Source organism: Nitrospira sp. (assembly GCA_005116745.1).
GTDB lineage: Bacteria > Nitrospirota > Nitrospiria > Nitrospirales > Nitrospiraceae > Nitrospira_D.
The window spans coordinates 382,311-555,220 of the sequence record SWDS01000002.1; the positions used below are offsets into that span (position 1 = coordinate 382,311).

Below are 172,910 nucleotides of genomic sequence, written 5' to 3' on the forward strand. Positions count from 1 at the left end.
AGTTCCATATGCGCAGTATCGCATAAACAGGGTCAGTAGTGTTAACAGGCCCTAGTACGACCAACCCCACGGCGGTGGGCACCGGCGGCACCCCCTTCATGATGTATCTACAAAAGCACCTGGACGAGACGAAGCAAGCTATCGTGGCCTAAAGCGAGTAGATACATGTTGAATGCGATTGTTGTTCTTGTTACTCACGACAGGCGAGAGATTCAGATTTTTGGATAACGGCCCTGGATACTCGCAACGAGAACAGTGGAGGCTACTCAAAAACTTCCCGCGCCACGCGCTGAGCAATGAGACGAAACCCCTGATTAAGCCCATCGATAAGAAGTTTAGCGCCATCCTTGTTCCACTCTGTAACCCGAAGACTTCCCCCTAGATACACCAAGGTGTTGTGCCGAATATAGGACCCATCATCCGTATGAAGAAGGGTCGTCTCAATATGGACGAAGAGCTGATAAGGTCCATCCGGCTCCAAACCACGAAACTCGATCAATCGAATCTTCATTTTGAGGAGTGTTGCTATCCCTTTATCATGCAGTAGCTGATATTGACTGCCCTCTCTTTTGCCATACATATCTGGTGCCTCGTCGGGCAATTGTTTTACCAGCTCAAAGCTATACGCCGGGTGTCTCTGGACCACAGTCCAGATCTCATCCCACAACCTTTCCGAAAGCCCGCTTGTGTCGAGAGATTCCTGGACCACTCGGATAGCAGAACTTTGCATTAATCCCATTAACAGTGAGTTTGAATAGATTCTCTCGTCAATGGCTCGGGCACCTCCGCCAGCGCCTCGTGTAAGGACTTGTCCCCCCAAGTGGAAAGGAACTGCTAGCAGACACCCTTGGTTTCTACATTTAAATCCCTCAAACTCCTTAAAAGTCTTCGCTTGCTTATCACCTTCCAAATCCCCTTGTCCGGAATTATAAAGGCGATCCTGCATTTCTCGTAGCTCACCATCAACAAAAAAAGGGGGGCGTGAATACCAAACCTCTGAGCCTGATAGCCTAACTATTACTCCTATCGTCCCCAATCCCTGTCGCTCTATCTCTATAAGAGTTGACAACAAGGCCACACCCTTCGTCGTACATGCAGTGAGAGTGAATTGAGTACCAAGCACTAGAAGAATGAGGAGGAACTTATACATGCGTTACCCACGCCTATAGGTTCTGGCCCATGCCCATACCATCCTCTCCAGCATTGACCTTCAGAAACCATACCCCTTAAGTTGACAGGATGAAAAAAGGCTGCCGAAGCAACCTACTGCGTCACAGGGTTGTTACAATCCTTGGTAGTCGCAAGAAGAAACAGCAACAGGCTTCATTCTACAAGGTGATGCGGGAGAATAGGGGTGGAGCGATATGACAGGTGCTACGGTGCCTCACCGAGGCTTGATCATGTGAGGATTCCGGGAACTGATCAAAAACGCAATCACATTCATGAGACGCTGACTCAGGGCACTGAATCAAACAGCATTCGCACTTCTTGATCAAGTCCTAATGCATCAGCCTGGGCAACAAGGCTTTCCCGATCTATCCCGTTAGGCTTTCTCACCGCCACAATGCCTCGGGCATCTCAGATGGAACGGATGAGCGAGTTGGCCCGCACCTAAACAGAAATTGTCAGATTATTGGGAAGGAATATCACTGCGACGGCATTGCGACGAAGTCGAAGCCATAGAGGCGCATCCGAGAAATAACGAAGGGATTCATCACCCGTCTGGCTTCCGAGCGTTATGGCACGACCAGGCTTCACGCGCCGTTCGCCAGCCGAGACTCCTCCACCCCTAAGCAGGACGTTCCTGCTGGTCCCACAGCGCCTGTCGAACGAGCACCGCTCTTAATTGTAGATTATTCTTGCTCCCGCGTGCGCGCTCGGGGAGCAAGAGACGAGCAGGGATGCCCTACTTACTTCCCGAAAGCTTTTTTCAGCAGTGGTTCGATCTCGCCCTTAGCGGCCATGGGGTCGAGGACGTCGGTATCGCCGTAGAATGTCCCGTCGATAAACACCTTGGGGAGCGTCGGCCAATTGGTGATCTTCGCCAGCGCTTCCCGTTTCGCCGGTTGCGATAGGACGTCGATCAGTTCGTACGGGTACCCATACTTATCGAAAAACTGCATGGTTTCCCTCGTGAACCCGCACATCGGCATGGTCTTCGTTCCCTTGCCGTAGATCAAAATTTTATGGGCTTTCACTTCGTTTTGGATTTCTTCTTCGATTTGGTCGGCCATAATATCCTCCTAAGCCTCATCTCTGGTACGCGCGGTTAATTCGAGCGCATGGATTCGTCCGTCTTTCATCGGCACGTCTAACGCTTGATAGATCATCCGATGCCGGTCTAAGAGGTTTTTCCCATGAAAACCATCTGAGACAATCACAACCTTGAGGTGGTCCATGGTTCCTGTACGGTCGGTCACTGTCACCACGGCATCCGGCAAGGACTTACGAACATAGTCAGTTAGTACGTCTGGGGTAATCACCGGCCTCCACTCCTTTTATTTAGAGCATACACTAGCTGAAATTGGTTCTGAAACGCAATGTGCATCCTCGCTGGTGGTTTTCCACAATTATGGTGGTGCATGTGAACCAGCCTCCACCAGCGACACACGGTTCTGATTGAGCAAGCCGTTGAATTATTTCAGCCTCACCTTCCTCACGTTTCGGTATCAAGCTTGCGATACTTACAATACATACGAACACAGATTACCCCGCCATTCACGAAGGAGGTCGTTATGAGCGAATTCAAATCCGGGTTTTTTGTGGGAGGTGAGAGCTGCAATGGCCGCGTCCTCGTTGTGGATGATGAGCCCGATATCCGCAAGGTCGTCCGCCTGACGTTGCAGAAAGCCGGCTATGATGTCCTCGAGGCAGAGAATGGCGAGAAGGCCATTGAAACCATCAACTACGGTGAAAATCGGCTGCTTCTTGACGTCATCATCTGCGACATCCGCATGCCAAAGGTGAATGGGATCGAAGCGATCGCCTACTTCCGCCAGAATTATACTCGGGTCCCCTTGATCGTCCTGACCGGATTCCCCGACACCGACATGGCCACGGCCTTACTGCGACAAGGTGTGGTGGATTATCTTGTGAAACCGGTAGAGGGCGAGAAACTGAAGGCCTCCGTCGCACGTGCCATGGAGCAGCGTGAATTGGCCCATCTCTGAGGGAACGGGCCACAGCATCGCAGGGAGCCAGCATGACGATCATCTCTCCGACCATGTCCCATCCGCAAGCCGACAATCGGGGAATCGAACCAGCTCCCGCCTCGCCTCCGATGAGAGTGGCCATCATTGGGGCGGGGCGGGGGGGCATGGCCCTGCTCGATGTGCTCCATCAGATCAGCAGGATTCAGATCGTCGGCATCACCGATCAGAATCCCTCGGCTCCCGGGCTCACACGCGCCCAAGAGCTCCATGTGCCGGTCTATGACCGGGTGACCGACTTGATCACGCACCAAGAGCTCAACCTTGTGATAGACGTCACCGGTGATCCAGCCATGGAGTCGGTGCTTCGGGAGGAGGTGCCTGCGGGGGCCGACGTAGTCAATGGCCAGACCGCACGGCTTCTCTGGGTACTCGTGCAACATGAATCGACATTGCAAACTGAATTGCTCCATGCAGAGAAACTTGCTGGAATCGGCTCGTTCGCCGCCGGCATCGCGCATGACATGAACAATCCGCTCCAGCTGATTCTGGGTCTGGCAGAAAATCTGACGGACGAAACGGACCTGGAAGCCGTGCACCTGCAGGCCCACGATATTATTGAAGCCGTGAAACGGACGACGGCCATTTGTCGAGACCTTACGTCCTATTCTCGTCGCGCATCGTTACGGCAAGACTGCCTGATTAACGTCAGCGGCAAGTTGGATGAAGCGCTCAAGATTGCTCGCTATGCGGTGGGGCTCCAAGACATTGAAATTCGAAAACTGTATCAACCCGACGTCGTGGTCAAGGGGAACCCCGATGAGCTTCTCCATGTGTTCGTCAATCTCATTACCAACGCCGTGCAGGCCATGGATCACCACGGAACCTTGACGCTGGAAGCCACCGCGATGGCCGACGCGACGCAGATTCGTGTCTCCGATACCGGCAGCGGCATCGCTCCAGAGCTCCTTGGTCGAATCTTTGAACCCTTCTTCACGACAAAACCACCAGGGAAGGGAACCGGATTGGGTTTGTACAATATTAAAAATGTCATCCATCACATGAATGGCACGATAGGGGTCGACAGTCAGATCGGCCGAGGCTCAACCTTTACCCTCACATTTCCCGGTGAGAGGAGCACTCAATCGTGACGGAGACGCCGACATCCTCGCCGTCCGGCACCAGATGGGGGCTCAAGGCGAAAGTCATCCTCTCCATGCTGCTCGTCGGTGTCATCCCGCTCGTCGTCGGCTTAGGGATGGCATTCTGGCAGGGGTCTCAAGAAATCCGGGAAGTCAGTGGGGAAAGCTTTAAAGCACTAGCAACCGAAGCCGCCCGTAAACTCGACCTCCTCCTCGCCGAAGAAATCGCGCACACCGCGCGCATTGCGAATGACCCGGCGATCATTCGAGCGTTGGAGCAACGGCGTGATGCGCGGGGAGACCCCAAGAGTCCGACCACGGCACTCACTGACTTCGAGCAGCGCTGGAAGGAAAAAGACGCTGCCGCCGTCAAGTCCATTGCCGATAATCCTCTCAGCACCTTGCTCCATGAATACTTTACCGGCGTCCATAGTGCGCCGGGCCAGTCGCTTCCGCACGTGGTTCGCTCATCGACAAAGATGCTGTTCCTGACCGATGCACAGGGCACACTCGTCGGGACCATGACGGGCTATCCCGCGTTCCGCCACCAGAAGTCCCACTGGTGGCAGGGTGCCTTCAATAAAGCGGTAGGCAAGCTCTATATCGAAGACATCCGTTTCGACGACCAGGTGAACGCCTATGTCTTCTCCATCTCACTTCCTGTCATGGATAGTCTCCGGTACGAAGTCGTCGGAGTGCTGCACCGCGTGATCGATGCCAAAGAGTTCTTCTCTCCCGCCACCCATGTCACTCGATTTGGAAAGACCGGCCACGTCATGTTGATTGACACCAACGGGATCGTCGTGAGCTGCCCGATTCTTCCCACCGGCGTCCCGTTGTCCGATCCGAAGCTCATCCCGCTCGTCACACCGCCACACCCCGGTTGGGTGCAAACCTCAAGCGACGGCCACGGCGGACAGTCGACCTCCGTCATCGGCTTTGCCTCTCTGGCAGAGACCAGCCAGGCGACCAACGGCTCGATCGACAATGGGTCATGGCACACCTTCGTCTGGCAATCGTCCGATGAACTCTTCGCGCCGATTCAACATCTGTTCACCTGGGTGACGGTGTTCGGAGCCGTCGCTGTCGTGCTACTGGCCTCGCTGGGCTACGTCGCCGCCAGCCGCATCGTGACGCCCGTACGGCAACTGCAACTGGCCGCGCAATCAATCGGGCGCGGTGAATTGCGGACACCGATTCAGATCCACACGGGTGACGAATTAGAGGACCTGGCCGAAGAATTCAACCGCATGAACCAGCAGTTGAAAGCGGCCTTCGCCGGATTGACTGACCAGGTCAAGCTGAAAACCCAGGAGGTCCAGGTCCTCCAGCAGTCGACGGATCAGATCTTAGACGCCGTCCCCACTCCCATTCTCCTCATTGATGCCCACGAAACTGTACGCTACATCAATCAGGCGGCCCGCGATTCCTTCAAGGTCCAGGAACCAATGTCAGACGCATCCCTGTTCACGATTCTTCCACTTGACCCAGCCGTTCAGAAACAGCTTCACGCAGAGTTCCAAGCCAACGGGGAGACGGCTCTTGCCACAGCCGGCATCACGCGCGAAACAGCGCCGAGGGATCCACTTGCGCCGAGTGCCAATCATGAATCGGTGCACCATCGTGCTGAGCTTCATATTGGATCGCGCATCTATCACTATCAATGGTTCCGATTACCCACGAGACCAGGAGAAGAAGATAGCATCGGGCTGGTGCTTCGAGACACCACGGACGAGAGCCAACTGCAAGATAAGCTGGTCCAGGCTGAAAAAACAGGAAGCCTTGGCGTCCTCACCGCTGGAATCGGCCACGAACTCAACAACCCCTTGTTCGGGATCATCGGGTTGGGGGAAGCGATTCAGGATGAGCAGGATTTGGAGCAGATCAAGTCTTGCGCCCAGGACATCGTGGCCCATGGCCGTCGCATGGCGACGATCGTTCGTGATTTTACCGGCGTGACAAACCGTGAAGCCTTCGACAAACAGGTACCGGTGCCTGTAGAGCAGATATTAGACCAAGTGCTGGCGACGGCACAGACCACCGTTGAAATGAAAGACATTGTGATCCACAAGACCTATGCGGGCCATACCCCTGTGCTGGTCTTTCCCGACCAACTTCGGCAAGCGTTGGTGAATCTCGTGACCAATGCCACCCAAGCCATGAAGGGGACCGGCACGCTCACGTTGACGACCGCCGTCTCGGACCACACGGTGACGACGACGATCGCCGATTCTGGCCCCGGCATCTCCAAACAGCACTTGTCAAAAGTCTTCGATCCATTTTTTACGACCAAGGGACAAGGGGAAGGTTCTGGACTCGGGCTCACGGTGTCCCGACGGATTATCCGAAAGTTTGGGGGTGATCTCCGTATCGAAAGCGTCGAAGGCCAAGGCACCACCTGCGTCGTTACTCTTCCGATCAGTTCTCCACGATCTCCCGAAGGAGGCCCATGGACACCGTCCGCGTCACGTTCCGAGCCGCAACCATCGCACTCTTCGTAGGGGGACTCTGGGGCGTGACGTCTCTTGACGCAGCCAAGGAGAACCCACCCATCGGCAGCATCTCTCCGGAGAGAGTCGCCGATTACGTATATGCCATCCTGGAGGCCGACCGGACGATCTATACGACCCACATCGTCAACCGCATGCAGGAGAAAGGTATCGTCGCTGCGACCGAACATTGGGAGCAGGACAGCACACTCCTGCTGCCGGCTCAGTTTCTTCAACATTCAGGCCGGTTGGTCGCCGAGAGTGGGCGGGGCATCCGCTACAGACTGATCGGGTTCTCTCCGATCTATCAACGCAACGCGCCTGCGACCGAGTTTGAACGCAAAGCGCTGGAGGGGCTCAGGCGACAGCCTGACCGGCCAATTACCGGAGTGGTGTCAAGCGGCAAGAAGCAGTACTTCCAAGCCATCTATGCAGACCGTGCCGTCTCATCTGCCTGCATCCTGTGCCACAACAGTCATCCGTTAAGCCCGAAGCAGGACTTCAAGTTGAATGATGTGATGGGTGGGATCGCCATTACAATTCCGCTGGAGTAGCAGGACACGTGAGCGGTCATTGTCGGCTTGAGAGCCAACATACTGTGCGCGGATGCAGCGTAACAAGGAAGTTACGAAGGCGTGGATGGGTTCATAGAAACGGCCGGTGGCTTGAGGTGGTACTCCTCTCGATAGATCTGCACCGCTGTCATCAGCAGGCTGATAAGGATCGGGCCGACGAACAGTCCAAGCAACCCGTACAGCGCCAACCCGCCCAACACGCTGAGCACGAGGAGCAACACGGGAATCTGCACATCTTGGCCGATCAACCACGGGCGTAGGAACTGGTCGACCATCGACACGACGCCAATTCCCCACACCAGCATAATCAGCGCTTTCCCGCTCGCACCCACCCAGAATAGGTAGAGCGCCACGGGTCCCCACACCAGTCCCGTTCCGCCGAACGGGATCGGCGCCAACACGGTCGTCAACGCGGTCAGTCCCACCGGAAACGGCACATCGAGCGCCCAGTAAGCCATCCCAGACAAAAGCCCTTGAACGATCGCCGTGACCAGCATCCCTTTCACCACCGCCCGAATCGTTTGATCCAGCCGGATCAGGATTCTGGACTTGTGCGACTCCTCCATCGGAATCAAATCGTATAAGACGGTGAGCCACTGCTGACCGTCTTTGAAGAGAAAAAATAACACCAACAGCATAATGAAGAAATTCGTCACCAGCGCGAAGGTGTTCTTCAGCAAGCCTCCCATTCCTCCGACCAAAAACTGACCCAATTCCGTGACTCCACCGACGAGCGACTGTTCCAATGACACGGTGGGACTGCCGGTCCCGGATACCGCCGCCTTCAACCAACCTCCCACCAACGGGATGCCGGCCACTTGATCCGGCAATCGCTGGAGCCCGCCGGCTGAGATCCATGCTCGGATCTCCTGCTCCGCTGCCCCGGCTTCCCGCACCAACATCACCCCCATGGCAACTAACGGCACAACAACAACCCCCAGCGCGCCGACGGTCAGCAGAGCGGCAGAGAGCGCGTCCTTCCCACCGAACCACTTGGCTAGCCGGACATGCATGGGGAAGGCCCAATGCGCCAACAGACCGGCCCACAGGGCTGAAAAGACAAATGGTTTGAACATCAACCCGATTTGGTAGAGCAGCAAGACCAGAAGGGAAAAAAACACGATGGAAAAGATCTGTTGTCGAGTCATAGCAAACGTCGCAGTCTCTCTGAAGCAGTATCGAGTAAATAGCAGATCTGTCGGCGTCTGTCACGGGAGGAAAGAATGGGATGGAAGGTGCAAGACCACCGGACGTGAGGACGACACAACGAACGAGAGGCGGGAGTGCCCTTACAGGTCGACTTCCCGTCCGATCAACGCAACCGCTTTCCCACGATGCGCATTCATGTCGCGAACATTATTCGGGACTCGAGGGGCTTCTTCTGGCCAGCCTGTGACCCCCATATCGCTGACCCCCTGAAATTTCGCGCCTTCTTCCATCAGCATCATCGGACAATGGACTTCGCCGATCAAAATCGCGGTTTTGAGGAGCTGGATCTTCCCGGTTGCCGTGACCGTGGCTTTGATACGTCCACTGCTGATCAGCGAATCGGCGTGGATAGCTCCCTTCACCACTCCATCTTCCCCGACGATGACTTGCCCCTTCGTGTACACATCCCCTTCGAGTCGCCCATCGATCCGCACCGTACCATCGACTTTAATTTCCCCTTTGAGCTCAACACCTTTTGCCAACAGCGTAATATTGCCATCGTCGACAGACCCGGTCTTTTTCATGGGGACTCCTCTCAACAGGCCAACCTTCCCCAAGGGTACCCGAGGACCAGGGATACGCCTAACAGTTTGTCGAATCCAGCACCCAGGTACGCGCTCCGCCCTATTGCGATACACCAAACGTCTGCTTCATCCGTTCCCAGAGCCCGCCTCCATGCACTTCGCAATAGACCGTCGGCTCCGTTCCAGCGATGAAGAACTCAACTCGCTTCTCCGGACATTGCGACGTCGCGAGTTGTCCGCTTTTGGGATCAATCTTCCGCTGAATAACCCCAACGGGCGCCTCAAAATCAGGAGAATCACGTGGAATGAGCCGAAGCGCCAACTCGCTCCATATCGGAAGGGCAGCCAGGGCGCCGGTCAACTTCAGGGCGCGTTCATCGTCAAAACCAACCCACACACCGATCGCCATATCCGGGGTATAGCCGATGAACCAGGCATCTCGATACCCATCAGTTGTCCCGGTTTTGCCTGCCACCGGACCATGCACTCCCAACACTCTAGCTTTAGCTCCAGTGCCATGGTCCACCACCCCTTTCAACAACGACGTCACGAGAAATGTCCCTTGTGGGCTTGCCGCCTGACGCCGATCGAGCGGGGGACTCCAGATGGTCTCTCCTTCTTCGCCCACCATATTGGACAGCGCGACCGGATGGATAACCACACCTCCATTGGCAAGCCCGGCGTAGGCGGACGTGATCTGAAGCAACGAGACTGAAGAACTCCCCAACGCCAGGGACAAATCATCCGCCACCGGTGTCGTGACTCCGAACGCGTGCAGCAGACTCGTGAGCGCCGTAATCCCAGTTCGATGTGCCGTCCGAACGGCGGGAACGTTCAAGGACTGCTCAAGTGCCGTTCGGACCGTCACCGGCCCTCGATACTGCCGATCATAATTCTGAGGTGACCAGGACCCTGTGCCGGATTCCAAGGTCACCGGCTCATCCACCAGTAATGTTGCCGGAGTCAGTCCGGCCGTACCGTGGTCACGGGCTGCCTCAAATCCGGCCAGGTATACAAATGGTTTAAAAAGAGACCCAGCCGATCGATGCGCCTGTACCGCACGGTTGAATTGGCTCAGCTGATAGTTACGACCGCCGACCATCGCACGCACGTGACCGGTCTTGACATCCAGGACAACCGCTGCCCCCTGAAGCGGAGGCTCGACTCCAGCCAAGGCCGGATAGCTGTTCTCGAGTTTCGTCAATCCATCGTGTAACACCCGTGCGACGATTCGTTGAGCCCTTGGATCAAGGGTCGAATAGATTCGCGCCCCATCTGGGATATCCATGCCCATCCCCTGCTCGATTTCTCTGAGCAGGTGATCGACAAAGTACGGCGCATCGGTGAGAATATCCTGATTCAACATGACCTTGACCGGCTGAGTCATGGCCTGCGCCACGGCGTCCCCCGTCAAGATCCCCTCTTCCTTCAGTCGGCGAAGCACCACATTGCGACGCGCCGTGGCAGACTCAACGCTTTTGACGGGAGAATAGGCATTGGGTCCCTTGATCAATCCAACGATCAGCGCGATTTCATCGATCGATAGGTCGTCAAGATCCTTGCTGAAATAGCGATGAGCAGCCTCTCTCACACCGTAGATCGAAACCGGTCCGGCTTGGCCGAGATAGATCTCATTCACATAGCTCTCTAGAATCTCTTCTTTCCGATACTTGAATTCAAGCGCCATCGCAGCCATCACTTCCCGAAGTTTCCGCCCAATGGTTCGCTTGGGAGAATAGTAGAGGTTCTTGGCCAATTGTTGAGTGAGCGTGCTGCCTCCCTGCACAAGGACGCCGCGAGTCAGATTGACCCAAAATGCTCGTCCGATCGCGATGGGGTCAACCCCGAAGTGGGAAAAAAATCGACGATCCTCGATAGTCAACAGCGCCTGAATCAGGGTGGGAGGGACACGGTTCAGGGGAATCCATTCCCGGACCTGCCTGGAACCGGAACGCATTCCGCTGATCAACACCGGCTCGAGCGAGACCAAAGACAGTGGATGCCCATCGGACACGGACGACACCTCAGCGACAATCCCGTCGGCCAATCTCAAACGGACCGATCGTGCAGGAAGTCGGTTCGCCGCCTGAGCATGAAGGAAAATCTCGATGGAGTCCTTGGCAGAGAAATACTCACCGGCAACCCGCGGTGCTGTCGTGGCCGGCTTGTACTCCAATCGTTGCAGGTGGTCGAGCAATCCTGAATCGACAACATGAAGCCCCGGCGTCAGAAAAAACGGAGCGCCATAGATCAACAGCGGCGGATGCTCATCGCTTTTGGGCAGAGCCAAACTGGTTGAAAGAAAGACAACATACCCGCCCACGAGCGCGACCGCCACTCCACAGACGATCAGGACCAGTAGGAGAAAGCGCCTCGCCCACGAGACGGACCGATCAGACGTTGGAATCGACATAGTCTCAGCATGCCCTGTGTATTCAGACGAGAAACACTGTGCAACAGATTACCAAATTCAGGGAATTTACGTGGAAGAACTTGTGATACCTCGAAAAGCGCACGAACATCCTGAAGCCTGGTGCAATCTGCGCACATGTGGGCGGCTTAAGCGGTACCGTCCCTGTCGGCGTTGCCACACTCCATGCGATGTGTGTCGCATCTGGGCCGGTACGGCCTACAGCGCATTCCTGGCGGAAGCAATGCAGTTGAACACAATCTGCACCGCCTCATGGTGCTGAGAGTCGCGGCACGGACTGATCACCGGATGATGAGAGCCGGTCCAGATCGTTCTGATCGGCTGGTTAGGGCTTGGGGTCAGGTGGAAGTCCAAGGTCGAGCAAATGTTTCAGCCCTTTGAATTGGGTGTTTTCCGCTTGCTGATCCTGTTCTGCTTCTTTACGACGGCGTGCCCATTCGCTGCGGCTGCCCCCTAACACCGGCAGAGGATCGAAGTGTCGCCAGGCCGGCATGGTCGCCATGAAACTCGCCAGCAGGGTGCCGCTGCGGAGAGCCCACGCGATGAACCCGGCCGACAAGGCGGTCCCCGTCACAGCGGCGATCCGCACCGTCATCACATGCTGCTCTTGGGACACGCCCATCGCCTGCTCCAACGAGGCCGTCATTTCATCGAGCTTGGAGAATAGGAGATCGCTCACCGATTGAGATTTCTCGTCTTGCTCAGATTCTGGCGTTGGAGTTGATTCTCCGAGCAGACCGGTCAAGAGCAGCCTTCTGGCTTCGTCGATCCAGGGGAAGAGCACCGAATCCTTCGCCTCATCGATCGTGGCTCTCGGTTCCTCAGGCCTGATCACCACCAGGCGCTCCGTCGGCGATGGCAGAACGGTTGCCGGATGAGATTCCGCTGGCGCAGAGCGTGACTCTGGCAAGACTGGAGCCTGAGGGAGTGCGTCTGTTGGCGGCTCTACGGGGCCCAATGGACGTGAAGGAACAGGTTCTGGACCAGTCGGACTGGGGGGTGTCGTCGGCAGCAAGACCGGCGGAGGAGTCGGGGTAGGCAGAACCCCTTCTACTACATCCGCCACGGTGACCTGAATGGTCTGTGTCGTGCTGGCCCCTTGGCTGTCGGTTACTTGCACTTGGACGACATACACATTGTCGCCGTTCGCGTCGGTGGCCACTTCGAAATCAGGCGGCGCGGTAAAGTTTAAGGCCCCAGTGGCGGTATTGATCGTGAAGCGCGCCTGATCCGCTCCCCCACTCAGGTTGTAGGTGAGGGCTTGCGCCGGCAGATCCACATCCGCCCCCGTCACGATCGTGACGGCACTGACGTTTTCCGCCACATTAATCGCCGCAGTCGGGCCAGCACCGCCACTCGTGATCGTCGGCGTATCATTGACCGGCGTGATCGTGAGAGTCATGGTTGTTGAACCCGACACCCCCCCCGCTCCATCATTCACGGTAAAAGTAAAACTGTCGCTGGTGGTTTCCGATCCATCGTGCACATAGACCAGCTGATTGGCGGCAATATCCGCTTGCGTAAAGGTGGTCGTAGACACGCCGGGTGCAGTCGTCAGTTCCAGTCGCCCATACGCCGGACCGGTGCCGATGGTATAGACCAGTTGTGCGGCCGTCTGCTCAATGTCGGTCACCGCCAGCTCACTGCTACCAATCGTATCGGTCCCGCCTTCGGCCACGGTGCTGCCCGTATTGACGGTAAGCGTTGGTGCATCGTTCACCGGCGTCACGGTGACGCTGATCACCTGCGTGCTACTGTTGCCCGCATCGTCGGTAATCGTCACGGTGAAGCTGTCGCTGCCGTTGTAGTCGGCAGTCGGGCTGTAGCTCCACAGCCCCGTCGCCGGATCGATGCTCGCGCTCCCGTTCGTCGCCCCCGTGCTCACGCTAAACACGCTGCCGTCGCTCAAGCCCTCGGCGTCGGTGGCGGTCAGGGTCCCGGTCACGGTCGTGTCTTCGGCCCCGCTCCCGCTCGTGCCCCCGGTCACCACGGTCGGATCGTTCACGGCGGTCACATTGACGGTCACCGTCGCAGTCTCGGTCACCCCGCCGCTCGTGATGGTGTAGGTAAAGCTGTCGAGGCCGGTGAAATTGGCGTTGGGCGTGTAGGTCACGGTGCCGTTCGCGAGGAAGGTCACGCTCCCGTTCGCCCCTTGCGTGACGCTCGTGAGCACCGGGGTGCCTTCAAAACTATCCGCCGTGGCGCCGTTGGTCCCCGTCAGGACGTTCGCACTGATCGCCGTATCTTCATTCGTCGTGAGGCTGTCGTTGGTGAGGTCCACGACGGGGGTCACGGTGACGCTGATCACCTGCGTGCTACTGTTGCCCGCATCATCGGTAATCGTCACGGTGAAGCTGTCGCTGCCGTTCCAGTCCGCATTCGGGCTGTAGCTCCACAGCCCCGTCGCCGGATCGATGCTCGCCGTCCCGTTCGTCGCCCCCGTGCTCACGCTAAACACCGTGCCGTCGCTCAAGCCCTCGGCGTCGGTCGCGGTCAGGGTCCCGGTCACGGTCGTGTCTTCGTTGCCGCTCCCGCTCGTGCCGCCGGTGATCGTGGTGGGATCGTTCACCGCAGTCACGATGATCGCCACCGTGTCCACGTCGCTGCCGCTGTTGGCATCGGTGCTCGTGACCGTCAATGTGTCACTGCCATTAAAGTTGAGCGTGCCTTGGTAGACCAGGGTCGCAAGGGTTGCATTGATGTCCACTTGGCTCCCCGACAACGTCAGGGTATTCGTGCCGTTGCTCCCTGCACTGATGGTCGCGCCGCCTTGCAGGGTCACGGTCACGGTCCCATTCAGCACGCCCAATTGCACGCTGCTCATGTTGCCGTCTACGTCATTGACGCTCACGCCGCTCAGCGATAGCGGGGTGTCTTCGGTGACGGTCTGGGCGCCCGGGACCGTGTTCACCGGCGCGTCGTTCGCCCCGCTCACCGTGACCGTCGTGTCGTAGTTGGCGCTGGTGCCGCCATCGCCGTCGGTCAAGACAAAGCGCACGGTCCGCGCCCCAGTCGTGGGTGCCGTGGTGTCCGTGTTCTCATAGGTGATGTTCTGAGTCAGCGCGGTCACCGCTGCCGGCGTGGCATTGCTGCTTAGTGTGATGACGAGATTGCTCCCGCTACTGCCACCGGCGTAGGTTCCGATCACCGTTCCGCCGTAGGTGATGTTCGGACCACTGACCCCAATCTGCCCAGCCCCGGTGCCTTGATTCCGAATACTCAGCACGTCTTCGGCGCTGTCGCCTCCCACTGGAATGGAGACGGTCAAGGTGCCTGTGTCGAGGTTGGTGGAATCCACATCAGCCACCAGCGCATTGCCGCCCTGCTCGATGACCACCGCCCCGTCGCCTTCGCTATAACTCAGGCTGTCGCCACTCAAGCTCGTGATTGTCGGGGCATCGTTCACCGCTGTCACGGTAATCTGTTTCGACGCAGTGAGAGACGTGCCGCCGTCGCCATCCGTCAAGACCGCCTCAACCGTGCGGGTTGCAGTAGACGGCGCATCGCCGGCCACCCAGAAGCGGATATTCGCCATCACCGCACCGACGACGCTCGCATCGGCATTGGCATTGAAGGTCACGACAAACGGGGCGGCGCCAATACCACCGGACTGCGTCCCGATTAAGGTGCCTCCGTAGTAGACATTGGTCCCACTGACGCCAATTTGGCCTGCGCTCATCCCGGTATTGAGCAGCTCGACTCGATCATCCACGCTTGGGTTGACGCTGATCGTGATGGTCAGCGTCCCGGTATCAAAATTTGAGGAGTCCAGGTCGCTGATGGTCGGGAGGGCATCGATCATCACCGCCAGCGCGCCTTCGGTGAAGTTCTTATCTCCCTCTCCAAAGGTCAGGACCGGCGCATCGTTGGTACCCTGGACATAGACCAACTTATTTTGTGGCGTCGCGGTGCCCCCATCGCCGTCGGTCAGGCCGATCGTCAATGTGCGCGTCGCGGTGGACGGATTGTCGCTCACGTTGTTGAATTGAATACTGCGATAGACTTCCTGAACCGCCGTGGGCATCGCACTGGCATTGAACGTGATGACCAATGAATCCGACCCGCTGGTCCCGCCGCTCACAGTGCCGATCACCGTCCCTTCATAGGTCACGTTGCTCCCGGAGACCCCAACCTGGCCTGGGCCAGTGCCGAAGTTCCCCACCATCAATCGGTCATCGGCGGTACCGTTGGCAGAGATCGAGACAGTCAGCACGCCCCCATCGAAGTTCGCCGAATCCACATCGACAATGGTGCCCGTCGCATCGATCAGCTGCGCAAGCCCGCCTTCCACGAAGGTCACATCCGGCGCCACAGGCGTGATCACCGGCGCATCGTTTGTGGCGATGATCGTCACGGTAGTGCTGCCGGTCGCCGTGAGCGCCCCACCGCTGCCTTGCGTACCGCTGTTGCCATCGTTAAACGTCCAATCAACCTGGACGGTAGCAGGCGGCGCATCGCTGGTATTGTGGTAGGTGATTTGCTGCATCGCCGAGTTCACCAGCGCCTGCGTCGCGTTGCTGTTAAACGTCAGCTCCAGCGTGCCGGCGCCGCTGACATAGGTACCGATGGTGATGCCGCTGACATTGACGTTGCCGCCGAACAAGGACAACGTGCCGGCGCCGGAGTAGAAGACGTCTTGCGCATCGGCGCCGCCATTGCGGGTCAGCGTGAGCGTGGCGCCGTTGAAGTTGTTGGCCGCCGACAGTTCAGCGTCAAAAATGGTGACGTCGGCATCCAGCACGACCGCCGCGCCGCCTTCGGTATAGGTCGGCGTGCCGTTCAAATTGCTGAAGACCGGTTGGTCGTTATTGGCCGTCGTCAGATTGACGGTGCCAGTACCCGTGTTGCTCGTTCCGCCGTCGCCATCAGTAACCACGACTGAGATCGTGCGCACACCCAACGTTGGTGTATCCGACGTCGTGGTATAGGTAATGGACTGGTAGACTGCCTGCACCTGCGCCGCTTGCGCGTTGGCATTGAAACTCACCGTCAACGGCGTGCCGCCGGTGCCGCCCGCCCATGTACCCACCGTGACTCCGCTCACCAACACGTTTGAACCAGACAGTGACACACCACCAACAGCTAACAGCGCCAGCCTGTCAGTCGACTCACCACCGGCGCTGATGGTGGCCGTGAGTGTTCCTCCGTTAAAATCAGCACTGTCCGAGTCTGTGACGGTGACCACGCCAAAGAATGGATTGCCCCCACTGTCTTCCCCTGCACCGACCGCTCCTCCGTTCGTCAGCACCGGCGCATCGTTCACCGCCGTCACGGTCACCGTCGTGTCGTAGTTGGCGCTGGTTCCGCCGTCGCCATCGGTGAGCACATAGCGCACTGTTCGTGCCCCAGTCGTGGGCGCTGCGGTATCCGTGTTCTCATAGGTGATGTTCCGCATCAGCGCCGTCACCGATGTAGGCGTGGCATTACTGTTCAGCGTGATAACGAGATCGCTCCCGCTACTGCCACCGGTGAACGTTCCAATCGTCACGCCTTGGTAGGTGATGGTACTGCCGCTCACCCCGATCTGCCCGGCCCCAGTGCCTTGATTCCGAATGCTCAGCACATCTTCAGCACTGTCGCCGCCCACTGGAATGGAGACGGTCAAGGTCCCGGTGTTGAAGTCAGTGCTATCCACGTCGCCGACCGTGACATTGCCCCCTTGCTCGATCACCACCGCCCCGGCCCCTTCGCTATACGCCAGGCTATCGCCGCTCAAATTGGTGATCGTCGGTGCGTCGTTGACCGCCGTCACGGTGATGTCCGCCCATGCCGTTGACAGATCAGACGCACCAAGATCATCGACCGAGATGTAGGAGAATCCGGTGCTCCCGTTCCAGTTCGACGTCGGCACGAAGTACAGCATCAGCGCGCCCGATGTGGCCGCATAGTTGGTCGCGATGGCAGCGGGAGTCGTGAGGCCAGCATCGAGATACAAGGTGCCATTCGCTGGCAGGCTGAAGAGCCGGAAGTCGCTGATGGTGCCATCGACATCGGTGGCGCTCAGCGTGACCGATATCGACGCCGCATCTTCAGCACCGCTGGCGCTTACATCGGCGGTTTCTGGTCTGTCGTTCACGCCGCTGACCGTCACCGTTGTATCGTAATTGGCACTGATCCCGCCGTCCCCATCGGTGAGCACATAGCGGACGGTTCGGGCGCCGGTCGTGGGCGCATTGGTGTCGGTGTTCTCGTAGGTGATGTGGTGCACCAGCGCCGTTACTGCGGTCGGCGTCGCGCTGGCGTTGAGCGTGATGACCAGGTTGCTCCCGCCGCTGCCACCGGCAAACGTCCCGATGGTCACCCCTCCATAGGTAACGTTACTGCCGCTCACGCCGATCTGCCCCGCCCCCGTCCCCTGGTTGCGGATGCTCAACACGTCTTCGGCACTGTCCCCTCCCACCGGGATCGAGACGGTGAGGGTGCCGGTATCGAGGTTGGCGCTGTCCACATCCGCTACCAGCGCGTTGCCGCTCTGCTCAATGACCACGGCCCCGTCGCCTTCGCTATAGCTCAGGCTGTCGCCAGAGAGATTCGTGATGGTCGGCGCGTCGTTGGTGGCGATGATCGTCACGGTCGTACTGCCGGTGGCTTGCAAGGCCCCGCCCGTGCCCTGACTGCCGCTGTTGCTATCGTTGAAGGTCCAGGTGATCTGTGCGCTGGCAGGCGGCGTGTCGCTGCTATTGCTGTAGGCGATCTGCTGCATCGCCTGATTGACCAGCGTGTTCGTGGCGTTGCTGTTGAAGGTGAATTGCAACGCGCCACCGCTATTCGTGTAGGTGCCGATGGTGGTACCGCTCACCACGACATTGCCGCCACTCAAACTCAACGTGCCGGTGGCGCTGAAGACGTCTTCGGCGTTGGCGCCGCCGTTCCGCGTTAACGTGAGCGTGGCGCCGCTGAAATTATTGGCGGTGGAGAGTTCGGCATCGAAGATCTGCACGTTAGCGTCCAGTACCACTGCAACCCCGCCTTCGGTAAACGTCGGCGTGCCATCAAGCGTGTTGGTGAGAGTGGCACCAAACTGGCTGTCCAACGTGCCGTCACTGTTCAACCGGGCGGCGGCGAAATCCCAGTTGCCGCTGTTCGTGCGCCCGCCGATCACAATCTTGCCATCGGGCTGGATGACGACACCCGTCGCGATGTCAGTGCCGGTGCCCATCGCGACGGTGACCTTGCCGGTCCCGCCAAAGCTCGTATCCAGTGCGCCACTGCTGTTATAGCGCACCACCGCGAAGTCGGTGGTGCTGGCCAGGCCATAGCCAGCCACGACGATCTTGCCGTCGGACTGCACGGTCAGAGCATTGGCCCCAGCCCCCCCGCCCCCAACGCCAGTCGTCACCTTGCCGGTGCCGTTGAAGCTCGTGTCGAGCGTCCCGTCGGCGTTGTAACGCACCACCAGAAAATTGTTATTGGTGTAGCCCGACACGAGGATCTTGCCGTCGCTCTGCACCACGACGCCGGTTGCGCGATCGTTCAGTCCGGCAATGTCGGTGCTCACCTTGCCGGTGCCGTTGAAACTTGTGTCGAGCGTCCCGTCGGCGTTGTAACGCACCACCACCAGGTCTTCGGAGGCGCCGACCGTATAGCCCGTCACTACGATCTTGCCGTCGGTTTGCACCGCCACGGCGCTGGCCACGTCCGCGCCGGCTCCCACAGCGGTCGTGAGCATGCCCGTCCCATTGAAGGTGGTATCCAGCGTGCCGTCGCTGTTGTAGCGCACCAGCGCCACGTCGTCATTGGCGCCGTTGTTCGACGAACCGGCGACGACGATCTTGCCGTCTGGCTGGACCATGAGGGCATAGGCCCGGTCGGCGCCCGCCGCTACCGAGGTGGTGATCTTGCCGTCGCCGCTGAACGTGGTGTCCAGCGTGCCGTCGCTGTTGTAGCGCACCACCTGGAAGTCGTTGGTCGACCCGTAGCCCGCCAGCAGGATCTTACCATCGCTTTGAACGGTGATGGCCTGGGCCTGGTCGCTACCGGCGCTGATATCGGTCGTAATTTTTCCCGTCCCACCGCCGAAGGTGGTGTCGAGTGCTCCGCTGGTAGTGAAGCGTGCCACCGCGAACATGTCTGTACCAGAGACGCTGGCGTAACCCCCCACGAGCAGCTTGCCGTCAGGCTGGATGGCAACGCCATTTCCGTAATCAACTCCACTGGAAAAGTCGGTGATGGTCGTGCCGGTGCCGCCATCAAAGCTCGGCGCGTCATTCTGCGCCGTCACCGTCACCGTCGTGTCATAGTTGGCGCTGATGCCGCCATCGCCGTCAGTGAGGACATAGCGGACCGTGCGGGCACCGGTCGTTGGCGCAGTGGTGTCAGTGTTCTCATAGGTGATGTTCTGAACCAGCGCCGTCACCGCCGTGGGCGTCGCGCTGGCGTTGAGCGTGATGACGAGACTGTTCCCGCTGCTGCCGCCAGTGAAGGTGCCGATGGTCACGCCAGCATAGGTCACGCTTGACCCACTCACGCCGATCTGACCCGCGCCGGTGCCTTGGTTCCGGATACTCAGCACGTCTTCCGCGCTGTCGCCTCCGGACGGGATGGACACGGTGAGGGTCCCGGTATCCAAATTGGTCGAATCCACATCCGCCACCAGCGCGTTGCCGCTCTGCTCAACCACCACAGGCCCGTCGCCTTCGCTGTAGCTCAGGCTGTCACCGCTCAGGTTCGTAATCGTCGGGGCATCGTTCACCGCAGTGACGGTAAGCAGGATAAATTGGCTGATTGTATTGGCCCCACTGTTGGTCGTCCCGCCTGAGTCATAAACATTAAACTGAAAGGCTGTGACCCCGCTGGCATTGGCCGTTGGCTGAAACTGCATGCCTTGGATCTCGGCCAGCGTGTATGAGGACAAGGTCACCAGCGTGGTGCCATCAGCCAAGTAGACATTGCCAATGGTGCCCGACGGCAGGGCCGTCACCGCGTAGGTGAGGGTCTGCCCGCTCTCATCGGCCCCGCCAGCCGGACTGTAGGTCACACTGCCCAAGCCCAGAGATACCAGACCCGCGTCTTCCGATACGGTCAGATTGCTGACCGTGCCGGTGGTCCGAATCGGCGCATCGTTGACGGCGGTCACGGTGATTGCCACGGTATCCACATCCGTCCCGCTATTGCTGTCAGTACTGGTGACGGTGAGCGTGTCGGCCCCGGCAAAGTCCGTAGCCCCTTGATAGATGAGGCTCGCAAGAGTTGCATTGATGTCCGCTTGGCTGCCCGAGAGTGTCAGGGTATTCGTCCCGTTGCTGCCGCTGCTGATCGTCGCGCCACCGGACAGCGTGACATTGAGCGTCCCGTTGCCCACTGCCACTTGCACCGTGCTCAGGTTGCCGTCCACGTCATTGACAGAAATCCCACTCAGCGCCAGGGGTGTGTCCTCATTGACGCTCTGCGCGCCCGGAACTGTGTTGAGAGGCGCATCGTTCATCGCGGTCACGCTCACATCGATCGTGTCGGTCACACTCGAGAACGCCGTGGTCCCGCCGACACCATCGGTGTACTGGACCTGGACATTGTCGACGTACAGATGTCCGGACGCGCTGCTGGACGGTAAGTAGAAGTTGACCCATATACTCTGGCCGACAAAGGCACTCACGTCTTGAGTGAAGGTACCGGAACCGGTGTTCGATGTCGTCGAGAACGTTCCCAGGTCGGTGTAAGTGCTGCCGTCAAAGATCTGGATTTTGAAGGTATCGCCGCTGCCGAGTGAGTTCGTGAAGTCGAACGATAGCGTCGCAGACGTCGCACCGCTCAGATCGACTTGCCGACGAACATACTTGCCGCCGCCAACGGCCTGCAGATCCAGGCCTCCCCCGCTGACGAGAAACGCACCGCCGCTCGCACCGCCAGTTTCATTTTCGGTCCAGTCTGTCGACCAACTGGCGGTGCCATCGTTGTTACTGTAGGAGACTGTTGAAAACTGATCCCGAACGGTTTGACTCAAGACGGCCGTACCCCCGTTCGTGCCGCTGGTCTGGTCCCACGCGCAGAAGGTGATGGCATTGGCGCTCGTGCCGTTGTAGCTCGCACTGGGCTGGAAGTAGAGACGGGTGTTGGCATCGGCGGCCAGCAACCGGGCACTGGCTTCGCTCACCGCGCCGAGCGCCGTCCACGTCGTCCCCCCATTCGTCGTGTAGTACCAGGTCCCGTTCGTCTCGTCAGTCCCGGTGATCGCGATACCCTTCGCCGCCCCACTGTCCACGTCGGTGATCCCGCCCGTGAAGGCGCTGATCAGCGAACCAACGGCCCCGCTCGGCAGCCCTGCATCCTCCGCGACTGTCAAGGTCAACGCCGTGTCCCCCAGCACCGGCGCGTCGTTGACTGCATTCACCATGATGGCGACGCTATCGCTGGTTTCCGTTAGATCATTAGCCAAGGCCGAAATTTCGTCGGATGAAAGGGCTCGGGTGTAGATGCGGACGTCGTCGACTTTGCCGTTGAGGTAATAGGTGTCGCCTGGATGTTGGCCAATGTAGGTTGTCGTGGCGCCTGTCCAGTAGATGCTGTTGGTGTTGGTAGCGCTTGCCGCCAATTGTCCGTCGATGAACAGGTTGTGAATATCGTTCGCGTCGTCAAACACGTACATGACGTGATGCCAGCCGGTGCCTGCAATAAAGCGCTGGCTGGTGAGGTCTTGCCAGGATCCTGCTCCGGTTTGAATCGATCCTTTGATTCCATTGCCCGTTTCGTCGAGCGTGATGTGTACTCGGTCGTGCAATGAAATGAATTCCACTCGACCGCTCGACGAGTTGAGATTCACCCAACCCCCAATAGTGACATTCGTCGGATTGCCGAAGGTGCTGTTGATCGAAACCGAATCACCAGAGCCGTCGAGCGAAAGAACGGTGCCGCGAGTTGCATCGGAGACGGTGATTGCATTGCCGACGAACGTACCGTTTTGCGAAACGCCAACACTTTGGTCGTCGGCGTTGCCACCTTCAAACGTGTAGAAGCCGTCCAGGTTGGCAGCCAACGCGGTTTCAATCGACAGGTTCACGTTGCCGTTGAAGTTACTGACGGGCGTAAAGGTCAGGCCGTTCAGTGCTGCGTTAATGTCGCTTTCGGTGCCGACGATCACCATCCCGCCACTGCCGTTACTGCCACCGGGGAAAGTCAGGCCGGTTGTTTGCGAAAGCGTGAGCGTGCCGGAGGGTATCGACAAGCTGACCTGCATCAAGGCGTTCGTGGAACCGTTCTGATCCGTGACGGTAAGAGCGTTTCCGTTAGCCGCTGAGAACACCAGATTCGTGTCTTCGTTGGTCGATTGCGAACCAGGAACACCACTGGTTGGCTCGACAGAGACATCGTTCAGCGCAATTGTAAGGGCTTTATCATACGTGGCTCCGCTTCCGTCAGTGACACGAACAGTAACGGAGTGCGTCGCTTGCGATTCAAAGTTGAGCAGATTGCGATCGGCTACCGTGATCAATCCGCTATCACTATTGATGGAAAACGCACCGGCGACCGTTTGAGTGGTGATGCTGTACGTAACAACGTTGGTCGTATCGAGAATATCGTTGGCATTCCACTGAACGATGTAGCCAAAACTGTTTCCTTCGCCTGCGTCGTACCATAGTCCATCGGTTGGATCCAATCGAGCAGCATCTTCTGCTCCACCCAGGTCGTTGGGCTGAGTGCTGAACCAATTACTATACTGGCCATCTACTCGATAACCGCTATTGGCACCATTCCAGAACGTGTCATCAGCGCTCGTACCTTCATACCATCGCCAGGCACCTTCGCTGAGCGTGTCCGAAGCGCCGAGCCAATAATGTGTCGAGCCACCTGAAATCTGGCTAAACAGGAACGCATTCTCTGCGGCGTTTTCGATTCGCACGATACTCCCGTTGACACCCGAGAGCGATGTTCCCGCAGCGTTCGACAGTGCAGTATTCCAGGTGGTTCCAGTGGAAACCAGCTTGTAGAACTTTCCCGTCTCCGCGCTGTATCGTAAATCCGGGTCGGCAGCCAACAATGCCGCAATTCGGGTTTCGCGTTCAGCATCGGTACCGTAGACCCTACCAACTACCGTTCCGTTGGCCGCATGTTCATCAACGGCGAGTGTTAGAACCGGCGCGTCGGCGACAAAGCCAGCTCCGGTGGCATGTTGTACGGTCAGGTTATTGCCTGACACCGCGTCGGTGATCTCGCCACTGGTTGTCAGATCGTTGAAAGTCCAGTTCGCCAGCATGCCGCTGGTGTTGTCGGGCAGAGGCGCTCCGTAGGCGCTGGAAATTTCAGCTTGAGTACGCACATCATTGAAAATGCGAGCATCGTAGAGCGTTCCTTTAAAGGCCTGTGTCGACTGGAATCCGCCACCGACAGAGTCCTGATCATGACCCAATACTAAAGTCCCGCCGGTCGTCACCGTCGCTCCGGTTTGCAGGCCCGTTCCACCGGCGAAGGAGGTTCCGTTCAAGAAGAACTGCCACGCTCCGGTGGAATTATCCCAGGTCACTGTCAGCGTATTCTTCCCCGTTCCCACCAAACTATTGAAGTTGATTGCACTGGTCGTCAAAGTCGTTCCTTTGACAAACAAGGTCAACGAGCCGTTGCTGGCCGTGCGCAGGCAGACTTCGTTTTCCTGTGTGCTGGTTGCATAGCTCAGGAACGTGTGTTCCACGTTGGCAGTAGAAAGGGAGAACTGAAACTCCAGCGTAAACTGAGTTCGACCTCCAAGGATCGCACCGCCATTGTCAGCTACCAGGTAGCTGTCATTGCCCGAGCCCTCGTTGAGAACAAGACCGCCCTCAGAAGTTGCTACGGCTTCGATTGCCGAAGGTGCACTGTTGCCCGTCGACGTGACCGTCACAGTCGTATCGTAGTTCGCACTGGTGCCGCCATCGCCATCAGTGAGGACATAGCGCACGGTCCGCGCCCCCGTCGTGGGCGCAGTGGTGTCGGTGTTCTCATAAGTGATGTTCTGCACCAGCGCCGTCCCCGCTGTCGGCGTGGCACTGGTGTTCAGCGTGATGACCAGGTTGCTCCCGCCGCTGCCGCCCGTGAACGTGCCGATGGTGGTTCCGCCGTAGGTGATCGTGTTGCTACTCACACCAATCTGCCCAGCGCCGGTCCCCTGGTTGCGAATGCTGAGCACATCTTCCACGCTGTCACTGCCGGCAGTGATGCTGACCGTGAGAGTCCCCGTATCAAAGTTGGCGTTATCAGAGTCGGCGACCAGCGCGTTGCCACCTTGCTCGATCACCACCGCCCCATCGCCCTCGTTATAGGCCAGACTGTCACCGCTCAAGCTTGTGATGATCGGCGCGTCGTTGGTTTGGTAGCTGACCTGCACGTTGTCGACGTAGAGCCGCTCGCCCCCGCCGGTTCCTGTGACGATGAATTGAATTCTGGTGTTGGCACTCATGTATCCGGACAGGTCGAGGCTCGCTGCGCCACTTCCGATATTGGCGGCGCTGGAGAAGATTCCGCCACCCAAGGTGGAGTAGTTCGCACCTCCGTCGGTCGAGACGCGCACCTCGATGCGGTCGGCACCAAGGAGGGAGTTCGTGTAATCAAATGTCAGGGTGGCGCTTGTCGCTCCACTGAGGTTGACGCCACGGCTGATGGCGTTCCCGACGGTATCGGTGTCGATACGGAGCTGTGAGGAGTTCACTCGCACATCCCCACCACTTGCGCCACCGCCGCCAGCATCCGTTTCAGACCAGCTAGTGGACCATGATTGTGTCCCGTTGTTATTGCTGTAGGAGTCCGCCGAGAACGTATCCCTCACGGTCTCGATCCCCAGAATTCCGGCCCAGTTCATTTGCGCGTCGTAGCCGACAGCTAGCGACGTCTCGATAACCCCAGTCTGGACTTCGAATTCCCAATTCCCCCCGAGAGAAATATGTCCGGTCTCGTCGGTGCTCGCCTGCACATCCGCACCGGTCATTTCCGCCAGCAAGTTGACTGCGACCTGCCCAGTTTCCCCCTCGGCGAAGTCGCAGCCATAGACGAGGATGTCGGCCTGTTCCGAGAGCACTTGTTGGATCGTCGCGAGTTCGTCGACGTATTGGCCAGACATCGTGTCCACGTTGAGCGTGCCGGTACCGAGTTGCAACGTACCGGCATCGCCGTGCGAGATGATGTGAATGGCATCGATCCCGGTCCGGCCTGCTAGGGCGCCAGCCATCTGCTCGACCCCGTCTTGCGCGCCGTTGAGCATGATCACTTCGATGTTGGGGTACATCCCGTTCAGGAGTTCTCGGTAATTGGGCACGGTCGGATCTACGAAGACCACCTCTGTTGTGGACTCGCCAGGGTTATAGGTCGTAATGGCTTGAAGCAGTTCTGGCGACTCATTCTCTACCGCGGTTGGCTCGCCACTGTCTTCTGCAGACACAGCCGACTCGGCCTGCTCCTGTGCGACTTGTTCTTGATTGACTTCCGATGCCGTGGCCGTAGCTGCAGCATCAAACATGAGGCGAGATTCAAGGGAGAGAAGCGACAGCTTCGGTCGAGCCGCCCCTGGCGCCTTGGACGCCGGCTTGGGGGTGCTGCTCGGCTGAGGATTTGTCTGTTGCTGTGGCTTTTTCTTTCGCCAGAACATCGCTCGATTTCCCCCCGGCCCGCTACAAAATGGGTCTCATCTTTATCGGCTCAAGATAGCCAGGACTAGAGATCCGGTGCACGGCGTACAGATATTGGTCCAGTAAGAAGCATATGGAGACAGAAAGAACGCGCATCAACCGCTAGGAACGACCTGGAAAGAACCTTTAGCTGATGTGGTGAGGGGAACGGAATGTGTTTCGAGGACAAACTACGGCAACCTGGATCGTCGGCCTATTTGCTTGATCGTGGAACCGATCCCTCTTCATCTTCATTCGATTTCCCAGGTTTCGTATCGGATGTAGGCCCTTGAGGAAGCCCACGTATTCGCCTGCTCATGACCGTCATCTTGTCTTTCATCCCAGTACGTCCGTGCAGCAGCGTCATACCCGCTAACCCAGCGGCCATTGGCATATCCAGTCCGCTGGATTCGTCTGATGTCGTTTCCATCCCCTCTGCATGCTGCACAGTCGGGTTGTGTGATTCCAGGCTGGCAACGTCCTGGTTCCCCGTTGCCTCGAGATTTGCTGCGATCCCCTCCCTCTTGTCGGAAGAGGTAGGTAGATTCTGCTTCCCTCCTACAATAGCCGCCTGTTCAACAACCGCTGTATGAGCAAGGTGTGGAAGATCTTTTGCTGAAGCAATGATAGCGTCCCCTCTGAATGACGGTTCAGGTCTCACTTCGATCGACATCCCCAAGTCGGCCAGTGGATGGACTTCCACCTCACTGATTGTGTTCGCGCTCCCCACTACCGGAGCCACCGGCTTCACAGCTCCTAGGACCGCTATCACCGTATTCGACTCCGAAGAACCATCTAAGTTTGGCGCTTCGTTCACATTGGTCAGGTTGATGGTAAAGGTCTCGTCATAGGTGAGGCCCCCCGCATCCGTCACCCGCACCGTCACGCTGTGGATCGTCGCACTCTCGTAATCCAACAAGGTGCCATCAGCCACGGTGATCTCACCCGTGACGCTGTTGATCGCAAAGCGCCCGCCGGCCGTGTCGGTTAAACTGTAGCTCTGCGTATCACTGGTATCGGGATCGGTTCCCGTGACGATGCCCACGAGCGTCCCATTGGCCGCGTTCTCCGCTACCGTGTTGGCTGACAGAGCCAGATCCGTCGGCGCATCATTGACGGCACTGACCGTCACCGTTGTGTCATAGTTCGGACTGGTGCCCCCGTCCCCATCGGTCAGCACAAACCGCACGGTACGCGCCCCCGTCGTCGGCGCATTGGTGTCGGTGTTCAGATAGGTGATGTTGCGCACCAGCGCGGTGACTGCCGTAGGCGTGGCACTGCTGTTCAACGTGATCGCCAAGTGGCTGCCGCTGCTGCCCCCGGTAAACGTCCCGATGGTCACCCCTTGATAGGTCACCGTGCTGCCGCTCACGCCGATCTGGCCCGCCCCACTGCCTTGGTGCCGGATGCTCAGCACATCTTCCGCGCTGTCGCCCCCAACCGGGATGGACACGGTGAGGGTCCCGGTGTCGAAGTTCGTGCTATCCACATCGGCCACCAGCGCGTTGCCACTTTCGATCACCACCGCCCCTGCCCCCTCGCTGTACGCCCGGCTGTCCCCGCTCAAGCTCGCAATCGTCGAGGCATCGTTCACGGCCGTCACGGTCACATTCACGGTGTCGGTCGCACTGGAGAAGGCGGTGATCCCCCCATTGCTCGCCGTGCTCACCTTCGTCCCCGCCGTGCCGCTGCTCTGGTCCCACGCCCGCACCGTCAGGGCCGCGCTGCTCGTCCCACTGTAGTTGGCCCTTGGGGCAAAATACAGGCGCGTGCTGGCATTGTCCGCCAGGAGCAGCGCCGAGGTGTTGCTCACCGTACCCACCGCCGTCCAGGTCGTGCCTCCGTTTCTGGTGTAGTACCAGGTCCCGTTCGTCTGATTGCTCCCCGTGATGGCGAGGCCCTTGGACGCCCCACTGTCCACATCGGTGATGCCCCCGGTGAAGGTACTGATCACACTCCCTACCGCCCCACTCGGCACCCCCGCATCTTCCGTCACCGTGAGCGTCAACGCCGTATCCGCCAACACCGGCGCATCATTGACAGCACTGACCGTCACCGTTGTGTCATAGTTCGGACTGGTGCCCCCGTCCCCATCGGTCAGCACAAACCGCACGGTACGCGCCCCCGTCGTCGGCGCATTGGTGTCGGTGTTCAGATAGGTGATGTTGCGCACCAGCGCGGTGACTGCCGTAGGCGTGGCACTGCTGTTCAACGTGATCGCCAAGTGGCTGCCGCTGCTGCCCCCGGTAAACGTCCCGATGGTCACCCCTTGATAGGTCACCGTGCTGCCGCTCACGCCGATCTGGCCCGCCCCACTGCCTTGGTGCCGGATGCTCAGCACATGCGGTGAAAAGGAGAACATTATCAAAACATCCTCAAAAGATTATGAACAGACTCTCATACCTCGGATCAAAACCCATGTCGGCGTCGCTCGTTGTGGTCCACGTCAGAACCAGCATGATCAGCAGCGCCGTCTGTCTCATGGCCGCCTCCTTGCAACCAGTTCATCGCGGCCTAGCATACAGGATGACTGTGACATCGGAGGTCCCATCTGAAAAGATTTCCTTGCCGCGCATTGTCCTCGACTCAGGGAAGGGTTTCCGACAGCTGGTGCGGTCCTCGCGCTGAGCCTGGCGTGACATCCAAGGTCCCTGCCGATGCCGGCGTGCCGCCCGCTCACGATCCGGCCAAGCCCGGCGTTCCAGGGAGAACGATTGACATCTGCCTCCTCTATGCATACGATACCGGCATATCAAACAAAGGTGATGGATGCGGACAACCTTGGATCTCAACGAGAAGCTTATTCGAAAACTGATGGATGTGACCTCCGCCAAAACCAAGACTGATGCCATCCATCAAGCGGCATCGGAATTGATTCGAAGAAAAAAACTGGATGAGCTCAAGTCCTTGAGCGGCAAGATCCATCTCGACCTGGATTGGAGAACGCTAGAACAGACCGAGATCCACCATCAAGCCTCGTTGAAACGCCGCCGTCATGGTCATCGCTGATACCTCCGTCTGGATTCCATTCTTTAATCGCCCGGATTCGCCTGAAAAAGCCGCCCTCGACTTGCTCATTGACGCCGACGAGGTCGTCCTGGTCGGGGTGGTGCTGGCTGAATTGCTCCAGGGTTGCCGCGCCTCATCGGAACGGGAGACCCTTTCCGAAGCCTTGCTGGCCTTGCCCTACTATGAAGTGACTCAATCCACTTGGTCACAGACGGGTGACCTTTCGGCACAGTTGCTTCGGAAAGGCCTGACCTTGCCGCTGTCGGATCTGATCATCGCCGCGTTGGCGATCGAACACCACTGCCCGGTGTACAGCCTGGATACCCACTTCAAAAAGATTCCGGGTGTGCGTCTGTATCTGCCCGCATCACGCCGATCGTTCTCATAGCGTTGAGCCGGAGTTCCTTCGTAGAATAGAGTCGGCCTCTTCCACAACAGCCACTCGAAGACCGTTGGGACGGACGACCCGGACCCCGCTTCCAAAGCTGAGAATCCAGCCGACGAGTTCCCGGCTGTCGGCGATGGTCATGGCCATCCGCAACTTGCCGCCAGGCACCCGTGTCAGTTGTTGACTCGGATGCCAGACACGATCTTTCGCCCAGGCAGCCGTCCTTTTCTCAAAGATCAGCTCCACCTCGATGCGTGGCCCCCTCATGACGGTCAACGAGTCTTCGACGAAGGCCTCAAAGTCGAAATGCAAGGGGATTTGATACGGACGATCGGTGGGCGTGACAGACGTGATTCGCTCGATGGCGAACATGCGCGGTTCTTTCCGAAGATGACAATAGCCGATGAGATACAGGCCGCCGGAGGCATACCAGAGCCGGTAGGGATCGACCTCCCGCCGGGTCACACGCCCACGTGCGGCAGAATCGTAGCGCATCTGGATCTGCTTCTTTGAGGCTTCCACTCGGGAGCAACAGTTGTCAGGAAAGAAATTCCCACCAATTCTCAGGCAACGCTCGCCTCCACACGACCTACAGGATTCAATAATCAGGGGGTTGTTTTTTCTATTTCACGCGTACAAAATATCCCCGCGTTGTCAGTCCGGACCTAATCGTCAACCACCATAAGAGAGAGGGGCACAACCGTGAGTCTGCGAAATCTTCTACGGCTTATTCTTGCAGTCGGGGTCTTCGGTACCGCCGGCCCAGTCTGGGCGTATGATCCAAGTCCAAATATCGGTACCGACCTGGCTGCGTGTGACCTGGTCATCTTTTCTACGTTCACACCGCCTCCCTTTTCCGCAGAGAAGAACAATGTCACCGTGGCACCAAAATCCGAGTTTTCATTCCTTGCATCCAAAGCCACGACTTCCGCAAGCATCATGGTAAAGATCAAGGAAGAAAAAGTTCCGGTCACCGTCACTTCAGTCGGATACGGATTCCAGGTCAAGGGGAAGCTGCCTCCCAGCATCAAGGGCAGCTACATCCGACTCGATATTTTCGCCAAAGGACCCGGTGACTGTGACAAAACCGATGGGTGGCTACTCAAGGTAGGGAACTGACCGTTGCCACAACGATGTGGGCGGGACTCCCCTGCCCATGTCGTTGTCCCGACACTCGCCGACATCCTCCTTACTACTCTGCTTCCTCCACAGACTCGATCGACTCTTGCAACGCCGCCACAAAGGCCTCCGGCTGAGCGAGGGCACGCTCCGTCAGTTGAAATTCACTTACCAGTACCCCATCTCTATCGACCAAGAGTAACCGATAACCCGCTTTCACAGTAGGTCCTCCCTTCTCGCTGTAGGCGATGAGCCCTGACGTGTCGCACGGACCGAGCAGGATCGTAGATGGTTAGAAGGGGAAACGGATGCCCAGCTGAACCTCGTTTGGAATGAGGTGTTGTCCAAACAGGCTCCTCAGCCCGGCATTGGTGGAGCCGGAAGAAGACGAAAAGGATGGCGACGCATGCAGGGAACGATCAAACTCCGTGAGATAGCCGCCCCCAAACCCTGCACCGATATAGGGCATCAGCTTCGTTCCTCCCACCACAATCTGTTTCGTCAGGCTCGGAACAGCTCTCAGGAATCCCATGCTCTCCACTGTCAGAAAGGCTGATGGCCCCTGCCCCGTTGCCGCCTCCGTGACCACGACAGCACCCGAAGATGCCACGACGCTGGAGGTTACCGGCCCGATCACTGTACGTCCATCTCCAATTGGGCCTGCAGAGGAGAGCGACCAGCACAAACTAAAACCGATCGTGGCGCTGATGCCAAAGACCCATCTCATTCTTAGACAGTGCCGCATAGACTCTTTAACCATACAACCCGTCCGGCACCAGGTCAAGAAACCACACACCCAAAACCCGCTACGAGCGGTCGTCGAATTTGACAGCTGGGGCGGGCCCTCTCAGAACAACGGCGACATCAGCGGGTATGGGTCAGCGCTGATCTGTTCACGACGCGGAAACTGGCCCCCAGTCCGTTACTCCATGACGCGTGTGAGCGTATTCTCATCCGTATGGTGAAAGAGATCCGGCCGCCCCGGCATACGGAGTTGAGTATCCTCCTTGTAATGAAACCGGTTCTGGTCGAGGACCGTCACCGTCAATTCGTAGCGCACCGTCTTGAATTCCTTGTCGAGAAACCGATTTGAGCAAATCCCATAGGTGTCCGATCCCGCCTCTGCCACCAACGTAAACGTGGTGGCGGCTGGCGCTGCCGTGCCACCGGCAATCAGCGCCACCCCGCGCGGGACGATAAAACAGCGCAACACCTGCCCTTCGCCAGGATCCCAGAGCCAGTAGCCCACCTCCTCGTGGAACGGATCAGCTTCTCCAATACGCCGGGCCACCGTGGCATACCGCAAGCCATACAACACCTGCTCGTGATTGCGCACTGGTCCCATCGGCTCAAAGGTCATCCGCTCGCGAAACTGATTCTGCTCCGTACCCCGATCGTCCGACGGCGCCACATCCGCGCCTTTGTCTCCCTCCCACACACCCGCCAACGCTGCCAGCGGCCCGAGCTGCTTGATCAGATCCAAATCCATGAAGCCTCCTGAATAAGACGAGACAGAAGCATGAACGATGCTCCCACCCGCACACAAATAGGCGCAACGAATCAGGGGAGCATTGTAGGAGGTTCACACAGACCGGCGCAATCAGGTGGGCAGCTACGCTTCCGACATCCGCTATTTTCTTGGCGAGTCGGGCTCGCCACGATATCGTAGGCGCTGCGCACGGATAAGACGGAGCAGTGAAATCCTCTATGCGATCCTATGACATGGTGGTCGTCGGCAGTGGACCAGCCGGCCAGAAAGCCGCAGTCCAAGCGGCGAAGCTGTCCAAACGCGTGGTGATCATCGAGAAAGCCCGACAACTCGGCGGAACCTCGCTCAATACAGGCACCTTACCCAGCAAGACCCTCAAGGACACGATCGAGTACATTCATGGCTTGGGACGGCGAGGATTGCACCAGCTAGGCGCAGCGCTCACCAAGCAGCTCACGCTCCCAGACCTGATGACACGCAAAGACCAGGTCATCGAGACCGAAGTGGCTGTGATCACCAACCAGCTGCAGCGTAACGGCATCGAGATCATCCAGGGCACAGCCAGTTTTGTCGATCCCCATACCATGAGCGTGGCGAGATCGGATGGGCCTGTCGATCACGTCCAGGCCTCAGTCATCATCCTAGCCACGGGGTCACGGCCACGCCGCCCCACGGAGGTCCCCTTCGATGACGTCACGGTGTGCGATTCCGACTCATTTCTCCGCACGACCAAGAACCCTACCAGTATCATTGTCCTCGGAGGCGGTGTCATCGGAACAGAGTATGCGTCGATGTTGGCCGCCTTTGGGATCAAGGTCACCCTCATCGACCGGCGAACTCAGCTGTTGCGGTTCCTGGACCAGGAAATTGCGCAGGCGTTGGACTCCCAGATGCTGCAGAATGGCGTCGCGATCCGACTCGGAGAGGAGCATCTTGGCATCGCCGTGAATGAAGCTGGGCGCCCGGCGATCCAACTCCACGATGGTGAGATGGTGACCGCCGATATGCTGCTCTACACCATGGGACGGATCGGCAATACAGAGGCGTTGAACCTCCCCGCAATCGGCCTCTCGACTGACCAGCAAGGGCAGCTCTCCGTCAACAGCCAGTACCAAACGGCCATTCCCCATATCTATGCGACAGGTGACGTCATTGGGTTTCCCGCGCTCGCCGCGACGGCCATGGAACAAGGCCGCCTCGCCGCCTGCCACGCCTTTCAGGTGTCCGAGTCGCACGACATCAAAGTGATTCCCTACGGCATCTACAGCATTCCCGAAGTTTCAATGGTGGGGAAAACCGAGGAAGAGCTCGCCGCTGCCGGCGTCCCGCACGTTGCCGGAAGGGCTTTGTTTAGGGAAATGGCGAGAGGCCATATCAGTGGCGAGCTCCACGGTCTATTGAAAGTGGTCTTTCACCGCGACACGCACACGCTCCTGGGCGTCCACATCATCGGCCAGGGATCCACTGAACTCATTCACATTGGCCAATCGGTCCTGACCTATGGGGGAACGGTGGAGTACTTCGTTCACAACGTCTTCAACTACCCCACGATGGCCGAATGTTACCGCACCGCGGCCCTCGACGGGCTGAATCGGTTACATCGCCAGTCCCCTCCGCAGTGAGCAGATACGAAGCTCCCCTCACCAACCAGAGCCCGACACACAGCCTCTCACAGAGAACGGCCTATTGAATTCGCCAGACACATTTGCGCATACTTGTAAAAGGGCTATACTAATTATGAATTCTTGGGCGTCATGATCGACCTGGAGTCGTAATCATGCACTCTCTCCCAACCATCGTCCCCTCGTTCCCAAGCAATCTTTCGGCAAGAACACCCACCAACGGTCTCCGTCTGGAGATCGGCTACCAGAGGAGGTCCTCCCATGCCTATTCCACGGACGCTTAAAACTCATCTGGATCGTGAGCATGTTCATTACGATGTCTTGCCTCACTCGCAAATGTTCCGAGCGGCTGCCGTCGCTCAGACGCTCCATGTATCAGAGCAAGAAATGGCAAAGGTGGTGATCGTGAAAGTCAAGGAGCGATTTGTCACGACGGTGCTGCCGGCGACGGCGAAAGTGGACGTCCAGCGTCTACGGAAGATTTTTGGAACTCACCGCGTTCGGCTTGCAACTGAAGAGGAAATCTCACACCTCTTCCCCGATTGTGAAGTCGGCGCCATGCCGCCTCTCGGCACACTCTATGGGCTTCCGGTGTATGTCGATCGGTCACTCACTGGCGACGAGCAAATCGTGTTTGAAGGGGGCACCCACTCAGAGGCGATCCGCATGCGCTACTGGGATTTCGCCGCGTTGGTGTTTCCCGTGGTCGCTGAGTTCAATCGTCCGCCAATGGCGACCTGTTGACGGAATGAGCTCAGTAGTCCGCGAATACCTTTGTTCTCGCCCTCTGCCAGTACCCGTGGTCAGTTGTTCACATCACCGCGTGAACAACTGACCCAACTCAAGAGTCAACCACTGACTTCATCCAAGGAACACGCCTCAGGCTTTTCATACTCAAAGCTGCTAAGATGGGGCTTGTGCTGATTGACGCGTGCCACCCTGTTGCGAAAGGAAACCCATGGTCAAGAGTTCACAGCTCATAGCGGTCTGTATCATTGCCTCACTCATCGGCCTCCCGACCCTCTCGTTTGCAAAGGCCCGCGGGGGATCAGGCGGAGGATTTTCAAGCGGCTCACGAGGGGGGGGCTACGGAAGCATGGGCAGCCGTGGATCCCGCACCCATCAAGACAACGGCGCGAAGCCGATTGAACAGTCCACTACCGCCAAGCCGTCGACGGCCCCGCCGTCAACCGCCGCCAACAGCCCCATGGGCCAGCCTGCTCCCACCACATCACCATCATGGTTGCAACGCAACCCCCTGCTCGCTGGAATCGCCGGTGGTCTGGCCGGAAGCTGGATCGGGCATATGCTCTTCGGCGCGACGGAAAGCAGCGCCAAAACGACGGACACCGAAGAGCCAGCTTCGTCATCCAACTCATTTGGGCTGATCCTCCTGCTCATGTTGGTCGGAGGCGGTGCGCTCTACTATTTCAAAAGATTCCGCCAAACACCTGCTCCCGTGTTCACCGGACTCTCGCGCAGCACAGCGACGAGGGGTAGCCTCCTCGACATCTCGTCCACCAACGGCAGCGCCAACAGGCCAACCACTGATACGACCTACACGGTGACCACCGAAGATAAAGCCACCTTTCAGCAACTGCTGACCGATATTCAGTCTGCCTGGAGTGCGCAAGAGGTGACAGGACTACGACGCTGTCTGACGCCGGAAATGTTAAGTTATTTCAGCACCGCCTTGGCCGAGGATCACAGTCGAGGGGTACACAATCACGTTGAAGGCGTGGAGTTGCTCAAGGGAGATGTGCGTGAAGCCTGGTCCGAAGATACAACCGACTATGCCACCGTGGACCTACGCTGGAATGCCCGTGACTATACGGTCTCCACAACAATCCCGCGCGGAGAACCAGGCTACCTGGTCGAAGGCAGCGACGACACATCGACCGAATCGGGCGAAGTCTGGACCTTCATGCGCGTGCGTGATGGACGCTGGCTTTTGTCGGCCATCCAGTAATAATCCCCGAAGGAAGGCGGCTGACTCACAAGGTCAGCCGCCAATCCACTTCCAGACAGAGGGTGTGAGTACATAGGCCGCAGCCGAGACCAACACCCCCACCACCACACCAAGCAATCCAGCCACATAGAGCCCTGCAAACGGTGCCGCACACACAACCAGAAGCATGAACAGGGCCAGCGACCGATGACCTTCGTAGAAGGTTCGGCGGGACTCAGTTGAGAAAGAAGCAGTAGAGTTAGATCGATAAGGCATGTGCCGAGTATAAACGAAGCCCACCACCGCTGTCTGTCTCAGGAGTCCTGAACACACACATCCACAGCAACAGGGCATGTCAGTGGAAAACCGGATCAGAACCTGTGCCTACCTTTGCGCTACAGCACTTCTTAAACTTCTTCCCGCTGCCACAGGGACAGGGATCATTGCGTCCAATCTTCAGAGAGCCTGACGATGCGAGATCGAGGTCGCCCGTTTCGAGCCGCGCTTGATAGATCGCACGTCCCAGATGCGCATATTCACGCATCGCATCAGGAAAGATCTCGATCACCGATTGAGCAAGCTGCTCCAGACTCCCCGTTCCCTTTGTTTCCTGATGGTAGACTTCGGCAAGTGTCGGAGACGTAAAGAAGCTGAGCGTCATCAGCAACGCTCCAAAATCCTCATCAAGTTCATCAGGCCTGTACTCGTTCCATACCTCAGCAAGATAGTCATAGCCCATTCCAAATCCTTGCGCCCATTGACTCATCGGTGCGCCAGCACTCAGGTTATCCATCGGCCAGGGTCTGATCTCGCACCCTGGTGGGAGAGACACGATCCCCCCAGTTCGTTCACGAATACAATCATTGTAGAGCGTCAGCATCGCTTCGAGCACCCGCTCCGCCTCGTCGTTGGTCTCATACAGCGCTTCCTGGTCATTGAAGACGAGCGGAATCCATTCCGACGGCGGGATTAACTCCGGCCCATTCGCGAGACTGAACAAGAACCCGGCCAATTGAGGATAGGTCAGTGTATCTTTGGGTCGCTGGGGCGAAGACAAGAAACGCGTGAGGAGCATGGCCTGAGCATTCGTGAATGGTGAGACAGTGTCCATCATAGCCTGAGCAGTGTGTCAGGTGTGGCTCATGCATTTCAATCCTTCCTTGATCCTGGCTGACTCAGCTTCATAGCTTCATCGGTCGTTTGAGATACCTCATATGTGACCACAGAAAGACTCCAAGACCATTCTCTTCTCTCAAAGCAATCCTCGCTGAAGAATCGGTCCCACAGTTCACGGTTGATGTCACGCTGGATATCCGTATGACCGGACTGGTACAAGATGGTGATGATCTGGTGGTGGCTCCCCCGCCCCGAAGGAAATGTGGCGAGATGATGTCAATCCTCAGAATGATCAGGATACGCACTCCTGTACCGCAAGATACCGCATCGGAACGCACAAGGAGCACACAGCGCCTCGTGCGCCGCGCCTGCCTTGCGACGGCGTTACTGGTGACAATCACCATCGTAGCTCAGGGCGTATACGCCGCAGGCGAGCGCCAGACGAAGTTCACACGCATCTCGACGCAGTACATCGCGGCTTTGGGCACTCCAGATGCGACCTCGGGAAACGGCGCGCAATTGTGGGGTCTGTGGCCGCTGGACCCAGGTCCTCGAGGCGTGAAGCTGAGCCGATATCAATCACTAAAACTTTCCGGTGGCGTCGCCCCGGCGCGCTGGAAATTCAACGAGACAGACTGGTGGCTTGAGGAACACGGCTTGATCATGGAGCAACCAACCATTCCACTCCCTCCAGGGAAATATGTGGTCACGGGCGCCCGCAAAGTGACGGCTGTGCTGACGATTCATCCGGCCGACAGCCGCGGCGACAGGCGCTGGGAGCTCGATCAAGGCGCGACACTCTACGACGTGACCCACCTCGCCTGCCGTTCCGCGCGCTATATACCGGCGGCAGTGGGTAGTTCATGCTCGCCAGCTAATGCAAAGCAGGCGGCATTTCCAGTTGCGCCAGGAGGCGCGATGCCCCCAGTCGAGGGCTGCACGAAGCAAGACTATGCGGTGTTCATCGTGATCGGTATGGGCGTGGAAGACTGAACCGTGGTGGCGCATCGACAGCTTGCGCGGCGACCTCGACGAAGGATTCCTAGCTCATCTCCAACCTCTCTGTGACGAACCAGAAATAGCGAGTGCAAGGGATAGCTGATTCAACAACTGACACAATGATGTCATAAAAATATTCCCGACCCCTTAATTATCTGACACAACCTGACAAATCATTGACAGATTCCTGTCTTCGCACCGTCAATTTTGACAACACTCCATGCTCAGTTTAACTACGTATGTATTGAATCCTTAAGATACTGACATCTGACAATTTGGCGCAGCTCTTGCTTCACATCGCTGATAGCAATGCGCCTAACCACCTGAGGAGGAATCAATGAAATGTCCGAAGTGTACAGGGATGATGATGTTAGAGCGGTTCTCAGATTTCTTTCTGGTGTTCTATGCATGGAAATGCATCAACTGCGGGGCCATGATCGACCGTACCATTTCCAACAATCGCCGAAAGAGTCTGGCAGCCCGTGAGTCCCGGACCGTCGCCGCGCGGTAAGAAGTTTCAGCAAAGGGGTCGGGACTCTTTATTTATTCTCGGTTGACCATGTAGCAACCCACCGGCCCACGCGCTAGACACCGGCGGCAGTGGGTAGTGCATGCTCACCGGCCGACGCAAAGCAGGCTGCGTTTCGCGTTGCGCCTGGAGGAGCTATGCTTCAGGCCAAGGGCTGCACGAAGCATGACTATGCGGTGCTCATTGTGATCAGTATGGGCGTGGACAACTGAACCGCGGTGGCACGCCAACGACTTGCGCGGCGCGCTGCAATACAAGACTCCCGGTATATTCTATCCATCCGAAGCTACACGTCGCATCCGCCGCACGGTTTGATCTGCCAGCGGATTCGCCACCGTCGAGGGTTGGTTCGAAGGAAACTGTCAGCCAGATTCGCGATGCTCCCGTCGGCAAAGTGCAGGGTCTCCACAACGAGCGAGCCGCTCACCTCGGTCTTTGCGAGTCATCCAAGGTTTGCTTTTTGTCCCTCAGGGATTACACAATAGAAAATATGTATTAATCTCCGCCATCCCGGCCACTATCAACAATCAACAACGAGGTATTATCGTGAATATTCGACATGCCCTAGCGATCGTTATGGTACTAAGTGCCTTCGGCAACATCGGCGATGTCCGAGCCGGCTATGATTCAGCCCCTTCCGGTGGCAGCGTAGATGGTTGTGACGGCGTATCGTTTTCCACGTTCCTGCCAAAGCCATACTCACAAATAGACAACAATGTAGAAGTCGCGCCGCAATCGGCATTTTCGTTTGTGGCATCCAATTCGACGTTTCCCAAAACCATTACGGTGATGATCAAGGACGAAAACGTCCCGGTCACCGTGACGCCTCACTTCGGTGGATTTCTCGTCAGCGGCAAGATCCCCGCCTCGGCCAAAGGCACCTTCATCAGAGTTGCTATTACGGGGAAAGGCCCCAGCCTCTGTGAGCGAGGCGACGGATGGCTCTTGAAAGTAGGAAAATGATCGATGGCAGGATAGAGGTGGCTCCAGTTGGTTGGACAGTGTAGGCCATTCCTAACCTGGCACCTGGTAGATTGCTGACGACACGGCGGTGCGCCGTGTCGTCAGAGTGTCATCTCCGCAATCTGAGAAGTTGAATTAAGGTGGTCGAATAAAATGGGTCGGGAGTCTTTCTTTATTCTCGGTTGACCATGGAGCAACCAACCGGCCCACGCGCGATACACCGGCGACGGTGGGTGGCTCGTGTTCGCTGGCCAACGCAAAGCAGACGGCGTTTCCCGTCACACTAGGAGTGTGTGATGCCTCCGGTCGAGGGCTGCACGAAACAAAACTATGCGGTGCTCATCGTGATCGGTATGGAAGTGAAGGGGTGAACCGCGGCGACGCACAGACGACTTGCGTGTCGGTATCAAGAAAAACGTATCGTTAAATTTTCTTCCCCAGCGTTCGGTTTTATTCTTTGGGCCTATGAAGCGGCGCACGGTGAGCTTTTCTTCACAGTGTTACCCTCCGGAGGAAGAGCCGCAAAATATTCGAGGAGGCTTCGGTGGATGAACATGTAGCCACCACCGACCTTCTTGAGGAGGATAAGCTTGGCGCAGTGGTCCAGGAATGGAATGAAGCGAAAAGGTGTGGCCCCAGTCAGCCAGAGAACTAGTCGTAGTGCATAGTGTTTCAGCACGGCTGAACCACCACGGTTGAGCCCTAGTAACAGTCCAAAGAACAGGGGGAAGGTCAGCCAGTTATCTTTCACGTAAAGGGATAGCAAGCCAACTGGCCCAAAAATCAATAGGCCGATCGCTAGCGCTACCAGACCATTTTTCAAAGAAAATATAATACCTTGATTTGGAGAGGATTTGTTAGCCCTAACTGAATCGACGAGTCCAAAGAGCAACCCAGAGATCAGTCCGAAGAGCAGCCCAAACATCACTCCGGAGGATAACCAATAAACGAAACCGTCTCTCACCCCGTCAACCAACCTGGCAACCAGCCAGTATAGTTCCCCAAAGAGCCAACCGCTTATCAATCCTGTAATTGCCTTTGCTCTGAAACGCTTAGTTTGCCAACCCATTGTTTCAACAAGATGTATTTCCTTTAGTGATTGTATACCCGCACCAGCAAGGAGACCTCCAAGCGACCCAATGACCAGTACGCTAGGTCTAAACTCAAATAGCCCGAAGAAGATCCCAATTACCAGACCAGTCACGGCGATATTCTTCCATGGCGATGCCCAGTGACAACCGACTATGATGCTCGCCGCGAAGACCAGCCCATAAGCTAGTCCTGGAATCAGCACTTCGTACAACCCAAGACTCGATCCAAGATTCAGTATGACGATTAGCCAGACTACGAGTAACCCGCTGCTCAAGGCCGCCACAGCTTCATAGGCGAACTGTTGTCCCGCTAAGCTGAGCCATTGAGGCTGGAGTGCTTCCACCATGAAGACCGACTGCGACTGCTCCTTCATCTTTCGGGCCAACCACGAAAGCCAGCGAATGGCTTCATCCTGAGAAAAGCGACTCGTGATTGATTTCTTCCGTTGGAACATCCGCTCAACATAAAGCTGGAAGATGTGCTCTCGACGCGCTTGTGGTGAATCATCCTTGGGGCTCATCAGGGCTTTTCCATCAGCTCCCTCGCAGGCCAGGCTCATAACGCTCAACATCAACGGCGTCTGTGCCAGTTCCTGCAAGACAGGATCGTTGTTCATAACTTGTTGAAGGCCAGCCAATTGTGGACCGCCAGCTGCCAGAAAGTTATTCACATCGTCAAGGCTAAGCGGCTCAAGGCAGACCGCACCGTTCATTTTGAGCTTCCTAGGGAGCCAGTGATACTCCATCCAGCGACTACAGACCACCATCCCAGATGAGTTATGGGTCTCGATGAATGCATTGATGGCCGCGACGCAATCCGGTTGGATGGCAGGTTGAACTTCATCCAATCCATCCAACAGCGGCACGAGATAGCCTTTCACCAGCCACGCTCTCGCGATCTTCACCGGAATGCGATACTTGGCTGACAGCTCAGCTGCGATCCACTCCTCAAGAGACTGTTTCTTTTGCCAACTCGATAGATTCAGGACAATGGGGACTCGTTCTTTAGGGTCGTCTTTTGCTCTGTTGATCAGGACAGCCGCAAGTTCCAGCAGACTCGTCGTCTTCCCAGATCCTGGCTCTCCTAAGATGAGAAGAAGACCCGTCGCATCAAAGACGGTGTTGATGGTGTAATCTTGAGGGAGAACATCGCGGCAGCGACTCGGCAGGTCTACGAGATCACATTTCCAGGGAGGCCGTTCTACCGCCTCATCCATCGTGCGTTTGCCCAGCGAGATCAGCACCTCATGGTAGAGCGACTGCCTGAGTACGCCATCGACCCAATATTCTTGCACCCGATCCCGGAGAATCCCGAGTTGTTCTTGCTGCCTTTGGTCCGGCGGGTTCGCGATAGGAGAATGTAACCGCTCCTCTGCATTGTCTTGACCCGGGTCCAATAAAACACTGGCCGAGGCCTTTTCCATCTCAGGGCCAGATTTCTTTCCTGCGATTCCGTTTATTAGCTGCTCATATGGATCTGGATGATTCTTTCGGAAATCCACCCAATGGAAGTTCTGGAGAAAGATAGGAAGCTCGGGCGTTCCAGTCGCCGACGACAAAATTACTGGAATGATAGGACAGGCTCGCTTGACAAATTGATTGAGGAAGGACCGTACTTCCATCTGCTGCCAAGGGCTGATACCACTCTTCCCGACAAAAACCGCCGCGGCTTTAATGGTTTTTATCTGCTCTTCAAGAGCAACTTGCCATAGTTGCCCAGGCCGTATTTCCAGCTCGTCCAACCATGGCTTGAGACCTCTGCGAGACAACTCGTCCGCAATCTGACGGATCTCGGCTTTGTCTTCGCTGTTGTGACAGAGGAAGACGTCAAAGTGTTCAGCGTTGGGATTGGGCTCGTTGTTGCTCATGCCTAAGCGGTCAGCAATTGAAGCTATCTAATTCACTTCAACCCATAAAACGCGGACATTCTACGTATTCTGGCCCAGTAGGTCTACTCGGGCGTGAAGAAAGAAACATCGGAGGTGTTGACTTGTTACCGTTAAAAATCGAGGCAGTTCAGCAGTGGCCGCCCTCTACAACACCTGCACGATAAAACACTTGAGATACCGTGTCTCCGGCATGCTGGCGAGGATGGGATGATCGGCGCTCTGGCCTCGTTGTTCGATCAATCGAATCTCTCGCTTGGCGTCGTGGGCTGCAAGGCGGATGCTCTTCCAGAGATCTTCTTCAGAGACAGGATGGGAGCAAGAGCTCGTGACCAGAAATCCTTCTGGCTTCAGCAGCTTCAAATTAGAGAGATATGATCAAACCAGGAGATCCGTGCCACACACCGCTCGACAGGTCATGAGGGGCTGGCGTCCCTCGGAATCCATAGTTAAGATTTCTTTTTCAATCCTAATGTTGCGGCAACGAGAGCCAGTGGTCTTCCCTGTCGATTTTTGGGATCTGCCTTGGCTCTGCGCAGGTCGCGAAAATCATGATAGTCCTCAACCTCTTCTTGCAATCGAAGAAAATCCTTGTGCGGCATGACGGCAAATTCTTTCTTGCCGTGTTTTTCGATGATTTGCGCTTTCATAGGTCTACCAGTAGCCATTCTTCCGATGGAGAGTTTGATAAATTCAGAGAGGGTCGTCCTCTACAACACCTGCACAATAAAACACTTCAGATACCGCGTCTCTGGCATGCTGGCGAGGATCGGATGGTCGGCGCTTTGGCCTCGTTGTTCAATGAGCCGAATCTCTCGCTTGGCGTCGCGGGCTGCGAGGCGGATGCTCTTCCAAAGATCCTCTTCAGAGACAGGATGGGAACAGGAGCTCGTGACCAAAAATCCTTCTGGCTTCAGCAGCTTCAAGCCCAAGAGGTTAACATCCTTATACCCAGTCAATGCCCCAGCTAAGGCCTGTTGGCTCCGAGCGAAGGCCGGAGGATCGAGGATCACCAGATCATAGCGTCTCCCCGCCTTCACCAGCTTGCGCATTTCCTCGAACGCATCAGCTTGGCGATAGGTACAGCGATCCGCGACCTTGTTCATCGTGGCCTGTGTTCGGGCCATGGCCAGTGTGTCCAGACTGACATCGAGGCCTTCTACCGATACGGCTCCAGCGAGCGCGGCATGAATGCCGAACGCGCCGGTGTGGCAAAACACTTCCAGCACCTCGGCGCCTGCCGCCAGCTTGGCCATTGCCAACCGATTTTCCCGTTGATCGCAAAACCAGCCGGTCTTCTGCCCCTTCTCGACATCCACGAGAAACTTTGCTGCCCCTTCGTGAATCTCCACTTGCGTCGAGCCGCTACCGAAGAGAAACCTCCGTTCGAGAGGCAGCCCTTCGAGTTGGCGGCTCTTGGCCTCATTCCGTAGATAGACCCTCGTCAGATTCAATTCCTTCATCAGTATGTCGGCTAAGAGTTCCTTCCGGCTATCCATGCCAAACGACAAGCACTGCATGACCAGCAGCTGATCGTACCGATCCACGATCAACCCCGGCAGTCGATCACCTTCAGCGTAAATGAGCCGATAGGCATTGGACTGGGCGACCACTCGCTGTCGAAGACGGATCGCCTGTTGGATTCGCCCCCGCCAAAACGCCTCGTCGATGGGTTCATCCTCGAATGTCAGGAGACGGACACGGATTTTTGAAGCAGGGTTATAGAGACCACGGCCGTAGAATTGCCCGTCGGGTGTCAGGACATCGACCAGATCCCCAGCGGCTGCTTGACCGACGAGCGGTCCGACATGACCGGCAAAGAGCCAGAGCGGTCGCCCCTCCGGGATCCGTAGTGTCGTAAGGCGAACCTGGGCCATCGGTGTCATCGTCGTATCTCCTGTAACATGGTGCAGCGAACTCTATGCGAGAGTGGTCACATGCCGGCTGTCGTCAGCCCGATCATCACACGCTCATTGCTTGACGAACCCCGGTCAGTATGTTTTCCTGACACCAGAGCAGTACAATCGTTCCTGTGAGGATAAATGAAGAATGGGCGACAAAGCTACCATTGGTTCTGCCGTGTTGGATCGCCTGTATCGCCTGGGCGTTCGCCATATTTTTGGCATTCCCGGTGACTATGTCCTGTCTCTCTATCAACTGATCGAGGCCTCGCCGATCACGCACATCGGAACCACGCGGGAGGATTGCGCCGGCTTCGCGGCAGACGCCTATGCTCGCATCAACGGCATTGGAGCCGTCTGCGTGACCTACTGCGTCGGCGGGCTCAATACCGTCAACGCCATCGCCTGCGCCTATGCGGAACGCTCGCCGGTGGTCCTACTGACAGGCTCACCTGGTCTGTCTGAACGAACTCGCACTCCCTACTTGCATCATATGGTTCGGGATTTTGCCACGCAACGAGAAGTCTTCGAGCGGATGACCGTGGCCGCCGTGACGTTGGATGATCCGTTAACCGCCGAACGCGAGATGGATCGGGCCTTTGCCGCCCTGCTTCGCTACCGCCGTCCGATCTATATCGAAATCCCTAGAGACATGGTCCACTGTCCCCTCATGGGTGGCCTGAATCCAATCTGTATCGAGGACACGCCGAGTGACCCGGCGGCCCTGGAAGAAGCGATCAGTGAAGTACGACTCATGCTCGCGTCGGCCAAGAAGCCGGCCATGCTGGTGGGCGCGGAGGTCGGCCGCTTCGGGCTCCAGGATGATCTGGCTCGCTTAGTGGAGCGACTCAACATTCCCATCGCCTCGACCCTACTTGGTAAATCGATTATCCGAGAGGATCACCCGCTCTATGTCGGTGTCTATGGCGGGCTCATTGGACGTGATGAAGTGCAGCACTTCATCAACGATTCCGACTGCCTCCTGATCCTGGGATCTGTTCTGTCTGATGTGGAAGACCTCGATGCCACGTCACCCTTACTATCAGAAGGCCGCACTATCCATGCCACCGCCGACCGCGTCGCCATCAAACACCATCGGTATGAATCAATTCGATTCCAGGACTTTGTCCAGGGCCTTGTGAAATCTCCACTGCCCTCATTTTCTCATGCTCAGCGAGCGCTTCCTGCGCAAACTGTTGCAGTTCCAGCTACACCTGACCTCGATGCACCGGTCACACTGAGTGGACTCTTCCGACATCTCGATACGGTCCTGACTGAGAAAACAGTCGTCATTGCCGATGTCGGGGAATCGCTTTTTGCCGCCGCTGACCTCCATGTGCGCCACCGGTTTGAGTTTCTGTCACCGGCCTATTACACCTCGATGGGGTTTGCCGTTCCCGCAGCCTTAGGCGCCTCATTTGCCGACCCCAGCCTGCGACCCATCGTCTTAGTAGGAGACGGAGCCTTTCAAATGACTGGGACTGAATTAGCCAGCTGCGTGCGCTATGGACAAGCTCCAATTGTCATTATTTTGAATAATCGAGGCTATTCGACGGAGCGAGAGATCTTGGAGGGCCCCTTTAACGATGTGCATGAATGGCAGTATGACAAAGTGTGCAACCTAATCGGAGGCGGAAGAGGCTCGCGCGTAGGGACGCAGCGGGAATTTGAACAGACCCTTGCCGCTGCCTTTACCGATCACAGCCAGCTGCATGTCCTGAACGTGCTCCTCAACCCCAGCGATCGATCGCCCGGCATGGTGCGATTGGCGAGGCGGCTAGGGAAGAAGCTGTCGACGGATAAGCCATAGGGGAAACCCTCCACTCCTGTCTGCTTTTCCCTGCACCCCTGCGAGATATTTTCTCAAAATTCGAGCAAACCCCCGGCACAAAGTGACAAGAGTCTTCGCCTTTCGTTATACTGAGCGATGGCACATCCCCTGCATTCTTCAGCGTAGAATCGGTTGAGAAGCATCCGCTCTCTTCGCTCCCCCGGCTTTACACGGGATCGACGTTCAGCAATAATCATCGATCCGCAGAGAGGTCATCGTGTCTGATTTTTATCAAAATGGGGTCGTGACCGTTCTCCACCGTCTTGGTCAGCCCAATACGGAGCAGCTTGAGCACGAGCTTGAGCGGTATGCGAAAACGACGCCGATCGCGCTGGTCCTCCCCTCACTGTATTCTGAACTGGAGCGTCCCGCCCTCAAGCGCATCGTGGAAATCCTGGGTGAGGTTCGCTATATCAATGAGATCGTTATTTCTTTGGATCAGGCCTCTGCATTGGAATTCCGGCTGGCCAAGCAATTCTTTGCTCAGCTCCCCCAACGAGTCCGCGTCGTCTGGAACGACGGGACTCGTATCCAGGCACTGTTGAACACCTTGGTCTCGCATGAGATCGACATCGGACACCAGGGCAAAGGACGCGGGTGCTGGACGGCCTACGGCTATGTGCTGGCCCGTGGGCAAAGCCAGGTCATCGCCCTTCATGACTGCGACATCGTGAGCTACGACCGCCAGTACCTCGCTCGCCTCTGTTACCCCGTCGCCAATCCGAACCTGGCCTACGAATTTTGTAAGGGGTATTACAGCCGCGTGACAGACCGTATGCATGGACGGGTGACCCGTCTTTTCATCACTCCGCTAATCCGGAGCTTGAAACTGCTGGTCGGGGCACACCCTCTCCTCTCATTTCTGGATAGTTTTCGGTACCCGCTGGCCGGTGAATTCGCGATGGTGCGAGATCTTGCTTGGATCAACCGTATTCCCGGCGACTGGGGGTTGGAGGTCGGCATGCTGGCCGAGGTGTACCGCAATTGCGCGCTCCGTCGTATTTGCCAAGCCGATATCGCCGATGCCTATGAGCACAAGCATCAAACGCTGTCGACGCACAATCCGGACGCGGGCCTCTTGAAAATGTGCGTCGATATCACCAAATCGCTTTTCCGCAACCTGGCGAGCGAAGGGCTGGTCCTCTCGGAAAGCACTCTTAAGACGTTGCGGGCCACCTATCTCCAGGCCGCGCAAGAAGCGATTAGTCGGTACGAAAATGACGCGGCGATCAACAGTTTGCGCTTTGACCGCCATGAGGAGCGGCGTGCTGTCGAAGTGTTTCTGCGCGGCATGACGTTGGCCACGGACAGCTTCCTCGGCGACCCGTTGGGCGTCCCCATGATCTCGAACTGGAGCCGGGTGACCCATGCTGTCCCAGATATTTTTCATCGGCTCATGGACGCCGTCGAACAGGACCATGCCTGGGATCCTACGGCGGAAACCAGGCAGACTGTCTCATGAACAATAGCGTGATTCCACTCACCGCTGAAACCGAGGACCTGCTGGAAGCCGTGCGCAGTGCCGACATCTTGGTCGGCATTCCCAGCTTCAACAATGCAAGGACCGTCGGCCACGTCGTCCGCGCCGTCGGAGCGGGGCTGGCAAAATACTTTCACGGCCATCGTGCCGTCCTGGTCAACGCCGACGGCGGCTCCACCGACGACACCCCTACCATCGTCGCCCATACCATGGTTGATCTGGAACCTCTCTTTATCAGCGATCGACAGAGCACGCTTCACCGGATTATCACGCCCTATCATGGGATCCCAGGCAAAGGCAGCGCGTTTCGCACGATTTTTGAGATCGCTCGACGGCTCAAAGTCAAAGCCTGTGCCGTCGTTGATTCGGACGTCCGCAGCATCACCCCTGAGTGGATGGAACTGCTCCTTCATCCGATTCTCAAAGAAGGCTACGACTATGTGGCCCCGTACTATCGACGCCACAAGTACGACGGAACGATCACCAACAGCATCGCCTATCCTCTGACCCGAGCCCTCTACGGGCAGGAGGTTCGTCAGCCGATCGGCGGAGATTTTGGATTCACCGGCGAACTGGCCCAACACTATCTCGAAAAGCACGTCTGGGAGTCCGATGTCGCGCGCTTCGGGATCGATATTTGGATGACGACCGAGGCCATCACGAGCGGAGCGAAGGTGTGTCAGAGTTTTCTCGGGGCCAAGATTCATGATCCCAAAGACCCTGCCGCCGACCTCTCCTCCATGTTGCGACAGGTCGTGGGAGCCTTGTTCGCCTTGATGGATGCCCATGCCCCCACCTGGCTCCCCGTCACAGACTCGCGAAAGGTGCCTCTCTTCGGCTTCCAATATGAGGTGGGCGTTGAGCCGGTGAATGTCAACGTCGAACGGATGGTGGACTTGTTTCAGCTCGGACTGACGGACCTGCACGATATTTGGGCACGCATGCTCTCGGAAGACGCCCTGGATCAGCTGTCCAGCCTTCGGAACGTCCCCCTCCGGGATTTCCGTATTCCAGATTCGCTCTGGGCTCAAATTATTTATGACGCCGCCCTCGCGCATCATCGGAACGTGCTCCCACAAGAACATCTCCTGAAAGCGCTGACCCCTCTCTATTTAGGAAAGACCGCGTCATTCGTGCTGGATAGCCAAGGGTTGACCACGGTGGAAGCCGAGCAGCTCATCGAAACGCTCTGCCGGACGTTCGAGAAACAGAAAGAGTATCTAATCGCACGTTGGCCTCAGTCTCATGACTCGCGCGAAGTCATCGGGGCTGCTCGCGGAAAGTCTGAAAGGAGCGAGCCATGACCTCAAGCTGGGAACATACGTTACTCGGACCAGTGACCGCACTTGGCGAGCGCGTCTTTGCCATCCTTCCCAATGTCCTGGCCATGCTGATTCTCTTGCTGGTTGGTCTGGGCGCAGCCTGGGGCATGGGGCATTTGATGGAACGGCTGCTGCGCGTCATTGGCCTGGATCGACTCTGTGATCGAATCGGTATCGCGGCCGCCCTCCTGCGGGGAGGCATCAAAGCCGATCCGTCGTATATTATCGGCCGCATTACCTACTGGTTGATCGTGATCTTCGCCACCACGGCATCACTGGGCGCGCTCGATGTGGCCCCGATCAATGAAGCTGCCCACTCACTCTTGTCCTATATTCCTCATTTGGTCACCGCGGCCGTGATCGGGATCATCGGGTACCTCGTCTCGAATTTCGTGTCGCAGGCCGTCCTCATCGCGGCGGTGAACGCGGGGTTACCTCCGGCCCGCTGGATCGCAGCCGGAACGCGCTGGGGCATTCAGCTCTTGACCGTGGCCATGGCGTTTGAACAGTTGGGGATTGCTCAGCACATCGTCGTGGTCGGATTCGGCATTACCTGGGGAGGACTCGTCCTTGCGGCTGCATTAGCCCTGGGGTTGGGTGGCAAGGATCTGGCGAAGGATTTCCTGGAACGACGTCTGGCCGGACATTCCCGGTCGCAGATCAACGAGGACCTCCGACATCTTTAAGCCTATGTCACGCTATCTACTCTTCACAGACCTGGACGGTTGTCTCTTAGACAACGATACCTATTCCTTTGACGAGGCGAGACCGGCGCTCGACGCCCTCCGTGCGGAGAGCATTCCGGTCATTATCGTCTCCGGAAAGACCCGCGCGGAAATCGAACCGCTTCGAGAGCGTCTTGATCACCACAATCCCTTCATCGTCGAGAATGGCGCGGCAGTGTTTGTGCCCCTCAATACCTTTGACTTTCCCTTGGAACGATCACGACGCCGCTCCAGCTATCAAATCATTGAACTCGGCACACCCTATGCCCTCCTCCGGGATGTGCTTCGGCAAATTGAAGAAGCAGTGGGCACGCCGCTCCAAGGGTTCGGCGACCTATCGGTCGACGAAGTCATGGCGAACACAGGACTCGCCCGAGAAGATGCCCTGCGGGCGATGCTGCGGGAGTTCGATGAGCCGTTTTTGGTCAACGGCCCCACTAAACTGATCGAGGAAGTCTGCCGTCAAATCGTGACGCGAGGGCTGAATTGGACCAGAGGGGGACGGTTCTTTCACTTGACGGGAAATAACGACAAAGGTCGGGCCGCAGAAATCCTTCTTCGCTGCTATAAACGACAAGAACGACTGGCCAACCTGCCAGACGACATCGAAACCATCGGCATCGGCGATAGCTTGAACGATCTCCCGCTCCTACTGACGGTGGATCATCCGGTCTTGGTACAAAAACCGGACGGCTCGTATGACCCCGACATCAACCTGCCGAATCTCATTCGCGCGCCAGGCATCGGCCCAACCGGATGGAATCAGGCTGTCTTGGAATTACTCAAACAAGCCTCGGAAGAACCATCCCATGGCCGATCAGTCAATATCCAAGCCACTTGAACGCACACATTCCGACAGACGAGGCAGGCTAGTCTTCGGCCGGATTAATAATGTGCAGTCCTGCAGTTTTTGATGCCGCCAACAGCTGTGGATCCGCGCTGACGACGGTCAATCGCAACGGCTTCAACTCCAACGCCAGCGCCAGATGCATCACTTGTGGCGAGCGAAGGAACGGATACTCCAAGGCCAATTCCTTGGTTGCCAGGTAGGTCTCCATCTTCGGTTCAATAAACTGGTAGAGTCCCTGTTTGGACTCAATCTCGAACTTATACAAAACAGAGTAGCAATCATCCCGCGTAATCTGCCCCTCGTGAGCGCGTGCGCACAAGACCGAATAGAAGTCCGTCACGGACCATGTCGGGACAATCGCAACTTTACCGCGCTTCACCATCAGCCTATTCACGATCCTCGTGCCCCGCTCCATGCTATAGCGCTTAATGAGTGCGGTTGAGTCAAAATAGTAATATGGCATCCCTTTACACCCTCCCCTTCAGAATGATTTCCGCGAGTGGCCCTTGAAGCTTGGAGAGCCGATCTTGTAGTTCATCGAGTGGCACCTCTTCATACCCCTCTTTTCGCAAGGTGTCGGCAAGATTCCCGCTATTGAAGGACGCCGTGTCTTCCTTCAGCCGGTCGCCCAATCGCCGCTTGGCCACACGACTTGAAAGTTTTTGCCCAGATTTGGTCAACCCCCGCCCACGGCTGCGTGGAGCTCGGCTGACGGAGAGTTCGTCTGTCTTTTTCACGATCAATACCTCCTCATGAAAGAACGTCCATTTACCGCCTCACCCCTGATTCTTCTCGTGGGCAACTCGCTGGCATCGTCGCCGTCTCAGGCAGCACAATCTCGCCGAAAATATGCGCGGCAATCGCCTTCGCGACATCCGACGACAACGCTTGTTGCATGACACGCAACGTCTTCGCCGTGGCTTCTCGCTCCGTCAGGTGCCCTTCCCTCCCACCATGCGCCGTTGCCCCGACAACCCGCCGCGTCCCCGGCTCCACGACCTCGAAATCACTGCACCACCGAACGTACTTGAAATGTGGGTCCCGCACCTCGATGGGGAACAGACGGACGGTGCCTCGGACGATCAATTCAGGAGCACCACCTTCTTTACCTTCCATCTTTGTGGTCACACGAAGTCCTTCTCGAATCAGCCCTTCCGCCAACGCACGTCCAACCGGTTCTGCATGGTCACCGGACACTTGTACCGCAAGCACCAGATTCGTAGCAAGAAATTGCTCCAACTCACTAGATAATTCGTTTACCTGATAGGCAGACGGGGTCCCTTGCCCGCTGGGACGGATCACTCGCAAATCCGTGTTATACACCTCGCGCAGAACCAGATTTCGACCGGCTCGGCGAAGGGCGCGAACCTTGGCAAGCTTGTCGAGTGCTTGCCGAGACTCAGTGACATCCGTGTCAATCATGCGATCCAAGGCCACGACCTTCTCCATCAATGACCCTTCGGCCTGAGAACGATTCATCATACTCAAGGCGTAGTACACCCGGCTCTCCGAGTCGTACCACACATCCACGATCCTGACGTTTTCCAGCACTTTGTCGGTGGAGACTTTCGTCACACTGTCGATCGTGAGCCGCCGCTCGGTGTTGGAGACCCCGCGATTCTCAACGACCAAATACGATTCCCAGTCCTTCGCTTGCGCCGCGACTTCTGCCTTGAAGATACGAGCCACGGCCGCATACGCCTGATCCTCTGCATTGCTTCGAGTATCTGCTTGGCCGACCCCGGTCAGGTATTGACTCGATGGATAGTCCGCACTCCGGCCATCCACCCACCCCGGCTTCCCTTTTCCAGTGAACCAGGTACAGCCAGTCGATGCAGACATCATCAACCCCAGACAGAGGAAAACCGCGACGCCTTGTCCGAAAGCAGGCCCGCCGACACGCCTCATTGCATCACACGCTGGACAATGAACATCGTCTGGCCTTCAGCCAGCACGATCGTTTGTCCATCTTTCGCTGTCGTCGCCCCTAGTCCCGACGGTCGAACGGACAGGTTGTACTGGCCTGGCGGGACCCACGCTCGAGCCACGTGAATTTCGTCGGGCAACGTCTGCCAGCTCCTCTTGTCGGCTTCTTCGGATGCCACTGCCATTCCATGAGCCACCAGCCCGACCAACAGTCCGACCCAGGGGGCAGCATCCTTTCCAGCGGCATATTGCGCTCCGATCATGGCTCCTTCCGCCGCCGCATATTTCGTCGCGGCTCGCGCGAGCGCTTTCACTGTGATCGACGGCAGACGTTCCGAAAGGCTTTTTTCAGCCAGCGCGGTCACATTGTGTGCCCGTTCAGACCGAACCGTGACTGACTGGCCGATCAAATCCGTCAATGTCATACTTTCAGATGTGACCTGCGTCTTCTGTGGAACTAACTGCGGAAGTGCAACACGAACCACGCGCCCATTGAGTCCGTAGAGTACGCTGTCTGCGACACGATCTCGTTGATAGGGCGACCTGAAGACCCCCCTATTCAGCAAGACTAACTGTGCGGCATCAAGACTAATAGGTAAGTCCAAGAAAAGATCCTCTTTGCGCGGAGCCCGACCATTATAGCTGATCATCACGACTTGAGCGAGTCGCTCCTGGGATGAAAGAGGCTGCCAGACGACATCAGGGAATGCTTGTCGATATTCAGCAAATTCCGTTGTGAGATCGAGCGCCTCCGCCGTCCGCAGCAGATCGGCGCGCAACGCCGGAGGAGCGGACATTTTCATCCACCCGCTCATGGCTCCATACACTTCATAGGCATTGCGGTAGGCGATAAACGCGTTGTTCAGATCCCCAACCGCTTCGTACAAGATACCGCAGACATACCGCGCAAACCCGTCATTCCGATACTTGGTTGCATCCTTCACTCTGTCACTGAGCACATTCAACCGATGGTCGATTCGTCGTGCCTCCACGAGTGCGCCCTGAAGCTGCCCCTGAACCGCGTAGTTGATGGCCTTGATCACGTTGATCATGACGTGTTCGTAGGCGTCCCCTTCGTACGGCAGAGCATTATCATTGGTCAGAAATGCAGCGGTTTCAGAACGGATGGTTCTGGTATAGAGCCGTTCGACCTCTTCTTCCGCTCGCTCCAATACCGCACTGCTTTGCTGATAGTCCCCTGCTAACTGCAGCACCATTCCACGATCCATTGCATACAGTAGGCGCGCCTTCGTTCCATACTCTTTCTCGGTCTGCGCGACGATCGCCGCGGCCCGTTGCGGATCACCGGCAAAGAGGCTTTGTTCAATGAGGAGATAGTGATTGACTGAAGGACCACAACCGGCCAACAACACAAGAATGGCAAGAAACGGCCACAACGAGATCGGGGTGACAACGCCCCACCGCACAGAAGCCCCGTGGGCAAAGCGTGGGAAGATTGAGTTCAACAGCGTTCGCGGAACCTAACCGGATGCCAAAAAGTCCGCCAGCAGTGTTCTCGCATCACTTAGAGTCTCAACGTACGGAAGCGTGCGCTTCGCCTCTTCGCTCGTTGCAACCTTGCTGGGCAGTTTTCTTGAGCATCCTGAAGTGATTCTGACATTGGCACTGTACAGACAAGCCGGCTACATTGTCGGCATCAACCGCAGCGACTAAAAGACGGTACGCTTCTTTTCAACCACCTTCTTAATCTTCTTTTGCCCGTACCAGACTTTCGCATTGTTCTCCAGATCGATCATCTGAAGATCAACCTGGTAGAAAACCGCTTTGGTCCCATCGGCTTCGTCAAGGATGGTGGCAATCGTGCCCTTCATCATGAAATCGGCACCGATCTCTTTCCCAGGGGCTTTCTGCGTGTCCTCGCGAGCGTACATCGCTTGCTCTTTCCGCTCGGTTCGAACCTCGTCGCGTTCACCTTTCCCAGCCACGAACGTGACTTTCTGGGAATTGGTGAGTTCTCGCTCCAAATCCGTAATGAAGGTTTGCACGCTGATATGTTCATGACTGCTATTCAGGACCGTCCCCACGACAACAACGGGCTGCCGTTGATTCGATTTTTCAAACCCCCCTAGCCACGGATATTGCAGCGCATCCTTGACCATCGCTTCGGCGACCATTCGAGAATCTGTGTCGTTCCAGCGTCCACTCAAATCGGTCACGACCCCGGCATCAACACGCGTCACCTTTGTTTCGTGTCCACATCCAGACAATGCGAGAACGACACTCGCCGTGGCGACAAGCAAAGAGCCAAACTTCTTGATCACCATAAGCCTCCGAGAAGGGGTAGACAGCTCACTCTTCATTGAGATTTAGCGAACGCCTCGCTTTTCCTCTTCGGTCTCCAAGCGCTCGAACAGGCGGTCAGCATTCTTCCTGACGAAGTCCCGCACTTGCGAATTCAGCTCTTTGGCCTGCTCCAAGTTGTTCTTCATATCCTCCAAGCTCAGCTTGGTCAATACGTAATAGGTGTTGGTCTTGGAATCCATATACTGATCAATTTTCCGGACTCCGCTGAGTGTCGTCGTCGTGATGGTCTTGATGGCTCGCTCGATATTCTGCTCTTCCGTATTTCGGGTGAAATCTCCGGCGGTCGTCGAGGCCGCATAGTCTCTCATCAGATACCCGCTGTAGGTCTCAAACGTCTTGGCGATCTCAGCCCTCCCGCGATTCTCAGCCGTATCCCAGGCAAGCGGCGCATTCCGGACGCCCGCGACAGCCCCCACCCCGTAAAACGCTTTGCTGTCTTTTTCATTAAACGCTCCGGACCCCTTTTCAACCCATTTAGGAGGACCGCCACAAGCCGCCAGCCCCACGATGAGAATAATAAGAGCAGGACCGACCAGCTTTGAGTGAAGCGATTGTGACCGGATCATACACTCCTCCTTGGAGGTGGTTAATACGTATATTTACCGTACGTAGAACATCCCGAGAAAAAACGTTGGATTCATGCTAACATGGGTTCAGAGATCAGTCAACGCACCGCCCGCTTTGAGCGGTATTCTCAGCAGTGTTCCCATAGACAAGGAGGATGGTTAGTGGCAGACATTCAGATTGACGACGGCATCTTGAGAATTCTGAACCTTGAGATCCAGGATCCCAAGGCTGCGGCGGTCCTCTCGGCCTACCCCCAAGCACGTTGGGCGGAAATCACCCGTCGAGCGGTCAAGATCGGACTTGGATACCTGAAAGGTGGTGAGAGTAATTAGGCAGGAGGCTTAAAAAGTCCGCCAGCGGCGTTCTCGCGTCGCTCAGAAGCTCAACGTACTAAAGAAGGCGAAGGCAAGATACCTATCTGCTCGCATGTGATCGAAGCGAGCAGTTCAATATGCACATCCTCGCCTCTTCGCTCACTGCGGCCTTGCGGGGCTGCCTTTTTGAGCATCCCACGACGCTTCGGGTGTGAGCACATTGAGCCCATCCCAGTCTATACGCCAAGCTGTCCACTGGATAGCCAGTTGCTTTCGCCCTATATGTTCAGTACGGTGGCGTGGAACTGTCGCAACAGGTTCGGTTGTGCCCCCTTACAGTAAGACACCTTCACTCCAATCATTCTCCGCTGCACATCTGATCCTGGCCGGATGTACCGTCCTGCTGAGCCCCGGATGCGCCTGGCACCTGGGAGTTCCTCCCAAGGGAGAAACACTGCCCTCTACGGTCACCCTCGAGTCATCTCCTTCCAAAACCACCTCTGCGTCGCTGTCGAAACTTCGCTTCAAAGCCCTGCTGCTCGATGGGAACGGCAATTTGTTTCTGGAGAGTGGCGAAGAGGTTCGGGTGCGCGTGGAAGTTGTCAATACCGGCTCAAGCCCGATCCAGAATGCCTCGGCCTCCCTCACCGGCACACCATCGGTTATCGAACAATTCCCGTCGACGACGCTGACGATCCCCTCGCTACAACCGGGAGAAACCAAGTCGCTGGAGTTCGTGGCAACCTTGCCCTCAAGCCTTCAACCGCAACAGGTCGAGATCCGTGTGTCCGTCACCGAATCAGGGGGAGCCGCTGCACGGCGTCAGACGCTGCTGTTCATCATTCAGCCGGCTGGCGCGGGAGCCAACGGCATGGACCAGATCCCTGCTCCAGTCTCGGAGTTTCACCAACCCCAGGCCTACGTAGTCTCCATGGGAGCCAGTGTCTATCGCGATACGCACATCGCCTCCCGGCCCTATGCATCGAGAGAGCACCGCCACGGCCTATTCACCTAGCGACCTCTTGAAAGGACTCCGAGGAGAAGCTGATACCAACCGCCGGCGAACTTGCCGGCTATGTGCGCCAAAAAGTCGCCTGGGCGGCGAAGACTCGGTTCAATCAGGAGCAACGCCCCTGACTGCTTCCCCCACTCAAGCCGGATGACCGCCGCATCACTCATCTTAACCTCACTTCCTTTGCTCACCTCTTCCAAAGCGCCCTAAATCTCTTCCACTATGCTGAACATATTGCCCGCCCTAACATCATGCCCATCATTATTTCGTGACAAAAAAGAGGGTGAGAAGTTACCTTCCCACCCTCCTTCAATCTGTCATCATCTCAGCAGAGGCGATGACTCGCCCCTGCTGAATCTCCACCCCTATGGGTTGGTGACTTGTAGCTGAATACTCCCTGTGTCGGTCATCGCTGGATTGATCGTGATCGTGTAGGTGTCCGTAGTCGCCAGGGTCACCGGACTCAGATTGAAGCTCCCAGCTGAGCTCGTGGCCCCAGCCTGTAAGACTCCACTCGGCGTGTAGAGGTTCACGGTCACGTTACCGAACTTATTGTTAGTGGCCTTGATCGTGACCTGTTGGTTCGCCGTGCCAGCAAACGTATAGCGGCCATTCTGACCGGCCCGGCTGATCATGATCATCCGAGACGCGGCATTCATCTTCAGCGAGTCCGCAACTTCTGTTGAGAGGGTCACCGTCATATTGCCAGTATAGGGTCCACCTGGACGGACGAGGACGGTATAGATCCCGGTCGTCGGCAAGGGATTGGGGACTTCGAGCGATCCACCCGCCGTACCAATCGCAGCTGAAGCGAGTGTGGTGCCCTCCTGACTCAAAACCGAAATGCTGCTCGACGTGAGCCCCACAGATGTGAGTCCGAGGCTCACCCATTGCCCGGCACTACCATTAAACGTATACCGTGCTGTCTTGCCTGGCTTGTTGAGACTGACGATCGCCGGCGCTCCATCGAGCGCAATTGTGCCAGTGACTGGAGAAGACAGGGCGAGCGTGACGCTGCCTGTGTGGTTGCTGACTGGATCTACCACGATCGTGTAGCTACCCGACTCTGGCAATGCTGTGCTCGGATCGAGACTGCCGCCACTTGGACCAATCGTTGTTGACGCCAACTTGGTGCCATCCGGCTTCAACATCGACACGGTGCTCGATGCGATCGAGACCCCCGTGAGACCGAGATTCACCCACTGGCCCGCCGTCCCATTGAACGTATAGATCGCTCGTTGGCCCGGCACGGTCACTGTCGGCGTCACGGCCACTTGGTCGGTCATGATGGTACCGGTGAGGTCCGGCGCGTTGTAGAGCGCAAGCTTCACATTGCCCGTGTAACTCAGCTCCGGATCGATCAGGATGGCGTAAGTTCCGGAAGTCGGAAGAACTTGAGTATCGAGGACAGCCCCTGCACCTGCGAATGAGGTTGGCTGGCTTAGTGGGCTTCCGTCTGGTTTCAGGATGGCGACGTGCCCACTCCGGATGGTCACATCACTCAACTGTAAGCTGACCGCTTGTCCGCCTGTGCCCGAGAAGGTATACCGTGCATTCTGGCCGCTGCGGCTGATGGGAATCGATACTGCCGATCCCTGAGGAACGATTTCGCCCCCCAACTCGTTTGAAACCGTGATCGTGACTTTTCCTGTGTACCCACTCATCGGATCGAGGAAAATCGTATACGTGCCTGTCGCGGGCAATTCTTTGAGATCAACACTACTGCCGTTGATCTCGCTGGACGAAATCCAGGCAGCCCCTGAATCACCGGTCAGCTGATAGGATGACGTGGAGGTCTGGACCTGCGTCAGGGAGGAAGGTTCCCGATACATGGTCGCATAATAGTGTTTTACCGCAGAAGGCTGAGTGGCCACCGCCGTACCATCCGGCCCATGGACGAGGACTCTGAACTGTGTGAGGGTGACGCCACTGAAGCCGATATTGATCCGCTGGCCTGCCGTGCCATCAAAGGTCACTGAGCCTTTTTTACTTGGAGTCGAAATAGTCGCCGTCGTGGATTCTCCATTCACAGCGATGCGACCGTTGTACTCGATGTCCGCTGCCGCGACGCCGGACGGTGGAGCAGGATCTCCGGCGTAACTCCTCTCGGTAGCAGGACTGGAAATGATTCCCGCTGACGCAAGCAGAAAAGTCGCTGTTGCCACTGGTACTCGGCACTTCACCCACGGCCATAGGCTGTCCATAGTCGCCCTCCTATTGATAAAAACCGACGGCTCTTGGTGGTATGTCACCTCGTGTGAGTTGGTATACAGATATGTAGGCTAACGCGCGAACTCTACCCTCTTTTGTGTCCATGACGCAATCCCCTTAGGCTCCTATTCAATGATTGTCTGTACCATCCCCCCAAATGAGGGGATCAGATCCATGGAGGTTCTGCACGTCACTTCCATCAGATGTAGAGGAACTATATGGGGCTAGCCAAGCAAAGAAGAACGAGACCGGGATAGACAGCTGTGCGCATGCAATCAGACTGGGAGCAAAAAAAAGAGGGTGGAGAGTTGCCTCTCCACCCTTCTCTTGTGACTCACCAGAAGCTTCTCAGCAACTACTCGCCCTTACAGAAGCTCCGCTCATAGTTGATGACCGACCAGGCTTCTTCTTCCGTGATCGCAGCAGGGATCAAGGACACCATCCCCGTTCCGGGGCTGCCGTTCTTAATAACCCAGAAGAGTTCACCATCTTTCCGTTTCTTATGGAACTTGCAGTTGGTGAAATCCCGCGGGCTTGGACTCAGGATCTTCCCAGCTTCACCTTGACCGTCCCCGAGCTTACCATGACAATTGAAGCATGTGCCCTTCCCCTCGTAAATCGCCTTGCCTTTGGCAAGACTCTCGGGAGTGGACGCAACCGGATTCTTCACCGCTTTGGCATCGGCCATCTGATCCGGCGGAACGCGAGGCTTCAACGGCTCTTTTTCTTCAGCCCCAACGACTGAGACCGAGAGAAACATCACTGCTGCTGCGATACTTAAAAACTTGGACAGATACCCCATTACACGTCCTCCTTTGTGTTGGACCCACTGAGCTGGAGTGACACCCCAGATTGCCGACTCGTCTTCGCAATTTTCAAGAGCCAGTTAAACGCTCGAACTATACCAATGCCCTTGAATTTCTGTCAAGAAAACATCCCCCTCTCTATCGCTCATCTTGCACTCACTCCCGTCTCCTTCTGACCGAAAGAAGATCAAACCTCGTGCCAATATGAACTCAAAAAGAGACAAGCAAATGTCGGCACTTATGTGGTTCACCGTAGGCTCATTCCAGATTTTCATGGATTTCGTGACACCTTTGCGCCTCACCCACTCCATCCACGCCTCATGGGCATCGGTGGCAACACAAGCGTGCTTTATTGACGGGAAACAGAAATGACGAAAGAGGTGAGACGAAGGGCTACCGCTTTAGCACGATGTCCCGAGCGACTTTGCCGCTTGGGCCGAAGGGCTTTTGAGGTTTGCCGTTGAGTTCGGCCTTGACTCCCCCGGCGTTCCCAAGGGTCAAGATGAATTGGTCCTGTCCCTTCCAATGAGCTTTTTCGCCAGGCCGGAGCAATGACTCTTGAGGACTCCCGTTATCAATCTGCACAACGACCCAGCTCAACTCCGTCGCTTCCAGGTCTAATGCCAGCTGGCCGTCCACAACAGTCTCCGTTGCGTTCAATGCTATTCCAGCTAACGGGCCATCGCTTCCGGGAGAGGCCATCACAACCGTTTCCGGCTCTGATCGTGAGACTGCACTAGCAGATGCGACAGGTTCCTGTCTCGGCAGGGTGTCAACTGTTGTCTTTGGGGCTCCGGCATGCATCTCGGTCGGTTTCGGAACCTCGGCGGGACGTTCGGGCTCACGGGCCGTTGCGGACGGAATTTCTTTCGCCGATTGGGTCGTGCGTTTCGTCGCCGAACCTTGCTCAGCAGTCCCACGCCGAAAGACCGATGATTGCTCTCGGCTGAGGAGAAAAATCAGCGTCAGAACGGCGATACTGATCGCAATCGTCACGGCTTTCCGATTAGACTGGCGTTTCCGGTCTTCTTCAATCTGTCGCACCTTGAGCCGCTCACGCTCATCCTGTTTTTCGTAAAAAGATCCGGCAGATTGGATAAAGCGATGAATCGCATCTTCCTCATCCAAGCCCAGCGATCGGGCGTAGGAACGGACAAACCCCTTTGCGAAGACTTGATCGGGTAACTTGGCGAAATTCCCGTCCTCGAGCGCCTTGACGAAATCCGTGCGAATGCGGGTTTTCGAGGCCACCTCGTCAACCGTCAACCCTTTCGTCTCTCGGACTTGCTTGAAAAATTCTCCAACCGACTCCATAAGTCTCCTACTTCACTCGCGTCAAGAGCTCCGCTGCCGCCACCGCCAGCTCTCCACCACTCTTATCTAAGGTTGCTACTTTCTTGAGAATGTCACGGGCTCTGGTCATATAGCCCATTTTATAGTACACCCGACCGAGCTCAAGGTGCGTCATCGCAGGTGGGACACTTGGAGGACTCGCTGATACGGCATCTTCCAACGCCTCCATCGAACCCTGAAGATCACCCTGGTGAGCCAGCGCACGGCCGAGATGAAACCGAGCGAGGTCCGGTGTCGGATAGAGAGGATTGGCCAGCGCCTGCCGGTAGAATTGAATCGCCTCGTCCCACCGATCCTGATTGGCCAACACTTGCCCTAGATACGTCTGCGCTTCGGAGTAGGTTTCATCGGCCTTGATCGCCGCCCGGAATTGCTCTTCTGCGTAAGACAACTTGCCTTGCAGCGCATACACGTGTCCCAGCGCGTACCGCGCCTCCTTATTGGCCGGATTCAACTGGACGGACTTCTGAAACGAGACGAAGGCCTGTTGGCGATCTCCCGGGAGACTCGCAACACCTTCTTGATAATGCCCTTGCGATTTTTGCATCAGGTCTTTGTCGGTCGCGCAGCCACCTAGGAGACTGAGGAGGCCTACACAGACCAGCAAGCGATAGGCTCGCTGCCGACCGAAGATCCAATTGCCTCTGATCATCGAACATCCTCAAAATGCGTGAGCCGCTTAAACTCGGCGAACCGGGCCTGAATCTCTTTGTAATCCAGGATTCGTAATCGGTCAAGACTAAAGGATTCTACGGTAAATGACGCCATCACACTCCCAAAGATAATGGCTTGTCGCATGGCCTCCGGAGACCGGTTTCCTGTCGCCGCCAAGTAGCCCAAAAATCCACCGGCAAAGGTATCTCCGGCGCCGGTCGGATCCCGTACGTCTTCGAGCGGAAAGGCTGGCGCACCGAAAATCTGTTGTTCGTTGAACATGAGCACACCATACTCGCCCCGCTTGACGATGAGATGCTTCGGCCCTCGGGAAAGCACGAGCTTGGCCACTTTCATCAGATTGGAATTCTGGCCCAATGCGCGCGCCTCACCATCGTTGATGATCAGCACATCCACCTTCTCCAATACCTTCCAAAGCGCATCGCGCTGGCCGTTGATCCAAAAATTCATGGTGTCGCAGGCTACCAACCCAGGACGTTTCACTTTATGCAACACGTCGAGTTGAAGCTCCGGGTGGATATTCCCCAGGAACAGCACGTCCGGCGAGAGATAGGCTTCAGGAATCTGAGGACGAAATGTTTCGAACACGTTGAGTTGCGTATCCAAGGTATGCGCTTCGTTCAGCTGATGCGTGTATTCCCCCTTCCAACGAAAGGTGGCCCCGGGGCGCTGTTCAAGACCCGTGAGATCAATCCCACGGCTTTTCAGAAACGCAATATGCTGTTGGGGGAAATCCTCTCCGACGACGGCAATGAGCGCGACGGACGTGAAGAAACTGGCCGCCGTCGAAAAATAGGTGGCTGACCCCCCAAGAATCTCGGTTCCTTCGCCGAACGGCGTTTTGACCGTATCAAGCGCAACTGATCCCACGACTAACAGCTTCCCCATGGCTAACGAACTCCTTTCTTTAGTGACAGCGCACGGTCAATGAGCAGGGAGAGTTTCTTCCTGGCAGCTGAAGAAATTCGATTCGGCGCCGTCAGAATGGCACTATCCAATGCCCGATGACAAGGGCACTCGATAGGGTTGGTGAATGCGGGCATCACCGCGCGCAGGATCTGTTTGGCCAACACGACGTTCCGATGAAGCGTCCCCAACACCGCCTCCACGGTGACCGCTTCTTCTGTCTCATGCCAACAATCATAATCGGTCACCAGCGCCAAGGTCGCGTAACAGAGCTCTGCCTCACGGGCCAATTTCGCTTCGGGCATATTGGTCATCCCGATTACATCGACGCCCCATTGCCGATAGAGGCGTGATTCGGCTTTCGTTGAAAACTGCGGACCTTCCATGCAGAGATAGGTCCCACCGCGATGCAGATGGGCGCCGACGTGTTCTCCAGCCGTCAGAAGAGCCTGTCTCAGTTCGGCACAGATCGGCTCACCGAAGGCGACGTGCGCCACGATTCCGTCGTCAAAGAATGTCGAGACACGCCGTTTGGTCAGGTCGATAAACTGGTCTGGGACAGCGACGTCGCCCGGCTGAATCGATTCCTTCATGCTACCGACCGCGCTGACCGAAATCACATGGGATACCCCCAGAGACTTGAGCGCAAAAATGTTCGCACGGTAGTTGATCTCGCTCGGATTCAACACATGGCCGCGCCCATGCCGTGAAAGAAAGGCAACTCGAATCCCTTCAAGTGACCCCACAGTAATCGCATCGGACGGCGCTCCAAAAGGCGTACGAACTCGGACTGACCGAGCGGAAGTGAGCCCTTCAATGTCATAGAGTCCACTGCCTCCGATCACCCCAACGGTCACCCGCTTATCCTGTTTTTTTGTCTTCATGCTGATCCTTTTACTAAGAGGCTGGCGGCACTACAGCAAGCGGTTTCTGTTGTCCCAGTGTGCACATAAATTGCTCGATACGTGCGATCACTCGTTCCGCCGTCCGCTCATAGGGCTCATTGTCGTCGATCAATAGCCACGCAACTCCCACTTCGCTTCGAAACCAGGTCATCTGCCGTTTCGCAAAATGTCTCGTGTCGCGCTTGAACCGACGCACCATTTCGGCGTAATCGTACTCATTCGCCAAATAGGCTCCGATCTGGCGATAGCCGAGACCTTTCATCGAACCGAGCTCGCGCCCATATCCCCGATCAAGCAATGCTCGAGTCTCTTCTACCATTCCATGCGTCAACTGCCAATCGATTCGTTCCTCGATCCTTCGATACAGGGTCTCTTTTCTACGCTCAAGGCCGATCAGAAGAGCGGAAAACGAAGCCTCCTGAAACCTGTGTTCGGCCTGCATGGTCGACAGGGGGCGGCCCGATAGCCGATAGACTTCTATCGCCCGCATGACTTTGGATTCATCGTTTGGGTGTAATCGTGCTGCTGTTTCGGGGTCAATGCGCATCAGCTCTGCATAGAGACCGTCTCGCCCCCGTTCATCTCTCAATTTCTTGAGATCTCCCCGTACCTGAAGATCGGCCTGGGGCGCTGGACATAACCCCCGCACCAAGGTTCGGAGATATAACCCCGTTCCACCCACAACGAAGGGTAACCGCCCCGCACTGTATAAACGTTCGATTTCTATTACCGCAACCCGCCGATACCAACCGGCGTTGAACGTTTCGCTGGGGTCGACCACATCAATCAGTCGGTGCGGCACATCCCGACACTCCTCCGCAGTCGGTTTATCCGTTCCGATATCCATCCCTCGATACACCTGACGAGAGTCTGCCGTCAGTATCTCGGTACTGAAATGTTTGGCCACCAACAATGCAGCCCGACTCTTTCCGACGGCTGTCGGTCCGAGGAGCACAACCAAAGGACGGTGGTGACGCACACCTTCTGATAGCATGTTCACGTCAGCGCTGCCGAAACAGATTAATCATATGCACCGCAGCACCGCGCGCTCGACCACTGTCGGTCGCCGCTTCCGCGCAACACAGCTTACCAACCAACTCGTCCAAACATTCTCTCGAGGTCTGTGATGCTAAGTCGGAAGGACGTTCTCCGCCCGTGCGGGCAGGTCGTGATCTCCCCTTCAGTACGCCAGTCCTCAATCAGAACCTTGATTTCTTCCGATTTCATCGAGCGCCCGGCCCGAACCGCGCCGTGGCACGCCAACGATGCCAAGACTGATCGCACGCGTGCCTCCAGACCGGGAACACTGTCCCATTGCGTGAGGTCATCCAAAAGATCCTGCAGAAATGTAGTTGGATCGATCTTGCCGAGACCGACGGGAATTGCCCTGATCAACACAGTTGAGGAACCAAAAGGTTCAATGTCCACTCCCAACCGTTCCAGGTCATGTTGGTAACGCTGAAGCACCGCCGTTTGCAGTGGCGGTAATTCGACCGGATCAGGGATCAGTAAAGGCTGGGCCTGAATACCACGGGTCGTCCACGCGCGATAGAGTCGCTCAAACAGAACCCGCTCATGAGCCGTGTGTTGATCGATCACCGTCAGGTCACCGCCGACTTGAGCGACTAAGAACGTCCGATTGATTTGCCCCAGTACAGTCACCTCAGCTGAAGGCACTCGTACGTAGGGCTCCGCCGCTTCGCTCACTAACGGCAATTGGGCTTCCTGGCCAGGCGACAGAGTTGCCGATGCCGCGTCAACGGATTCGGCTACAGGGAGAGTTGTCACGATAGAACCCAAGATCCGTCGGACGGAGGACTCTACGAACAAGGCCTTCCCACGCTCATCGGTCTTTCCGCCGCTCAAGGCTTGGCGGACCGCTCGCCGGACGAGTTGGTGAATCATCTCGCCATCAGAAAATCTCACTTCACGTTTAGTGGGATGGACATTGACATCGAGGCGGTCCGGGTCAATGTCCAGAAACAACACGAATCGCGGGTGACTCCCCTTGGCAAGAAATGCCCCATACCCTTCCCCAACGGCATGAGACACCGCCACGTTGCGCACAGGACGACGGTTCACAAATAACTCTTGCGGGATGCGAGCAGGCTTTGCATGGACCGCATCCACGATGTACCCGCTGAGTTGAACCCCGGGGACCGAAGCCTTGATCCGAAGACTGTGGTCGAGAAAGGTGCGCCGATAGACCTGCGCGATTCGATCATCATCTGACGAAGCGGACGGGTAGTTGAGGATCTCCGCGCTATTGTGCGACAAGCGGAAATGAATGGACGACCAGGCAAGCGATGCCTGCTGGACGACCCGACTAATATGCGAGAACTCCGTGATGGTCGACTTCAGGAACTTCTTCCGGGCCGGCTGATTGTGGAACAGCTCTGCGATTTCGATGCGTGTTCCCCGGACCGGAGGAGCATCGGCAATCCTCCCGATCACTCCCCCAACAACTTCCAACTCTGTCCCCACTTCGGCAAAACGAGTCGTCGTCATCAGCCGAACATGGGCCACTGCGGCAATGCTTGGCAGCGCTTCGCCTCGAAACCCCATTGTTCGAATGGACCAGAGATCGAGGTCGGATCGGAGCTTGCTCGTGGCATGCCGCTGAAACGCGAGCGGGGCGTCTTCCTGACTCATCCCCTCCCCGTCATCAGTCACCCGAATCAAGGAGAGTCCTCCGTCCTTCACATCGATCGTGATGGACCGACTTCCCGCATCGACGCTGTTTTCGAGGAGCTCCTTGACAACCGCCGCCGGACGTTCGACCACCTCTCCTGCGGCAATGCGACCGATAACCTCTTCTGGAAGAATACAGATCCGACTACTGCCGTCGGTTTTCAGCACGACACGATACTCCTCAAGAATGAGCAGGCGGTGATGAGGCGGGGATGTCGCGTCACGGCGACGATCATCGGATTTCGGCCAACTTATTCTTGGCCAGCTTTGATTCGTCCGATGAGGGGAACTCTTCAAGCACTCGCTTCAGATTCTTTCTTGACCGAGGGAGATCACCGGTCTCAGCCGTCGCTAAACCAAGCTTATACAGCGCCGCAGGCACCTTTTCGTTCCCTGGATATTCCGCCACAAGAGAGTCGAATGTGTGGATGGCCCGCCCATAGTCTTTCACGTTGTAATACGACTCTCCCAACCAATAGTGCGCATTCGGCGTCAGAGACGTACCGGGAAAATCCTTAATGAACCGTTGGAACCCTGCGACCGCAAGCTCGTACTTTCCACTGAGATAATCATTATAGGCCAGATTGAACGCGGATGTCGGGGTAATTCCAGACACCGTCCCCGTCGGCTCTACAGATTGCATCTGTTTGACCGGCCTGGAAGCGCGCGGCTCAGTCGGGGAATCCACCTTGGCAGATACCTGGCTGGCAACCTCTTCCAGTTTTGCCAATCGACTTTCAAGTTTTTGAAAGCGAGCTACTAGATCATCGAATCGCAACTTCGCTGGATCCGTCTCCTTGCTCCTCTCGACGGCATCCAATCGACGCATCGCGCTATCCACCCGTTGATGATCCTGATCCTGCGTTCGCGAGATAGTCGAGAGCTGATTACGCATTTCCATAAAATCGGCATGCTTGGCACAGCCGGCAAGCACGACGGTCGATGCCAATACTCCCCATGCCGCAGAACGGGATACAAGTGTACGGACACACATGTTGCTACCGCACCTCCTTAAGTTGCACCAGTTTGTCCGAAGCCTTTCCCGCCTCAACCGTTTTCGGGTAGAGTGTGACAACCTGCTTGAAGGCGGATGACGCTCGCCTTTTATCCTTCAGAGCCAAATACGCATACCCTTTCTTCAAGATTGCAGCGGGGACTTTTTCGCTACCAGGATAGTCGATCTCCACTTTATCGTAGGCATCAATCGCTCGTTGAAACTCTTTCTTGCCGAAATGCGACTCTCCCAGCCAAAAGCGGGCATTCGGCGCAAGAGTGGAGTTTGGATACTCATCAAGAAATCCAGTGAATCCTTGCCGAGCGCCTTCCAAATCCCCATCCCGAAAGAACCCTAACACCCGCTCATAACGAACCCGATCAGGTGGATCGGCGCTGGCCTGAGCCGGTTCAAATTTTGGTACTTCTTGGGGAGGAACAATTATTGTCGAACCACCCGCCGTCTCTGACCCAGCAGACAACTTTGAGGCTTCCGCTCCGTCCATGATGGGCTCATTGGGGCCTAGCGCGGAATGGTGCACTGGCTTGTGAGCCTGCTGAAGAAGAGCAGGCTTATTGGATACGTGCTCAAGAGTTTTCGCCAAGACATCGATTCGTCCGTCCTGATCATCCAGACGAGCCGTGACCTTTTTCCCAACAGCTTCAAGCGCCCTTGAGATGGACACCATGCTTCTATTAACATCTTCCGCATGGGTCGCGGTCGCTTTTGAGTCGCTATCGATTCTCGACGTCAGATGCTTGATAACCTGCTCATGGTCGCCCACGCGATCATTGAGTCCGGTCAGCGCCTCTCGAAACCCCGTGAGCGCCTGATTGAACTGCGTGAACTTTTGAGAGATCTGTTCAATCTTATTCTGGTGCTCGGCCAGCTCTTTTTGATGCCCTTCCAGCTTGACATCGATACGTTTGGTTAACCCCTCGTTCGTGCGCTGAACGACATCAATGACCTCTTTTTTCAACGCCTCCATGGCCTTCGATAGTTCATCAAGCCGAGCCGACACCTTCACGTCCTGCGTCTCGAAGCTCTTCTGCATCCACAGATACCGTGTGCTGCTGTCGGCTTCGAGCTTGGCCGCTAATTGTTCCAGTTTTTTGGTCTGCTGCTCCAACTGGGCTGACCGATGCTTAAAATCCTCCTGTTTGCCCTGGAGCTCTCGTGCCTGGTGCAGAGCCTTTTCCAGTTCTCCTCGCAGCTGCGGCAGTTCCTGTTCGCGTAAGGTTGAAAGTTCCTGGCTCTGCCTGGCTCTGGTCTGAGACAGCTGCTGCTGAAGATCTTTTTCCGCTTTTTTCAGGTCAGACTGCTGCGCGACACATCCAGGCAGAATGAGACCGCCCACGGCAATACCGAGGAGCACACCATGCGCGGTTCGTAGTTGAAACATCATGTTCTGAGATCCTACCGACCACCTACGATCAGGGCACGTTCAGGCGAGCGGCGCAATCAGCTCACTACTTTTCTGCCTTGACAGCGAGATGTCCTCGGCGGTTCTGCGAGTAACACGATTCTGTATGTTCTGTGCAGAACGGCCGTTCTTTGCCGTAGGAGACGACCGATAAATATGTGGGGGCCACTCCCAGCTCGACGAGATAATTCCGAACGGCCTTCGCGCGCTTCTCACCCAGCACCAAATTGTATGCTGAGGTGCCGCGCTCATCACAATGGCCTTCGATTTTGAGCTGTGAGGTCGGATTCGATCTGGCCCATTCCGCATCACCAGCTAGGGCATGACGTCCTTCATCGGTGACTGAAAAACTGTCGTACGCGAAAAAGACATCCCGAAGTCCGGCAGCGACCGAAGCCACCTGCTCCGCGCGAATTTCAGCCAACTGGCGGGCCGACGCGCCGGAATCTGCTTTGGCAACCATCACATTGGCATGGCCAACACCGCCTGGACTCCCTGTATTACCGGCATGTCCACCCAACCGTTCTTCCGAAGGATTGCGATCCAACCCTCGTAAGTTGTTCGACTCATTACGTCCAGAGAACGACGTATCGGGAAAACTGGAACCGGCTCCGTCTTTGCTTCCCCCTCCCTTGGCCGTCTCGTCTTGTAACGCCTGAATATCACCCCCAGATCGAACCGCCTTCTTCGAACAGGCTGGCATTCCCAGTACGATAATACCAAGAATCAACGGCAGATAGCTGACTGGTATTTTTTTCATTGGATTCCTTCCCTCCTGTGAGATACCGTCCCTTTTTCTTACAACCTAGGACGATTGCCGTCAATGCCTTCCTGGAAATTCACGAGGCGGGGGACCAGGACGGCGCGCTATTATGTGTGCCGGTGAACGTAATGCGCTCGAGGTCTTTACCGTCCGCATCGATCATGTAGATCTGACTCTTCCCTTCCACCGTCGAGCTGAACACGAGATGCCGTCCATCTGGAGACCAGGACGGAGAATCATCCACGCCCAGTCCTGTCGTTAATTGCAGACGTTTCTGACCATCGGGGGTGATCACACACAGTTTGTACTCTTTTTTTGGAGTTCGACACACATAGGCAATCAAATTGCCTCGAGGAGACCAGACCGGCGCTGCATTATAGTCTCCTTCGAACGTCAATCGACGCACATTGGATCCATCCGCACTCATGAGGAAAATTTGTGGGCCACCGCTCCGATCGGACGTAAATACGAGCTCCCGGCCCGAGGGCGCCCACGAGGGCGACAAGTCCCCGGCCGCATGCGTCGTCAGTCGTTGAACAGCTTTCGTCTTAGTATCCAAACGATACAGTTCGGCATTTCCTTCATGGCTTGATGAGTAGGCCAGCGAATTCCCATCGGGAGAGAAAACCGGAGTGATGTTCAGCCCCCCTTGCGCGACGAGTGTCCACCGCTTTCCCGTGGCCAGCTCAATCATGTCGATATCCTGCGTATTTCGATTACGGTACGTCGTGAAGACCAGAAATCGGCGATCCGGCGACCAGCGTGGCATCAGATTCAAGAACCCATCGGCCGTCAGCTGACGCGGATCATATCCATCGTAATCCATCACGAATAATTCACGAGCCGTCCCCAATTCCGAGACATAGGCGATCTTCGTCCGAGCGATTCCCGGCTCGCCCGTATAGCGAAAGACCAACTCATCGGCAAAACGATGGGCCATAAGGCGGGCGACGGACGCCGAACCGACATAGCGTTTCCCCCCCACGACTTCATTGCTCCCGGCGTCATAGACATAGCCATCCATGCTGAGATCAGCATCCTTGTTCCCACTCTTCATCCCCGCCTGACCCCACACAATGACTGATACTCCATTCTCGGCGGCTTGCTTGAATGAGGGATCAGGCTCCGCCCCGAGATGACCAACCTTCATGCCAAGACTCGGCAAATCGACAAGCGAAAAGACCAGCGAGCGCCGCACGTCCGCCTTCAGCACGTCTTCGATGCGCGTGCCCAGCTTCACACGTGCCTCAGGTGACTCCGATCCGCCCAGGTTTTCAATCCCGGCGATTCCAAGTGGAATTTTCTGGAAATCCTGCCTGGTGGCTTCAAGAAAGACGTCGGCGGCACCGGATTCAATGATCCACGCCACGCCGATCGATACACACAGGCTGACGAACACAACAACTCGAAACGCCATGATTTATCCTTGTGGCTCTCCGACGGTAAAGGTGAAGTGCGCATCAAAATACAGATCCGTGATATCAGCTGGGAACACCGGTAATGGGTTTGCACTGAGAACAGCCCGTTTCCCGGCCAAATCATAGTACTCGTTTCCCGACGATTGCTCGATCGCCACACCGGTGACCGATCCGTTCTTATGCAGTCTGAACTGTACGACCACGACGTACGCATGGCTGGTCAGATCCATGGGCGGGGCATTCCAAGAATTGCTGATTCGTTGTCGCACAAGCGCAAGATACGCATTGGATCCCGCAGCCATCCCTGGAACCTTCAATGTGGTGTCGACAGCCTTGGCGCTCTGTATCTTCGCTTCAAGCTGAGGCACAGGCTTTGACGGCACGTCTACTGGTGGTGCTGCTTTGGGCACCTCAAGCGTCTTGATCTTCTTCAATTCCTCGTCTAATTCCTTCGCCACATCTTCCGTCAAGGATGAGGACTGAGCAGAAGCAACCAGCTTTTTTTGCGTTGTTTCCTTTGTTTCCGTCACAACCGGTACATCGGGCAGCTTCATCACCGGTGACTTTCTCGGCTTGTCCTCCGGGCTGATGTCGCCGTGCTTTGGAGCATCCGGAGGCAACTCAATATCTTTCATAATATCGCGCATGAGATCATTCGACGGTTTGGCTGGAGCCACCGGAGAAGGAACAGGTGCTGCCACCACCGGCGGAAGGGGCACGGGTGCCGCTTTCACCGGAGGAGCAGTTTTAGGCTGTTCAATGAGTTTGGGACGCTCAGGAGCTTTGGATTGCTCGATAGGCTTCGTCTGCTGTACCGGCTTGGGCTGTTCGACCTCTTTCTTAATCGGCTGACTTTTCTGAGGTTCAACGGCTTTCTCCTGAAGCGTCGGCAGACTCGCAAGGGAAATCTCCATCGACGTCAGAGGCCGTTCGCCATGTCGTGGCAGTCGAACCCAACCCACCATTGCCAGGATGCCAATATGCAGGACCAGAGAAACGATAACAGCAACGCCCAAGCGACGAGTCAGTGTCGCCTGCCATTCATCATCCGAAACCATGCCGGCTGATGCCCAAGCCTGCACCGTGGACCTTATCCTACTAATTGTGTTGGGATGACGTACCCTCACTGACACGTTCAGGTCCGGTGGGGTCAGTCACCATACCAAGCTTCTCGATGCCAGCTTGTTTGACTCCATCCATCACCTGAACCACAATTCCGTATGGCACGTCCCGGTCAGCGCGTAAATACACCGACACATCGGCATGCTCTGCTTTCATCATGCGCAGCTTTCGCTCTAACTGAGCGACGCTCACCGGATCCTTGTCGAGGTACAGGCGTTGATCCTTTTCGATCGTCAGCACCGCTCGGATCTCCGGCTTGATCGTGTTCGACGCGGAAGTCGGCAACTTGATGTCCATGCCTCGATAGAGCATCGGCGCCGTGACCATAAAGATCACCAGAAGCACCAATACCACGTCCACGAGCGGAATCACGTTGATTTCGGCTAAAAATCGTCGCTGCCTCGTCTCAAACATCATCCCTTCGCTCCGACGGAGACCGGAGCGACGGGTCTCGTTTGGGCTGGAATCAACGCCAGGAGCTCCACCACAACCGAATCCATATGCATGGCGGCACGTCTGATACGTACGAGAAAGTAATTATAGGCAATGACGGCTGGAATGGCGGCAAACAATCCGGCTGCGGTCGCAATCAAGGCTTCGGAAACGCCGGGAGCCACCGCCGCAATACTGGCTGTCCCTTGGGTTCCAATTTCCCGGAATGAATCGATGATGCCCATCACCGTTCCCAGGAGGCCCACGAACGGGCAGATATTTCCGGTCGTCGCAAGAAACGGAAGAAACGCTTCCAACTTGTCGATTTGCCCCTGCGCAAGATGGGCCGCCGTCCGCTCCATCACATGTCGATCATAGGCGACGGAACCGTTTTCATTCCTCTCAGTGGGGAGGTAGCCGATCCGTTGAATCACGGCATGAAAAATCTTTGCGCAGGGACTCCCGATCGTCTGTTGCGCATGCCGAGTCACGTCCTCCACATCTCTGGCCCGCAGCAACAAAGTCATAAAATGACGATCTTTTGCATCAGCGGTGCGAAATGCGGCCAACTTGTAGAAGATGATGGCCCAGGACGCAACGGAAAAGCAGACCAGGAGCACGAGGACCACCTTGGATACGATCCCGAGCGACAGAATAACTCCCAGTGGTCCGGTTTGAAACATACGAGTCTCTACTGTCCCTCCTCAGCGTTCACGATTTCTTGGCAAGGTGGATTGTACCAAACTCTGAAGAAAATGGCGGGGCCGACGGGATTTGAACCCGCGACTTCCAGATTGACAATCTGGCGTCCTAACCAGGCTGAACGACGGCCCCGCAAAGTCTATCGATGGCAGAACAACAGCACGACAAGACGAAATCAGTGGTCGCCAATCAACCCTGCGCAAGGAACAGATCCTCCGCCAAGCACACACACCCTCGATCTGCGTACCACCACTTCTGCATGGTAGGCGGAACAGGGATTGAACCTGTGACCTCTGCCTTGTAAGGGCAGCGCTCTCCCAACTGAGCTATCCGCCCAATTTTCTTGGCAACCGATGCGGAGGGTATCAAGTCCATGATTCCTTGTCAACGGGCTCACTACCGTTCATTCAACCTCACACGATGCTAATTCTTAGCTATTTGCGCTTCGTAGAAGTTTCCACACCTGACTGTCGTCGACCGCGCTGTCGCGGAAAGTATTGGCGATGGACGTGCCGTAACCGGCTGCCTTCCACATGCGTATAGATTTGAGTCGTCGCGATGTCTGCATGCCCCAACATGGATTGCACCACTCGCAAATCTGCTCCCCCCTCCAGCAGATGCGTGGCAAAAGAATGCCGCAACATGTGCGGAGAAATCGATTTCGAAATACCAGCGCGTCGGGCTCGCTGCAGAAGCAGCTTCCAAAATGCCTGCCTCGTCAGTCCTCGTCCTCGCCGGCTGATGAACAAGACACGGGACGATCGCCCTTTGAGTAGAAGGGGTCTCACATGTTCGACGTAATCAACCAGGATCTTGACCGCAGTCTGTCCAATCGGGACGACTCGCTCCTTAGCACCTTTCCCTACGACTCGCACACAGCCCAGATTCACATCGATCTGCGACAGACTGAGTCCAACAAGCTCTGACACGCGAAGACCCGCCGCATACAGCACTTCCAGCATCACGCGGTCGCGTTGATCCTCAGCACGACCGCGAACCGGCAGCTCTAGCAACACCGTTATTTCCTGGTGTGTCAGCGTCTTCGGTAATCGAACCGGCCGATGCGCCGCCGTCATATCACGGAGAGGACTGGTCTTCACGAGGTGTTCCCGAACCAGAAAGCGATACCACCCTCGCATCGCCGAGAGAAGGCGAGCAATCGATGAAGCCGCGAGGGCCTCGTGTTTGAGGGTTGCGAGAAAGGACCGGATCGTGTGCGGTGGAACGGAGTCTCCGATACTGAGTCGGTGCGACAACAAGTATCGCTGCAAACGTAAAAGATCTCGCCGGTAGGACTCCAGCGTATTAGCGGCTAATCCACCTTCAATCCGCAGCTCACTGAGATACCGTTCAAGCAAAGGGTCCAGCAATGGTGCCGTTGGTTCAGCCATGGCGGTCGATGAATGAACTATAGCCAACTCGCTTCATCAGTACAATGATGCCACCGTACTTCTCCTTGACAGGTCGCACCCTTTCCGATACTAGTCTGCCTACGGCCTACCGCCGATCAAACGCAATGCTCACCTACTCATATCACCCCTCTTCCAGCTCTGCATGGCCGCCACTGATGGTCGCAATGGCGCTTGTGCTGACGCTCGGAGTCGGCCTCACGTCGACTCAACTGAGCGGAGCAGAGGCGGCAGATCCCGTCAAGATCCTTCCTCCCAACCCACCGGCCTTGAACCAGGCCAAGCACTTGATCGAGAAAGGGGATCCAGAATCCGCAGCCACAGCCTTGCGTCGATTCTTGACTACCACTCCACCAGCTGAATACCTCGATGATACCTATCTTCTGCTGGGCGCCGCGCTCTATGGAATGAAGGACTATGGAGAGGCAATCCGCTCTCTGAACCAACTTCAGACGGAGTTTCCCGAGTCCGACCTCGTGGATCGAGGTAAGCTCATATTGGCCCGCATCCATGCCGCGATGGGCAATATCGACTTGGCATTGCCGTTGCTGACACAAGTACGGACAACGGCACTCGACGACGTAACAAAGCGCGAGGCACAGCAGCTGACTGCCGAGGCCTTCGCCCAAAAGAAAGACTATGTCCGAGCCATCCATACCTTACTGGAAGGCATGGCCGGCAGCACCGACACACAGATGGCGGAGACCCGGGAACAGATTCGTCAATTCATCAATGAAAAGCTGGACAAAAAAGGGTTGACCCGGGTGCGGGATGCCTATCTTCGTTCCTATCCTGGCGACCTTGCCTCCCTCCGACTGATCGACTACTACATTGTGCGAGGCGAAGACCACTTGGCAGAACGGGAGACCCGGCATTTTCTCGCTGCGTTTCCTGCTCACCCCTCCGTCCCGAAAGCCAGCGAATCACTGGAACTCATCAATTCAAGGTTGAAATCCAACGAATATTTTATCGCAGCCGTCCTTCCGTTGTCAGGCCACTTGTCCGCTTTCGCCAATGACGTCCTAGAGGGCATTCAGTTGGCAGTGGAACGGGCTCGTGAGCAACCTGGCAGCCCATCCGTTGGCTTGATCGTGAAGGATCATGATGCCGATCGGCCAGGCTTTTTGGACGATCTCTCGACGCTACTTCATGACGACCGTCCACTCGTCGTCATTGGCCCAATGCTGTCAAAAAACCTTCCGGTCATGGCCGAAATGGCACAAAAAACCAGGATCCCCTTGATTACCCCGGCAGCGACTCTCCCCAATGTCCGTCGGTTGGGCAGTTACCTCTTCAGTACGTCGTTGACCTACGCCATGCAAGCCGAACGCATCGCGACCTACGCCGCGAAACAGCAGGACTATCGACGATTCTGCATTCTCCACCCCGACACCGTCTATGGACGAGAACTGGCACGGCTCTTCGCCCAGGAGGTGCGCCGATTCGATGGCGAAATTATTGCGATAGAAGCCTTCAAGGAAGGCGAAACGGATTTTGGCCCGCAGATCCAGCGGCTCAAAGCCGAAGACCTGAAAAAGTATGGGCTGGCAGTTCCAGTTGACATACCACGACAGCCCGGTAAGCCCCTCAGTCGAAACGAAAAGCGCGTCCTCTACACGCCAGGGTTTGACGCGATCTTCATCCCAAGTCGCTCACACGAGATCGGCCTCCTCGCCGCACAGCTGGCGTTTCATGACATCAAAGCCCCACTGCTAGGGACCAACGGCTGGAACTCGCAGGACTTTGCCCGTACCGCTGATCGGACAGTCGACGGTGCAACATTCGTGGATGGCTTCTTCGTCGATAGCCCGAATCCTGCCGTACAGGAGTTTGTTCAGCGGTACCACAAGCGCTTTCAGTCCACCCCCTCGCTCTTCACCATGCAAGGATATGACGCCGCCAGAGTCGTCATTGAAGGCGTCCGCCACGGAGCAACCTCCGGCGAAGCGCTTCACGACTTCCTCATGACGCAGCGCAACCTACCGACACTTGCCGGACCGGCCAGTTTTGGACCGGATGGTACCCTGCACCGCCCGCTCTTTCTTCTACAGGTGAAACAGGGTAAGTTTGTGCAATTGGATTAACCAGGTTATTCGAACTGGGGCGAGAACTGACCACTCATGAACTCCCTCTCACAAATCATCCACACAATCTCGTATATGGGACTCCCCCTGTTGTTCGCGATGGTGCTCCATGAATATGCGCATGGGTGGATGGCGGAGAAATGCGGCGATTCGACCGCAAAACGTGAAGGACGGCTCACCATCAATCCACTGGCCCATATCGATACGTTCGGCACGATCATCTTGCCGTTGATCTGTTTGATATTGCCTGGGAGCTTTCTGTTGGGCTGGGCCAAGCCGGTTCCGATTGACCCTCGGAATATGCACCAGCCTCGACGCGACATGGCACTTGTAGCAGCTGCCGGACCGGGGATGAACCTGCTGCTCGCCGTCGTCAGTGCCTTGCTCTTGGCGTTGATCCTGACGTTCGAACCGACCTTGTCGCCTCGCAGCGCCACCGAGGCTGAAGAGTCTTCAGGTCTCCTCACAACCATGTTTTCTCGTCCAATCGCCGTCATGGCGCTCTATTCCGTCATGATCAATGTATTTCTTGCACTGTTCAACCTACTTCCCATCCCACCGCTCGACGGCGGCCGGATCCTCACGGCGCTGCTGCCGCCAAAACCAGCGATGACACTCGCGCGATTGGAGCCCTATGGCATGCTCATCCTGGTGGGGCTCATTGTATTCGACAAAGAGCTAGGCATTATCCACATGATCACTGGAACCTTTGCCAAGGGACTGTCCGGAACAATCTTGTCAACAGCACTCGGCCTCCGTCCAGGAGTTGCAGAATGACCACACCTCGCAGACGCGTACTCAGCGGCATGCAGCCCAGCGGCCTCATGCATCTCGGCAACTATCTTGGTGCCTTAGAAAACTGGAAGGCCTTGCAAGAACAGCATGCCTGCTATTTCTTCGTCGCCGACTGGCACGCGTTGTCGACGAACTATGCCGACACCAGTCGCATTCGTACCTTTGTGCAGGAGATGCTGATCGATTGGCTGGCCGGCGGTATCGACCCGGACCGGTCTACGATCTTTATCCAGTCGCGGATTCCGGAACATGCGATCCTGCATCTCTTACTCTCGATGATGACGCCTGTCTCGTGGCTGGAACGCAACCCGACCTACAAGGAGAAGCAGGAGGAGATCAAGGAAAAAGACCTCACGACCTACGGCTTTCTCGGCTACCCAGTCCTCCAAGCCGCCGACATCCTCCTGTACAAACCCGATTTTGTTCCAGTAGGGAAGGATCAACTCCCCCATCTAGAACTGACGAGAGAGCTCGCCCGGCGATTCAACGATATCTACAAAACAGCAGTCTTTCCTGAGCCGAAGGAACACCTGACCAAGTTTCCCAAGGTGCTTGGCACCGATGGCCGAAAGATGAGCAAGAGTTACAATAATACGATTAACCTCTCTGATACCGAACCAGTCGTTCGGCAGAAGCTCAAGACCATGGTCACCGACCCAGCCCGTGTGCGGCGGACCGACCCAGGCAATCCCGACCTCTGTCCCGTCTACGAATTCCACAACATCTACTCCCCACAAGAGGTCAAAAACCAGGTCAACACAGACTGCCGATCCGCTGCGATCGGCTGTATCGACTGCAAGAAACTCGTGGCGGACCGCATGGTGGAACAGTTGGCACCGATCTGGGACAAACGCGCCAAACTCACGCAAGCGCCATCCCGCGTCGATGAAATTGTCGATACCGGCAGCAAACGAGCTGCTGCAGTCGCCAGTGCAACGCTACATGAAGTAAACGAGGCCATGAAGATCTGACCCGATTTCTCCCCTTGAATCTTCTCCTGCAAGATTTGCGAATCCGCTAAAAGAACCAGCTGGTCAGTAGAAGAATGCCTCGCAGGAGATCTATCAGCGAGGAGTGCGCGCTATGACGCACTGGGCCAGCCAATTATGATTTGGAAGTATCACTCTGCTCTTGGCATTGATCTCGCTCTCCGGATGTGGCACCTGGTGGCACGGCGACCATCACTCCGTCACTATCTTCACAACACCACTCGATGTTCAAATCGTGGTTGGTGACCGCGTCCAGCTACTGAGACCGGGAACGGTCTCGCTCAACCGAAAAGAGGTTCTCCGCAGATTAGAGTGGGTCAATGAGAGGGCGTCTTCTTCTCCAACCCCGCAACAAGCCTCCGGCATCAAGGATCTGTTCACCTGTGAAGTGATCGGGCATACCATGGGTGCTCGGATGACGACGGACTTGGTGAGCGACGCCTTAAGGAAAGCGGTGGGGACGAAGCGCCCACGCCCAGGCTTGATCCACCACTCCGACCGTAGGTCCCAATATTGTGCTCAGGACCATCAGGCGCAGCTGCGGCAGTTCGGCATGACCGCGTTCATGAGTCGGAAGGCCAACTGCTATGACAATGCGCCGATGGAGAGCTTCTGGGGGACGCTGAAGAATGAGCTGGTGCATCATCGGCGGTATGCCACGCGGGAGCAGCCCCAGCGGGAAATCACGGAGTACATCGAGCTGTTCTACAACCGTCAGCGGCGACATTCTCGGCTGGGGAATTGCTCACCTGCGGCATTTGCCCTTCAGTGGGCCCGTCAACAGCCGGCGGCATGAGGCTGTCATTCATGGCGTCCACTATTGACAACCGAGGTCACCCTATCAGGCGTTCGATCTTGCGGTCGACGAGGTGTCTGAATCAGCAGATTGACTGTCTTCTAGTTCGGCAGGTTTTTCTTCTTCCGGCACGTCGAACCATTGGACCAGCATCTCTTCCCACCAGGCCTCGGTCACTTCCTCTCCTGGGTCGGCCCCTAGGAAGGCTACGTCCTCTTGCTTGATGGTGGCACCAACGAGCTGCGGTTGGAATTTTGCGCGATTGATAACTTCCTTCGTGGCATAGCCGCCGATGATCCAGGAGTCTGGATCGGCTCGGCGAGACTTGTAGGCCTTCAAGCCATGCTTGAGATATATAAAGATCTGCTGTTGAACCGGATCGGTGACGCCGGTCTGTGGGAGACTGAGCGTTTTTTCTATGTGCTTTCGCCAATGCCGATCGTCGTACCGTGACGTGATCAGCTGCAGCATCTTCTTTCCCAGCTCAGTATCAAGTGGCATAGCGTGAGATTCTTACTCGTCGTTATTTGCGGCTATACAGGCCGGTGAAGGAAGCTTTGGCCAGAGCATTCTGATTGAGATAGTACCCGACCATTGCGCCGGATGCCTGAGGCTTCAACGACAATTGATCTACTTTTAATGCATACACCGTAAAGATGTAGCGATGTGATTTATGGCCGGCAGGAGGACAGGGGCCACCGTAGCCGGGCTCACCGAAGTCCGTCATGCTTTGCACCGCGCGTTGCGGCTCACCGGAGCCGCCCGGCTTTCCGGCGCCCGCGGCGAGTGCCGAGATATCCGGAGGAATATTGAAGATGACCCAATGCCACCAGCCGCTACCGGTGGGCGCATCCGGATCATACATGGTCACGGCAAAACTCTTGGTCCCCTTCGGAGCGTTGGTCCAACGCAATTCCGGTGACACATTGTCGCCGGTGCATCCAAATCCGTCGAAGACATGCGCCCTGCCGATCGTGCCCTTAGGCTTAATGGTCGGACTGGTGAGCTGAAAATCGGCCGCAGCACTGATGCCAGGCATGAGCGCGATCGCACATAGAATGCTGCTCCAGATCAGTCTCATACGCCGAGTCTCTCTTGAATGTAGAAAAAGTCCTCTGAGTTCGTCTCGTGTTGCGCGAGCTAACCGAGCTGTTGCTTGAAGAAGGCCTTCGTCCTCGCCCAGGCGTCCTTCGCAGCCTCCGGCCGATACACGGATGGATCGGCATCTCGGAAAAACGCATGAGGAGCACCAGGATAGGTTTTAATCTCGCCGGCTTTCCCATACTTCTTCAACGCCGTGGCCAGTCGCTGGACATCCGCCTTGGTAATCCAGCCATCGTCTTCACCGTAGAGGTACAGCACCGGGCAGGCCAGCTTCTGAATCGGCGTATCAGGATTGGGCACTTGGCCATAGAACGGCACTGCCGCTTTGATCTCCACATTGACGCAGGGCAGCATGAGCGCATAGGAGCCGCCCATACAGAACCCTGTGAGACCAATCCTCGTGGCATCGACCTCTGGAACTGATTTTAGATACCCCACGGTGGCATTCAAATCAGCGAGGCCGTCTTCCTGTTTCAGCGTATTCATGAGTTTTCCGGCTTCTCCGGCATCTGTCGTAAGGGCATATCCTAGGCGCGAGTAGAGGTTCGGCGCGATCGCGACATAGCCTTCTGCCGCATAGCGCCGCGCAATATCTTTTATGTGATCCGTGAGTCCCCACCACTCCTGGAGGACGATGATGGTCGGTCGTTGCTCTTTGGTATGCGGAGCTGCGACGAACGCCTTCATCGTCACGCTTCCACTCTGATACTGAACGGACGTTTCTCGAATGGATTCAGCCATGGGTCCGACCACGCTCAAGACTCACAATTCAACCCTGTGCCTAATGCGCGGCTAGTTGCCTGCCACCATCAGTTCTGAAATTTTCAGCGTCGGGCTCGCAATTCGCCCCCGAAACACGAGGTCGCTCCCAATCACTTCGATATCCTTGAACATCTGCTTGAGATTCCCCGCGATGGTGATTTCTTCGACGGGGTAGGCCAATTCTCCGTTTTCAATCCAAAACCCACTGGCCCCTCGTGAGTAATCACCCGTGACCATATTGATTCCGAATCCGATCAACTCGGTGACGTAAAGCCCTTCCTTGACGGAACCGATAATCTCCTGAGCGCTCTTCAGTCCTGGGACGAGATAAAAATTCGTCGGGCCGACAGACGGACTCTCGCCCACACTCCGTGATGCGTTGCCGGTCGAGGGCAACCCCAGTTTCCGTCCAGAGTAGGTATCAAGTAGATAGCTCCGTAACACACCTCGCTCCACGATCGTGTTCTTGCGCGTGGCCAATCCTTCGCCGTCAAACGGGCGAGATCCAAGGCCTCCGGCCATCCGGCCGTCGTCGTACACAGTCATGCGATCGGACGCAATCGTCTGACCAAGCTGATCGAGAAGGAACGAGGCCCGCTTGTAGAGACCGTAGCCGGAAATGGCCCCACACAAGTTTGCGAGCAGGCTCCCAGCCATCTCTTGGTCAAACACCACCGGTACTCGCTTGGTCGCCACTTTGCGTGCGCCCAAGCGACGAACGGCTCGTTCGGCCGCCTTCTGCCCGATCGATTCCGCTGAGGCCAGCCGTGCAAATTTTCGCTGCACCTCATACCAGGCATCCCGCTGCATAGCACCGGTTGTGGACTCAGTTGCAATCGGAGAGACGGATAGCGAAAAGTTTGAACTCTTGTAGGACCCGACGAACCCATGGCTGTTCGCCAGCACCACTCGTCCCGATGATGAATCAAACTCCGCACCTTCCGAGTTCGTAATGCGTGGATCCGTGGCAAACGCTGCCGCTTCTCCGCGCTTGGCCCAATCAATCTGCGTTTCCGTATCGAGCACAGTCTCATCGTAGAGATCAAGGCTCGGCTGGTCCGTCGCCATCTGAGCCCCATCTGGTAACCCCGATACGTCATCCTCAACAACCGCCTTAGCCAAGGTGCAGGTGTCGGCAATAAGCCGTTCAAGAGAGTCTTGTGAAAAGTCAGATGTCGAGGTCGTCGCCGAGCGTTTTCCGATGAAGACGCGTAGTCCGAGCCGCTTCTCTCTCGCCTTCGTCAATCGATCGACCGTACCGACCCGTACTTGGACCGAAAAGGTCTCACCATCGGCCACCACGATATCGGCCTCTGTCGCGCCGCAGGCTTTCGCACGAGCCAGAACATTGGCAGCCAGCTGCGCATAGCCGTTGGTGATTGTGGCAGGCTCTGTCCCTCGTTGCCCTTGATGCACACGCCCTCTTTTCTATCAGTTGTCATGTGGTCGGCCACTTTGGTGGGCCGTGAGACCATAATGACTTGTGACTCTCTTACCTCTGCGTACCCCCGACCGTGATTTCGTCGATTTTGAGGGTCGGCAAGCCGACTCCGACCGGCACCGATTGGCCGTCCTTCCCACACGTCCCGATCCCATTGTCGAGTTTCAGATCATGCCCCACCATCGAAACCTTGGTGAGGATCTCCGGCCCACTCCCGATCAATGTTGCGCCCTTCACCGGCTTCGTGATCTGTCCGTCCTCGATGAGGTACGCCTCGCTGGCAGAGAACACGAACTTCCCGTTGGTGATATCAACCTGTCCACCGCCGAACGAGACGGCATAGAGCCCTTTCTTCACCGACCGAATAATGTCCTGAGGATCCGACTCACCGGCCAACATAAAGGTATTCGTCATACGGGGGAGCACCACACTTTGGTAATTCTCACGCCGACCGTTACCGGTCAGAGGAATGCCCATGAGGCGAGCGTTGAGCTTATCGGTGATATAGCGGCGGAGAATGCCCTTCTCGATGAGTGTCGTGCAGCTGGTTGGCGTTCCCTCATCATCCATATTTAACGAACCTCGGCGAAATGGAAGGGTTCCATCGTCGACGATCGTGCAGACGTCCGACGCCACGCGTTTCCCGAGCAAGCTTGAGAAGGCCGACGTCTTTTTCCGGTTGAAGTCGGCTTCCAAGCCATGTCCGATCGCCTCGTGCAGTAGGATACCGGGCCATCCACCGGCCAACACCACAGGCATCACCCCGGCCGGAGCATCCACAGCAGACAAGTTCAGGATCGCCTCTCTCGCCGCTTCTCGCGCATAGCTCAAGTGTCGATTGTCCTCGAGGTAGTACTCAAATCCAACCCGACCGCCCCCGCCGAAGCTCCCGACCTGTCGATTGTCACCGTCCTCGGCAATACAGGTGATCTGCAGACGGGACAACGGTTGACTATCGCCGACCAGTGTCCCATCAGAGGTCGCAACCGCCACCACCTTGTATTCGGTGTTAAACGAAGCCATGACGTTCTTAATGCGGGGATCGTACCGTCTGGCCTCGGCATCAATTGCGTTTAACAGCGCCACGCGATCAGCCGTGGCAACCTCGGCCTTCGCTCGTTCGATCGGATAGAGGTCTCTGGTCGGTCGGCACTGGGTGGGCACCGGCACAGGAGAAGCTCCCTGAGGAGAATTAGCGATGTAGCGTGCCGTGTCGGCCGCAATCTCCAGATCCCTTTTTGTGAGTTCATCTGAGTAGGCAAACCCTGTCTTCTCACCGGCAATTGCACGGACGCCGACGCCTTGAGAGACACTCTTGGCTGCACGCTTCACGATGCCTTCCTCCATCGATACCGACTCTGAGGTGCGGGACTCAAAATAGAGGTCCGCATAGTCAATATCCCTCATGTTGAGCCGATCGAGTGCGTGTTGAGCTTCGAGTTCAGTGACACCGAATTTGGCTAGCTGAACCGGCTCGAGCATAGTGATGGACGCCTCCTTGTCTCTGTTGAGTAATGGGCGAGTATAGCCCATTCATTTCTGCCGTCGCAATGTAATGACTCCTCACTGATTTGGGTTGCTGAAGTCGTTTCCGAGTTATCGTTTGACATTCCATACCCCCGACAGTAGACTTTCCCCACTTTTCTCCCTGCTAACATTGAACATGAGGAACGCGCTCTAGGCTCGTTATGGCACACCCTCCGGCTTCAAGTTTCGAGCACCTGTCCGAGAGCGAATTGACCGCCAAGTTGGAACCGGAACTGCTCCCTAAACATATCGCGGTCATCATGGATGGCAACGGGCGGTGGGCGGAACTCCGTGGTCTCCCTCGCATCGCAGGCCATCGCGAAGGCATCAATTCCGTCAGGGAGATGATCACCCTCTGTCTGGAACTCGGCATTCATGCCCTGACGATCTATGCGTTTTCACAAGAAAATTGGAACCGTCCGACACAAGAAATCAGCGCTCTCATGGGACTCTTGGAACATTACCTCTCCACAGAGCGAGCCAGCTTGATTGAGCAAGGCGTGCGCTTCCGCACCATCGGTCGCCACGAGCTGCTTCCTTCATCGGCTCAACACTGGATTCGCACAACCGAGAAGGAAACAGCGCATCTCGATAAGCTGATCCTAACGGTCGCCCTCAGCTACGGAGGACGAGCAGAAATCGTCGATGCCGTAAAAACACTGGTCGAGAACGTCCAGGCGGGAACCCTCCAACCGAACCGTATCGATGAAGCCACGATTCAACAGTACCTCTACACCCACCCGCTTCAAGATCCGGACTTACTGATTCGGACAAGTGGAGAAGCCAGGATCAGCAACTTTCTCCTATGGCAACTGGCCTACACAGAATTGTGCTTCACGCCGACCTTGTGGCCGGACTTTCGACGACGGGAGTTTCTGCTCGCGCTGATCGAGTATCAAAGACGGGAGCGTCGCTTCGGCCGAGTGCTGAGTACTGTGTCTTCGTAACCTATGTGGGACATCCATCCATCACCGAAGCAATCGCCCACAGCTCGACATCCGTGACCACCACACCTGCACGCCCCAAACAGTTCGATATCAGGCGTCTCTATACTGCGGCTGTGCTGATCCCGGCCGTCTACCTCATCATCGTCCACCTCACGCCCTGGGCCTTAACGCTGCTCTTGATCGCCGTCGGCTCTCTGGCCCTGCTCGAACTGTATCGTCTCAGCTTCCAATCGCGGTTGAATCATGTCCTCGTCGGTGTCGGGTCGGCAACCTATGTTCTGACCCTCGCCCGATCTCATGTGTCTCTCCCGCTTCCCGAGCTTCTTCTCGGCGGTGCGTTCATGATTGCCGTAACAGCCTCTTTTGTTGCCACATCCGCAAAATATCGATGGAAGGACGCGCTGATCACCATGTTCGGCGTGCTCTACGTGGGCGTCACCCTCAGTAGTATTGTATCGACCCGCGCGCTGCCGACCGGGGAATTCCTCGTGCTATTTCTGGCGGTGGTCACATGGGCTTCTGACACCGGGGCGTACTACGCCGGGACCCTGTGGGGCAAACACCTTCTCATGCCGTCGATCAGTCCCAAGAAGACCGTTGAGGGGGTACTTGGAGGGCTCATATTGGCCGTCGCTGCCGCCATCGTGGCTCAATGGTGGTTTGCCTCACAACTCTCACTGTTAGATGCGTTCATCCTTGGCGTACTGCTGACGGGAACTGGGCTCATCGGAGACCTGTTCGAATCCATGATTAAGCGACGCACGGGCGTCAAAGATTCCGGTGGAATCTTGCCAGGCCATGGCGGTATGTTGGATCGGCTCGATAGTCTCTTGTTCACCGCCCCCACCTTCTACTACTATGTCGCCTACGTTCGAGACCTGGCACCGCCTCTATAAGAGTGGAGAGGAGAGGATATGAAGTCGATTATCATCTTGGGATCAACCGGATCGATCGGAACCAATACCCTCGATATCGTTCAACGGTTTCCCGATGAGTTCCGCGTCGTCGGCCTGACGGCCGGCAACAATATCGACAAGCTTGAAGCCCAGATCCGCCAGTTCGCACCTATCGCCGTGGCGGTCTCTACGGAATCCTCTGCGGCATTGCTCAGAAACCGGTGCGCCGATCTTCCGGTTGAGGTCATGGCCGGCGGAGAAGGCATTACACAGGTCGCAACGGGGCTCGATGCCGAATTGGTGATTTCTGCCATCGTGGGAGCAGCCGGACTCGTACCGACCCTGTCCGCCATCCGCAGTGGGAAACACATTGCCTTGGCCAATAAAGAACCGATGGTGATGGCCGGCAAGCTGATGCAGGATGAGGCTAGAAAACATGGGGTCAGGATTTTTCCAGTCGATAGCGAACATAGTGCCATTTTCCAGTCATTGGAAGGGCATCGGATTGAAGACGTCCGGCGAGTGATACTCACAGCGTCCGGCGGAGCCCTGTGGACACTGCCCCAGGAGCAACTCCTGCATGTGACGCCGGAACAAGCCCTGCAGCATCCGAACTGGAAGATGGGATCTAAGATCACCATCGACTCAGCGACGCTGATGAACAAGGGACTGGAAGTAGTAGAAGCACGCTGGCTCTTCAATATTCCCGAGTCCAACATCGACGTGCTGGTTCATCGAGAAAGCATTATCCACTCTCTCGTAGAATATAAAGATCGATCCATGATCGCCCAACTGGGTCTCCCGGATATGCGAACTCCGATCTCGTACGCGATGCGTTACCCCGCCAGAATGGCGCTCGACCTCCCCTCACTGGATTTGACGGAAATTGGACGATTGACCTTTTGCAAACCCGACCATGATCGCTTTCCGTGCCTCAACCTTGGGTACGAGTCGCTTCGAATCGGCGGGACCATGCCTGCCGCCATGAATGCGGCCAATGAAATCGCCGTCGATGCATTCCTCAACCATGGCCTTTGCTTCAGTGAGATCCCGCAGGTCATTCGCAGTACTATGGAGGCGCATGCGCATCAAGAGATTACCTGCCTTGATGATGCGCTAGAAGCGGATCGATGGGCTCGAGAAAAGGCGGAATCGTTGGTGCATGCGTTACCTCGCTAACGATCGTTTGCATTTCACGCAGCGAATGTTAGAGTAGAAGATCACACTCGATAGGGAGTTCCGATGACGTTCGCTCTTACCTGGTCCCCCGATACATTGTGGCTGCTCCTTCAGAAGGCCTGGTGGTTCCTTGTGGTCCTTGGCGTGCTCGTCGCCTTCCATGAGCTCGGCCATTTCCTCGCCGCTCGATGGGTCGGAGTGAAAGTCCTCAAGTTTTCCATCGGCTTTGGCCCGAAGTTATTCGGTCGCCAGGTCGGCGAAACCGAATATCTCGTCTCCGCCGTCCCGCTCGGTGGGTACGTCAAGTTGTTTGGCGAGGATGAGACGGAGGCCACAACACCTGAGGACCGGCGGCGATCATTTTCACACCAGGGCTTGTGGGGAAAGGTTCTTATCGTCGCGGCTGGCCCGGGGTTTAATTTCATTCTGGCCTACTTGATCTTCGCCGGATGGCTGTCCACTGGTGCACCATTGTTTGTCCCAACGTTTCACGATCTGAGTGCTGATGTCGAGGCTCTGGCTCCCGGCTCTCCCGCATCAATGGCAGGGATGGAAGTTGGAGACCGCATCGTCAAGATGAACGGCAAAGACATCTCGACCAAAACGGAGTTACTGGACCTCGTCTCCAAGAGCAAGGGCCAGCCTGTTTTACTCGAAGTCCGACGAGACGATCAGCTAAAAACACTGACAGCCACGCCTATACCAATCACTGGAGAGGGGGCCAGCAGCAACGAACCGCTGTATACGATCGGCGTTGAAGAAACGCCTCCTCTCGTCACCTCGGTTATGCCCGGATTACCCGCCTCCCTGGCCGGATTCAAGCCAGGCGATCGAGTCGTCGCGATCGATGGCCACGCTATCTATACCTGGGCACAGATGACGACTCAGGTACGGGAACACCCGCAGAAGTCACTGAAACTCGACGTCCTCCGCGACGGAATACGGACCACGCTGACCGTCACGCCAACCAGTGAAAAAGTGACGATGAACGGACAGACGCTCGAAGTCGGAAAGATCGGCATCGCGGGACCTGGCCGTTCATTGATGCGCTCCGACAACGCAGCAGCAGCTGTATATCAAGGACTCGAAGCTACGTGGGGATGGACTGAATTGACTGCGGTTGGCCTCTATAAAATGATCGTGGGGGATATTTCGAGCAAGAATATCGGTGGACCGCTGACGATCGCCAATATTTCCGGTGAAGCGGCCTCCCAGGGCGCCTCTAGTGTCGTGTTCCTGATCGCCATCTTGAGCATCAACCTCGGGGTCCTCAATTTGCTGCCGATCCCGATCCTCGACGGCGGCCACTTGCTCTTTTTCCTGATTGAGGGCATTCTGCGCAAGCCACTCGCAGAACGGCAACGAGAGGTTGCCCAGCAGGTCGGGTTAGTTCTGTTGGTTGGCGTCATGATCTTTGCCTTCTGGAACGACCTGGAACGCATCTTCTCCCACTAACCTTCTCATGAAAACATCCCAGTTACTCATCCCCACACTACGGGACGATCCCGGCGAAGCCGAAACCGTCAGCCACCGATTGATGCTGCGTGCCGGACTGATCCGAAAGGTGGCAGCTGGCATCTATACCTATCTTCCACTTGGTCTCCGTGTCATCCGCAAAATTGAGCAGATCATTCGAGAGGAGATGAACCGATCCGGCGCACAAGAACTGCTGATGCCGATCGCCTCCCCTGCTGAACTCTGGAAAGAAACAGCCCGATGGGACTACTACGGGAAGGAACTACTTCGATTCAAGGATCGTCACGAACGAGACTTTTGCCTAGGCCCGACGCACGAAGAAGTCATTACCGATCTCTTCAGGCGAGAAGTGCGATCCTACCGACAACTCCCGCTCAATTTTTACCAGATCCAAACCAAATTTCGTGATGAGATCCGCCCGCGATTTGGGCTCATGCGAGGGCGGGAATTCATCATGAAGGATGCCTATAGTTTCGACATCGATGAGGCTGGCGCTCAGGTCAGCTATCAGAAGATGTACGACGCCTACACCCGAATCTTCACACGATGCGGCCTCACCTTCCGGGCGGTGGAAGCCGACACAGGTCTCATCGGTGGGGATGTCTCACACGAGTTCATGGTGCTGGCCGATACCGGCGAAGCGATGGTGGCATATAGCGACCAGGGTTCTTACGCCGCCAATCTTGAACGGGCGGAAGTACTTCCTCCATCTGATATCGACACCACCCCCCTTCTCCCCCTAACGCCGATCGATACGCCACAGCGCCGGACAGTGAAAGAGGTCACAGCCTTTCTGCAGATTACACCCCGTCAACTCGTGAAGACACTGCTGTACCGCGCAGGCACCGAAACCGTCGCCGTGCTGATCCGGGGAGATCATGAAGTGAACGAAGTCAAATTAGCGCGTTTGCTCAAGGTGACTGATGTGACGTTGGCCGACCCCGTGACGGTTCAACAGGTCACAGGCGCTCCTCCAGGATTCGCCGGACCAGTCGGCCTGCAGCACGCACGAATCCTGGCGGATCACGCCATTCAGGGAATGACCAATGTCGTCATCGGTGCCAATAAAGCCGATACGCACTATCAGAATGCCAATCTCAACCGTGATTTCACTGCCGAACAATTTGCCGACCTTCGCAATGCGCAAGCCGGCGACCCGGCTCCCCGAGGACCAGGTGCGCTAACACTTGCCAAGGGCATCGAAGTTGGACAGGTATTCTTACTCGGTACCAAGTATAGCCAGAAAATGAATGCCACCATCCTCGACGATCAGGGCAAGGAGCGCCTGGCTGTTATGGGTTGTTACGGCATTGGCGTTGGTCGGACAGCCGCTGCGGCGATCGAGCAAAACCACGATGAGAAGGGCATCATCTGGCCGTTTCCTATCGCGCCATTCCATGTCCACCTCCTGACGGTCAGCCAATCAGAAAAGACGACCGACACCGCTGCACGTCTCTATACCGATTTGATGGCGGCAGGTATCGAGGTCTTATGGGACGACCGTACCGATCGCGCCGGTGTTAAATTCAATGACGCGGATCTGATCGGCGCCCCATTCCAACTCGTCATCGGCGACAAAGGCCTTGCGGACGGCGTTGTGGAAGTCAAGATTCGACGAACCGGGATCAAATCCCGCATCGCACCCAGTGAGCTTGTCACTCACCTCAAGCAACTTTCTTTTGAAGCCCATCCATCCGCGAGCTCACCTCTCGCTTAGTTCCAGAGCTGAATCGCTCACGCTTTCCAGAAATGCACCGACAGAAAATGCCTTTTCCTTGCCTTCCCGATCTGTTCGTTTAGACTGAGACTCGACGTCTCAGTTCACAACATTTCATGATCAGGCACCTATTAATCCAGCGCATAACCTGACTGATTCACGTCTCAACCACAAGGAAAGCGCAGTCGGATGCAAGCCAAGCCGATGACTCAGAATCCTCAGGAATTGCAGCACAAGGCCGAGCATGCCGAACATGTTAACCGTATTACCACCCAGATTCATGCGGCCAGCAACCTTGATCAAATCCTTCTGGACTTGCATAAAGACATCTTAAGTTTGTTCGACGCAGAGGATTTGACTCTTTTCGCATTCGACACGGAGAAGAAGGAAATCTTCTCCAAAGTTCCTCACATCGACGGTGTGGACGAAGTCCGCATCCCCATCACTGAACAAAGTCTCGCTGGGTTCTGTGCCAAGTATCTTCGCCCTGTTAACATTGCCGACGCGTACAACATCCCAGAACTCCAAGGCATTCATCCGTCCCTGCTCCACGATACATCCTATGATAAACGAACCGGATTCAGGACCAAGCAGGTCCTGACGTATCCAATCGTGGCCGACAATAAATACTTAATGGGGGTGCTGCAACTCCTCAATAAGAAAAGCGGCAGTCGATTTACTCGAAAAGATGAAGAGGTCGTTGATGAGATTGCGAAAGCGCTCGGCATCGCCTTCTTCAACCTCCGTCAAACCTCAAAAAAGAACCCCACGAAGTTCGATCTCTTAGTCAACAACAAGCGCATCACACAAAATGAACTCGACCAGGCCATGGCTGACTCGCGGAAAGGGATGAGCGATCTAGAGAGTCTTCTCATCGAAAAACACAAGATTCCAAAACTCGATATTGGTAAATCGCTCGCCCAGTTCCATAAATGTCCATACATCGAGTACAGCGAACGTACCATCGTCGACGTGGAATTACTGAAGAACCTCAATGTCGACTATCTCAAAAAGAACCACTGGATGCCGCTCAAGCGAGATCGTACGGCAATCGAAATTCTGACCGACGATCCAGGAGATCTCGACCGCGTTCAAGACATCAAGCGGACCTTTCCAGGCCTTAACATTCGATTCGCCGTCAGTCTTCGCCGGGACATCGCCCAATTTCTGAGTTCCGCGACTGGACAGAGTGACGGGGGTGGCAATGGACGAAAACTCGACGAAAATGTGTCCGATATTCTCGGCGAACTGGTTACGGAGGCACAGGCCGAAGCAACTGAAGAATCTGCGGGTGGCGGACTCGACGAAAACGACAACGCAATCGTCCGCCTGGCCAACCAAATTATTGCCGATGCCTACCGGCAGAGTGCGTCAGACATTCATATCGAACCGTACGGAGAAAAACGTGAAACGTTGGTCCGTTTCCGAGTCGATGGAGAATGCTTCGAGTACATGAAGATTCCGCAGAGTTACCGCCGTGCAATCGTCTCCCGCCTCAAGATCATGGCCAGCCTGGATATTGCCGAGCGCCGCAAGCCTCAGGACGGAAAGATCAAATTCAAACTTTCAGAGACAAAAGAAATCGAACTCCGCGTTGCGACCCTCCCCACCGCCGGATACAACGAAGACGTGGTCATGCGTATCCTCGCAGCGAGCGAACCACTGCCACTCGACAAAATGGGGTTCTCGGAGCGGAACCTCAAAATGCTGAAAGAGATTTCAGAAAAGCCTTATGGCATCATTCTCTGCGTCGGTCCGACTGGCTCTGGAAAGACAACCACGCTGCACTCAGTCCTGGGCAACATTAACACCCCGGACATCAAAATATGGACCGCCGAAGACCCTGTCGAAATCACACAGTATGGCCTGCGCCAAGTGCAGGTACAGCCGAAGATTGGCCTCACCTTTGCCACTGCTATGCGCGCATTTCTCCGCGCCGACCCCGATGTCATCATGGTAGGAGAAATGCGGGATAAAGAGACGGCTGACACCGGCATTGAAGCGTCGCTCACCGGCCATCTCGTGATGAGCACGCTGCATACCAACAGCGCCGTCGAAACGGTTACTCGCCTGCTCGACATGGGCTGCGATCCATTCAGCTTTGCCGATGCCATGCTGGGTGTGCTGGCGCAACGGTTGGCTCGTCGAATCTGCAAAGACTGCAAAGAGCAGTACGTCGGAAGCAAAGAGGAGTACGAAGAACTCCGACTGGGTTACGGGCCTGAGCATTGGGACAAGCTCGGTATCAAGCAAGATACTACGTTCCGCCTTTCCCGTGGGAAGGGCTGTGAAACGTGCAACCGTTCAGGCTTTAAGGGACGAGTCGCCTTACACGAACTTCTACTGGGCACAGATCAGATGAAGCGAATGATCCAGCAGAAATCGCGCACCGAGGATATGCTCAAAACTGCAATTGGAGAGGGAATGACAACGCTGGTGCAGGACGGGATTCAAAAAGTCTTACAAGGCCTTACAACTAACAAAGAAGTCAAAGCGGTCGCCATCAAATAGGCCTTCTGACTTCAGCCAATAGACCCAGCTCTGGGATCACCCCCTTCACTCTTTCCCCACAACCATGTAAAATGCTCCACGCAGTATCCAATACTATGGTACGAATCACCTCGCTTTTCTTGGCCCCACTGCTCATTCTCACGGGATGTGAATCCACGGACCGTGTCCTCACGAACGCTGAACGGGTCCTCGGGAGCCGAACTAGCAGGACCGTACTCGACATTGCCACAGGCAAAGACCCCAAGCAAATACTCAAAGAGCGCGTCGACGCCTACCAGCGAGACCCCGAAGCCGTGATCAGAGATCTGCGGACGATTCAACGTGATTTCAACACCCTCATGACCGCATTGACCGGACGAGTCCGACAAACCTGGGGCGAGAAGGAAGTGAAGGTCCCAGAACAGAAGAAGTACGTGAAGTACACCCAGAACTATATGAGCCGAACCATCGTCGACTTCGATAATGGCACGATCGTCGTAGAAACCTTGGATGATAAAGCACCGAAAGAGAGCTTGAAAAACGCGATCATCACAACCTTGCTCACACCAGACGATCCGCGCTCTGTCGATCTTTTTTCCGACAAGCCTGTCACGCTGACCAGTGACCGGCCTCCATATTTATTGGGACTAGTACAGGATCAGCAAGGACAGTCAATCCGCACCCCCGCACAAGCGGAAGCGTTGGCAATATCAACGATTGAGGGTGCAAAGACGCGGACGGTGGACCTGAACGGAGGGACAAAGCAAGCGCTGATCGCCGAAATCAAGATGGTGGCAAACTTCTCGAATAAGCAAGCAGAAAAATACCGAGCCACCGTTACCCGATTTGCGGAGCAATTCAAGATCAGCCCAAGCCTCATTTTTGCTGTTATTCGAACGGAAAGCAACTTCAACCCCTTCGCTGTTAGTTCCGCCCCCGCCTATGGTCTCATGCAGCTCGTACCCACTAGTGGCGGGCGAGATGCCTACCGAAAAGCAAAGGGAACGGATACGATTCCATCGCGTGAATATCTCTTCGATCCAGAGAACAATATCGAGTTAGGCAGTGCCTATCTCAATGTCCTGTCCTACAATCTGCTTGAAGACATCGGGAATGAGGTCTCGCGAGAATATTGCGTTATCTCGGCTTATAATACAGGCCCACGAAATGTCTTTAAGACATTTGCGAGTGACAACAGGGCTGCCCTCAATCAAATTAATAGCCTTGAACCACCAGCAGTCTACGACCGATTACGCAACAACCTCCCCTACCAGGAAACGAGGGACTACCTCGTCAAAGTCGTCACCTTCCGGAAACAGTTCGTGGCTCTGCCCTAAAGGCAAATCAGTGCCTGCTGAACGCCCATACTACAGTTGAGGACAATTGCCACTCGCGAGGCGGCAGGTGAGAGTTAGGCCGTCAACATCGGCCCAGACTGGGAGAGGTGTGTAATGACGCTCTGGAGATGCTTGTTCACGGCTGGCGAGAGTCCCTCAAACTCCACACCATAGGTGTACTCTTTACCCCACCGAACCGTCGCGGCTTCGATGACCGTTGCTGTTGTCTGATCTGGAAAGCGAAGATTCATGGCAATTCGGTCTCCCGGCGTAATCACCGCTTCCGTCATCACACGTGCCCCTTTAGTAGACACGTCAAAAATTATCCCTAACCCCTGTTCGACAACCCCCTTTCTGACCACACCGACGCGGGCCAATGAACAAGGAAATGGAGCCGGCACTCGTACGCGGGGATGTTTGCGTAATTGTGGGGTATTTTGCCCAGTGATGGCCTTCAAATCTAGATCTTCCATATTGTTTCCTCTTTCGCCAAGCCTGCAGCCTGTTGCATTAGGTCAACCATTTACGTGACAGCTGAGCCAGCCTTTTGATGGCTAGCCCGTTGACCAAACCCTTGGTCAGGCGGACCACGGCGAGTGCGATCGCAGCAGGAACAGTGTCATTGGGTAATCGAAGGGTGAGTGAGATCTGATCACCGGGCTTGATCGATGCCTCAGGGCCCACTCGCACGCCGTGTAAAGACGGGTCCACATCCACCTCGTGAGACACAGAGTATCTCACGAGGGGTCGTTTGGGAACTATTTTCGAAACTTATGCACGTATTGCAGGCGAGGCATTGCGCGAGGATGGCTCGGCGTGATCTCCCCTTGGGTTCGGACGGCGGTGTCGGCTGGCAAACCTCGAGCGACTTGGAGCGGAATGCTCGTCCCGATGTGCCCGACTATCCTCGCCATGCATCACCGGCAACGAAGTTCTGCTTCCCGGCGCAAGCGGGACTGCATGTCCCAAGAGGCGCTCAATATCTCGAAGTTGCTGCCGGTCTTCACCCGTCACAAAACTTGTGGCGCGGCCGGTTGTCTTCATTCGAGCCGTGCGGCCAATACGATGGACGTAATCTTCTGGGCAATTGGGTAGATCGAAATTAATCACGTGGCCGATGTTCGCGACATCGATCCCTCGCGCAGCAATATCCGTCGCGACCAGCACCCGAAATGACCCACGTCTAAAACCTTCTAGCGCGGCGCGCCTCTGTGAGAGACTCCGGTCTCCATGCAACACAGCCACTCGATGGCCTTCGCTACCCAGCATACGCCCCAACCGATCGGCACGGTGCTTCGTCCTGGTGAACACCAGAGCCGTATCCTGATCGGCCTTCAATAACGACAAGAGAAGATCGGGCTTCTCGCCCTGGGAGGTGTAATGAATCCCCTGCGTGACCCCATCAGCTGTCGTGGCAGACGGCGCGACCATGACGCGCACCGGATTCTTCACATTGGCTTGAACCAATCGAGCCAGATCTGTTGGCAGGGTGGCCGAGAAGAGAAGAGTCTGTCGCTCTTCAGGCAACGCATCAAGAATCTGATTGATCTGAGGTGCAAAGCCCATATCCAACATCCGATCCGCCTCATCCAATACCAAGATCTTCATAGACGACAAGACAATCGTGCCGTTCCACATGTGATCCAGAAGACGCCCAGGCGTCGCTATCAAGATGTCTGGTCGCTGTCGCAAGCCCCGTACTTGGGCTTGCATATCGGCGCCTCCAACTATGACGGTCGCGGAAATGCGCCGACTCCGGCCAAGCTTATCAATCGTCGTCAGGGTCTGCAATGCCAGCTCACGGGTTGGCGCTAAGATCAATGCCTGCGGTTGCCCCTTCGGCAATGCAGCGAGTCGTTCGACGATTGGAATGACAAAGGCTGCGGTTTTACCCGTCCCGGTCTGGGCACATCCAATGACATCTCGCCCAGCGAGCGCGGGCGGAATGGCTTGTTCTTGAATGGGCGTGGGTGATGCGAACCCGGCATCAGCCAGGTCCCGGAGCAGCCCCTCGGACAAACCGAGGGCGTGAAAATTGGTGTGAACAGAGGTATTCACTACACTATCCTTTCAGTATGATCGCATTTATGACGGGATCAGAGAACCGAGGGGAGAGACAACCGAGAATGGTGCAACTCCAAACTGGACCTGGTCGCGATGCGATCGCGAAGTCCGATATAGTTGGAACATCTCCTCGCCGGACTACTACGAGATAAATGTGTCGTTACCATACAGCATGGCCATCCTGACGTCAACCAGTTCTTCAATAGATACGAAAGACTAGATAATTGATAGATCATGCACCTTGTCGCCTACTCCTCTACCATGAGCCTTGTAGCGAGGTTTGACTCCTTCACAAATTACATGTTATAAGATATTTCCTTGCAAGCTATTGTCCTCTCCGTGCACTCCTCGTACTCACTCCCAGTGTTGGCAAGATAGTCTGGGTAACATCACCAACCTGATGCTCCTCCGCCTGAATGGTAGAGGCAGACATCCAGATAGCGTGGCAGGTCCATTAGTGGAGCTGAAACAGAGCTATTGAGTTTCTCTGTCAGACAGCCACTGACTTGAGCTTCGTGTTTGTACAGTTTGTACAGAAGGACGCTCCATGAATCTCGCTTCAGTTTGGAAAAGTCGCAAAGCAGGAAAGAAAAAATCCGCTCATAAACCGAAAATCCGCTGGCAACTGCTAGGGTTGACTGATCCCAATTCGGTCGACAATACATCCTCAATCGAGGTCATCAGACGCGAAGTCGCTTCGTTGGCAAGACATAGTCTTGGAGAAGATACCCGTTTGCGTTCCACTGCCAAAGCAAGCAAAGCCTCAGACGGGAGAAAGAAATCATTCAGTACCAGTCCCCATGGAAAGACCGACCAGGCAGGAAACAGCATCTGAGCGATACCCTACCTATAAACGGTGAAGCGAGAAAACATACTCATATCCACCGCTCAGAACTTCCTCCAATGGCTCATTCACAATCTTATCGGTACGGCTGCATTGCCTTACCTCACAGGAGTACTTGGTGTCCTCTCCTATGCCCCTTCGAACCGCGAGACGAGCGCTAGCTCTTATCGATGGAGATGCTCGCGGCATCCAACATGATCCATGGTCATGAGTAACTGCATCGTGTATGTCGGCGGCCTCGAAGAAGCGACTTCTGATTGTCAGCTCCGCGACTTATTCGGAACCTATGGCACCGTCGTTCGCGTCCATGTCATCCGACACAAACACAGTGAAAAATCTGCCGGCTATGGTTTTGTGGAAATGGGCTCAGGTGAGCAAGCTCGCCATGCTGTCAGTTCCCTGGAAGGGGCATTGTTTGCAGGCAATTGTTTGCGACTCTACGTCACGACTTATGCATCCATTCTCGCCTAAGCTTCCCCTCAGATGGGCGCAAAGGGGATCCATCGATGAGTCGGGTCAATTGGAAGCTGTTGCAAAACCGTTACATTCTAGAGAGCACGCCTAATTCCTGTCCTGCAACCTCGGGAAGGTCTGACTAATTCACAATGCCGTATAGGAGCCAGCCGGATTCCTCTGCGTTTTGAGCGCTGACTACTGGAAACTCTTAATTATTCCGGCCTTCCCTAACAGAGCTTCGCGCGCGCTCCCATCTCCTCATGGGCCACCCCCATCATCTACAATTTCGCAGTAACAGTTCGCCGCTTCCCATGATCTCCTGGTACCCAGACTGGTCATTACAACCGAAACCGACACGTTATTTCTTCTTTCCGCAAATCTCAACAGTCGCTTGGACTTGACCATCTCTTGGACTGACCATCATCCGAGCACGACACGAATGTGGTGCTCGCCATCCTTAATGAGAGGAATATTGTCGCGGCCAATTATTTGTTTCCCATCAAGTTCTACCAGCGTCACGCCGCGGCATACATGGTGCGGGTTTTCCACTGTGATGTCATAGACCGCCGAATGATACCGGAAACGAATCGAGTACCCCGGCCAATGGCGCGGAACACAAGGATCGACGGAAAGCGTGGCACCGCGCAAGCGGAAACCAAGCATCCATTCCATACCGGCCCGGTAGAGCCAACCAGCTGCGCCGCTATACCAGGTCCATCCCCCACGTCCGACATGTGGAGGCTCGCCGTACACGTCGCCAGCGACGACGTAGGGCTCGACTTTGTAGCGCTGGACGCTCGCTCGCGAGGAGACCCGATGAACAGGGTTCAACAGACGGAACAACTCGCCGGCCTTGTCACCTTCACCCAATGCCGCGAAGGCCAGCACAGTCCAGACCGCCGCGTGGGTATATTGACCACCGTTTTCTCGGACGCCGGGGACATAGCCTTTGATATAGCCGGGATCCCTCGATATCTGATCAAAGGGTGGTGTCAACAGACGGATCAGTCCATCTCGCCGGTTCACAAGATGCCGTTCCACCGCAGCCATGGCGCGTGCGCCGCGGTCCGGATCTGCCGCGCCGCTGATCACTCCCCAGGACTGAGCAATGGAATCGATGCGGCATTCCGGATCTGCAGCGGAACCGAGTGGCGTCCCGTCATCGAAGTACGCGCGACGGTACCACTCCCCGTCCCACCCGTCCCGCTCGATTGCGGCCTTCAACGCACTCACATGCAGCCGCCACGTTTCGGCACGAGCACGCTCCCCACGCTGAGCCGCCACCTTGGCGAACTCCCAGAGCACCGTATGCAAAAACCACCCGAGCCAGACGCTCTCCCCTTTGCCCTGCTGGCCCACACGGCTCATCCCGTCATTCCAATCTCCAGTACCCATGAGTGGAAGACCGTGACTGCCGACGAGAAGGCTCCGATCCAACGCACGCGCACAATGTTCAAAGAGGGTGGCGCTCGTCTGGGACACACGCGGCTCAAAATAGGATTCATGTTGCCCCTCGCCCAATGCCGGACCTTCTAGAAAGGGCACCATTTCATCCAGCACAGTCATATCGCCGGTCACTTCAAGAAATTGGATCACCGCGTACGGCAACCAGAGCAGATCGTCGGAAATGCGGGTCCGCACACCGCGTCCGGACGGAGGATGCCACCAATGCTGAACGTCGCCCTCGACAAACTGCCGCGCGGCCGCCCGCAGCAAATGCTCGCGCGTGATGTCGGGTGCCGCCACACTCAGGGCCATGCCATCTTGTAGTTGATCGCGAAACCCATAGGCCCCGCTCAACTGATAGAAGGCTGCACGTGCCCAAACGCGGCACACCAGCGTTTGATACAGCACCCATCGATTCAAGAAAATGTCCATCGCACGTTCAGGCGTATGAACTTGTACGACGCTCAAGAGGTCGTCCCATCGGCTGGTGACCTCACGCAGGAGCACATTCACGTCCGCACCACGATAGCGATTGAGCAGGAGACGAGCCTGCTCTCTGTCCGCTGTCTGACCTAGAAACCAGACGATTTCAGCGCGTTCGCCTGCTGCCAGCTCAATCGACAGTTGAAGGGCCCCGCAAGGATCGAGACCCGCTCCGACCCTTCCGGATAATGCACCTCCCACTTCCAACGCCAGGGGTTGTTCAAACGTTCCATTGCGACCGAGAAATTCCTTGCGATCACCAGTCCACGATGTGTGTCTTCCGGCAAGATCGGTAAAGCCGATGCGTCCGGCAAATTCGCCGCCTAACATATTGCGCGCAAAAAGCGCCCCGGTCCCCGGATCGATCTCTGTGAAAATGTAAGGTGCGGACTCACTACGGGAACTCCCGAGCACCCACTCAACATAGGCCGTCACTGAAAGGCGTCTCGATCGGCCAGACATATTCTGTAACGTCAATCGAGAGATCTTGATCGGATCTTCAGACGGTACAAATTGCAGCAATTCTGCCAAGACGCCGTGGGAACCATGATGGAATCGGCTATAGCCCTGCCCGTGACAGGCGACATAGGGTGCCGGATCGTCACGAATCGGCAGCGCCGTCGGACCCCAGACCTCTCCGGAATCGTCATCACGGATATAGAGCACCTCACCCGACGGATCAGATACCGGATCGTTCGACCAGGGCGTCAGCTGATTCTCGTGGCTGTTCAATGACCAGGTAAACCCGGAACCAGACTCCGACACGAGGAACCCGAACGACGGGTTCGCGATGACGTTAACCCAGGGTCGTGGCGTCCGAATACCTTCGCCGAGAACCGTGACATATTCGCGTCCATCGTCTGCGAAACCGCCCAAGCCATTAAAGAATTCGAGTTCACGTTCAGGCACCGGCACATCCAAGCGTTTGCCCAGGCGTGAGGAAGAGGAGTTCGTCGAGGTCACACGGCTCCTGCGCGGTACGCGAGTGAGCTGCTCCGCCAACGTCCCGCGCCGGCCGAGCAGAACGACCCGAGCGACCTGCTGCAGCAGCATTCGATCCTGCGCGGAGAGCAGGTCAGTTCGCAGGAGATAGATGCTACCTCGTGCCCCGCCGACATCCGGGCAGAGCCGCAACCTGCTGCCTCGCACAAGCCCTTCCAACGAACCCTGCAACCCCTGCTCATACGACGAGGCCTTCTCATTCAGGATGATCACATCGGTTGATAACTGCCTCATCCGCCAGTATTCATGCGCTCGGAGCAATTGCCGGACGATGTCGACATCATCCGCATTGTCGATGCAGGCCAACACGATAGGCAGATCGCCTGAGATACCATGCGCCCACAGCGCCGCACGGTCCATCACACCCTGGCTCAGTACCTCAGAGGATGGTCGCAGCGAGACATCGGAATGCAGCACGGCATTGGCTAGTTGCTGGAACAGTTGGGCCTCATCTGTCTCGATACCGAGGTGATGGAGTTGCACTCGTGCTTGCGTCCAGGCCAGCGACAGGGCACGCTCAAAGACTCTCGGGTCGCTGTACTTGTTGGCCAATTCCAACACGCCATCGCGGGTAGAGCCGACAATGGTTGAAAACACCAGGCGTACAGTCCCGCCTGCAGGCACCCGCACCGTTCGGCGCAGGCTCATCACCGGGTCAAGCACGGATCCGACGGTATTCGAGAGTGTCCGCCCATCGATCATCGAGACCGCCGTGCGGACATGGTGCCCTCGTCCAAGAAACCGCGCGCGATCCGTTTCATATTGCAGGGCGCCCACGGTCTCTCCTTCGACCACCACCACCTGGGCCACCCACACCGTCGCTTCCTCATTCGACCGCCTGCGACGCGTAGCGAGCAGCGCACCGACCTCCGGTATGAATTCGGTCTGCACGAACAGATTCGCAAACGCCGGATGGGCCACATCGGCGGCCTGTGGAGCCAGAGACAGCTCGGCATAGGAGGTCACTTGTAGATCGCATGCGTACGCGCCCATGTTGGTGACCGAGATGCGTCGCACTTCGGCGTCGTCCTCGGACGACACCACAAGCTCAAGCGTCGTGTTCCAGTCTCCGTCACGTCTGGTAATTTCGGCTCGTTCTTCGGTGAACGACACCTCATAGTCGTCGGCCTCGACGCCACTGGGCTGATACCCGGCCGACCAGACAGACCCCGTCTGCATGTCACGCAGAAACAGATAAGACCCCCAGCAGTCTCGCGTCGCATCCTCACGCCAGCGCGTCACCGCAATATCTCGCCACCGGCTATACCCCGAGCCTGCCGTGGTCAGCATGACCGCATACTGCCCATTGGACAGCAGATGCGTCCGCGGAGTGGCCTCATGGGGCGCGGTAAATCGCCGTACGACCGGCGGGATGAGGTCGCGAACTTGCGCTGCGGCCGCGACTTCTTCCGCGCGCGGGCGTGTCACCGGCACGTCACGCGGAGTCCGTTCCTGGAGCAGCAGTTCCGTCGCTCGGACGATCGGCTCGGCATGAAAACGGTTTCGCATCAGTCCGTTGTTCAAGACATTCGCGATCGAGACCAACGACATGCCCTGATGATGCGACATATAGGCCCGCACAATGGCCACGTCTTTTCCTTCCGGCACCCGTGTCCCCGTGTAATCCAGCGCTTCATAGAATCCGTAGGTTCCTCTCCCTCCGGCCTCGGCGAGACGCTCAAAGCCTTGCATGGCTTCCATAGGACTGATCATCGCCGCGAGGGCAGTGGCATAGGGAGCGACGACCACATCCTCACTGAGGCCTCGCTTGAGCCCCAGGCCCGGCACGCCAAAACTGGAATACTGGTACGTCAAGTCGAGATCACGGGCATTATAGGCCGACTCTGAAACACCCCAGGGCACGCCTCGCTCTCTCCCATATTGAATCTGCCGACGGACAATCAGCTCATACGTCCGGGACAGCAAGCTGCCTGCCGGGAAACGCATCACCAACGCCGGCATGAGGTATTCAAAAATAGAGCCCGACCAGGACACGAGCGCCGAACCGTCTCCCACAGGTGTCAGGGCGCGGCCCAGGTGAAACCAATGCGATGACGGCACATCGCCCTTGGCGATAGCGATAAAGCTCGCCAACCTGGCCTCCGACGCCAGCAAGTCGTAGCAACTGGGATCCAGGCTGTTCTCCGGTATGCGATAGCCGATGGACAACAACTTGCGGGTCGGATCAAAAAGAAATGTGAAATCCATGGCGTGAACCATGTGCTCCGCATGCTGCGCGATCGTCGCCAGACGGTGGACCAAACCCGTGATGCCTCCGCCCGCTTGCCGTATGGCATCAGCCAGAAGGGCGATTCTTGCCAAGGTGGCACGATCCTGTGAGGGACGACTGAGCAACTGGTCACGCAAGTGATCGAGCGCGCGAAGCGCATCCGCAAACCGCTCAGGGGCAGTCGCCAGCGTGGGAACGGGTTGGAAGAACGGCGCAATAGCCGCCCACTCCAGCGATGGCCCCGACGGATGGTCGAACAGAGCCGCCCGATCTTTCGCATTGAAGCGGACCCAGGGAAGCAACAATTCCGCGTCCCGGAGATGGCTTTCTACGCAAGCCCGAACCGCATCGGCCCACGTACGCAATTCCCCATCGTGCTCATCACCGCGCTCCTGTCCCAGTGCCTGCGCCATGTCCGCAACCGTCTGAGACAAGGCCGTGAGCTTGCTGAACCTGGCGGTCCAGCCAGCGGGATCGACCGGTCTCGACAAGAGCGCCATGGCCAATGCATCGACAGCTTGGTTCACCTGCTTTCTAGTCACCGTGTGGGTCTGTCGCTGATCTGGAATCTCCTCCAGCGCATCGCGTAATAGTTGGATGGCATCATCGATCCCGGCAAACACATCGCCGTCGATGGCAGAGCGCTGAATCAACTCACGGCATCCGTTCCCCACAACCAACAAATGGCCCGCGAGGTTTCCACTATCGACGGTGGACACATACTTGGGATCCAACGCATGCAGGGTACGTGTGTCATACCAATTATAGAAATGCCCACGAAACAGCTCGAGACGGTTCATGGTCGCAAGTGTGGCTTCCAGTCGTTCGGCCGCGTCAAGGGTCCCCAACCATCCGAGGTCACGGGCAACCAGGGTTGAGAGCAGATAGAGTCCGATGTTGGTCGGCGACGTGCGATGGGCGACGACCGGCTTTGGATCTTCTTGAAAGTTATCAGGCGGGAGCGCATGGTCCTCGGGAGACACGAACGCTTCGAAAAACCTCCAGGTTCGGCGCGCAATTAATCGGAGCGTCCGCGCATCGGCCGGAGAAATCGGCTCGGCCCCCAGGAGTCGAGGCGGCAGACTGACCCACCGGGCCACGGCAGGAGCCGACATCCAGAGCAGCACGAACGGAGCGGCGGCGGCCCAGGACTCATAGCCCCCAAACACTGCCACCCCACCAGCTGCCGCGACGGTGAGCGCCACACCGCCTGCCATGCGCCGATACATCCCCGTCAAGTTGCACGTATAGGCGTCCTCGGCTTGAGCCGCGGTCACCCACTCCAACATCCGTGTATGCGTGAAGACGAGCCGACCGAGAGTACGAAGAATGGCATCCGTCATGAGCCATGCTTGATGCACAAGGAACGTGACGGTCAACGCGATCTGCCTCGCGGCCAATTTTAGGTCGGTGCCTGCTCCACGAAAATGGGTGCGCAAGGCAATCTTGGATCGGCGCGGGTAGAGCCCCAGCACGAAGGACAACAGCGAGGGAATTGCGATCGTGCTCAGAATGAATTCGGACCAGACCCAGCCAGATGGTTCTGGCAGCAACCATCCGACGATCAATGTCAGAAACGCCGCAGGAGCCGACAGGGTCCGGCGGAGATTGTCGAGAATCTTCCAACGACCAATGGCGGGAATCACCACCGCACGATGCGGCTCAGACCCGGTATGCCCTCGCCCGAACAACCAGGGCAACAGCTGCCAATCGCCGCGTGCCCATCGATGCTGCCTGGCTGCCGCCGCCTCATAGTGGGCAGGAAACGCTTCGAACAGCTCGATGTCGGTCGCCAGCGCCGCGCGCGCGAACAATCCTTCAAAAAGATCGTGACTGAGCATCGCATTGTCCGGCACCTTGCCAGCCAGTGCCGCTTCGAACGCGTCGATCTCGTATATGCCTTTGCCCGTGTAGGACCCTTCCCGGAATAAGTCCTGGTACACATCAGACACCGCCGACGCGTAGGGGTCGATCCCGCTGGGTCCGGAAAATGTCTCTTGAAAATACGAGCCCTCGCCGCTGCCTGGGAGCGACGGGGTAATCCGTGGTTGCACGACCCCATACCCTTCTACAACGCACCCAGCGAAACAGTCGAACCGTGGCCGGTTCAGAGGGTGAGCCATGGTGCCGATTAGCCGGTGCGCGGCTCCACGCGGCAACCGTGTATCCGCATCCAAGGTGATGACGAACCGGACCGATGGAATCAACTCAGGAAGCTGCCCACCGACGGACATGAACGTCGTGCTCGTCGAGCCGCGCAGCCATTGATTCATCTCATGCAGTTTGCCTCGTTTCCGTTCCCATCCCATCCACACCTGTTCGGATTCGTTCCAGACACGCCGGCGATGCAATAGCACGAACCGCGGGCCGCTCCCCGCCGCGGGGCCGTACCGTTTGTTCAGCTGCGCGATTCCCTCTACCGCGCTGTCCAGCAGTTCGACGTCATCCGGCATACCTTCGCTCGGGGCATCGCTCCAGTCTGAGAGCAGAGCGAAGCGCAGGTCATCATCCGCATTCGCTAGATAGTGCACTTCCAATCGCTCAACCAGCTCATCGATGCCCTGCCTGGTTGTCAGCAACATGGGGACTACCACGATTGTACGCAACTCTTTAGAAATGCCGTTTCTCAATGCCATGCGGGGCAATGACCGCGGCCCGAGGATGGCCACCACCATCCGATTGATGAGCGCCATAGCGAGATCTGAAGCTGGCACGAGCGCAACGAGACCGAGACAGGCCAGGCCTGCAATGGTCACCCCAGTGGCGCCCGCATGCCATAGTGGGAAGGCCAGGACTATGGCGGTCAACAGGGCGAGCGATCCCAGGTAGCCCAGAGCCGGAACCTGGACGCACCAGCGCAGGATCAAGCCTTTCCAAGACACCCTGTAACCGAGTTCGCGTTCAAATGCCTGGCGGCCCTGGGAGATCAGGTAATAGCCGGGGTCCATGTGCCGATCCAACTCCGACTGCTCACTCGCATGCATCTCAATCCCAGCCAGTCTGGTACGAGCCATAACCCGTGCGGTCACGTCGAGTTCCGACAACCCCGTACCGCGGGAAAGATCCTCGATCGCATGGCGATAGGCATCCCGCGTGGTAAAATCCATCTCGGCATAGCGGGAATCGCCCCGCAGCATATTGTCGACTGAACTGACGCTCTCAAAAAAGTCCGCCCAATCAAACGCGGACGTCAGCCGCATGCTCGTAATGATGTTGCGAACCGTGACGCTCGTGGCCGCCTGTTGCTGATGCTCCGCATGCACCATGTCGTCGGCCGTTGTGCCTTGCCCAATCAACCGCTCATCAAGCCATTGCAGAACGGGACGCACCTTGGGATCCAGGTCACGGAGTCGCTGAACCAGCTGTACAGCGAATGCCGCAGCTAATGGTCGGCGCTCAACATGGCGAAGAATCGTGGCTAGAGGTTTGGCGACTCCCCCCCCGGTCCCCAACAAGCTGTCGGCCAGCTCGTCGGCTTCCAGCCTATCCGCGCGGCTCTGAACGATCCGCTCGATCAACCGGCGAAGGTTCTCCACCAAGACGACACGCAGCGAGATCGCCACGGCCCACAACTCACCGATTGTGAGCGGTTGCACGCATTGATACGCCGACACAAAACGCCGGAGCATGTCGGGATCGAAACGACTGTCGGTGTGGGCCACGAACGCCCAGGCCACGCCAAAGACCCGTGGGTAATGCTTTAAGTGGCCTGATGCAAGTTTGGGTAATTGCCTATAGTATCCTGGAGGCAAATCGTCGATGATTTCGCGAAGTTGTTCGTCGATGATATGAAAATTGTCGACGAACCATTCGGCCGCTGGAGTAATCGTCTGCTCATCGCGGATCGTACGAGCGATCGCCTGATACGACGCCACCAAGACTCGTCCATTCTCAAGGACTCGTGGCGTGAGTAATCGGCCCACGCGTGCGTCATCGGTGACAACCTGTGCCACCGCGAGACTTGCCGCATGCTGTTCGAGCCGTTCGGCGCCGAAGAGCTCGGCGCGAATTGGCTCTTCCAGTTCAGCGCGCTTGCCTACCGGTGAAAACATAGTATCCATGGGCATTCCAATGCGACATTCCGGTTCACCACCTACATGCCCACTCGCTGCCTTTGCGCGCAGAACTATGGAGCCGTCGTCGTTTCAAACGCTTTTACCACGAGAGTCTTCTCTTTCATCTTGTTTACTAAACCTATGTAGGAATGGGTGCGGATAATGCTGGCGAACTGTGCGTGGTAATTGCTCACGATGCCTGCGCCGTCGATGACCACATCGTACACATACCAATGGCCGATCTTGTCGACTAAGCGAAAATCTAGGAGGGTGTCCACCTTGCGGCCAGACAGCCTCACCCTCACCTCAGCACAGTTTTCTTCATATTGTTCAGACAGGTAGCGCACCTGCTCGTCGGCGTAATGATCAATTCGCCCGGCAAATGTGTCTCGGAGTAACTGAACAAAGAGCGTAACAAATTCTTGCCGTTCAGTGTCCGTCAGTTCTATCCAGGGCTCACCCAGAGCCCGTTTGGCCATATCTTCATAGCTGACGCCCTGCCTGATGACGTGCTCAATCTTCTGACGTCGTTCCACCGAGCGGCCCGGCTGGTTCAGCTCTTCGCTGTTGAGAATATGGATCACCTCATCCATGGTGTTTCTCACTGATTCTGTGGCGGTCTGCTCTGCTGACGCCACGGGGGTCCCGATCAGCAGCATCATGCCTACCGTCACGACCCAGGTCATGCCGAGACGCGGTTCGGAACTGATTGCGCCCGTACTCGCGGTACTGTTGGATATCTGCTTCATGGGTTCCCTCCCCACAGTCACCTCTGCCTCTGTCACCCAAGTGTTCGCGTCATGCGATTCAGAATTTCGGCTTCATGTCCTTCAACGAATCGCCACCTTTTTTCAGGAGGTCTCCTCCAGGAGTGCCATCACCTTGTGGAGACAGACTGCTCAGTTGCTCCTTGACCTGTTTCACTATCCCCATATTCTTTTGAAGATCGTCGACATTCTTCTGCATATCCACCAACGCACTGCCGAGCTGGCTCACCGACGTCGAAAGCCCAAAGATTCCTTGGGCAGCTGCATAGTGCAGAGAGAGCCCTCCCAGCCCAAAGCCCATAATGAATGCCGACACGATCATGATGGATAGCCAAGATCTGTTCTGCATATTCTCCTCCTTTGCGGTTCCTTGCGGGCTACGTGCTCTGACCACTGTCAGATTCGCCGCATCCTGATTTTTTGTTGGTTGCCTTCTTTCGACCTCGTGATAATCTGATCTTTGATCTTGTCGTAGGTCATCATCCTGCCCTCTAGCCTTTGAACAGGCCATACGCAGGATCCCAAGGATGAGCCATATCCCTGAGAACCTGCGCGGCACCACCACTTAAAGCAGAGTGACGCCTGACGGAACTTGACACCGGTATGAACAGAGATCCCCCAACAGAGGCCTACTCAACTACGAACGCTCACGCCCATTACGGCTTGACAGTTGCCGTCCGGTCCGTCCGGCCCATCAGAGTCAGAAGAGTGTGAGCCACGAGGAGGAAACCCAGCCCGCCGCTGGGGATATATCCCCAGGTTCCGCCGTACGACCAGATCGGAAGTACGCCGACACACAACACACCCAATACGACAATAATAATAGTACTCATCTTGATTCTCCTTATGTTCGCACATTCACCGCGCACTCGATTATTCTGTGGCCATACAGGCCACCGTCACAACTTCGGCTCGCCGGACGGATGTCTGCTATCACGGGATGAGAGACGACTGGGCACCTAGACTCCAGCATAGCGAGAGGCCAGCTGATAATCTGGTCAAAACAGCTCAGACGAAGAAAGAGGCAAGGCGGTAGACCACAATCACGATAATAGAACTGGCCGTCGCATTGTTCAGGCAGTTCTACTTGGCTTCCGTACAGTTCAATTCATCCCGCACAAGTCCCAGATGGGTTCGCTCCCGCCGAAGTCTCTGCATGTGCGCCTGGATATCGGCCAACATACAATCGATTTCCCGCACCCTGCTCGTCCGACCGGCCGGCCTGCGGCGAACGGACTGCCGACTCTCCTCACCGTTCATGACGCTCGCCGAAGTCTGGGATACACCTGATACGTCGTGCTTCTCGAGTTTCATCCTTGCCTCCTCCTTACTACCCGCCATAGGTTTAGCTCCTTCCAGATGCATTCGCCGCAGCAGCGAATGCTCATCGGAGCGATGCATACACTTCCGAGGGAATCGTGATGCGTTCAACGTCCCTCGTCCTGACCCTCCTGCGCGGGGTCACCCGCATGTTCTCCGAACGGCGGAAACGATTTGCACGAACGACGGCATCCTCGATACACCCACAATTGATGCAGCGTGTAGCCCTGTAGAGAGAGTCTGTTCCGCTGCTCAGATCATCGAATGTCTCGCACACCAATAGCCCTCGACAGCGTTGGCAGACCATAGGTCCTCCTTCTGCGCCAATGGCGCACATATGACACACCAGACACGGACGTCACATGACCTCTCGCCATCACGCTCAGTCCCTCACGAGACTGGGCAAGTTCTCCACATACACTTCTTCTTGCGCCGGAAGTATCCACGACTACCTCACTAGGGGTAAGCATACGGGAGTAGCCGGCCGCAGTCTGTTCACAATTGCTCAGTAGGGAACGATTGCACAATGGAGGCGAGGCGGAACGTAGCCAGGTCTAACGTGATTGAATTAAAGAACCAGAATCAGAGGGGAGACCCTAGTCGTGCAGGACGACGTTGAGAAGAGAACTATGCACGTGCAATCCGCCATTCCGGCGCGACCCACCTTGATAGTCAATGAACCCGAGCTTGCGGAACTTATTCATGAAAAAACTGACGCGTGAGCGGGTGGTGCCAACCATTTCGGTCAAGGTTTCCTGACTGATCTTCGCAATGACCGTCTCCGGCTTGCCTTCCTTCCCAAAGTGGGCCAACAACAGCAACGCCCGCGCCAGCCGCTTCTCGCTGGAATTAAACAGTTGATCCACTAAATCCTTCTGGACTCGGATCGAGTGCTTCAGTAAATAAGACATGAACGCCGAGGCGAACTCGGGCTGCTCTTGAAGCTGATTTAGATAGAAACACCAGGTCATCGCAGAACACACCATACAACGGCAGGTGCAAGCCTATCAATGGGTTTGTGGCCTGTCGTTGTTCCTTGTGTTCTCCTGTTCCCTGCCCGAACCGTGACTGAAACCGGAAAGTATTTTCGTCGATCTTGGCGGAAGACCCCTCGGGGCTTTGTCCGATTCCCGGGGTAGGTCTTTGAGTCTCGACACCTATCCATGCATAAATCGAAAGCATCTCCCCGGGGGGACACCCCCAGGACCTTCACAAATGAACGCGTTTAAACAGGGAACTCCTCGAAAAGGAAAACCTGGCAACTCGTCACGGCGCTTTATCTGTAAGAACTTGGATTTGATCGGGCAGGTCGTGGCAGAACATAGTCCCGGTGACCGGCAGGTCGCGACCCTGAGTAGACGTACATGACCGACCGCTACCAGGGAGTCAGGACGCACATCGCGTCTGCAGGTGTCGATACTTCAGGAGAGCTCGGGCTGAGGCACGAAACGGGAATGTCCCGATCCACTGTGCGGCAGCTGGTCACTCGCTATTCGCGTAAGAGATGAAACCAACGACCAGGAGCATGAGTGCCATGAACGCGAACGTTATGAGGATGCTCACCATGTCTATGCCTTTTGATCGAGCCAAGAACGCTTATGGAAAGATACACATGCGCATCAGTCGTATCATCGCCACCCAACAGCAGAAGACGGCGATAGGGAGCTGGTCCTAAGCAGGGGAAGTACAAGGTGTGCGCGGAGCATCAGGAAGACTCCATCATCGCGTAGGCGTCAGAACGCCTTGCCTGATGCCCCATCCCTCGATCAACGCAACACTAGCCAACCTGGATCTCAATGGCTTTCGGCTTTGCCTTCACAGATTTCGGGAGATGCACCCGAAGCATCCCGTCGTTAAAGTCCGCGGCCACCTTACTCCCATCCGCATCCTCCGGAAGTGAGAAACTGCGCACGAAGCTCCCGTAGGCGCGTTCGACCCGGTGATACTTCTTGCTCTTTTCTTCCTTCTCAAATTTCCGCTCGCCGGAAATCGCCAGGACATCGTTCTCGACCGTGAGACGCACGTCCTCTTTCTTCATATCAGGCAATTCGGCTTTGATCAGGTATTCTTTCTCATCTTCAATAATATCCACCAGCGGCGACCATTGAGTCACCGTCAGGGCTTCCTTTCCTCCGTTGCCCGTCGCCTCTCGACCGGCAAACAGCGTCGCCAGATGGCTTTCCAGTTCATCCCGATCCTTGAACGGATTCCACCGAGTTCTGCTCATTGGATCCCAGCGTAAGATAGTGTTCATGGCCTCATCTCCTTGTTGTCATAACAGTATTCGACATCTCTGATTGATCGATTCCGGTCACTGGATCTTTTTCCCCGCCTTGGCCGACGGAGCCTTGTGGTACCACTGATCCGCCCACTTCATCAGCTCACGCTTCTTATCGCCATACCGTTCCTGCGCTTTGGCGACAAATCTGTCGTAGTTCCCTCCAATCTCCTGGAGATCATTGTCCGTAAACTTACCCCACTTCTCTTTGAGTTCACCTTTGAACTGCATCCATTTTCCTTTGAGTTGTTCGGCATTCATCGCATGGTCCTCCTTATTTATAATTGACCTGAGGGCTGGGTCGTCATGCTGGAAACCACCAGATAACCCGTCACCCCTCGGTCACACCGGGCGGGTCGTGTGCCCCGTGATCCAATGAATCACCAGCAACACGATCCCGGTTACGAACAGCATCCACGAAATCTGCACCGCGACCGTCGAGATCCCAGCGAGATTCAGCGCACCGGCAATCAAGCCGACGACCAGGAACATCAGCGCGTAATAGAGCATGGGTGCTCCTCTCTGATGGAATACGGATGTGAATCGATCAGTCCTCTGCGGCATGGCCGGCGTCCTGGCCGCCTCCATCAGCAGGCCATACCACCAGACAAGCAACGAGTCAGAGAGACTGTGATGTAAACGCGGCGGAGACTGGGGAATCGGTCACGCTGGGAAGGGTCAGGAAGCGCGAGAGATGGGACAGCCAGCGGGGCTTCACACCTGACACCATCACCCTGGGCGCAATGAGGGCAGGAGTCAAGCGATATAAATTGCGTGGAATCTGAGACAAGATCGGACAGATGCTGTCGGAAGCAAGCGAGAGGTTCCGACCCAAAGCAGAAGTATACGACTGACCGCTACCAGAAGAGGAGCTTATGCCGATCCGCATAAGACGACGATCTCATCGCGGTAGTGGAGCGGAACTTGTCCTGCTGCAATGGGCTAGGGCTGGCGATCGGTGCTTACCCGCCGGTTTAGGCAGAAGTGGACAATCTGCTGTAACGGGATTATACAGTCTGTCTAAACATTGTTAGAGCGTACCCATGCACGGAGTGCCAAACGACGCGGCGACGAAAAAGTTCGTGTGGGATACGTCTGCGCTTCTCAACATCAAGGAGCCTAACGGTCAGGGATATTCACCGGGGCATAGCTTCTACAAGGACTTTTCGGACGGTTGGCTCTCCGGACCTTACTTCAACATCTATCCCGCAATCGCCGTCTTCGAGCTTCAAGCATCAGTTTCGCGCGCACATCGCGAAGGGCGAAAGATGCTTCGTGATTTCTACATTGTGAGCGAGAACTCCGTGGTCTACCCCATCGACCAGGAACTTATCTCTCGCTGCGCAGATCTCTTCGATAAGCCTGGTTTCTCAAGCCTTCGCGGCGGCGACTTGATCTTCGCCTGTATTGCACGCATTGAGGATGCCTATCTTGTAACTCTAGACAAAGGTTTTAGCCTCGTTGCCGATCACATCCGCGTTATTGATCTGAATGAGAGTCGGGACTCAGCAAAGTATCGTAACCTGTTTCGTGATTAAACGCGGGGTGCCGATGCGTTTTAACCAGCGGCTGGTGCGGACGTGAGAACTGGCCGTGTGTCTCGTTCAGGGCTGTGCAGGGGCCGCTTTATGGTAGTGCGATCTTGGCGCCGAACTTCAGCTTTTGGCCGTTCTGCGACCGTCATGTCCGACCCAAAACAGAAGTCCACGACTGACCGCTACCAGAAGAGGGTCTGATGCCGATCCGCATAAGACCCGGTCATACATGTCGACGGGCCGTCAGTCATAGCACCGTCATTGATGATGGGATATTGTTTATGATCATTGAATATGTGTTACGCGGCTAGAACATGGCGGATCCGGTTCTTATTTATGGTCCGCCTAAACGTTGTTAGGCCGCACCATGACTATGCGTGAGCGCTTCAAAGAGCCGCAGATCAACCCGACCTGGGAACAGGTCGTCGAGCGCGAGCCACTGATGGCGTTCTCCTTTTACTTGTCCGGGCGAGTGAACGTGCTTCTCGCTCTGAAGGATGAGATCCTCGGACACCTTGATCAGGGTTTCTCTGCGGCGTGCGTCACCCTTAATAGCGCTTGACTCTGATGCCTAATGCGCCCAGGGTGAACCTATGACGTACTGAGCCACGCCGACCGTCCTATCCTCGCGCGTCACATTCTCTCCCTCCCATGTCTTGCGCGACCGATTCCCTGGTCTCCGCCGCTTTTTCGCCGAATGTTCCTCGAAATCCCTGTGTCGATGCCCTGGGCCCAAGAGCTTTGATTGCTTGGGGTGGCAGAGGTGCCTCCACACGGGAGTGGAGCTGAGGTCTATTGACCACATCAGTCAATGCAGAAAAGGAGCACTGCCATGATTACGATCACACCGACGGCAGAAGGAAAGATCCGAGAACTCATGCAGGAAGAGAAAGATACGGTTGGCCTACGTGTCTACGTAAAGGGCGGTGGGTGCCATGGCTATCAGTACGGGATGGCCTTCGAGTCCGTCATGAGTGAAGACGACACCGTCATCGAGAAAGGTGACGTCAAGGTCATCATGGACTCCCAGAGCGCCCCATTGCTGGTCGGCTGCGAAGTCGATTTTCACGACAGCGTGCAAGGCTCCGGCTTTGAGATCAAGAACCCACAAGCCAAAACGACCTGTGGGTGCGGCAGTTCATTCAGCGCATAACGTCCTCACACGGTGCGCCGAATCGCCGGCCACCGCCGTTCGATAGAAAGGAACTAGCCATGGACAGTACAGCCATCATCGGAACCACGAATAAGAAGGGGCAAGTCATCACCGATCCACGCGTGATGATGAACGACGCGCCTCGCACGGCGTCGTTTTTTACCGGCAGCGAAGTCATTAAGGAAGCCGTCAGGCGTGCGAACGTCGATGTAATGGTGGCCTATCCCATCACACCTCAGAGCGAGGCAGCCGCCCTGTGCGGCGAGCTCTTTGCCGAGGGTTATATCGGCGACTATTTCCGTGGGGAAAGTGAATTTGCGGTCATGTCCCAATGCGCCGGCGCCGCCTTTGGCGGGGCCCGTGTCTTCACGACGACTGCCGGACCGGGCACGATGCGGGCCATGGAAAACTTTCCGATGTGGGCCGGATCCCGATTACCGATCCAATGTATCGTCACCTGCCGGGGCATCAATTCCCCCTTGTCGATCCAACCGGACACGATCGAGATCGCCTACCTGATGAATACGGGCATGCTCGTCTGGCACGCGGAAACCGCGCAGGATTTCTACGACTGGATTCTCAAGGGTTATATGGTGTCGGAAGAGCCGGACGTGCATTTACCCTTGGCTCTCTGTTGCGACGGCTTCTTCGTGACCCATACGAAAGACGTCGTTGACCTGACACCCGCCGACATGTGCCTGCCGCCTTATGATCCCTATCGCTCACCCGTCCCCTGCATGGATATGGAGTGTCCCCCGGTCAGGATGATGCGCGATCCCTTCGTGATGAAGAGCAACTACATCAGCTACGCCACGCACGCGAGCTGGCAACAGGAAATCTGGGCCGCTGCGGAACGCTCGCGCAAGCACACGATCGCCTGGCTGGATGGCTTGATCGAGACAGAGGACGTCGATGCCGACATCCTCATCGTCTCCTCAGGAACAGCCGTCTCCCAGGGGCGGGAAGCCATCCGCCTACTGGCTGATGAAGGGATTCGCGTCGGGCTGGTGAAAATCAAAACCCTACGACCATGGCCGGAGGAAGAACTTCTCGAGGCGACCAAACATGCCTCACATATCATCGTGCCTGAGTTCAATGTCATCGGATGGATGGCTAAAGAAATCAAAGCCACGATCCCGAATAGTAAGCGAGTCGTCGCCGGACCGCGCGTCTGCGGCGGCATGACCTTGCCACCGGAAGTCATTGTGGAGGAAGTCAAGAAAGCGATCGGTATGCGATCCGGCGTATTGGCAGGACGTGGCGGATGAACATGCCACAGGGGCGGAACGGCGACGAAGCAGTCGGCTGCGTCAGAATGTAACCATCACCACCGCATGTGCGGATTACAGAGAGAGCGAGGTATCCGATGAGTCTTGATTATGTAAAATTCACACCAGGATTCGAATCCTTCATGCCGAAAGAATATCGGGACATGGTGGAGCACGGGCCTTTCGGGAAGAAAACGACCGTTTCGCAGATGGGGAGTTTCAAAGAGATCCTTGAAGAGCATCCCATGTGCGCCGGCTGTGCGATGACCCTGTTCATCCGGCTTGCGATTATCGCATTCCCAAATCCCGAAGATACGATTACCGTTGGAACGGCGGGCTGTGGCCGGCTGGCGATTTCCCAGGCGGCGATTCCGTTCGTCTACGGCAACTATGGTGACCAGAACGGCGTCGCCAGTGGGCTGTCGCGTGGATTGCGGATTCGTTTCGGCGACAAGCATAAGGATGTCGTCGTGATAGCTGGTGACGGCGGCACCGCCGACATCGGATTCCAGCAAGTTCTCCATTCCTGGTTCAGGAAAGAGCGATTCACGACGATCATGCTGGACAATGAGGTGTACGGGAATACGGGCGGACAAGAGAGCGGCATGACGACCAGAGGGGCGGTGCTCAAGATGGCCCCGCTTGGCAAGAAATTCGAGAAAATGGACATGGTCGCCATGGCAAAGATCGCCGGCTGCGCCTACATCGCCACCGTCGTGCCGAATAACCCGCGGCGGGTGGAAAGCTGCATCAAGAAGGCCGTGCTGATCGCTCGCGAAGTCGGTCCGACCTATATTCAGGCCTATACGTCTTGTAACATTGAGTATGCGATCCCGACCGACCAGGTGATGGCAGACGCCAAGACCGTCGAGGATGACCGGTACAAGTTTGCTGAGTATGTGAGCGAGGATGCCAAGGCGTATTTAGCCGAGCGATACGGGTACAAAGAGTTCGCCCAGAAGCCGATGGCGGCAGTCACGACGGTGTAATCACATGGGTGGAAGATTCCAGAAATGGCCCATACGACCCGCTCGAATCTTCCACCCGTCGGCCGTACGCCCTGTCGACGATCGAACAGGAGGGGAATCATGATGGACATGCCATCAACTGACACAAGTACGAAGCCCCGCTATACACTGAGCTATGGCCTCCGGTTGGACAAAGGCACGGCAAGCGAGCTCACTCACCCGCGTGTGCCCATTCTCCTGCCCGATGGCTCGGTCGGCAGCATGACGCTGCACGTGATGAACGGCACGGCGGATGAAATCAAGGCGCAGCTCATCGACAGCATCGACGCGTTCTTCGACATCTACGCCGATGTGTACGCCGACGTGTAAGGCTCAACCGTCCATCACCGAGGCGTCGGTATCGCTCAAGATCCTTCCGACGTCTTTGGTAGGAGGCCCGCAATCATGCAAACACTCGACATCCATCGCCCCGAGATGCCAAATCTACAGTTCGTCCTGTTGGTCACGGCGCTCTGTACCTCTCGTCTCACCGCAATCAATATTCCTTATGCCCTCCGTGCCACGATTTTCAATCGGTGCTGGACGCTCATTCATGAAAGCCCTCCGCCCGGCAGACCAGAGGAGCGTGTCCTGGACCTCCGACCCTGGACTGAGCTCACCGTCGAGGCGATGGCAGAGACTATACGCGTGGCGTTCATAGAGGCAGGGATTCAAATCTTGGCCTGGGAACATGCACCCAGCGAGCCGACACGTACCAGCACATCTGAAGCCAAACCCCTCATCGAACGACTCGCGCAACTGTATCCTCAGCCGCCTAAGGAAACCGATAGTGGCCAGGCTGCAGATGCTGTCCCGCGCTGACAGATCTGCGACCTGCGAAATCTCTCACCTCATCTACGACATGACTTCCATTGATCCACCGTTACCACGCATAGGTCTCCGGTGCGGCCCCACCGGGGCCGGCGAAAAGATTGTCCAGCTTCTTCAAGGTCTCGCGACTAAGCGAGAGGCTCAGGGCCCGCATGGCTCCCTCCAGCTGTTCAACACTATTCACAACACCCCTGTTTCTGGGGATGTCGTCGCTATTGCAAAGCGGCGTATAAGTATGTGATTATTCGCGGTCTTTTGGCCAACGGAGAGGTGCGAGAGTGGCCGAATCGGGCAGTCTCGAAAACTGCTGTCGGGGTAACTCGACCGTGGGTTCGATCCCCACCCTCTCCGCCATACGGCACTTCGTGTGTACCACCGGCTGATCAGGCGAAGCCTCTCTTCATTGTCCCGGCGGATAAACATCTATAGTGGTGTTTCTCATTCTGGCCAGCCTTCATCACCTTGTTCTCAGATATGACGATCTGCCTTCTCTCCCAACACCCTCCGCAATTCCACCATCGCCAGCGTGTCTCGCTCACAATAGCGTAAGAGCGCCTCTCTGATTCCAGCCTGCTCCACCCAATCGCTTTCGACAAAGACCATCCGATAGTATTCAGCCGCTGCCTGACCTCCCGCTTGAATCGCAAGATCGTCATACCCAAGCGATGGCACCACCGCCGGCAACACAGACTTAATCGAGTACGATCCGTTGAAGGCTGGATGATAATAGTGACTCTTGATAACGGAGAGCAGATCCCATAACCGCTTCATAATCGCTTTGAACGCTGATTTAAATTCAGGAAATGTCTCTGCTAACTGCCGAATGAGCGATTCCTCATAGCCTGAGTAGACCACGATGCTCCCGGTCTCACCGAGTGATTCGATGAGCGATTCGACCCAACGCTTGCGAGGGTCCGACGCCTCACCATGAAGAAACTCCTGGTGCGCCACCTCACCGGATTCAAGTTCAATGTGATTGGACCACTGCACCGGAAGAGACTGATAGGGCCTCATAAAGGGAAACCGCGGCAATGCCAACATGACGGTTTCGGCATCGAGATGGTGTATGGGATAGCTGAGGAAACGAAGAGTCCGACCCAATTCGGATGAAACCCACTCGACATTGTTTTTGACCTTTCGTTGTACATCCGACAGCCTTGTGTCATCAGGAATGTCGTCGATCGTCACGATACCCTGCCGGACAAGCTGACTGACAATCTCTTTCTTACCCGGCAGATGGTAGATCCAGCGCTGCGGTTTGTCCTTTGTGCAATGGGCCCAGAAGGGACATTCGTAGGGTGTATGACAATGCTGATCAGGCTCGATCCTCGGGGCCTTCGACTCCAGCAAAAGGACTTTCATGGTGGCCAATCGTTCCGGCACCGACCTGCGACGGTCGGATACCGCTTCCGAGACGTCTTCAATCGAGAAGAGCGTCTGCAGATCAACCTCCCCACCACGGTAGAGATACCCCGTATCGATATGCATCAGACAGGTCGCATCGAGTCTCAACCCGGCCCCTAGTACGACATGGCTTTGTATAGAGAGGTCATCAAGGTGGACATCTTTCACCCTGGTTGATGACTTCACCTCGATCAATCGCCAGGACGACGATCCCCCTTCACCATTCTGCACGCGCTCTAAAATATCGACGCGCACAAGCACTCCGTCATATTCGAACGCTCCTTCGAAGATGGCGGGAATCATGGGGTCTTGAAGCAAGGCGGCGGTCTCTGCGATTGCTGCTTCTCGCTGACGGAATCCCGACTTGACCAGCACGCCACCGCGAAAGCGCTGCTGTGCGAGCACCCCGATCTCGGTTCCCATGTCCAAGATCGCCTGGGTCGACGCGTCAGGCGGGGTGGCCAACGCAGGCTGATGTATCTCCAGATAGAGCCGCTTGTGACATTGCAACCCCGAGAGATATTTCGATTTTGATAAGCGACGTGGTGCGAATGTCGTGGGGTATTCGTTATGAGCGTCGGCTATTGTCATTATGGTCCACCAAACGATCGACGATTTCTCACATGGCGTCAGAAGGAACTCTGTTAGGATAGCGCCCCATGGGCAACGGTGTCACCCAGATCAGACGGTCCGTGATGACGTTGGCACTTCCCGTCACGCTGACCACGCTGCTCCAACGAGCCGAAGGCATTGTCGCCGTCTTCTTAGTCGGGGGGCTGGGTGCCACATCAATCGCCGCAGTCGGTCTGGGTCAACTGCTGGCCTTCGTGGCCACGACTCTGGTCTCTGGAATTTCAGTCGGGACCAATGTGATCGTTGCCCAGTTATGGGGAGCGCGGCGTCGACAAGACGCCGGAGAAGCGGCTCGTCACTTCTTATGGCTTTCGATCGGCGTCTCGATCCTGTTGGCTGGCCTTGGGATCGCCGGCAATCTGCTCGTCATGCAGCAACTCGGTGCGGAATCCGCTGTCATTGAGCTCGCCCTCCCCTATTCGACACTCATCTTCCTCGTGATTCCCTGTACGGTCCTCATCCAGGTCTTGTCGTCCATCCTCCAAGGCACTGGCGACACAAAGACCCCGATGTATGGTCTGATCGGTGTCAACCTCCTCCATGTATTTCTGGCCTACCCCCTCATCTACGGACAGTGGGGAGCTCCTGCAATGGGACTCAAAGGCGCGGCGATCGCCGTCGGCGTCGCCGAAGTGACAGGCATGTTCTATCTGCTGCTGCGTTGTCGCCCCATCTTGAAGCAGTCGTCCACACTGCGCCTCGACCTGATTCGATCGATCTGGGATGTTGGAGCGTCGGTCTCCGGCGAACGCATCGTGCAACAGGCGGGTATCTTCATCTACACCAAACTCGTCCTCCTCTACGGCACCGTGGCCTATGCCGCGCATCAAGTCGGGTTGTCGATTGAATCCTTTTCGTTCCTACCCGGCTATGGACTTGCCATTGCTGCCGCCACCATGGTGGGCCAAAGCATCGGAGCCGGGAAGTATACCAGAGCGAAACTCGAAAACTGGGAAGCCAATCGGCTGGCCATTATGATCATGACCGGTATGGGAATCCTTTTTTTCTTCTTTCCGTACACGTTGCTTCATGCCTTCACAACCGATGACGCGGTGATCGAGCTTGGAACGACATTTTTAAAGATTGTTGCCTTACTTCAAGTGCCGCTGGCCCTCACCATGGTGTTAGCCGGATCGCTACGGGGTGCAGGCGACACCCGCTTCATCATGGGTGCCACGATGATCGGTATGTGGGGTGTCCGCGTGCCCTTGGCACTGGTCGCGGCCCTCTGGCTACGCCAGTCCGTCTCATTCATCTGGGCTGCGATGATCGCGGATTGGACTGTGCGGATGGGGTTGTTGCTCTGGCGATATCAGTCCGAACGCTGGCGGCAGATTCAGGTGATTCGGTAAGTTAGTACGTTCAGTTCAGTGCGCTATCTCTGGCTTGGATTAGATAATGATGACTTTGAAAGCACGTACCCACTAGAGACCCATCTCCATTCCGATCACGAGCCTATCGTTCCGATCAAATTGTCCAAACAAACCATTGCGATCGCCGTAGAACAGATCAAATCCTGTCCAAATTTTTAAATTATCCCGCAACTCATAGCTGATTTTCGGTCGGATGAGTCCATCGCCTTGGTTTACGCTTTGCAGCCAGAGCACTTCAGTTTCTAACGTTTCATTCAAGAAATGTCTTCTCAGTAATATGGTACTCGTGGTGTCTAATGTGTCGCGTACAATACCGTCGGCGGGATGAAGCAACCAACTTTGAAACAGCTGGAAACTCACCAACGTATCCTGAATGCCGGACCAATCCAGCCCTAGGACATAGGCGATTTCACCACTCTTGATCACACCATCACCGTCCCTTCGGTTCATGGTCAGCACGAATCGATCGGTATTGTAAATCGCTTCTCCACGCACTGTCAGGTTGCCGAAAGCATTGCTGACCGACCCTCCGATGAGATGGTTGCGCTCATAACGAGGGTTCACCGTAACCGTGGCACCGCCAGGGGCGAGAAACACTGATTGAAAGAACACGGGAAAATCCGCATAGTGGTAGAGATAGTTCACCGTAAGGTCCCAACCATGCCAAAATCTTGAAAACCGCATGCCGATGTCGGAATCCATCACGATATTGTTAGGACGTTCAAGAGGCCGAAGATTCACGGCAACACCAGGAGGCGCTTGAGGAACTATCAGTGGTGAGCTAAAGGCAAACGTGGCACCCGCTTGAGGCAGTCGATGATAGGTGCGATCCGGTATCCAGAGAAATTGCAAGTTGCCGCCTCCGATGGGCAATTCGGCATTCAATGTCCACAGCGGAATGCGAGAATCGTCAAAGTTATCGAGAATAAATTCCCTGAAGTTTTGTGGATTGACGACGTCGAGCAGTTTCAGACCATCGGTCTTCCCCCAGACGACTTGCTGTTTGCCAAGCGTAAGATGCATCCCCCAAAGCTGCGTCCTCAGGTAGAACTCGCGCAATTCTATGTCGGTTCGGTCGCCGAGTTGTAGGCGTCGGGAATTCGGAGAAACCTCCCCTTGGCTCAGTCGACCAGGTTCTAGATGGTCGAACCCTTCAGTGTACAGCCGAGCGATACCGGTGATACGGGTATCTTCACTCCATCGATATTCCCACTGCGGATCAAGCACCATCTCCATTTTATCGGCACGATCTCGTGTAATCCCATACGCCGCTTCCGATTCAAGCACAGCGCTAAACCGATGATTGCTCAACTGACTCGATTTCGTCTCGTCTGGTGTGCTCTCGGCAAGGGCGCTGGCGGCGATGAGTAACCCCGCCAGCGCCAGGATTCCACACGTCGCATATGAACTTGCCATGGGTCTTTAATATCCGCGCCGCAAGGCATCTTCCGTGAACATTTCATCCTTGACACTTTGCCCATAGTTCACATCTTTGAAGGTAAACACAGTCTTGTGGCCGGTCTTGTGGTTTTCAACGGATAGTTGATGGGCTGTCCAGATGTCCTGGATCAATGTGATCTCCCTGACCTGGAGGGTCTTCAACGGATTACCGGCCACATCCCAGTACTTGGCTTGACGGACCATCCAGATCTCGGCATCAATCCAGGACTGCACTTTGCTGTAGCCCAATTCCTGGGCCGTTTTTTCATTTACGGGAATCTCTTCGACGAGAAAGCACCGATGACCATCGATGGTCTCCTCGCCGAGAGTTTTCCAAGAGTAATCCGCAATCCCAACCTTGGTTTCCTTGCGAATGTCTTCATACGTAAAGTCAGTCCCGAGGAAGTAGTCCCCTCGATCAGACGCGGAAATACGGCGAACTTTTCTGGCGGCTGGCAAGTACAACCATTGATCATCATCTCGATCGGCTTCCGGGTAATCATAGGTCAAAAATGCCGTATCTTTAATATTTGAAGGGCTCAAATAGAAGATGATCGTGCGTTTCTCTTTCCCGAAATACTTTCGGAGGCTCTTTGTTTCCCGCACTCGTTCGGTGCCGCTGCGATCCGTCATGGCCATCGTAATAAAACGTGAGACGACCTCTCCTTCGTTACGCGCATTGATGCGTCGAGCAATTTCTTCGCCGGCAAGTAGGGATTCCGCTGCAACATCGGATACGGACAAAGGAATCAACAGAAAGAGCGCAATAAACAGGTTCTGCATGTGCAATCGCATATGAATTACCTTCCTTCCTTCATGGTAGATACGGATAAGACCGGGTTAAGTTGCACTGCCTGAGCTGCTTCCTGATCGGGTGTCTCAAACCCAAGAAAGCGCGGACGAAACACCGTCGCCAGTGCCGGCATAACGGTGATACTGGCGAGAAAACTCACGGCCATGGCCACAGCCACCAACCCCCCGAAACGGACCAGTGGCGGGACCACACTGATCATGAGGGTGCCGAACCCCAGGCTCATGGCCAGGAAGTTGAAAAACAGCGCCCGCCCCGTAGACGGGAAAAAGTGCGCCATTCGTTCCTCAAACGTGCCAGTACCGAATCGCATGAGCTCGCGAATCCGCTGGGTCGTATGCTGGCCAAAATCGATCGCCAACCCGGTCGCAATGGCCGCAAACATGGAGGTTCCCACAGCGAGCCAGATCCCGCCAAATCCCATGATGCCGTAGACGAGAAGGACAGAAGCAAACACCGGCACCAGCGTAAAGAGTCCAGCACCAAGTGAACGGAACAACCAGGACGCCATGAGCCAGCTAATGACCAAGGCGATTCCTTCACTGACGAAGTGTGTGGAGGCAATAGTCTCTAACCAATGATGGTTGACGTTCACTCGTCCGCTCAAATGCCCCACGATCTCATTGTTATTGAATTGTTCGAGGAGATACCGTTCAACCTGTTCAATCACCACCCGGTTATTCACGTAATGGGACGTTTTGATACTGGCACGAATATTGGCCCGTCGATATTCGTAGTCAATCTCCTGCTGGAAATCTGTCGGATCGGCTGAGGCGGAGTAGAGCAAGAAGAGTTGCGCCACAAGGTCTCGGTTATCGGGGATGCTATACGCCTCCTTGCGGTTTTCGTTAATCGACCGATTCATCTGCTTCACATAGTCGACCACCGACGTCGTCCCACCAACGCCAGGCAACGTTTCGACAAATCTCTGGAGCGCCTCGATGCGATGAAGCGCGTCCGGGTTGAACAAGCTCTCAGGTGTTGGGGTCTCCACCACAATATCCAGGTAATTGGTTCCGTCCATCACCTGGTTGATCACTTTGTCTGCGCGATAAATGGGTTCATCATGCTGAAAGTTTTCAATCATCGCCTCCTCGATGATGAGCCGAAACGCACCGATCGTCCCCAATACGGCAACGACGAGTGTCATGCTGAGAATGAGCCTTGGTCGGCGAATCGCAAAGCGGCCTAATGCCGTCACAAGCTGACCATACTGGTCGATCGTCTGGCCGCCTTTGATCGCAGGGGAAGGCTTGAATGGCACCAACATCAATGCAGCCGGAATAAATACCAGGCCATAGGCCCAAGCCCCCATAATTCCGATGGACGCAAAGAGACCAAAATACTGCATCGGTGGCATCCCGCCGGACGCGTAAAGCGAAATGAACCCGACGACGGTGGTGAGAATAGTCATCGTGAGGGGTTTCCAGACGTCGGTCATGGTACGAACAATCATTTCCTGATGCGTGAGATGAGGATGAGCGCGACCCACGTTGTAATAGTGCGTGAGGAGATGGATCGGTTCCGCGACCGCCATCCCGATCAAGATGGAAAGGAGACCGTTGGTAATCACATAGAATGGAACGCCGCCCGCGGCCATGGTCCCGAAGGCGGCCGCCGCTGTGCCGAGCACGACCAAATTCGGTAGCAGCATCCCGCGCACCGTCCGAAAGGCGATGAAGAGGACAATGGTGATGACGATCGCAACAACCGGATTGATTCGCTTTGCATCGTGGTCAATGTAGTTGAAGAGATATCCAGAGATCGCCCCTTCGCCAGCCACATGGAGCTCGACCCCAGGCAGCTGAGGGGCCACTTGAACCAGGCTCATGAATGCCTGATAAGTCGCCTCGCTCTTCATCTCGTCAAGAACTTCAGCTGTGATTAAGGTCGCCGTATCATCGCGTGCTACCAGGCTGCCCTGGTAGAGCGGAAAATCAGCGATCGCCGCACGAATCGTATCAGCCTGAATCTGCGTGACAGGCGGCGGCTGGAAGAATTTCTTCACTTGCATGCCGTCAGCAGTGCCAACGATGTTGTTCTCCGTTGCCAGGCTTATCACTCGATCAGGGTCAACGTTGGGAATGGTTTTGACTCGATCTGTCAGCCACTGCACCAATTGCAACGTCTCGGGGTTAAAGACGCCGGTGGCCCCACGATTAATGACTGCGATCACAAAGGGATCTGATAAGCCGAAGACCTGTTTGACTTGATCCCGATAGACGCGGGCGGGGTTATCCTTAGCAATGAACGAATCAGCCGAAGTATCCATGGTCAACTGCGGGATGAATGCGGCCAAGCTCACTATTAGCATGACTCCCGCTAGAACAAGCGCCTTGGCGTGCGTGGTGACCCACCAGAAAAACTGCTCGGCTCTGCCATGATCTATCGTCTGACTCATCGCCATCCCCTCCTATGGTGTATATACACGTAACTTTCGAGAACATGTCTCATTACTTGTCCACGAACCTGAATTCCATGATCGGGCAACCGGGAAGATGGAACTTATAATGCCCGAGATGCTTTTATGATCTGCACATCTCAGGCGTCAGTATAAGTTCAATTAGTGTATCTGCACTCTTTGTGGCATTATGAACCACCCATCTTCCGTGAATTCGTTAGATTGATTGTTTGCTTAACGACCGAATTGCGGACAATTCTTTCATCAGTGTCTTAAAACGCGAGTGCCCAAGATCATGAACGATCGTCTGCTGTGCTTTCTTCCAATAGGGCAACGCCTTCATCAGCGCATCTCGACCCGCAACAGTCACTTTGATCGACTTAGTGCGCCCATCCTTGCCAGGTCCAACTGCAATCAACCCTCTCATCTCTAATACTTTCAAGTTACGTGTCAATGTTGTCCTGTCCAGGCCAAGCCGATCTGCTGTTTCCGTGATTGGCAACTCACCTGCTAGGTGAGCGACTGTTAACAAGGAAAATTGTGTTCCCTGTATCCCGGAAGGTTCGAGGACAGAGTCATAGAATCGCGTGATCGCACGTGCAGCTTTTCTCACGTTGAAACATGCGCATTCAGAGCACTGACTCAGCGTGTCAGCATCCTCGGATTTCATATGGGTGTATATACACCTGTTATCACTATCTGTCAAGGCCTCTGTAACCACATGATGGATAATGATCCGGATGGGGTTGTTGCTCTGGCGCTATCAATCGGAACGCTGGCGGCAGATTCAGGTCATTCGATGAGGGGCATGTCGCGATCAGGCAATGTTCTGTCATTCCGTTTCCCCTAACCCATCTTCCACCAAGAACTTGATCCCTCCAGTAACGACGTCATACATGGCGCCGACAATCGCGATGCGCCGATCTTGAACGAGGCCATCGAGCGTCCGGCTTTGCTGCCGTATCTCTTTTACAACTCGCAAGACATTGTTTCTGGCCAACGCATCCACGATCGCGAGCGCTTCAGTCGAAGATGGTTCACTGGAGAGCTGAGAGGTCATCCCGTCAGCCGACCGCTGGATCTCGTTCACGATAGAGTCGAGGTGCTGACATCCCGTTGATTCAGCCGCCGTCAGGGGTGCGCCCAGGAACTTGACCGCGGCAGAAACCGCACCACATCGGGTGTGCCCGATCACCAACATGAGTTTTGCCCCAGCCACGGCACAACCGTATTCCGCACTGGCCAGCACCTTTCGGCTGGTGATGTTCCCGGCAATCCGGATACTAAAAATGTCTCCCATACCAAGGTCGAAGATCAATTCAACAGGCGTGCGGGAATCGATGCAGCTGAGCGCAACCGCCAACGGATGTTGTCCTTCCGCCGTGGCGCGGACCTGGCGGGTGAAGTCTCGCGTCAGGCGCCGCCCGGTGCGGGCTCGTTCGTGGCCGTCCTTCAGGATTTGCAAGACCTGCTGCGGTGTGAGTGCAGCTTGGAGTTCCCGGGTCGAATAATCCACATATTGAATCTGATCTTCGAACTTGTACTCGTTCCGAAATCCGATGAGGCTCACATCAATACCGCGAGCGGGTCCTGTCTCCTCCTTGAAATCGCGAATCAGGTCGAGCACGTCCGGATCGATGTAGTCCGTACTGTGGGCATCAAGCAACACACGCCCATAGTGTGGCACTTCAGCCAGCACCTGAGACAACGCCGCGCGATTGAGGAAGCTCTCCTGATTGGCCAGTTCGATATGGACAACGTCGCCGCCGAGATGCTTTTCCACAAAACGGCGCACCGGGCGACGCATATTGCTGTTGAGAATAAACCCAATGGCTACGACGAGCCCAATCACGATACCGATCAAGAGATCGGTGAAGACGATGGCCGTGAGGGTGGCCGCGAACGGAATGAATTGATAACGCCCCTCGTTCCACATCTGCTTGATCAGGGCAGGACTGGCCAGTTTGATGCCGGTCATCAGCAAGATCGCGGCAAGGCACGATAGCGGGATCGTATTCAGCCAGGTCGGAATGAGCGGCACACTGACCAACAGGAGGGCACCATGGACGAGCGTGGCCAGTTTCGTTTGTCCACCGGCGTTGACATTCACCGAGCTCCGAATGATGACCGAGGTGATCGGGAGTCCCCCGACCAATCCGCACGCGACATTCCCAATACCTTGCGCCAACAATTCTTGACTTGGGGGCGAAATCCGCTGCTGCCGATCAATTCGATCAACGGCCTTGAGATTCAGCAAGGTTTCAAGCGACGCCACGATCGCCAGGGTCAGCCCGGCCGTATAGACTGCAGGATTCATCCATTGTGAGAAGTCCGGTCGTGGAAGAAGTCCCACGAGTTCGGTCAAGTCACTGGGCACAGGCACTTGAACAAGATGGCTCGGCTTGATAAGCCAGGGATCGCCGAGCTGCTCGAACCACAAGACTGCTCCAATTCCAAGCAGCACGACGGCGACAGGAGCAGGGAAAAGAGACGTTTTCAGCGGCGTCCACTTGTCCCAGAGGACAAGCAGGACGAGAGACGCGAGACCAATCATAGAGGCACCGAGCTGAAAGTCCCCGAACATACTGATGAGCTCAGAAAACGTGGTTTGGAGATCCGGCTGAAAGAAGGACATGTCGCCTTCTGGATCCGGATCATGTCCGACCAGATGGGGAATTTGTTTGAGGATGATGATCACGCCGATGGCGGCCAGCAACCCCTTGATCACGCTGGAGGGAAAGAATTCGGAAATGAACCCTCCTTTGGCAAGACCGAGACCGATTTGGATCATCCCGGCAAAAAGCACAGCCATGAGAAAGGTTGAAAAGGATCCCAGCGAAAGGATTTGGGCAGCCACGACAGCCGACAAGCCGGCGGCTGGGCCGCTCACGCTGGTGTGCGACCCACTGAAGAGCCCCACCACAATGCCGCCGATGATTCCAGCCAACAACCCGGATACCAACGGCGCACCAGAGGCCAGTGCGATCCCAAGGCAGAGTGGCAACGCCACAAAGAACACAACAAGGCCCGACTTCACATCGGCAAAGAGAGTGCTAGGAGATATCCCGTTCGTCGTACGCATCAGATAGCCTCTTCATAGAACAGTCCGTATCGATCAGGACCTCGCCGTGAGTAAGCGTTTCTGTTTCGGAAACTGCACTAGTGCCATCTCTACTGATGTGACTCCCAAGATCGGCCTCAACTGTGACCAGCGCGTGATGGACTATGTACCAGTTTGAACGAATGCTCCCAGGACTTGCCCTGGCTGTCCCCAGTAGATTGTCCGATGATGAATCGTTCCATCAACCTGGTCTCCCATCCCTCTTACATCATACACCCCCTCATCATGGACGATTCGCTTCGCTCTCATGGATTGTGTCTGCACCGCTCATGAAACCTATGATCTCTCTCCCAGCACCCGGTTGATCGTCAAGCCCTGCACAAGGATGGAGAAGACGACGACGGCATACGTGATCGTCACCAGGGCGTCGCGCGATGAACCAGGCGGCAGTGAAAGGGCCAGCGCTACGGAAATGCCGCCGCGCAGGCCGCCCCAGGTTAAAATCCTGATCGTCTTCTCGTTGAACTCGTGCACAACACTCAATCCTTTCACTTGGAGCACCACGGTAATCCAACGTGCCGCCAGCACTAAGGGAATGGCCACGAGTCCGGCGATCAGATAGGGTTGTTGGAAACTCAGTACAAGCACTTCCAATCCGATCAGCACGAACAAAACAGCATTCAACAACTCGTCCAACAATTCCCAGAAGTTATCGAGATGCTCCCGTGTCGTTTCCGACATGGCCCATTGCCGCCCATAGTTTCCGATGAGCAGTCCCGCCACCACCACGGCGATGGGGCCGGAGGTGTGCAACAGATCCGCCAGCCCGAAGCTACCCATGACCAGCGCCAGGGTAATGAGAATCTCGACTTGGTAATTATCGACCGAGCGGAGCATCCGATACGCGATGTAACCTAAGGCAAGCCCGAGCGCAGCTCCACCGAGCGCTTCCTCCGCGAAGAGTCTCAGCACGTCGGTCACGTGCACCGTCTCTTTCGGAACGAGATTCAACACGACCAGAAATATCACGACGCCCACACCATCGTTGAAGAGAGACTCCCCGACGATTTTCATTTCCAGTGCCTTGGGTAAGCGGGCTTGCCTGAGGACTCCCATGACGGCGATCGGATCGGTTGGCGAAATCAACGCCCCAAACAGCAGGCAATAGAGAAAGGGCAGCGGCAGGCCGACGAGAGCAAACACCACATAGCTAAGCCCCCCGATCAGCAGGCTCGAGAGGATCGTCCCGATGACCGCCAGAGTGCCGATCACCCATTTGAGATCCAGCAGCTCGTCCAGTTTGACATGCAACGCGCCGGCAAACAGCAAGAACCCCAGCATGCCATGCATCAGCGCTTCGTTGAAATCAATGGCGCCGATGAACCGTTGGGCCTCAGCCTCCACGCCGAATCCCAACTTGCCGAGCACCAGCAGAATCAGCGAGAACACCAGCGCCACCGCCATCAGCCCGATCGTCATCGGTAATTTCAGCAGCCGGTGGTTCACATAACTGAACAGGGCCGCCAAGCAAATGAGGATCGTGAGCGTGTGAATCAGTGTCACGAGCAGTCTTCCTTTTCGATTTCAGGCTTCCGCATGGTCATCTTGTCTCATCTCGACGGAAACGTCTGCTTTCGGTCTCCGACCGGACATTCTGGTCTGTCGCGGTGATGTCGTAACCGACTGGGTGCCCAGCGTCTTCGCAGAACTACGAGAGGGCAAGAGCGAACTTGGGGTTTTCTTGAATGCTGACGTGCTCAGTTCCGCTTCTGGGATCTCTTCGGCTTGAACTTTTCTTCTTCCACATCGATGACCGCTCCAGTTTTGGCGTCGATATGGACTTCCATGACTATTTTCTCAGCCGTGACGACTTCGACTTCCCAGATCAATCGGTCATGCTTCTGTTCAAGCTCGGCGTCAATGACTGTACCTGACATTTTCTCCCGCGCCGTTGTGACGGCCTCGTCGATCGATACCTTTGCTGCGGCTGCCTTCTCAACTTTATTTGGTTCTCCAAATGCCAAGCCAGCCTCCATCATGAAGCCGGCTGTCAATACGAGTGCGGCCAGCGTGAACCTTGTACCAACTTCCTTGTACACGACTTCCTCCATAACGTGACTGTGAAATTCAAGATGATGCAGCTATGACTCTCGTTAGGGCCGTCCTCGCAACGTTTGCCTGGTCCTCTCGATGTAGTTTCGGCGTGTGGTATCAATCTCACTCGGTCTCGTCCTCACGATGCAGCCACACCCGGAATCGGGCCCAATGTACACTGAGCCGAGCAGTGGCGCTCGAAAGAATACAAAGTTGGCAATTTCTATTTCGAAGTGCTTCATTTGAAGCAGCATGGAACCTCCACGACCTTATAGCAAGTTTCACGTCCCACACATTGTGTGAGTTGTGCAACGGACACACGTGAACGTCTCGTAGAAAAACGTACATTAGCTCGATGGAATGAGAACGAAGGCTATCCTTGAGGAGGGTGAAAGACTGCGCTTAACACAATCGGAAGAGGAGCTGCTGGTTGGAAACTCACCGAGAAACTGGAATGGCTTGGCTGTCCTGGTTTCGGAATGATGGGAGGAATTGAAAAGTCTTCAGAGAGCGATTCCACCGGCGTATCCGAGATAAGAAGGCCAAGCAGCGTGACTGGTGCTCCAAGCATTTGGAAGACCACGCAGAGACAGACGAAGCAGATGAGCACGGCTGTGGCGTTTCCATCAAACACACCGTGACATATCCCTCTATTAGTGGAACGCATGGCACGTACTATACTCAAGCACGGATTCGTGAGCAAGAGCAGTTCGTCTCATTCATCTGGGCCGCAATGATCGCAGACTGGACTGTGCGGATGGGGTTGCTACTCTGGCGATATCAGTCCGAACGGTGGAGACAGATTCAAGTGATTCGTTACTAATCAATGGAGCGACGGTTGTCAGATGCCAACTTTCTACCAGAGCCATACTCTCCTCAGTCACACCATCGTCCACATCACACAAGGGCGACACTATCGCTTTGCTCCCTCTGGCGTCGAAGGCGCTGGAGGTTCAACATGCGTGCGATCCGCATTGGTCTCGACTCGTTCCACCTTCGGATTCTCAACAAAGGGAGAATAGCCTGCCAGCCGAAGTGTGACGGCATAGCCCTCAGCAATCAGCAGATCGAGTTCTTCGATCTGCTTCGAAAATGTCGCCAATAGTACTCCGTTGGGCGTAGACAGCGTGAGCAGCAATCGAGCTACCTCACGTTGTTTTTTCTCAACGGTCCCTGTGACAGCCACCATCCGTTCTGCTGGAATGAGCCCACGGGTATACGGGGTCAGCAGCTCAGGTGCCACACCGCTCACGATCACGGCAGACAGAAATCCCAGGATGAATCCGCCGATGAGACCGATCCATCCTTTCATAATGGCGATCCAGCTTCACGCATCTGCGCGAAGCTGCAACTCGGCAGCAGTAGCACAACACACGTTGTGTTTGCGGTGTCATGCAACGACATTCTTGTACGGGGTGAATACTTGATCGATTCCATAGACTCAGAGCGCTCTCCGTGATTCGGACCACGCAAAGGCTGCCCCGAAACAGAGCCCAGCCACAACTGACTGAATAAATGCGTCCTCAACAGGACTAGCAATGGCCCACCATACGATGGCAGCGAGCACACCGGCAACAGCTCCGAGGATAATCTTCCCACCTGCAAGCTTCAGCCAATCGCTGGACAGCACACATGCGCTCATATAGACGACCCCGGCGGCAACCGATGCCCACAGATACATGAGGTCGTGTTTAAAAAACCAGACTTGGATCGCTCCCGCGATCGTGCCAAGAATGACCCCTGTGATCATTTTTTTTACTAACGTGAAATAGTGAAACGTTGAATCGGACAATCTATCCTCCTTCATTCATCCAAGCTTCGTTTCATAATATAAGTTCGCCGAGTGTTGGCGTTAGAATCAATTAATAGAGCCACACTTGCCCGCCGGATCGTAACGCGACACCTGTCTGGGGCGTGACCTGCTCCATGCCAAACATCCAGCGGCGCTCGGGACGCATGAAGTACAATTTCACGCTCTCAATGGTTGATCCACGACCCGACTTCCCCTCAGGCTGAGCTCCGAGAATCTGCTGCCAGGCCGAACGCCATTGGGAAGGGCGCAGGTGGATGGGATCGAACCCATACCACGCGGGATCAAGCCGGAAGAACTTAGTCCCATACGACGCAGACAGCTGAACCAGCCCTTCGTTCACACGCCCGGCTCTTTCGATGACCTCAGTGAGGGAAAGGCGACAAGCAGGCGATAGTACGGACCGAAAAGCCAAAAACTTACCATTCGAGAGGCGCCGGATGCTGGAAAGCGGCAAGTCAGTGAGTACGATGTCGTGTGTGACCGTCCTCAGACGGACAAGTGCCTCCTCGACCCATCCCAACGTTCGCTCGACGGAAAAGCCATACAGGATATCATTGCCGACATCTGTCACAAGCCCCCTGGTGGCCATCGGAGGACGAGCCGCCAATTCAGTCCACAAGCTCGATTTGAGGATGCTGGGTAATGTCCGAAACATAAAGTTGCTCGGAGCTCCATATGATCGCCCATGCCCAAGCGCCGCCAGTACTTCGACGTCCGATCCCCACACCGATCGAGACGTCGAGACGATGGTCTGGAAACCACGTGTTAGGTTGCTGGCGCCAAGTGCAACGACGCGACCGACCTCAGGAGGCATACCCAGCCATCAGAGTGTGTGTGATAGTGGGCTGAAGGCCAGCTGCTCTAGTCAATTTCAACCTGGCCTTGCCCAGTGCCTTCCAACCTGACGACAACAGGCACTCCATCGTGGAGACAGCGATATGGCGTGATCATGGGATCGTTGGTTGTTAGACCAGCACAGCGTGATTCGATGTCTCTCGTGTCTCCAGGCTGAAATCTGAATCGCACCGTGACGATCCCTCCACTGACTCGATGTATTTCAACGATGTCATAGGAGGACTTGGGAATGACGTGTGAGACCCAGCCGTGGCTCGTGCTCTCAGACTCTATCAATGCCTGATAGGTCTCGTAGTGAGACTCAAACGTCTCGATGCTATCAACGAGCCAGACTGCGCCGACAAGAACCGCCCCCACGATCAACAGGCTTGCCCAGATCTTCTTCATACATCACCGGGTATTGTCCTCGGAACGGTCACGAGACCGGTGGACAGGTGGTTTGCCTCGTATCACGACCGAGCCCCTTCGTCACTTCAATCCGCGAGACCCCTTTCACATTGGCGCAGAGATCCCCGAGTCCCGGCGTGACCAGTCGGAACGGACCACCATTCGTATCAGGCAACGAGGATCCATCAAGCTCGTACACGAGAACTCCATGGTCTCTGGCTTGCTGAAGCGTGAGACAGGCAGAGTACGTCCCGTCTGCTGCATGAAATGCGATGTGATCCGCCTCGATCGCCAAAGTCGGAACATCGAGCAGTCCCTTCAACCGAATTCCCCGTCCTTTCATGCCCGGCATCACAGTGGCAATATCGAGCTGATGTTCTACAGGCAATGCCGCGATAGCAGCACGGTCAAATGAGATCGCTTGAACGACGGCGCCTTCGATTCGGACCCGCCCTGAGCCGGTCTGTTCTTTCTCGGTGATCGTCTTGATCATCGCCGTCAGGGCTTCGTTGACAGGAGTGGGAATGCCTAACGTGCGACCCTGCTCCACAATGAACCCGTTTAAAGAGTCGATCTCCGTCCGCCGCCCCGCCTTCCAATCGTCGTACATGGACGTATGAATGTCACGGATCTCTTGCGAGGCCTTGACCACTCGTTCAGGCATATCGAGCGGCAACGGTACCTTCAGTGCTGCCGAGATTGCCGTGCATTCTCCGACAATCTGCCGAATGACACCCGTCATCTCAGGGTGATCCAACGCTTTTGCCACACGATCATCAATGAGCACCGTGATCGGATTGAAGACGCAGTTCCAACACATCTTCTCCCATTTAGTGCGGCGAAGATCTTTAGAGAGGTGGCAAGGAATGCTTGCTGAGGTAAACAGGTCACGGATGGCGAGAAGTCGTTCGCTCTCATAGCCCATCAGTTCACCGATGGCGACAGCCCCCTTCTTATAATGGTCGATCACGCCCGGCTCGGCGATTTTTGAATAGATGTACGCGACTCCGCCCACGACGCAGTCCCGCTGGATTCGTGCGATGAGCCGATCTTCGGTATCGATCCCGTTCTGCAACGTCAGCAGCACCGTCTTATCCGTGAGTACGGGTTCGATCTGGTCCATCACCTCATCAAGGTCGTAGGCTTTCACTCCCAGAACAATAAGGTCTGGTTTTGGCAGCTCTCGCGCATCGGATGCAACTGGTGGCCGAACGGTGAACGAACCCTCGGCACTGCGAATCGTCAGCCCATTCCGCTTGACTGCTTCACGTGTCCTTGGTCTGAGAAGAAAGGAGACATTGGGGTTGTTCTTCGCCAGATGTGCCCCGAAGAACCCGCCGACCGATCCTGCACCCACGAATAAGATCTGTTTCATCGCTCACCCTCATTCAGTTGCTTGCGAAGCGGCTGTACTATAGCATGCACCTCCACAGAGACACAGCAGCGTACTCGCTCACCAATGCCTATGGCTCGTGGATCCAATCTTGGACTTTTGAAAGAAAAGTTGGCTGCTGCTGAGGCTATCACCGTCCTCACTGGGGCCGGAATTTCTGCCGATAGCGGCGTTCCGACCTTTCGTGGTACGGATGGGCTCTGGCGCAACTATCGGGCGGAAGAGTTGGCAACCCCTCAGGCCTTTGAACGCGATCCTCGCCTCGTGTGGGAATGGTACAACTGGCGGCGCGAGCTAATCGCCACGAAACAGCCGAATGATGCGCACAAGGCACTAGCCGAACTGGAGCACCGCTGTCCAGATTTTTGGCTGATGACGCAGAATGTGGATGGGCTGCATCGAGACGCCGGCTCACGGAATCTCTCGGAGATTCATGGCAATATCTGGAAGGTTCGCTGTACCGGCTGTGGCGTGGTGGAAAACAACCGCGATGTGCCGATTGCCATTCTTCCGTCCTGTCCCCGGTGTGGATCGCTGCTCAGGCCCCATATTGTGTGGTTCGGGGAATCCTTGTCTCCTGACGATCTCGACGACTGCTCCAGGGCGCTTAAGCGCTGCGACGTCTTGCTTGTCATCGGCACATCCGGCGTTGTCTATCCGGCTGCAGGGTTTGCATCCGTTGCCAAAGAAGTTGGCGCATTCGTCGCCGAAATCAACCTCGACCCCACCCCACAGTCAGCACTGGTCGACCTCTCATTGCATGGCCGTGCAAAAGATCTTGTGCCGCTACTCCTCGAACTGCTCTAGAAGCGGGAATAACTCCTCTAAGCTTTTGATAGTTTGAACGCCTGTTGCCTTCTGTCTTCCATCACGGTCCAACAGAGCAGTGTGAAGCCCGGCTTTCTTCGCGCCTTCCACGTCCTCTCGCAGACTATCACCGATATGCAAGGCCTCCTCCGGATCGATGGCATGCTTCTCCAGCGCAAGATGAAAGATCTGGGAAGCCGGTTTCGCGGCTTGAGCCACACTCGAGATGGTGATTGTGTCAAATGCTTCAGCGATTCCGAGTCCACGCAGCACGGTAAACAGACGAGAATCAAAATTCGAGATGATACCGAGCTCCAGATTCCGTTCTTTGAGCCGAGTCAATGTGGAAACCGTTTCAGGAAACAGGCGCCATGATCGATGGTCCTCAAATGCACGAAACACATGATCGAAGAACTCGTCGAACCGCTCGAACATACCCACGCGATAAAAGACGTGATGCACGATATCGAACCACCACAGCCGTTCACTCTGTTTGATTCGTGTTGGGTCGGTTACGGCAAAGATCGGCGGCGGCGCTTCGCCGAAGGCTCGGCTGAACGCCTGTTTGATCGCGACGAGCGAGTCAGGTTTCTGGGGAAAGCCGAATTCAACCGCATGGTGAAGGTAGATCTCAGCGACCGACCCGTGCACGTGAAAGAGGGTGTCGGCTGCATCAAAAAACACAACTTGTATCGACGAACTCATAATGATGGGTTTACCGTGATCGTAGTCGGTCGCCTGGCCACGTATCGAAATACTTTGTGAATCCAATCACCTATCGATGGTTTTCTTGACAAAGCATACCCCCCTTGCTAGCTTCGAAGAAACTGAAAAGTGGGGAGCGTTGTTCATGGCTTTGCCGATCTTTGTGGTAGACAGCAGCCCAGCAGTGAGACGGATGGTGGAAGAGATCTCGACCTCGGAAGGGTTTGAGGTCGTTGGGTTTCAAGATGGACCGACTGCGCTTGAGGCCGCTCGGCGAAACTCGCCCTCGCTGATTATCGCGGACTATCATCTCGACAATATGACCTTCTCAGGGTTTTGCAAAGAGATTAATAAGCTGGACAATCTAACGGAAACCGATCTCATCTCGTTGGTGAATCCGGCTGATCGACCGGACGAAAATCTCCTTCGCACGTTGGGTGTCAAGGCCTTCCTGAAGAAACCGTTTCAATCTGAGGATTTGCTTGGCGTGCTGAAGTCTCTTCAACAGAAGTCCACTGACACCTCGAACAGCAAGGGCTTGAAGCGGCGCGTCTGGCCGCCAACGTCGTCTTCAACCAACTCCAATGATGATGAGGCGATCGACCATCTGTCTGGTGGCGATAGCCAGAAGGAACCTATGAACCATCCTGGCAGCCCGTCCACTGCATCACCTGCACCATCGGTCGAGCCTGCGGCTCCCGAAGATGCCATGAGGGGGATCTTTGACCAACTCTTGCTATCGATGACGAAACGAAGCGAGCTGAGCCTTGCCGAGCGGCTCCCTCGCGTGATCGAGGAGAAACTGGGAACTCATGTCCGACCAATTGTTCAGAAGGAGTTGCAAGCGCAGCTAGGGAACATCCTCTCTCAGGAATATCTCACCACGATTATTCATCCTCTGGTCGCTCAGGCGTTGCCGGCTCTCATTAAAAAAGAACTCGAGGCCAGTGAGCCTCTCATTCGGCACATCGTGTCCGATGTGGCCACAGCTTCTCTCGGAGAGAGTATTGATCGACTCGTCAAGGATAAGGTCCACTCTGAAATCCATGAACACTTACCCGCGGTCGTGCGGGACCAGATGGAAACGGTCGATCAGTTGGTCAAGGAAGAGCTTGAACGTGCGGTGCAAAAGCAGGCTCCGCTCCTGGCAAACGACATGGTGAGATCCGCAGTTGGACAAACCCTCGAACAGGCCATTCAGAGAATCGTGCCTGATATCGCCGAGGAGCACATCAAGGCCGAACTCAAACGTCTGATCGAGACTGAAGAAGCGTCACACCCCTCTACGATTTAGCCTTCTTGCTTCGCTTCCCTCGTCCAGCCTTGACCAGGGCCTTCACCCGCTTGACATTCTTCTGATGTTTCTTCTTTGTCTTCCGATCCTTCTCACGACCTCGTGCCATGATCCTCCTACTGGAAAGTGTGTGATGTGCTCTCTATGGCCGATTGTATAGCACATGCCTCGCAAGGTCACAAGCTGAGAGCACATCCATTTTCTGCATCGTATAGACATGCTAAGATGCGTACCTTGTTTTTAGAGGACCTTACAGCAATGACCACACGTCAACTCGATAAAACGTATGACCCAAAAGCCGTTGAAGACCGTTGGTCCCGCGAGTGGATCGACCGAGGATATTTCCGTGCTGACGCGAAGAACCATCCTGGCCAACCCTACAGCATTGTCATTCCTCCTCCAAATGTGACCGGCTCGCTCCATGTCGGCCATGCGCTCAACCATTCACTCCAAGACATTCTGATCCGGTGGCGGCGTATGCAGGGGCGCAATGCGCTCTGGCTCCCTGGCACCGACCACGCCGGCATTGCCACGCAGAATGTAGTGGAAAAGCAGCTCATGGCCGAAGGCCTGTCACGGGAGTCGCTGGGACGGGAGCGCTTCGTCGAACGGGTGTGGCAATGGAAGGCGACGTCGGGAAACACGATCATCAATCAACAAAAGCAGCTGGGAGAATCCTGCGACTGGGACCGCTTGCGATTTACGATGGACGAAGGCTTGTCCAAGGCCGTCATCGAGGTCTTCGTGCGTCTCTATGAAGACGGGTTGATCTATCGTGGCGAGCGGCTCATCAATTGGTGTCCACGCTGCCTGACCGCTCTCTCCGACATCGAAGTGGAACATGAAGAGGTGAAAGGTAAACTGTATCACCTCCGCTATCCGTTGGCGGACGATCCGAACACCAGTGTGATCGTCGCTACAACGCGGCCTGAAACGATGTTGGGCGACACGGCCATTGCCGTGCATCCGGACGATCCTCGCTATCGCCATCTGATCGGCAAGATGGTCCGCCTGCCGCTGACGACGCGTGAGATTCCGATCGTAGGAGACCGGATTCTGGTTGATCTGGAATTCGGCACCGGTGCCGTCAAGATCACGCCGGCTCACGACTTCAACGACTACGAAGCGGGAGAGCGGCACGGACTCTCTCGTCTTGCCGTGCTGGATCATGCCGCATTGCTTGATGCTGCCGGGATGCAACAGGCAGGAGTCGAATCATCGGTCGTCGAGATGCTCCGTGGCCTTCCAGTTCCCAAGGCGCGCCCCAAAGTTGAAGCACTCTTGCGTGAACAGGGACTCCTGGAGAAAACCGAAGACCATAAGATGGCCATCGGGAAATGCTATCGCTGCAAGACGGTTGTCGAGCCGTATCTGTCTCCCCAGTGGTTCGTGAAGATTCAACCTCTTGCCGATCCCGCTATGAAGGCAGTTGAAGAGGGACGAATCCGGATTATCCCCGAAGGCTGGGTGAATAATTATTTGGGCTGGATGCGGGATATCAAGGATTGGTGCATCTCACGGCAAATTTGGTGGGGGCATCAAATCCCTGCCTGGTACTGTCTGGCATGCAACAGTCGTCAGATCGTCACTACCGACGGTCGGATCACAATCCTACAAGGTGCCGTACCGATTATCTCCAGATTGACTCCCTCTGGATGTCCGACCTGTCATGGCCAGCAATTGCTCCGCGATCCGGACGTGCTCGATACCTGGTTTTCTTCCGCCCTTTGGCCGTTCACAACACTCGGGTGGCCGGATCAGACGCCTGAACTCAAGACCTATTACCCGACCGCCACATTGGTCACCGGCCTCGACATTCTGTTCTTCTGGGTGGCTCGCATGATCATGATGGGGCTCAAGTTCATGGGAGATGTGCCCTTCAAAGACGTCTATATTCATGCCTTGGTCCGTGACGCAGAAGGCCAGAAGATGAGCAAGTCCAAGGGCAATGTGATCGACCCGCTACACGTCATGGATCAATTCGGCACCGACGCCCTTCGGTTCACTCTGGCCTCGATGGCCTCGCCGGGACGCGATATCAAGCTGGCAGAAGAACGGATCGAAGGCTACCGCAATTTCGCCAATAAGATTTGGAATGCCGCGCGATTTGGGTTGATGTATCTCGATGGACCACGTACCGCCCTGCCGCCGGCACAACGGACATTGCCTGACCGGTGGATCCTGAGCCGTCTCGCCCACACGATCCACATCGTCACGACGGAGTTGGAGTCCTACCGCTTCGATCGCGCAGCGACAGCTCTCTATCAGTTTATCTGGCATGAGTACTGCGACTGGTATCTGGAGTTGATTAAGCCGGTCCTACAAACGCCAGAACACCCGGATGGAGCCAGCACAAGGCACACGCTTGTGGAGACCTTGGAAACGACCATGCGGTTGCTGCATCCCTTCATGCCGTTCATCACAGAAGAAATTTGGCAGACCATTCCCCATCAGGGAGACAGCATCGTTGTGCAGAACTATCCGGCCTCGGACCAGGCATGGGCCGCGCCTGATGCGGAACAACTGTTCGCATTGTTGGAACAGACGGTGGGACTTGTCCGAACCAGCCGAGTTCTGTTGAATTACTCGCCAGGGCAGCAAATTCCGTTTCATGTCGGGCACGACGACCTGGACAGACAGAGCCAGCTCCATCAGGTCCAACGACACCTGGCCCACCTCAGTCGCGGCACTGCCGATGTGAGCCCGCCGCAAGATTGGCCAGCGGCGAGATTGTTGCGGCTGGTTACGGAAGGTCTTTCTGTGGGTATCGCTGTCGCCGATGACGTCGACCTGAAGAAAGCGATTGAGCGTCTGGCTAAGCAAATCACGGAGACCGACAAGGAATTGCAACGGGTTGATGGGAAACTGAAGAACACCGAGTTTGTGTCGAAAGCTCCACCGGACGTGATTACCGAGCACCAGGAGCGGGTGCGGACCCTGTCCCGCGATCGTGCCTTGCTGGACAACAGCGAACAGCAGCTTCGCAAGATGTTGGGATCCTGAGATATGGCCACTCTCCCCGCTGCAGAGATCCGCCGCGCCGTGCGTCAAGGGCTCGAAGAAGATCTGGCTCAGGGAGATGCCACGACCGCATCAATCTTTCCATCTCCGGTGCCGGCTTGTGCCGAGATCATCGCGCAACAGCTGTTGGTTGTGGCAGGCATGGCCGCAGCGGTTCAAACCTTTCTCATGGTCGATCCTTCGCTGCGGTTGTTGGTTTCCAAACGAGATGGCGACCGAGCGAAGAATGGAGAGTCGCTCCTTCAGATCGAGGGTGATGGGCGGTCTATCTTACAGGCCGAGCGGGTGGCCTTGAACTTTCTTCAACATCTGTCCGGGATCGCCACTGTGACGCAACGGTTCTGCCACGCCGTGCGTGGCTACCCCGCCAGTATTCTAGATACCAGAAAAACGCTTCCCGGTTGGCGCGCGCTTCAGAAGTGGGCCGTCTCGCTCGGCGGAGGGGTCAACCATCGACACTCACTGAGTGACGGGATTCTGATCAAAGACAACCATCTGGCCCTTCTTCAACGTACTCGACGACCGGTTGAACGGGCCTGTCGATTGGCACTTGCTCGTCGCTCGGGGGCGCTTCCGATTATTGTCGAGGTAGAATCCCTCTCTGAGGTCCGGCAGGCGCTCGCAGGAAAGCCTGATATTATTCTGCTGGATAACATGGCTCCGGACCTGGTCCAACGTGCCGTAGCTTTGATCAAGAAGCAGGCCCTGGTGGAAGTGTCGGGCGGCATCACACTCAAGAATGTTCGCGCCATGGCAGCCGCCGGCGCCGATCGTATCTCCATTGGAGCGCTCACTCATTCTGCCCCGGCAGCAACAGTCAGCCTTGTCATGACGCTGACTCGGCCTTCACGCCGCCGGCGTTCGTAGTTGATGTCGTCCTTCGCCCCACTCAGCCTCGATCGTATTCGCAGCACCCTGGCGACCGAGTCACTTGGGCAGATCGTGTATCTGCACCACGATCTCCCCTCGACCAACACGGAGGCAGCTGCTCTGGCGCGAGCGGGTGCACTGCACGGCACCGTCGTGATTGCTGAACGCCAGTCAAGCGGCTACGGTCGACATGGGCGCGCCTGGTTCTCTCCGCCGGGGTTGAACATCTATTGCTCCATCATTGTACGTGGGATGGGTAACAACCTATCGCTTGCACAATGGTTATCCTGGGTGCCGCTTGTCAGCGCACTTGCCGCTACCGAGGCGATTCAACAGACGGCGGCTGTGTCCCTTTTGCTGAAGTGGCCGAACGACCTGCTTCTCCATGAACGCAAAGTCGGCGGGATTCTCTGCGAGAGCAGCGTGGCCACCATCAATGATCCGGTCGTGGTGATTGGCATTGGCCTCAATGTGAATGTCCCTCCGCTATCTTTCCCCGAAGAATTGCAGCCCATTGCGGCCTCATTAGTGGAAGCCTCGCGACAACCGATCGACCGCAATCGGCTCATTGCGCAACTGCTTCTGGAGCTTGAACAGTGTCTTGGCGAGCTTCGATCTTCTGGATCTGTCCGCTTGCGACAGGCCTATATGGCTCGCTGTGCCACGTTGGGGCGCCACGTTCGTGTCCTGTTCACGAATGATCATCCAATCGTCGGCATCGCAGAGGCCCTTTCTGCCGACGGTGCGCTACAAGTGAGAACGGTGTCGCCGCACCCTCGTTCACAACTGATGCCGCTTGTCGATGTCCGTGCAGCCGATGTCATCCATCTGAGAGAGTAGCGAAAATACAGTAGGCCGGGTAGAATGAGTGCGATGCTCTTAGCGATCGACATCGGGAACACCAACGTGGTCGCAGGGATCTTCGACGGATCAACTCTGCTGACCCATTGGCGGTTGGCGACCGATCCCAAGACCACGGCCGATGAATATGGCGTCCTGTGCCTTAGCCTCATGGCCCGAGACGGGCGCCTTCCAGCGCACATCACCGGCGCGATCATCTCCAGTGTCGTTCCCGCCCTCACGGAGACGTTTGAGTCGATGGTTGAAACCTCCTTTGGCTCCGCCCCGATCACCGTTTCTCCCGATATGGATACGGGTCTCACGCTGAACTACTCGAATCCGAAAGAGATCGGAAGCGACCGTATTGTGAATGCGGCGGCGGCTTATGAGAAGTTTCACCGTGATCTCATCATCGTCGATTTCGGCACCGCGACGACGTTTTGTGCCGTCAACCGAGATGGAGAGTATCTCGGAGGAGTGATCGCACCGGGTCTGACCATTTCCGCGGAGGCGTTGTTTACCAGGGCGGCGAAGTTGAGCAAAGTTGAGCTCGCCCGGCCTAAGACCGTCATTGGAACCGATACCGCCAGCAGTATTCAGTCGGGGCTCATCTTCGGCTATGCCGGTCTCGTGGACACGCTTGTTCAGCGGATGGAAAGGGAGATGGGGCGCACATCCTATGTGATCGCCACGGGTGGATTGGCCTCAGTGATCGCGCCAGAGGCACGATCGATTCAACATCTGGAACCGTTTTTGACTCTTCATGGGCTGGAACTCCTCTATCGCCGTGCCCGCGGCGCGAGTCTGACGCAGTGGGTCTAGACTTCTTCGTGCCCATGTCATTTTATTTTCTCCTGACCCGTTGACTTCTCTCCTCCTATGGATATCTCCACGCTTGTAGAGGTATCAGGATGAGTCACGATCAAGAACAGAAAAAACCAAACGCCAATACAATCGAGAACTTAGAGGAAGCTTCTCCGGTGATGGACGCAACAGGCTCCTCAGTTCAGGATGAACTGGCCAGTAAGACTGAAGAGTGTACCGCGCTCAATGACAAGTACCTCCGGCTGGCTGCGGAATTTGAAAACTACAAACGGCTGATACAGCGCGACCAGCGTGAGCAGATTCGATTCGGGAATGAACAGATTCTCAAAGAGCTGCTGCCGGTGGTTGATAACATGGAGCGGGCGATCAAAGCAGCTCGCACAAGCGGTGGCGATTCATCGCTCGTGCAGGGTGTGGAACTGACGCTCAAACAACTCTCCGGAACCCTGACTAAGTTCGGCGTGCAGGCGATCGAAGCGACCGGCCAGGAGTTCGATCCAAGCGCCCATCAAGCCGTCTCGTACGGACCATCGAACGACGTGCCCGCCAATAACGTATTGGACGAGTTTCAAAAAGGGTATCGGTTGCATGACCGGATTCTACGAGCGGCCATGGTTAGTGTGTCATCAGGGCCGGCCAATCCAAGCGAACATGACTCAACGACGCATTGACCTGATTCGGTCGTCGTGGTCGAGAAGGAAGGAGTTCACCAATGGGTAAAGTCATCGGTATCGATCTCGGGACCACCAATTCTTGTGTGGCGATTATGAGCGGCGGAGACCCCGTCGTGATCGCCAACGCCGAAGGGAGCCGGACTACTCCTTCCGTCGTCGGCATCACCGATAAAACCGAACGGTTAGTTGGGCAAATTGCGAAACGGCAAGCCATCACCAATCCCGAGAACACCATTTACTCCGTGAAGCGCTTGATGGGACGCAAGTTCAAGAGTCGCGAAGTTCAAGAAGCCATGAAGCGGCTTCCGTACAAGGTGGTTGAGGCCGATAACGGTGATGCCCATGTAGAGTTGCGCGGTAAACGCTATAGCCCACCAGAAGTCTCCGCCATGATTCTGCAGAAAATGCGGCAGACGGCTGAAGACTATCTCGGTGAAAAGGTCACTGAGGCCGTGGTGACCGTCCCTGCGTATTTTGACGATAGCCAGCGCCAGGCGACCAAAGATGCCGGCCAGATTGCCGGGCTGAATGTCCTGCGTATCATCAATGAGCCGACAGCGGCCTCCCTTGCCTACGGTCTGGACAAGAAGAAAGACGAGCGAATCGCCGTGTACGACTTGGGCGGCGGCACCTTTGACGTTTCCGTTCTTGAAATCGGTGAAGGCGTCTTCGAGGTGAAATCCACCAATGGCGACACGTACCTCGGCGGTGATGACTTTGATCTCCGCGTGATGGATTGGCTGGTCGACGAGTTCAAGAAAGACCAGGGCATTGATTTGCGGAAAGACCGGATGGCGCTCCAACGCCTGAAGGAATCGGCGGAACGGGCCAAGATCGAGCTGTCTTCGTCTCAAGAAACGGAGATTAATCTGCCGTTCATCACCGCCGATGCCAGCGGCCCCAAGCATATGGTCACCAAGCTCACACGGGCCAAGCTGGAGCAGTTGGTCGATGATCTCATTCAGCGCACGATTGAACCCTGCCGCAAGGCCTTGTCCGATGCGAGCGTCACAGCCAAGGATATTCAAGAAATCGTCTTGGTCGGTGGTATGACCCGCATGCCCAAAGTGATTCAGGTCGTGAAGGAATTCTTTGGAAAAGAACCGCACCGTGGGGTGAATCCAGACGAAGTCGTTGCCATCGGAGCCGGCGTTCAAGGTGGAGTTCTCAAGGGCGAAGTCAAAGACGTGCTGCTGCTCGATGTCACTCCATTATCGCTGGGCATTGAGACGCTGGGTGGCGTCTTCACCAAGCTCATTGAGCGCAACACGACTGTTCCAACCAAAAAAAGCCAAGTGTTCTCGACGGCAGCGGATAGTCAAACAGCCGTCACGATCCGCGTGTTTCAAGGTGAACGGGACATGGCCAATGACAACAAACTGCTTGGGCAGTTCGACTTGGTCGGTATTCCTCCAGCGCCGCGGGGCATGCCGCAGATTGAAGTGACGTTCGATATTGATGCCAACGGCATTGTGCATGTGTCGGCAAAAGATCTCGCCACACAGAAAGAACAATCCATCAAGATCACGGCGTCCAGCGGGTTGAGTAAGGAAGAAGTCGAGAAGTTCGTTCGGGATGCGCAGTCGCATACGGAAGACGATAAGAAACGCCGCAAGCTGGCGGAAGCCAAGAACCAGGCGGATAATCTCGTCTATCAAACCGAAAAAAATATCACGGAATACGGGGACAAAGTCTCCGACGAGGAAAAAACAAAAATCCAGGATGCCGTCGCCGCCGTCAAAAAGGCACTCGAAGGCACCGATGCCGAGGCGATTGAATCGGCGACGCAGACACTTATGACGGCGTCGCACAAGCTTGCCGAAGAGATGTACAAGAAAGCCGCCGCATCTCCTGGCCCGCAACCAGATGCCTCGTCTTCCGGCAGCGCTGGTGAGACCAAGACCGACGAGAAAGTTGTGGACGCAGAGTTTGAAGAAGTAGACAAAGACAAGAAATAGCATAGAATAGCGCTTCAGACAACCTGAGTTCCCGACACCATCGGGATCTCAGCTATTTTCTTATTTCAATTCGCAATGGCGGCTGTGTCAAAACGCGATTACTACGAAACTCTCGGCGTCGATAGAAGTGTAACCGACGACGATCTCAAAAAAGCTTATCGCAAGCTCGCGCGCCAGCACCATCCAGACCTCCATATCGGCGACCAGCAGAAAAAAACAGCCGAAGAGAAGTTTAAAGAAATCAACGAAGCCTATGAAACGCTGAGCGATCAGGACAAGCGGAAACGCTACGACACGTTCGGTCATGCTGGGGCACAACAGGGTGGGCCTGGTTTTGATGGGTTTGATTTCAACCGTGGCGGATTCGGAGAGGTGTTCAACGATATCTTCGAGGATTTTTTTGGCCAAGCCCGAGGAGGCGGGGCACCTCGCGCCGAACGTGGCAACGATCTCCAGTACAACCTCGAGGTTGAGTTCGAAGAGGCTGTGTACGGGAAAGAGGCCAAGCTCAAAATCCCACGTTGGGAAATCTGCGTCGACTGCAAAGGAACGGGTGCCAAGTCAGCGGCGTCCATCAAGACATGCGCCAGCTGCAAAGGTGCTGGTCAAATTCGATTTCAGCAAGGGTTCTTCAGCGTCAGCCGTCCATGCGGGCAATGTGAAGGCGCCGGTCACTTTGTCACAGAACCCTGCTCGACCTGCCAGGGACGTCAACGGGTTTACAAAGAACGCACTATCGCCGTCCATATTCCAGCCGGTATTGAGACCGGCATGCGACTTCGTCTTTCCAATGAAGGAGAGCATGGCCCCAATGGTGGCCATCCCGGCGACCTTTACGTGGCCGTTACTGTCAGACCGCATAAAATTTTTCATCGCAAGGGGCTCGATATCGCTTGTGATGTGCCGGTCAATCTCGTTACGGCCACGCTCGGCGGAAAAGTGGAAGTCCCGACTCTCACGGGGGCAACCGTCATCAAGGTGCCGCCAGGCACACAACATGACAAGGTGCTTCGGATTAAAGGGATAGGGGTTCCAAGCCTGAAGGGTGGATCGACAGGCGATCAGGTCTATACGATCAAAGTTCAAATCCCTACCAAATTAACGGCCCGACAGAAAGAACTTCTGATGGAGTATGCGAAAGAAAGTGGTATGACGATGGAAGCCAACGGCGACGGCTTCTTCGATAAGATGAAAACCTTCTTCGAGTAGTCTCCCCTACCCATCCGGGTTAATCTCCCTGAGTCACTCATGCCTGTGTTGTTTGTTTCCCCTGAGTGCATCGATCAGCAGACCATCGTGATCACGGGCGATGTGCTCGTGCATCTCCGAGACAGTTTGCGCATCACAATTGGCGAGACTCTGTGGCTCAACAGTGGACAGGGCGCCAAGTTTCACGTTGAAATCACTGATGTGTCCAAACGAGCGGTCGCTGCACGTATTCTCGAAACGATCCAGGAACCACCGCGCCAGACACCTTGTCTGATCCTCGGGCAATCACTGCTCAAGGGGGAGAAGATGGACTGGGTAATTCAGAAGGCGACGGAACTTGGCGTGAGCGAGATCGTGCCGATTGAAAGCCAGCACAGTGTGGTACAACTGAAAGCCGATCGCGTGGATCACCAGCTCGCCCGTTGGCAACGAATCGCCTTAGAAGCCGCCCAGCAATCCGAACAGTGGCGTATCCCCACCATTGCTAAGCCACAATCTCTCTCAGTCCTTCTGACCAGCGTGGCGACCGGCATGCTCACACTCATGCTTGTTGAGCGGCGGGACGGGAAGAGTTTGCAAACGGTCAATCTACCGCAAGATGCGACCGGCTCCATACTGATCTTGATCGGACCGGAGGGTGGCTGGAGCAAAGAAGAGGTGGTGGAGATCGCTGCTCAAGCGGGAGTTCAACCTATTACCCTTGGTCAGCATATTCTCCGAGCAGAAACAGCCGCCATCGCTAGCATCAGTATTCTTCAATCGCGCCTCGCGGAACGAGGGTAAAGCAGTATCCACATCTTTCCCCTCTGAGCCACCGACATCCTTTGACGGTACGATGCTCAGACTCGTTCCCAAGCCCATTTCAGACAAATTTATGATTGACAGAAGCGAGCACAACCAGCAATCCTGCTTCCTCACAGCCTCATGAGGAATTATGGAGATTATTATTGTTCGAACGAGCGTGACCAAAGCTGTCCTGAATACAATGGCCGAACAGCAGTTCGGCGACATGGTTAAGGCTGTTGTGGACATAGACCAGAGCATTATGGCGATCGGCGGTGAATTACACTCCGACGAGGAAGCTCTGTTATTAGAAGAGGGCTCGCTCCAGAAAAATCTGTGGGGCATCAATCTCTACCCGGAACGTCCAGCTTCAGAATGGATTGAGTTCGACTCGATGATCAATGTGCGCCCATCCGGGGGAAACCGATCCAGGTTTGTTGAGCGCCCAGAGATTCGCGAGGCCGTAACAGCTATCGTTAACCGATTGGTGCAGGGCTAAGAGCGTGCCACCTATTCACAAACAATTAGCTTCTGGACGATGGCACTCCCTTTCCCTCGTTGAGCAACTGGCCAACGTTGGCAGTGACGTGGCGCGCGCAGCCCGCTGGTATGGGAAGGACCCGCAGCGTTGCGAACAGGCTTTCGAGCGCGCCCTGGAACTCTTAGATCTTACGATTGGAGACGATCGGTGGAAAGGGCGACGGAAAGAACTAACCCGCGCGCGCGAACTCTTGTGCGACGCCATGTTGGGTGGGACAACCTACGGCAGTGACTTGGCCTCGCTCGATCGTTATTTCTTCCACTTCGCCATGGCTGCCAGAGTTGGACGATGAGCAGTGCATGCATGACCAGGGAATGCTGTGCCCGAAGGGACCGACTTGTCGGGCTACACGCAGCGCGAGCTGAATGCCATCGCCTGAACACAGGCCTGAGAGAATGCCTCGACTTTGCCCAGCCCCTTGAAGTCTACACGCAACAGACCATCATTCACCCGTTGCACTTGGGACTTGAAACCGCCCATGATATTTTGAGTTTCAGCATAACGCCCGTGCCGCTTCCGGGGGCGCTGCTCTTGTTTGGTGCGGGGCTCACGGGTCTGGCAGCATTCGGCCGTCTAAGAGGTCGCATAAAGGCATAGCCTATTTCCTTCAGATACTGATTGCTCAAGGCCTTCGGCCTCATCCGCCGAGGGCCTTGTTGTTTTCTCTCCGCATGCAGAATCATACGAGTGCTACCCGGTTATACTCGCGCGTGCATGAAGTCCCTGGTTTCTGGTTGGTTCAGGACGGCAGCGATAATGGTGTGCGGACCATATTGGGTGTATGGAAGATAGATGGCCAAGCAGGTCATTGATGTCGAAGGGAGGTGGTCCGCACGGTCTCACATGATATCGGGAATCTTTTCGTGACAACTTTCCTCCGATTCCCGCACACATTCTCCATGCCATGCCGCCTGCGTCTTATTACTGGAGACCTCGCCTACCATGTCCGAAATCGCAGCATCAGATGCCTCCCCTTTTTTTGAGATTTGGGCTGCAACTGTGAAAAAGTCCTGATCGAAGCCCTTACCCATTTTCGTATTCACATCGCCGCCTATCGTTTCCTATAGGATAAGAACCTTGTGACGCTAACACATGTAAGTACAGAGTTATGATGCTGGTCCCCGCGTTCACACTCCGTTCTTGAAAGCCTGGTTGACTAAGCCGCAGAGTTCAGTGTCTGTGCCCTTCATCAAGTATCGGGCTGTTGATTTTGGAGCGATTAGTCAGTGATGATGAATCGAACAGGTGCTTGCACGGGATAGGCTGGCGGACAGCTGTGAGGCTTGTGCCATCGACGGGAGCGAGCGTGGGGACGCTGCATTCGATCCGGGGTCTGGCTGGTTGCTAGAGAGGTGGACATTCGCATGTTCGATTGGGTGACTCAATCAGAGATGTGGATCGCGCTGGGCACGCTGACGGCTCTCGAAATTGTCCTCGGGATCGACAATATCATCTTTATCTCCGTCCTCGTGAGCCGGCTCCCTCAGCACCAGCGAAACCTAGCACGCCGTGTTGGGCTAGGCCTGGCGATGATCGCACGACTGGGATTGTTATTCTCGATTTCGCTTGTGATGGAGCTGACGGCTCCCTTATTCACGATACTGAGTCAAGCAATCTCGGGGCGAGATCTGATTCTCATCATTGGTGGACTCTTTCTCCTCGCCAAAGCCACCCACGAAATTCACGAAAGCGTAGAGGGCGAGGATGAGCAAGCAGCCTCGTCGGTTCCAGCCAATTTCGGAATGATGTTATTGCAAATCACTGTGCTCGATCTCGTCTTCTCGTTAGATTCTGTCATCACGGCCGTCGGTCTCGTGGATGACGTCTCCGTCATGGCGACGGCGATTATCATAGCCGTGCTTGTCATGTTGTTTGCAGCCCGTTCAATCGGTGAATTCGTCGATGCCCATCCAACGATCAAGATACTCGCGCTATCTTTCTTGATCCTTGTCGGAGTGACTCTGATGGTGGAAGGGTTCGATGTCCACGTTCCGAAGGGGTATATTTACTTCGCGATGGCCTTCTCAGTTGCCGTCGAGATGATCAACCTGCGAATCCGCGCGCGCACTAACCCACCCCGTAAACTGCACAACCGTTACGCGAGCGGCAAGACAGAAGGTCCAGCCCAAGACCACTGACATCGACCTCACGGCAGCCATACAAGCCGATCATCTTGCTCCTTGGAGATGGTGTAAACAGATGGTCAGGCAGACTGAGCTGGGTGTCTAGGAGAAGGTCGTGATGATAGAGGTGCTGCCAATTGTTCGAGCGACTGCCCTTCCGCATTGATTCCCAACCATAACTCAATTGCCGCTCCGAGCAGCATCATGCCTCCGCCCAAGAGATAGCCGTAGAAGACACTGGTGATCGACGTTTCGATGAGCCTCCCATAGAGCCAGGGTGCTGCCACGCCAGCTCCTTGTGCCACGATGAAGAAAAATGCGATGGCCATGGCACGGATCTCCATCGGAAATATTTCGCTCACCGTCAAATAAGCGGCACTGGCCCCGGCCGATGCAAAAAAGAAGATCAGCGACCAAAGCATCATATGCTGAGTGAGCGTCAAGGCACCTATCCAAAACAGATAGCCCGCAAGGCACAAGAGGAGACCAGCTAGGCCGTAGGTGAGGCTGATCATGGGTTTGCGGCCGACCGTGTCAAATAATCGCCCTAAGAGGAGTGGTCCTAAGAAGTTACCCAGTGCAAACGGAAGAATATAGAGACCGATGGTGGCACTTGGTACGGCATAGTATGTCGTCAGCAGCAAGGGATAGGTGAACGACACTGCGTTATACATGAACGATTGTGTGACCATGAGTCCGATGCCCAACACCGTCCGCCGTGGATATGATTGGAAGAGTTCTCGGGCAACAGTCACGATTGTCGCGTGTGGTCGAGGATGTATCGTGATCGTCCCATGGGGCTCCGTCAGCGACGTTCCTTGGTCCTGCTCCACCTCTCGTTCAATCTGCGACACAATGGCTTCCGCATCAGGAACCCGGCCATGGGTCATGAGCCAACGTGGGCTTTCGGGAATCACACGCCGAACGATGATGATCGCCACTCCCAGCACGGCACCGAACACAAAGCACAGCCGCCAGCCGATAGATTCAGGAAAGATGGCCGGATTCAGTAACAGCAACGTCAACAGAGCGCCAGCCGCCGACCCAAGCCACCAGGTTCCGTTGATGGCGAGATCGGTATGCCCACGGCTTCGAGCGGGAATTAATTCATCGATGGCAGAGTTAATAGCGGCGTATTCGCCTCCGATACCGGCCCCGGTCAAGAACCGGAAGAACATGAAGCTCATCAGGTCCCACGAAAATGCTGTCAGCACCGTCGCCGCAAGATACAGTGCTAAGGTGATCATGAACCATTTCTTTCGTCCCTGCTGGTCGGTGAGGTAGGAAAAGACGAGCGCGCCGACAACCGACCCGGCTAAATACGCGGACGCCGTCAGTCCGACTTCTGATTGAGTGAGGTGTAAGGTGTCTGGGTGAGTGAGCATCGGGCCGAGTGAGGCCACGATGGAGACTTCAAGCCCATCGAGCAACCAGGTGATTCCCAGCGCCCCGACGATCCGCCAGTGCCAGCGGGCCCAGGGCAACCGATCCATGCGTTGTGGAATATTGGTGGTGATCGAGATGCCGGACTCGGCAGGCATTCACCCTCGTAGTAGAACGACGTGGTAGAAGACGCGTGCGGGAATCCCTACCATCCCAATTGCCAGCTCAGACCGTTCTGTTCCACAAGCGTGTCGGCTTCCTGTGGACCCCACGATCCAGCTGTGTAGATATGCACCGGTCGGGGGCTGAGCAAGAGCGGGTCGTAGAGTCGCCAAGCGGTTTCCGTAAAGTCTGCGGTCACGAACAACGTTTGATCGCCGATCATGACGTCGCGCAACAGTGTTTCATAGGCTTCCGGCAGTTCGCCGCCGAAGGCTTGGCCATAGTCGAACCTCAATGCGCGATCGGAAAATGTGAAGGGCCGCCCGGGTGATTTTACGGAGAAGCAGAGAGAAAATCCTTCACTCGGCTGCAGCATGATCAGCAACTTGTTGGGATTGAGGCTGCCTGGTTCTAATGATCGAAAGACTTGAATGGGTGCCGAGCGGAAAGTAACGGCCACCTGGGTAATCTTGCGCGGAAGCCGTCTCCCGGTTCTCAGGTAAAACGGCACGCCTCTCCAGCGCCAGTTGTGAATCTCCAACTTCAACGCCACGTAGGTTTCAGTCTTGGAGTCTGGCGGTACACCTCGTTCTTCCAGATAGCCGGGAATTCGCTGGCCGGCGATGTCCCATGCGGCATATTGGCCGAAGATCACGTCCTGAGGGCGAATGGGTGAAATCGAACGCAATACTTTTAGTTTTTCCGCTTGAATCTCGGACGCTTCGAAGGAAGTCGGCACTTCCATGCCGACGACGGTCAGCAATTGCGTCAAGTGGTTCTGGACCATGTCGCGTAAGGCGCCGGCCCCCTGGTAATAGGCCCCTCGGTGTTCGACACCGAGGTCTTCCGCAACCGTGATTTCGACGCTCTCGACCGTATTGCGATTCCAGAGCGATTCAAAAATGGGGTTTGCAAAGCGAAAGGCCAACAGGTTTTGTACAGTCTCTTTGCCCAGATAATGATCGATGCGATAGATCTGAGACTCCTCAAGATAGCGATGTAAGCGGGTATTGAGCGCGCGCGCCGAGTGAAAGTCATGACCGAACGGCTTTTCAAAGACCACTCGCACCCACCCATGGCTCTTGAGCAATCCAGCTTGATCGAGCAGCTCCAGGGTTTCAGGGACAATCGTCGGCGGAAGCGCCAGATAGAAAATTCGGTTTTGAGGCAGATTCCTCGCCACTTCAAACTGAGCGATATATTTGGCGAGCGCTTCGTAGTCCGCCAACTTGCCTTCGCGTAGAGGTTGATAATACACATGATCGTCACACCATTGACGGAGGTCGCTCGTATGACGCGACCCAGAACTTCCCAGGCCCTCGTACGCCCATAACCGGAAGGCTTCTTGACTGAGCTCCGGCAACGCAGCGCCGACAATGAGCGTGTTCTGCTTCTCCAGCTCGCCGTAGGTGCGCAAGTGAAAGAGTGCGGGCAGGAGTTTGCGCCGGGTCAGATCACCGGTCGCTCCGAGAATAATAAAGAGATGCGGCTCAACGCTTCGTTCTTTCATGTTTTCCTGGTGAGACCTGGTTGCGTTACTCGTCCGGCTCTTCGATCGGGCCAGCCCATTCACCTTTGGCCAGCGTGACTTCCTGAAACCCGCCGTCCGGCCATTGGAACTGTCCGGCCTCATCGACAAGCACGATAAAGGGATCGACCTCATGCGCTTGTCCCCGGAACCAGTACCAGCCTGGCTGAGTCGGCCCATTCGTGCTCCAACGATAGGTCGGCATCAGGTCCCCCGGAACGCTCTGTGATTGCGGCATTCCTTCTTCTCCTCACTTTTTGGTACAGTCTGTTCCATCACGTGTACGAACCTATCACGTCATGTCCACACTTCCAATAGAAGATGTCCTGCCATCAATCCGCGAAGCGTTGAACGACGGTCCCAATGTGCTGCTCACGGCCCCTCCCGGCGCCGGGAAAACCACTCACGTTCCACTCGCACTTCTCGAGTCGCCTTGGCTATCGAACAGGAAACTTCTGATGCTGGAGCCACGGCGGCTTGCTGCACGAGCTGCGGCTCACCGGATGGCCGACCAGCTGCACGAGCCTGTCGGGGAAACCGTCGGCTATCGGATGCGATTCGACACCAAGATCGGGTCGAGAACGAGGCTCGAAGTTGTCACCGAGGGAGTCCTGACGCGGCTGCTCCAAGAGGATCCGTCGCTGAATGCCTACGGCATGGTGGTGTTCGACGAATTTCATGAACGAAGTCTGCAAGCCGACCTTGGACTTGCCCTCTGTCTTGAAGCTCAACGTCTCTTTCGCCCCGACCTTCGCCTCTTGGTGATGTCGGCGACCCTCAACTGCGGTCCGGTCAGCGAACTGATGGGGTATGCGCCGCTCATTACCTGCGAAGGCCGGCTATTTCCCGTCGAAACCCGATACCTCGATCAGCCGGTCTCCGGACGACTTGATCTTGCCGTCGCGCAACATATTCGACGATCACTGGCGCACGATGACGGCAGCTTGCTGGTCTTTCTTCCGGGAATGGCTGATATCCGCCGAGTCGAACGGACGCTGTTGGAGTCCAAACTGGGACCCTCGATACAGATCGCACCGCTGCACGGTGAGCTTCCACAAGCCATGCAAGACGCGGCGATTCGACCAGCGGCTCCTGGATCACGAAAAATCGTGCTCGCCACGTCGATTGCCGAAACCAGCTTGACCATCGAGGGCGTGCGCGTGGTGATCGACGGAGGCTGGCTCCGCATTCCCCGGTTCGATCCTCGTTCCGGTCTGACTCGGTTGGAGACCATTCGCGTCACGCGAGATTCGGCTGAGCAACGCCGTGGCAGAGCGGGGCGCCTTGAACCAGGCATCTGTTACCGACTGTGGACCGAAAAGGAGCAGGCCTCACTTGCAGTCCATCGTCCACCTGAAATTCTCGAGGCAGACTTAGCCCCGCTGATGCTGGATCTCGCCCAGTGGGGTGCGCAGAGACCGGACGAATTGTCCTGGCTCACTCCGCCGCCGGCTGGAGCGGTCGCCCAGGCCAAAGATTTACTTGTACAGCTCGGCGCCTTCTCAACTAGCGGGCGCCTGACGGATCATGGACGGCACATGACTGAGCTTCCGCTGCATCCCCGCTTGGCGCATATGCTGATTAGAGCCATTTCACTGAGGCTTGCCGATCAGGCCTGCGAAGTGGCGGCGCTGTTGAGTGAACGTGACGTCCTGCACGGACCGGCGGCAGGCCAGAATGTAGATGTGCGTGTCAGGCTGGATATGCTTCAGGGTGAAGGTGATTGCAGCAGCCAGGCAGTCAATCGAACCGCACTCGAACGCGTGAGGCGAACGGCTCAACTCTGGCGACGACAGCTCAAGAGGCTGTCGGGGAAGCCCAACGGCGACGGACACGACCACCCGCATGTGGCTGGTCTTTTGCTCGCGCTGGCCTATCCTGATCGGATCGCGCAGCGGCAACCTGGTGAGATTGCCAGTTACCGACTGGTGAATGGGCGAGGTGCACGGTTCAGAAGACCTGATCCCATCGCGACGGAACCCTTCATTGTCATCGCGGACTTGGATGGAGGAGGCCAGTGGGCCGATATTAACCTCGCCGCTCCGATCACGTGCGAGGCCATCGAGTTGTTGTACCAGGAGCAGGTCATCGAAGACGAATTGGTTGTCTGGGATGAGCGTATTGGTGCTGTTCGAGCCTCATGCCGTCGCAGCCTCGGATCCGTCATTCTTTCAGAGGTTGCCCTCTCAAAACCAGATGAGCAGTCCTTAGTTTATGCGCTTTTAAATGGAATAGGCAAAGTAGGGATTCATATATTGAATATTCCACCTGAGCTTCAACAGTGGCGATCTCGAGTCATGTGGGTTCACCGCATCGAGGCTCCTCACTCGGACTGGCCCGATCTTGCCGACAAGGCGTTACTGACAACGTTGGATCAGTGGCTAGGGCCTTACCTTGCCGGAATCACAACACTTGATCGTGTGAAGCGGTTGGATGTGACCGTGCCATTGCATGCCTTGCTTACGCGCGAACAGCAACGGCGTCTCGACAGGATGGCCCCAACTCATATCACCGTACCGAGCGGCTCTCATCTCCGCGTCGACTACGATCAGCCAGATCTCCCGGTTCTTGCCGTACGACTACAAGAGATGTTCGGTTGTCAGGAGACGCCACGGGTGGCGGACGGAAAGATTCCTGTGATGCTGCACCTCCTCTCTCCCGCCAAGCGCCCCGTGCAGGTCACACAAGACTTAGGCGGCTTCTGGAAGCGAGCGTATCAAGATGTCCGGAAGGAACTACGTGGTCGGTATCCAAAACACCACTGGCCTGAAGATCCGCTGAGTGCCGTGCCGACGGCAAAGGCAAAGCGGCGTAGTTAACTTACGCGCGGCATCATTCAACAATCGCTTGAGGTCTTACTACGAGAGATCTCATACACAAAGCATTCCATCGACTCACAGTTCTGTCAGTGTGATCACCCATTCCTGCGTCGCTCTTCCCAGATTCGAAATGCCACAAGGTCCTGTGCGAGGCTATGGAGCAGCAGCGTCAACACCGCCGCATCATCGATGAATCCAACACCAGGGATAAAGTCTGGTATCAAGTCTATCGGGCTCACAACGTAGAGCAGGGCTCCTGCAAGCGAGGCAAGTGTGCGCACGGAGAGCCCCCGGTAGCTACCATCCTTCCAAGCCTTGAGAAGACGACCCAACAGGGGAAGGTCAGACCGGAGACGCCCGATCATGCGGAGCATCTCAAAGAACCTCGTGGATATTTTCATCTGCACCTCCAGGACGACCGGTTTTCTTGTTCTTCATGGGAGTGCACAGTGCACACATTGTCGTAAAGCATACCAAAGACAGAGAATGTTTTGAAGTAAGACAACGATGGCATCTCGACCTAAGACCGAACCTCGCTCTACTATGCACGCACGACCAGGCTCTGGTCGTGCGTGATCACATCGACTCCGCCATAGAAACATCGAATGGCCAACAAGTAAATCACTGTACTCGCCGCTGAGCAGGTCGCCACGGAAACGGATGGTAGCATGATATCGACCTCCGGCAGTGACTTGCAGATCCTCCAGGTGGACGAGAATCCTGGATTGAAGCGAAGGCGGAAGGAGATTGCCTTTGGCAGGAAACCCCCACAGGGTCTACCTGCCAACTGAGGTGAGCATGGGAACTTGACCGGAAATTATTCCGTCTTGGCCTTTATTTCCTTCACTTTACCCTTGGCTCGTTCACCGGCAGCCTTGATATTGCCTTTGGCCCGTTCACCCATGGCTTTCATTTTATTGCCCTGGGCTTCTTCTATCTTGGCCTTGGCTTCCCCCTTGGCTTCCTCTACGGTGGCTTTGGCTTCCCCCTTCACCGCTTCCATGGTGGCAGCGGTCTCGCCTGCATGCGTAAACGACGGGGTAAGAAACAGAACCGCACCCAACGATAGCACGGTTAGAAATGACAAGCGCATAGGGACTCTCCTTTGCAATGAGGTGAATGAACGCCAGAACCTGTGCCTATTCATGAGCGATCTCAAGTTTCGATGAAAATTCTGAATCTGCTTCGAGTGTGAGTCCTTTCATCTGGGTTTATGTGAATAGCAGCTAGGAGCGAGACTATGGCGATTAACGAAACAATCGTACTGGCACTTTCCGCCCTTTGATCCGAGCACGGCCAAGCTGGTCGACAATACGAGCGGCGAGGGATTCCGGGACATCGACGATGGAAAACCGATCTTCGATTTCGATCGCGCCGATGACGTTGGAGTTGACCTTCACCTCATTGGCGATTGCGCCCACAAGGTCGCCTGGCCTAATACCGGCTTCATGTCCAGCACCGATGTACACCCGTGCCATGCCGGTCTCCCGCTGTCCACCTTGACGAGGTGGCCCAGTCGGCCGACGCTCAGGTCGGGAGGATGTGCTGCGGGATCGGTCGTCATAGCGACCAGCCTGCCGGACCGGCCTGCCGAATTCCGGCTGCCTGGCAGACGCTCCCGGAATCTCCTGTTCCGGACGTTCCCCACCCTGCGTCCGAACCAGCAGTTTGATCGCGGCTGCTGCCACATCGGTTGCTGAATGGGAGGCGGCCAGCCGATCAACAAGGGGTGTGAACCCATCCAGCTTCCCATCGCGCAAGACCTCTGCCATGGCCGCCTGGATCCGCTCCAACTGTTTGGCTCGAAGATCGGCGACACTGGGCACAGGCAAGACGGTGACCTGAGCTTTTGTGTGTTGCTCAATCGTTCGTAGCAGACGCTGTTCTCGAGGATCAAGAATCGTGATAGCCACGCCTTCCCGACCAGCTCGACCGGTCCGACCGATCCGATGCACGTACACCTCAGCGGAGGACGGGAGGTCGTAGTTGATCACGTGTGATACTTGGGGGATGTCCAGGCCGCGCGCAGCCACATCGGTTGCCACCAGCAACTCAGTTTGCCCGCCTTTGAATGCCTGCATCACACGGTCACGCTGCCCCTGGTTCATACCTCCATGAATCGCTTCGGCTCGATGGCCGCGACCCGTCAGCATCGCCGTCACTTCATCGACTTCTAGTCTGGTTCGACAGAAGACCAGTGCTGACTTCGCACCGGACACGTCGATCACACGGGCAAGCGCCGCCCCTCGATGCGGTCTCGTGACAATATAGGCCACTTGCTGGACGCGTGGAGCCGTGCCGGCTTTGACTGGTTCTTTGGCAATCGTAATCTCGACAGGATTGTGGAGATGCCGGTGGGCGATCGAACGAATCCGTGGAGGCATCGTCGCGGAGAACAAGGCGGTCTGTTTGGTCTTGGGCGTTCCGGTCAGGATCGCGTCCAGGTCATCCGCAAACCCCATGTCGAGCATTTCATCGGCCTCGTCCAATACGACGACCTTCACATCCTGCAGCTTCAGCGTGCCACGGCGGATATGATCCAAGGCTCGGCCTGGTGTGGCGACGACCACGTCGACTCCCCGCTTGAGCGCGTACAACTGCGGGCCGATGGCTTGCCCACCATAGACCGCTAACACCGTCATGCGTAATTCCTTGCCGTACCGTTGCATCGCTTCTCCGACTTGAATCGCCAACTCGCGGGTCGGGACGAGCACAAGCGCTGATGGGCGAGCCTTGGCTTCATGACCGATTCGCTGCAGCAATGGCAACGCAAATGCTGCGGTCTTGCCAGTGCCGGTCGCCGCCTGTCCGAGCAAATCTCGTCCTGCGAGGAGCGGCGGAATCGCTTCGCGTTGGATGGGGGTGGGCTCTTCGTAGCCCAACGTTTCCAACGTCGTGAGAAGCGGTGCTTCAAGTCCTAAGGAAACGAATCCTGGTGAAAATCCTGTTGCGGTCGGGCCGGCGGATGCTGATGGGTGACTCTGTTTCGTCACGGAAACCGTTACCTTTCTGCCAATGATGGTCGTGGAATCGTGGAGAGTAAAGAACGACGACTCACAGCAGACTTGATGTTACGTTGGAATGGGACGATAGCGCAAGAGCAGGATCAGCCTGTTTTCAAAAATCGTCAACAGGCAGGTCGCGAAGCACCACAGGTTCAAGCTGAGCCTCGGAACAGGATCGATTCACAGTGCGTCGGGTTCGCATCATGTTGTCCGAGGGGGATGGCTTTCACAAGATGGGCGGACAGGATGTTCAGTACCTGTCCGCCCCCACACGGTCACCAGCTGATTATGAGGCATCCTCTGTCCGGCAAAGTAATCCGGGGAGAAGCCTGCCGCCTTATAGCTTCGGTAGAGCCAACGCACGCACAGGAACCAACCGATCCTCTGTCGGGATCAGGAACATCATTTGTGCGAGGGCTCGGTATCTCGCTTCCAATGCACGGCATCGATTCACGAATCGGCTGGCGGATATTCGAGGGAAATAGTCGCGGTGCTGCTCGTAAAAGAGCGCCCGGCGTCCCCAACGCTCGGCTTTGAAGATGCACAGCCGGGTCACCAATTCAAAAAGATGCTGTGGTGATAACTGTGTGGGTCTCCGTCTCATTGGTGCGGGGATAACAGATGTGGAGAGGGTGAGTCCTTTTGTCACATTCTTCATAGCGCGTCCTCCTTGTGCTATGTGCCTGACCCATCGTCTTGAGCATCGCGACTCAAGCGCCTTGCGCGCCCACAGCCTCGGCTCATCCTTAGATGACGTTATAATCCCAGAAGATGAAGAGAGCATTAGGAGAAGATGAAAACTTCTTCATAAATGGCGAGAAGTTAGGCTTCCCCCACAATCTTGCATGGTGTGAGAGGAGCGAACAGGCAAGACGACGAGATTGGCTATTTGGCTCAGGTGCAGCCTGGGAGGATTTCTGTGGCCATGTAGGTCAGATTGTTCGTGTAGGAAATAAAACCCTTCCGGCGTCCAAAGAGGGTCAGCACACAGTCTGTTCCCTTATGGTCGGTGAAAAACCGGTAGTCAGTGCCAGATGGAGCGGAAGTGTAGTCTCCCCCTGTCCGATTGCATAACCTGACCCTTCTTATTGCTCAGGGGGTACAAAGCTGACGTTGGCGAGGGCCGTGGTTTTGACTGGCGGATAGGTTCCCTCGAATCTGGCCGGAAACACGTACAGGCGCTCCCTCACTGAGAACAACAGCCGATACTCCTGTTCGGCATCACTGCGCAGATACAGCGTGAGCAGCGAGGAGGTTGATTGTTTATCGACCCGTGCCCAGTTTAGTCCAAGTTGCGTAGGAACCACATAGAGGCCCACGATAATCATGGCGAATGCGATATACGCCATCGACAGATCAATGTGCCCGCCCATTGTTGTGAACCGCGCCACGAGCAGTTCGAGTGCCGAGCTCGATAAGAGCAGAATTGCGACCACACCGATCGTGGACAGAACAATAGCCGATGTGACATAGCCAAATGTGCTTAGGACTAGGGTCATCACCAAGAGCGCGACCAGAAACCATGGCCCATACTGAACTACGGCCAGGGAGCGCTTGAACTGAGTGTTCCCAGTCAAATCGTCCTGATCGGCGATCACTGCGAGGTTCGTCGTAGCCAGATACCCGAGGTAGAGCAGGAGTAACAGCGGCACCCAGCTTTGACTGAAATAGGTCGCCGTCGGAACTTCCTCTAAGATCCACGAGGCTCCGAATTCTGAAAAATAGGCTTTCGTATAAAACGATCCAGAGAGATACGCCACCCCACTCAGGGCAGCCAACCCAGCTATCGTCTTCGGCGCCTGCTCGATGAGTCGTCGAGCCCCGGCTCGAGCAGATTCAGTCTTATTTTGGTCGTCGCGGGGCATGGGGCATGATGGAGCACACCGAAATGGCTAGCTCGCAAAGGCGGCGGCAGCCTCTTCTTCCGTGTTGCACAATTGAATGCTCTCTCCATACACCCGGTTCAGTAGGTCAAAGCCGCTGGCTTGAAGAGCTTCTTTGACCATTCCTTTCGCAGCAGCAATCTTCATCTGCCCTTGAACATTGTTGAGCTGCTTGCAGGCCAGTATCAAGACTCGGATCCCTCCGCTGCTGATATAGTCGATATCAGCCAGATTGAGGATGACCTTTTTCGCACCCGCATCCACAATCTTTTTCATGTCCTGGTTTCCCTGTTCCGCAGTGGTGGCGGAGAGGCTGCCCTGCATCTTGACGAAGGTGATTCCGGCATTCTCACGGGAGGTCACCGTCAACGTGTGTCTGGTCCCTTGATCCATCATTATGTCCCTTTCCGTATTAGGAGAAGATCGTCATTCTATCTTAGCAGACCGGCAGCTCGTCAACGTAACTCTTGGACCTTTGATAGGGCCTCTTCCAATGTCGAGGCATAGAGGCTCATCATCAGCGCCCCGCTTAATTGCAGCACTGTACGGACGTGGTCGTTCCCCCCACAGACCACGACTCTCCCGTCGGTTCGGGTCATCGCCATTGCGGTTTTTAGGATTACCCGAAGCCCAATCGAGGAAATGTACGAAATGCGAGAGAGATCCAGCACGATCTGCCGTTCCCCCTGCCCGATGTGGTCCATCAAGATCTGTTCGACCTCCGGTGCGCTGTTCGTGTCAAAGCGGGTCTGTGGCGTGACGATCATCACGGCCCCACTCCGGCGTGACTCGACATTCTTGTCGATGTTCCTTGGATCTTTGTGTGAGGGAAGCGGCAGCCGCTCGACATCGAACGAGCGGATCTCGGTCTTGTCAGGAGCCTTCATGGTAGTGGACGTTTTAGCTACCAACTGTTTTTTCACTGTCAAGACGTTGCGCCCCACAGTGCGATGGTACGATACCTCATCAAACATGGAGCGCACCAAGTGAATGCCCAGACCACCGATCTCGCGCTCATGAAGCAGGAGCGACAGATCAGGAGGCGCGACTGTTAGCGGGTTGAAGGGAATGCCATCATCCATAATGGTGAAAATGACGCAGGTATCACGCACTTCGCCTTCGACCTCAATGTGATGCTCCGTCGGGTCGTTGGGGAAGGCATATTGCACCACATTGTTGAGCAGATCATCCAGCGCCATATTGAGGGTCGGAATGAGCGGCTTGGCTGTTTCCCATTGTGCCACATACTGCTCAAAGGCCATCTGGAGGTCCGGAATGGCCATCAATTGATTGGGCATCGTTCGGCGGAAGACCCGAGCTGCCACATCGGACGGGGCGACCCCGTGATACCGCAGTCCCAGCATGGTGATATCGTCCGCCTGCGGGACCTCGCCCGCAAAATTTCTCACTGCCTGCATGACTTCACCGAGGCGATTGACGACTGAGACAGCCTGGGATTTCGCGAGGACTGATTTTAGCCGGTCGTTACCGAACAGTTCGCGCCGCCGATTATCCGCTTCGGTAACCCCATCAGTGTACAAGAAGAGCTCATCTCCTGGACCCAATTGGATGGTCGTCTCCTTAAAGGCGATGCCCGCCATGGGACCGACCATAGGTCCGTTGATGCCCGTCAGCCACTCAAACTGTCCATCCTGCCGTTTCAGCAGAGGAGGATTATGGCCGGCGTTCGTCGTGACGAGCGAGCCATTGCGGAGATTCAAGATACCGAGATACAAGGTCACAAACATGCAGGAATCGTTGTCCGCACTCAGCGCATCGTTGACATGCGTGACGATACTGGCAGGTGAGGGATCGGAGGCCGCCAGTGTCTTCACCATAATCTTGGTCATGGCCATAAAGAGCGCGGCTGGGACACCGTTGCCCGATACATCGCCAATCACGAAACAGAGCCGATGCTCATCGACCAGGAAGAAATCATAGAGGTCGCCACCGACCTCCAGCGCCGGTTCGAGCACCGCGTAGAGTTCGATCTCCCTCCGATCCGGGAAAGCCGGGAATATGCGTGGGAGCATACTCCGTTGAATGTCCCGACCGACATTCAGTTCTTCCTGCATGCGGGCCTTCGCAGCCTCCACGACCGCCAACGAATCCGCGAGCCGCGCATTGGCATCTTCGGCAGCCTGTTCGGCATTTTTCAGAGCCGTAATGTCGGTCGCGATAAAGACGATCCCGCCATCATGCGTCTTCCGCTCATTGATTTGAAGCCACTCTCCACTGGACCGGTATTGGATGTAGGGTGTGACAGGATTTCGATGTACGTCCAGGCGCCAATGCATCCAGGGTTCAACCTTTCCGATCGCCGCTGGAATATCGCCGCGTTCAGCAGTCCGGAGAACGATCGATTCGAACGAGTCGCCTGCTTGAACTTCCGGCCCAGTCCCAGACATGACTTCACGATATTTGCGATTACAGATGACTAGACGGTCGTCCACGTCGAAGAGAGCAAACCATTGGGGGACGCTTTCGATGGCTTCGATCAGTCGAGCATGGCTATCGCGTGCCAGGCTTGATGCCGCCGTCACTTGCCGATCAATGATGGCCAGGAGTGTCGAGAGTGAGACGGCGACCACCGCGAGGAGATCAACCTCGATTCCAGGCGGTGGAGCACTGGACGCGATGCCGGACATAGCGTACGTCGGAATCATCCCGATGAAGTGGGACCCAGATAGCGCAAGTCCCATGGCGCTCGCCTTTTCTGTCACTCGCCAGTTTCTGTGCGTGATATTCCACGATCCGATCACGATGCCGATAATACTGAGTGCCACGATCCCAACCGTCGACAGCACAAAGAGGAACAAATCATTCTGGAGATCGATCGGCTGGTGGACCGCCATCATACTGGCGAAATGAGTCAGGGTCATGCAGCCACCCATCAGCATGCCTCCGGAGATGAGGCGCATCCGACTGTCGGCATGACTGCTGATCAGGTATACGGCGACGGCTCCTGTCGCCCCGGCGGAGAGAAACGAAAGCACGGCCAGTCCTGAATCCTGGGCTGCTGAGACCGAGGGACAGAATGCCAGATTGCCGATGTAGTGAATCGCCCAGATTTCAAGACCCGCGGCGACGGCACCGATCGTCAGCCATCGGAACCTGACGGGGCCTTGATCAGGAGCGCGCATCCGTTCGGCGATGCTGAGGATGACATAGGCAGCCGAGCCACCCAGCAGCAACGAGGACACACCGAGCAAGGGATCGCACATTCCGAGCAACAGTGAAGCTCCTGTTAGGACGTTCGTTCCATGCGCGGATCAGCCATCATGACACGCGCGTTCGAATTGTCGGCGGTTGCGCCAAGGCGGAGGAGAGGATCCCTCGAACCTGGCCGTATCACCTACCATGAGAAGTCGCAGCTCGCAAGCAAGAGGGCGCCACGGTACTTCTTCACAGGATGTATCACAACTGCCGCTACTGCACCGGTTGATTGAGGCGGTCCCAACGTGGAGTCCTCGAGCCGAGATCAACAGACCAATAAATACACATCGCTTGCCCTAGAATGTGCTCCTTGCTGATCGGTCCCAAAAATCGGCTATCCAGACTCTCCTCCCGATTGTCACCCAAGACGAAATAGCTGTTGGGAGGTACGGTGACAGGCCCAAGGTTATCACGGACGTTTCCAGACAGGCTCGATGCGTCGGTATGTTCCACATAGGGCTCGGTCAAGGCTTCTTCGTTCACCGAGACCACCTGATTGTGAACTTCGATCCGATCGCCAGGAACCCCGATCACGCGATGGAGAAAAAGTGTCCCATTGCTGTCTGGATAGCGATAGACGACGACTTCGCCGCGTTGAGGTTCTGCAGCATGATACGCAGCCCTATGCGCGATCACATGGTCTCCCGGCAAGAGCGCCGGGACCATCGCCTCATGTGAGATCTGGAACCGATGTGACCAGGCCCGTACCGCAGGCAACAGGTCCGGCAGGCGGTCCGTCACAAAATTCCAGCGGAGTTCTTGCATTCTGGACGTCGGGCTGAGAACTTCATTGTCATACCCCTCGACCAATCGCCGGGCTTCTGGAACCGACAACATTGAGGCATAGTATTGCGCGAGATGGTGCTCCCAGAACTGTTCCGGGGCCAGATCGAACAGCATGACTTTGAGTGATCGCACAAATGACTGCGCGATGCGCTCCTTCTCGGATGGCGTGAATGGACTGGTCAGATCAGACTCGATCTCTAGCTGGTGGCTGAATCCCGCAACATCGGCTTGGTCCGCAATAGACTGGTACAAACGATCCGATACCACCTCCAGGCTGGCCAACTGGTGAAATACAGCCTGTGACTCGCTGGTACTGTCAGTGGGAGGCACAGGAGCCGTGCTGCATCCAGTCCAGAGGCCACTCCATGCGATAAGCAGGCAGAGAGCAACGTGATTCGAAGATCGCCCAAAGGGGTGGGACAGATAGGAGAGCATTGGGAGGCTCAGTCAACGCTCCTCTCGTTCGTGAATCGCAGGAGGATACCGCACCGGGACCTAAGTAGGAAAGGGCATTCAGTCACAATCTGGGCAACGTGTCTGTGAGAGGGAGAGGCCAACCCTATCACCCGTTGCAGTGGGGATATCAGGCAATACACCGCAGCGGTTCTGAGCAGGCCGGGCACCGAGCCTTATCCGGCTATGTTCCGTGTTCGCCTAACCGACGGTGGAATAGCTCCAACGCCATGTCGTAGCAGATCCGGGCCGCTGCCGGATCATAGCGAGGACCTTCGTCGCGCATGAACGCGTGCGCAGCGTTGAACTCATGCCACTGGAAATGCGCGCCGGCATCGCTTAGCGCGTTGTAGATGAGCGCCCGCCCTTCGCGGGGAATGTGCGGGTCCTGTCGGCCCCAGATCATCAACAACTCCCCTGTAATCTTGCCGATTCGATCTAAGCTGTCGTCATGCGTGCCCTGCCCCAGGCCGCGTTTGTGGATGTCCGTGGCGTAGAAACAGGCAGCGGCCAGCACATCGGGCTGCATCGCCGCGCGAAATGCCAGATGTCCTCCGATGCAAATCCCGATCACTCCCAGCCTGCCTGTGCAGTGAGGTGACGATGCCAAATAGTCCAGTGCCGTGCGCGCATCGCCGTCATAGCTCGACAAGGTCTTCGTGATCTTATGTTGATTGCCGCGTGCCGCGCCCGCTTCGTCATAGGCTAATACCGTCCCGGCCGACTCCAGCTCGTGGTAAATTTCCGGCACGGCCACCACAAATCCATGGCTTGCCAGCATGGCCGCCATACGCCGGATCGGTCCCGTGACCTGGAAAATCTCCGAGTACAGGACAAGCCCAGGATAGCGTCCCTCCGCCACAGGGCGAACGAGATAGGTCCGCATCGGCCCTGTCGGAGTCGTGAGATCAACCGAGTCAATGTCGGTAATAATCAAAGGATACTCCAATGGCAATGAGCTGTTAGCCCGCGCACTTCTCAAGGACGATGCGGCATGAATCGAGTATAGAACAGCTCCGGCAAACCCCGTATGAACAATTGAAAATCTCCCACGACCAAATCTGCCCTCTTACGTCTGACCATCGCGTGGCCAAGCCGATCTGTGCCCTGCGCGTTTGAACCAGTGAGGTGTCAGAAGCTTGAGAAGGGTCCGGGGCCTGAACGCCAAATCTTGATAGGTTCGCTTCCCGGTCATGACGTCCGTCACCACTTCACAGAGGCGTTGACCCTGTCGAGAAAACGCCCACGATCGGATGCGGGGACAGTCGTACAGCAGTCGAGCCAGCCCTCGTCCTGCTCGTAGTTCAGGAAGGATCGTCTCAGTGAGTGAACGGGTGTACTCACTTCGGACGGACTCCTCTTCAAACCGTCCGTCAATCAACGATTGTGCGGCCATCAGACCACTTCGAATGGCGAATGAAATCCCTTCCCCTGTGACGGGATCGGCGAAGCCTGCGGCATCACCGACCAACAGGATGCGCTTGTCGACGAATGGTCCTCGTCGTGGTCGAATGGGAATGACAAAGCCATGTCGCTCCACCCGTGTGACAGATCCGCAGCCGAGCACATTGAGATAGCGCGCCATCGAGGATTTGAGATCACTCCCCCGTTGTCTCGTCGACAGGACACCGATCGAGAGATGCTGTCGTTTGGGAAAAGCCCAGGCATACCCATGAGGCAGCAGATCAAAATCAAATCTCGCTGTGTTTTGAAACCTGTCCAACTGGTCAGGAGGCACCGTCACTTCATATTCAAGCGCCGGAATAAGGACGCGTCCGTCTGCGAGCCCCAGTGTACGTGCAACCGTGCTGAGCGCCCCGTCGGCTGCGATGACGAACTTGGTTTTCATCGAGCCCTTGTTTGTCGCGACTGTGACGAAATCACTGTGGAACGACACGTTCTCGACGGCACATTGTTGGTGGACGACTGCTCCGGCTGCTTGCCCAGCGGAAAGAAGGGCATAATCAAACTGATCGCGCATCGTCATGGAGACGATCGGAGTCGGTCGATGAGTCGTGAAGGATAATCCGGCAGGAAGAAAATTGAGCTGTGCCGTATGGCAATCTTGTTCGACGACATGACGCACATCTAAAGGCAGTGTCTGCATGGCCCGTCCCACGAGCCCGCCACCGCACGTTTTGTACCGCGGCAGGGCAGCCTTTTCGATGACGGCGACCGTCACACCCGCTTTGGCCAGACCCCATGCCGCGCAAGCTCCGGCCGGTCCGCTGCCGACCACAATGACGTCATACGTGATGGACATAGTTCAAGCCTGTGTCTGTTGCGATGAGGCATGCACCCTGCTGTACCTGATGCGACACAGATATGAATGCACGTTTCACGAAACACCTTTTTGGTCGTGGGTTGCCGTAGGATACCGCACCAGGTGCTGATGGGAAAGGTAATCTCATCACGACCGGGACGGCCATTCATTCAGCTGAGTAGCCGAGAATCCCCCTGCGTTGTGTCTCGATGAAAGGTCAGGCCATCTTCCGTCTTCAAATGTGGTAGCCTGTGGAGAGGGAAAACCGTCCCACACCTGTGTGTGGCAATCACGTTAGTTGTCTCCTTCACCCGCCACGCTTGGTGGGGGAATTGGGATACTGGGAATATATGGCAGGTTTCATTCTGCTCGTGATCATCGTCGGTCTGGTGATTCTCGGGCCACAATTCTGGACTAAGCGGGTCTTTGCCAAGCATAGCGCCCCCCGTTCTGACTATCCGGGAACCGGGGCAGAATTGGCTCGGCATCTGCTCAATCGGTTTGACATGCAGCACATCACCGTCGAACCGACTGAGACGGGCGACCACTACGATCCGGTCAGTAAAGCAGTCCGTCTGACACCCGCGATCTTCGAGGGGAAATCTCTCACGGCGATTACGATTGCCGCCCACGAAGTCGGGCATGCCATTCAAGACCATCAGGGGTATCAGCCGCTGGCGGAACGCACCAAACTCGTGCGAATCGCGCAAGGCGCGGAGAAGGTCGGGGCGGTCCTGATGATGGGGATTCCCATCGCGGCCGCAGTCGCGCGCACCCCGGCTGCGAGTGTCATTGTTCTGATGGCTGGACTGGCGACGATGGGGATTTCCACGCTGGTCCACCTCGTCACGCTTCCCGTCGAGTGGGACGCGAGCTTCCGGCGTGCCCTGCCCGTCCTCCGACAGGGCCAGTACCTAACGCCTGACGATGAGCGGGGGGCTCGCAGCATCCTCACCGCTGCCGCCCTGACCTACGTGGCGGCCTCGCTCGCCAGTCTTCTCAACCTGTGGCGCTGGATCGCCTTCCTGCGGCGCTAGGCCAGCCCCGGCACACAGGCTCGCTCATCATCAGATCTGGTCTAAGCTTCGTCGAGAGCCGCGGTGAAGGCGGGCAGACAGAATTTCGACTCGACCCGTTGTTCAGCTCAAGAGACTGCATTTGGGCGGTTGCTAGCGAGGACTGCGTCTCATTACACGAGCTTTTGCTTGATCGCCGTCAGGTTCTCAGGGGTCGATCGCACGCGTATCGTGACTCCCTCGGCATCATAGTCTTCGGACAGGATCCGCATCCGAGTGCGGATCTCTGCCAGGATCTTTTGAGCTGTAAACGGAATATGTAATTCTTCGTCGATCATCTCGCTCTCAAAGTACTGCATGATGCGCTCATGCAACATCTTTAGATCGTCCTGGCTCCTCGTGGACAGACACACGGCATCGGGATATTCAGACTTCAGCAAGGCGATCGCGTCCGGGCCAAGCCGATCTTGCTTATTGAGCACCAAGAGACTGGGACTCTCCGTGGCGCCGACTTCGGCTAACACCTTCCGCGTCACCTCAAGTTGAGACCGGAAGGACGGATCTGAGGCATCGACGACAAATAGCACCAATGAGGCACAGGCCGCTTCATCCAGCGTCGACTTGAACGAGGCCACCAGGTCATGCGGGAGTTTTTTGATGAATCCAACGGTATCGCTCATGAGCACTTTCGGACGTGTTTCGGGATAGAGTGGACGGATCGTGGTATCGAGTGTGGCGAACAACTTGTCGGCCACCAGCACATCGCTGCCCGTCATCGCTCGCATCAGCGAGGATTTGCCAGCATTGGTGTACCCGACAAGCGCGACGGTCAATTCATTGTCCCGTCTCGCGCGACGCGTGAGATGCTCGTCCCCGATGGCCGCTAATTCGGTTCTGAGCTCTTTCAGGCGATCACGAATTCTTCGCTTGTCGAGCCAACACCTTAGCCCAGCAGGGCTTGTAGTGTTGCACTTGGAGTTGGAACCTAAGCAGCCTAGATCTTCGGCGCACACCCCAAACTCGCTATTCCCGCCACCGGCTCGGTATCCGCCATGACCTGGGAAAAGGATACCGGTTCACTTGTCTGAAATAAGCGACGAATTCAAAAGGTGGCATGCGACGTCTATTCGTAACATTCTACAGATGAGGCACTCGCGGATTACTCAACTTTTAAGGGCGCATCACTCCTCTCCCTCTGTTCAAACCGGGCTTCGCGCGCGCTCCATTTTCTATAGCACGCTAGACAGCAGGGCTTCCCTGAGTATAATGACATGGATTCATGCCTATGATTGGACTTCTGGTACTACTCGTCGGTCTTCTGACACTCTTCTCTCATCCAACCTCGTCGTGGGCTGGGACGAAGTATGAGGAGGGCCTCAAGCAATTAGCGGATGGGGTGGCTGAAGGAGCCGCCAAGGTAAAAAAACAGCGCCTGGCTTTTCTCGACTTGATCGATGGAAAAGGGGAATCGACTCCGATGGGACAGTTCCTGGCCGAGGAACTCGGGACACAGATCATGGTGGCCGGTGAATTGACGGTGGTGGATCGCACCCTTGCGTACTCGACCCTGAAGAAGTTACACGTTGATCACATCGACTCGGCCCACGCGAAGACCCTACAGCAGGCGGCCAAAGCGATACGCGCCGACCTGTTTGTGGACGGCGTCATCCTCGACACGCCCGATGGCCTGCAGGTCACCCTACGGCTCATCAGCCCATCGAATGCCCAGCCGATCCGTGCGATACGAGGGATGCTGCCCAAAGCCGGCCCCTTGAATATGTTCTTTAAGAAAGAGGAAACTCCGCAACCGATCATGAGCATCAACAGTCCTAAAGAGGCTCCGACGCCGGTCGGTTTAGGGAGCTACCGGAACGAGTACTACGAAATGGTGATCCGATCGATCGAACTGCAGGCCAACCGAGCCAAGGTGGATCTCACCATTGAAAACCTTTCCCGACGCGATCTGAAGGTCCTCTGTCGCTTACAGGAGACACTCCTGAAGGACGAACAAGGAACGGCTTGGCATCAAGGCGTGGGGGACAATCGAGAGGGGCTGTGTACCCATGGCATCGAACTCTCCCCTCGCCGGAAGGAACGGGCCGTCCTGACCTTCACCGGCTCATCGGAGACAGCCGCCACGCAATTCACACTTCATTTCAGCGAAATATTCCCTCGGCGAGACGCCTCCTTCGTCATCGATGGACTAAAGATTGGCTCGCCGTCGGAATCTACGCTGACGACACCGTAAAGGATCACTCATGTCGAAAACCTTGAAACAAGTGCTCACGATCGCCGGCTCGGATTCAGGCGGAGGCGCGGGTATCCAGGCCGATATCAAAGCCATGTCCGCCAATGGTGTGTTCGCCATGTCTGTCATCACCGCGATCACGGCCCAGAATACCGAAGAGGTGACGGATATCTTCGAATTGCCACCGGCCATCATCGCCTCGCAACTCGACGCAATCTTCGATGATTTCGACGTCGCTGCCGTGAAAACCGGGATGTTGTCCTCGGCGGCCCTCGTCGAAGTCGTCGTGAGAATGCTGACCCCTCAGCACGTGACCAACCTGGTCGTGGATCCGGTGATGATTTCCAAGAGCGGTCATGCGCTCTTGCAACCGGACGCGGTCGAAGCAGTCAAGACCACGCTGTTGCCGCTCGCATTGGTCGTGACACCGAACGTGCATGAGGCGCAGCAGTTGTCGGGTATTGAGGTTGCCTCGTTGGCTGATGCTCGGCGAGCCGCCAAGATCATTCATGGATTCGGATGTAAGTATGTGCTGATCAAAGGCGGCCATCTCCTCGCTGAACGGGCGACGGATCTGCTCTACGACGGACGATTTTTTAATCTCTTGAAGGGGGAGTACATCGAGACCCGTCATACGCATGGCACCGGCTGTACGTTCGCCTCCGCGCTGGCGGCGCATCTGGCACGAGGGCAATCCGTCCTGGATGCGGCGCAAGCTGCCAAGTCCTACGTCACCGAAGCGATCCGTCATGGGCTGGCAATCGGCCACGGACAAGGCCCCACGGATCATTTTTATTTCCTAGAACGGTAGCGGTATACCCATGTTTGCACGAGCCTATCCACCCCTCTCATTTTGCTTCACAGGCCTTGGCTGGCTGGTGCTGGCGTCCATCCTCGGGTTGGCGATCCTGATCGGGCTGATTCGTGGCACGCCGCTACCGTCATGGGTCCGGATGCTGCATGTCCATGCCGTCTTGGTCGGTGGTGTGGCCCAGATTATGCTCGGTGGATTTCTCCTATTCATCTCCCCACCTCACGCGGCTGACCGAAAAGAAACCGACTCGCATCCCCTTACATTCTGGGCGCTGAACAGCGGGCTGGTTGGAATGCTCGTGGGGTTCTGGCTGCATCAGTCCCTGATCGTAGGCGTCGCCGGCTTCGTGGTGATTGCCGCATTTTCCTCCGTCATCTACACCGTGTGGATCCGTGCGAGCAGGGCCTGGAAGTTCTCAATCAAAGAGTCTTGGTATTACGCGCTCTCTCTCTTCTGCCTCGTGGGCGGGTCGGCCTTCGGAGAAATTATGGCACTCGGGTTCGTTCCGCAATCCTATGGCTATATGCGGCTTGCGCACATTCACCTGGCGGTGCTCGGCTTTGTGGTGCTGGCCATCATCGGCATGATGCACTATCTCCTCCCGATAATCTGGAGCCGCCCTTTCTTAAGCCTCAAGCTCGCGCAGACAGCGATAGTCTTGATGCCCCTCGGTGTCGCTGTCTTGATCGGCGGATTCTTGAACTCATCGGTCTCGGTTGAAATGGCCGCTGGCGCCATGCTTTTCACAGGCGGAATTCTCTGGACCGGCAATCTGCTTGGAACTTGGCGCGCCTCGACCCACAGCGGCAGCGCCGCCTCGGACCATCTTTTGGTCAGTACCTTCTTTCTCCTGTTCACCATCATCCTCGGCGTGCTTGTCGGAGCGAATCACCTCTCCAGTCCCCCGCGGCTGCCGTACGGCACACTCCACCTCGTCGCCTATACACATATGACGTTCGTCGGCTTCATCGTGAATGCCATCATGGGCGCGTGCTCCTACTTCATTCCCATCACCCTCGCAGCTGATCGTGTCCCCAATACCAAGAAGCGCGGGCCATATCTCCATCAGCTAAACGGGATCATGAACCGCTGGAGATCGGTACAGATCGCCACTCTCTCGCTCGGAACCATGGGGCTTGGCCTCTTGGCCGCACTCACGTGGAATGTGCCGCTGACCTCCATCTACATCCATATTGCAACCTGGATGAGTCTCGGCCTCCTCATCACCGGCTTGGTTCTCTTTTCAGTCAAGCTGACCTCAATCATCGCCAAGAAACCGGACACACTTCGGACAGCACAAACCTCCACTGACGAGCTCAAACTCACGGCCTAACCGTCCGACCAGGCTGCCCCTGCTCCTGACCTCAACCCCCGACTCTGATGGGACTGTTGAATAAAGGGGGCGGTGCTTGAATTGTTGTTATACTGCGCCTTG

At 56.1% G+C, this 172,910-nt stretch carries 141 protein-coding genes, 3 tRNA genes and 1 pseudogene; 58 read left to right on the forward strand and 87 right to left on the reverse strand.

What is annotated here, in order from left to right:
* Nucleotides 1–262: 262 nt before the first annotated feature.
* The 3 genes from E8D52_03945 to E8D52_03955 all read right to left on the reverse strand — a co-directional run bounded on the left by E8D52_03945 (nucleotide 263) and on the right by E8D52_03955 (nucleotide 2,483).
* The gene (locus tag E8D52_03945) at nucleotides 263–580 is read right to left on the reverse strand and encodes a hypothetical protein (protein ID TKB70206.1); all 318 of its coding nucleotides are present in this window, start codon (nucleotides 578–580) and stop codon (nucleotides 263–265) included.
* 1,330 nt (nucleotides 581–1,910) lie between these two features.
* Nucleotides 1,911–2,234 carry a glutaredoxin gene (locus E8D52_03950; protein TKB70207.1) on the reverse strand — a complete coding sequence of 108 codons (324 nt, stop codon included), beginning with the start codon at nucleotides 2,232–2,234 and terminating at the stop codon, nucleotides 1,911–1,913.
* Between the two features lie 9 nt (nucleotides 2,235–2,243).
* Nucleotides 2,244–2,483: a BolA family transcriptional regulator gene (locus E8D52_03955; GenBank protein TKB70208.1), complete on the reverse strand. Its 240-nt coding sequence runs from the start codon at nucleotides 2,481–2,483 to the stop codon at nucleotides 2,244–2,246.
* Nucleotides 2,484–2,735: 252 nt separating this feature from the next.
* Here E8D52_03955 and E8D52_03960 point away from each other — a divergent pair, with 252 nt between their 5' ends.
* From E8D52_03960 to E8D52_03975, 4 genes are read left to right on the forward strand one after another with little or no spacing between them, the layout of a single operon-like run.
* Complete coding sequence (locus E8D52_03960) at nucleotides 2,736–3,170, forward strand: response regulator (protein TKB70209.1); 435 nt, start codon at nucleotides 2,736–2,738, stop codon at nucleotides 3,168–3,170.
* Between the two features lie 32 nt (nucleotides 3,171–3,202).
* Nucleotides 3,203–4,300, forward strand: a complete 1,098-nt coding sequence (locus E8D52_03965) for a GHKL domain-containing protein (protein ID TKB70210.1) — start codon at nucleotides 3,203–3,205, stop codon at nucleotides 4,298–4,300.
* Nucleotides 4,297–6,792: a HAMP domain-containing protein gene (locus E8D52_03970; protein ID TKB70211.1), complete on the forward strand. Its 2,496-nt coding sequence runs from the start codon at nucleotides 4,297–4,299 to the stop codon at nucleotides 6,790–6,792. Before E8D52_03965 ends, E8D52_03970 begins: the two co-directional genes overlap by 4 nt.
* Entirely contained in the window at nucleotides 6,741–7,334 is a 594-nt protein-coding gene (locus E8D52_03975) for a DUF3365 domain-containing protein (protein ID TKB70212.1), read from the forward strand. Before E8D52_03970 ends, E8D52_03975 begins: the two co-directional genes overlap by 52 nt.
* A 71-nt stretch (nucleotides 7,335–7,405) precedes the next feature.
* On the opposite strand, the gene E8D52_03980 is transcribed toward E8D52_03975, so the two are convergent.
* From E8D52_03980 to E8D52_04000, 5 genes are all read right to left on the reverse strand, one after another.
* Nucleotides 7,406–8,503 carry an AI-2E family transporter gene (locus tag E8D52_03980; GenBank protein ID TKB70213.1) on the reverse strand — a complete coding sequence of 366 codons (1,098 nt, stop codon included), beginning with the start codon at nucleotides 8,501–8,503 and terminating at the stop codon, nucleotides 7,406–7,408.
* 141 nt (nucleotides 8,504–8,644) lie between these two features.
* Complete coding sequence (locus E8D52_03985; GenBank protein TKB70214.1) at nucleotides 8,645–9,088, reverse strand: polymer-forming cytoskeletal protein; 444 nt, start codon at nucleotides 9,086–9,088, stop codon at nucleotides 8,645–8,647.
* Between the two features lie 100 nt (nucleotides 9,089–9,188).
* On the reverse strand, nucleotides 9,189–11,501 hold the full coding sequence (locus E8D52_03990) for a PBP1A family penicillin-binding protein (GenBank protein TKB70215.1): 2,313 nt from the start codon (nucleotides 11,499–11,501) through the stop codon (nucleotides 9,189–9,191).
* Nucleotides 11,502–11,844: 343 nt separating this feature from the next.
* Nucleotides 11,845–26,064, reverse strand: a complete 14,220-nt coding sequence (locus E8D52_03995) for a tandem-95 repeat protein (GenBank protein TKB70216.1) — start codon at nucleotides 26,062–26,064, stop codon at nucleotides 11,845–11,847.
* Between the two features lie 233 nt (nucleotides 26,065–26,297).
* Complete coding sequence (locus E8D52_04000) at nucleotides 26,298–28,445, reverse strand: cadherin repeat domain-containing protein (GenBank protein ID TKB70217.1); 2,148 nt, start codon at nucleotides 28,443–28,445, stop codon at nucleotides 26,298–26,300.
* 407 nt (nucleotides 28,446–28,852) lie between these two features.
* On the opposite strand from E8D52_04000, the gene E8D52_04005 reads away from it, so the two are divergent.
* Together E8D52_04005 and E8D52_04010 are read left to right on the forward strand one after the other, a co-directional pair.
* Nucleotides 28,853–29,092 (forward strand): type II toxin-antitoxin system VapB family antitoxin, encoded by a 240-nt coding sequence (locus E8D52_04005; GenBank protein TKB70218.1) that lies wholly within the window; start codon nucleotides 28,853–28,855, stop codon nucleotides 29,090–29,092.
* Entirely contained in the window at nucleotides 29,079–29,480 is a 402-nt protein-coding gene (locus E8D52_04010; GenBank protein ID TKB70219.1) for a PIN domain-containing protein, read from the forward strand. The genes E8D52_04005 and E8D52_04010 overlap by 14 nt, the downstream gene beginning before the upstream one ends.
* On the opposite strand, the gene E8D52_04015 is transcribed toward E8D52_04010, so the two are convergent.
* Nucleotides 29,475–29,975: a WYL domain-containing protein gene (locus tag E8D52_04015; protein ID TKB70220.1), complete on the reverse strand. Its 501-nt coding sequence runs from the start codon at nucleotides 29,973–29,975 to the stop codon at nucleotides 29,475–29,477. The two genes, E8D52_04010 and E8D52_04015, sit on opposite strands and share 6 nt — an antisense overlap.
* Nucleotides 29,976–30,182: 207 nt before the next feature.
* Here E8D52_04015 and E8D52_04020 point away from each other — a divergent pair, with 207 nt between their 5' ends.
* Nucleotides 30,183–30,599 (forward strand): hypothetical protein, encoded by a 417-nt coding sequence (locus E8D52_04020; protein ID TKB70221.1) that lies wholly within the window; start codon nucleotides 30,183–30,185, stop codon nucleotides 30,597–30,599.
* A 292-nt stretch (nucleotides 30,600–30,891) separates the two neighbouring features.
* Here E8D52_04020 and E8D52_04025 read toward each other — a convergent pair whose 3' ends face one another.
* Both E8D52_04025 and E8D52_04030 read right to left on the reverse strand, forming a co-directional pair.
* Entirely contained in the window at nucleotides 30,892–31,326 is a 435-nt protein-coding gene (locus E8D52_04025; GenBank protein TKB70222.1) for a hypothetical protein, read from the reverse strand.
* Nucleotides 31,327–31,521: 195 nt separating this feature from the next.
* On the reverse strand, nucleotides 31,522–32,088 hold the full coding sequence (locus E8D52_04030; GenBank protein TKB70223.1) for a DUF1794 domain-containing protein: 567 nt from the start codon (nucleotides 32,086–32,088) through the stop codon (nucleotides 31,522–31,524).
* 218 nt (nucleotides 32,089–32,306) lie between these two features.
* Here E8D52_04030 and E8D52_04035 point away from each other — a divergent pair, with 218 nt between their 5' ends.
* The 3 genes from E8D52_04035 (at nucleotide 32,307) to E8D52_04045 (ending at nucleotide 35,679) form a co-directional block, all read left to right on the forward strand.
* Nucleotides 32,307–33,710 carry a Si-specific NAD(P)(+) transhydrogenase gene (locus E8D52_04035; GenBank protein ID TKB70224.1) on the forward strand — a complete coding sequence of 468 codons (1,404 nt, stop codon included), beginning with the start codon at nucleotides 32,307–32,309 and terminating at the stop codon, nucleotides 33,708–33,710.
* Between the two features lie 261 nt (nucleotides 33,711–33,971).
* Nucleotides 33,972–34,454 (forward strand): YbaK/EbsC family protein, encoded by a 483-nt coding sequence (locus tag E8D52_04040; GenBank protein ID TKB70225.1) that lies wholly within the window; start codon nucleotides 33,972–33,974, stop codon nucleotides 34,452–34,454.
* Between the two features lie 214 nt (nucleotides 34,455–34,668).
* Complete coding sequence (locus tag E8D52_04045) at nucleotides 34,669–35,679, forward strand: hypothetical protein (protein ID TKB70226.1); 1,011 nt, start codon at nucleotides 34,669–34,671, stop codon at nucleotides 35,677–35,679.
* 33 nt (nucleotides 35,680–35,712) lie between these two features.
* On the opposite strand, the gene E8D52_04050 is transcribed toward E8D52_04045, so the two are convergent.
* Nucleotides 35,713–35,934, reverse strand: coding sequence for a hypothetical protein (locus tag E8D52_04050; protein ID TKB70227.1), 222 nt, complete (start codon nucleotides 35,932–35,934; stop codon nucleotides 35,713–35,715).
* Between the two features lie 79 nt (nucleotides 35,935–36,013).
* Nucleotides 36,014–36,772, reverse strand: coding sequence for a UPF0149 family protein (locus E8D52_04055; GenBank protein ID TKB70376.1), 759 nt, complete (start codon nucleotides 36,770–36,772; stop codon nucleotides 36,014–36,016).
* A 290-nt stretch (nucleotides 36,773–37,062) separates the two neighbouring features.
* On the opposite strand from E8D52_04055, the gene E8D52_04060 reads away from it, so the two are divergent.
* Both E8D52_04060 and E8D52_04065 read left to right on the forward strand, forming a co-directional pair.
* The gene (locus E8D52_04060) at nucleotides 37,063–37,767 is read left to right on the forward strand and encodes a hypothetical protein (protein TKB70228.1); all 705 of its coding nucleotides are present in this window, start codon (nucleotides 37,063–37,065) and stop codon (nucleotides 37,765–37,767) included.
* Nucleotides 37,768–38,848: 1,081 nt separating this feature from the next.
* On the forward strand, nucleotides 38,849–39,265 hold the full coding sequence (locus tag E8D52_04065; GenBank protein ID TKB70229.1) for a hypothetical protein: 417 nt from the start codon (nucleotides 38,849–38,851) through the stop codon (nucleotides 39,263–39,265).
* 463 nt (nucleotides 39,266–39,728) lie between these two features.
* Here the strand turns inward: E8D52_04065 and E8D52_04070 are convergent, their stop codons facing one another.
* The 4 genes from E8D52_04070 to E8D52_04085 all read right to left on the reverse strand — a co-directional run bounded on the left by E8D52_04070 (nucleotide 39,729) and on the right by E8D52_04085 (nucleotide 44,128).
* Nucleotides 39,729–42,224, reverse strand: coding sequence for a TIR domain-containing protein (locus E8D52_04070; protein TKB70230.1), 2,496 nt, complete (start codon nucleotides 42,222–42,224; stop codon nucleotides 39,729–39,731).
* Between the two features lie 165 nt (nucleotides 42,225–42,389).
* Entirely contained in the window at nucleotides 42,390–42,605 is a 216-nt protein-coding gene (locus E8D52_04075; protein ID TKB70231.1) for a hypothetical protein, read from the reverse strand.
* A gap of 86 nt (nucleotides 42,606–42,691) precedes the next feature.
* Nucleotides 42,692–42,892, reverse strand: a complete 201-nt coding sequence (locus E8D52_04080; GenBank protein TKB70232.1) for a type II toxin-antitoxin system Phd/YefM family antitoxin — start codon at nucleotides 42,890–42,892, stop codon at nucleotides 42,692–42,694.
* A 60-nt stretch (nucleotides 42,893–42,952) separates the two neighbouring features.
* Nucleotides 42,953–44,128 (reverse strand): class I SAM-dependent rRNA methyltransferase, encoded by a 1,176-nt coding sequence (locus E8D52_04085; GenBank protein TKB70233.1) that lies wholly within the window; start codon nucleotides 44,126–44,128, stop codon nucleotides 42,953–42,955.
* A 163-nt stretch (nucleotides 44,129–44,291) separates the two neighbouring features.
* Here E8D52_04085 and E8D52_04090 point away from each other — a divergent pair, with 163 nt between their 5' ends.
* The 5 genes from E8D52_04090 (at nucleotide 44,292) to E8D52_04110 (ending at nucleotide 50,342) form a co-directional block, all read left to right on the forward strand.
* Nucleotides 44,292–45,953: an alpha-keto acid decarboxylase family protein gene (locus E8D52_04090; protein ID TKB70234.1), complete on the forward strand. Its 1,662-nt coding sequence runs from the start codon at nucleotides 44,292–44,294 to the stop codon at nucleotides 45,951–45,953.
* 238 nt (nucleotides 45,954–46,191) lie between these two features.
* Nucleotides 46,192–47,436, forward strand: coding sequence for a glycosyl transferase (locus E8D52_04095; protein TKB70235.1), 1,245 nt, complete (start codon nucleotides 46,192–46,194; stop codon nucleotides 47,434–47,436).
* Complete coding sequence (locus E8D52_04100) at nucleotides 47,433–48,758, forward strand: glycosyl transferase family 2 (protein ID TKB70236.1); 1,326 nt, start codon at nucleotides 47,433–47,435, stop codon at nucleotides 48,756–48,758. Before E8D52_04095 ends, E8D52_04100 begins: the two co-directional genes overlap by 4 nt.
* Complete coding sequence (locus E8D52_04105) at nucleotides 48,755–49,462, forward strand: hypothetical protein (GenBank protein ID TKB70237.1); 708 nt, start codon at nucleotides 48,755–48,757, stop codon at nucleotides 49,460–49,462. The genes E8D52_04100 and E8D52_04105 overlap by 4 nt, the downstream gene beginning before the upstream one ends.
* A 4-nt stretch (nucleotides 49,463–49,466) precedes the next feature.
* Nucleotides 49,467–50,342: an HAD-IIB family hydrolase gene (locus E8D52_04110; GenBank protein TKB70238.1), complete on the forward strand. Its 876-nt coding sequence runs from the start codon at nucleotides 49,467–49,469 to the stop codon at nucleotides 50,340–50,342.
* A 28-nt stretch (nucleotides 50,343–50,370) separates the two neighbouring features.
* Here the strand turns inward: E8D52_04110 and E8D52_04115 are convergent, their stop codons facing one another.
* The 6 genes from E8D52_04115 to E8D52_04140 form a co-directional block, all read right to left on the reverse strand.
* Nucleotides 50,371–50,814, reverse strand: a complete 444-nt coding sequence (locus E8D52_04115) for a type II toxin-antitoxin system VapC family toxin (GenBank protein TKB70239.1) — start codon at nucleotides 50,812–50,814, stop codon at nucleotides 50,371–50,373.
* 4 nt (nucleotides 50,815–50,818) lie between these two features.
* A complete protein-coding gene (locus E8D52_04120) occupies nucleotides 50,819–51,088 on the reverse strand; it encodes a hypothetical protein (GenBank protein TKB70240.1) in 270 nt (89 codons plus the stop codon).
* A gap of 31 nt (nucleotides 51,089–51,119) precedes the next feature.
* On the reverse strand, nucleotides 51,120–52,259 hold the full coding sequence (locus E8D52_04125) for a hypothetical protein (GenBank protein TKB70241.1): 1,140 nt from the start codon (nucleotides 52,257–52,259) through the stop codon (nucleotides 51,120–51,122).
* Entirely contained in the window at nucleotides 52,256–53,704 is a 1,449-nt protein-coding gene (locus E8D52_04130; GenBank protein TKB70242.1) for a hypothetical protein, read from the reverse strand. Before E8D52_04130 ends, E8D52_04125 begins: the two co-directional genes overlap by 4 nt.
* Before the next feature lie 243 nt (nucleotides 53,705–53,947).
* Nucleotides 53,948–54,562, reverse strand: a complete 615-nt coding sequence (locus E8D52_04135; protein ID TKB70243.1) for a penicillin-binding protein activator LpoB — start codon at nucleotides 54,560–54,562, stop codon at nucleotides 53,948–53,950.
* Nucleotides 54,563–54,604: 42 nt separating this feature from the next.
* Nucleotides 54,605–55,168, reverse strand: coding sequence for a hypothetical protein (locus E8D52_04140; protein TKB70244.1), 564 nt, complete (start codon nucleotides 55,166–55,168; stop codon nucleotides 54,605–54,607).
* Between the two features lie 526 nt (nucleotides 55,169–55,694).
* Between E8D52_04140 and E8D52_04145 the strand changes: the two genes are divergently transcribed.
* Nucleotides 55,695–56,498 (forward strand): hypothetical protein, encoded by an 804-nt coding sequence (locus E8D52_04145; protein TKB70245.1) that lies wholly within the window; start codon nucleotides 55,695–55,697, stop codon nucleotides 56,496–56,498.
* Between the two features lie 362 nt (nucleotides 56,499–56,860).
* Here the strand turns inward: E8D52_04145 and E8D52_04150 are convergent, their stop codons facing one another.
* The 18 genes from E8D52_04150 to xerD form a co-directional block, all read right to left on the reverse strand.
* Entirely contained in the window at nucleotides 56,861–58,699 is a 1,839-nt protein-coding gene (locus E8D52_04150; GenBank protein TKB70246.1) for a hypothetical protein, read from the reverse strand.
* Between the two features lie 362 nt (nucleotides 58,700–59,061).
* Entirely contained in the window at nucleotides 59,062–59,508 is a 447-nt protein-coding gene (locus tag E8D52_04155; GenBank protein ID TKB70247.1) for a c-type cytochrome, read from the reverse strand.
* Between the two features lie 397 nt (nucleotides 59,509–59,905).
* Nucleotides 59,906–60,826, reverse strand: a complete 921-nt coding sequence (locus tag E8D52_04160; GenBank protein ID TKB70248.1) for a helix-turn-helix domain-containing protein — start codon at nucleotides 60,824–60,826, stop codon at nucleotides 59,906–59,908.
* Nucleotides 60,827–60,833: 7 nt separating this feature from the next.
* Nucleotides 60,834–61,517, reverse strand: coding sequence for a tetratricopeptide repeat protein (locus tag E8D52_04165; protein ID TKB70249.1), 684 nt, complete (start codon nucleotides 61,515–61,517; stop codon nucleotides 60,834–60,836).
* Nucleotides 61,514–62,428 carry a sugar kinase gene (locus E8D52_04170; protein ID TKB70250.1) on the reverse strand — a complete coding sequence of 305 codons (915 nt, stop codon included), beginning with the start codon at nucleotides 62,426–62,428 and terminating at the stop codon, nucleotides 61,514–61,516. The genes E8D52_04165 and E8D52_04170 overlap by 4 nt, the downstream gene beginning before the upstream one ends.
* 2 nt (nucleotides 62,429–62,430) lie before the next feature.
* Nucleotides 62,431–63,330 carry an S-methyl-5'-thioadenosine phosphorylase gene (gene mtnP, locus E8D52_04175; protein TKB70251.1) on the reverse strand — a complete coding sequence of 300 codons (900 nt, stop codon included), beginning with the start codon at nucleotides 63,328–63,330 and terminating at the stop codon, nucleotides 62,431–62,433.
* 13 nt (nucleotides 63,331–63,343) lie between these two features.
* Nucleotides 63,344–64,351 (reverse strand): tRNA (adenosine(37)-N6)-dimethylallyltransferase MiaA, encoded by a 1,008-nt coding sequence (miaA, locus tag E8D52_04180; GenBank protein ID TKB70252.1) that lies wholly within the window; start codon nucleotides 64,349–64,351, stop codon nucleotides 63,344–63,346.
* A gap of 86 nt (nucleotides 64,352–64,437) precedes the next feature.
* Entirely contained in the window at nucleotides 64,438–66,339 is a 1,902-nt protein-coding gene (gene mutL, locus E8D52_04185; GenBank protein TKB70253.1) for a DNA mismatch repair endonuclease MutL, read from the reverse strand.
* Nucleotides 66,275–67,036, reverse strand: a complete 762-nt coding sequence (gene ybgF / locus E8D52_04190; protein ID TKB70254.1) for a tol-pal system protein YbgF — start codon at nucleotides 67,034–67,036, stop codon at nucleotides 66,275–66,277. The genes mutL and ybgF (E8D52_04190) overlap by 65 nt, the downstream gene beginning before the upstream one ends.
* Before the next feature lie 4 nt (nucleotides 67,037–67,040).
* Nucleotides 67,041–68,441, reverse strand: coding sequence for a tol-pal system protein YbgF (ybgF, locus tag E8D52_04195; protein ID TKB70255.1), 1,401 nt, complete (start codon nucleotides 68,439–68,441; stop codon nucleotides 67,041–67,043).
* 64 nt (nucleotides 68,442–68,505) lie between these two features.
* Complete coding sequence (gene pal / locus E8D52_04200; protein ID TKB70256.1) at nucleotides 68,506–69,219, reverse strand: peptidoglycan-associated lipoprotein Pal; 714 nt, start codon at nucleotides 69,217–69,219, stop codon at nucleotides 68,506–68,508.
* A 79-nt stretch (nucleotides 69,220–69,298) separates the two neighbouring features.
* Nucleotides 69,299–70,639 carry a Tol-Pal system beta propeller repeat protein TolB gene (gene tolB / locus E8D52_04205; GenBank protein ID TKB70257.1) on the reverse strand — a complete coding sequence of 447 codons (1,341 nt, stop codon included), beginning with the start codon at nucleotides 70,637–70,639 and terminating at the stop codon, nucleotides 69,299–69,301.
* Nucleotides 70,640–70,642: 3 nt separating this feature from the next.
* Nucleotides 70,643–71,722: a TonB family protein gene (locus tag E8D52_04210; GenBank protein ID TKB70258.1), complete on the reverse strand. Its 1,080-nt coding sequence runs from the start codon at nucleotides 71,720–71,722 to the stop codon at nucleotides 70,643–70,645.
* Nucleotides 71,723–71,738: 16 nt separating this feature from the next.
* A complete protein-coding gene (locus E8D52_04215; GenBank protein TKB70259.1) occupies nucleotides 71,739–72,179 on the reverse strand; it encodes a protein TolR in 441 nt (146 codons plus the stop codon).
* The gene (locus tag E8D52_04220) at nucleotides 72,176–72,877 is read right to left on the reverse strand and encodes a protein TolQ (GenBank protein ID TKB70260.1); all 702 of its coding nucleotides are present in this window, start codon (nucleotides 72,875–72,877) and stop codon (nucleotides 72,176–72,178) included. The genes E8D52_04215 and E8D52_04220 overlap by 4 nt, the downstream gene beginning before the upstream one ends.
* A gap of 73 nt (nucleotides 72,878–72,950) precedes the next feature.
* Nucleotides 72,951–73,028: transfer RNA gene (locus E8D52_04225), tRNA-Asp, on the reverse strand.
* 128 nt (nucleotides 73,029–73,156) lie between these two features.
* Nucleotides 73,157–73,232: transfer RNA gene (locus tag E8D52_04230), tRNA-Val, on the reverse strand.
* A gap of 98 nt (nucleotides 73,233–73,330) precedes the next feature.
* A complete protein-coding gene (xerD, locus tag E8D52_04235; protein TKB70261.1) occupies nucleotides 73,331–74,287 on the reverse strand; it encodes a site-specific tyrosine recombinase XerD in 957 nt (318 codons plus the stop codon).
* A 44-nt stretch (nucleotides 74,288–74,331) separates the two neighbouring features.
* Between xerD and E8D52_04240 the strand changes: the two genes are divergently transcribed.
* The 4 genes from E8D52_04240 to E8D52_04255 all read left to right on the forward strand — a co-directional run bounded on the left by E8D52_04240 (nucleotide 74,332) and on the right by E8D52_04255 (nucleotide 78,969).
* Nucleotides 74,332–76,389: a tetratricopeptide repeat protein gene (locus tag E8D52_04240; protein ID TKB70262.1), complete on the forward strand. Its 2,058-nt coding sequence runs from the start codon at nucleotides 74,332–74,334 to the stop codon at nucleotides 76,387–76,389.
* Between the two features lie 36 nt (nucleotides 76,390–76,425).
* Nucleotides 76,426–77,166: a site-2 protease family protein gene (locus E8D52_04245; GenBank protein TKB70263.1), complete on the forward strand. Its 741-nt coding sequence runs from the start codon at nucleotides 76,426–76,428 to the stop codon at nucleotides 77,164–77,166.
* Nucleotides 77,163–78,155, forward strand: coding sequence for a tryptophan--tRNA ligase (gene trpS, locus E8D52_04250; protein TKB70264.1), 993 nt, complete (start codon nucleotides 77,163–77,165; stop codon nucleotides 78,153–78,155). The genes E8D52_04245 and trpS overlap by 4 nt, the downstream gene beginning before the upstream one ends.
* A 160-nt stretch (nucleotides 78,156–78,315) precedes the next feature.
* Nucleotides 78,316–78,969, forward strand: coding sequence for an IS3 family transposase (locus E8D52_04255; protein TKB70265.1), 654 nt, complete (start codon nucleotides 78,316–78,318; stop codon nucleotides 78,967–78,969).
* Nucleotides 78,970–79,014: 45 nt separating this feature from the next.
* Here E8D52_04255 and E8D52_04260 read toward each other — a convergent pair whose 3' ends face one another.
* The 5 genes from E8D52_04260 to tldD all read right to left on the reverse strand — a co-directional run bounded on the left by E8D52_04260 (nucleotide 79,015) and on the right by tldD (nucleotide 83,758).
* Nucleotides 79,015–79,470, reverse strand: a complete 456-nt coding sequence (locus E8D52_04260; GenBank protein TKB70266.1) for a hypothetical protein — start codon at nucleotides 79,468–79,470, stop codon at nucleotides 79,015–79,017.
* 22 nt (nucleotides 79,471–79,492) lie between these two features.
* Complete coding sequence (locus E8D52_04265; GenBank protein ID TKB70267.1) at nucleotides 79,493–80,050, reverse strand: YbhB/YbcL family Raf kinase inhibitor-like protein; 558 nt, start codon at nucleotides 80,048–80,050, stop codon at nucleotides 79,493–79,495.
* A 59-nt stretch (nucleotides 80,051–80,109) separates the two neighbouring features.
* Entirely contained in the window at nucleotides 80,110–80,814 is a 705-nt protein-coding gene (locus E8D52_04270) for a dienelactone hydrolase family protein (GenBank protein TKB70268.1), read from the reverse strand.
* Nucleotides 80,815–80,865: 51 nt separating this feature from the next.
* A complete protein-coding gene (locus E8D52_04275; GenBank protein ID TKB70377.1) occupies nucleotides 80,866–82,215 on the reverse strand; it encodes a TldD/PmbA family protein in 1,350 nt (449 codons plus the stop codon).
* Between the two features lie 112 nt (nucleotides 82,216–82,327).
* On the reverse strand, nucleotides 82,328–83,758 hold the full coding sequence (gene tldD, locus E8D52_04280; GenBank protein TKB70269.1) for a metalloprotease TldD: 1,431 nt from the start codon (nucleotides 83,756–83,758) through the stop codon (nucleotides 82,328–82,330).
* A gap of 206 nt (nucleotides 83,759–83,964) precedes the next feature.
* On the opposite strand from tldD, the gene E8D52_04285 reads away from it, so the two are divergent.
* The 7 genes from E8D52_04285 (at nucleotide 83,965) to E8D52_04315 (ending at nucleotide 93,845) form a co-directional block, all read left to right on the forward strand.
* Nucleotides 83,965–84,750 carry an isoprenyl transferase gene (locus tag E8D52_04285; protein TKB70270.1) on the forward strand — a complete coding sequence of 262 codons (786 nt, stop codon included), beginning with the start codon at nucleotides 83,965–83,967 and terminating at the stop codon, nucleotides 84,748–84,750.
* Entirely contained in the window at nucleotides 84,609–85,646 is a 1,038-nt protein-coding gene (locus E8D52_04290) for a phosphatidate cytidylyltransferase (protein TKB70271.1), read from the forward strand. The genes E8D52_04285 and E8D52_04290 overlap by 142 nt, the downstream gene beginning before the upstream one ends.
* Before the next feature lie 18 nt (nucleotides 85,647–85,664).
* Nucleotides 85,665–86,825, forward strand: a complete 1,161-nt coding sequence (locus tag E8D52_04295; protein ID TKB70272.1) for a 1-deoxy-D-xylulose-5-phosphate reductoisomerase — start codon at nucleotides 85,665–85,667, stop codon at nucleotides 86,823–86,825.
* Between the two features lie 63 nt (nucleotides 86,826–86,888).
* The gene (gene rseP, locus E8D52_04300; protein ID TKB70273.1) at nucleotides 86,889–88,280 is read left to right on the forward strand and encodes an RIP metalloprotease RseP; all 1,392 of its coding nucleotides are present in this window, start codon (nucleotides 86,889–86,891) and stop codon (nucleotides 88,278–88,280) included.
* 7 nt (nucleotides 88,281–88,287) lie between these two features.
* Nucleotides 88,288–90,018 carry a proline--tRNA ligase gene (locus E8D52_04305; protein TKB70274.1) on the forward strand — a complete coding sequence of 577 codons (1,731 nt, stop codon included), beginning with the start codon at nucleotides 88,288–88,290 and terminating at the stop codon, nucleotides 90,016–90,018.
* Between the two features lie 189 nt (nucleotides 90,019–90,207).
* Entirely contained in the window at nucleotides 90,208–92,529 is a 2,322-nt protein-coding gene (locus E8D52_04310) for a GspE/PulE family protein (protein TKB70275.1), read from the forward strand.
* A 71-nt stretch (nucleotides 92,530–92,600) separates the two neighbouring features.
* Nucleotides 92,601–93,845, forward strand: a complete 1,245-nt coding sequence (locus E8D52_04315) for a DUF3393 domain-containing protein (protein ID TKB70276.1) — start codon at nucleotides 92,601–92,603, stop codon at nucleotides 93,843–93,845.
* 74 nt (nucleotides 93,846–93,919) lie between these two features.
* Here the strand turns inward: E8D52_04315 and E8D52_04320 are convergent, their stop codons facing one another.
* The 3 genes from E8D52_04320 to E8D52_04330 are packed head-to-tail and all read right to left on the reverse strand — an operon-like array spanning nucleotide 93,920 to nucleotide 95,903.
* Nucleotides 93,920–94,318 carry a PilZ domain-containing protein gene (locus E8D52_04320; protein ID TKB70277.1) on the reverse strand — a complete coding sequence of 133 codons (399 nt, stop codon included), beginning with the start codon at nucleotides 94,316–94,318 and terminating at the stop codon, nucleotides 93,920–93,922.
* Between the two features lie 37 nt (nucleotides 94,319–94,355).
* On the reverse strand, nucleotides 94,356–94,556 hold the full coding sequence (locus E8D52_04325; GenBank protein TKB70278.1) for a hypothetical protein: 201 nt from the start codon (nucleotides 94,554–94,556) through the stop codon (nucleotides 94,356–94,358).
* Nucleotides 94,557–94,616: 60 nt separating this feature from the next.
* On the reverse strand, nucleotides 94,617–95,903 hold the full coding sequence (locus E8D52_04330; GenBank protein ID TKB70279.1) for a DEAD/DEAH box helicase: 1,287 nt from the start codon (nucleotides 95,901–95,903) through the stop codon (nucleotides 94,617–94,619).
* Between the two features lie 553 nt (nucleotides 95,904–96,456).
* Here E8D52_04330 and E8D52_04335 point away from each other — a divergent pair.
* Together E8D52_04335 and E8D52_04340 are read left to right on the forward strand one after the other, a co-directional pair.
* Nucleotides 96,457–96,744: a hypothetical protein gene (locus E8D52_04335; protein ID TKB70280.1), complete on the forward strand. Its 288-nt coding sequence runs from the start codon at nucleotides 96,457–96,459 to the stop codon at nucleotides 96,742–96,744.
* 210 nt (nucleotides 96,745–96,954) lie between these two features.
* Nucleotides 96,955–97,224, forward strand: a complete 270-nt coding sequence (locus E8D52_04340; protein TKB70281.1) for an RNA-binding protein — start codon at nucleotides 96,955–96,957, stop codon at nucleotides 97,222–97,224.
* A 405-nt stretch (nucleotides 97,225–97,629) separates the two neighbouring features.
* Here E8D52_04340 and E8D52_04345 read toward each other — a convergent pair whose 3' ends face one another.
* The 9 genes from E8D52_04345 to E8D52_04385 form a co-directional block, all read right to left on the reverse strand.
* Nucleotides 97,630–106,437: a hypothetical protein gene (locus E8D52_04345; protein ID TKB70282.1), complete on the reverse strand. Its 8,808-nt coding sequence runs from the start codon at nucleotides 106,435–106,437 to the stop codon at nucleotides 97,630–97,632.
* 59 nt (nucleotides 106,438–106,496) lie between these two features.
* Entirely contained in the window at nucleotides 106,497–107,174 is a 678-nt protein-coding gene (locus E8D52_04350) for an ABC transporter substrate-binding protein (GenBank protein ID TKB70283.1), read from the reverse strand.
* Nucleotides 107,175–107,232: 58 nt separating this feature from the next.
* The gene (locus tag E8D52_04355; GenBank protein ID TKB70284.1) at nucleotides 107,233–107,541 is read right to left on the reverse strand and encodes a hypothetical protein; all 309 of its coding nucleotides are present in this window, start codon (nucleotides 107,539–107,541) and stop codon (nucleotides 107,233–107,235) included.
* 307 nt (nucleotides 107,542–107,848) lie between these two features.
* Nucleotides 107,849–108,031 carry a DUF3309 domain-containing protein gene (locus E8D52_04360; protein TKB70378.1) on the reverse strand — a complete coding sequence of 61 codons (183 nt, stop codon included), beginning with the start codon at nucleotides 108,029–108,031 and terminating at the stop codon, nucleotides 107,849–107,851.
* A gap of 244 nt (nucleotides 108,032–108,275) precedes the next feature.
* Entirely contained in the window at nucleotides 108,276–108,506 is a 231-nt protein-coding gene (locus tag E8D52_04365) for a hypothetical protein (GenBank protein ID TKB70285.1), read from the reverse strand.
* 602 nt (nucleotides 108,507–109,108) lie between these two features.
* Nucleotides 109,109–109,498, reverse strand: coding sequence for a hypothetical protein (locus E8D52_04370; GenBank protein ID TKB70286.1), 390 nt, complete (start codon nucleotides 109,496–109,498; stop codon nucleotides 109,109–109,111).
* 791 nt (nucleotides 109,499–110,289) lie between these two features.
* Nucleotides 110,290–110,739, reverse strand: coding sequence for an Hsp20/alpha crystallin family protein (locus E8D52_04375; protein ID TKB70379.1), 450 nt, complete (start codon nucleotides 110,737–110,739; stop codon nucleotides 110,290–110,292).
* An 84-nt stretch (nucleotides 110,740–110,823) separates the two neighbouring features.
* Nucleotides 110,824–111,051 carry a CsbD family protein gene (locus E8D52_04380; GenBank protein TKB70287.1) on the reverse strand — a complete coding sequence of 76 codons (228 nt, stop codon included), beginning with the start codon at nucleotides 111,049–111,051 and terminating at the stop codon, nucleotides 110,824–110,826.
* An 81-nt stretch (nucleotides 111,052–111,132) separates the two neighbouring features.
* Nucleotides 111,133–111,300, reverse strand: coding sequence for a DUF1328 domain-containing protein (locus E8D52_04385; protein TKB70380.1), 168 nt, complete (start codon nucleotides 111,298–111,300; stop codon nucleotides 111,133–111,135).
* A gap of 533 nt (nucleotides 111,301–111,833) precedes the next feature.
* Between E8D52_04385 and E8D52_04390 the strand changes: the two genes are divergently transcribed.
* The 8 genes from E8D52_04390 (at nucleotide 111,834) to E8D52_04425 (ending at nucleotide 116,938) form a co-directional block, all read left to right on the forward strand.
* Nucleotides 111,834–112,328 carry a type II toxin-antitoxin system VapC family toxin gene (locus E8D52_04390; protein ID TKB70288.1) on the forward strand — a complete coding sequence of 165 codons (495 nt, stop codon included), beginning with the start codon at nucleotides 111,834–111,836 and terminating at the stop codon, nucleotides 112,326–112,328.
* Nucleotides 112,329–112,692: 364 nt separating this feature from the next.
* Nucleotides 112,693–112,887, forward strand: a complete 195-nt coding sequence (locus E8D52_04395) for a hypothetical protein (protein TKB70289.1) — start codon at nucleotides 112,693–112,695, stop codon at nucleotides 112,885–112,887.
* 249 nt (nucleotides 112,888–113,136) lie between these two features.
* On the forward strand, nucleotides 113,137–113,478 hold the full coding sequence (erpA, locus tag E8D52_04400) for an iron-sulfur cluster insertion protein ErpA (GenBank protein ID TKB70290.1): 342 nt from the start codon (nucleotides 113,137–113,139) through the stop codon (nucleotides 113,476–113,478).
* 59 nt (nucleotides 113,479–113,537) lie between these two features.
* On the forward strand, nucleotides 113,538–114,746 hold the full coding sequence (locus E8D52_04405) for a ferredoxin oxidoreductase (protein ID TKB70291.1): 1,209 nt from the start codon (nucleotides 113,538–113,540) through the stop codon (nucleotides 114,744–114,746).
* A 98-nt stretch (nucleotides 114,747–114,844) separates the two neighbouring features.
* Nucleotides 114,845–115,735 (forward strand): ferredoxin oxidoreductase, encoded by an 891-nt coding sequence (locus E8D52_04410; protein ID TKB70292.1) that lies wholly within the window; start codon nucleotides 114,845–114,847, stop codon nucleotides 115,733–115,735.
* 99 nt (nucleotides 115,736–115,834) lie between these two features.
* Nucleotides 115,835–116,083: an allantoinase gene (locus tag E8D52_04415; protein ID TKB70293.1), complete on the forward strand. Its 249-nt coding sequence runs from the start codon at nucleotides 115,835–115,837 to the stop codon at nucleotides 116,081–116,083.
* A 75-nt stretch (nucleotides 116,084–116,158) separates the two neighbouring features.
* Complete coding sequence (locus tag E8D52_04420; protein ID TKB70294.1) at nucleotides 116,159–116,575, forward strand: hypothetical protein; 417 nt, start codon at nucleotides 116,159–116,161, stop codon at nucleotides 116,573–116,575.
* Between the two features lie 273 nt (nucleotides 116,576–116,848).
* Nucleotides 116,849–116,938, forward strand: a tRNA-Ser gene (locus E8D52_04425).
* Nucleotides 116,939–117,052: 114 nt separating this feature from the next.
* Here the strand turns inward: E8D52_04425 and E8D52_04430 are convergent.
* Complete coding sequence (locus tag E8D52_04430; GenBank protein TKB70295.1) at nucleotides 117,053–118,579, reverse strand: DUF2779 domain-containing protein; 1,527 nt, start codon at nucleotides 118,577–118,579, stop codon at nucleotides 117,053–117,055.
* Between the two features lie 68 nt (nucleotides 118,580–118,647).
* Between E8D52_04430 and E8D52_04435 the strand changes: the two genes are divergently transcribed.
* A complete protein-coding gene (locus E8D52_04435; protein ID TKB70296.1) occupies nucleotides 118,648–119,973 on the forward strand; it encodes an MATE family efflux transporter in 1,326 nt (441 codons plus the stop codon).
* 72 nt (nucleotides 119,974–120,045) lie between these two features.
* Here E8D52_04435 and E8D52_04440 read toward each other — a convergent pair whose 3' ends face one another.
* The 12 genes from E8D52_04440 to E8D52_04495 form a co-directional block, all read right to left on the reverse strand.
* Nucleotides 120,046–121,410, reverse strand: a complete 1,365-nt coding sequence (locus tag E8D52_04440; GenBank protein ID TKB70297.1) for a hypothetical protein — start codon at nucleotides 121,408–121,410, stop codon at nucleotides 120,046–120,048.
* A 6-nt stretch (nucleotides 121,411–121,416) separates the two neighbouring features.
* Nucleotides 121,417–122,229 carry an outer membrane lipoprotein-sorting protein gene (locus tag E8D52_04445; protein ID TKB70298.1) on the reverse strand — a complete coding sequence of 271 codons (813 nt, stop codon included), beginning with the start codon at nucleotides 122,227–122,229 and terminating at the stop codon, nucleotides 121,417–121,419.
* 5 nt (nucleotides 122,230–122,234) lie between these two features.
* Nucleotides 122,235–124,652 carry a hypothetical protein gene (locus E8D52_04450; GenBank protein TKB70299.1) on the reverse strand — a complete coding sequence of 806 codons (2,418 nt, stop codon included), beginning with the start codon at nucleotides 124,650–124,652 and terminating at the stop codon, nucleotides 122,235–122,237.
* Nucleotides 124,653–124,863: 211 nt separating this feature from the next.
* The gene (locus tag E8D52_04455; GenBank protein ID TKB70300.1) at nucleotides 124,864–125,316 is read right to left on the reverse strand and encodes a winged helix-turn-helix transcriptional regulator; all 453 of its coding nucleotides are present in this window, start codon (nucleotides 125,314–125,316) and stop codon (nucleotides 124,864–124,866) included.
* 162 nt (nucleotides 125,317–125,478) lie between these two features.
* Nucleotides 125,479–127,728, reverse strand: a complete 2,250-nt coding sequence (locus E8D52_04460) for a sulfate transporter (protein ID TKB70301.1) — start codon at nucleotides 127,726–127,728, stop codon at nucleotides 125,479–125,481.
* A 315-nt stretch (nucleotides 127,729–128,043) separates the two neighbouring features.
* Nucleotides 128,044–129,270, reverse strand: coding sequence for a sodium:proton antiporter (locus tag E8D52_04465; protein TKB70302.1), 1,227 nt, complete (start codon nucleotides 129,268–129,270; stop codon nucleotides 128,044–128,046).
* A 194-nt stretch (nucleotides 129,271–129,464) separates the two neighbouring features.
* Entirely contained in the window at nucleotides 129,465–129,818 is a 354-nt protein-coding gene (locus E8D52_04470) for a hypothetical protein (protein ID TKB70303.1), read from the reverse strand.
* A gap of 896 nt (nucleotides 129,819–130,714) precedes the next feature.
* Nucleotides 130,715–131,113, reverse strand: a complete 399-nt coding sequence (locus tag E8D52_04475) for a hypothetical protein (GenBank protein TKB70304.1) — start codon at nucleotides 131,111–131,113, stop codon at nucleotides 130,715–130,717.
* Between the two features lie 129 nt (nucleotides 131,114–131,242).
* On the reverse strand, nucleotides 131,243–131,593 hold the full coding sequence (locus E8D52_04480) for a hypothetical protein (GenBank protein TKB70305.1): 351 nt from the start codon (nucleotides 131,591–131,593) through the stop codon (nucleotides 131,243–131,245).
* Between the two features lie 70 nt (nucleotides 131,594–131,663).
* Nucleotides 131,664–132,428 carry a hypothetical protein gene (locus E8D52_04485; protein TKB70306.1) on the reverse strand — a complete coding sequence of 255 codons (765 nt, stop codon included), beginning with the start codon at nucleotides 132,426–132,428 and terminating at the stop codon, nucleotides 131,664–131,666.
* Between the two features lie 47 nt (nucleotides 132,429–132,475).
* Nucleotides 132,476–132,856, reverse strand: a complete 381-nt coding sequence (locus tag E8D52_04490) for a hypothetical protein (protein TKB70307.1) — start codon at nucleotides 132,854–132,856, stop codon at nucleotides 132,476–132,478.
* Nucleotides 132,857–132,884: 28 nt separating this feature from the next.
* Nucleotides 132,885–134,231: a 2-dehydropantoate 2-reductase gene (locus E8D52_04495; GenBank protein TKB70308.1), complete on the reverse strand. Its 1,347-nt coding sequence runs from the start codon at nucleotides 134,229–134,231 to the stop codon at nucleotides 132,885–132,887.
* A gap of 90 nt (nucleotides 134,232–134,321) precedes the next feature.
* Between E8D52_04495 and E8D52_04500 the strand changes: the two genes are divergently transcribed.
* Nucleotides 134,322–135,056, forward strand: a complete 735-nt coding sequence (locus E8D52_04500; protein TKB70381.1) for an NAD-dependent deacylase — start codon at nucleotides 134,322–134,324, stop codon at nucleotides 135,054–135,056.
* Here E8D52_04500 and E8D52_04505 read toward each other — a convergent pair.
* Complete coding sequence (locus E8D52_04505; GenBank protein ID TKB70309.1) at nucleotides 135,036–135,827, reverse strand: HAD family hydrolase; 792 nt, start codon at nucleotides 135,825–135,827, stop codon at nucleotides 135,036–135,038. The two genes, E8D52_04500 and E8D52_04505, sit on opposite strands and share 21 nt — an antisense overlap.
* A gap of 10 nt (nucleotides 135,828–135,837) precedes the next feature.
* Here E8D52_04505 and E8D52_04510 point away from each other — a divergent pair, with 10 nt between their 5' ends.
* The 11 genes from E8D52_04510 to E8D52_04560 all read left to right on the forward strand — a co-directional run bounded on the left by E8D52_04510 (nucleotide 135,838) and on the right by E8D52_04560 (nucleotide 148,068).
* Complete coding sequence (locus E8D52_04510; GenBank protein ID TKB70310.1) at nucleotides 135,838–137,055, forward strand: response regulator; 1,218 nt, start codon at nucleotides 135,838–135,840, stop codon at nucleotides 137,053–137,055.
* Between the two features lie 258 nt (nucleotides 137,056–137,313).
* Complete coding sequence (locus E8D52_04515) at nucleotides 137,314–140,058, forward strand: valine--tRNA ligase (GenBank protein ID TKB70311.1); 2,745 nt, start codon at nucleotides 137,314–137,316, stop codon at nucleotides 140,056–140,058.
* 3 nt (nucleotides 140,059–140,061) lie between these two features.
* Nucleotides 140,062–140,943 (forward strand): carboxylating nicotinate-nucleotide diphosphorylase, encoded by an 882-nt coding sequence (gene nadC, locus E8D52_04520; protein TKB70312.1) that lies wholly within the window; start codon nucleotides 140,062–140,064, stop codon nucleotides 140,941–140,943.
* 3 nt (nucleotides 140,944–140,946) lie between these two features.
* Nucleotides 140,947–141,786: a biotin--[acetyl-CoA-carboxylase] ligase gene (locus E8D52_04525; GenBank protein ID TKB70313.1), complete on the forward strand. Its 840-nt coding sequence runs from the start codon at nucleotides 140,947–140,949 to the stop codon at nucleotides 141,784–141,786.
* Nucleotides 141,787–141,819: 33 nt separating this feature from the next.
* On the forward strand, nucleotides 141,820–142,608 hold the full coding sequence (locus E8D52_04530) for a type III pantothenate kinase (GenBank protein TKB70382.1): 789 nt from the start codon (nucleotides 141,820–141,822) through the stop codon (nucleotides 142,606–142,608).
* 89 nt (nucleotides 142,609–142,697) lie between these two features.
* Complete coding sequence (gene grpE, locus E8D52_04535) at nucleotides 142,698–143,282, forward strand: nucleotide exchange factor GrpE (protein ID TKB70314.1); 585 nt, start codon at nucleotides 142,698–142,700, stop codon at nucleotides 143,280–143,282.
* 41 nt (nucleotides 143,283–143,323) lie between these two features.
* Nucleotides 143,324–145,243 (forward strand): molecular chaperone DnaK, encoded by a 1,920-nt coding sequence (gene dnaK, locus E8D52_04540; protein TKB70315.1) that lies wholly within the window; start codon nucleotides 143,324–143,326, stop codon nucleotides 145,241–145,243.
* An 84-nt stretch (nucleotides 145,244–145,327) separates the two neighbouring features.
* Nucleotides 145,328–146,452 carry a molecular chaperone DnaJ gene (dnaJ, locus tag E8D52_04545; GenBank protein TKB70316.1) on the forward strand — a complete coding sequence of 375 codons (1,125 nt, stop codon included), beginning with the start codon at nucleotides 145,328–145,330 and terminating at the stop codon, nucleotides 146,450–146,452.
* 39 nt (nucleotides 146,453–146,491) lie between these two features.
* Nucleotides 146,492–147,235, forward strand: a complete 744-nt coding sequence (locus E8D52_04550) for a 16S rRNA (uracil(1498)-N(3))-methyltransferase (GenBank protein ID TKB70317.1) — start codon at nucleotides 146,492–146,494, stop codon at nucleotides 147,233–147,235.
* Nucleotides 147,236–147,392: 157 nt separating this feature from the next.
* Nucleotides 147,393–147,734, forward strand: coding sequence for a hypothetical protein (locus E8D52_04555; protein TKB70383.1), 342 nt, complete (start codon nucleotides 147,393–147,395; stop codon nucleotides 147,732–147,734).
* A gap of 4 nt (nucleotides 147,735–147,738) precedes the next feature.
* Entirely contained in the window at nucleotides 147,739–148,068 is a 330-nt protein-coding gene (locus E8D52_04560; GenBank protein TKB70318.1) for a hypothetical protein, read from the forward strand.
* Nucleotides 148,069–148,615: 547 nt separating this feature from the next.
* Here E8D52_04560 and E8D52_04565 read toward each other — a convergent pair.
* A complete protein-coding gene (locus tag E8D52_04565; GenBank protein TKB70319.1) occupies nucleotides 148,616–148,819 on the reverse strand; it encodes a hypothetical protein in 204 nt (67 codons plus the stop codon).
* A gap of 321 nt (nucleotides 148,820–149,140) precedes the next feature.
* Here E8D52_04565 and E8D52_04570 point away from each other — a divergent pair, with 321 nt between their 5' ends.
* A complete protein-coding gene (locus E8D52_04570; protein TKB70320.1) occupies nucleotides 149,141–149,914 on the forward strand; it encodes a TerC family protein in 774 nt (257 codons plus the stop codon).
* 65 nt (nucleotides 149,915–149,979) lie between these two features.
* Here the strand turns inward: E8D52_04570 and E8D52_04575 are convergent, their stop codons facing one another.
* From E8D52_04575 to E8D52_04585, 3 genes are read right to left on the reverse strand one after another with little or no spacing between them, the layout of a single operon-like run.
* A complete protein-coding gene (locus E8D52_04575) occupies nucleotides 149,980–151,440 on the reverse strand; it encodes an MFS transporter (GenBank protein ID TKB70321.1) in 1,461 nt (486 codons plus the stop codon).
* A gap of 47 nt (nucleotides 151,441–151,487) precedes the next feature.
* Complete coding sequence (gene zwf, locus E8D52_04580) at nucleotides 151,488–152,954, reverse strand: glucose-6-phosphate dehydrogenase (GenBank protein TKB70322.1); 1,467 nt, start codon at nucleotides 152,952–152,954, stop codon at nucleotides 151,488–151,490.
* Nucleotides 152,955–152,979: 25 nt separating this feature from the next.
* On the reverse strand, nucleotides 152,980–153,210 hold the full coding sequence (locus E8D52_04585; GenBank protein ID TKB70323.1) for a hypothetical protein: 231 nt from the start codon (nucleotides 153,208–153,210) through the stop codon (nucleotides 152,980–152,982).
* 61 nt (nucleotides 153,211–153,271) lie between these two features.
* Here E8D52_04585 and hrpB point away from each other — a divergent pair, with 61 nt between their 5' ends.
* On the forward strand, nucleotides 153,272–155,791 hold the full coding sequence (hrpB, locus tag E8D52_04590) for an ATP-dependent helicase HrpB (protein TKB70324.1): 2,520 nt from the start codon (nucleotides 153,272–153,274) through the stop codon (nucleotides 155,789–155,791).
* Between the two features lie 95 nt (nucleotides 155,792–155,886).
* Here hrpB and E8D52_04595 read toward each other — a convergent pair whose 3' ends face one another.
* From E8D52_04595 to E8D52_04640, 10 genes are all read right to left on the reverse strand, one after another.
* On the reverse strand, nucleotides 155,887–156,192 hold the full coding sequence (locus tag E8D52_04595) for a DUF1232 domain-containing protein (protein ID TKB70325.1): 306 nt from the start codon (nucleotides 156,190–156,192) through the stop codon (nucleotides 155,887–155,889).
* Nucleotides 156,193–156,608: 416 nt separating this feature from the next.
* Nucleotides 156,609–156,794, reverse strand: coding sequence for a CsbD family protein (locus tag E8D52_04600; GenBank protein ID TKB70384.1), 186 nt, complete (start codon nucleotides 156,792–156,794; stop codon nucleotides 156,609–156,611).
* A 244-nt stretch (nucleotides 156,795–157,038) separates the two neighbouring features.
* Nucleotides 157,039–158,811 carry a DEAD/DEAH box helicase gene (locus E8D52_04605; GenBank protein ID TKB70326.1) on the reverse strand — a complete coding sequence of 591 codons (1,773 nt, stop codon included), beginning with the start codon at nucleotides 158,809–158,811 and terminating at the stop codon, nucleotides 157,039–157,041.
* A 322-nt stretch (nucleotides 158,812–159,133) separates the two neighbouring features.
* On the reverse strand, nucleotides 159,134–159,454 hold the full coding sequence (locus E8D52_04610) for a hypothetical protein (protein TKB70327.1): 321 nt from the start codon (nucleotides 159,452–159,454) through the stop codon (nucleotides 159,134–159,136).
* Nucleotides 159,455–159,881: 427 nt separating this feature from the next.
* Nucleotides 159,882–160,661: a hypothetical protein gene (locus tag E8D52_04615; GenBank protein ID TKB70328.1), complete on the reverse strand. Its 780-nt coding sequence runs from the start codon at nucleotides 160,659–160,661 to the stop codon at nucleotides 159,882–159,884.
* Nucleotides 160,662–160,688: 27 nt separating this feature from the next.
* Entirely contained in the window at nucleotides 160,689–161,075 is a 387-nt protein-coding gene (locus E8D52_04620) for an STAS domain-containing protein (protein TKB70329.1), read from the reverse strand.
* A 59-nt stretch (nucleotides 161,076–161,134) separates the two neighbouring features.
* A complete protein-coding gene (locus E8D52_04625; GenBank protein TKB70330.1) occupies nucleotides 161,135–163,912 on the reverse strand; it encodes an STAS domain-containing protein in 2,778 nt (925 codons plus the stop codon).
* Nucleotides 163,913–164,108: 196 nt separating this feature from the next.
* Nucleotides 164,109–165,116 (reverse strand): signal peptidase I, encoded by a 1,008-nt coding sequence (gene lepB, locus E8D52_04630; protein ID TKB70331.1) that lies wholly within the window; start codon nucleotides 165,114–165,116, stop codon nucleotides 164,109–164,111.
* A gap of 202 nt (nucleotides 165,117–165,318) precedes the next feature.
* Nucleotides 165,319–166,071: a dienelactone hydrolase family protein gene (locus E8D52_04635; GenBank protein ID TKB70332.1), complete on the reverse strand. Its 753-nt coding sequence runs from the start codon at nucleotides 166,069–166,071 to the stop codon at nucleotides 165,319–165,321.
* 132 nt (nucleotides 166,072–166,203) lie between these two features.
* Nucleotides 166,204–167,397, reverse strand: coding sequence for a geranylgeranyl reductase family protein (locus tag E8D52_04640; protein TKB70333.1), 1,194 nt, complete (start codon nucleotides 167,395–167,397; stop codon nucleotides 166,204–166,206).
* Nucleotides 167,398–167,747: 350 nt separating this feature from the next.
* On the opposite strand from E8D52_04640, the gene E8D52_04645 reads away from it, so the two are divergent.
* On the forward strand, nucleotides 167,748–168,434 hold the full coding sequence (locus tag E8D52_04645) for a zinc metallopeptidase (GenBank protein ID TKB70334.1): 687 nt from the start codon (nucleotides 167,748–167,750) through the stop codon (nucleotides 168,432–168,434).
* A 152-nt stretch (nucleotides 168,435–168,586) separates the two neighbouring features.
* Here E8D52_04645 and E8D52_04650 read toward each other — a convergent pair.
* Nucleotides 168,587–169,348: pseudogene (locus E8D52_04650) on the reverse strand (GTPase HflX).
* Between the two features lie 350 nt (nucleotides 169,349–169,698).
* On the opposite strand from E8D52_04650, the gene E8D52_04655 reads away from it, so the two are divergent.
* The 3 genes from E8D52_04655 to E8D52_04665 are packed head-to-tail and all read left to right on the forward strand — an operon-like array spanning nucleotide 169,699 to nucleotide 172,808.
* The gene (locus E8D52_04655) at nucleotides 169,699–170,661 is read left to right on the forward strand and encodes a hypothetical protein (protein TKB70335.1); all 963 of its coding nucleotides are present in this window, start codon (nucleotides 169,699–169,701) and stop codon (nucleotides 170,659–170,661) included.
* Between the two features lie 10 nt (nucleotides 170,662–170,671).
* On the forward strand, nucleotides 170,672–171,472 hold the full coding sequence (thiD, locus tag E8D52_04660) for a bifunctional hydroxymethylpyrimidine kinase/phosphomethylpyrimidine kinase (GenBank protein ID TKB70336.1): 801 nt from the start codon (nucleotides 170,672–170,674) through the stop codon (nucleotides 171,470–171,472).
* Nucleotides 171,473–171,482: 10 nt separating this feature from the next.
* A complete protein-coding gene (locus tag E8D52_04665) occupies nucleotides 171,483–172,808 on the forward strand; it encodes a cbb3-type cytochrome c oxidase subunit I (GenBank protein ID TKB70337.1) in 1,326 nt (441 codons plus the stop codon).
* Nucleotides 172,809–172,910: the final 102 nt, after the last annotated feature.

Bases quoted from the DNA above. Each gene is read 5' to 3' on its own strand.
- E8D52_03945 (TKB70206.1), bottom strand. From the start codon at position 580: ATGTATGGCAAAAGAGAGGGCAGTCAATATCAGCTACTGCATGATAAA.
- E8D52_04610 (TKB70327.1), bottom strand. From the start codon at position 159,454: ATGAAGAATGTGACAAAAGGACTCACCCTCTCCACATCTGTTATCCCC.
- dnaK (TKB70315.1), top strand. From the start codon at position 143,324: ATGGGTAAAGTCATCGGTATCGATCTCGGGACCACCAATTCTTGTGTG.
- E8D52_04640 (TKB70333.1), bottom strand. From the start codon at position 167,397: ATGTCCATCACGTATGACGTCATTGTGGTCGGCAGCGGACCGGCCGGA.
- E8D52_04160 (TKB70248.1), bottom strand. From the start codon at position 60,826: ATGGAGTCGGTTGGAGAATTTTTCAAGCAAGTCCGAGAGACGAAAGGG.
- E8D52_04515 (TKB70311.1), top strand. From the start codon at position 137,314: ATGACCACACGTCAACTCGATAAAACGTATGACCCAAAAGCCGTTGAA.
- E8D52_04420 (TKB70294.1), top strand. From the start codon at position 116,159: ATGCAAACACTCGACATCCATCGCCCCGAGATGCCAAATCTACAGTTC.
- E8D52_04155 (TKB70247.1), bottom strand. From the start codon at position 59,508: ATGGGGTATCTGTCCAAGTTTTTAAGTATCGCAGCAGCAGTGATGTTT.
- E8D52_04470 (TKB70303.1), bottom strand. From the start codon at position 129,818: ATGGAGGAAGTCGTGTACAAGGAAGTTGGTACAAGGTTCACGCTGGCC.
- E8D52_04050 (TKB70227.1), bottom strand. From the start codon at position 35,934: ATGCCTTATCGATCTAACTCTACTGCTTCTTTCTCAACTGAGTCCCGC.
- E8D52_04310 (TKB70275.1), top strand. From the start codon at position 90,208: ATGCAAGCCAAGCCGATGACTCAGAATCCTCAGGAATTGCAGCACAAG.
- E8D52_04575 (TKB70321.1), bottom strand. From the start codon at position 151,440: ATGCCTGCCGAGTCCGGCATCTCGATCACCACCAATATTCCACAACGC.
- zwf (TKB70322.1), bottom strand. From the start codon at position 152,954: ATGAAAGAACGAAGCGTTGAGCCGCATCTCTTTATTATTCTCGGAGCG.
- ybgF (TKB70254.1), bottom strand. From the start codon at position 67,036: ATGTGTGTCCGTACACTTGTATCCCGTTCTGCGGCATGGGGAGTATTG.
- E8D52_03980 (TKB70213.1), bottom strand. From the start codon at position 8,503: ATGACTCGACAACAGATCTTTTCCATCGTGTTTTTTTCCCTTCTGGTC.
- E8D52_04460 (TKB70301.1), bottom strand. From the start codon at position 127,728: ATGCGTACGACGAACGGGATATCTCCTAGCACTCTCTTTGCCGATGTG.
- E8D52_04125 (TKB70241.1), bottom strand. From the start codon at position 52,259: ATGAGGCGTGTCGGCGGGCCTGCTTTCGGACAAGGCGTCGCGGTTTTC.
- E8D52_04080 (TKB70232.1), bottom strand. From the start codon at position 42,892: ATGAAAGCGCAAATCATCGAAAAACACGGCAAGAAAGAATTTGCCGTC.
- E8D52_04350 (TKB70283.1), bottom strand. From the start codon at position 107,174: ATGAAGCAGATATCCAACAGTACCGCGAGTACGGGCGCAATCAGTTCC.
- E8D52_04025 (TKB70222.1), bottom strand. From the start codon at position 31,326: ATGAGATGGGTCTTTGGCATCAGCGCCACGATCGGTTTTAGTTTGTGC.
- E8D52_04070 (TKB70230.1), bottom strand. From the start codon at position 42,224: ATGAGCAACAACGAGCCCAATCCCAACGCTGAACACTTTGACGTCTTC.
- E8D52_04525 (TKB70313.1), top strand. From the start codon at position 140,947: ATGTCGTCCTTCGCCCCACTCAGCCTCGATCGTATTCGCAGCACCCTG.
- E8D52_04445 (TKB70298.1), bottom strand. From the start codon at position 122,229: ATGCGATTGCACATGCAGAACCTGTTTATTGCGCTCTTTCTGTTGATT.
- nadC (TKB70312.1), top strand. From the start codon at position 140,062: ATGGCCACTCTCCCCGCTGCAGAGATCCGCCGCGCCGTGCGTCAAGGG.
- E8D52_04040 (TKB70225.1), top strand. From the start codon at position 33,972: ATGCCTATTCCACGGACGCTTAAAACTCATCTGGATCGTGAGCATGTT.
- grpE (TKB70314.1), top strand. From the start codon at position 142,698: ATGAGTCACGATCAAGAACAGAAAAAACCAAACGCCAATACAATCGAG.
- E8D52_04500 (TKB70381.1), top strand. From the start codon at position 134,322: ATGGCTCGTGGATCCAATCTTGGACTTTTGAAAGAAAAGTTGGCTGCT.
- E8D52_04295 (TKB70272.1), top strand. From the start codon at position 85,665: ATGAAGTCGATTATCATCTTGGGATCAACCGGATCGATCGGAACCAAT.
- E8D52_04550 (TKB70317.1), top strand. From the start codon at position 146,492: ATGCCTGTGTTGTTTGTTTCCCCTGAGTGCATCGATCAGCAGACCATC.
- E8D52_04340 (TKB70281.1), top strand. From the start codon at position 96,955: ATGGTCATGAGTAACTGCATCGTGTATGTCGGCGGCCTCGAAGAAGCG.
- E8D52_04140 (TKB70244.1), bottom strand. From the start codon at position 55,168: ATGATCCGGTCACAATCGCTTCACTCAAAGCTGGTCGGTCCTGCTCTT.
- mtnP (TKB70251.1), bottom strand. From the start codon at position 63,330: ATGAAGACAAAAAAACAGGATAAGCGGGTGACCGTTGGGGTGATCGGA.
- E8D52_04365 (TKB70285.1), bottom strand. From the start codon at position 108,506: ATGAAACTCGAGAAGCACGACGTATCAGGTGTATCCCAGACTTCGGCG.
- E8D52_04060 (TKB70228.1), top strand. From the start codon at position 37,063: ATGATCAGGATACGCACTCCTGTACCGCAAGATACCGCATCGGAACGC.
- E8D52_04615 (TKB70328.1), bottom strand. From the start codon at position 160,661: ATGCCCCGCGACGACCAAAATAAGACTGAATCTGCTCGAGCCGGGGCT.
- E8D52_04410 (TKB70292.1), top strand. From the start codon at position 114,845: ATGAGTCTTGATTATGTAAAATTCACACCAGGATTCGAATCCTTCATG.
- E8D52_04430 (TKB70295.1), bottom strand. From the start codon at position 118,579: ATGACAATAGCCGACGCTCATAACGAATACCCCACGACATTCGCACCA.
- E8D52_03995 (TKB70216.1), bottom strand. From the start codon at position 26,064: ATGTTCTGGCGAAAGAAAAAGCCACAGCAACAGACAAATCCTCAGCCG.
- E8D52_04055 (TKB70376.1), bottom strand. From the start codon at position 36,772: ATGATGGACACTGTCTCACCATTCACGAATGCTCAGGCCATGCTCCTC.
- thiD (TKB70336.1), top strand. From the start codon at position 170,672: ATGTCGAAAACCTTGAAACAAGTGCTCACGATCGCCGGCTCGGATTCA.
- E8D52_04345 (TKB70282.1), bottom strand. From the start codon at position 106,437: ATGCCCATGGATACTATGTTTTCACCGGTAGGCAAGCGCGCTGAACTG.
- E8D52_04260 (TKB70266.1), bottom strand. From the start codon at position 79,470: ATGCCACTTGATACTGAGCTGGGAAAGAAGATGCTGCAGCTGATCACG.
- E8D52_04100 (TKB70236.1), top strand. From the start codon at position 47,433: ATGAACAATAGCGTGATTCCACTCACCGCTGAAACCGAGGACCTGCTG.
- E8D52_04570 (TKB70320.1), top strand. From the start codon at position 149,141: ATGTTCGATTGGGTGACTCAATCAGAGATGTGGATCGCGCTGGGCACG.
- E8D52_04495 (TKB70308.1), bottom strand. From the start codon at position 134,231: ATGAAACAGATCTTATTCGTGGGTGCAGGATCGGTCGGCGGGTTCTTC.
- E8D52_04115 (TKB70239.1), bottom strand. From the start codon at position 50,814: ATGCCATATTACTATTTTGACTCAACCGCACTCATTAAGCGCTATAGC.
- E8D52_04530 (TKB70382.1), top strand. From the start codon at position 141,820: ATGCTCTTAGCGATCGACATCGGGAACACCAACGTGGTCGCAGGGATC.
- E8D52_04435 (TKB70296.1), top strand. From the start codon at position 118,648: ATGGGCAACGGTGTCACCCAGATCAGACGGTCCGTGATGACGTTGGCA.
- E8D52_03960 (TKB70209.1), top strand. From the start codon at position 2,736: ATGAGCGAATTCAAATCCGGGTTTTTTGTGGGAGGTGAGAGCTGCAAT.
- E8D52_04475 (TKB70304.1), bottom strand. From the start codon at position 131,113: ATGAAAGGATGGATCGGTCTCATCGGCGGATTCATCCTGGGATTTCTG.
- E8D52_04035 (TKB70224.1), top strand. From the start codon at position 32,307: ATGCGATCCTATGACATGGTGGTCGTCGGCAGTGGACCAGCCGGCCAG.
- E8D52_04370 (TKB70286.1), bottom strand. From the start codon at position 109,498: ATGGTGTGTTCTGCGATGACCTGGTGTTTCTATCTAAATCAGCTTCAA.
- E8D52_04390 (TKB70288.1), top strand. From the start codon at position 111,834: ATGCACGGAGTGCCAAACGACGCGGCGACGAAAAAGTTCGTGTGGGAT.
- E8D52_04455 (TKB70300.1), bottom strand. From the start codon at position 125,316: ATGAAATCCGAGGATGCTGACACGCTGAGTCAGTGCTCTGAATGCGCA.
- E8D52_04085 (TKB70233.1), bottom strand. From the start codon at position 44,128: ATGACACCGATGGCCCAGGTTCGCCTTACGACACTACGGATCCCGGAG.
- tldD (TKB70269.1), bottom strand. From the start codon at position 83,758: ATGCTCGAGCCGGTTCAGCTAGCCAAATTCGGTGTCACTGAACTCGAA.
- E8D52_04030 (TKB70223.1), bottom strand. From the start codon at position 32,088: ATGGATTTGGATCTGATCAAGCAGCTCGGGCCGCTGGCAGCGTTGGCG.
- E8D52_04485 (TKB70306.1), bottom strand. From the start codon at position 132,428: ATGCCTCCTGAGGTCGGTCGCGTCGTTGCACTTGGCGCCAGCAACCTA.
- erpA (TKB70290.1), top strand. From the start codon at position 113,137: ATGCAGAAAAGGAGCACTGCCATGATTACGATCACACCGACGGCAGAA.
- E8D52_04285 (TKB70270.1), top strand. From the start codon at position 83,965: ATGGCACACCCTCCGGCTTCAAGTTTCGAGCACCTGTCCGAGAGCGAA.
- E8D52_03950 (TKB70207.1), bottom strand. From the start codon at position 2,234: ATGGCCGACCAAATCGAAGAAGAAATCCAAAACGAAGTGAAAGCCCAT.
- E8D52_04110 (TKB70238.1), top strand. From the start codon at position 49,467: ATGTCACGCTATCTACTCTTCACAGACCTGGACGGTTGTCTCTTAGAC.
- lepB (TKB70331.1), bottom strand. From the start codon at position 165,116: ATGCTCTCCTATCTGTCCCACCCCTTTGGGCGATCTTCGAATCACGTT.
- E8D52_04245 (TKB70263.1), top strand. From the start codon at position 76,426: ATGAACTCCCTCTCACAAATCATCCACACAATCTCGTATATGGGACTC.
- E8D52_04645 (TKB70334.1), top strand. From the start codon at position 167,748: ATGGCAGGTTTCATTCTGCTCGTGATCATCGTCGGTCTGGTGATTCTC.
- E8D52_04005 (TKB70218.1), top strand. From the start codon at position 28,853: ATGCGGACAACCTTGGATCTCAACGAGAAGCTTATTCGAAAACTGATG.
- E8D52_04305 (TKB70274.1), top strand. From the start codon at position 88,288: ATGAAAACATCCCAGTTACTCATCCCCACACTACGGGACGATCCCGGC.
- E8D52_04105 (TKB70237.1), top strand. From the start codon at position 48,755: ATGACCTCAAGCTGGGAACATACGTTACTCGGACCAGTGACCGCACTT.
- E8D52_03975 (TKB70212.1), top strand. From the start codon at position 6,741: ATGGACACCGTCCGCGTCACGTTCCGAGCCGCAACCATCGCACTCTTC.
- E8D52_04405 (TKB70291.1), top strand. From the start codon at position 113,538: ATGGACAGTACAGCCATCATCGGAACCACGAATAAGAAGGGGCAAGTC.
- E8D52_04440 (TKB70297.1), bottom strand. From the start codon at position 121,410: ATGGCAAGTTCATATGCGACGTGTGGAATCCTGGCGCTGGCGGGGTTA.
- E8D52_04600 (TKB70384.1), bottom strand. From the start codon at position 156,794: ATGGAAGCGGTGAAGGGGGAAGCCAAAGCCACCGTAGAGGAAGCCAAG.
- pal (TKB70256.1), bottom strand. From the start codon at position 69,219: ATGAAAAAAATACCAGTCAGCTATCTGCCGTTGATTCTTGGTATTATC.
- E8D52_04045 (TKB70226.1), top strand. From the start codon at position 34,669: ATGGTCAAGAGTTCACAGCTCATAGCGGTCTGTATCATTGCCTCACTC.
- E8D52_04450 (TKB70299.1), bottom strand. From the start codon at position 124,652: ATGGCGATGAGTCAGACGATAGATCATGGCAGAGCCGAGCAGTTTTTC.
- E8D52_04510 (TKB70310.1), top strand. From the start codon at position 135,838: ATGGTTTTCTTGACAAAGCATACCCCCCTTGCTAGCTTCGAAGAAACT.
- E8D52_04335 (TKB70280.1), top strand. From the start codon at position 96,457: ATGAATCTCGCTTCAGTTTGGAAAAGTCGCAAAGCAGGAAAGAAAAAA.
- E8D52_04170 (TKB70250.1), bottom strand. From the start codon at position 62,428: ATGGGGAAGCTGTTAGTCGTGGGATCAGTTGCGCTTGATACGGTCAAA.
- E8D52_04490 (TKB70307.1), bottom strand. From the start codon at position 132,856: ATGAAGAAGATCTGGGCAAGCCTGTTGATCGTGGGGGCGGTTCTTGTC.
- E8D52_03990 (TKB70215.1), bottom strand. From the start codon at position 11,501: ATGTCGATTCCAACGTCTGATCGGTCCGTCTCGTGGGCGAGGCGCTTT.
- E8D52_04620 (TKB70329.1), bottom strand. From the start codon at position 161,075: ATGATGGATCAAGGGACCAGACACACGTTGACGGTGACCTCCCGTGAG.
- E8D52_04290 (TKB70271.1), top strand. From the start codon at position 84,609: ATGGCAACTGGCCTACACAGAATTGTGCTTCACGCCGACCTTGTGGCC.
- tolB (TKB70257.1), bottom strand. From the start codon at position 70,639: ATGGCGTTTCGAGTTGTTGTGTTCGTCAGCCTGTGTGTATCGATCGGC.
- E8D52_04265 (TKB70267.1), bottom strand. From the start codon at position 80,050: ATGAGACTGATCTGGAGCAGCATTCTATGTGCGATCGCGCTCATGCCT.
- E8D52_04270 (TKB70268.1), bottom strand. From the start codon at position 80,814: ATGGCTGAATCCATTCGAGAAACGTCCGTTCAGTATCAGAGTGGAAGC.
- E8D52_04150 (TKB70246.1), bottom strand. From the start codon at position 58,699: ATGGACAGCCTATGGCCGTGGGTGAAGTGCCGAGTACCAGTGGCAACA.
- E8D52_03985 (TKB70214.1), bottom strand. From the start codon at position 9,088: ATGAAAAAGACCGGGTCTGTCGACGATGGCAATATTACGCTGTTGGCA.
- E8D52_04665 (TKB70337.1), top strand. From the start codon at position 171,483: ATGTTTGCACGAGCCTATCCACCCCTCTCATTTTGCTTCACAGGCCTT.
- E8D52_04215 (TKB70259.1), bottom strand. From the start codon at position 72,179: ATGATGTTTGAGACGAGGCAGCGACGATTTTTAGCCGAAATCAACGTG.
- E8D52_04240 (TKB70262.1), top strand. From the start codon at position 74,332: ATGATGCCACCGTACTTCTCCTTGACAGGTCGCACCCTTTCCGATACT.
- E8D52_04090 (TKB70234.1), top strand. From the start codon at position 44,292: ATGGGCGACAAAGCTACCATTGGTTCTGCCGTGTTGGATCGCCTGTAT.
- E8D52_04000 (TKB70217.1), bottom strand. From the start codon at position 28,445: ATGTTCTCCTTTTCACCGCATGTGCTGAGCATCCGGCACCAAGGCAGT.
- E8D52_04595 (TKB70325.1), bottom strand. From the start codon at position 156,192: ATGAAAATATCCACGAGGTTCTTTGAGATGCTCCGCATGATCGGGCGT.
- E8D52_04395 (TKB70289.1), top strand. From the start codon at position 112,693: ATGACTATGCGTGAGCGCTTCAAAGAGCCGCAGATCAACCCGACCTGG.
- E8D52_04010 (TKB70219.1), top strand. From the start codon at position 29,079: ATGGTCATCGCTGATACCTCCGTCTGGATTCCATTCTTTAATCGCCCG.
- E8D52_04015 (TKB70220.1), bottom strand. From the start codon at position 29,975: ATGCGCTACGATTCTGCCGCACGTGGGCGTGTGACCCGGCGGGAGGTC.
- xerD (TKB70261.1), bottom strand. From the start codon at position 74,287: ATGGCTGAACCAACGGCACCATTGCTGGACCCTTTGCTTGAACGGTAT.
- E8D52_04320 (TKB70277.1), bottom strand. From the start codon at position 94,318: ATGGAAGATCTAGATTTGAAGGCCATCACTGGGCAAAATACCCCACAA.
- E8D52_04135 (TKB70243.1), bottom strand. From the start codon at position 54,562: ATGGTGATCAAGAAGTTTGGCTCTTTGCTTGTCGCCACGGCGAGTGTC.
- E8D52_03965 (TKB70210.1), top strand. From the start codon at position 3,203: ATGACGATCATCTCTCCGACCATGTCCCATCCGCAAGCCGACAATCGG.
- E8D52_04220 (TKB70260.1), bottom strand. From the start codon at position 72,877: ATGTTTCAAACCGGACCACTGGGAGTTATTCTGTCGCTCGGGATCGTA.
- E8D52_04415 (TKB70293.1), top strand. From the start codon at position 115,835: ATGATGGACATGCCATCAACTGACACAAGTACGAAGCCCCGCTATACA.
- E8D52_04375 (TKB70379.1), bottom strand. From the start codon at position 110,739: ATGAGCAGAACTCGGTGGAATCCGTTCAAGGATCGGGATGAACTGGAA.
- trpS (TKB70264.1), top strand. From the start codon at position 77,163: ATGACCACACCTCGCAGACGCGTACTCAGCGGCATGCAGCCCAGCGGC.
- E8D52_04385 (TKB70380.1), bottom strand. From the start codon at position 111,300: ATGCTCTATTACGCGCTGATGTTCCTGGTCGTCGGCTTGATTGCCGGT.
- ybgF (TKB70255.1), bottom strand. From the start codon at position 68,441: ATGATGTTTCAACTACGAACCGCGCATGGTGTGCTCCTCGGTATTGCC.
- E8D52_04315 (TKB70276.1), top strand. From the start codon at position 92,601: ATGCTCCACGCAGTATCCAATACTATGGTACGAATCACCTCGCTTTTC.
- E8D52_04355 (TKB70284.1), bottom strand. From the start codon at position 107,541: ATGCAGAACAGATCTTGGCTATCCATCATGATCGTGTCGGCATTCATT.
- hrpB (TKB70324.1), top strand. From the start codon at position 153,272: ATGTCCACACTTCCAATAGAAGATGTCCTGCCATCAATCCGCGAAGCG.
- E8D52_04165 (TKB70249.1), bottom strand. From the start codon at position 61,517: ATGATCAGAGGCAATTGGATCTTCGGTCGGCAGCGAGCCTATCGCTTG.
- E8D52_04655 (TKB70335.1), top strand. From the start codon at position 169,699: ATGATTGGACTTCTGGTACTACTCGTCGGTCTTCTGACACTCTTCTCT.
- rseP (TKB70273.1), top strand. From the start codon at position 86,889: ATGACGTTCGCTCTTACCTGGTCCCCCGATACATTGTGGCTGCTCCTT.
- E8D52_04585 (TKB70323.1), bottom strand. From the start codon at position 153,210: ATGCCGCAATCACAGAGCGTTCCGGGGGACCTGATGCCGACCTATCGT.
- E8D52_04380 (TKB70287.1), bottom strand. From the start codon at position 111,051: ATGAATGCCGAACAACTCAAAGGAAAATGGATGCAGTTCAAAGGTGAA.